This window comes from Endobacterium panacihumi (assembly GCF_050847465.1).
Taxonomy (GTDB): domain Bacteria; phylum Pseudomonadota; class Alphaproteobacteria; order Rhizobiales; family Rhizobiaceae; genus Neorhizobium; species Neorhizobium panacihumi.
Genome location: NZ_JBOZRA010000006.1, coordinates 110003 through 326021, shown reverse-complemented (window position 1 = coordinate 326021; position 216019 = coordinate 110003). Strand labels below are relative to the sequence as shown.

The window sequence follows — 216019 nt, the reverse complement described above, 5'->3', positions numbered from 1 at the left end:
CCGACAGGTCCGGGTTGATCTGCTTCAGACGGATCGCAGCCGAAAGGCCGGCAGGACCGGCGCCGACGATCACAACGTCGAATTCCATCATCTCCCGTTCGGGAAGCTCTGTCGCTTCGGTCATGTCTCGTTCCCTTCCTGCACCCAAGGCATCTTATGTGATCGTTTTCTTTGACAAAAGCGGTCGGCCTTGTCGACCCAGCAAAGCGACGCGAACCATGCGTTTTCCGGCATGCGGCAACACGCCTCTTACGTTTACGTTCACGTAATATAAAACACAAGTCAACGTCCGCAAGTTCCCTTTCCGTCCATCGATGCGCTGCCTATAACTACACAAACCTCTCTTTCGGGAGAGCGATCAAACAAAGGAAAAGCGAAATGGATCTTGGAATTTCCGGCAAGCGCGCCCTCGTACTGGCCTCCTCGCGTGGGCTCGGACTGGGCATTGCAACGGCTTTGGCGCGCGAAGGCGCGAACGTGCTGCTGGTTGGACGTTCGGGTGAAAAGCTGGCGGAAAACTGCAAGGCCATCAACGCCGAAGGAAAAGGCAAGGCCGAATGGGTCTGGGGCGATCTGGCGGATGAAAATTTCGTGGAAGCCATGGTGACCGCCGTCAAGGAAAAGCTCGGCGGCATCGACATCCTCGTCAACAATACCGGCGGCCCGACGCCGGGCGTCGCCACCGACATGACGGTCGACAAGCTTTCCACCTTCTTCGAGACCATGGTGCTGAAGGTGATCGCACTCACCAATGCGCTTCTGCCGCAGATGCAGGAACAGGGATGGGGCCGCATCCTAACCGTCGGTTCCTCCGGCGTGTTCGAGCCGATCCCGAACCTTGCCCTGTCCAACACGCTGCGCTCCGCGCTGGTCGGCTGGAACAAGACGCTGTCGACCGAAGTCGCCAATGCCGGCATCACCGTCAACATGCTGCTGCCGGGCCGCATTCATACCGACCGCATTGATGAACTTGACGGCGCCAATGCCAAACGCCAGGGCAAGAGCGTCGAAGAAATCCGCGCCGCCTCGCTGAAGACGATTCCCGCCGGCCGCCTCGGCAAGGTCGAGGAATTCGCCGCGGCTGGCGCCTTCCTGTGCTCGGAACCGGCAAGCTATATTACCGGCTCGATGCTGCGCGTGGATGGCGGCGCGGCCAAATCCATCTGAGCCCAAAATACGATCAATTATCGCAAATACCTCGAAACGACTTGTGAAATACTGTGGCGCCGAACAAAAAAACATACTCGGCGCCATACAAATCAGGCACGCTTCAAGTTTTACTTTAATTGCACTTCGTCAATTGATGATGGCTAAATACGCATAATCTAATGGCTTTCCGATTATTCGATCGGAGACGATTATGCTCGAAGAACTCTTCGGAGGAGGAAAGTCCTCTCCTCCGCCCAGCAACAACAACACCCAGCCGACGACTCAGCCGTCGTCGCCACCACCTGCGTCAGAACCGACATCGGGCACGACCGAACCGGCCGAAGACGAAACGGCGGAAGACGACATGGTGACCGATCATGATGACGGCACCTATTCGCCGGCCCCGGTAGCGAACGACAACAATGATCGCCCGGAAGACGTGGGCGCGCAGGAACCGGCAAACGAACCGGCTGCATCACACCCGGTCAATTCCGGCGAGGAAACCGAAACGGAAGCGCCCTCTTCCGCGCCTGTCGCGACGGCTCCGCCGGAAGACGACGAGCACGACGAGGATGCCGGAAGCGAAAGCCCGCAATCGCAGGCCCCGGCCGATGCCACGCCTGCGCCATCGGTTTCCCCGAACGGCAACACAACAGTGCCGGTTGCGCCTGGCCAGCATGACGGCAGCGTGGGCGATGTAGCCGCGACACCCGAGACATTGCCCATCAAGGCCGATCCCGTGACGCGCATAACCGATCTGATTGCCGGTTATGAAAAGCTGCTGTCGGAACCTGCTGCTGGCGAAACGGACGAGGCGCGCACACGCGCGATGGAACTGGCGCAGAACCGCGTTCTCACCAACCTGATCGACAGCATGTCGATGGCGGATGCAAGGCTGGAACTTCTGGATGACGGCAATGATGACAACGATCGGGTGTCGCTGATCAACCGGTATTATGCCGAGGCCGGCCGCTGATACGGCAAGATTTTCCGACATGACGACACCGAAGCCGCGTTGTACGATGCGGCTTCATTTTATCAGGGAGGGGACCATGCGCCTTGCCGCAATAGTGCTGGTGATCGTCGGCATACTGACCGCGCTGACCGGCCTTTTGTGGATCGGGCAAGGCACCGGCGTTTTCCCCTACCCCGCCTCCAGTTTCATGATCAACCAATCCCCCTGGATTTTGCGCGGCGTCATCACCACCATCGTCGGCGTGGCAATTATCTGGGCGGCGCGGCGTTTTCTGCGCTGAGCGCAGTCATCGATCCGCCAGCAGGAAAACAAGGCAGTTTATCGTGAGCGAAAACAATACGAGCCCCGCGGAAAACACCACCAGCCTGCCGCCGGAACTGCCTCAGGGGCCGATCTACAAGCGCGCCTACAAGTCGATGTGGATCGCTTACGTTCTGGCACTGCTCGGCGGTGCCGGATGCTTTGGGCTGCATCGTTTTTATCTCGGCTACAATCGGTCGGCACTGGTGATTCTGGTGCTGACGCTCGGCGGTATTCTGCTTCCGATGATCGGCATTCGCAGCGTCACGCTGACATGGTGGGTTGTCAGCATCTGGGTGCTTGTCGATCTCTTTCTCATTCCGGCGATGACCCGGACACGCAATGCGGAAATCGCGGCCGAAATCGACCGCGATCTCAAAGATCAGATCTGAGGCCGCTTTCAGCGTGTCCCGACGATCTGCGGCAGATCGGCGATCAGGCTGTCGCGGACGGTAAAACTGATCGGCGTATCGGTGTGGCGCCTCGTGTCCACCAGCAGGCGCGCAAAGATCACTTCCCGGTTTTCCCGCCGCGCCCAGCCGACGAACCAGCCGATCGGCCGGCTGCCATCCGCCTTGCCGGCGCTGTTGCGCATGCTGCCCGAACCGGTCTTGCCCTGAATGTGCCAGTCACCATTGCCCTTGAAGGCCGGCACGATCTGTCTGGTCTTTTTCACCGCTTCCGACGAGACAGGCAGCTTGCCATCAAGAAAACGTTTGAGAAACGCCACCTGCTCATCCGGCGAAATTTTCAAGGACGACATCAGCCAGGATTCGGTCAGACCATCCGTATTACCCGGTCCGCCGGTGACATCCGCATTGCCATAACCGAAACCACGCACGTAATCGCCAAATGCCTTTTTGCCGAGTTTTCGCGTAATTTCCTGCGAATACCACACGATCGAATCCCGCTCCCAGATGGTCGGATCCGTGTCCTGCTGTTCGCGCTTGGAGCGGTTGAATTTTGTCTGATAAGGCCAGCGCGGGTTTTGTGCATCGGTCAGGATACCGGCATCATAACCCATCATGGCCAAAGGCAGCTTGAAGGTCGACTGCGGATAAAACTGCCGGTCGCAGGTACCCTTACGATAGATCTGCTTACCGCTCTTGGCGTCGATGACAACCGTGCATTCCACCTTCTCGGCGGCGGACGCAGCCGAAAGACCGGCCGCGAAGGCAGCAATTCCGAGGGACACGGCCGCAAGACAGGATCGTCTGAAAATCATCATGAAAAATCTCTCCGGGTTTCCTGACGGCTTTTCTAGGGCCTGTTGCAGGCGCCGATCAAACGATGATATCTGCGGTGAGCCATAAATTAATCTAGGTCATCACTATGGTTCGCCCGCATCTGCCACTCAATGCCCTGCGTGCCTTCGAGGCCGCCGCCCGCCACCTCAGCTTTACCCGCGCCGCGATTGAACTGCACGTCACACAGGCCGCCGTCAGCCATCAGGTCAAATTGCTGGAAGAACGCATCGGCGTCACGCTCTTCCGCCGTCTGCCGCGCGGGCTGATGATCACCGAAGAGGGTTTGGCGATGCTGCCGATTCTGCAGGAATCCTTCGACCGCATGGCCGGCATGCTGGACCGCTTCGAAGGCGGACACCTGCGTGAAGTCCTGACAGTCGGCGCCGTCGGCACATTTGCCATCGGCTGGCTTCTGCCCCGGCTCGACGATTTTACCGAGCGCCATCCGTTCATCGACATCAGGCTCTCTACCAACAACAACCGCGTCGATATCGCCGCCGAGGGGCTGGATTATTCGATCCGTTTCGGCAATGGCGCATGGCATGACATCGATGCCGAACCGCTGTTCGAAACGCCGCTTTCGGCGCTTTGCCTGCCCTCAGTCGCGCGCGAACTGAAAAAACCGGAGGATATTATCCGGCACCGCCTTCTGCGCTCCTACCGCACGGATGAATGGCCGGGCTGGTTCGAACAGGCCGGCATCACCGCGCCACCGATCCGTGGCCCTGTCTTCGACAGTTCGATCCTGATGGTGGATGCCGCGCTGCAGGGTTTTGGCGTGGCACTGGCACCGCCACTGATGTTTTCCCGCCAGATCACCACCGGCGCCATCGAACAGCCGTTCGACATCACCGTATCGCGTGGCAAATACTGGCTGACGCGGCTTAAGTCGCGCAGGGTGACACCCGCCATGCAGGTATTCCGGAGCTGGTTGCTGGAACAGGCGGCGGAAAACGGCAACGGTGGCGACGAACGACCTTTGAAGTCCTGACCACTCTCCTCATCACCACATAAACTTGCCACTCCACTTGCCCCGGATTAGATTTCCACCATGCAGCAGGAATACATTATCGATGGGCGTCGCACTGTTTCACTGTCAGCGTTTTTTGAAGAGTTTGAGAATGTTGCGCTGGACACGACTTGGGGCAGAAATCTCGATGCCTTCAACGATGTCCTGAGAGGCGGATTTGGAACGCCTGACGACGGCTTCACGCTGAGATGGACACATTCGGCAGAGGCGAGAAAATCTCTCGGTTATCCTGAAACAATACGACAGCTTCAGTTCAGGCTGGAAAAATGCCATCCGGACAACCGCGCGCATGTCCGATCCGATCTTGAACGGGCCATAGGCGGCGTGGGGCCGACTGTGTTTGATTGGCTTATTGAGATTTTCGCGATCCACGGGCCGGGCGGACGAGAAGATCAGGACAATGTGCGTCTCGTTCTCGAATAGCGGGGACATAACCGCCCGCACCTTGGCCCGTGAAGCGATCCTGCCGACACAATATAGAAGACTTGCCATCCGCGCGCCTCTGTGGCATCAGGCGCGCTCTCGATTTTCGGGCAGCTTTTGCTTGGCCCCATTCGTTCGGGGAACATCCCCGTTCCATCCATTTCTGACGTTTTAAGGAGCACGGCCATGTCACGGGCGCTCGGGCTTGATTTCGGCACGACCAATACTGTTCTCGCATTGTCTGAGGACGGCAGCACCACCAATTCCATGTCCTTCACCAGCAGCGCCGGCACGACGGATTCCATGCGCACGGCGCTCTCCTTCATGAAGGATGCGCAGCTCGGCGCGCAGGCGCTGAAGGTGGAAGCCGGTCAGGCCGCCATCCGCCAGTTCATCGACAATCCCGGCGATGCGCGCTTCCTGCAGTCGATCAAAACCTTTGCCGCGAGCCCGCTCTTCCAGGGCACGCTGGTCTTTGCCCGCCGCCACTCCTTCGAAGACCTGATGGAAGTATTCTTGAACCGCCTCAAGTTCTACGCGGACGGCGCATGGCCGAGCGACATCTCCCGACTCGTGGCCGGCCGCCCGGTGCATTTTGCCGGCGCCAACCCGGACCCGGCGCTCGCCACCGAACGGTATAATGCGGCACTGACCCGCTTAGGCTTCCCGGAAATCCACTACGTCTATGAACCGGTCGCAGCCGCCTATTACTTCGCACAGACGCTGAAGAGCGACGCCAACGTCCTCGTCGCCGACTTCGGCGGCGGTACGACGGATTATTCGCTGATCCGTTTCGAGCGCATCGCCGGCAAGCTGAAGGCAACGCCGATCGGCCATTCCGGCGTCGGCATCGCCGGTGACCACTTTGACGCGCGCATGGTTGATCAACTGGTGGCGCCGGAAATCGGCAAGGGCACGCATTTCAAGAGCTTTGACAAGCTCTTGGACGTTCCGGCCGGTTATTACGCCAACTTCTCGCGCTGGAACCAGCTGTCGATCTTCAAGACGACCCGCGAATTCACCGATCTGAAATCGCTGGTGCGCTCGGCCACCGACCCGGACAAGCTGGAACTGTTCATCGACCTCGTCGAACATGACGAGGGGTATCCGCTCTATCAGGCGATCTCGGCCACCAAGATGGCGCTCTCTGCGGCCGAAGAGGCGGAATTCCACTTCTCCCCGCTTGGCAAAGCCGGCCACAAGACGGTCAAGCGCGGCGATTTCGAAACCTGGATCGCCGACGATCTGGCAAAGATCGAAGGTGCGCTCGACGACGTGCTGACCAAGACCAACACCTCCGCCGATCAGGTCGACAAGGTGTTCTTGACCGGCGGCACCTCCTTCGTGCCGGCTGTGCGAAAAATCTTTACCGAACGGTTCGATGCCTCGAAGATCGAAAGCGGCGGCGAATTGCTGTCGATCGCCCACGGTCTGGCGCTGATCGGCGAAAGCGGTGATGTGGAGGAATGGTCGGCGTAAAGCATCCCCTCCTGCATTTCTGCAATGCTCATGCTAACGTCGCTTAGCGAACCCGGCGAGACGGTTTATGGATGGGCATAAAGACATAGATCGCACCATGCTTCTCGAAGCATTCGACCGGCTTGGCACGCAAGCAGCCAAACATGGCACGATGATCGATATCGTGGTCTATGGTGGCTCTGCCCTGATGTTTGCCAGCAATTTCCGCTTTGCCACCGGCGATGTCGACATCGCCCCTTTGGGTGAGGACAAGCCGGATTGGTTTGACGCAGCAGTTGCTACAATTGCTTTGCAACTGGGCTTCAAGGAAGGCGAAAACTGGCTGAACGATGCCGTCGCCTTCCATCTCAGCCGGCTCGCCACGAAAGACGCGATCACTGGGAATATGGCACCTTTCCCCGGACCGGAGAAACGGCAGGCCTTCGCGTCTATGTGCCCACCGCCGAATACATGCTGGCCCTGAAGCTGAAGGCCATGCGTGTTCTCGACCCTTCCAAGGGCGAACAGGAGCAAAACGACATCCAGAATCTTCTGACCGTCAACAAAATTGCCGACGTCGACGGCGCCATGGATATTATGGCAAGATATTTCCCCATGTCGGCGGGACATAACGACAAGCGTTTCCTGCTGCAGCGGATGTTCCATTTCGAAAGGGAGGAAGACAATGCGCCCGTCTACCCTTCGCGAGGTCTCTGAACGCGTGGTGGCCGGAGCAGATCCGGTCAAACAGTTCTCGGAATTCCTCGATCATTTTTATGACCGGCCAGATCAAAGACAAATGCAGGCCTGCCTGCTTGAAGAACCGATGATGTTGGACGATGTGCGGCTGAATGCCTTTTATGCCGCCAGCGCCGATTATCTGTCGAAACGCTATCGGCTTGGCAGCATTCCTGCCTGGAGCAATGGACAGGATCGCTGCCTCGACAGTCCGTGGTTTACGCAAGAGGACCAAGCGGTGCGCGGCTATCTGAGCTTTTCATCGCCCGCCGAATTCCGCTGCCGCAACATTTTTACGGAAGCCGTCCCGTTGAGACGCGCCAGAACGTGGCAGGCTGAAGAACGTTTGCAGCAACGCCTCGCTGCGGCTTAAATCCGGACATTCCGGGTATAGCCCGGCCAAGACGGTTTCCACCCGCAGCCATCGTGCTATAGGGTAGCGCCATGAACCCCAGCGCCAGCCATCTCGACCCAGCAGAGCTTGCCGCCCTTCTGCATTTCTATGCGGATGCGGGCGTCGAATGGATGCTGGAAGACGCGCCGGTGGACCGGATTGCCGAGTTTGCCGAGCAGCAGGCGGCGCGGGCAAACCGCGCGCAGCAACAGGCTCCGGCGCAGCAACAGCACCCGCAACAATCCGGCGACGCTTCCGCACCGCAGGCCGCACCGGCGCAGGGCAAAGTTTTGCCCGGCCGCGCGCCGCCGCCGCCACGCCCGTCCAGCACGCCCGTTGCCATTCCCGATGATCAGGCGATTGCCGCCGCCCGTTTTGCCGCCGACAGCGCCCGTTCGCTGGATGAATTGAAGACCGCTATGGAAGCGTTTGGCAGCTGCAATCTCAAGCACGGCGCCCGCTCCACCGTGTTTGCCAGCGGCACCCCCTCCTCCGGCATCATGGTCATCGGTCCCATGCCGAATGCCGACGACGACCGCGACGGCATGCCGTTTTCCGGCCGTCAGGGCCAGATGCTGGACCGTATGCTGGCCGCCATCGGCCTTACGCGCGACACTGTGCTGCTCTCCAATGCCGTTCCATGGCGGCCGCCCGGCAACCGCACGCCCTCGCCCGCCGAAATGGAAATATGCCGCCCCTTCATCGAGCGCCAGATTGCCCTTGCCGAACCTAAGCTGATGCTTTTGCTCGGCAACTTTACCGCTAAATGCCTGATCGGCGGCGATGCCTCGATCTTTTCCATGCGCGGCTCCTGGCGCGATGTCACCATTGGCGGCTCGACCATCCCGGCACTTGCCAGCCTGCACCCGCAGGATCTCATGGCTGCCCCTGCAAACAAGGCACTTGCCTGGCAAGACCTGCTCGTTTTCAAGGCACGACTGGCTGATCTCTAGCCAAAAATACAATCGATTAAAGAAATATGACAAAAGCCATGCGCATCCCGCATGGCTGCACGGCTTTTGCGTGCATTGCGAAAATCACGCTGCACTGCGATATTCAAATCATGTCTTGGGAGGAATTCTGGTTTAAGGAACCAAGGCAATGACCACGAACACCCGCCCGATCCATTCGGGTTTTGAAACGCTTCAGATTGCAGGCCTCTACGCTCGCACGACGGAAGGTCGCCACCACTTCGGCTCGGTCACGAACGAGCAGTTGACGGCAGCCGGTTTTGCCCGTCGCGGCACGCTGACGCGCCCGACTTCCGTTTTTGCGGATTTCCGCGAACGTTGATCGTTAAGGCGGCAATGATCCGCCATTCGGCTCTTATTCGCGATGACGGCGTCAGGTTTATTTGATCTGGCGCATTTCGCGTTTTGAAGAACGCGGCATAGTTTGCAACCGCATACCCTACCGCATCGGCCCAACGATCGGTCTCCACCCTCTGGGCTTGATGTGAGCATTCACGCATCTGCGCGTTGATCGTGCGCCCGACCGGACGCCAGCGCGTTTTCAAGGGAGTGACGACATGAAAATGAGCATCCATCCCCTGCGCTCACTGCGCGAAAGTCTGCGCGACATCGGCACGGCCATCAATGCCTCGCGCCAGTATACGCGCTCGACCCGCAGCAAAAAAGCACCACAGTCCGACGCCGGCATTCATTTCTGAAAGCGGGTGCCGGTCACGCCGGTGGTGTCGCCTTTCGGGCAGCCTTGCGCTCCAGCCCCAGCTGGTGTTCGCGGTAGATGATGAAGATGCCGGCCGACACCGTGATCGCCGTACCGATCAGCATGGTCACCGTCGGGATATCTCCGAACAGGATGAAGGCTATGACGATGCCGAGCAGGATCGACGTGTAGTCGAACGGCGCGACCGTCGAGACATCTGCATTGCGATAGGCCTCGGTCAGCAGAAGCTGGCCCACCCCGCCACAGAAACCCGAACCGATCAGAAATACCGCTGGCCAGAAAGCCAGTGTCGACCAGCCGAAGGGGATGGTGACAAGCGAGAAGATCGCGCCCGATAGCGAAAAATACAAAACGATCGTCGCGGTTTTTTCCGTGGTCACCAATTGCCGGGTCTGGATCATCGCAAAACCGGCAAGGAAAGACGATATCAGCACCGAAGCGGCGCCGATGGCCTGCGTGTTGCCGAAGCCACCATCATCGAACATGGTCAGTTTTGGCCAGGAAATCACCATCACCCCGAAAATGCCGATCGCCACTGCCGACCAGCGATAGACACGCACTTTCTCTTTCAGGAAGATGGCGGCACAGACGACGCCCATCAGTGGGGAGGCATAACCGATGGCGATCGCATCCGGCAAAGGCAGCAGTACGAGGCCGTAGAACCCAAAACCCATTGAGGCGATGCCGAGAAAACCGCGTTTGAAATGACCGAACAGGTTGTTGGTGTGGAAGGCGGCGCGCAGATCGCTGCGGAAAGCCAGATAGGCCATGATCGGCACCAGCGCGAAGGCGGACCGGAAGAACGTCACCTGCCCCGCCTCGACATCGGGACCGGCCGCCTTGATGCATGTCTGCATGCCGAGAAAGGCGACGACGGAAAAGAGTTTCAACGCGATCCCCTTGAGGGGATTGACCGCTTCGGGCGCCATGTCGCACTCGTTGTGAAGGCAGGCCGGAGAACCCGCCTGGCATAAATTGAAATATCAGTTGGTATGCCAATCAATGTGGCCAAAAAGAGTTCACATCTTCTTACGAAGGTATGATCCGGCGGATTAATAGCGAATGGCACAAGATGGGCCAACGGAAGGACTGCGGCCATGCGCCCCAGTCGGGCCGCTTCACGGCGAACCAAGTATTAATGATAAAAATCAAACACCATTGTCGAATCCTCCGCCTTCCCCGGCGGACAGCACTTGTCTTCACCCGCGACCGACCGCACTATGCCGCAAATCGATACACATCAATTGGTGGCGTTACTGTGGGTAACATCAACATATGGCCCATCAAAAAAGATGGTTTGCCATCATTACCATCGTTGATTAGCAATATTTACTAGACACACGCGCCATGTAACATTTTGACGCGATGTTCCAGAACTTTAGCAATCGTTCAGCTTTGGCTGCCATTATCCCGGCAACTCTTGGCTAACATCAAGAAACTCGCCTTTAATATTTGCTATTTCCAGGAAAGATCATGCGCACAGACACGGGTCAGATCGTCAATCTGGCAGATTACCGTCCGACGGACTTTGTTCTTGAACGCGTCGACCTGACTTTTGAACTGGACCCGACCAATACAAAGGTCGATGCCCGCCTGATTTTCCATCGTCGCGAAGGCGTCGATCCGAAGGCGCCGCTGGTTCTCGATGGCGACGAGCTGAAACTGTCCGGCCTGCTGTTCGACCAGCGCGAAGTGCCGGCCAGCCAGTATGATGCCACGCCGGAACTGCTGACGATCCGTGACCTGCCGGCCGAAACGCCGTTCGAGATCACCGTCACCACCTATATCAACCCGGAAGCCAATACGCAGCTGATGGGCCTTTACCGCACCAACGGCATCTATTGCACCCAGTGCGAGGCGGAAGGGTTCCGCCGCATCACCTATTTCCCGGATCGTCCGGATGTTCTGGCGCCCTATACGATCACCATTATCGGTGACAAGGCGGCCAACCCGGTCATGCTCTCCAATGGCAACTTTTTGGGCGGCGCCGGTTACGACGAAGGCCGCGCCTTTGCCGCATGGTTCGATCCGCATCCGAAGCCGAGCTACCTCTTCGCTCTTGTCGCCGGCGATCTCGGCGTCATCGAAGACAAGTTCGTCACCATGTCCGAGCGTGAAGTCACGCTGAAAATCTATGTCGAGCACGGCAAGGAAGACCGCGCCCACTATGCCATGGATGCCTTGAAGCGCTCCATGAAGTGGGACGAGGAACGTTTTGGCCGCGAATACGATCTCGACATTTTCCAGATTGTCGCCGTCTCCGACTTCAACATGGGTGCCATGGAGAACAAGGGCCTCAACGTCTTTAACGACAAGTACGTTCTGGCCGACCCGGCAACCGCGACCGACCAGGATTATGCGAATATCGAGGCGATCATCGCCCACGAATATTTTCATAACTGGACCGGCAACCGCATCACCTGCCGCGACTGGTTCCAGCTTTGCCTGAAGGAAGGCCTCACGGTTTTCCGCGACCACGAGTTTTCCGCAGACATGCGCTCTCGTCCGGTCAAGCGCATTGCCGAAGTGCGCCACCTGAAATCGGAACAGTTCCCGGAAGATGCCGGCCCGCTGGCCCATCCGGTGCGCCCGACCGTCTATCGCGAGATCAACAATTTCTACACGACGACCGTCTACGAAAAGGGATCGGAAGTCACCCGCATGATCGCCACCCTGCTCGGTCAGGATGGCTTCAAGAAGGGCATGGACCTCTATTTCGAACGTCATGACGGCGATGCCGCCACCGTCGAAGACTTTGTCAAATGTTTTGAAGATGCCAATGGCCGCGACCTGTCGCAATTCTCGCGCTGGTATCATCAGGCCGGCACGCCGCTCGTCTCCGTTTCCACCGCCTATGATGCGGATAAGTTCACGCTGACATTGGAGCAGAGCATTCCGGCCACGCCCGGTCAGGCGGACAAGGAGCCGATGCACATTCCGCTGTCGTTCGCGCTGATCCTCGACAACGGTTCGATCGCCGAACCGGCGTCCGTTTCCGGTGGCGAAGTCACTGGCGACGTCCTGCATCTCACCGAACGCAGCCAGACTTTTGTCTTTACCGGCATTTCCTCGCGTCCGGTCCTCTCGCTCAACCGCTCCTTCTCGGCACCGATCAACCTGTCCTTCGATCAGCCGACCGAAGATCTGGTCCACATCGCCCGCCACGACAGCGACCTGTTTTCGCGCTGGCAGGCGCTGACCGATCTCGCTCTGCCGAACCTCGTCCAGGCCACCAGCGACGCCCGCGACGGCAAGCTGGTCACCTGCGATAACACCTTCATCGCAGCGCTTCTCGAAGCCACCGCCGATGCCAGGCTGGAACCGGCTTTCCGCGCCCAGGCCTTGGCCCTGCCGAGCGAATCCGATATCGCCCGCGAACTCGGCTGCAACAACAATCCCGATGCCATCCATGCCGGCCGTCAGGCCGTGCTGGCACTGATCGCAGACGCCGGCCGCGACACCTTCCTGTCGCTGACGGAAGAGATGATCATCGACGGCGCGTTCACGCCGGACGCGGCAAGTGCCGGCAAGCGTGCATTGCGCAATGCCGCACTCGGTTATCTGGCTTTTGCCGAAAACACCCCTGCCCGCGCAGCCGAAGCTTTTGCCAAGGCCGACAACATGACGGACCTTGCCCAGGCACTGACGCTGCTCGCCCACCGTTTCCCGGAATCGGGTGAGGCCAAGGACGCGCTGAAGAACTTCTCCGAGCGGTTTGCCGACAATCCTCTCGTCATCGACAAATGGTTCCTGATCCAGGCAACCATTCCCGGCGAAGGCGCGCTTGCCCGGGTGAAAACGCTGATGGAAGACGAAAAGTTCAACGCCAATAACCCGAACCGCGTGCGGTCGCTGGTCGGCGCTTTCGCCTTCTCCAACGCCACCGGCTTCAACCGCGCCGATGGCGAGGGTTATCGTTTCCTCGCGTCGCAGATCCTTGCGATCGACCCGAAAAACCCGCAGCTGGCCGCCCGCATCCTCACCTCGATGCGCTCCTGGCGCTCGCTGGAATCGGCCCGCGCCGATCACGCCCGCGCAGCCCTTATGGAGATCGAACGCGCACCGCAACTCTCCACCGATGTGCGCGACATCGTCGAGCGCATGCTCAAGGCCTGATCGTTTTCAGGTCAGGACAAGATCGACGCCGGGGTTTTGCCCCGGCGTTTTTTTTGCGGCTGGGGAAGCCGCGGATATCAATCGCTTACGTGTCCCGTTCGGCGCTTTTCCGAAAAGCCTCATCGAACCGCTTTGTTGCCGCCGATCCGGATGCCGCGTTAAGCAATTCAGGCCAGTCGTCCGGCGGATTACCGCTTTCGAGCATGTTTCTGAACACCGCATAGGCATCCGTTTTCGCGCCGTAGGTGCGCAGAGTATTCTCGTCGTTCACCCATGCAAAAATGATGATTTTGGCACTGCTGCTGTAACGGAAGAACAGGCGAAATCGCCCCGCTCCAAATTTTGTACGAAACCAGTAGCGTCGATTTGTACCGAGCGTATTGCCCTGAACATAGGCCGTCGATGCCGGGTCTCGCGGGATCTTGTCGAAGATCAGAGTCACCAGCGCCGCGAGAAGCTTGGTACTGGCACTGTTCCGATAACTGTCCGGCTTCTTTTGGGCGAGCTCTTCCACGGCTGCAGTCAGCTTTTCCAGCTGATCGAGCAGTAGGGGATGAGCAAGAATCGTCCAGCCGTGAATGACGAGCATCGATCAGAGCGCCACATCACCTTCGATAGGATCGTCGAGATCCACATCGGAATCCCCCACTAAGGCATGCATGCGATTGCGCAAATCCTGTGGAATGCCGGAAATTCGTTCGGGATACTTTTCCATGTCCTTCGCCAGAAAAACAAGGAACTGATCGATCAACGGGTCGCCTTCATCCACGTCATCGCGCTCGACCGACACATTGCGGTTTTCATCGATGCAGAAAGCGACACGCCCGCCCAGTTCAAGCCCGAGTGCTTCCCGCACGGGTTTGGGGATCGTTACCTGACCCTTTTCAGTGATCGTGCTGACTTTTCGCAACAGAGCCGGCATTTGGACCTCCATGACTTGCTGAAATGTAAGGAAAATCGCTTACACTTTCAAGGCCAGTCACAAACCGGCCGAGAATCACAACGGAATCAATTCGTTAAAAATTTATTACCGCCCCTCTGGACATGAAGAATCACTAATGATTCACTGGCTTCAATTCGCGAGCGGCATTGCGAATCACCACGAGGGATAAAAACGGTCACTATGGCGAACGTGCAGCGGGCAACCGCGGCCGATGAACGGCTGCGTCTCAAATTTCCTGTTTTCGCAGCTCTCCGCAGCGCCCTTTCCGGCGGTGGCCTTTCCCTGCGTCCCATCCTGTCCAGCCGTATCCCTCGCGCAGAGATGTTTCTGAAGCGGTCCATTCCGCTTCTGATCATGGCCTTCCTGATGGTCATCGCCGCCTCGCGTCTGCTGGCGCTGGTGTCGGAACATGACCGCCTGCAAGGCGCTTCGCGCGAAACCACACGCCTCGTCGCCGCCACCGCCAGCGCCGCCTTTGCCGGCAATGCCCAGAGTTTTTCCGGCAGCGATCGCGCCGCTGCCGAAGCCCGGCTGTTTGCCTTCCTGCCGAAGGATCGCTTCGAGCCGGGCGCCTTCATCATGTTCGTCAATGCGTCCGGAACCATTTTCGGAGGCTCATCCGGTGCCGCGCCTTATATCGGTCGTCGCCTCGATGCGCTTCTGCCCGAAACCGCGGCTGTGCGCCGTTTCGACGATCAGGACGGCATCATCGAAACCGTGTTCGACGACATGCCGCTCTACGCCGCCATTCGCCCGGTCGGCACCGATGGCGGGCTGATTATCTCCGCCCAGTCGCTGGTGGAGGCAAATGCCCTGTGGCGCCAGCAGGTTTCCCTCAACGTCACCCTTTTCGCCGGCATTTCCGCCATTCTGTTGATCGTGCTTTACGCCTATTACATGCAGGTGAAACGCGCCCGCGATGCCGACGAGATCTTTCTCGAATCCAACCTGCGTGTTGAAACGGCCTTGTCACGCGGTCGCTGCGGGTTGTGGGATTTCGATCTGCCGAACCGCCGGCTCTACTGGTCGCGGTCGATGTATGAAATGCTCGGCCTGCCACCGGGCGACAACATGCTCTCCTTCAGTGATGCCGCCCGCATGATGCATCCGGCCGACGGCAACCTGTTCGCACTTGCCCGCGCCGTCGGTCGCGGCAATGCCAAGCAGATAGACCAGGTTTTTCGCATGCGTCACGCCGCCGGCCATTATGTCTGGATGCGAGCGCGTGCGCAGGTGATGGAAACCGGACAGGGCAAGACCCACGTCATTGGCATTGCCATGGATGTCACCGAACAGCATCGTCTCGCCCAGCGATACGCCGAAGCCGACCAGCGTCTTGCCGACGCGATCGAATGCACCTCGGAAGCCTTTGTGCTTTGGGACAAAAACGATCGTCTCGTGATGTGCAACGAGCATTACCAGCAGGCTTACGGCCTGCCCGACAATGTCCTCGTGCCCGGCACCGAGCGCAGCAAGCTGATGCTGGCCGCCGCCCGTCCCGTCGTTGAACGCCGGGTGGCCGATCCCGATGTCAGCGGTTTTTCGCGCACCACGGAAGTGCAGCTTGCCGATGGCCGCTGGCTGCAGATCAACGAGCGCCGCACCCGCGATGGCGGCATGGTGTCGGTCGGCACGGATATCTCGCTGCTGAAACGCAACCAGGAACGCCTGCGCGAAAGCGAACGCCGCCTGATGGCGACGATCGGGGATCTTTCTTCCTCGCAGAAGAAGCTGGAGCGCCAAAAGGCCGAGCTTTCGCTGGCCAACAACAATTATCAGGCCGAAAAGGACCGCGCAGAAGCCGCCAACAAGGCGAAATCCGAATTTCTCGCCAATATGAGCCATGAGCTGCGCACGCCGCTCAATGCCATTCTCGGCTTCTCCGAGGTTCTGGTGAACGGCATGTTCGGCCCGGTCGGCTCGCCAAAGTACAGCGAATACGCCCGCGACATCCACGACAGCGGCAAACATCTTTTGAACGTCATCAACGACATTCTCGACATGTCGAAGATCGAGGCGGGCCATATGATGGTGCAGGCCGAGCGCATGGACCTGACGCCGCTGATCGAGGAAAGCCTGCGTCTCACCGCCATTCTTGCGCAGGAAAAGGGCGTCAGCTTCAACCACCGTCTCGCCGATGGCCTGTCCATGGTGGGTGATCGCCGCGCCATGAAACAGATCCTGCTCAACCTCCTGTCCAATGCGGTGAAATTCACCGACAAGGGTGGCCACGTTGAACTGCGTGCTCATCGCACCGACAAGGGCCTGATGCTGACGATTGCCGATACCGGCATCGGCATCCCGAAGGCGGCGATGAGCAAGATCGGCCAGCCGTTCGAACAGGTGCAGAGCCAGTATGCCAAGAGCAAGGGCGGCTCGGGCCTCGGCCTTGCCATTTCCCGCTCGCTCGTTGCGCTCCATGGCGGCCGCATGCGAATCCGTTCGCTGATGGGCAAGGGCACGGTCGTGTCACTGTTCATCCCGCACCGCAAACTGCCGGCCTTGCCGATGCAGAGACGGGCTGGTTGAAATCATTTCCCCGTCCGCACTTTTCCGGTCAAATCTGTCGTGTGATATCGCTATTGGTAAGCCAGCCAAGCACTGGTTCGCTTGCCTTGCCAGTCTTGGTGACAAAGACATCCTCGCAGCCGGGCGTTGACGTCATCGCTACACGGGCATCTGCAAGTGTTGCGGCCTCGCCGACAAAAGAGAAAAGCCTGACGGTTTCGGCCATGCTGAGCTTGCCTTCAACCGGCTTGTAAAGTAGCAACTGGGCAAGTGTGGCGTCCACCGGGTTCTGCTGCGGCGCAGTCTGGCCGGCTGAATGCAGGATCCGATCCGCGATAAACTTGTTCAAGGTGCTTTCGTGGATGACGTATTTGATCGTGCCGTCGGCGGCAAAGATCAGGATACGGGAGCATCCTTCGCGGATGAGATCACGCAGCTTGGACAGGCGAAGCGTGTCCTCCTCGCCGTTTTCCTTGAGGATATGGCCCTGGATTTTGGCACGCGGTTTCATGGCGTCGCGCACCGGCATTTGGTCGATAACCTGCGCCGGCGTTACACGCTCCATGATTTTGGAAACGGCATCGTTTGCTTCCTTGAAATTTTCGCGGGTGAAATAGAAGGTCAGGACCGTTCCGACCCAGGTCCCAAACAATGGTGTCAGAATATTAAAGGTCTGCTCGCCGGGTTGTCCGTAGAATACAGCGCCGGCAGCCACACCGAGCAGACCCACGAACGAGCACAAAAACACTATCACCGCGAGCCAGTTGATAAAACCTCGCTCAGCTTTGACGTTGGCAGGAACATTGCCATTTCCCGATATTTTCCCTGCCATGTCAGCCCCCGGCTATCATATCCCCAACGTCACCGCATCGATCGTCAGCCACAAAAATCCAGATAACCAAGCAGGCCGCCCATCGTGACCTTGCGGCTACGGCGGCGGAACACACCGTATCCCTCGCGGGAGCCGCCATCATTGGTATTGCCTTCGATCGTGATCAGACGATCCCCATCTATGGATTCGACAAGGCCGGCGTGCCCCTTGCCACCCCCGGTATCCAGCAGGAAAATCATCGCCGGCTTGATCAGCGCCGGGTTTGCGGCATCAGCCGTGACAACCGACTTGGCTGCCGCGCGCATCGTCCACAATGCATGGACACCGGCCGTTTTCGGCACGTCGAAGGCCGTCCCCGAACTTGCCTCAGCTTTCTGGAACACCCACTGCAGAAAGCACACGCACCAGGGATAATCGCCCTTTGTCGGATCCAGACCGGCAGCACGAATATAGTCATCGACGCGCGGGCCGCGGTTCGAACCGATCGGCTGTTCGGTGACGCCAATCTGCGAAGCGGCCATTGCAATCACAAAGCTGCGCGCATCCCCGCGCGCGGGCAGGACCTGGAACGTCGGCACGGTTTCGGCACCGAACAATGCCGCCCATGTCGTTTCGCCAACCTCGCCATCGATCTCCAGCTCGGCTCCGCCGACCCCCGAATGTCTTGCCTGGAACAGACGGACCGCATTCTCGGTCGCCTCGCCGAAATCGCCATCGGGCAAAAGCCCGGCCTTCAACGTCTGGTTCAGGCGGTCCTGAATGCGACGAACGGCCAGCGAGTCGAATTCACCACGCACGACAGGCCGGCCAGGATAACGAAGATCCGTCTCACCGGCAGAAAACGAAATGGCACCGGCATTTGTTACTCCATTAGGCATGTAAACCTCCCCAGTAATATTTGCGACAGAAGATCACATTTATCAATTCTTGAAAAGAGAAATTACAACCTTAAGTAATTAATTTCCCGCCTATGCTCTATAGAGCGCCCGTTTCTTGCAGACAGGATTTGAAAATCTCCCGCCCCGCCTTCGACAGCCGCTTCACCTCACCCTCCAGCGTTTTCAGGTCCGGGCAGTCCCCTGCCCGGCACAGCTGTTCGATCAGCCCCTGCGGCGCCTCGCGCGGGTTGAAATCGCCGTCGATGCATAGCCGCACCGTCTGCGACAGCGCCGTGAACAACGTGAGCGCCTCAAGCGCCGTATCGAGATCACCCGGCGTCATCATTTTATCGCCCAGCGCTTTTAACGCCTCTGCCGTGCTCAGCCCACCCGTGTCCACATCGACACCCCGCGCCGGTGCAATCAATTGCAGATATTGCGCAATGAACTCGATATCCACCAGACCGCCGGCAATCAGCTTGAAGTCCCAGATATCCTTGGGCGGCTTTTCCTGGGCGATCAGCGCCCGCATCTCGGCCACCTCAGCCGTCACCTTAGGCACATCGCGTTTCTGCGAAAGCACCGCGTCGATGATCGCATCCGCTTCTGCGCGCAGACTGTCTTCGCCGCAGATTGTTCGCGCCCGTGTCAGTGCCAGATGTTCCCAGGTCCAGGCCTCTTCCCGCTGATATTTGCCAAACGCGTTGATGCGTGTCGCCACCGGCCCTTTGTTGCCGGAGGGGCGTAGCCGCAGGTCCACCTCGAACACGATGCCTTCAGCCGTCGGCGCGGAAAGTGCCGCGATCAGCCGCTGTGTCAGTCGGGAAAAATAGCGCATGGAATCGAGCGGCTTTGGACCGGAGGATTCCTCGGCGCTGTCGTCATAATCGTAAAGCAGGATGAGATCGACATCGGAGCCGGCGGTCAGCTCAAAGCTTCCAAGCTTGCCCATGCCGAGCACAATCACCCGCCCGCCCGGATAGGTGCCGTGGGCACCTTCCATCTCGCGCAGAACGGCGGCGAGCGCCTGTTCGATCAGAAGATCGGCAAGCTCGGTAAATCCGCGCGCAGCAACATCCGCCGAAATCGCCCCGGTCAACAGCCGCACGCCGATCAGAAAACGCTGTTCAGCGGCAAAAATCCGCAAGCGGTCCAGCACATCCTCATGATGAACCGAACCGCTCAGAAAATTGGTGAGCCGCCCCTTCATATCCGCCTTTGTCGGCATTTCCGTCATCAGGCGTGGATCGAGCAATCCGTCGAACACATGCGGCCGCGCGGCGATGATATCGGCGAGACGTGGCGCGGAAGACAGGATAGTGACGAGCAGCGACAGGATGGCCGGGTTGTTTCCGAGCAGCGAAAACAGCTGGATGCCCGCCGGCAGACCGGAGAGAAAACTGTCGAAACGAAGCAGAACATCGTCCGGCCTCTTGCCGGCAGCAAAAGCGGCGAGAAGATCCGGCATCAGCGCCGTCAGCCGTTCGCGCGCTTCCGCAGACTGCATGGCGCGATAACGACCGGCATACCAGCCACGAATGACACCGGACATGACGGATGGTCTCTCGAAACCGATCTTCTCCAGATACTCCAGCGTTTTTGGATCATCCTGCCCCGCAGCAAACACCAGCGAGATTTTGCCCTCGCCGCCTTCCGGTTCCTTTTCGAACAGACGCGCATAACAACGCTCGACGGTTCGAAGCACCGTATCCATGCGGGCCGAAAACGCGGTCGTGTCGGCGAAGCCCATCATCAGCGCGATGCGCTTCAATTCGGCTTCGGTGGTCGGCAGTTTGTGGCTCTGTTCGTCACGCACCATCTGGATACGGTGTTCCACATCCCGCAGGAACCAGTAGGCCGCCATCAGTTCACGTTCCACCACCGGCGTGATCCAGCGCGCCTGCGCCAGTGCCGCCAGCGTCTCATCAGTGCGGCGCGAGCGCAGATCGGTCATGCGTCCACCGGCAATCAGCTGCTGCGTCTGCACGAAAAACTCGATCTCGCGAATGCCGCCGCGCCCCAGCTTGACGTCATGGCCCTTCACCGCGATGTCACCATAACCCTTGTGTGCATGGATCTGCCGCTTGATGCCGTGAATGTCGGCAATCGCCGCGTAATCGAGATATTTGCGGAACACGAAAGGCTGCAGCTGTTTGAGAAACAGCGTGCCCGCCTCGATATCTCCGGCCACCGGGCGCGCCTTGATATAGGCGGCGCGCTCCCAGTTCTGGCCCCTGCCTTCGTAATAGATCATCGCCGCATCCATGGAGACGGCAAGCGGTGTCGAACCGGGGTCGGGCCGCAGCCGCAGATCGGTGCGAAAAACATAACCCTCACCGGTGCGCTCCTGCATGATGCGCACCAGCCGGCGCATCATCCGCCCATAGGTTTCTGATGCATCGAGCGGATCGGGAATCGTGCCCGTATCGATCTCGTAAAACACGACGATATCGATATCGGAGGAATAGTTGAGTTCGCCGGCGCCATGCTTGCCCATGCCGATCACCGCCAGACCACTGCCGCGGCTCGGGTCGCCGGGATCGGTGAGCTGCAGTTTTCCCGAACCATGCGCATTGAGCAGCAGATGATCGATCGCCGCCGCAACGCAAGCATCGGCCAGCGCCGTCAGCCAGCGCGTCGTATCGAAGGCGGAAAACATGCGTGCCAGATCAGCGATGGCGATCACGAAGGCGGCCTCGCGTTTAGCGCGCCGCAATGCCACCATCACCTCGGCTTCGGAAGGCACACTGCCACCCTCAGCCGGCCGCCAGCAGTTGCGAGCACGTTCGACAACTCGGACCAGCAACTCGTCCAGTGGTTCACCGATGGCGGCGGAAAGGATGGAAGGCGTGATCGTTGCCGTCTCGCGTAGATAAGGCGACAGGCTGAAGACCGAAACGACAAAATCCCTGAGCGGCGTTTCTTCGGAAAGCAGTGCCGCAATGGCAGGCTCGGCACCGGCCATCTCCTTCAGCGCTGTCATCGACGCCTTGGCCTCAGTCTTGTTGAACGGCCGAATGACATCCGCTGTCACGGCATCGAGCCGTTTTTCGTTCGTCATGGTCATTCCTCCTCACCTCGCTTGCCTGCAAGCTCTAACCCGACACGCGAATTTGAGGAAGCACATCAAAATAGATGACTTGCCAACTATTGACGAAACACACTTTCGGCAGATTTAATCAAGGCCCACATCCATGGAGCCGCCCGGCTCCATCAACCGCGCTCGCCTCCCCTCCCGATGAACGGAGACATCTGGATTTTCGGAGCCTCCGCGGTCCCTACCTTCGGGAGAGATTATGAGTTCTTCAGACTATATGCTTCTGGCCACCGCTGTCGGCGGTGTGGCCTTTCTTGTCCTGCTGATCGTTTCGAAAATCAGGTTCCATCCCCTCCTCGCGCTGATTGTCACCTCCATCGCCGTCGGCCTCATCACCGGCATGCCGGGCGACAAACTGATCAAGTCGATCGAAAGCGGTGCCGGCGGCACGCTCGGTGCGGTCGGCCTCGTGGTGGCACTCGGCGCCATGCTCGGCAAGATTCTTGCTGAAGGCGGTGTCACCGAGGGCATTTCCAACCTGATCATCGCCAAAACCTCGACGCGCATGCTGCCCTGGGCGATGGCGGGCGCTGCCTTCGTCATCGGCATCCCGATGTTCTTCGAGGTCGGCCTTGTCGTGCTTCTGCCGCTGATCTTCAGCGTCGCGCGCAAGCTGGAGGCCCAGAAAGCCATCAATGGTTCGGCCTATGTCTATGTCGGCGTGCCGGTCATCGCAGCACTTGCCGCCATGCACGGCATGGTGCCGCCGCATCCCGGTCCGCTGACGGCGATCGCCTCGCTGAACGCCAATATCGGCGCCACCATGCTCTACGGTTTTCTCGCCGCCATTCCCGCCATCATCATCGGCGGTCCGGTTTATGGCGCGATCGTCACGCCACGCCTGAAGGTCAAACCGGATCAAGCGTTGATCGACCAGTTCTCCGTCGACAACAGCGCAACGGACACGACGACACCGGCGCAAACGCCGCCGGGCCTTGGGCTCAGCCTGCTCACCGCGCTGCTTCCGGCCGTCCTGATGCTGTTCCACGCCATTGCCGAACTGGTCTTTGCCAAGGACTCCGCGATCCTGAACATCACCGATTTCCTCGGTGATCCGGCGATCGCCATGCTGATTGGCGTGCTGTTTGCGGCGTCGGTGCTGATCTATGCGCGTGGCGGCGATACCGAAAAGCTGCGCAATTCCATGTCGGCCAGCGTCAAGCCAATCGCCAATGTGCTGCTCATCATCGCAGGCGGCGGTGCCTTCCAGCATGTGCTGACCGACGCCAAGGTCGGCGATGCGATCATGCATATGAGCCAGCAATTCTCGCTGTCGCCGCTGGTGCTCGGCTGGTCCATCGCCATGCTCCTGTCGGTCTCCACCGGCTCGGCCACCGTCGGCATTGTCGGCGCCTCCGGCCTGCTTGCCCCGCTTGCCGGCACCGACATGGCGCTCAATGCATCGCTTCTGGCCCTGTCGATCGGCTGCGGCTCGCTGTTCTTCAATTATGCCAACCATGCCGGCTTCTGGCTGGTGAAGGAAAGTTTTGGCATGTCGATGGGGGAAGCGACCGCGACCATTTCGGTCATCCAGTCGATCGTCTCGGTCGTCGGATTGGTGATGGTTCTCTTGATGAACCTCGCGCCGCCATTGGTGTGACGCTCGGGCGCAAACACCTCTCCCCAACGAGGGGAGAGGCAAAACTCAGGCCTTCACCGCCGGAAACACTATCGTCACCGTCAGCCCCGGAACCGCAGCATCGTCTCTATTGGTCGCTGAAAGCTCCAGCCCGCCGCCATGTAGTTCCATCACCGCTTCCACCAGTGACAGGCCAAGACCCGTGCCCGGCTTGGTGCGGCTCTCGTCCAGACGCACGAAGCGTTTCTTCACCTCGTCGCGCTTGTTCGCCGGAATGCCAGGCCCATTGTCACAGACGGACAACCGCAATCCATCGGCAGCCTTTGCGAGCTTCACCACGATCTTCTTCTCGCCATCGGCTTCCGCGGCATATTTGATGGCGTTGTCGATGAGATTAAAAATCGCCTGACCGATCAGTTCGCGATTGCCGTTGACGGTCAGCCCCGGCTCGATCTCCGTCGTCAGTGTCAGACCCGCTTCGTCGGCCACCGGCTCATATAGCTCGGCACAATCGGCGGAAATGGCGGATAGCTCGACCGGCGTCATCTCGGCGGCAATCGACCCAGCCTCGACCCGTGAAATCATCAGAAGCGCATTGAAGGTGCGGATCAACTGGTCGGACTCGCCGATAATGCCTTCCAGCGCATTGCGGCGCACCGTGTCGTCGCTTTCGTCCAGCGCGTCGGCCGCCTTGTTGCGCAGGCGTGTCAAAGGCGTCTTCAGGTCATGGGCGATATTGTCGGAAACCTGCCGCAGACCCTCGTTCAGCTTTTCGATCCGCTCCAGCATGGCGTTGAGATTGCTGGAAAGCCGGTCGAACTCGTCGCCCGAACGCCCGACAGGCAGGCGCTGCGAAAGATCCCCGGCCATGATCTTCTGGCTTGCCGCCGACATGCGGTCGATACGTTTCAACGCGTTGCGGCCGATGCCGAACCAGATGATCAGCGCGCCGACACCCATGATGGTCAACGCCACCATCAATGCCTGCCGCACGATGTAACGAAAGCGGCTGGGATCGCCGAGGTCGCGCCCCACCATCATGCGCAGCCCGTTATCCAGCTGCTGCACATTGGCGATTGCCATATGCCGGCCCGGCCGTGGTGATTCCGAATAAGGCTCGTAGGTGAACGGCATATCGGTCCAGCCGGTCGTTTCCAGCACGCCCGGCTGCACAGACTGGACATTGCCGGCCAGCATTTCGCCATTCGGCCCGGCAATCACATAGAGGTTCGCACCCGGCTGACGGGCACGCCGCTCCATGATGCGCAAAAGCAGGTTCACGCCACCGCGATTATAGGCGCGTTGAATGTCGGCAATCTCCTCCTGCACCGTCTGCTGCGTCTGCTGCACCAGCAGACGTTCAGACATTGCCGTCACGTAAAAGACGAGGAATGCGGCACAGAGCGCAAAGAGAATAATATAGAGGCCCGACAGCCGCACGGCCGTCGAGCGGAACATCAGCCGAAGCCGGGTGAAAAAGCGGTTCACGCCTCGTCCTTGATCATGTAACCGGCGCCGCGAATGGTCTTCAGCAGCGGCTTGTCAAAGTCCTTCTCGATCTTCGAGCGCAGACGCGACACATGCACATCGATCACGTTCGTCTGCGGGTCAAAGTGATAGTCCCAGACGTTTTCGAGCAGCATAGTGCGGGTGACGACCTGACCGGCATTCTTCATCAGATATTCGAGCAGGCGGAATTCGCGCGGCTGCAGCAGGATTTCCTTGCCCGCGCGCTTCACCTCGTGGCTCAAACGGTCCAGCTCCAGATCGCCGACGCGGTAGACCATGTCCTGCTCCGGCGCGCCCTTGCGACGCCCTAAAACCTCGACACGAGCCAGCAGCTCGGAAAAGGCATACGGTTTTGGCAGGTAGTCGTCACCGCCGGCACGCAGACCCGTCACGCGGTCATCCACCTGGCCCAGCGCTGAGAGGATCAGCACCGGCGTGTTGATACCGCGCTTTCGCAGTTCGGAAATCACCGAAAGCCCGTCACGACGCGGCAACATGCGGTCGATCACCAGCACGTCGTAAGAATTTTCCGTGCCCATGAACAGGCCGCTATCGCCATCGCTGGCATGGTCCGCCACGATGCCGGCCTCGCGAAAGGCCTTGGTCATGTAGGCGGCAGCTTCAAGATCGTCTTCAATCACCAGAATCTTCATATGCGGGACAATAACCTCGCCCGAGGCTTCGGTAAAACCGGATTTCTCTGTCCCCACATCCTGATCGCGATTGATATCCATCGACCTACTCCCTTAAACATGAGAGGCGCCCGAACCATTTCCGTTCGGACGCCCCGTTTCACATCAAGACTGAAGAAAAATCAGCCTTCGTTGATCGGCAGCGCCACGAAGCGGCTCGATCCATTCGCCTCGACCTGGAACAGCGCACGGGTGCGGCCGTCCTTCTTGGCCTGTTCGATCACCTTGTTCAGATCGGCGGCGGACGAAACTTCCTGATTGTTCACAGAGGTGATTGTCTCGCCCTGCTTGACGCCGCGCGAGGCGGCTTCGGAGTCAGGATCGACATCGGTAATGGTGAGGCCTGCGCCGTCTTCCGAAGGCACAACACTCATGCCGAGGCTGGCAAGCGCCTGTTCGGTGGAAGGCTTGGTGTCTTCCTCGGTAGAGTTGTCGGCCTTGACGGCTTCGTCAGCCGCCATGTTGCCCAGCGTCACCGGCACCGACTGCGACTTGCCATTGCGCCAGATCGACAGCTCGACCTTGGTGTTGGGGGCAAAAGCTGCAACCTTCTTGGCCAGATCGCGGGCGTCGTTGATCGGGTCGCCGTTGACGGCGGTGATCACGTCACCCTGCTTGATGCCGGCCTTCAGGCCCGGAGACCCTTCCTGCGGCGCAACCACCAGCGCACCCTTCGGCTCGGACAGGCCGAGGCTTTCGGCGATATCCTTGTTCACCGGCTGGATCTGCACGCCGAGCCAGCCGCGCTCCACCTTGCCGTCCTTCATCAGATCGGCCACCACGTCCTTGGCGGTCGAGGCGGGAATGGCGAAGGCGATACCGACATTGCCGCCGGAGGGCGAGAAGATCGCGGTGTTGATGCCGACCACTTCGCCATTGAGGTTGAAGGTCGGGCCACCCGAGTTGCCGCGGTTGACGGCGGCATCCACCTGGATGAAGTCGTCATACGGACCAGAGCCAATGTCACGGCCACGGGCAGACACGATACCGGCGGTTACAGTGCCACCGAGACCGAACGGGTTGCCGACGGCGACCACCCAGTCACCGACGCGCGTCTTGTTGTCGTCAGCGAAATTGACATAGGTGAACTTGCGGCTCGGGGCATCGACCTTCAAAACGGCCAGATCGGTGCGGCTGTCCTTGCCGATCAGCTTGGCATCCAGCTCGGTACCGTCATTGAGCACAACCGTATAGGCCGAACCGTCGGACACGACGTGGTTGTTGGTGACGACATAACCGTCTTCGGAGATGAAGAAGCCGGAGCCCTGTGCGGTCGGGCGCAAGTGATGCGGACGCGGGCCGCCGCGTTCGGCGCGGTCACGGTCACGCGGGCCACCCTGCGGGCCGCCAGGGCCCTGCTGGCCACCGAATTCACGGAAGAAACGCTTCAGCGGATGATCGTCGGGGAGGTTTTCAAAACCACGGCCACCGAAGGAAAAGCCGCCACCGCCGCGCTCGTCATTGGAGGCGGTTTCGGTATCGGACTGGACGCGGACGGAAACGACGGCGGGGGAAACAGCCGAGACGACATCGGCAAAACTTGGAACCTGCGGCGCGGTGACGGTGACCGGCGCTGCAAAGGAATTAACGACCTGGGCTGGGATACCGGTCGAAAGCATGACCGCCGCGAGACCGGCAACGGTCGTCGTCTTCAATACGGTCTTCAGCGAGGGGCGGCTGAGCGTGCTCTTGAGCATGTGTGGTACCTTCTTCTCTTCTTGGGTGCGCCGGAGGGGACGGCTGCGGTGGATGAAGAGAGATATAGGAGCCACGACCTTAACTGCACGTGTCCGGCACATGAATTGTTCGTAATGTTTTGACGATCGGCATTTCCGTGCCGGAATCAAAAAGGGCGAGCCCGATGGCCCGCCCCCGCTGCGATCATGTCGGGCTGATCAGGCAGCCTTCTTCTCGTCATCGAAATGACCGCACCAGTCACTCGAGGCAACGACCGGCCACAGGCCGCGTGCGTTGGCGTCCGGCTGCGAAACCGGCGGGTTGAAACGACAGAGACCGGCGTTCTCGACAACAGCGCCAGCGTTTGCAGCGTGGTCTTCGTAAAACGAGCAAGCCTTGCAGGATGCGGTGTTCGACATGAGAAAATCTCCTTTGGGGTTATATCAGGCCCAAAACTTGAGACCCGAATTCATAATATTAGAATTATTCTAAACTTATAGACCGTTGTTTGACAAGAGCTTTTCTCATGATTTCCTCGCAGAGGCATTTTTTGAACGACGCCAGCCTGTGCCGTCTCTGACGGAAATAACGGACGCCAAATTTGAATAGAGCCATGCTGCGGAGCATGCCGGAGGCGCGCCTTTTGCGTAAATCTCGTAATAGCTGACAAAAGCACACGTTTTAACGATGTAAGTCACAGAAATATAACGATAAAATAGATGAGATCCGGTACTGTTCGTAACTTCGAATTAATGACTTTTATCAATATTCTCGGAAAATTTTATTTGTCGGAGATTTTCGTGAGCCTCAGGTCCTTTATTGCCGGTGATGCGTCGGATGTTATGGACGCCTTCAACCGCTCCCAGGCTATTATTTCATTCAAGCCGGATGGCACCATTCTGGATGCCAACGACAATTTCTGTGCCGCTGTCGGTTATGCCCGTGAGGAAATCGTCGGCAAGCACCACCGCATCTTCGTCGATCCGCGCGAAGCCCAGTCCCCGGCCTATGCCGCCTTCTGGAAAAAGCTCGGCTCAGGCGAGTTCGACCGTGGCCAGTACAAGCGATTTTCGAAGACCGGCAAGGAAATCTGGATCGAAGCATCCTATAACCCGGTCATCCGCGGCAGCAAGGTCGTCAAGATCGTCAAGATCGCCAGCGATATCACCGCCGAAAAGGTCCATAGTCTTGAAAGCGACGGCAAGCTCGTCGCACTCGAGCGCGCGCAGGCGATGATCGAATTCACGCCCGAGGGCAAGATCCTCAACGCCAACGAAAACTTTCTCGGTGCGCTTGGCTATACGCTCGACGAAATCGTCGGCAAGCATCACAGCATGTTCTGTGAACCGGCCTATGTTTCCACCCAGCAATATGCCGAGTTCTGGCCGAGACTGGCTGCGGGCGAATTCTTCAATGACGAGTTCAAGCGCTTCGACAAGTCGGGAAATGCCATCTTCATCCAGGCCACCTACAACCCGATCCTCGATGATGACGGCAAGGTCTTCAAGGTGGTAAAGTTCGCGACCGATGTCAGCGGCCGCGTGCGCGCGCTGCAGGAAATCGGCGCCGGCCTTCAGCGTCTGGCCGAATGCAATATCCGCTTCACCATCGACACTCCTTTCGTGCCGGAATTCGACCACCTGCGTCATGACTTCAACGAGTCGCTGGCAAAATTCCAGCAGACGCTGGAACAGGTTCTCGCCCAGACGACCATGCTGTCGGCGAAAAGCGGCGAAATGAGCGAAAGCGCCAGCGGCATCGCCCATCGTTCCGAGCAGCAGGCGGCCGCACTCGAGCAGGCATCTGCGGCACTCGAAGAAATCACCGTTACCGTCGGCCAGTCGTCGGAACGTACGGCGGAGGCCCGCAAGCTCGTCATCGACGCCCGTTCAGCCGCCACCAAGTCGGTGGAAGTGGTTACCTCCACGGTCAACGCGATGGACCGCATCGAAGCGGCATCCAGGGAAATCTCCAACATCATCGGCGTCATCGACGAGATCGCCTTCCAGACCAACCTGCTTGCACTTAACGCAGGCGTCGAGGCCGCACGCGCCGGTGAAGCCGGCAAGGGTTTTGCCGTCGTGGCGCAGGAAGTTCGCGAACTCGCCCAGCGTTCGGCTTCGGCCGCCAAGGAAATTTCCGGCCTGATCCTGAATTCCTCGCGCGAAGTGCAGGAAGGCGTGCGTCTTGTCGGCGCAACCGGCGACGCCCTGAAGGACATCGAACGTTACGTTCAGTCGATCGACACCAATATCGAGGCGATTTCCGTTGCCGCGTCGGAACAATCGACCAGCCTTCTTGAGATCAATTCGGCGGTCAACTCGCTCGACAAGATGACCCAGGAAAACGCCGCCATGGTCTCCAACATGAGCGCCATTGCCGGAACACTTGCCAACGGCGCAAGCGAATTGGAACAGCTGGTCAAGCGCTTCAAGCTCAACCGCCGCAAATGGGTGCGCGAGCCCGGCTCCGACGCCGCCGTTCGCGGCACGGATTCGCGCGGTTTCGGCCGCCAGACGCTCTATCTGCCGCACACCGAGGTTCCCGGCGCCGCCGCCTCGATGATGAAGGTGGCATGAGCCTTCCACGAACGATGAACAATAAAAAACGCCGCGAGCTTTAAGCTCGCGGCGTTTTTTATTCTGAAAATCCGATCCGGGAATTTTATCCCTTCGATAACTCGTCGATCCGCGCCTTCTCCTCGTCAGACAGCGGTGTCACCGTCTTTAACGGTGGACGGCTGCGCACGAACAGGATCATCGTCAGTGCTCCGATCACAAGCAGCCCGATTGGCGCTGCCCACAGCGCAATCGTCTTGGCGCTCAGTCGCGGCTTCAAAAGCACGAACTCACCATAACGCGACACAACATAATCCAGCACCTGCTCGTCGCTATCACCATCGGTCAGCCGCTCGCGCACCAGCACGCGCAGGTCCTTGGCCAGTTCCGCATTGCTGTCGTCGATCGACTGGTTCTGGCAGACCATGCAGCGTAGATGCGCCGAAAGGTTTCTGGCCCGTTCCTCCAGAACGGGGTCCTTCAACACCTCATCCGGGTTGACCGCCAGCGCGGGAAGCGCGCTGAACAGAACGAAGATCGCAATCAGAAAACGGCGCATCATTCCGCAGGCTCCATCACGGCGGCTTTCACCGGCTTTGCCGCCTTGGCCTTGCGGCTCGGCGCACCAACACGCAGGCGACGGTCGGACAGCGATACGAAACCGCCCAGCATCATGATCAGGCAGCCGCCCCAGATGCACAGAATGAACGGTTTCCACCAGATGCGGACGACCATGCCGCCGTCGGTCATCGCGTCACCCAGCGAAACGTAAAGCTGGCTGAACCAGAAGGTGACGATGCCAGCCTCGGTCGTCGGCATACGCCGCGCCGTATAGAGCCGCTTCGACGACCATGTATCGGCCACAACCACACCATCCTTGCTGATGGTGAAATGGCCCTGATCGTCGGTATAGTTCGGCCCCACCGCATGGCGCATGCCGTCGAAAACGAGGCTGTAGCCACCGGCCTCGGCCGTCATGCCCTGTTTCATCTCCAGCACCGTCTCGGTCTCGTAGGTGGAGACGATGATGATGCCGAGCACGGTCACGCCAAGCCCGAAATGCGCCAGCGCCGTGCCGAAAGCCGAGCGCGGCAGACCCACCAGACGCCGCCATGCGACGTTGAAGGCAAGCTTGCCGAAATTGGCGCGGTACCAGAGGTCCGCCAGTGCGCCAAGCATCAGGTAACAGGCCATGGCCAGACCCGCCGCCGCCATCACCGGACCACCATTTTCGATGTAGTAGAGCGTGAGACCGGCCACGAAGGCGAGACCGATCACGGCATAAAGCCGCTGCATCGCCCCCAGGAGATCGCCACGTTTCCAGGCCAGCAACGGACCAAACGGCACGGCCAGCAGAAGCGGGATCATCAGCAGGCCAAAACTGAGATTGAAGAACGGCGCACCTACGGAAATTTTTTCACCGGTGATCGTCTCCAAAACCAGCGGATACAGCGTACCGGTCAGCACGGTGGCGCAGGAAACCGTCAGAATCAGGTTGTTGAGAACCAGCGACCCCTCGCGCGAGATCGGCTGGAACAGGCCGCCGCTTTTTAACCGCGGTGCGCGCCAGGCAAACAGCATGAAGGCGCCGCCGATGAAAAGGGTCAGGATGCCGAGAATGAAGATGCCGCGCGACGGATCGGTGGCAAAGGCATGCACAGACGTGAGCACGCCCGAGCGGACCAGGAACGTACCGAGCAAAGACAGCGAAAACGTCATGATCGCCAGCAGCACGGTCCAGATTTTCAGCGCCTCGCGCTTTTCCATCACGAGTGCCGAATGCAGCAGCGCGGTGCCGGCCAGCCATGGCATGAAGGACGCGTTTTCGACCGGGTCCCAGAACCACCAGCCGCCCCAGCCGAGTTCGTAATAGGCCCAGTAGGAGCCCATGGCGATGCCGGCGGTCAGGAAGGTCCAGGCGGCCAGTGTCCACGGCCGCACCCAGCGCGCCCAGGCAGCATCGATACGGCCCTCGATCAATGCTGCGACGGCAAAGGAGAAACAAACGGAAAAGCCGACATAACCGAGATAAAGCAGCGGCGGATGCACCGCGAGACCGACATCCTGCAGGATCGGGTTGAGATCCTGCCCCTCGGCCGGCGCCGGGTTGAGGCGCTGGAACGGGTTGGAGGTCAAGAGGATGAAAAACAGAAAAGCTGTCGAAATCCACGCCTGAACGGCCAGAACATTGGCTTTCAGCGTTTCAGGCAGGTTCTTGCCGAAGAGCACGACCAGAGCGCTGAACAGTGTCACGATCAGCAGCCAGAGCAGCATCGAACCTTCGTGATTGCCCCACACGCCGGTATATTTGTAGAGAAGCGGCATCAGCGAATGGGAGTTCTCCCAGACGTTCTTCACCGAAAAATCGGAGACGACATAGGCCCAGGTCAGCACCCCGAACGCGAAGGCTGTTAGCGTAAACAGCACCAGAGAGCCGACCGGCGCCAGCGCCATCATCGCCGCATCGCGCCGCGCCGCGCCGATCACCGGCACGACGGAAACGATCAATGCGACGGCGAGCGCCAGAACGAGAGCAAAATGACCGATCTCAATGATCATGGCTTTGTCGCTCCCGTCGTCTCGACCTTTGCCGGTTTTTCCTTCGGCGCTGCCATGCCGTTGCCCGAACCGTCTTCCCACACACCATCCTTCTTCAGGCGGTCGGCCACTTCCTTGGGCATGTAGTTCTCGTCATGCTTGGCCAGCACGCTGTCGGCCACGAAAGCATGCGACGTGTCGAACGCACCTTCCGTCACAACGCCCTGCCCTTCCCGAAACAGGTCGGGCAGAATGCCGGTATAGCTCACCGGCACGGTATTCGTGCCGTCCGTCACCACGAAGGAAACGGTCGAACCGTCACCACGTTTGACCGATCCGGCCTCGACAAGCCCGCCCAGACGGATACGCGTACCGGGCGAAATCTGCGCGGTCTTCAAATCGCCCGGCATGAAGAAATAGGCGACCGACTGGCTGAAGGCGAACATCACCAGCAGCACCGCCACCATGATGAAGGAGACGCCACCGGCAATCACCGCCATGCGTTTCTGTTTGCGGGTCATGGTTTTGCTCCTTCGCCGATCGGCTGCTGCGGCTCAAGGCCCATTTCAGCACCCAATGCCACCAGTTGACGGCCCTCACCGGTCGTCGGCGCAAATGTCTTCAGGCCCGTGTCGAGCGCCTGCTGCGCCCTCAGGCGATCGCCGAGCACGGCATAGGACCGCACAAGCTGCAGCCAGCCGGCGATATTGTTCGGCTCCTGGCTCATGCGTGTCGCAAGCGCCTCGACCATGCCCTTGATGGCAGACTGCTGGTCTTCGGCGCCCATGGACTGGATCGCAGCCACCGCCTCGTCATTGTTGGTGAGATCCGGAATCACCGTACCGCCGGTCTTGGCGATATGTTCGTTGACCAGCGCCATCCACGGCGCACCGGCGGGGCTGTCCTTGGCAAGCGCTTCGAAAGCGGCGCGCGCCTCATCGTTCTTGCCCGCCTGTTCCAGCGCCAGCGCCAGATAGAAGCGCACGCGCGCATCATCCGGTTTCAGCCGGATTGCTTCCTCGAAAGCGGATCGTGCATCCTCGATGACGATACCGTCATTGGCCGCCACCAGCGTTTCACCGAGACCCGCCAGCCGTTCCGGGCTTGCCCCCAGGAAACGGATGGCATTGCGGTAAGCCATTTCGGCATCGCCCATCCGCTGGGTGCGAAAATAGATCGGCGCGAGCAGGTCCCAGCCCGCGCCGTCACGCGGGTTCTGGGCCAGATGCCGCTCGGCCTTGGCCACCAGAAGATCAAGGTTGTTGCCGGGATTTTCCAGCCGTGCGGCCAGCGGCTGCGCCGGCAGCCAGGGGCTGCCAAGCGCCAAGTAAAGACAGAGCCCGATCGCCGGCACGACGAGCGTCACACCCATCACCGCCAGCGAGGCACGGCGTTTCGCCGGCGAGACCGCAGCATCGCCATCCTTGTCGGCGGTCGCGATCAGCCGGCGGCCGATCTCGGCGCGGGCATATTCCGCTTCCTCGTCACCGATCAGGCCAAGCCCCTTGTCACGCTCGAGTTCACGCAACTGGTCACGATAGACCGCCGCCTCCCCTTCCGCAGAATCGGCAACCGGCTCGGCGCCGCGCGCCAAAGGCAGGATAAGAAGGGCGGCCACGGCCGCCGTCAGACAGGCAAAAATAATCCAAAGCAACATATGCGCCCATTACCGCAAGCGGCCTGCTAAGAAAACAGCATGGCACGCAGTGTCGCGAATTTGAGACCTCACGTCCCAATTCCACGCCTTTATAGAATGGTTCGAATATACCCGCCTTTGACTTGGGACAAACAAAATTGACGTGCGACAATCACGATTGCCGCCAAACGCGGGTTTTGCACGAGAAATTGAATGGCCCGGAGGATCTGTCCGCCCTGACAACGATGATCAGATCAGCGGCGTCCAGGTGCCATCGGCGTTCCGGCAGGCGGTGCCGCGCGTCTTCACCTCGGCGCGACCGTTCGGCGTGATCGTATGCGTATATTGGCGGCAATTCTGCGCGCCGACCTGGAAAGGCGCATTGGCGACGACCTGCCCCTTGATGCCGCTGCCGGCCCAGGCCACGGGCTGACCACCCGGCGAGCCTTCCAGTGCGCGATATTCGGCTTCCAGCGCCCGCTGCTTGTCGCTGTTGTCGATCTCGACGCCGCTGCGCGAAATCACACCGCCTTGAAGCGCCGAGATATAGGATGCCGAAGACACCCGTGTTCCGCCACCCGTGGTGGTGCAGCTCGCCAGCATGCCGGTCGAAAAAAGCGATAAAACGGCAATTCGGGCAAAATGAAAGCGCATGCGTCTCCAACCGGTTAGGCAATCATCAAACGGTTTCGCACGACGCCGTCCATTTGTTTCGGACAACCTTATGCGACGTCCATCATTTAGCGCTTTATCCCCGCCGGTCGAGGTGCAAAATCAGAAGATTTACCCTTTCCGTCTCACTTTCGCGACAGGCGCGGGGATCGGGCAACACATGGCGCGGGGACCGCGCCTTCGTCAGACTGCATCCTTGACCACGGATGGCAAGACCAGCCGCGCCCGAAGGCCGCCACGTGCGCCACGCGAAAGTTCGATCTGCCCCTGATATTCCGAGGTGATTTCCCGCACGATGGACAGGCCCAGACCGGTTCCCGGTTTGCTTTCGTCCAGCCGGCGGCCGCGTTTCATGGCTTCCTTGATCTCGTCGGGCTCCAGACCCGGTCCATCGTCCTCAACGACGATCTCGATCCAGTTCTTCTTGGCAGGATCGGCGCCCTCCGGCGCTTCGCCGACCACCGCCGTCAAGGTTACGGCCTGTTGTGAGTGGCGTGCTGCATTTTCCAGAAGATTGCCGATCGTCTCCTCGACATCCTGCTGTTCCATGGCAAGCGCCAGCCCGCCCGGTGCCACCGAAAGCGCGAAGGATTTTTCCGGGTTGAGACGCCGCATCACCCGCACAAGCCGCTCCAGAACCGGCTCCACCTCGGTGCGTGCGAGCAGCGATTCCCGCTGCGCGGCAATACGGGCGCGGTTGAGATAGGATTGCACCTGTCCCTGCATGGCCTCCGCCTGGCTGCGCACCAGTTCGGAATGGCCCTTGTCCAGCAGCCGCGATTCGTTCAGCAGCACGGCGATCGGCGTTTTCAACGAATGCGCCAGATTGCCCACCTGCATGCGCGCTCGCTCGACGATGCGGCGGTTGCTTTCGATCAGCGCATTGGTCTCCACCGCAAGCGGCCGGATTTCGCGCGGAAATTCGCCTTCCAGCCGCTCCGCCTGCCCGCGCCTGACCTTTTCCAACGCACGGCGCGCCTGATCGAGCGGTCGCAAACCAAACAGAATGGCGACGCCGTTGACGACCAGGCTGCAGACACCGAAGATCACCAGCGCGATATAAAGGCTGCGGTTGAAGGCGGCCGTGTCTTCCTCGACGACATTCAGGTTGCCGGACACGCGAAACCGCGCCGCCCGCCCCTCGCCGTCGAGCACGACCTCGGTTTCCGCCACGAGCACATTGTTTCCGTAGGCATCGGTCGCCGGATAGAAACGCTCATAACGGTTGTTGAACGGCACTTTCAGGATCGTCGGCACGGCAATATTTGAGGCACCGAGCGAGGACGACGACAGTGGTTGCGACGCAAACGTGCCGAGCGGCTCGATGATCCAGTACCAGCCAGTTTCCGGCTGCGAGAACCTGAGGTCGCCCAGTTGCGGGCTGCCGGTGATATTGTTGTCGTCGCCGATCGCCACCGAATTGATGACGTTATACAGCTGCGCGCGCAAAAGATCGGTAAAGGCGCGCTCCGAAGACTGGCGATACAGCGCGGTGATGACGATCGAGATCACCACGAGTGCCACCGCGGACCACATGGTGGCCAGCAGAAGAACGCGGGCGGTGACGGATCTAATGATCATCGGCTGGTGCTTGCATGCGGTAGCCGAGGCCACGCACGGTTTCGATCAGGTCGACGCCGATCTTCTTGCGAAGACGGCCGACAAAAACCTCGATCGTGTTTGAATCGCGGTCAAAATCCTGGTCGTACATGTGCTCGATCAGCTCGGTGCGCGACACCACTTCACCCATGTGGTGCATCAGGTAGGACAGCAGCCGGAATTCATGCGAGGTCAGCTTCAGCGCCACGCCATTGACGGTCGCTTTCGATGCCTTGGTATCCAGCCGAACCGGCCCGCAGGCGATCTCCGAAGAGGCATGTCCCGCGGCACGGCGGATCAGCGCGCGAACGCGCGCGAGCACTTCCTCGACATGAAACGGCTTGGCCACATAATCGTCGGCACCGGCATCGATGCCCGCCACCTTGTCGCTCCAGCGATCGCGCGCCGTCAGCATGATGACCGGCATGACCTTGCCGTTGCTGCGCCATTTCTCCACGACGCTGATGCCATCGAGTTCCGGCAGACCGATATCGAGAATGACGGCGTCATAAGGTTCGGTATCGCCGAGAAAATGGCCTTCCTCACCATCGAAGGCCTGATCCACCACATAACCGGCTTCCTTCAGCGCATCAGCCAGCTGCCGGTTGAGATTGACGTCGTCCTCGACCACGAGAATGCGCATGTCGGTCCTTCAAAGCATTTTCAAACGGAATATCCGGCATCGAACGACACCGGAGAAGAAGATTACATCGGCACCCTTACGGTAACCTTGCGCGGACGCTCGCCACTGCCCTGCACCAGCACGGTAATGATGCAGGTGCGCCCGTCATTGGACGGCTGGGCGGACAGAAGCTGGCCACCGGTATCACGCACGACCTTCGTCGCGGCATCGCCGCAATCGCTCGCCACCAGCAGCAAATAATCGCGCGCGGTCGCCTGCATCGGCACGAGGCCGAACAGAAAGCAGGTTGCAATCGCACCGATCATCGATTTTTTCATAGCCACCATTTCCACCCGCAAGAGGGACAGAGTGAGTTCCAATCGTTGAGGAACTATGTATCGAACAGCGGCTGAATGGCAAATGAATGGGGGCGACCGCAACCCGCCGCCCCGTTTTTACACCATATCGTGAGCGCTCAGACACCACCGATTTCTGTCTCGGCGGTGATCCGCCCATAGATGGCGATCAGTCCGCCGATCGCTCCTGCCGTCGTCACCGCAAGGTCCGCAAGCTCACCCTGCGTGCCTTCGTCCAGGTTCAGGCCGCTCATCTGCAGAAGCGAGGCGCCAATCGCGATCAGCGCGCCCCACACGGTTTTCGACTGGTGCCATGCCTTCATGCCATCCATGACTTTTCTCCTTCGTCACGTTTCGAAACTGAAGCTTTCAATCGTCGCAACACCCAACGGCACCGCCCGCCCAAGCTGGCGCAGCCTCACCAGAAGGCGCGTCTGCAACACACCGAAATCGGCCATCTGCTCGGCCACGCCATAAAGATAGGCCGGCGCCGTCACGTCGACGCTGCGCACCACCCCATCGCCGTTCAACACCTCCACCCGGTAGCGCTCGTCCGGCTCGTCGAGCGGAATATCCGCCGCCTCCCAGCTATCCGCATCCATGCGCCCGCGCCGTATCCAGGACACGGCAATGCCGCCGTCACTGCGCCGGTCGGCCCGCACATGCACAGGCGAAAGCGGCATCTCGGCGCGCATGCCGCCCGCAAAGGCAAACGGCCCCGCCCTTCCACCGGCAGCGCCACCCGCCTCCACCAGCCAGTTCAACCCGACGCCACGCTCTTCCAAAGCAAGCCCCAGCGGCACAACCGCCGCATCCAGCACGACAACCGCCGCGCCCGCATCCGCGCCCGCCATCATCGCATCCTCGGTGCCGGCCAGACCGCGCAAAAGCTCCGTCAGCCGCCAACGCCCCGCCGCGATCTCTTCCGCTTTCGCAAAGCCGATCACCTCCCAACTTCCGGCAAAACTCTTCACCGCGATCCGGTTGTCGCCATTCAGGACCGCGCGTTGCTCGGAGGAAGAAAAACCGTCGAAAAACAGCTCGCATTCCAGAATATTGGCACGGTCGAACCGCCCGCTGACACCTGTCACAAGCGGCATTGTCAACCGACCCATCCGCGCCGGGCGCTGGATCAGGCTGCGCGTGCGAAAACCTTCATTCGATGGCGAAGACGACACTGCCATGCGCCGCCAGGGCCTGCAAAACGCCGCCACCCGCGCAAAATTCCGGGCTTCACCAGGTTCGAACAGCGGCAGGTCGAGAAAATGCACGACCGGCGCGAACGAGGCCGAAGGCTGCCCGCCGACAACACGCCCGCCCCCCTCCTGCGGCAGAACAGCAGCCGAGGCTGCGGGCACGAACCGGCGCGCCTCGACCCTGCGCACAGTGCCGTCCTCGATCCGCTCGACCACAAACACACCATCCGGCCCTCCCGCCAAACGCACCGCATCCCCGGTTTCCAAAGCCAGTTCCGTCGGTGAAAGGGCAAAGGAAATGCTGCGCCGCGCCAGCCGGTTGTCTCGCAAAAGATCCTCGACCGCGCCTTGCGCCGTCTCCTGCGCCAACACAGCCGGCATGTCACAGCGCAGGATCCGCTGGCTCTGCGCCTTCGCCCGCCGCGAGCGTGCGCTCGCCTGTTCGTAGTCCAGCACCGGGTTGAACGAGGTCAGGATCGCTTCCGCCGCAAAATCGCTGTCATGCCCGCGCGTTTCCGACCAGAGAGGCTGATCTTCAACATCCACCAGCACGCCGATATCCGTCGCCTGAAGGCTCACCCGCCCCCTTGAGCGAAATTTCAGATGCCCGCCATCCTCCACCACATCGATACGAAACGCCTGCAACAACGGCTCGATCAAGGCCCGCGCTGAAGCCAGCTCTCCCTGCACATAACCGGTCAGGTCGCCGCTCACCTCCGACACATCGAAATCGTCGAACCCGTGTTCGGTGAGAATGGCAGCGATCGCATCGGCCAGCGTCGTCGCGCCCAGCCGCCCGTTCAGCCAATGACCCGTGCGCCAGTTGCCGCCATCACTCCAGATGGAAAGATCATCGGGAAAGGCCGGAAACGGCCGCGCATCCCAACTCCAGACAAACACATGGTCGGGATCGACCATGCCTGCCGCCGCCTGCTCCGGTGCCTGCCACCAACCATGATGCGCTTCGAGAAACCGCCGCTGCATGCTGTCGGAGCGCCCGCCGCTGGAAAAATGCGGCATCTTGCTCTCCGACGATTTCGGGTCGACAAACAGGTTCGGCTCATTCGCCCCCTTGTCGATCGCCGCACAGCCAAGCTCGGTAAACCAGATCGGCTTGCCCTTGGGCACCCAGACCGTCGGCTGCCCGCTCTCGCGCCCGCCTACCCGGTCGAAATGCGGATTGCCCCACCAACCGGCCAGATCCTTGTAACGAAACGTCCAGGGTTTTCCCGCCAGCCCATCGGTAATCGGCGACCTTTTTCGCGCAGCCCGATCAGCCTCGCTGGCATAATACCAGTCGAACCCTTCGCCGCCTGATATCGCCGCCCGCAAGGCTGTCACATCGTCCGCCAGCCGTGCCCCATCCGGATTGTTTTGGCCAAGATCGTCATCCCGCCAGTCCGAAAGCGGCATGTAATTGTCGATGCCGACGGCATCGATGACAGCAGACGCCCAAAGCGGATCGAGATGAAAGAACACGTCACCGGAGCCATCCTGCGGGTGATAGCCAAAATATTCGCTCCAGTCGGCGCCATAGGTCAGCTTTGTGCCCGGCCCAACCACTGCCCGCACCTCGCCCGCCAGCCGCACCAGTTGGCGCACGAAAGGAAAGCCGCCCGCCTCGTCACGCACCTGCGTCAGCCCGCGCAGTTCCGAACCGATGATCAATCCGTCGACACCACCGGCATCGACACACAGATGCGCATAATGCAGAACCATCCGCCGATAACCGTCCGCGCGCTCCGCAAAAGTCTCGACCTGCCCGCGCGCAACCGCGCTTTTGTCGGGTGATCCCGCCTGCCCCGGCGCCGGATGACAGGAAATCCGTCCCCGCCACGGATAAGCCGCTTGCTCGGCCCCGCCATGCGGGTCCGGCAAACCATTGCCATGGGGCACATCCATCATCACGAACGGATAGAGGTAAACTTCCAATCCCCGCGCCTTCAGATCCGCGATCGCCTGACGCACATCGGCATCCCCGGGCGTGCCGCCATAAGCAGGCCCGCCGCCTTCACCACCACTGGCATTCTTGCTGATCAGATGCGCCCCGGCACGCCCAAGCCCGGCAACCGACCAGGTCAGGCTTTCATTCCTGCGCTCCCGCACCTCCACCCCCGGCAAAACCCGGCATTCCCCCGCCCGCAGATCCGTCCCGAACCACGAAACCACCAGCGCCACCCGTTCGAGGTTCGGGCACACGGCAACAAGCTCGTCGATCGAAGCCTGCCAGTCCGTCGCCGCCGTCAGCGTGTTGCGGTTGAGAATGCGGGCGGCCCCCTCGCCAGTCGTTTCCTTCACCTGCACGCTGGCATAGCCATGTTCGGTTGCACCGGGAATGATGGTCACGGCCCGGATCTGGCTCTCCAGCACACCCACCGGCCGCACCACTTCGAACTGCATTAGCGGCAGCCGGTTGCCGAACACATCGAGCGGCAGATGCTCGAACACCGCATAGGCCAGCCCACGATAGGCCGGCGCCTTGCCTTCACCCTGTTTTGCCTCGATTAAGGGATCCGGCAACTGATCCTCTGAACCGGGATGCACCCGCATCTCGATGCCGGTCAGATCGAGTTCCTTGCCATCCGCCCAGACCCGTCGCACGCCGGCAATCGGGCCCTCGCAGATCCCCACCGCCAGATTGCCGAAGTAGGAAAACGTCTCCACCGTCGGCCCGCGCGTCGCCTTGGCCCCGCTGCGCTCGCGCGTCACCTCCTCTTCGAACCGTGTCGCCCAGATCAATGTTCCACCGACACGCGCAGTGCCATAAACCCGGTTGATCGCCGTCCCCTCATCCGCACCGGGGATGCGCGCCGTCGCCAGCCTCGCGCCCGAAATGGTCCGGCTGCCATTGATCAGCGCCCGATCGAGCATACTCCCGGCCAAAGCCCCTGCGGCCCGCCCGATGATCGCGCCGACAGGCCCAAACACACCACCAAGCGCGGCCCCCGCCGCCTGAAACAGGATCGTGGCCAAAGGAAAACCTCAAAAAATCCGGAAAAAAGAGACGCAAGCATTGCTGCGGTTCGGCAGCGGTCGCCTCTTCGAGGCTTTACATGGACGCCATGCGGTCAGGCCTTGCAAACAAAGGCCCGAGCCTTACCAGGCGCAAGCTCGATCAAGGCTTCGCAACGCTCAATTCACGCACGTATAAATTGTGATAACCTGTTGCCGTTCAGGAGCAGAAGCAGCACGCGCCGCGCCAGCCGGCGCGCCGGTGAGGACAGGCCGCACCGGCCTCGGCAAAGGCCTTGCTCTCGAACATGGAGGTGATGCTATGACGCTTTGGCCGATTAGCGTTACGCTTACCTTGCGGGTTACCCGGACGAGCTGGCAAGTCTCCGTCCGGATAACGATCCACAAGTAAGTAAGTGGCGGGCGGTGTGCAACCATCGCCCGCCACTCCATCCATATACACCGATACGCCCCAAAACTCAACCATTCCGCTCATCGTCAAACCGGTGCACCGCCGCAATCCGCCGCTTCCAGGAAGGCACCAGAACCGAACGCGCCACCGCCGCCTGCTCATAGGCGTGGATGAAACGGTCACCCCCGCAAAAAATGCCCGCATGCTTGGCCGCACAATCCGGCCGCCAGCGAAACAACAGCACATCGCCCGGCTCCATCCCGGCCGGCGGCACCGCCGGTCCGAACAGCCGCAACCCCGCCGCCAGCAGCCGGTCGTCGCCACTGCGCTCGGCCCAGTCCGCCGCATAGGGTGGCACCACTTCCGGCTCCGCACCATAAAGCGCCCGCCACACGCCGCGGATCAATCCGATGCAATCGCAGCCGACGCCAAGCGTCGCGCCCTGATGACGATAGGGCGTGCCGATCCACTGTTCGGCCAGCCGCACCACCCGCTCGCCGATAACACTCACGGAAAGACCGGGCTGCCGTCATGCAGCCGCTCCCCATCGGCAAAGGAATAGGCAAAATCCGATCCCGGCACATGCGGAAAGCCGCGAAAATTCAACTGATTTCCAAATTTCTGGCGGCAGGTCGCAAACGCCTTGTCGCACCCCGCCGTCACCGAAAAAACCTCGCCGCCGACGATCTCACGCTCACTCGGCAGCCACAGCGTCACATCCGCCGTGCCATCGGCGTTCAGCACATGCCCATCGACTTCCAGTTCGCCGCCTGCCTCCAGCCGCAAAACACCCTGCCCGAAAAAACCACTCGCAAAAGCCTGCAAGCCCGCCACCACCAGCCGCGACCGATCGCGCACCGAAACCACCGTGCCGGTTGCGCGATAGGCGGCAAGGTTCACCCGGCAACGCCCGTCCCCCAGATCGGCATCACAGCGGCGCCCGTAAACCCGCCCCTGCGGTTGGTCCAGCCTATGCGCCAGACTGCGCAATTCGGCGGTAAATTGTTCACCCGCCCGGCTCACCTCACCGATCTCGCGCACGCTCAGGCGCATGAATTGGTCAGGCGCGCGCCAGTTCACCACGAACAATTCCACCCGCGCGCCGTCATAACACCCCGCCGCCAGATCAGCCTCGGCAATCACATCGCTCGCAAAACCACCCGCCACCATGCCGGCACTTGCGGAAAGCCCGGCCTCGGCCTCTTCCTCGCTCGCCGAAAACCCGCTCGACGCCAGAAATTTTGTACCATCCATCACCAAATCACCGTCATGGTCGGTAAAACCCAACACCACGCCATCACGGCGCAAAACCCGCCAGCAATGGCAAAGCGTGGTGACATCGCCCTTCAGATGCGCGGCAAGTCCACCCGGGATCGATCTCATGGCAGGATCTCCGTCAACGGAATGGTCGGAATGCGCCCGGCATCGAACCCGGAAAGACTGACATCGATCCGGTCGATGTCGAAACGCACCGGCACATCGAACTCATAGCCCGCCGTCACGGTACTGCCCGGCGCCGGCGCTGCAGCAAAAGCCACGATACCGGTGGCACTATCCAGCGCCCAGCCCTCCGCTGGAACAACACCATCAACGGCCACAACGGCCGACCCGGCCACCGGCTTGGCGATCACCCGCTCGAACCCGCCACCCGCATCCGCGTAAGTCTTGATCAGCTGAAATGCCGTCCGCACGCCATCACCCGTGCCGATCACCTGATCGTTCACAGACACCGCCGCCAACGGCCCGCAGGATTTGAAATCCACCGGATCGCGAAATCGAAACCCGTAAAGTTGGCCGCCACGCGCCTCAAAAAACGCCAGAACCTCATAAAGATCGGCCACCGATTTGACTCCGGAGCCGGCATCGTAGCTGCGCCGCGAATTGCGCCAGCGGCCATTGCGCTGCTCGCGCCCGTTGGAAAGGTTGACGATCTCGGTCCTGCGCACCGGCCCGCCGCTGACGCCCAGCGCCACCCGCAGCGGAAACCGCACCTCATGAAACCCGCTCATGGCAGATCACTCCCAAAGCCCCGATATTTTGCGCATCACTGTCCGCCCCGCCCCCGTGAGCAGCGGTGCCGGCACGTGCCTGCAACAGGACCGCACCGCATCGACCAACAATCCTGCAAGCTGCTCAGGCCACGCCTGCCTCAAATCCCACGCTGCCCGCGCGCGACACTGCGCGCCAGCATGGCCGAAATCTGCCCCTCGCTCTTGCGAAAGCTGGCCGCATCCGTCGCCGTCACGTTGAACACGATCTGCGCCGCCTGTCCGCCACCACCCGCGGCCACACCCAGCGCCCCGTCCGGCCCGCGCCGCAGCGGCAATATCGCCTCCGCCCCCGCCTCGCCCATCAGGCCCAGATCGCCGCCGCCCATCGGAAAGAAGCTCGGCGCACGCACCACGCCCCCATCGGCAAACGGCGTCACCGAGCCGACAAGATTGCCGATCGCGCCGGAGAGCAGTCCCTCCAGCGGCTTCAAACCTGCCGAAAGCGCGATATCGGTCAACCGGTTGCCCAGCCCCTTCAACACATCGTCGAGCCCGCGCCCACCCACAGTCGCGGATCGCAACGCCGAGGTCAGTGCCGCGCCAAACCGCTGCGAGCGCCCCTCCAGATCCGCCATCACATCGGCAAGCGCCTGCGCACCGGTCAGCGTTTCGGACATGCTGTCGTCGTTTTCCATGGAACAATCTCCAGACTATCAGTCGGACCAAAACTCTGGCACGCATCAGGCCGCAAAAAGACAAAAGGACGGTCATGCTGACACTCACCGGCGAATGCGGAGAGCGATTCACCGCCAAACTCGAAAATCCGACAAGCGGCGCGACCACGCTCACCTTCCAGACGGGCTGGTGTTCCGGCACGGCGAAAATCTTCCTGAATGATGGCGAATATGCCCGGTTGGCCGATATGCTTAAGTCCGGCAAGAACGCGCATTTCTTCAACGAACTCGGCAGTCTCGACGTCAAGTTATCCGCTTCCGGACCGGGCAAGATGCGCGCCGAAATCTCGATAATCCCCGACATAGCCGGAAACGACAGCGTCAGAATATCCTTCGCCGCATCGCGTCCGCAACAGGCATCACTCACCCATCCGGAAACGCCGCCATCAACCCCTCCAGCCGGACCCTCGAAAACCCGACCCCGCGCCCGGCAAACCCGCCGGCCACGCAGAAAAACTCCCGCGGCGTCAGCGCCCAGAAAACCGCAGGCTGAAGCCGCAGCCGGCACAGTCCGGCATGCATCACCATCTCCCAAGGAAACGGCTGCACGCCCGCCTCTCCTGCTGCGGCCCTCAAGGGTTTGCCGCCACCGCCTTCGGCTGTGTGCCGTCCCCGCCGAATGTTGCCTCCAGCAGATCACCGACAATGCGCGCATAACCGGCCAGACCGCCCTCGATGCTTAATCCCGCCACGTCCTCATCGGTGAGGAGATTGCCGCCGCCGCGCAGGCCCGCACCGATCACGGTGATCATGTCACCAGCCTTCAGCCGCCCGGAAGAAAACCGTTCAGCCAGACCGGAAAGGTCGCCAACGGCAAAGGCCGTTTCCAGCTCGGCCAGCGCCCCCAGCGTCAGGCACAAAATCCGACGTTGACCATCCAGCACCGCCTCCACCTCGCCGCGATGCCGGTTGGCGCGCGCACCCGAAAGGCTCTCCATCACAGCGCTCCAAACACGAGGCTGCCGGCCGATTCCAGCGCCAGTTCGAACCGGATCTCGCCATCATGTTCGCCGGCATATTCCAGCGCGGTGATCTGGAACGGTCCACTCACCGTGCCGAAATCCGGGATCACCACCTGCCATGCCAGAATGGCGCCGGCAAAAAACGCCGAACGCACCAGGGCGTCCGAAGCCTGATCCTTGAATATGCCGGCACCGGTGAGCGAGGCCCGCTGCACGCCCGCGCCACCCAGCAGTTCGCGCCAGCGGCCGACGCTTTCCGCATCGGTCACATCCACGGTCTGCGTATTGAATGCCAGCCGCTTCGACCGCAGCCCTGCAACGGTCTGAAAACCGTTGCCGCCTTCCAGCTTCAACAGCAGGTCCTTGCCCTTTTGCGCCACCATTTTCTCTCCCCTTGCCAGAAATCGAGCTTTGCATCGGACGATCACAACCGATCCGTCACCGCCCTGAACCGCATTTCCGCCAGCTGAAACTTTGTCTTGGGCTCCCGCCGCGTCCGCGTGCCCTGATGTTGCAGGTTCACCAGATGAGCCCCCTCCAGCGTCAACGCCGCATCATGCAGAAGCAACCGCACGCGCGCCGCAATCCCCTGCGCTTCACGCCGCCCTTCCGCCACCGACCACACTTCCAGCGTCACCAGATGCACCTGCAGCGTCTCGCCATCCTCGTCGCGGCTGTCGATCTCGCCAAACACCACGCACGGCATTTTCGCCCGCGCCAGCATCCGGTCGCGCACGCCGTCCTCACCCACCAGCGACCGCAATTCGGCATCTCCGACAAGCCGCGCAAACATCGCCTTCATCAGCGCATTGGCCGCCATCACGCACCCTCCTCCTCGCAATGGCAGACGAGGTAACGCCGCGTCTCGTCCGGATCCCTCACCGCCCTGATGACGAACAGCCGCTCCCCTTTGCGAAACCGCTGTCCCCCCAGAATGCCGGCGCGAAACCGCACCCAGATCCGATGCGTCACCAGCGCCGTTTCCACGGCCGCCCCCTTTTCGGACACCACAAACGACACCGGCTCGATCCGCGCCCACATCGATGACAGAACGGACCACGCCGAAACCGCGCCCCCCTGTCCATCCGGCTGGGCCTCGGCCACCTCCAGATCCAGTCGCGCCGTCATCTGTCCGGGATCGAAAAAGGTGACCGGCATGTTTCAGAGCCTCCGCAGCCGGTAAGACGCGATCAGCCGCTCATATCCATCCGGCACACCAGCCGGCTGCTGTTCCAGCGACACCACGCCACGATAGGCGAACATATGCGCCACATGCAGCAGCAGCGCCCGTTTCAGCCCGTCCGGCACATCGACACCAGTCTCACCAAACCCGGCGACAAAGGTGATCTCGATACCGTTCATGACCTGCCCCGGCACCGGCGTTTGCCGCAGCCAAAGCCGCGCGGGACGTCCCTCGCCATCCAGCAGATGATCTTCAAGTGACACTTCAAGCGGCGCGCCGGCATGGTCATAAACCGTCACATTCTCAATGGCTTGCACCGGATATTTGACGATCCGTAATATGCCGTCATGCGGCCACGCATCAAGGCAGAGCCGCCAGGTTTGCGACAACAGGCAAAGCCCGGTTTCACGCTCCAGATGTCCGCGCGCGGTGGTGATGAGGGAGGCAAGCAGCGCATCCTCATGGACATCGTCGAGCCGCAGATGCGCCTTCACCTGCGCAAGCGTGATCGGCTCCGCAGTCGGCGGAGTGGCCAGGATATAGGTCATGGAAAATCCTTGAAGGAGATGGCCGGATTGTGGGGTCGCCCCTCATCCGGCTCGCTTTCGCTCCGCCACCTTCTCCCCGTTCTGACGGGGAGAAGAGATATGCCGCACCCTTTCGGCCCTCTGCGAAGTGACAGGAGGCACGTCCCCTCTCCCCGTTTTACGGGGAGAGGGTTAGGGTGAGGGGCAGCCCAGAGAAAGGATGCTCAAGAGCCATCCCCCAACCTCAGTTGGCCGAAAACTTCACCACCTTGATCGCCTCAAAGTTCTGCACCCCGCCACCAACCCGCTTGGTCGTGTAGAACAGAACGTACGGCTTGGCCGAATACGGATCGCGCAAAATCCGCACACCCGCACGGTCCACCACCAGATAACCGGACCGGAAATCGCCGAACGCGATCGCCGTCGCATTGGCGGCAATGTCCGGCATCTCCTCCGCCTCCGCCACCGGAAACCCGATCAGCGACGCCGTCTGCCCGGCCGATGCCGGCGGCCGCCACAGATAGTTGCCATCCGCATCCTTGAATTTGCGCACCTCGGCTTGGCTGCGCCGGTTCATCATGAAGGTGGCGTTCTGCCGATGTTTGGCCTTCAGCGCATAGATCACGTCGACCAAGGTATCGGAGGGATTGGCCGCCTTGAAACCACCCGCGACACCGGTCGCCACATGGCCGAGACTGCCCCAGGCCCAGTCCTCTTCCGCCACAGTCGGATAGGTGAGAACCCCCCTCGGCTTGTTGACACCGTCGCCGCGTACAAAAGCGTCACCCTCCTGCTCGGCAAACACCACATCCACCTCGCCGGCGATCCAGGCCTCGATATCCACCGCTGCATCGTCGAGAAGCGCCTGTGTTGCCGCCGGCATGGCGTAAAGTTCCATGGTCGGAAACGTCAGTTCGGAAAGCTGCGGCGTATCGGTCTGCGGCCGCGCCGCCGTCTCGGCCACCCAGCCGGTCGCCAGCCCCGCTGCCGCAAACGGCTTTTTCAGCACCGCGCCCGAAACGGTGCGCACCGTCGAAAGCGCACGCATCGGCGAAACGACCGAAACGCGCCGCCCGATCTCGTTATCCGTCTCAGGCGGCACCAGATAACCGCCATCCGCACCAACAAACCCCGAAAACGCCTTGGCCTCCAGTTCGCGCAGACCCTGCTCGTCGCCCCGGCGGATATAGGCATCGAACGCCGCCTTGTGCTCCGCCGCCTCCGGCCCGATTTCGCGCCCTGAGCCCAAGGCCGGCCGCGCCTTCTTGAGCAGCAGCAGATCAAGCGATTTCCTGTTGTCGTCGATGGCGCGGTTGATGCGATCCATCTTGTCCCGCGTCACCACATCGGCGCTCATCTTCTCCTCGATCTCGCCGAGGCGTTTGTCATTGACCTCCTTGAAGGCCTCGAACGCCTCCATGAAATCCTCGAAAGCCGCCGTCACCGTATCCGGCACGGCCTTCACTTCAGGTGCCACACGCATCTGTTCCGTCATATCGGTCATCCCCAAGGTTAGATTTTACGCGTTGATTTGAAGGTTGAGGCAAACATCAGCTTTGCCGCTTGCCGCATCTGGCGGACGAGTTCGGTTTCCCGGTCGCGAAAGAAGCGCGCGTGCTTCACGTCGGAAACCCGCGCCGAGGGCAGCATCGGAAAGGTCACGACCGAAATTTCCCAAAGCTCGGCTTCGAGAATGCGCCGCACGCCAGTCTTGGCATCGGTGCGGGCCTTCACACTGCGAAAACCGATGGACAACCCATCCAGCGCGCCTGATTTCATCAGCGAAAACACCTCCCGCGCCCGCGCCACGCCGGGCGACAGCATGCCCTCGACATAAAGCCCGCGCGCATCCTCGCGAATGGTCTTCCAGGCGCCGATGGGTTCTGCCGGATCATGCTGGTAAAGCATGCGCACCTGCCCCGCCCCACGCTCCACCAGCGACTGGCGAAACGCCCCGCGTTCAATGGTGTCGCGGCCGAGATCGACCTCGCCAAAAACGCTGGCATAACCGGAAAACACACCATCACCAGTCACGCCCGCCAGTTCCAGATTGGCAAATTTGCGCGCATGGGGTCGCGGCCCGCGATAAGCGTGCATGAAAACTCTCCTCGATTTTCAGATTGCTGTTTGTGCCGCAGCAAGTCTTGCCCGACACAGCTGCCACCCGATATGCCACGGCTCAACGACACGACGGGCAGCCGCCCGGGCAAAGGAACAGGACATGGCCTGCAGCACCTGCGCGGAATTTTCATCCTCGCGCCCGATCCACCGGCCGGCCGATCTCACCTCGGCAATCCTGTCATTGCAGGCCGCCATCGCGGATGGCCGGCTCACCGTGCTGCCCGACGACATCACCAACACCGCCGCTGCGCCCTTCTCCACGCTCATCGCCGAAGGCCCGTGGCACGACTTCGTCGAGAACCGCTTCAAATGCACCGCATGCGGCAAAAAATACCGGCTGCGCGCCGAGACATATCACGGCAGCGGTGGCAGTCTGGAAGGCGTGTACGGGATCTGAACTGGCACATAGCTGCCCGACCAAACCGACTGTTCAGCCAGCCGTGTTGAGCCTCGACCACATCCGCGTTATAATTCCACCCGCAAACCCCGCGCGGGAGGAAGACATGCAGACGCTGTTCCTGATCGCACTCGGCTTCGTATCCGGCTCGGCCATCATCGCCGGCTCCATCTACATGGCCGTAAACCCACCCGGCATTTTCAGAAAACCCCTGTTCGCCAAACCGCTTGACCGATCGGATAACGGTGGTGACGCAAATGGCGCGGTCTATGCCGGCGCCATTAGCAATGACGGCGGCTGCAGTTCCGATAGCGGCGGCGGAGGTGGCGGCGACAGCAGCTGCTGACGCCTATCCCGATTTGCGGCCATAACGCGCCGCGATCCGCGACAACGCCCCCAGCACCCACCAGGCGCAAAGGCTCGCCGCCGCAGAACCCGCCAGCATCAGATCGGTCGCCGAAACGGCATCGGCAATCCCCGCGCGCTCCGCCAGCCAGATGCCGGCCGGCCCGCCAAAGATCAGCCCGCAGCTGACGCCGGTCGCAAAACGGCTCAAGGCCTCGCGCCGGCTCTTGGGCAGAAGATAGATCAGCGAGACCGCCGCTCCCGCAATCGCGCCCACCACCTTGGCGGCCCACACGCCGGCATCGTTGCCGATACCGGCTCCGAGATCGGTGCCGAGTTCAGTCATTGTTAACCATTCCCTGCGAGAGTGAGGCTCTGTCACATGTCAGGACGATATCTGCCTGCATGCGAAGATAACGGCGCCGAACCGGCACCGGGGCGAAAAAATCCGCCCGTTCGAAGTTGCAGAAACCATCGTTTCGCCCCTCGAAACCACTTTAACTTTCGACGTTTTCGCAAATCATGAGAATCGCTTGGCGCGATCTTCTGACAGAGTGAGTCCGGGTTTTAAGAGGTTGAGTCAGCAACTTCACAAGCCGGATGAAGACGGCCTTAAATATCCCCGTCCTTTTCCAGTTCCGGTGCCATCTGGCGGCCATGGCGAATGTGCGAGACGGTTATTCCCTTCGGCCCGACACGATAGTCGATGACATAATCGCCGGAAACAAACCTCCGTCGCCCTGGCAGAACTGTATATTCCTCACCTGCCATCGGATATTCCGCCAGAAGCCGAAACGACTGTTGCAATTGCTTGACCACAGCCTCGGCTGCATGCGGATTAAAATGCTCCAGATAGGCGCGTTCCTGCCGGATAAAGCGGGTCGCATTTTTCGAGAGCGTGAGTTTCATTCGGCGGCGTCCTTACGCTCGTCGAGCAACTCGGCGAAAAACTCCTCGGCGTCCATGCATTCGCCATTGGCGATCTGCTCTTCACCTTTCAGGATCTGCAGGACGTCGTTGCCCTCCGCCATCATGTAATACTTCAACGCCCGCACGATCACCCAGCTGCGGCTGCGCTCGCTGGCCTCGGCAATCTTCTCGATATCTTCCAGAATATCGAGCGGCACGCGCAAGGTGATCGGATCGGACAGAACAGGTTTGTCGGCCATGAGACCCTCCATTTGTAATACGCCGTATTACAAACTACGCCTGTCCGCCCCGCCTATCAATATCCCACCGCCTGCCGCTTCTCGTCGTCGGACAAAAACGCCGCCGCCCCCACCCGCGCCCACAGCGCCTCACGTTCGGCGGACAGGCCCGCGATGCGATCCAGATCCGGCTCCAGCCGCAGTTTGTCGCCAAACGCACCGCCCAGCCAGGCGGAAAAACTGCCGGCAATCCGAAAAATCATCGGCAGCACGGTCAGGCGATAAAAAGCCCGGTGCGCTTCCTGGTAATTGGCATAGGTATTGTCGCCGGGAATGCCGAGCAACATCGGCGGTATGCCGAGACCGAGCGCAATATCGCGCGCAGCACCATTTTTCGCCTCCATGAAATCCATGTCTTTCGGCGAAAGCGCCATCGCCTTCCAGTCCAGCCCGCCTTCGAGAATGAGCGGTCGCCCGGCATTCACCGCGCCCGCATAGCCCTCCTCCAACTGTTCCTTCAGCCGGTCATATTGGCCGGGCGAAAGATTGCCGCCATCCTTGGGCTGATAGACCAGCGCGCCGGAAGGCCGCGCCGAATTGTCGAGCAGCGCCTTGTTCCAGCCGGATGCCGCATTGGAAAGATCGAGCGCAGCACCCGCCGCCGCCAGCGGCGAAAGGCCGGAATGATCATCCAACGGATGAAACAGTTTTAGGTGCAGCACCGCCAGCCTGCCGTCCCCCTGACCGCCGCCCTCCACCTCCGCCGGCAGACGCCGCGTCACACCACCGGCGCGATAATCATAAGCGATTGGCCAGCCATCCCGCCCCTCGACAACAGCCACCCGGTCGGGCCGCAGCAGATGCAGTTCGCGCACCCTGCCTCCCACCAGCAGCGGCTCCACATAGGCATTGCCGGAGAGGAGCAGATGCCCATACAGCGCTTCGAAAAAATCCGCCCCGCCCTGCCGCCCGTTCGGCCGCGAAAGCAGCGAAAGCGCCGCATGCGCCTCCACTTCGGCACGGCCCTCATAGGCCAGCCACGGCACGGCGGCAGCAGCTTCCGCGATCATCCGCACGGCCCGATGCGCCACCGGGTTTTTCATAAACCCCGCCCGCGAAAGCGCCGCATAGGAGCGCCCCGACCATGACGCCGCCCCCTCGCCGGAGATTACCGCAAATCCCGCTCCCACACCGGTCATCGCCTTGGCCTCCGGAATTTTGGGCACGACCTTGCCCTCCCCCGCGAAAAACCGCGGCAGGCGAAAAGGAGATTTCATCGAAGGTAATCCTTGTGTTTGGCCGAAACAGCCCGCCGTTTATCTCAACGGCGCCGTCACCGCCGCACCGACATCATAATCCGCCGCAATCCGCATTTCCCTTATCGGCTTCACCACGTCGATCGACTGCTGATAAATCGGATGCGCCTTGTAGGCGCTAAGCGCCGCCTCGTCTTCAAACTCGCCATAAACCACGAGATCGATCTCGGTGCCCCACTGATCGGTCTTCACATTGGTGCCGATTTCCAGAAGCGTCGCATGCGGATTGGCCGTCAGCAGCGAAAGCCCCGCCCGCACGTCGTCGAGGTTTTCGGGCTTGGCCGTAAAAAACACGATATGGCGTATCATCGAAACTCCGCATGCCGTTCATCTCAAACGCTGCCTCGCTATCACGCAAAACCGCGGGCTTCAACGAACCGGACATTGCTTCGTACAGCGTTGACCGCCATCCCGTCAGGCCCATATTGAGCCGCACCAGAAGATACGAGACAGACGTGCAGACAACCGGCAAAAGATACCCGCTCTTCCTCATGGCGCTGGCAATCCTCACCGCCGCCATCGCCCCGGTCACGGCAGGCATCCTGTGGGTCAACGTGATCGTCGGTGCCGACAGCACCAATCTTCTCAATCACCTCGTCACACACGCCGGCTTCGAACACGCAGAGAAGAGCGAGATCGAATTGATCAACGCGGACGGCCCGATGCCGGAAATGTCCCGCCTGTCGATCCCCGTGGCCGAGAATGCCGAAGACCCGATCCCGCCATTGAAAAAGATCTGCGCAGACATCGGCCTGGAGCAGCCGCGCGCCGACCAGATCGCCGTCGAACCCGATACCATCTGCACCGGCCTGTGGAATGGCGAACGCATGCAGGTCAACGCGGCTCTCCAATGCAAGCCCGGCCCATGCCTGCTTTATATCGAGACCAGTGCGTTCGGCTTTTGACAACCAAGGGCGCCACATTACATATGCAGCAAACGCTGCCTCACGCCGCCTCGATGATCGCCATTTCCGCAGTGATCCGCGTCCATGGCACGGTCACCATGCCGTCACTGGTCTTTTCGATCAGCCCTGCCTCCAGCAGGGTAGTCACATCGGCATGCACGCCGCGATAGTCGCGCTGCAGGCCTTGCGTCAGTTGCCGGATGGATGTCGCCCCCGTCGCCTTCAATTCCCGCAGAAGCCGCCAGCGGTTCGGCGTCAGAACCTTCAGCAACAGATCCATGCTTTCGAAGGCAATCTCCGCTGCCGGATGAGGGTCGTTGCCGGCATCGATCGAACCTGCCGCTTCGGCAGCGGCATCGAAGAACGCATCCATGCCGGACACGTGAAGGTGGACTTCATTCATCTGTTCATCTCCTGCCGGATATCCGCCTGGAAATCTCTGATCATCTGCTCGAGACCGGTAAAAACATAAGGCTCTTCACGGTCGCGATAATGCCGGTGATCGCCCTTTCCGGCCTCATTGTCGTAACCGATCACCCTTTCGCCCGGGCGACCGAAAAACAGCGAATATTTCAGCACATGCGGAGGTTCTCCGGTCATCACAGGCAGACGCCAGACCTTCATCTGGATGATCCAGCCGCCATCCAGCAACAATTTGCGATCAAGGATCAGCAACGCATCTGCCATATGTAGAAAGTAGCATATGCTTCAAGCAGCATCAACCGAGCGCCGCCGCAAACGCCTCGCCATAACCCGCAACCAGCTCCGCCCTGTCCGTGCCATTGACGATTTTTCGCGCGCCCACCCAATCCGCCTTGTCGCGACCGAAAAAGAAACCCAGCCGCCAGCCGGTAAACAGCCCCACCCGCATGCCCTCGATCAAGATCCTTGCGGCAATATCGACGCGCATCGCCAGATCCGGCTCCGCCACCAGATCCTCCCCCGTCAGGTCGGACATCGCCTCGTAATTACGCTTGTGCGTCAGTTGCACGAAACCGCGCCCGAACCAGCTTTTGCCCTCCGCGTCCGGCCGCCAGTACGGTGTTTTCACAGAAGGCAGACGACCGGTCGCAAAGGCCCGCTCCAGCCGCGCCACGGCCTCATCATCACTCTTCGCCAGCGTTTCGCGCACCGGCCGCATGGTTTTCGCCGTCTCGTGAAAGGCGGTCGCCAGAACATAGGCCAGGGCGGGGTCGGAGGCTTTCGAATGCAGGCCCCAGTGGTCGAGAATGGCCTCCATGCCCGCCACCTGGGTGCGGGAAAGCCCGCCGGAGAAGGGGTTCTGCCGCACTCGGCCAAAAAATCGCGCTCTGTCCACAGCCATGCCAAAGCCTCGCCCGAATTAAATGACAAGTTTCAATCGGTTTAGAAAAACTAAATCGTTTTAACAACTTAAGGCCCGATTTACTTTTTGTTTGGGATATGGAACCAACGAAGTCACCAGGCGTTGGACGTCGGTTTTGAACGAAGGAGATCATGATGATGCACCAGCAAGCTTCTGCCGCGACCGTGAAGCAGCCGATCCCCCAGCATGTTGCCGAGCGCCTCGAATCCGAGTGGCGTCAGGTCCGCGAAAGCGCACCGTCTCCGGTCACCACCAAGCGCTGATAAAAACTTCCGTCCCGCGCGCTCGTCGCTGCGGGACGTTTTGTGCCGGCGGTCCAAACCGCGTTCCGGCCTCAGATTCCCCGCACACGCGGCTCTCCCTGCCCCTCCAGCACCAGCGCCGTCAGCGCCCAGACCAGTGCATCCAGCCGGTCAGGCGAACGTCCCGACGACAGCCCGTCCGGCCCGAAATCGCACATCTGGTCCTCCAGCTCGACGAACGTGCCGGCATGCAGAACGCGCCCCTGCTCGTAGAGTGCCGCCACCGGTTCGGCCCGCAAAAACTTTCCCCGCGTCGCCCGCACCATCGTCACCGGCAATCCGGCATCGACGCTTTTCAGCATGGCCAGCACCATGTCGCCACCCTGGTTGACTTCCGCCACCACCCGGTCGGCGGCAAACCGCGCATAGGCCTTTGTCACCGCCTGCGCCCAGCCACCGGGTGTCATGCCCTCGACGGAACAATCAGCCAGCACCACCGCCCGGCCATAACCGCCGGCAGACAGCGCATTCTCCTCGATCCCCGCCACAACGATGCCGCAGCACGACCCCTCGCCGGACCCGGAAGGCGGGTCCACCGCCACCACGATGCGTTTCAGCGGCCCATAGGCCCGTGTCACGCAGGCTTCCAGATCCGCCCGTTTCCACAAGGCATCGGCGCGATCCTCGATCAGCTCTCCGGCAATTTCCTGCCGTCCCAGCCGCGTACCGCCATACCGGCTTTCCAGCACCGCCATAAAACCCGGCGCCAGGTTCTTTTCGTTCGCCGCCGTCGACATCCGCACCAGATGTGTCGTCGGATCGGCAATGAGAGCCTTCAACACCGGCACCGGCCGTGGCGTTGTCGTCACCAGCTGGCGCGGATGGGCTCCCAGCCGCAGACCGAACTGCAGCATGTCAAAGGTTTCCTGCGCATGTTTCCACTTGGCCAGTTCATCGCACCAGGCGAAATGAAACTGCGGCCCGCGCAAACTCTCGGGATCTTCCGAGGAGAAGATCTGCGCCACCGCCCCGTTCGGCCAGACCAGCCTGCGCCGCGACACCTCGAAATCCGGTATCTTTGTCCGCGCAATCCGACAGATGCCGGAGGCGCCATCCACCATCACCTCCCGCGCATCCCCCAGCGTTTCCGCCACCAGCGCGATGCGCAGATCCGAGCGCGGCGCGGCAGAGGCCAGCGCATGCACCCATTCGGCGCCGGCCCGCGTCTTGCCGGACCCGCGCCCGCCCATGATCAACCATGTGCGCCAGTCGCCGGACGGCGGTTGTTGCGCTTCACGGCCGTTGAGGAACCACGTGCGCTGAATAGAGTGGACATGCGGCGTCAGCAGCTTTTTATCGGCGATGCTGCTTCCTCCCTCCGATCTCCCCCCTTGAGGGGGAGATGTCACCGAAAGGTGACAGAGGGGGGGTAGCAACGGCGCGGCAGACAATTCCAAAGCGGCATTTACGCCAGCATTATGCCCCTCTGTCCTGCCGGACATCTCCCCCCTTGAGGGAGGCCCGAAGGGCGGGCAGAGACACGTGGCTCTGCCCCGGTCATCCGGCAGGGCAGAAGGGGGTGTTTCTGGCTCCAAGCCGTCCGAGACCGGCGTCATCGCCGCTCCATCGGAATCAAGGCTTTGCGCCAATCCCGCGCCAGCTCCCAGAGCCGCCTGCGCACGTCGCCACACATCCTCGATCCCGCCCATCTGATCCTCATGCAAAACAAAGATGGTGGAGAGTTTTTCCTCAACCCGTGTCGGGCGGTCGCGCTCCATCCCCAGCCGCACCGCCGGGCTCGTCAGGGTCAAGACCGGCAGCGCGACACCGTTGCCGATACCGCTCGTCCGCGCGTTCATTGATAAGCCGATCGACTTCAAGCAGCGCCTCCTGATATCCGCCCGCATCCGCCACACGCTCGGCCTCGGCCTGGCGGTCGCGGGCAAACTGCCGCTGCAGCGTGTCGATCTTTTCCAGCGTGCGCACGATCAGCGACATGGCATCGATCGCCGCCTTGATATCGGCCCGCGCCAGCTTCTGCGCCGCCTCGTCGCCACCGACCAGCATCGCCTCGGCACCGACGCGCAAATCCCGAAACGTCTCGAACTGCCGTTTCAGCTCACATGTCGCGTCATTGAGGATCGGCCGCATGTCGCTCGCCGCATCCGCTTCCGCCTGCCGCGCTTCGGCCGATTTCACCTCAAGGATGACACCGCAGGCCGCATCCATCAGAGACTCATCCTCACCCCAGACGCCAAACAGGCTCAAATCGACAGTCTGAAAATCACCGGACATGCCAAACGCCCTCCGCGCCGGCCAAAAGACCAGCGCCCACAAACCCATCAAAAACCGGATTTCCTTTTGCCGGAGAGGGTCAAACCGCAACTCTCCGACCATGCACAAAAGCTATCAAACGACCGTCACGCCGTCAAGGATTATTTTCCTATCTGGGAAATTTCGTGCCAGCCGCCCGCTTGCACTTGCCCACCAATCCCGCATAGTGCGGCCCTTGCCCGCTTGTCCTTGCCCCTGCTGCAAAAGGTGCCGCCCATGCCAAAGCCGCTGCCGCTGTTTACCGGCCTCTCCGCCTTCCCGCTCACGCCTGCGGATGAAGCGGGCCGTGTCGATACCGATGCCCTGCAGACGCTTCTCGCCCGCATCATCGATGGCAAGGCGAATTCCATCGGCCTCCTCGGCAGCACCGGCGCTTACGCCTATCTCACCCGCGAGGAGCGCCGGCGCGCGGTGTCGGCCGCCGTCGAGGCCGTCTCCGGCACACTGCCGCTCATCGCCGGCATCGGCGCAATCCGCACAGACGCGGTGCAGGCGCTCGCCCGCGATGCGGCCGAGGCCGGCGCCGATGCGCTGCTTCTCGCGCCCGTGTCCTACACGCCGCTGACGGAGGAAGAGGTATACCAGCACTACGCCACGGTCGCCGCCACCACCGACCTGCCGCTCTGCATCTACAACAACCCGTCCACCACGCATTTTTCCTTCAGCGAGGCGCTCATCGCGCGCCTCTCGAAGATCGACACCATCAAGGCGGTGAAAATGCCGATAGCCAGCGACCTCGCCTTCGCTGCCGAAATTGCCAGCCTGCGCGAAAAAACCGACGAGGATTTTGCGATCGGTTACAGCGGCGACTGGCATGCCGGATCGGCTCTCCTTGCCGGTGCCGATGCCTGGTACAGCGTGATCGGCGGCCTGTTGCCGCATCCGGCCGCAGCTCTCACCAAGGCAGCGCTTGAAAAGAACGAGGCCGAAACCGCCCGCATCAACGCCATGTTCGAGCCGCTCTGGGCGCTGTTCCGGGCACATGGCGGGCTGCGCGTCACCTATGCTGCCGCCAACCTTCTCGGCCTGACCAAAGCCCAGCCGCCGCGCCCGGTCCTGCCCTTGCCCGACACGCTCCTGCCGGAGATCGAAAAGGCAATCGCCGCGCTGCCGGAACGGTGAGACAAACCCCTTGAGCGAGAACACGCCCATGTTTGCCAAGATCTACCACAACCCCGCTTGCGGCACGTCGCGCAACACGCTGGCGCTGATCCGCAATGCCGGCATCGAACCCGAGGTCATAGACTATCTGCAGACGCCACCGAGCCGTGCCGAACTGATGGAGATGATCTGGAAAGCCGGCCTCTCGGTGCGTGAAGCGATCCGCGAAAAAGGCACGCCCTATGCCGAACTCGGCCTCGATGACCCGGCGCTTTCGGACGACACGCTCCTCGACGCCATGCTCGAAAACCCCATCCTCATCAACCGCCCCTTTGTGGTGACCGAGCTTGGCACGCGGTTGGCTCGTCCGTCGGAACTGGTGCTGGACATTTTGCCGGACACGCATAAGGGACCGTTTTCCAAGGAGGATGGCGAAGCGGTGATCGGCGCGGATGGGAAAAGGCTGCGATAGGTCAGAGGAAGACCACCGCACAGTGGTCATCCGTATCTCTCAGGCAGCCTCAAGGCCGATGACGAGCCGCCTGCCCATCGCGGCTATGGCAGCCTCAAGCGTGGCAATATCGGTGCCATGCATGGGGTCCAAAATTCTGCGGACCTGCTTTTCATCCTTGCCCAGACGACGGGCAAGCTCGGTACGGGTGATACCCGCTCCCGCAAAAGTTTCCAGCAGAGCGAGCTTGGCAACGATATCGGCTGGCGGCGCAATCATGTTGTCATCTCGCTTGCCGGGGTGCGGCAGCGGCCGGCCCAGCCTCAAATATGTCAGCAGCGCATGTCCGAGTGCATCCGCCGCATTCTCCATTGCCTGTTCAGCATCGTCACCTTCGGTGATGGCTTCCGGCACATCGGCAAAGCTGACCACGATAATGCCCGGCTCTTCGCCCGCTTCAAACGTGGCTGGGTATCTATAGGTCTTCAACAGTCGATCTCCGGAACTGAAACCCGGCGCTCAAAGCCCAAGCGCCTTGCGAATTTTTGCGGCCGTCTTCGGGTCGACCTCGCGGCTCGGAAGTGTCGTAAACCTCTCCCCCACCCAGAGCATCGCGTGCCCGCCTTTGCCGCGCCCCTTCTCGATGCGGAAGGATAAGCCTCTGGCTTTCGCATCGGCCCTTATCTCGGCAATGAAACGGTCACGCTTTTCCATATGCCACGCCACCATTGCCAACGACCCAACATCGGACACATATGTCCGATTGTCAACAATCACGGGGCACAATACGTTAAAACACAATCATTTGCTTCGGCGTCCATCACGTCCCGCAAAACGTCCGCAGCACCCGCTGATCCACCGTCGGCGGCGTCATCAGGTCGGCGAATTCCGGCTGGTCCTCATACGGCTTTTCCAGCGCCTGCGTCAGCCGCTCGAAAAAGCTGAAATCACCATAATTAGCCGCCGCAATGGCTTCCTCGATCCGGTGATTGCGGGCAATGATCGCCGGATTTTTGGCTTGCATCGCAGCCCGCTGCGCCTCTGCGCCATGCCCGTCGCGCTCCAGCCTCAGACGCCATTGCACCAGCCATTCCAACGCCGCCGCCTTGACCGTCACACCAGCCTCCATAGGCGCATCCGAAAATCCGTCAAGAAACGCCACGTCACCTTCCGGCGTCACGGCATCGGCCAACCGTCGAAAGGTCAGCGTAAAATCCGCCTCGCCCTTGTGCATGGCGGAAAGCAGCCCCTGCACCAGTTCGCCATCGCCTTCTTCCTCACCCGACAAACCGATCTTCTGCGAAAACTCGCTCAGCCACGCCGCCTGAAACCGCTCGCCAAACTCCTTCAGCACACCGTTCGCCGCCTCCACCGCTTTTTCCTCGTCGGCATCGACCAGCGGCAACAGGCATTCCGCCAGCCGCGCGATGTTCCACTGGGCGATGCCCGGCTGGTTGCGATAGGCATAACGCCCCTGCGCATCGATCGAGGAAAACACCTTCATCGGATCGTATTCGTCGAGAAAGGCGCAAGGTCCAAAATCGATCGTTTCGCCCGAAATCGTTATGTTGTCGGTGTTCATCACCCCATGAATAAAGCCGACGCCCAGCCAGCGCGCCACAAGCTTGGCCTGCCGCTCAGCAACACTGCGCAACAGCGCAAAATACGGATTTTCCTCCGTTTTCAGGTCAGGATAATGCCGCTCGATCACATAATCGGCCAGCAGTTTTATCCCGTCATTGTCGCCTCTGGCCGCCAGAAACTGGAACGTGCCGATGCGCACATGGCTTGCCGCCACGCGCACGAAAACAGCGCCCTGCTGCGGGGTCTCGCGATAGACCGCCTCGCCGGTCGCCACCGCCGCCAGCGCCCGCGTGGCCGGGATGCCGAGAGCGGCAAACGCTTCGGAAACGATATATTCGCGCAGCACCGGCCCGAGCGCCGCACGCCCATCACCCCGCCTCGAAAACGGCGTCGGCCCGGCGCCTTTCAGCTGGATGTCGCGGCGTTTGCCGTTCACATCGATCACTTCGCCCAACAGGATCGCGCGGCCGTCGCCCAGCTGCGGCACAAAATTGCCGAACTGGTGGCCGGCATAGGCCATGGCGATCGGCTCGGCGCCGGCGGGCAGGACATTGCCGCCAAAAATCGCCGCCAGCCGGTTTTCATCGGCATCGGGCCCAAAACTCTCAGGTTCGAGCTGCAACTCGCGGGCCAAAACCGCGTTGAATTTTATGAGTTTTGGGCCTTCCACCGCTTCGGGGTAGACGGAGGCATAAAACCGGTCCGGCAGGCGGGTATAGCTGTTGTCGAAATGGAACATGAAAACCTCCGGCTCGATCGATCGGCTCCCTCGAATATGGGAAATGCCGGGGCTTTCGCAACCACGCAGACCGAATGACCAAAACCACATTTAGGTTTTGCCCGCGGCCTATCCCGCCTATATGAAGCGATGAAAAGCAGGAGTGCATATGGCCAGCCTCGAAACCATCATCGACGATTTTGCCTTTCTTGACGATTGGGAAGACCGTTACCGCTACGTCATCGAACTCGGCAAGGCTCTGCCGGAGCTTTCCGATGACAAGCGTGACGCCCGTTACAAGGTGAACGGCTGCGCCAGCCAGGTCTGGCTCGTCAGCCATGTGGCAGATGACGCCGCCGATCCGGTGATGACCTTCGAGGGCGACAGCGACGCCCATATCGTGCGCGGCCTCGTCGCCATCGTGCTGGCCGTCTATTCCGGGAAAAAGGCATCCGAAATCGCCACCACCGACGCCATCGAGATCTTTGATCGCATCGGACTGGTCGAAAACCTGTCCTCGCAGCGCGCCAACGGATTGCGCTCGATGGTCAAGCGCATCCGCGAAGAGGCTTTGGCGCTGGCTCCGGCTTGAGGATTTAGTTGGAGGAAAGATTGCCCCTCACCAACAAAATCGATGACTTAGCTAAAGCTAAGATCATGATTTTGTGTCCTCTCCCGCAAGGGGAGAGTTAGGCCCGCAGCGTCCTTATCTCCCCCCATGTGGGGGAGAATGGAATTTCAGCATCTTAGCCAAAGGCTAAGTGCTAGAAATTCCAAGAGAGGGGCTCACTTGCGGCAACCAATCCCCTCACATCCGCGGCCGAAAATCGCCATCCCCCCAATGATGCCGTCGCCTGCCACCAGCCGCCGCCGGCGCGTAATGCCGGGCGAGCGCCAGCAAGGCCGCCCGCAGCATCAGCTTGGCAGAGCGCGCCGGCCACAACCTCTCCCGCTCCACCACTTCCAGACCCTTGCCAAAACAGCAGACATCCACCGCCACGCCGGAAAGCTCTGGCCCAATCGCCTCCACGGCGCGGGCAAAGCGATCGCGCGCAGCCATGGCGCCATCGCTGATCTCGGCACCGCCCGCGCCGCTTCTGCCGCCGCTCGTCTCCAGCCGTGGCTCCCACGAGGCGGTAATGCGCGGCTGCATCTGCCCGCGGGTAAAATCGGCGGCCAGCCGCTCGCCGGCATCGAAAGCAGCAATAGGCAGGAAAGGCTCGCCACCACGATCCTTCAACCGGGCCAGAGGCGCAAGCGGCGATTCCGAGATGTTGCGGCTCACCCTTTGCCGCGCCCCCGCCACCAGCGCCGTCTCCTCCACCATGTCGCGATGCTGGTCGGCAAACTCCGCATCCCCTCCCGCAAGCGCCCGGCGCAGAAACGCCGACGCGGCAGGCGTTGCCGCAATCGCTCGGCCGCTTCGCAGAACCAGCCCCCGCGATACGGAGAGAACCAGTGTCGTGAGATCGAAATCCACCGCCTCACCCTGCCTTTCCAGCCGTACGGCCTGCATGTCCTCGGACACGATCCGGCACTCACCGCGCAAGACCATGCGCAACAGTTTCAAAAGCGCCTTTCGTTCGGCTTTTTCGCCCGTCTTGCCCCTGTAATCAGGCATGAGCCACCTCCTCCACGCGCCCGAAAGCCGCCAGCGCCATGCGCTCCACACAGGCAACAAAGGCGTCGAACAGCGGATCGTCGCGGCGGTCCTCGGTCAGATGGCAGGCATGTCTGACGGTCGTGCGGTCGCGCCCGCAGGCATCGGCGATATCGCCCATCGGCATGCGCAGCGCCACATGGCACACATACATGGCGATCTGGCGCACATGGAAGGCGATCCGCTTCCTGTCGCGCAGTTCGGCCATCTGGCCGTTTGCCAGCACCAGCGCCTCCCACACCAGAAGGCGCACCCCGCGGCAAATATGTTTGAGCGAAACCCCGATCCAGGGCGAACGTGGCGGCGGCACGGGGGTAAGAACCGGGCATGTGCCGGTGATGCGAATGGAAAATGCGGTCTGCATGAACAGCTCCCATCGATAAATAGGAATATATTCACACATCTATAACAGGCAATCGCAAAAAGGCAAAATATGCGCGCTGGTGAGCGCTTGTTGATTTCCCTAGGATATTTCCATTTTCAACAAAAAATAAAGGATTATTTTCCTCACAAACATTTCGAACAATAAAAAACCGGGCTCGGATCATTGGATCCTGCCCGGCATATTCTTGTCTGCAAAGGCGCGAAAAGGCACATCACCGGCCGGACCGCACCCCAGCGATCACGAACCCGCGACAGGCGTATCGCGTCTTATTTGCCGCGCTTGCGGCGCTGTCCGAGGCCCATTTCCTTGGCCAGGCGCGAACGCGCTTCGGCATAGGCTGGTGCGACCATCGGATAGTCTGCCGGCAGGCCCCACTTTTCGCGGTATTCTTCCGGCGTCATGTTGTAATGGGTCATCAAGTGGCGCTTCAGCGACTTGAACTTCTGGCCATCTTCCAGGCAGATCAGGTAATCGTCTTCGATAGACTTCCTGATCGGAACCGGCGGCTTCGGCTTTTCGACGGCAGCCGCGACAGGTGCCGGCGAAGACGTGTTGCTCAGTGCGGAATGCACGTCAGAGATCAGACCGGTGAGATCACCGACCTGAACCACATGGTTGCTGACATAGGCCGATACGATATCCGCGGTCAATTCCACGAGAAGATCCTGGCCCTTGTCGGATAGGGTTTCTGTCATACTAGTCTCCTGTTCCATCCATAGACAGCCGCGACCCGCGAACTGCCTTCGCAGAGACGCGATGGCCGCTTGCTCCTGCATGCCGTGTCCGCAAGGAACTGAGATCCACCCCTAGATCTCCGACAGGCAGTAAAGCCATGCCACCTGAAATTGACAGATGCTCACGTTTCCCCCTTAGATAGAAGATTACCGGCCCATCCAAGGAAGACATCGGCAACAATCCAAATATACTGAGGGCAATCGAGAGTTAAACCAAATTCAGCGCTCTACTGAGGAAGGAATTAGCACTGTTTTCTCAGAAGTCCAATTGCATTTTGAATATTTTGACTACAAAGAAAGTCATCCTCTGTTTTTTTAGGCTTTACTGAATGAATAGGAGACGCGGGTATTTCACCCCGGACAGAATTGCGGCAAAATTCTGTCGGCAGTCCATGCTTAAATCCGCTTAACGCGCTTAATTTCATGCTTAATCGAAAAAATCGGGCCAGCAGCCCAGCTTCCACCCCTATCGATCGCACCTTTGCGGCGCAATCTCCATCTCCCCTTAACCCTGCAAATCCTGCCTGATTCGCCGGCATTGTGCACGGCAAAACCGCCATTCCCCCGCATTGAAAGCCCGTGCGCCAAATTGGCACAGGGATCTTGCTGCAGTGCACAATAATGCTTGTTGTTACTGCACACCCGTTTTTCGTGTCTTGGAACGGGAGGGCGGGCGATGATGATTCCTGCCCTCTCCGATCATTCGAGCACTTTTCGTCGAAGCAGCCCGCACCTATCTAAAGACAAAACAGAAAGGAACCGGCGATGTCCGATGTCAAAACCGCGAAAATCGAGAAAAGCGATGCCGAATGGCGTGAACAACTGACGCCGGAACAATACTACATCCTGCGCCAGGCAGGTACGGAACGCCCCTTCACCGGCCCCTATTGGGACAGCAAGGAAAAGGGTCTTTACCGCTGCGCCGCCTGCGATGAACCGCTGTTCATCTCCGACACCAAGTTCGACAGCGGCTGCGGATGGCCGAGCTATTTCGCGCCGGTGAAGGAAGATGCCGTCATCGAACTGCGTGACACGACACATGGCATGGTGCGCACGGAAATCCGCTGCGCCAATTGCAACGGCCATCTCGGCCACGTCTTCCCGGACGGTCCGCCACCGACAGGCCTGCGCTATTGCATCAACGGCCACGCCATGGTGTTCGAGACGGCCTGACCCGTTGCGCGACAGACAAAAGGCGGCCTTTGCGGGCCGCCTTCCGGGTTTTCAATGATCGCCGGCCGGTTCAGCCGGCGGCGGTGCGCAGGGCTCTGGCAGCCGCCACCATGTTCACCAGCGCCGGGCGCACTTCGTCCCACTTGCGCGTCTTCAATCCACAATCCGGGTTCACCCAGATCTGTCGGTCGCCCAGCCGGCCGCGCGCCAGCGTCAGCAGCGCTGTCATCTCGCCGATCTCCGGCACGCGCGGCGAATGGATGTCATACACGCCCGGACCGATCTCGTTCGGGTAATCGTAATCGCGAAACGCATCCAGCAATTCCATCTTCGAACGTGACGTTTCGATCGAAATCACATCGGCATCCATGGCGGCAATCGCGCCGATGATGTCGTTGAATTCCGAATAGCACATATGGGTATGCACCTGCGTCTCATCCCCGACGCCGCTGGCGCACAGACGAAAACTCTCCACCGCCCAGTCGAGATAGATGCCCCAATCCTTCTGTCTCAGCGGCAGGCCTTCACGCAAAGCCGCCTCATCGATCTGGATCATCGCCGCGCCGGCATTTTCCAGATCAGCCACCTCGTCACGGATGGCCAGCGCAATCTGCCGGCACGTTTCGCTGCGGCTCTGGTCATCGCGTACAAAAGACCAGTTCAGGATGGTCACCGGCCCGGTCAGCATGCCCTTCACCGGCTTGTCCGTCAGTGATTGCGCGTAAGACCACCAGCGCACCGTCATCGGCTGCGGCCGCGATACGTCGCCAAAGATGATCGGCGGACGCACGTAACGCGACCCGTAACTCTGCACCCAGGCATGTTGCGTGAAGGCGAAACCGGAAAGCTTTTCGCCAAAATACTGCACCATGTCATTGCGCTCGAACTCGCCATGCACCAGCACGTCGAGCCCGATCTCCTCCTGCCAGCGGATCGCCGCTTGCGTCTCCTTCTCGATAAAGGTTTCGTATTGCAGGTCGCTCAGCGCCCCCTTGGCATGCGCCGAACGCGCCTTGCGCACCTCCGGCGTCTGCGGGAAGGAGCCGATCGTGGTGGTCGGGAAAAGCGGCAGCGCTTGCGACTGCAATGCACGACGCTGTGCAAACGGACTGTGACGGTGCTTCATTGCGGCATCGATGCCGGCCAGCCGCCTCTGCACGGCCGCGTCCTTCACTTTTGGCGAGACGGCCCGCGCCGCCACCGCCTGCGAAACATCGGCAATTTTCTCCGACACCGCATCCCGGCCGTGACCAAGCGCCGTACCGAGCGTGGCAATCTCGTCCAGCTTCTGCGTCGCGAAGGCAAGCCACGTCTTCAATTCGGCATCCAGCGCCGTCTCCAGCGCAAGATCGATCGGAACATGCAGCAGCGAGCAGGACGGCGCGATCTGCAGATTGTCCCGCTGTTTCGCCACCGGCTCCAGCCGGTCCAGAACGGCGGCAAGATCGGCACGCCAGATATTGCGGCCGTCGATCACACCGAGCGACAGAATTTTATCCGCCCGCACTGCAGAAAGCACGTTCGCAAGCTGTTCCGGCGCCCGCAGCAGATCCACATGCAGGCCCGCCACCGGCAATGTGGCCAGTGTTGCAAGGTTATCAGCAGGAGCACCAAAATAGCTGGCCAGCATGATCTTGATGCCCGGCACGGCGCGTGCAAATTCCGTATAGGCCGTCGTGAAGGCGTGGCGTTCGCCCTCCGTCAGGTCCAGAACGGCAATCGGCTCGTCCACCTGCACCCAGTCGGCGCCTGCCGCCTCCAGCTGCCGCAGCAGCTCGAGATAGACGGGCACCAGGCGCGGCAGCAGATCGAGCGGCTTGAAGGCAGCACCGCGCGCCTTCGCGAGCTTCAGGAACGTCACCGGACCAAGCAGAACCGGCCGTGTACGGATCCCGAGCGCGTTGGCCTCGATAAAATGCTCGACCGGCTTTGCGGAGGTCAGCCCAAAAGCCTGATCCTCCACCACTTCCGGCACCATGTAATGGTAATTGGTATCGAACCATTTGGTCATTTCCAGCGCCGGCACGCCCTGCGAAACACCGCCATGATGCGCATGGCCGCAATCGCCATGCCCCTCGCCTTCAGCACCGCGCGCCATGGCAAAATAGGTATCGAGCGTAACCGGCCCGCCCTTCCAGCCATAAATTTCCGGCACCGCGCCGACCATCACGGCCGTATCGAGCACATGGTCGTAAAGCGAAAAATCATTGGACGGGATGATGTCGATGCCGGCGTTCTTCTGGAGCGCCCAGTTTTCCGCTCGCAGTTTTTGCGCCACGTCGAGCAGCGTTTTCGCGTCGGCCTTGCCCGACCAATAGGCTTCGAGCGCGAATTTCAGTTCGCGATGTTTTCCGATGCGCGGAAAACCGAGATTGGCAGTAAAAACAGTCATTTCCTTGACCCCGAGGTTATGGGCAAGGTTTGCGGCATGGCGCCATCACGACCGGGCACAGGCGTGCCGGTCGCAAATGCGGCACACCGGGAGACCCCGCCCGTGGACGTTATCGATCGAGGCAGGTCTCCTGGCTTGCGGGTCGTCACCGCCATCCCGTCTTCCCGGAGCGCCCTTTCAGGCATTTTCTCCAGTGACATCCATCGGATGGCGGCTCGCCGCTTACAGTTGCGGGGGCAGCTCCGGCATGGATGCCTTGCGGCATCGCACCGGATTCCCTCTTAGCTCCGGGCAGATGCCCGCAGAACCACGATGCGGCAACCATGCCGCAGCGCGATCATCGCGTCAAGCGATATAAAGATATGCTTATATCTTTTATTCTTTATTCGACGCCGAGCGCTTCGGCCGAAATCCAGAACACGGCATCCTGCGATTCCGCCGTCTCCACCCAGAAGAAGTCCAGATGCGGATATTCTTCCTCCAGAATTTCGCGGCCCGAGCCGATCTCGCACAGCATGCCGCCCTCGGGATTGAGGTAATTGGCGGCGTCATCGAGGATCTTTCGCACCAGATCGAGACCATCCTCACCGCCATCATGCGCCATGGCCGGCTCGGCCTGATGTTCCGCCGGGAAACCGGCCATCGAGGCATGGTCGACATAGGGCGGATTGGTGATGATCAGGTCATAGGTTTTTCCCGCCAGCGGCGCAAAAAGATCGCCCTTGTAGAGCGCGACCTGTTCCGAAACCTCATGGTCGGTCACGTTGATTTTCGCCACTTCCAGCGCATCGCCGGACAAATCGACGGCATCGATCTCCGCATTCGGGAAAAACTTTGCCGCCAGCACGGCAAGGCAGCCGGAGCCGGTGCAGATATCGACGGCACTCGTCACCTGAAGGGGATCGGGCAGGAAGGAAGAGCCGTTTTCACCGAGATATTCGGAAAACAGGATTTCGCCGATATGCGACCGCGGCACGATCACCCGCTCGTCGACAAAGAAACGCACGCCCTGGATATAGGCGTGATTGGTGATGTAGGAGGTCGGCTTGCGGCTGGTCACCCGCAATTCGATACGCTCGGCCAGCAACTGGCGTTCGGCCGGCAGAAGGCGCGCATCGAGAAACGGATCCAGCGTATCGATCGGCAGATTCAGGCTGTCGAGCAGAAGAAAGGCAGCATCGTCGCCGGCCGTCGTCGTGCCATGGCCGAACCCAAGCTCGGCGGCATTGAAGCGCGAGATCGCGTAACGCCAGTAATCGCGAAGCGTCACCAGTTCTGTTGTGATATCGGCCATGGTCGCGCGGTCTCTCTTTGGGGAATGGCAATTGTTTTATCGTCTTCGGCCATTGGAGGCTGGACGGAACCGGCATTAGAATGGCAAGGGCGCTAAGGTCAACCATTCAAGCAGGATTGCCGGGTTTATGAGTAAGAAGCATACCGATCCGGTCGGGCCCCATATGGCATCGGGAGGCCGCGCCCAGCCGATCTCCCCCCTTGAGGGGGGCTCGGAGAGCGGGTTGAGACCCGTGGTTCAACCCCGGCAGCCCGGCAGGGCAGAGGGGTGTAATGCTGGCGCGAATGCCGCTTTCAAACCATCTGCCGCACCGTTGCTTACCCCCCTCTGTCACCTTTCGGTGACATCTCCCCCTCAAGGGTGGAGATCGGTAAGAGGCACCGCCGCATGAAACCCACCCGCCAGCGCCCCGGAAGGCCGACTAGGCCGGCATCACGACCGGCATCAAGACCGGCCGCAAAACCATCCACGCCCAGCAAGTCCCGCACCCCCGCCAAAAAGCCGGACGGCCAGCGCGTCACCCTGCCCCGCGCCCTCTCCAAACTCGGCTTCTGCTCCCGCACGCAGGCCGAAGAACTGATCAGCAATGGCCACGTCACGGTCGGCGGTCAAACGATCACCGACACCGAAGCCTGGGTCGATCTCAAGACGGCAAAAATCAGCGTCGATGGCAAACCGGTGACGGCGGAGCAATTCGTCTACCTGATGCTCAACAAGCCGCGCGGCCTCGTCACCACCCGCCACGATCCGCAGGGCCGCCCGACCGTCTACGATTGCCTCAAGGGCCACGACCAGGCCCACCTCTCCCCCGTCGGCCGACTGGACAAGGCAAGCGAAGGACTGCTGCTCTTTTCCAACGACACGCAATTCGCCAATGCGCTTCTCGACCCGAAAACCCACGTGGCGAAAACCTATCACGTGCAGATCGACCGCCTGCCCGACAGAACCATGCTGGAAGCACTCCGCAAGGGTGTCACCCATGACGGCGAATTTTTATCCGCCCGCCGCGTCGAGCTTTTGCGCGAGGGAGACAAAAACGCGTGGCTTGAGATCGAACTCGACGAGGGCAAGAACCGCCAGATCCGCCGCATGCTGGAAAGCCTCGACATCTCGACGCTGAGACTGGTGCGCGTGGCGATCGGTGCGCTTTTGCTGGGTGAGCTGGAAAAGGGCACGACGCGGGCGCTGACCGAGGAGGAACTGTCGGGCTTGAAGCAATTGAGCGGAATGGGAAGGTGATGCCTTCCCAGTGACACACATGGTAACCACGTGGTTTTCGCGTGCCCTCACTCCATCGCCAAGGTCACCGCCTTCTGCGCCTCCAGTTCCGCCAGCCGTTCCTGCAAGGCCGCCCGGATCGCGTAATAGCTGCTGGTGCCGAGAACCAGCCGTTTTGGCGCTTCTGCCGCACCGGCCACGACCATCATCGCATCCACCATTTTTTCCGGATCGCCGGTAATCTCGAAACTGCCATCGGCAACGCCACGGCGTACCGCACCGGCCGGCGTATCTTCGTATTCCGCCATCGGTTCGGCGCTCACCAGACCACGGCCAAAATCGGTCTTGGTCGGACCCGGCTCGACCAGCGTGATGCCGATGCCAAAAGGTGCCACTTCCTGCGCAACGGATTCGACAAACCCTTCGATGCCCCATTTGGTGGCGTGATAAAGCGAGAAATTCGGATAAGCGATCTGCCCGCCCTCCGACGACACCTGCAGAATGCGTCCGCCGCCCTGCGCGCGCAGATGCGGAAGCACAGCGCGGATCAGTTCGATCGAACCGATCAGGTTGGTGTCGATCTGATGGCGGATCTGCTCGCTGCTGGCCTCCTCGCCGGCGCCGAACAGGCCGTAAGCCGCATTGGAAACCACCACATCGATACGGCCGAGTTCGGCAAATGCTTGGATAACCGTCGCCTTCACCGCCGCCACATCCGTCAGGTCCATCGAGGCGATCCACAGCCGGTCGCCATGCTGCTGTTTGAGGTCGTCCAGCACGCCCGGCTTGCGCAGGGTGGCCGCCACGCGGTCACCGCGTGCCAGCAGTTTTTCGGTGAGGATGCGGCCAAAACCGGAAGACGTGCCGGTGATGAACCAGGTTTGTTGTTCTCTGTTGGTCGCGTCAGCCATGATCTTCTCCTTCTTGTACGGCATGATCGCCGCCTTCAGGGGATAGATAGACCCATCTCATTGATGTTATAATCCGTTCAAACCTGCATGAACCGGTGAAATTTACCCATGAATGACCAGCATGCCTGAACGCCCGTCCCTATCCGATCTCGATGCCTTTCTGGCGATCGTGTCGCATCGCAGCTTTCGCAAGGCGGCCGATGAACTCGGCCTGTCGCCCTCCACGCTCAGCCACATGATGCGCGGGCTGGAAACCACGCTCGGCCTGCGGCTCCTCAACCGCACCACCCGCAGCGTCGCACCGACCGAAGCCGGCGAGCGGCTGGCATCGCAATTGCAACCGGCCCTTTCCGGCCTCGACCGGGCACTTGCGGTCATCGACGATTTTCGCGGCCGCCCGAGCGGCGTGTTGCGCATCAACGGCGGCGAACCCGCCATCCGCCATCTGGTGCAGACCGTCGTGCCGGAATTTCTGGAGCGTTTTCCCGAAATCACCCTCGACCTCGTCACCGATGGCCGCTTCACCGATATCGTCGCGGAAGGCTTCGATGCCGGCATCCGGCTCGGTTATGCGGTGCCGCAGGACATGATCGGTGTGCCTTTTGGCGGCCGCGCCCGTTTCATCACCGTCGCCTCTCCGCAATACCTCGAAATGCGCGGCACGCCGCAAGTGCCTGACGACCTGAAGAACCATGCCTGCATCCGCCTGCGCATGCCGAGCGGCAAGCTTTTTCGCTGGGAGTTCGAGCGGCACGGACAGGAAGTGGTGGTGGACGTGCCGGGCGCGCTCACACTCGATCATCTTGAAACCATGGCGCAAGCCGCGACCAAAAAACTCGGCATCGCCTATCTGCCGCAGATGGTCGCCGGCCCTTATCTCGAAAGCGGCGCACTTGTGCCCGTTCTGGAAGACTGGTGTCCGTGGATGGATGGGCTGATGCTCTATTACGCCGGCCACCGCCACGTGCCGCCACCACTCAGGGCCTTTATCGACACGCTGAGGCGAGTGGATCGCAGGGCCACGGCGGATCGATAGTTTTTCTCCGATTTGCTTACAATCGATCAATCTAATGAAAGTATAAAAACAGCGTCATATTCCACTCCGGCCAGCAAGAGGCCGACAGAAGGGTTTTCAAGCATGGCGGTTCTCGTCACCGGCGGTGCGGGTTATATCGGCAGTCACATGGTCTGGGCACTGCTCGACCACGGCGAGGACGTGGTCGTCATCGATCGCCTCTCCACCGGCTTTCGCTGGGCTTTGGCGCCCGAGGCAAAATTCTACGAAGGCGATATCGCCGACCGCGCGCTTCTGGCAAAAATCTTCGATACCCATGCCATCGATGCCATCATCCATTTCGCCGGCTCCGTCGTGGTGCCGGATTCCGTGCGTGATCCGCTCAGCTATTACGAAAACAACACGGTCAAATCACAGGCGCTGATCCGCGCCGCCGTCGAGGCCGGTGTGCCGCATTTCGTGTTCTCCTCCACCGCCGCCGTTTATGGCACGCCGCGTGAGGCCGCGCCCGTCGTGGAAGACGCTCCGCTCAACCCGGAATCCCCTTACGGCTCGTCGAAACTGATGACCGAGATCATGCTGCGCGACACAGCCGCCGCCCATAATTTCACCTATACGGCGCTGCGCTATTTCAACGTCGCCGGCGCCGATCCGCGCGGCCGCACCGGCCAGTCGACGGCAGGGGCCACCCATCTCATCAAGGTCGCCTGCGAAACCGCCCTGGGCCGCCGCTCGAAATTGCAAATTTTTGGCAACGACTACCCCACCCCGGATGGCACCTGCATCCGCGATTACATCCATGTCAGCGATCTCACCGACGCCCACCTGAAAGCCCTGCAACGCCTGCGTTCGGGCGGCACCTCGCTTGTGGCCAATTGCGGTTACGGTCGCGGTTTTTCCGTACTCGACGTGATCGATTGCGTGCGCCGCCTGTCCGGCCGTGATTTTGCCGTGGAAGAGGTTGGTCGCCGCCCCGGCGATGCCGCTTTCGTGGTGGCCGATGCCTCGATCGCAAGGCACGACCTTGGCTGGCAACCGGCGCATGACGATCTCGATTTCATCATCCGCACCGCGCTCGCCTGGGAAGATCATCTGGGCCGCCGCAACGAGCGATAATTACCGCACCTTCAAACCCAACTCTGCCAGCAACAACCCCGCCTGATCCTTCGAGATCGTCGCACCGCGAAACTTTTTCGCATCGATCAGCCGCAGGCCGCCAAGGTCGGCACCGCGCAGGTCCGCACCATCGAACCGGGCATCCACCAGCCCGGCATCGCGCAGACTGCAGCCGGAAAAGACCGCCTTTCGGAAATCGCAACCGGTCAGGTCGGCCATGCCGAAATCCAGCTTCTCCAGCCGCTCGTTGTTGAAGGAAAGCCCGCGCAGACGCGCCGCCGAAAGCAGCGTTTCCCGGAACGACAGCCCAAGCGAACGGACGCGCGAAAAATCGGCACCGGTCAGCTTGCAGCCTTCAAAACGCGTGTCACTGGCTTTCGCCTCGACAAAGGAGGCATTGTTGAAATCACAACCGGACAACGTGACGTCGGTCAAATCGGCACCGGCAAAATCCGCATGCGCGCCACGGCAGCCAGTGAATTTCGCACCCTCCAGCCCGGCGCTGCGAAAATCCACATTGGCCAGTCTGCAGTCTTCAAAAATCCAGAAGGGCATGTCGAGACTGGCAAGATCGGCGCCATCGAGCGTGCAGTTTTTCAGCGATACGGTGAGGCCTTCGCGCGACCAGCCGCGCATGTCATCGGTGGAAACGTCGCGATCGCGGATATCGAATGTGGGTTGTTGTTCGGCCATGACGGTTCCTGATGCGATCGCGTTGCGCGTGTTGAGACGGCGCGGCAAGTGCCCTTCTCCCCGTCAAAACGGGGAGAAGGTGCCGGCAGGCGGATGAGGGGCAAGCTTCAAACTCGGCGCCTGTGGCGGCCCCTCATCCCCTCGCTATCGCTCCGGACCTTCTCCCCGCAAGCGAGGAGAAGGGTAACGCGGCACCGTCGCCACCCATACCAAAATCCCCTATCCGATTCCCTGCCTACTCTCCATGCGTCCCTCGCCCCGCCCACCTCGCCATGCTAGACCGCATCACGCATGAAGGAGACAACCATGGACGACGATACACGCACGGAAGACAAAACGCCGTCAGACACCGACGACGTCACCTTCGACCGCGAATTCATCCCCGCCCATGGTCATGCCATCGAGATCGCACCGGGCGTTCAGCGCATCACCTGCGGCAATGCCTCGCCCTTCACCTTCACCGGCACCAACAGCTATATTATCGGCACCGGCTCCACCGTCGCCATGATCGATCCCGGTCCGCAAGACGAGGCGCATTTCGATGCGCTGATGAAGGCGCTCGGGCCCAGAAAACTCAGCCACATTTTTGTCAGCCACACCCACCGCGACCACTCGCCGCTCGCGGCCCGCGTGAAAGACGCGACCAGCGCGTTGACGGTGGCGGAAGGTCCGCACCGGGCGGCACGGCCGCTGCATGCCGGCGAGATCAATCCGTTCGCCGAAAGCTCCGATACGGATTTCGTGCCCGACATCGCCCTTGCCGAAGGCGCCACCATCGAAGGCGATGGCTGGTCGCTTTCAGCCGTGCACACACCCGGCCACACCGCCAATCATTCCGCCTTTGCACTCGAAGGCACCGGCATCCTGTTTTCCGCCGATCACGTCATGGCCTGGGCCACCACCATCGTCGCCCCGCCAGATGGTTCGATGGGTGATTTCATGGCCTCGGTCGAAAAGCTGCTTGCGCGAAACGACCATATCTTTTTCCCCGGCCATGGCGGCCCGGTCATGGAGCCGCGGTCTTTTTTGCGAGGGCTCCGCACCCATCGTCGCATGCGCGAACGGGCGATCCTGGAGCGCATTCGCGGCGGCGACCGGCTGATATCGGACATGGTCAAGGTGATCTATGCCCGCACCGATATCCGCCTGCATGGCGCGGCCGCCCTTTCGGTTCTGGCGCATCTGGAAGATCTGGTGGAAAAAGGCATGGTATCGACCGATGGCCCGCCATCGCTGCTCGGCGAATACCGGGTGGCGTAACGATGCTTCCATGGCGGCTGCGCCTCAGTATCGGTGAAACGCCGGAATTACCCATAAAATCCACGATAGATTGCAGTGCCAACGCCGGATAGGAAAGAGGCACTGATGCGGTACCTCTTGCTTTATGGGGCGGGAATGGGCATATTTTTCTCGCTACGGGTCACCACACGTCCGCAAGGAGTGCAACAGGGTGGCCCTTTTGCGTTTAAGGCTCCATGAGCGATGGCGCATAGACCTTACACGAAGCCGCATCAGACACCGGCCCAACTCGCGCAACACCTCATTGATTGCGGAATGCCGCTGCCGGGGCGCACGCGCCAATATGCCGAAAAGAAGATCGCCCAGGTTGGGTATGAACGCCTTCGCATCTATTTCCGTAGTCGCCGTCAATTAAGCATGCCCGGAAAGCCCTTTATCCCGGGCACGAAATTCAGGGACATCATCGCCCTGTACGAATTCGATGAAATATTGAGGGCATTTTGCTTCCGACATCTCGGCCGGTTTGAAATCGTGCTTCGCAACCAATTGTCCGAAATTCTGTCACGCCAATATGGCTCACATCCCTGTTTCGACAGTGCCGCTTATCGAACCTCAAAAATGCGGGCGAGTGCAGTGGGGCGCCTGTCGGATATATTCTACAAAAAGACCGATCAGAGAGCGCGACACTATTTCGACGAATACAATCCGCCGATGATACCGCCCATCTGGGTGATGAAAGAATTTTTGACCTTCGGCAACCTCAGCCACGTATTGGATCAGCTGTCCACACCGGTTCACAACGATCTGACCACAGCTTTCGGCATGCCGAACTACGCCGTGCTGGAGAACTGGATTCGCGTCCTGATCGACCTCAGAAATGACTGTGCGCACCACGACCGGCTGTTCAACCGCAGCTTTCAGAAACAACCCCAGCGCTTTACGAGAGCCGCTGTTCCGACGGCGCCGCAGAACAAGCTCAAGGCCCTGCTGGAATGCCTTGAGTTCCTGCTGAAGGCGCAAGGTTACAATGATCCGATTGTTGCGACCGTTGCAAAAATGATTGTCCGATGTCCGGCAGTCATTCCTGCCGAAGTGGGTTATTAGAGCGGTTCCTCAATCTACCGCCAGCCCCAGCAATTCCGAATCCAGCGACCGCAAGAAACCCTGCGCGATATCGGCGCTCAGGCCGAGATCATGGCCGCCGTAGCGCGAGGCGACGCGCATGTCGACCATGGTCGTCTCGGCCTCTTCGCGCAGGCGGATGACCACGTCGAAACGCAGGCCGAGGATCAGCGTGCGCGTCTGCCCCTGCAGGATCACATCGCCGGGCCTGCCGATTTCCTCGACGAGCGCTTTGCCCGGCCGCAACTGGTCCGGACGCGGCAACGGGATCGGAATATTGTCCGGCACGGCGCCGCTTTCGGCCCGTGTTTTCGGCGCCGGTTTTTCAGTAATGTCCGGCTCCACCAGTTCCATGCCATGCTTGAGGTCGAGCGAAATACGCGTCGATTTCGCCACCTTTGCCACCGCTTCATAGATACGGTCGGCAGCGCCTTCGTAACGGCGGCCGGTCAGTTCCGGATAGGCGGTCAGCTGCAATTGCCGGTCGCTCGGTGTCACCAATGTGGCCCGCTGCAGCCATTGCTGATCGGCGTGAGGCTCGCGGATCCAGACCGGCGGATCGGCGACATCGGTCGCGACATCATAAAGCGGCGGCGTGGAAAAATAGAGTGTCGCGGCAAAGACCACCAGCACCACCGGTGGCGCGGCATAGGCCAGCGCCCAGGCGGACGCGACGCCGCCTTCCGCACCCACCTGCCACAAACGCATGAGACCGATCACCGCAAACAGCACCGCCACCAAGGCGATAGCCGAGGAAAACAGCAGGATGGCGACAAAATCCGGCCCTGTCAGCGGCCCGAACCGGTGCGCGACCAGCGCGATCAGGAACAGCACAAGCGCCGCCAGGCCGATACGCCGGGCAGCATGGGCCGACTGGGAAACGGGACGAACGAAACGGACGGTCATGCGGATTTTCCGGTTACAGGCGCTTCGCCCTTATAGGCGATCCCGTCGACCGTGGAAATCGCAAGCCTGCAACAGAGGCGGCGTCCATTAATCTCAGCCGGAAAAACCGCGATGCGGCTGGCTGATGCCGGCCGGCCAGGCCTGTAAGGACTGACTATGACGTTCCGCCCGCAGCATGGGAATGGAGACGACGAGCAAGACGAGGACGGCCACATAAACCAGACCCGGACGGGCTTTCAGACTATTCACCGGACACCAACTCCTGCTGCGATGGTGCCATGAATGGACCGCGAAGCTGACAGCCACCTGAAGGAAAGCACGCGGCGGCAAGTTTTATGACATTCAGGTGACTGTCAGGATCGGGTGCGATTTCGCCGGCAATCGAAACTGCCGGGAGCTTTCCCTTGTCCATGCATAATCTGTCCCATTCCGCCGGCCGCCCGTCATGGCAGCTTGCCCGTCCGCAGATCGGCAGCATCACGCTGGCGGCGATGACGGCGCTTTATCTGATTGCCTTCACCAATCGCACATTCCTTTCGCGGGCATTTTCCTATTTCGACAATCACCTGTCGCTTGCAGCCTTTGTCTTCGGGCTCACCTGCCTGTTTACCGCCTTCACCATCGCGATTTCGGTCAGATATCTGGTCAAACCGCTGCTGATCGTGATGGTGCTTTCCGCCGCATCGGCCTCGTGGTTCATGGACGGTTTCGGCACGATCATCGATGTCGACATGATCCGCAACGCCGCGACAACCACGACATCGGAAGCGGGTCACCTGATCACGCCTGCCTATATCCTGCACATGACCGTGTTCGGTCTCCTGCCCTCGCTGATGATCGCCTTCGTTCAGGTCAAACACCGCAATTTCCTCGCCAAGGTCCGCTGGAACCTCACCGCCATCGTGCCGCTGCTTCTGCTGGCGCTTGCCTGCGGCGTCAGCAGCGCGCGGTCGATCGCGGCCGTCACCCGCCTGCACAAGGACCTGATCATGACGCTCAACCCGTTCGTGCCGATGGGCAGCGCGGTCGGTTTCGCGCTCGCCTCCGAGGCCGACAAGAACATCGTCGCCGCCCCGCTCGGCACCGATGCCACGGTGGCCGGTCCGACCGCGTCGGGCAAACCGCGCGTGCTGATCATCGTCACCGGCGAAACCGCGCGTGCGGAAAATTTTTCGCTGAACGGTTATGCCCGCGACACCAACCCGGAACTGAAGAAACGCGACATCACCTATTTTTCGCAGACATCGAGCTGCGGAACGGCGACGGCCGTTTCCGTGCCCTGCATGTTCTCCAACCTGAAACGCAGCGGTTATTCGCATCGCGCCGGTCTTGCCAACGAAAACCTGCTCGACGTCTTCGGCCATGCCGGCATCAAGACCGAATGGTGGGAAAACAATACCGGAGACAAAAATGTCGCCGACCGCACCACCATGCATTCCTTCTCCAACGCCAATGATCCGCGCTTCTGCACGGCCAATGAATGCCTGGACGATGCGATGATCGACCAGCTCGATACATGGCTTTCGAATGTGAAGGGCGACAGCGTGCTGGTGTTGCACCAACTCGGCAGCCATGGCCCGGCCTATTACCAGCGTTACACGCCGGAATTCGCCCGTTTCACGCCCGAATGCAAGACCGGCGAAATCGGCACCTGCGACCGGCAGGCGGTGGTCAATACCTATGACAACACCATCCTCTATACCGACCACATCCTGGCCTCGGTCATCGACCACCTGAAGGCACGCGAAAACAGCATCGACCCGGCGATGATCTACATGTCCGACCATGGTGAATCGCTCGGTGAAAACGGCCTTTACCTGCACGGCGCGCCTTATATCATCGCCCCTTCGCAGCAGACGCATGTGCCCTTCGTTCTGTGGCAGGGCGCGGAAATGAAGGCCACCGTCGATGCCGGCTGCGTGACCAAACGCGCCGGCGAAGACGCCTCGCATGACAACCTGTTCCACACGGCGCTTGGGCTGATGGCGGTGAAAACTTCGGTCTATACGCCAAAACTCGACGTGCTTTCCGCCTGCCGCGCGCCGGTGAGTGGAGCAAACTCATGACCCTTCCCGATTGCAGCTCCTTCGGGAAGGTCAGCAAACCGGTCACCAAACGGAGCGACGGTCCAATCCCCAGCCGATCCGCTTCTCCGAAACCACCGATCGGCACCCACCCGCCGATCGGCAAGGTGACCGGCAGTCGGCACCTTGCGGCAGCACTCGGCTATTCGCTGGGTGGTGCCGCAAGGCTGCTGGGCGAAACCGCGTTCCGCCACGAACTGCTGGCCGCCATCGGCATTTTCGGCGGTTTCGCCTTTGTCGGTGCCAACCTCTCCGAATACGTGTCGATGGCCGTGCTGTTCCTCGCCCTGATCGCCGCAGAAGCCCTCAACACGGCGATCGAGGAAATCATCGACCGCATCTCGCCGGAATGGTCCAAAACCGGCAAGAATGCCAAGGATCTCGGCTCGTTTGCGGTGTTCTGCCTGCTTGCCGCCAACGGATTGATGGCGGCTTTCGTCATCCTTTCCCGGCTTTTGTGACCATGAACCCCGCCAGCGCTCCATCCCCACTCGAAATTTTGGCCCCATCTCTGCTAGATACGGGTTACAGGATATCGTCGTACCCGAGTGGACGCTGGCATGCGGGCCGGGATGGAGCAGGCAGTTTGAGAGTTCTTCTGATCGAGGACGATGCGACGCTCGGCGAAGCGGTGCGTGACCATGTGGCGGCCAGTGACCATGCCGTCGACTGGATGAAGACGATCGACACAGGTGGTGCGGCGCTGGCCACCACCGCCTACGGTCTCGTGCTTCTCGACCTGCGCCTGCCGGATGGCAGCGGTATCGATCTGCTCAAAAAATTCCGCGGCCAGGGCGGCACGACACCGGTCATCATCCTCACCGCCCATGACCAGATTTCCGACCGTATCGAAGGGCTGAACAGCGGCGCCGACGATTATCTCGTCAAACCCTTCAATCTCGGCGAACTGACCGCCCGCATGCTGGCCGTCAGCCGGCGCTACAGTGGCAGGCCCGTGTCGCTGGTCAAAGTCGGCGATCTGGAAATCGACGCTGCCGACCGCCGTGTGACGGCCGCTGGCGAAACGATCACTCTGTCCGGCCGCGAATGGGCGGTGCTCGATGCGCTCGCCGCCCGCCCGAATGCGGTCGTTTCCAAGGCCCAGATCGAGGAAGCGCTTTACGCCTTCGGCTCGGAAATCGAGAGCAACACAGTGGAAGTCTATGTCAGCCGGCTGCGCAAGAAACTCGGCCGCGACCATATCGCGACGCTGCGCGGCGTCGGTTACCGGCTGGGGCGTGAGCAATGAACCCGTTTGCCCGGGCGACCGGCCCGTCGATGACACGCCGGCTGATTTTTTCCATCACTGCCATGATGGCGCTGCTCTGGCTCCTTGCCGTCGGCCTCGGCCTCGTGGTGATGGAGGAGGAATATGCCGAAATGTTCGACGGCACATTGCAGGACACCGCCGAACGGCTGGTGCCGCTGGTCGTTGACGACCTCGAACACAGAGGCATGCTCGGCGGCCCTGACGACAACCGCCCCAGCACCGCGCCCCAACAATTGCAGACCGGCAATTCCAGCGGTGACCGCGAATACCTGATCTATCAGGTGCGCGATGCATCAGGCCGCGTGCTGATCCGCTCGCATGACGCGCCGGAACAGGCGTTCGAAACGCCGCTCAAGGCCGGTTTCTGGAAAAACGCCACCTACCAGTTCTACACCGCCACCGATGAGAATGCACAGGTCTTCATCCAGGTGGCAGACGCTTTCGAAAATCGCGAGGAAGCCCTGCGCGAAGGCGCAATCGCGCTGTTTTTGCCGCTTGCCTTGCTGATCCCGGTCAGCGGCATCGCCATCTGGCTCGTGGTGCGCCGCGCCGTACAGCCGGTGGGCGATCTGCGCCGCGACATCGAAAGCAAGGATGGTGGCAATATGGAGCCGATCGATCCTTCCAACCTGCCGCGCGAATTGCAGCCGATCGCCACTTCGGTCAACTTCCTGATGACACGCCTGCGCACGGCGCTGGATGCCGAACGCGAATTCACCTCCAACAGCGCCCACGAGCTGCGCACGCCGATCGCAGGCGCCTTGGCGCAGACGCAGATGCTGATCTCAGAACTGCGCGACCCGACCAATCGCCACCGCGCCGGCCAGATCGAAGCCTCACTCATCCGCCTCAGCCATCTCGCCGAAAAACTGCTGCAATTGTCGCGCGCCGAAGCGGGCATAGGCATCACTGACAAGCCCGTCGACCTGACCCGTGTTCTCGACATGGTGCTGACCGATTTCTGGCGCGGCATGAACGAACCGCAACGCCTCATTCTGCATCGCGCCGAGGGGGCAAAGCTCACCGGCCCGTTCAGCGAAGACGCCTTTGCCATCGTGTTGCGCAATCTCATCGAAAACGCGCTGGTGCATGGCAGGCCGGGCACGCCGGTCGAAGTGTTTCTCGACAATGGCGGTCCGGTGCGCATCGTCAACGCTTCACCGGTGATGAGCGAAGGTGAACTCGCCACCATCCGCAAACGCTTTTCGCGAGGGCGCACGGAAGCCGCCGGTTCGGGCTTGGGTCTCTCGATCGTGGAACGGTTGCTGGGGCAGATGGGCGGAAAACTGGTGCTGTTGTCACCGGCGGAAGGGCGTGCGGACGGGTTCGAGGCGCGGGTGGAATTGCCGAAAGCAGGTTGAGGGAATACGCCGCATTCGCATTGTACCGCGCGCTTGACTGTCTCTCATATGAGATACATATTTACAGCGATTGATGCCACCACGGAGCATAAGCCGATGGCCACGAAAATGCTGCATGTCCGCGTCGATGACGATATCCGCGAAGACGCTTCCGAAGTGCTGGATGCACTCGGAATGACCATGTCGGATGCTGTGCGGATCTTTTTGCATCGTGTTGCCGCCACCCAAAGCTTTCCGCTGGAACTAAAAGTCCCGAATGAAGAAACGCGTGCCGCCCTCAAGGAAGCGCGCGATATCCGAAAGGCACGCAAGGCACGTTTTGAAACGCCGGAAGCGCTTTTCGCCGATCTGAACGGCAAGTAGATTTTGCAGCGAGCCGAAGTAAATGGCGAAGGACGGCAAAAAACATAGCGATGCCCGTCGGGTGCCCCGGCCCCGCGCATGCGATTATACGCAACCGTTTCGAAAAGACTGGGAGCGCTACAACAAGGCCGGCAAGACGGATATGAACCGCGCCATCGAACTGATGCTGCTGATCATGCTGAAAAAGCCGCTCGGCCCCAAATGGCGAGACCATGCCCTCTCCGGTAAGGAATGGCACGGTGCCCGCGAAGCCCATATCGGCGGCGATTTTCTGCTCGTCTACACCTGCGACGACGATTATGTCGAATTCGTTCGGCTGGGCTCGCATTCAGAATTGTTTGGGCGCTGACCAGCTCGATCAGTCCCCTCACCGCGCCAGCCATTTGCCCACCACACCACGATCCGCTTCCACGACATCGTGCCCGGCCTCGACCGTCATCATCGTCACCTCGACAGACCGCGCCGCCAAAATCTCCATCAGCTTCAACGCATCCGCCGCGTGGGCATCCGCATTGCCGGCCACGATCAGCACTTCGGCCTTGGCGCTCGAAACCTCCACCGCCGGAATATCGCTCAGCACCGGCACAGGCCGCATCAGCACGGCGCGACGGATGACGCCCGGATGCAGCAGCATCACGGCGGCCAAAAAATTCGCGCCATTGGACTGGCCGACAAAGGTCGTTTTCTCCAGATCCACGCCATAGGCCTGCCGTAACTGACCGACCATTTCGACAAAGGCTTCCGCCTCGGAAGCAATATCCTTCTGGTCAAAAGACCCATCCTCGAACCGGCGGAAGAAACGCGGCACGCCCTCTTCCGTCGCGCGGCCCCGCACCGCCAGCAGCATCGTATCGGGTGCCACCACACGGGCAAACGGCAGGAGGCTGGTTTCATTGCCGCCGCTGCCATGCAGCAGAACCAGCGTCCGGTCGTCCGGTGTTTCCGGCATAAAGATACGGTGCACGAAGGGCAGTTCGCGGTAACGGATGCGCGGCTCTCCGGGCAGGCTGAACTGCGGCAGCATGGCGCGGCTGTCCGCCTCGCGATCCTGCCAGTGCGGCGGAATGAACAGGGTTTTGCCCAGTTCTTCCTCGCTCTCGTCGAGCATGAAACCCGGTTCGTCCGTGGCATATTCGATCAAGGAGCCACCCGGCTCGCGGGCATAAAGCGAATAGAAATATTTGCGGTCATGCGCATTGGTCGGCGCGCCGTCCGTCGCTTCGATACTCTCCGCCACCCTGTGCACGGTGTCGACATCCGGAGCATTGAGCGCGATATGATCGATCGTGCCGGTGCCGGGAGCTGCCGTCCAGAAACCGGTCGCATCACGCACATCGACCACGCCGCCGGTCGCGGATGTCAGCCGCGTCTGGCTGCCTTCGGCCGGGCCTGCCTCCAGCCCGAAATTTGTCGTCAGGAATGCGATCGTGTCCGCCGGTTTTTCGGTGAGGATGGTGCCGCTGCGCAGGGCAACAACGGCATATTCTTCAGGAATCCCCTCACCCGTCCACGGTTTGCCACCGAAGGCGGAAAGATCCTCGACGCCGATCAGTTTGATGATGATGCCGTCCGGGTCTTTTAACCGCAGCACCGGCTCGCCAAACTCCTGCGCCGGGCCCTGCGTGGCAATGCCGAACTGCAGCGCGCGCGTCAGCCAGAAACCGATCGCATCGCAGGAGACGGCGAGCCCGATCTCGTTCGGCGCACCATGGCCGACACGGCCGGGAGATCCGTCTTCCCAAGCGAGAAAAGTGACAAGCGAACCGGGCGAGGCAACCGCTTCACCGTAGAACAGATGAAGCTGTGTGGCATCCTCGAAACCGGCGGTGCGTTTCACCAGCCGCAGCCCCAGAAAACCGACGTAAAAATCGATATTGGCCTGAATGCTGCGGGTAATCGCCGTGATGTGATGCAATCCGCTGGTGCTGCTTTTGCCGCTCGTCATTGTCCGCCGCCTCCTGTGTCTCTATTTGACGGTTGTTATAACCAATCGGAGCGAAGGCGCATGGTCAAACTTGTCGGAATCTCGGGCAGTCTCAGAAACAGATCGTTCAACACTTCGCTCTTGAACGCGGCTGAAAAACATCTGCCGGATGGCGTGACGCTCACCAAAGGCACGATTTCCGGCATCCCGCTTTACGACGGCGACCTTGAGGCGGCGGAAGGTGTTCCGGAAGCCGTGACCACGCTGAAACGACAGATGTCGGAGGCCGACGGCATCATCCTGTTCACGCCGGAATACAACAATTCCATTCCCGGCGTGTTCAAGAACGCCATTGACTGGATTTCCCGCCCGCATCCCGACATCCCGGACGTGTTCAAGGGCCGCCCATTCGCCATCGCCGGCGCGTCACCCGGCAATTACGGCACGCTTCTTTCCCAAAACGCATGGCTTTCGGTGCTGCACACATTGGGTGCGCAGGCATGGTCGGGCAAACGGCTGATGGTGGGCAATGCCGGCAAGGTTTTTGATACGCAAGGAAACATCACCGACGAGGCGATCGCCAGGCGGCTTGCCGATTTCGTTGCGGCATTTGCGGATTTTGTGAGGGCGAAGGGATAAGGTCGTCCAAGCTTGCAACCTTGACTTTTAGCGTGAAACTGGCTAAAAATTCCTTCAGGCAGGCTGACTTGAAGGTCGCTGTCATGCCAACCAGATCGGCGACGATCCGGTCTCGTAAACCACGGTAATGGGCAACTGAATGCGAGGCCTGGCATCTTGTCAGGCCTCAATCATTATGGGGTGTTCGCCGCCCCTCGAACAGGCATTTGCGAGCAAAATAACTCAACTGTTTGCGAGCAATCCTGCGCTCATCAATGACTTTCGGATGGGCCGACAGCACTTCCATCGTGATATCGTTATGGGCCTGCGGCTGGAGACAATAAACAACTGACCATGTGCGCCCATCCGCCATTTCAACAAAGATCAGGTTTTTGATCCCGCCAAAACTCTGAGATGCATGCGTCAGGCTGTTGCTTTCGATCCTTTCCCTGATCTTGTCGCCAAGCTGCTTCGACATGGCGTAACGGTCCGTATCAAAAGCTCTTCTGATGCCGTGATGATCCAGCATATGGTGATCCTGTCCATGCTTGGCACGCTCGGTAAAGACATGGCAGGAAAACACCACCGTCACCTTGAGGTCCGCGCCGGGATTGATGCCCTTTCCGGGAATGTAGGCCGGAAAGGCGTTCAGGTGAGAAAGATCATGGCGATCTGCTCCAACCTTTATCCAAGAGTATACTGTGGGAATTTTCAAGGCCGCCACCACACGTATTGCGCGCATCGATCTGTAAAACGGCTTCTTCGGCAATACCAGTGATGATCTGGAACACGTCCTCAATCATGGCGGCGTGACGAAGACCCAATTCCACTGCCACTACAAAATGCGTTAGAATGCATTCCACCGCGTCGCCCACATCCTTTTCATGGGCGCGACATCATTACGGAGTGCCCCTCATGCGTCCCCACCATCTCGTTCTGTTCGCCGCGTTTGCCGGCCTGCTTGCTTCCTGCCAGACGATGACGCCGGAAGAACGGCGCGCGGCCGATGAGAGCAGATGTGTCGGTTACGGTTTCAAGCCACGCACCGAAGGCATGGCGCGCTGCCTGCTGGATCTCGATCTCGACCGCCGTGCCGACATGCGGCAATGGCAGGACGAGATCAACAACCGCCCGCGCTTCTATGGACCGGTGATCGTGCAGCAGCCGGTCGTGGTGCGGCCGCGCTGATCAGCGAGAAGGTGTCGCCCCGGCCCTGACCCTGATCGCCGCCTGCGCCGCCGCAAGCCGTGCGATCGGCACACGAAACGGCGAGCACGACACATAATCCAGTCCGGCATCCTCGCAAAAGCTGATCGAGGCCGGGTCGCCGCCGTGTTCGCCGCAAATGCCGAGTTTCAGGTCGTTTCGCGTGCGCCGTCCGCGTTCCGCCGCCAGCTGGATCAGCTCGCCCACGCCCTCGAAATCTAGCGACACGAACGGGTCGTGTTCGATGATCCCCTTCTTCTGATAGGTCGGAATGAAGGTGGCGGCGTCGTCTCGGGAAATGCCGAACGTCGTCTGGGTGAGGTCGTTGGTGCCGAACGAAAAAAACTCTGCCGTTTCGGCGATCACATGAGCGCGCAAGGCGGCACGTGGCAGCTCGATCATCGTGCCGGCGAGATAAGTGGTCTCATGGCCCGTCTCCTTCGCCACGGATGCTGCCACGCAATCGATCACGCCCTTCACGTAATCCAGTTCGGCGCGAAGCCCCACCAGCGGCACCATGATTTCCAGCGCCACCGGGGCGCCTGTCTCAGTGGCGGCAGCGGCGGCTGCTTCGAAAATCGCGCGGGCCTGCATTTCGGCGATCTCGGGATAGGAGATCGCCAGACGGCAGCCGCGATGGCCCATCATCGGGTTGAATTCGTGGATGGCATCGATACGACGGGCGAGGAATCCCGGCTCCATGCCCATGGCCTGCGCCACATCGTTTATCTCGGCCTCCGTCTTGGGCAGAAACTCGTGCAATGGCGGATCGAGCAGGCGGATGGTGACGGGCAGGCCCGACATGATCGAGAACAGCTCGAAGAAGTCGGAGCGCTGCATCGGCAGAAGCTTGTCGAGTGCGGCCCTTCGCCCCGCCTCGTCCTCGGCCAAAATCATCTCGCGCATCACATGGATGCGCTCGCCTTCAAAGAACATGTGTTCGGTGCGGCAAAGCCCGATGCCTTCCGCCCCGAAAGCACGGGCGGCACGGGCATCCTGCGGCGTATCGGCATTGGTGCGCACGCTCATGCGGCGACACGTGTCCGCCCATTGCATCAGTCGCCCGAAATCGCCGGAAAGCTCCGGCTGGATCATCGGCACCACGCCGGCCAGAACCTGCCCGGCAGACCCATCGAGCGTGATGATATCGCCGCGCTTAAGCACGACGCCACCAACACCCATCAGCCGCTCGTTGCGGGCATCGACACGGATCGAACCGGCACCCACCACGCAAGGGATACCCATGCCGCGCGCCACGACGGCCGCATGGCTGGTCATGCCGCCACGCGTGGTCAAAATGCCTTCGGCGGCATGCATGCCGTGAATGTCTTCCGGGCTGGTTTCGGTGCGCACCAGAATGACCTTGCGCCCTTCCGCTTCCGCCGCAATCGCCTCTTCGGAGGTAAACACGATCTCGCCGCTGGCCGCCCCAGGCGAAGCCGGCAGGCCGGCGCCGATGACACGGCGCTCGACGCGCGGATCGATGGTCGGGTGCAGAAGCTGATCGAGCGATGGCGGCTCGATGCGACAGATGGCGTCCTCGTGGGTGATCACGCCTTCATCGACCATGTCGACGGCGATCTTCATGGCGGCGCGGGTGGTGCGCTTGCCGTTGCGGGTCTGCAGCATGAAAAGCTTGCCGCGCTCCACCGTGAACTCGATATCCTGCATGTCGCGAAAATGCGCTTCCAGCGTGTTGCAGACGGATTTGAACTCGGCAAATGCCTCCGGCATCAGCTTTTCCATCGACGGTTTTTCGCCGCCGGTGGCGATGCGGCCCTCCTCGGTGATCGATTGCGGCGTGCGGATGCCAGCCACCACATCCTCACCCTGCGCATTCACCAGAAACTCGCCATAGAGCGACTTTTCGCCGGTGGACGGATTGCGGGTGAAGGCCACGCCGGTCGCGGATGTGGAACCGAGATTGCCAAAAACCATGGCCTGCACGCTGACCGCCGTGCCCCATTGCGCCGGGATGTTGTGCAGTGTGCGAAAGGTGACGGCGCGCGGGTTCATCCAGCTGGCAAACACCGCACCGATTGCCTTCCACAGCTGTTCGAACGGGTCTTGCGGAAAGGTCTCCCCGAACTCCTCTTCGATCATCTGCTTGTAGAGCGACACGACATGCTGCCATTCGACGGCGCTCATATCGGTATCGTATTCGTGGCCGTACTGGGCTTTCTGGTCTTCGAGAATTTCCTCGAAAATCTCGTGGTCGACACCCATCACCACATCGGCATACATCTGGATGAAACGGCGATAGGTATCCCAGGCAAAGCGTGCATCACCGGCATCGTGGCCCAGCGCCTGCACGGTCTCGTCATTGAGGCCGAGATTGAGCACCGTATCCATCATGCCCGGCATGGAAGCGCGGGCGCCGGAGCGGACGGATAAAAGCAGCGGGCGGGTATCGCCGCCAAAAATGCGGCCGGTTTCCTCTTCCATGGCGGCAAGGCCATCGAGCACCTGTTTGCGCAGGTCATCCGGCAGGGTTTTGCCGTTGTCGTAATACCAGCCGCAGACATCGGTGATGATGGTCAGCCCCGGCGGCACCGGCAGGCCAAGGCTCGCCATTTCGGCAAGGTTCGCGCCCTTGCCGCCCAGCAAAGCATTGTCGGCGGCTTTCCCTTCCGCCTTGCCTCCGCCGAAGCGGTATACCCATTTCGCCATGCCTGCTCTCCACCCGACGCGGCCCTGTTCTTGTCTTTTGCCAAAGGCTTACAGCATTTTCTCATCTGAGGAAACGCAAGGCACGCCATCGATTGCTGCGCCGCAATGAGAAAATATCCATCACGATGCCAAATACGAGGATGTGATATGCTTCTGGCAAAGGAAAGGCATAGGCAAAAGCAGCAAAATCAAATCGGACGCTTCCCATGCCTGTGACGAGACGACACATCCTGGCGCTTGCGGGCGTGACAACGGCCGCTGCCGCCCTTCCCGGCGCTCTTGCCGCCGAAGGCATGAGTGCAGCCACGCCGGCAGAGGCGACGGCCCTACCCTTCGCGCTGACCACGCCGATCCATTGCGGTGAAGTGGCCTTGCGGGTGCGCAATCTCGACAACATGGTGGCCTATTACCGCGCGGTCCTGGGCCTTGCCGAATTGTCCCGCACATCGGAAGGCGCCACGCTCGGTGCCGGCAAGACACCGCTCCTGCACCTCATCGCTGCCGCCGATGCAAAGATCGAACCGATCACCAGCGCCGGCCTCTACCATGTCGCCTATCTGATGCCGAACCGCGAGGAACTGGCGCGCTGGCTGGTGCATATCGCCATGACACAGGTGCCGGTCAGCGGTTTTGCCGATCACAATGTCAGCGAGGCGGTTTACCTGACCGATCCGGAAGGCAACGGCATTGAGGTTTATCACGACCGCCCGCGGGAAAGCTGGCAATGGACGGACGGCGTGGTGACAATGGGCACGCAACAGCTGGATGTCGACGGCATTCTGGCACTTGTCGATACCACCAGGGACACGTTTACCGGCGCGCCCGACCTGATGCGCATCGGCCATATGCATCTGAAGGTCGGCGATCTTCGCAAGGGTGATGCCTTTTACGGCGCAGCGGCCGGACTGGTTCACACGCGCAAGGGGCGCGAGGACGCGGCCTTCCTGTCATCGGGGGGTTACCACCACCACGTGGCGATGAACATGTGGCACAGCAAGGGTGCCGGCGACCGCGAAAGCGGACGGACGGGGCTTGCGTGGTTTTCTCTCACCGTGGCTGACGAAGACACGCTCAATGCCCAGAGGCAACGTTTCGAGGCGGCCGGATTTGCGCCAAAGGCTTTGGCGAATGGCAGCGGGTTTGAAGTGACCGACCCGTGGGGCACAGGCCTGCGGCTGGTGTCTGTATGACAGACCTGCGGAAACCACCCGGCCAGGCGAGGCATTTTTAGATGCTGAATAGGAAAAATGACCGCCTTGGCCCAAAAAATAGGCTTTGCGGGGCCGCCTGCTCCGGCCCCGCAAAGCCTTCCGACCAAGACAGGAAAACCTGGTCGGGGGGTTTCTACAGACAAGACCGGTTGCATTGAATACGCGCCCCGGTGGTCCGCCCTTGTTGAAATCATTAATAAACCGCTAACGGCTTTTCGTCCTCCCACAAATGGGTGAAAGGTTCAAAATCAAAAAACCATTTTTGGGAACATTCTGAAATATTGGGTAGATTTACCTTTTCGATTTTGCTTGACGCCCTAAGCGGCGTCACCGAAACGTCATAAATAACAAGGCCTCATATGCCCGGCGCCATCAGCGCCCGCAATTGATCAGGGCTTGGCTCACCCAGAAGTTGCTGGCCCTCCTTCGGATCGATCAGCCGCGCCCAGACCTTTGTCCCATCCGGCGAAAACAGGATGCGGATATGGCTGTTACCGCAATCGCGCGGATCACAGGCGCCGAACAGTTCGAAAGCACCCTCCGGCAGCGTGACGACGCGCGACACGCCGGTGACATACCGCGCATTGGTGATGATGCTGCGGACCCATTCCGGCAGGTCGCGGCGACCACGAAAGAGCGCGACGAGCGCTTGTCTGTGTTCGGAAGACGTGGCGACGACGTGGCTGAGGGCGCGGTTGCCGATGGCGGGGGATGCGGGTTGGGTGGCTTGGGGTGCCCCGGATGCCGCGAGGCTCAACGGAGCGGATGAGAGGACAGAGGCAGAAACGAGAAGGAAGATTACAAGAGATCGGATCATGGGCACTTCACCACAGAAAGCCGGAGAAAACCTGCCATTGCGATCACCACAATGACGAAATCGTCAGACAAGGAAGGAAGCCTAAAAATCAGAACGAAGCGCAAGAACCTTGGCCCTCAGAACTGCAGGCAGGACCCCGATGACCGGCCCCTTGTTATCCGACTTTCGGCGATCGAAAAACAGCGCCATCCAGGGCAGGCCGGAAGTTCGGTTGGTAACCACCAGAGTCTCCAGTCGCAGACCACATTCTTTCAGGTGATCGGGATCGTCGATGATGAAACTGTATTCATCAAGCCTGTCCAGTTGTTTGGTGCAATAGAGAATACTGACCCAGGGGATGTTCGTTCCGGTCTTTCCAAGTTCGCGATATCCGGCCTGCCTAACAATACATGGCCTGTAATAGGGACTAGGCGCGAAGGGTTTTTCGACATGCGGAAATGCACACCAGACAAAGTCCCACCTCCTTGGGAGCGGGACGACGCTGGTATCGTAACAATCGCTCGGGCTCAAGGGGAAGCTTCCGCTCAGGTCGACATCGGCTTCAATTCACCAAGGTCGCCAAAACCCTCTTCGACAAGGGCATCGAGCTTTTCAAAATAGGCGGGATCGTAATCGGGGCCGGCACGATTTGCGCGCTGAAAATCGGCAGGCACGGAATCCTCATCCGTCTCCCGCCCCCCGGCTTCCTTCCACGAGGCAAGGTCTTCGCTCTCAATCGCGTATGAGAAATGCGCACTCACCACAATACGGGTCACGTTTCTCTCCAAAGGCCGGCATCAGTGAAATGTCTTTAAGGATCGAAGCTACAAATTTCTGCCGGATAGCTCGCAGTTGCAGCGGTATGTCATGAGGCCTTAGAACCGCAACAATACAATTCTGTCGCCAGAAAAGCTACCATCTTGCGGCCTTCAGAAGCGGCTTCCGCATCGCTCAATTCCGGCAACGCGATCTCATGCGCTGCCATCATATCCCGAAGCTCGGAATAATCGACATCCAGCAAGAACATCGCACGATGGCGTGAAATGCGCCCAGCGGTAAAATTCCAGCAATGTCTTTTCTAACGTCGCCTGCGATGCATTCACATTCAGCCTCCCCTTGGGCGGGCCGCCAACTCCGGGTAATGCCTCGCCTCATAGTCTTCGATCAGGGCAGCAAGTGCATCAAAATGCGCGGCTTCCGACGAAGCCGACGCGGGCTCATTTTCAAAATACGATCGCACGTCCTTCAACGCGGTTTCGTAGTCAGCCTCGCTTTGAATGGATCGCAAAGATCGCGGCATCGACAAACCTCCGTTTGACCGGCTTGATCATACGCCTGCCAGCGTCGCCATTCAAACGACGATTGACCTCCCTCAGCTCGCCTCAGCCAGTTGCTCGGCCGCCTGCAGGTCCACCGAGACCAGCTGGCTGACGCCCTGCTCGGCCATGGTCACGCCGAACAGGCGGTTCATGCGGGCCATGGTGATCGGGTTGTGGGTGATGATGACGAAACGTGTTGCGGTCGAGGCCGCCATTTCGTCCATCAGGTTGCAGTAACGCTCGACATTGTGGTCGTCGAGCGGGGCATCGACCTCGTCCAGCACGCAGATCGGCGCGGGATTGGTGAGGAAGACGGCAAAGATCAGTGCCATCGCCGTCAGCGCCTGTTCGCCGCCGGACAGCAGCGTCATCGTCTGCGGTTTCTTGCCCGGCGGGCGGGCGAGAATTTCGAGACCGGCTTCGAGCGGATCGTCGCTTTCGATCAGCTGCAGTTCCGCCGTTCCGCCGTTGAACAGGTGGGTGAACAGCCGCTGGAACTGGGTGTTTACCACATCGAAGGCGGCGATGAGGCGTTCGCGGCCCTCGCGGTTGAGGCTCTGGATGGCGCCGCGCAGTTTCTTGATGGCATCGATCACGTCATCGCGTTCGCGGGTCAAGGCTTCGAGCTTTTCCGAAAGCTCTTTCTGCTCCTCATCGGCGCGCAGGTTGACGGCGCCAAGACGCTCTCGCTCGATCTTGAGGCGGTCCAGCTCACGCTCCACCTGCGCAATATCCGGCGGCGGTGCATCGTGGCCCAAACCGGTCAGCCGCCATGCCTCGTGCGGTTCGCAGTTCAGCGCCTCGCGGATACGGTTTTCCGTCTCGTTGCGGCGTTCGGCGGCGGAGACGAGGCGCTCCTCGGCGCGGCCACGGCGTTCGCGGGTTTCGGCCAGTTCCGACAGGGCGATCGTGGCAATGCGGTCGGCTTCGCGCTGGCGGGTTTCAGCCTCGACCAGCACGTCGGAGGCGGCCTTGCGGGCTTCTTCCGCCTTCTGCAGTTCGGACAGCAGCGCCCGGCGCTTGTCGTCGAATTCTTCCGGCGCGAGGTCGAGATCGACCATCTCTTCGCGCGCCTCTTCCTCGCGTTCGCGCAAAGAGGCGATATGGTCCTCGGCGCTGGCGGCACGGCCCTGCCATGTGGCGCGCTCCTGACCGATGGCGGCGACACGGCGACGGCGGGCTTCGGTTTCTCGGCTCAGCCCTTCGTAACGGGCACGCGCTTCGGCCAGAAGGCCACGATCGGTGGCGACGGTCGCCTGCTGCTCGCGCAAACGGGCATCGATCGCATCGACCTCCGGCGCGTCTTCAAGTTCGGCGCGAGCCGCTTCGTCCTGCTCTGACACTTCCGCGATCTGCTCGCGCAATTGTTCCAAGGCGGCGGCCGCCACATCGCGGCGGCGCATCAGGTCGCCGGACGCACGTTCTGCGACGGCCAGAGCCTCGCGGGCCTCGGCCAATTGACGCTGGGCGATACGGCTGCGCTCGCGCGCATCGTGCAGGCGCAATTCTTCGGTGGCGATGGCATCGATGGCGGCAGCGGCCAGCGTTTCGGCTTCCGACAGCGCGATTTGCGCCTCGTCGATTTCCGCCTCCAGTTCCGACAGGCGGTTCTTCTGGGCAAGGCGGAGGGCTGCCGCACTTGGCGCTTCCGAACCGGTGACGTGGCCATCCCAGCGGAACACCGCGCCTTCGCGGGTGACGAGCCGCTGGCCGGGTTTCAGAAGCGGCATCAGACTGTTGGCGGTGTCGAGATCGGTCACGCCGATCTGCGACAGGCGGCGGGCAAGCTGCGGCGGCGCAATCACATGCGCTATCATCGCCTCGACGCCTTCAGGCAAAGCCGGATCGGAGGCCGCCTCACCGGCGCCGGACCAATAGGACGGTGCTGACGCATCCAGCGCGCTTTCCAGATCGTCGCCCAGCACGGCACCAACGGCCGTTTCATAACCGCGGTCAACGCGGATCACTTCGGCAACCGGCGGATAGGTGCCGGACGTATCGCCTGCCACCAGCATGCGGCGGATCGTCTTGCTCTCGGTTTCCAGCCCGCCCAGATGCGCGCGGGCGGCCACGACCGGCGCACGCGCCTCCGTCTCCCTGCGGCGGGCAAGGCCAAGCGCCTCCTCGACATCCTCGATCAGAACCGAAATATCCTCGACGGCGATTTCCGCCGCCTCCACCGCCTCGCGGCGCTCTGATGGATCGGCAAGCCCGGAAAGGCGCTCATCGATACCGGCAAGCTCGGTCTGCGCCTCGCCCAGCGACCGTTCCAGACGGCCACGGCGGTCGGCCAGATCGCGGATCACGCGCTCCAGCTGCTGACGACCGGCGGCGGCTTCGGCGCGCTCGGCGGTGATCTGCGCGAAGACACGTTCGCTGTCGGCAAGGCTTGCAGCGGCGCCCTCGAAGGCCTCGCGAAGCTCCTCTGCTTCGGAGCCGCTTTCGGCCAGAAGCTCTGAAAGCTCGGCCTCTTCGGCATCGAGCCGGCCTAAAACCTCGGCATTTTCCGAAACCAGCCGCTCCTCGCGGCGGATATCTTCCCCGAGCTGGGCCAGACGCCGGGTCAGTTCGTCGCGACGGCGCAGCAGACGTCCCGCCTCTTCCTCCAGCTGACCTCGGGCGATCTGCAGACGTTGCAGGGCAGCACCGGCGGCGGCTTCAGCCTCGCGCAGTTCCGGCAGCTTGTGCGACACGATCGCCTGATTTTTGGCGGCCTCCATCTGCGCCTGCGCTTTTTCGGCGACAATGGCGGTGGCCTGGTTGAGCGTGCTGACCGCCTCGCCCTCGGCCTCCTTGGCCTGCACCCAGCGGATATGCAGAAGCATGGCCTCGCGAGCGCGGATGTCTGCCGACAGGCTCTTGAACCGGTTGGCCTGCCGCGCCTGACGTTTCAGGCTTTCGATCTGGCTTTCCAGCTGCGCCACAACATCTTCGAGACGCTCAAGGTTACCCTCGGCGGCGCGCAGGCGCAGTTCGGCCTCGTGGCGGCGCGAATGCAGGCCGGAAATGCCGGCGGCCTCTTCCAGCAATTGCCGGCGTGCCTGCGGTTTGGCCGAGATCAGCTCTCCGATCCGCCCCTGCCCCACCATGGAAGGCGACCGCGCGCCGGTGGAGGCATCGGCAAACAGAAGCTGCACATCCTTGGCACGCGCTTCCTTGCCGTTGATGCGATAGACAGACCCCTGCTCGCGCTCGATACGGCGCGACACCTGAATTTCGTCAGCATCGTTGAAGGCGGCGGGCGCGGTGCGGTCGGAATTGTCGAGATAAAGGCCGACTTCGGCGGTGTTGCGGGCCGGACGGTTGCCGGAACCGGAAAAGATCACGTCGTCCATGCCGGACGCGCGCATGTTTTTGTAGGAGTTTTCCCCCATCACCCAGCGCAGGGCTTCGACAAGGTTCGACTTGCCGCAGCCGTTGGGGCCGACAACACCGGTCAGGCCGGGTTCGATGATGAATTCGGTGGGTTCGACAAAGGATTTGAAACCGACGACGCGGAGGCGATTGAACTTCAATGCAATGCCCCTCGCCCGTGGTTGTCAGCGATGATCGCGGACGTGCGGAAAAACCCGCCCGCGATCATCTCGCGATGGGTCCTAGAGCAGGGCGTCGATGACCGCCGACATTTGCGCAACCGACAGGTCTCCAGCATATTTCTCGCCGTTGATGATGAAGGTCGGCGTCGAGTTGACACCAAAGTCCTTGGCGCCGCGCTGCATCGTTGCGTTCACATCATCGAGAAGCTTCTGGTTGGTCAAGCAGGCGTTGAAGCTTTCCTGTGAAAAACCGGCGATCTTGACGGCCTGCGTCAGCGCATTGCGGACATTGCCGTCACCGGGGGCCGCCCAGGCGCGCTGCTGCTTGAACAGCATCGAGATCATCGGAAAGTACTGGTCGGCGGTGGCAAGCTCGGCCGGCTTGGCCGGGTTGCAGCGTGCCAGCATGAAGGCGGCGGTGGCTGCCGGGTCGAACGGGAACTCGCGGATGATGAAGCGCACCTTGCCGGTGTCGACGTATTTTTCCTTGATCGGATCGAATGTGTTGGCGTGGAAGGCGGCGCAATGCGGGCAGGTCATCGACATATATTCGACGATCGTCACCGGCGCGTCATCCTTGCCAAGCTGCATTTCCGGCAGCGGGCCGGGCTTCAGCACTTCCGCCATATCGACCTTACCGCCTGATTCCGGCTTTTCCTGTGCCTGCGCTGCGGTCATCGAAGCGGCGAGCGTCAGGCCCAGCGCGGTGGAAGCGGATCCGGCGAGAAGCGCGCGGCGGCTGAGGCTTGCGGCAAAAGTCTCGTTGGTCATCGTCTGAATGGTCATGAAGACACCTGTTGCGAGGAAGAAAAACTGTCGAGATTTCCGTAGCCTGCCGCATGGCATCGGACAAGCGCGGCTTTCACTACTCTTTTCAAACAATTGTGACGATGAATGGACAACGCGAGCATGAAGGCCGCAAGAGGACGAAAGAGCGCAGATTGGCGGCGCGCAAAATCACCGCCGCAGCGTCCGCTTCTTCTGCATCACCGCAGTCCCCAGCCGGGTAACCGCATTGCGAAGCGCATCATTGTCGATGCCCTCCATCATCTCGTCCAGTTTTCTCGCCGCCTCGCCTTTCAGCGGCGGCGGTTTGGGGCGGTGACGGGGGGCCTGCACGACCGGTTTCTGCACGATGCGGATCTGGCGGATGGCGGGAAAACCGAAAAATGCGTTGATGCGGCCGATCAGTTCACCCTGCGCGTGGGAAAGGAACAGCGCACGCGCGCCTTCGCAGGCAATCGTCAGCGTGCCAGCCTGATAGCCCGTATCCGTGCCGGGTTCGCGGCGCGGCCAGGCGATCTTTTCCGGCCGCGTGCACTCGGCGAAATCCTCGCCGGCGATTTCATCCCAGGAACCGAGCAGTGCTGTGGAAATGCCGGCGCGTTTGGCCAGAACCGGATCGATGATGCCGTTCGCCACCTCGGCGATCTGGTGCGCGCCGCGGCGGACGAATTCCTTTTTTTCGGTTGGAGCCATCAATCCGTCTCGTCGCCCATCTCTGCCGTGACCCGCCGGGGCGGCAACAGGATTACCTTCTGTGACAGCGGCATCGCCACGATGAGTGCGAACCACAGGAAGATGCTATCATAGATGTCCTGGAAGAACAGGATATTGGTGCTGCCGGCAATGGCATAACCAAACAGCACGAGCAGCGCCATGAACAGCCGTTTGCGGCGCGCCACCGTGGTCGGATTGCGCACAACGCACAGGAGCGGTGAAACCAGCAGCAGCAGGGTGGCGATCAGGCCGGCCAGACCGGCATCAAAGGTGACGGTGATGAAGCCGTTGTGGAAATGCGTGAAGGAATACCCGATGTCGGTGATGAATTCCTGACGGTTCTGCACGCCATAACCCAGCCACGGGTTTTCGACGAACAGGCCACCCGCATATTTCCAAAGCTCGATACGCGCCGTGTAGGATTCATCGGCGCCGCTGTCATTGGCGAAATATCCGAGCATCTCGATCAGGCGGTCGGAATGTTTCAGGCCCATACCGAGAACGACGATGGCAGCGACGACCAGAAGCGCCACACCCTTCCAGTTGTAAAACCGGCGCAGCTTGTGCGGAAACAGCACGAACAGCATGACCACGGCAATGGCGGGAATGGGAAGAACGCCACGCGACTGCGACAGCAGCACACACAGGATGCCGGCAATGAACCCGGCCCAGCCAAGCGCCTGCCGGCGCGGGCGCGGTGACAGCGTGTTGAGCAGCGAGACCGAGGCGAGCATCGAACAGACCATGCTGAACGGCAGGGCATTGCCGATGCCGCCGGAGGCGCGCATATCGAAAAACTCGACCTGCACAAAAGCGAGCGGCAGTGCCAGAATGCCGCACAGCGCTGCCCCCACCAGAAACGCGTCGATCAATGCCGACGTGGAGCCGACGCGCAGACGCGCCAGAACCAGCGGAAAGAAGATGAACGGCAGCAGCGCTACAAAGCGGCTGAGAAGCTTTTCGGCGGTTGCCGGGTCATAATTGACCGCAGCCGCAAGCAGGATCACGGTCGCGTAAAGCCAGGCGGGACCGATGATATAGAGGTCGCTGCGCTGAAAACGGGCGGGAAAGCGCTTGAGCGCCAGCGAGATCAGCGCCCAGACCATGGACATGCCAAGCAGGATGGTGATGATCGAACCCGCAATGCCTGCTGCGCCGCTGACCATGGCCAGACAGACCATGTTGTTTCGTTGCATCGACGGCAGTTTCATTCCGGCTCTTTTCATTGACGCGGCTTACGGTGAAGACATAGGAGAATGATTCTCCAGGGGAAGCCGATATTGCACAGCAGCATGGAAATATCCAACGCTTACAGCCGGGAATTGTTGGCTTGGTACGATCGTCACCATCGCGAGTTGCTCTGGCGTGTCAGTCCTGCGGCCGCGAAAGCCGGCAAGCGGGCCGACCCCTACCATGTCTGGCTTTCGGAAGTGATGCTGCAGCAGACGACGGTGCAGGCGGTCAAACCCTATTTCGCGAAATTCCTGGCCCTCTGGCCGACGGTGGAGGATCTGGCCGCCGCCCCATCCGACGACGTGATGGCAGCATGGGCGGGGCTCGGTTATTACGCCCGCGCCCGAAACTTAAAAAAATGCGCCGAAGCCGTGGCGCGTGATCATGGCGGCGTTTTCCCCGATACCGAAGCCGGATTGAAGTCGCTGCCGGGCATTGGTGATTACACCGCCGCCGCCGTGGCGGCCATCGCCTTCAACCGGCAGGCAGCCGTGATGGACGGCAATGTCGAACGGGTGATTTCCCGGTTGTTCATGATCGATGCGCCGCTGCCCGGCTCGAAACCGCTGATGAAGGAAAAGGTGGCGGAACTGACACCGGCGAACCGTCCCGGCGATTTCGCGCAGGCGATGATGGATTTAGGCGCCACCATCTGCACGCCGAAACGCCCCGCCTGCGCGCTCTGTCCGTTCAACAGCCACTGTCTGGCGCTGGCGAATGACGAACCGGAGCGTTTTCCGGTCAAGGCGCCGAAAAAGACAAAACCGGTGCGTGTCGGTGCCGCCTTCGTGGCGGTGACGCCGGATGGCCAAATCCTGCTACGCCGCCGTATCGAAACCGGGCTTCTGGGCGGCATGACGGAAGTGCCGACCACGGCATGGACGGCACGCATCGATGGCGGCACGACGCCGGATCACGCCCCCTTCCCCGGCGACTGGCAGTCTTGCGGCCAGATCGTCCATGTCTTTACTCATTTCGAACTGCGGCTTTCGGTCTACCGGCTGCAACACGACAGGATCGAAACCGAAGGTGGCGGCTGGTGGGAGCCGGTCGACAATCTGGAGGCACAGGCATTGCCGACCGTCATGAAAAAGGCAATCGTGCAGGCCATACCGCTCGCGTTTTCAAAACTGTAATATTGATATCAGGAAGGTTTCATGGCCGCGCACATCGACCACATCGTCTTCGACATCGGCAAGGTGCTGATCCATTACGACTCGAACATTCCCTACGAGCGGATCATTCCGGACGTGGAGGAACGCCAATGGTTTTTCCTCAACGTCTGCACCCACGAATGGAACCTGGAGCAGGATCGCGGCCGCACCTGGGAGGACGCCGAAAACCTGCTGATCGCCGAATATCCCGATCATGCCGAACAGATTCGCGCCTTCCGCAAACATTGGCACGAAATGGTGCCGCATGCCTATGAGACGGTCGCCATCATGGAAAGCCTGATCGATCAGGGCCGCGACGTGACCATGCTCACCAACTTCGCCTCCGACACATTTCGCCACGCACAGGAACTGTTTCCGTTCCTGAAAAAGCCGCGCGGTGTCACGGTATCGGGCGATATTTTCATGATCAAGCCGGATGTGGCGATTTATGAAAAACACGCCTTTGATTTCGGCCTCAAGCCGGAAGCCACCCTGTTCATCGACGACAGCTATCCGAATGTCGAAGGTGCGCGCGCCGCCGGCTGGCAGGCGGTGCATTTTGTCGATGTCGAGACGCTGAAGAAGGATCTGAATGCGTTGGGGGTGGGTTACTGAGACAGGCGACAGCCTGTTTTCCGTCATCCTGCCCTCGGGTTAAACCAGAGGACCGTGCCGGGATCCCGTCGACACGCGTTTGCGCGGCAAAAGAACCTTTTCAGCCCAAGGACTTGGGCTGATACCATGCGGGCATGATGCTTTTCAGACCGATCTCCGCTGCTGTCCTTCCGCCTTCAACTCGGCGAGAAGCAATTCGGCTCTGATCTCACGACCTTGGCCGCTGGCCATGCCTTCGGCATAGGCTTTTTTCAGTCGCTCGAGCGCTCTTTCCATCAGCTCCGACTGATGCGGCGTGAGCGAGACTGTCAAAGTGCGCATGGGTCGACCTTTCATCTGGCCGCATGATATCACGCCTCACAAGAACCAACAAAAATTGTTAGCGGGTGTGAGACGCGGCAATTCACAGCCCGCGCAATTCTTCCGGCACGACATAGGCATCGCCCTTGAAACGCAAGCGATGTCTGGCGGTCGCCTTCGTCTCAGTCGTATTACATTCGCCTGCCTTTTCCTCGTTCACGCTGGTCACGATTGTTTCGGCAACCATGATGTCCGCTAAGCCAGCCTTTCCCGGCCTGGCGATGGAGAGCGTGCGCTTGGTATTGCGGAATTCGCCGTTGCAGTTCGTGTCCCACTCGCCCCAGTTTTCATCGACGGCAAGGCTGTCGAGCACCGGCCGCAATTTGCCATCCGCGATCGAGAAAAGCCGGAGCACCGTCTGTTCGAACGGATTTGCACGCGAGCCATTCGCCTTGCTGATGCGCACCCCAAAGGCCAGATTTTGGGGTGCAAGCTGATAAAATGCCGTATCGAAGGCGACACTGGTGATGCGAACCGCGTCTGACAGCATGGCCTCCTCCAGCTTCATCCGATAGCGGATGCCGAGGCTTTCGCTGTCGAGAACCAGAATGTCGAGATCGCCTTCCGTCACGCCCTCTTCCGTTTCGGATTCGCCCGCCATCAGGGGCACGGCAACCAGCAAAATTTCCGGCCGCGCCGGCCATTGGCGGCAAACCATGGTGCCGGAGACATAATCCAGACTGTTTTCGGCAGGCGGCATGATCGTATGACCATCGACCTCGAAATTGCCGTCAGCAACACCTTTTGCGGCGGGATACGCCTCCTGCACGATTGCGGCCACCCTTGGACCGCAATCGTTTTGCTGTGCCAGCCCAGTCGCGGGGCCGGCAATCAAGCCAGCCAGAACGGAAAGAGCAAAAACCGTCCGGCGCGCCACCATCACTCTCCCGCGGCAGCGTTGGTGCGGCCGGTGGCGCCCATCACGTCGATCATCGGCACGGCGCCGTTCGGCACCATCGTATAGGGCAGCTGACCATTCCAGCGTTCCGCCTGGGTGAGCGACACAAGGCCGGGATTGTCCTTCAAGGCATCGCCACGCGCCTTGATCGCCTGTGCCTCGGCATCGCCGCGCAGGCGGATGGCCTCCGATTCCGCCTGTGCCTGCAGGCGCACCGCATCGGCCTGTGCTTCGGCTTCGGCACGGCGGGCATCGGCGTTGGCATTGGCGCGAGTGACGGTGATTTCCGCTTGCACCTTTTCGCGCTCGGCATTCTGGCGCAGGCGCTGAACCTCGACCTCCGCCAGCATGCGCTGCTCGATGCTCGCTTCGTAAGCATCGGAAAAATCGATGTTTTCAATCTGCACGCTGTCGACGATGACCGGCCCCTTGACACCGGCCTGAATGGCATCGGCGATTTCCTGGTTGAGGCGGCCGCGCTCCTGAATGGCGGTGACGGCGTTGAAGCGGCCGAACACGGTCTTGGTTTCCTCGAACACGCGACGCTCGACCAGACGGCTCAGAAGACCGGCTTCCGAACCGAACTGTTCGTAGACGGTTGCCACCTGATCGACCGGGATGCGGTAATTGACGGACAGCTTCATCGTCGCCGGCTGCTGGTCGCGGCTATAGGCATCCATGCGATCATAGACCACCGCCTGCGACTGCACGGAAATGCGCACGATGCTGTCGATGACCGGCAGCTTGAAACCGAGGCCCGGTTCGGCCGTGCCGGCAATCGCGCCATAACGCAGCACGACGCCGCGTTCGCCCTGATCGATCGTGTACCACGAGCCGAACACGATGCTGAGCCCGACAATGGCGACGAGGCCGAAAATCAAGGTTGGAACAGTCGAAACGAAACGCATATTTCCCCCACATCCCCAAAGGACGAACGATCAAAACATAAGCCGGAATCGCAAATTTGCGACGGCGCTGCAGCCGGCTATTGCCGAAATCTGCCTGTCGGTCGCAACTATCCGGCCAACGCTCTGAAATCGAGGGTAGAAATCACAAATAAAAGACGCCCGGTCTCAAGGGAGGCCGGGCGTCAAGGATCCTCTTCCGGGACTAGAGGTACATAACCGGAAGAGGAATCTCGCGATCTGGCAGCCGCCGGTTCATCCTGCGGCCTTTGGCTGGTGGATCAGCCTGCCTTTGCCATATCGTTTCTGATGACGGTCCGAAGATCGTCGATGGGTTTCAGCACACCGTCTTCCTCGTAGTGCCAGAAGGTCCAGCCATTGCAGGCATCGAACCCTTGGACCTTGGCGCCGAGGCGGTGGATCGAGCCGGCGGAACCGCCCGACGCCAGCGTGCCATCGGCGCGCACGATCGCGCTGTAACGGCGTTTTGCATCGGTCAGAACCTGGCCGGGACGGATGAGGCCGCTCTCGACCAGCGTGTTGAAGGCGACGCGCGGTTCAGCCTTCTTGCCGGTCATGACGGTGAGTTCGGCGCCACCGAGCGGTTCGACGGCTTCGATACGGGCAGATGCCGCATCGATATAATCCTGTTCGCGCTCGATGCCGACAAAGTTGCGGCCGAGACGTTTTGCGACCGCACCGGTCGTGCCCGAACCGAAGAACGGGTCGAGGATGATGTCGCCCGGCTTGGTGCAGGACATGATGATGCGGGCGAGCAGCGCTTCCGGCTTCTGGGTCGGATGTACCTTCTTGCCGTCATCGCCCTTCAGGCGTTCGCCGCCCGAGCAGATCGGGAACAGCCAGTCGGAGCGCATCTGCACGTCGTCGTTGGAGGCCTTCAACGCGTCGTAATTGAACGTGTAACCCTTGGACTTGGCATCGCGGCTGGCCCAGATCATGGTTTCATGGGCGTTCTGGAACCGGCGGCCCTTGAAGTTTGGCATCGGGTTGGTCTTGCGCCAGACGATGTCGTTCAGCAGCCAGAAATTCAGGTCCTGCATGATCGCGCCGACGCGAAAAATGTTGTGGTAGGAGCCGATCACCCAGATCGTGCCATTCGGCTTCAAAACGCGGCGGCAGGCGAGCAGCCATGCGCGGGTGAAGGCGTCGTACATTTCGAAGGAGGCGAACTGGTCCCATTCGTCATCGACGGCATCGACGACGGAATGATCGGGACGGTGCAGCGTGCCGCCGAGCTGCAGGTTGTACGGCGGGTCGGCAAAGATGGCATCGACCGAATGATCCGGCAGAGCATTGAGGGCTGCGACGCAATCGCCCTTGATGATGGAGTTCAGCCAGTTCTTCGGCTGATGGCGGGTCGATGTGATGTCGGCCAGCGGGAATACGAACGCCATTTTGATACTCGCCTCTACGCTTACTCGGATACGTTTTACTGCCTGTTATGGTTACTGATTTTGGTTACCAAACACTGAACGGGTGGAGGATTTCGGGAAAAGATTTGGGCGTGGTGAAGAGGTGATGATTGCGGTAGACTCGCTGAGAACCAAGATCCCGATGCAGACACGAGATAAACCTATGCCGACGATTGCTCTCGGAAATCACTATGACGAGTTCATTAAGAAGCAGCTGGAAACCGGTCGTTACGACGACGCCAGCGAGGTCATCCGTGCCGGCTTGCGCCTGTTGGAAAATCATGAGGTCGAACGCGAGCGCTGGCTCACGGAAGAAATCCCCGCACGCTATGAAGAGCTGGTGAAAAATCCCTCCATTGGCGTGCCTGCCGAAGACGTGCGAGCACGTTTTGAAGCGAAACGCTGTGGGGATGCCAGACGCGGCAAGGATATAGACGACGCGATCCTGCGCGAACGGGACGAACGCACTTAGGGCTACGGCAACACTCTATCGCTCAAGAATGGCCGCGCTTCTCCTGATATTTGAGATAAGCGATCAGAGCACCGACAATGACGATGCCAACGAGTGGCATCGTCAGGAAAAGAACTTCAAACGTCGACATCGATGTCATCATCGACCCTGATCCTTCTCAGCAAAAACGTGCCTGCAAAATGTAGCATGGCCGCGAGGAAAAAACAAAAAAGCCCACTAATGAAAATGGCAAACGTCAGCTGAAAGTTTATGACCGCTGCAGTCAAAGGCACGATCGCACCTGCCGCCCCGACTGCGGTCGCCAGTTGATTGCACCAGGCGGCGTGATGTTTGTTGAGTTCATTAAAGACCGCCACGTCACGCTTCGATACGATTTTCATATCTGGACCGCCCATTTACCCCGGCCCAAACACAACTATAAGACGCACAACATTGCAACCCCTCACCCCGCATGCACCGCCCGGCTATCCCCCGGGACCTCCGCCCTCTCGTTCATGCCATAGTCCCTCAGCACATGCGCCACGCGCAGGCGGTAATCGGCAAAGATGCCGCCCCTGCCCGCCTTCTGGGCGGCGCGGTGGCTTTCGAGATTGCGCCATTGTTTCACTGCCGCCTCATCCCGCCAGAAGGACAAGGACAGGATCTTTCCACAGTTGGTGAGGCTCTCGAACCGTTCGATGGAGACAAACCCGTCGATCGTTTCCAGTTCCTTGCGCAGTTCCCCGGCGATATCGAGATAGTGGTGGCGTTCGCCCATGAAGGGCAAAACTTCGAAGATGACGGCAATCATGGCTTTCCTCCCAGTCCATGCGGCAGCGACAGGTTTTTCAGAAAGATCCGGTCTTCCTTGAGGATGAACCGTTCGCGTTTGGCAAAATCGTAATTCTGCCGCCCAAGAGGATCAACGCTAAGGTTTGCGCGATAGGCTTCGTAGGAGCTAAGGTTTTCGATATTGTAGACGCCGTAAGCCGTAGTGGCCGAGCCTTCGTGCGGGCCAAAATAGCCGATCAGGTCGGCGCCGTTGCGCGGAATGCACTGGCCCCAGACCTTCGAATATTCGGCAAACTCTTCGCGTTTGAACGGGTCGATCTCGTAGCGGATGAAGCAGGTGATCATCGAAAATGTCCTTCTGTTGGTAGGCCTCCTTTGCCACGCCCGGCGTCGCCGATGCTTCGGTTTTGATCGAAGCATGCGCGGGAAATCCGTGCTAAAAGTCTCGCCATGAAAGAAGGACCGGATATTGCCCGTCTGGGCACGCTGATCGGCGACCCCGCCCGCGCCAACATGCTGACCGCGCTGATGGGCGGGCAGGCCTTGACCGCGAGCGAACTGGCGCAGGCCGCTGGCGTGTCGCTGCCGACCGCAAGTTCGCATCTCTCAAAACTCGAGGATGGCGGGCTGCTGTCTCAACGCAAACAGGGCCGGCATCGCTATTTTACGTTGGCCGATAGCGCGACGGGCGCCATGCTGGAAAGCCTGATGGGGTTTGCCGCCAGCCGTGGCCATCTGCGCCACAAACCCGGCCCAAAAGACCCGGCCTTGCGCAAGGCGCGTATCTGTTACGACCATCTGGCCGGCGATTTTGGGGTGCGCATGCTCGACAGCTTTTTGTGCGAGGGCGTGATCGTCGCCGAAGGAGAGGATCTGGCGCTGACCGAGGCCGGCCACGCTCGCGTATCCGCCCTCGGCATCGACATCGAAAAGCTGCATTCACCCCGCCGCCCGCTTTGCAAATCCTGCCTTGACTGGAGCGAACGGCGCTCGCATCTGGCAGGCTCCCTCGGCAAGGCGCTGCTGGCGCATTTCATCGACAAGGGCTGGGCGCGACGCGTGGCGGACAGCCGGGTGATCAGCTTCACGCCGGAGGGCGAACGCCGCTTTATGGCCGTTTTTCCGGTCGATTGAGCCGTTTCGCATTGTTCGTCCGCCCTGCCTCGTGTAGAGGCGGCTTACCCATCAGTTTTGAGAGAATTTTGGCTCATGAGCGGTTTCGACCTCATCATCTTCGACTGCGACGGCGTTCTGGTCGATTCGGAAATCATCGCGGCGCAGGTGGAATCGCACCTCTTGACCGAAGCCGGTTACCCGATCAGCGCGGAAGAAATGGGCGAGCGTTTTGCCGGCCTGACCTGGCGCGACATTCTTCTGCAGATCGAAAAGGAAGCCGATATTCCGCTGTCGGCCTCGCTGCTCGACAAGTCGGAAAAACTGCTCGACGCCCGCCTCGCCCGTGATGTGAAGGTGATCGAGGGCGTCAAATTCGCGCTGGCGCGTCTGACGACGCAGCGCTGCATCTGCTCCAACTCGTCTTCGGCGCGTCTCGACATGATGCTGACCAAGGTGGGCCTGAAGCCCTATTTCGAAAACCACATCTATTCGGCCAAGGATCTTGGCCCGGACCGTGTGAAGCCGAAGCCGGATATCTTTCTGCATGGCGCGCAACAATTCGGCGTTGCGCCGGAACGCTGCCTCGTGATTGAGGATTCCTCGCACGGCGTGCATGGCGCACGCGCGGCCGGCATGCGGGTGATCGGTTTTACCGGCGCCTCGCACACCTATCCGAGCCATGCCGACCGCCTGACGGATGCAGGTGCCGAAACGGTGATTTCCCGCATGTCCGACCTGCCCGCCATGGTGGCGGCGCTGGCGGAATGGGAAGTGGTGTGAGGGCTGCCTGAGGGGAGTAACCTCCCCTCTTTCGACGTCATCCTTTCCCTCTCCGGGTCATCCTCGGGCTTGACCCGAGGATCCAAAACCAAGCGCTCGGTGGGTGCCGCATGGGTCCTCGGGTCAAGCCCGAGGATGACCCGGAGAGGTTTGTGCCGCGTCCGAAAAGGCCCAGCCGCACTTGTGCGACTGGGATTTCTTTCAGAAAATCAGCCCCCTCAAGCCACCTTGCCAAGCGCTCCATGCGGGTCGAGCACGAATTTCGTCGCCGCACCCTGGTCAAAACTCTCGTAGCCTTCCGCGGCGTCCTCCAGCGAAATCACCTTGGCATTGACGATATCGGCGATCGGCAGGCGGTCATGCAGGATGGCCTGCATGAGCTGGCGGTTATACTTCAGCACCGGCGTCTGGCCGGTGTGGAAAGATTGCGCCTTCGCCCAGCCGAGGCCGAACCGCAAGGACAGACTGCCCTGCTTGGCCGCCGCATCGACCGCGCCGGGATCCTCCGTCACGTAAAGCCCCGGAATGCCGATCGAGCCGGCGGCGCGGGTGATTTCCATCATCTGGTTGAGCACGATAGCCGGCTGTTCGCCGCCCGCATGGCCGCGCGCCTCGAAACCGACGGCATCGATGGCGCTGTCCACCTCATCGGTGCCGACCACCTGCGCAATCATGTCGCCGAGCCTATCCGACTGCGAAAGATCGATCGGTTCGAACCCGACCTTTTTGGCATGCGCCAGACGGTCCTTGTTGAAATCGCCGATCATCACCACGGCAGCACCGAGAATGCGAGCGGACGCGGCAGCCGCGAGCCCCACCGGGCCGGCACCGGCGACATAAACGGTCGAGCCGACACCCACCCCTGCCCTGACCGCGCCGTGAAAACCGGTCGGCAGAATGTCGGAGAGCATGGTGAGGTCGCGGATCTTTGACATCGCACGGTCGCGATCCGGGAATTTCAACAGGTTGAAATCAGCGTAAGGAATGGTGACGTATTTCGCCTGCCCACCGATCCAGCCGCCCATGTCGACATAACCATAGGCACCACCGGCGCGCGACGGGTTCACCGTCAGGCAAACGCCGGTATCCTGGCTCTTGCAGCAGCGGCAACGGCCGCAGGCGACGTTGAACGGCACGGACACGATATCGCCGATCTCCAGCATCTCGACATCGACGCCCTTTTCGATCACCTCGCCGGTGATTTCATGGCCGAGCACGAGGCCGGGCATGGCGGTGGTGCGGCCGCGCACCATGTGCTGGTCGGAGCCGCAGATGTTCGTCGAAATCACCTTCAGGATGACGCCGTGCTCGATGCGCCTTCCATCCGGCGCCTCCAGTTTCGGATCATCGATATCACGGACTTCCACCTTGCCGGGTTTCAGATAAACGACGCCTCGGTTCCTGCTCATACCATTCCTCCCTGGTTGAACTTCTCGCCCCCGAACGCTTTTGGCCGAAGGCATGTTTGCGGGGTCGATCCCTCCTCGGATGGACGCCGCAACCTTCCAATCGTTGTTGCCGGCCCAAGAGACCATGCATGGCGGTTTTGAGCGCCTGCGAAAACGACATGGCCGTCCGATAAAGACGACATATGGACTGGAATGGGCTGAAGGGAAGCCGCGGGCGGAAAAGTCGGCGGCGCGGCTATTCGCCGTCGAGAACTGAAAAGTTGTCGAGTAAGAGTGTACCATAGGCGGGATACGCCATCACCTGAAACCGGATGGTCGTGCCTCTTTGTGAATAGGTACAAAACACCAAACGCCCCTCGCGCAGCGCCTGCCCCATCCATAAGTGTCCGGCACTTCGAAAGGGCATATGTCGGTAAGTGCCGGGTTCTGTCGGGATCACATCACCCTCGAAAGAACCAACCGGATTGCCTTCATAATAGAATTTCAGAGGCAGATCGGATGGTGGCGGGGCTTCATGTTCCATACTGTCCAGATGGGGCGGACCTGTCGCGCTTCAATATGCGCGGACACGCCCCACCACCATCATCAGGCTTCGTTTTCCGCCGGCCAGCGGCGTTCGGAAAGGTGAATGGCCGACGCCATGGCCAGCAGCGAGACCAGCACTTTCGGATCACGGACCAGGGCATCCGCAAGCGCGAACGGCGCCAGCACAAGGCCGATAGGCGGAACCACGAACAGCCCGGTCAGGCACGTCGTCATCAGCAGAAACAACAGGCTCGTCCATGCGGCTTTCAGGCCGCCACGAACGCCCGGCTGGCCGATGCCTTCCCGCATAATGCCGCCCAGTGCGAAGCCGATCGCCCCGGCCCCTGCCGCCACCGCCAATGGCAGCCCGTTGATGGTGAAACGCTGGAAAGCGATTGCCAGAACCACCAGCGCCGCCAGCAACCCGACCTTGACGGAAACACGGACGCGTTTCTGCTGCCAGAATTCGTTCAGCCACATCGCGCTTTATACCTCCAGATCGAGCGTGCCGGTCGCTTTTGCAAAGGCCGGCAAAACCTTCGCCAGAAGCGCATCCTCCGGCATGGCGACCGGCGGGTGAAGCCGGCACAGTGGTCCGCTCTCGAACAGCGGATGCGCCACATCCGGCAATGCCAGCCCTTTCAGCTCGCGAATGCGACATGCAGCAAGAAGCTCGACCGGCAGGAACCAATGGTTATACTCGCGCACGGGATCGTCATCATCGACGCCGCTGCCGAGAACGTGGAAATCGGCGGCGTCCTTCAGCGCCTGCGCAAACACCGCCGGGTCCTCGTGCAGCACATGTTTGGCGAGCCCGGCAAAACCGTCCAGCTGGTCGTCCTCGGGTTCGGCATAAAGCTCGATCTCGTCGCCGCTCCATGCGCGGTAGAGTTTGATCGACAGCCAGGGCACATATTGCGGCAGTATTTCCCAGGCGATGTTGCCGGCTCCGCCCTCCTGTTCGTCCCATCGGTCGAGCAGCGTATCGGCAAGGCGAACGGCATGATCTGGCCAGCCCAGCGCCAGCATCAGCGAGACGGTGTCGAAATCTTCGAGATAGAGCTTGTAACCGGCAGGATCGTCGGACTCCATGATCGCATGCGCACATTCGAGATACCAGAAGGCATGCAGGCCCGCGAGAGCGATCTGTTCTTCCGGATACGGGCGATCGGTCAAGCTTTGCTGCATCGCCTGCATCAGATGCCAGTACCGGATGTCGCGCACCGCCGCCGGAACAAGCTTTTTTTCTGGGAACCATCCGCCAGAAAGGGCTCGAGGACTTCCTCTACCCTGTTTTCAAAAAACATCTCCTTATTGAAGGGGTCGGAAACCCACAAAGCAATATGCTTGCGCTGTTCGCGAAAGTTCTTCTGCAGCACCTTTTTCATGCGGTCAGCATCGGACATTCTGCAGGCTCCATGCGAAAATATCAGGTCGTTGAAATGGCTTGAAAAACAAAAAAGCCCAGCCTCGCTTGCGTGCGGCCGGGCTTTTCTCTCAAAAGAACTTGATACTCAGCCTCGGCGCGCTGGCTTTTTCGGCGCTGCCTTGCCGGTGTCGAAACCGATGCGCACCGTTGTGAAGCGCGAAGCGCCGCCGGCGGCATTGGGAATGGCCACATCCGGCTTCTGGAAGATGAACTGGCCGCTGCCTTCCGGCGGGATATCCGTATTGAAGGCGACCTTCTGCGAATAGATCACGTCGTTGCCATCCACGACCTCGACCAGCACCGGCAGAGACACGCTGCCGGTCTTGCCGGCAGCACCGGCCACGACACGGCCCTGCGCCATCACGTTGATGGTCAGCGTGGATTCGTTGGCCGTGCAGGAGCGCGTCACGTCGGCGAAGGATGCCTGGTAGATCAGCTTGCTGTCATCGCCTTCAGCGGCCTTGCCGGCATAGGCACGGTGGAAACCGGTATCGGTGCGGATCACCACCTGCGGGCAATAGGCCTGCACGACGGGCGTGACATTGGCCTGTGCCTCGGCGCGACCGGCAGCGCCCAGATCGGGCGTGCTGCAGCCGGCAAGAGCGGCCACGGCAGATACGCCGGCACCAACGCGCAAAGCCGTCTTGAAAGATGCCGTGGTCAGGGATGTTTTTCCAAACACGTTACTCAACCCTTTTGCATGTCCGATCTGCCGTCTGGCCGATCCTGGCTTGATTTCTGGCGCAACCGGAACCTCCGGCACCTCTTCAAGCCAAGGTCTATAGCAGCGACGTTTTGAAAAATCGATCCGTTACGAGACGAAAATCATCTGCCATGCCCCGGCCATCACATAGATTGAAGCAGGCACAGCGCCATGCTATCGTGTTGACCTTGTTTATGAGGTGATCGAAATGTCTTCCGCACCCTTGCGCGACGTGCCTGCCGAGGCCCGGAAAGAGAGCGAAAGCCACACCGACCGCCTTCTTCGTATCGCCAAGAGCGCGAAGGATGCGAAGTCCGGTGACGGGGTCAACATCACGCAGATGACCAAAGAAGAACGCAGAAAACTTCTTTTCGGGCATTAAAGCGCCAGATGAATGACGCGCTGAAGCTTCCCCGCATGCAGGCGAAGCCGCTGGAGGTGATTGTATCGCCTCTCTACAGGGCAAATTCCTATTATCGTGGCAAACCACAGCTCCAACAGCATGTCCTCGACATTATCGAAGCCATTGCGAATGGCGAGGTTTTGCCGGAATGGGCATATAGAAGCGGCGTCGATCTCGATGATCCGCCGGACAGGTTGTTGTCGCGCTACGGCATCATGCATCTGCACTTGGGCTCGAAAACCTCAAACGACCTTCTGTTTCTGATGCAGTTCGATGATCATGTCGTCATTCTTGCAATCAGCAACCACAAGCATTTTGCAGAAGACCCGCCAGGCAAGCTGCTGCATCAATTTCACAGCCAGAAGGTCTCCGAGATCAACAAGCTTCGCGAGGCACAGATGCTTGAGGCCGAAGCGGCAGCCGCCCTGAATGCCGCGCGCGCACTGGATGACAAAACAGCAGCGATCAAACGCGGCCTTCTGCCCAAAAAGCGCTGAAACGCGTCGTTGGAAAATTCCCGGCGCGAACCGCTCGGGCGCAATCCGGGCTCGCAATCCGTTTTGGCTTTCTGTATTGAAGGCTCAACTTTTATACGCCTTCTTTCTTCTGGGGAATGAACTTCGTGGAATACATCTCGACACGCGGCGAAGCACCCGCGCTCAGCTTTCGCGACGCACTCATGGCCGGCCTTGCCCGCGATGGCGGCCTTTATGTTCCGCGCGAATGGCCGACCTTCTCCAAAAAAGACATCAAGGGCCTGCGTGGAAAAACCTATCAGGAAGTCGCCTTTGCGGTGATCAGCAAGTTCGTGGGCGACGAGATCGCGGCCGACAAGTTGCAGGCGATGATCAACGAAGCCTATGCCACCTTCCGCCATCCGGCCGTGGTGCCGCTGGTGCAGACCGGGCCCAACGACTTCGTTCTCGAGCTTTTCCACGGCACCACGCTCGCCTTCAAGGATGTGGCGATGCAGTTGCTCGCCCGCCTGATGGACCATGTTCTGGCCGAGCGCGGCGAACGCGCCACCATCGTCGGCGCCACCTCGGGCGACACCGGCGGCGCCGCCATCGACGCCTTTGCCGGCCGCGAACGCACCGACGTCTTCATCCTTTTCCCGCACGGAAAAGTTTCGCCGGTGCAGCAGCGCCAGATGACCTCTTCGGGTGCCGCGAATGTCCACGCGGTTGCCGTGAAGGGCAATTTCGACGACTGCCAGAACCTCGTGAAGGAGATGTTCAACGACGTTGCCTTCCGTGAAAAGGTCGGCCTTTCGGGCGTCAATTCGATCAACTGGGCGCGCATCATGGCGCAGGTGGTGTATTATTTCACCTCCGCGCTTTCGCTTGGCGCGCCGGACAGAAAAGTGTCGTTCACGGTGCCGACCGGCAATTTCGGCGATATCTTTGCCGGTTACGTGGCCAAGAAAATGGGCCTGCCCATCGAACGTCTGGCGATCGCCACCAACGATAACGACATTCTCGCCCGCACGCTGAAAACCGGCCGTTACGAGATGAAGGGCGTGCACGCCACCACCTCGCCGTCGATGGATATCCAGATTTCATCCAACTTCGAACGTCTCCTGTTCGAAGCCTATGGCCGCGATGCCGGCGCCGTGCGCAATGCCATGGCGAGCCTGAAACAGTCGGGTTCGTTCGAGATCCAGCCGGAAGCACTCAAGAGCATCCGCCGCGAGTTCCGCGCCGCCCGCGCCACTGAAAAACAGGTTGCCGCGACCATCAAGGAGACCTTGGCCGAGACCGGTTACCTGATCGATCCGCATACCGCGACGGGCGTTTTTGCGGCGAAAAAGTTCGCAAAACCGGGCGTTCCGATGGTGACGCTGTCGACCGCGCACCCGGCCAAGTTCCCGGCTGCGGTAGAATCCGCTTGCGGAATTTCTCCAGCACTTCCACTATGGCTTGCTGATTTAATGACACGGGAGGAGCGTTTCGATCTCTTGGATGCCGACCTGAAAGCCGTCGAAGGCTTTATCGGCAAACATGCCCGGGCCACCGCCTGAAGAGATCAGAAGACGCCGGAGATACAGAATGAATGTTAATATCACCCGGCTCGCGTCCGGGTTGACCGTCGTCACCGAAAACATGCCGCATCTGGAAAGCGTTGCGCTGGGCGTCTGGATCAAGTCCGGCTCGCGCAACGAGATGGAGGATGAGCATGGCATTGCCCACCTTCTCGAGCATATGGCCTTCAAGGGCACGGCGCGCCGCAGCGCGCGCGACATTGCCGAGGAGATCGAGAATGTCGGCGGCGAGTTGAACGCCGCCACCTCCACCGAAACCACGTCCTATTACGCCCGCGTGCTGAAGGACCATGTGCCGCTCGCCGTCGATATTCTCGCCGACATCCTGACGGAATCGGCTTTCGACGAAGACGAACTGCAGCGCGAAAAGAATGTCATCCTGCAGGAAATCGGCGCAGCCAACGATACGCCTGACGATATCGTTTTCGACCAGTTTTCCGAGGTTGCCTATCGCGGCCAGACGCTCGGCCGCCCCATCCTCGGCACGCCGGAGACGGTGCTCGCCTTCACGCCCGACAATATTCGCGGTTACCTCTCGCGCAATTACACCACCGACCGCATGTTCGTGGTTGCCGCCGGTGCGGTCGATCACGATGTCTTCGTCAAACAGGTGGAACAGCGTTTTGCCTCGCTGCCGCAAACCCCTTCGGCCCCGCCGATTCTGGAAGCCGCCAAATATATCGGCGGCGACGTGCGCCAGACGCGAGACCTGATGGATACGCAGGTGCTACTCGGTTTCGAGGGCAAGGCCTATCATATGCGGGACTTTTATTGCTCGCAGATTCTGGCCAACATTCTCGGCGGCGGCATGTCTTCGCGCCTGTTCCAGGAGGTGCGTGAGCATCGCGGCCTCTGTTACTCTGTCTACGCCTTCCACTGGGGCTTTTCCGATACCGGCATTTTTGGCGTGCATGCGGCCACCGGCGCGCAGGACCTGCCGCAGCTGGTTCCGGTCATTCTGGATGAGCTGCGCAAGTCTTCGGAAGTCATGCATCAGGTGGAAATCGACCGCGCCCGCGCCCAGATCCGCGCCCAGTTGCTGATGGGCCAGGAAAGCCCGGGCGCCCGTGCCGGCCAGATCGCCCGCCAGATGCTGCTTTACGGCCGCCCGATCCCGAGCGCTGAAATGATGGAGCGTCTGGAAGGCATCACCACCCAGCGCCTCACCGATCTTGCCGGACGCCTGTTTTTCGATACAGTTCCAACCATGTCGGCGATCGGCCCGGTGGAAACGCTGGCACCATTCGAAGACATCACCTCGGCGCTTTCCTCGCCGCAGATCAAGACACAACAGGCCACCGGCTGATCCGGCCCGGCCGGCGCATGATCCTTGCTCCGGCCACCGTCTTCCCGCCGATGTCTCCTATCCGACCGGACGGAGCGTGCATAAGATGACGAGATCGGTCTTTCGTTTCCTGTCACGACAGCCGGAAACGCCGGAGCTTTACGGCGACCATCATCTCCTGCGCCTGCCGCGCTTCAACGATTACCGCAAATGGCACGCCGCACGCGATGAAAGCCGCGCCTTTCTGCAGCCGTGGGAGCCGACATGGCGGGCCGACGAACTGACAGAAAGCGCTTTCAAACTGCGGGTACAGCGCAATACACAGGAATTCTCGTCCGGCATTGCAGTGCCGTTTTTCCTGTTCCGGCGCGAGGATATGGCGTTGATTGGGGGCCTGACGATCGGGCTGATCCGCCGGGGCGCGGCGCAAAGCTGCATGATCGGTTACTGGATGGGCGAAAAATATGCCGGCAATGGCCATATGTTCGCCGCACTCAAGCTCGCAGTACCCTACATCCACAACGGACTTCAGTTGCACCGTATCGAGGCAGCCTGTATTCCGGAGAACTGGAAAAGCGTGCGTCTTCTCGAGAAGGCCGGTTTCGAACGGGAAGGTCTGTTGAGAAAATACCTGAAGATAAACGGCGAGTGGCGCGACCACCTGATGTTTTCGCGACTGGCCGAGCCGGCGGAATTTGCCAAAACCGAGTTCGCGATCACAGAGTTCGGGAAGACCGACGCATCATGACCCAGACTGCCTCCATATCCACCATGCAGCGCCTTGCCGCAGCACTGGTCATGATCTTGACCGCGTTCATAGCGACGTCCGTTTTTGCCGCCGAACCCGTCAAACTGTCGCGGGATGATACCGCCCTCGACCTGACGCCGACCACCGACATCTATGCCAACCAGGGCGAGGCCTTTCAGGTTTCCACCGCCGCCGGCACCGATGGCATTCGCCGCCGTATCGAAGTGCGCGCCTCCTCCCCCACCCATCAGGGCGACTGGGCGGTGTTTGCGCTCGCCAACGTCACCGACGAACAGCTGGAGCGCGTCATCGTCGCACCGCATTTTCGTCTGGCGAAATCGCAGCTGTTCTGGCCCGACCTCGGTTCGCAGCGCATCATCTCGATCACGCCATCCGAAGGGTTTGCGCTCGACCGGATCGCCAGCCCCGATGCCGACGTGTTTCGCATCACGCTCAATCCCGGCGCCGTCATCACCTTCGTCGCCGAACTTTCGACGCCGCAACTGCCGCAGATCTATCTCTGGCAGCCGGATGCCTACAAGGATTCCATCAACTCATTCACGCTCTATAAGGGCATCGTGCTCGGCATTGCCGGCCTGCTGGCCGTGTTCCTGACCATCCTCTTCGTGGTCAAAGGCACTTCCATGCTGCCGGCGGCGGCCGCCCTTGCATGGGCGGTATTGGCCTATGTCTGCATCGACTTCGGCTTTCTGGAAAAACTTATATCGGTGACATCGAGCGACCAGCGCATATGGCGCGCCGGCGCGGAAGTGGCGCTCGCCTCCTCGCTGGTCATTTTCCTGTTCACCTATCTGAACCTCAACCGCTGGCACGTGCATCTGGGTTACGCGACATTCGCTTGGATCATCGGCCTCGGCCTGCTCTTCGGCGTCGCCATCTATGACCCGTCGATCGCCTCCGGCATTGCCCGCCTGTCCTTCGCGCTGACCGGCACGGCCGGCATCCTGTTGATCGTCTATCTCGGCCTCAACCGTTTCGACCGCGCCATTCTGCTCGTGCCGACATGGGCCATTCTGCTCGTCTGGCTGTTCGGCGGCTGGCTGACTGTCACCGGACGCCTCGACAACGACATCATCCAGCCGGCGCTGGGCGGTGGCCTCGTGCTCATCGTTCTTCTGATCGGCTTCACCGTCATGCAGCACGCCTTTGCCGGCGGTGCCTATCAGCAGGGCCTGTTTTCCGATCTGGAGCGCCAGTCTCTGGCGCTGACCGGTTCCGGCGATACCGTCTGGGACTGGGATGTGGCGCGTGACCGTGTCATCACCACGCCGGATATCTCCACCCAGCTCGGCCTCTCTTCCGGCTCCATGCACGGACCGGTGCGCAACTGGATCCCGCGCCTGCACCCGGATGACCGCGACCGTTTCAAGGCGACGCTGGATGTTCTTCTGGAACACCGCCGCGGCCGCCTGAACCACGAATTCCGCATTCGCGCCGAAGACGGCCATTTTCATTGGCTGCAAATTCGCGCCCGGCCTGTTCTCGGCTCCAACGGCGAAATTATCCGCTGCGTCGGCACCGTGGTCGATGTGACCGAACAGAAAAACTCGGTGGAGCGTCTGCTGCAGGACGCCATGCACGACAACCTGACCGGCCTGCCGAACCGCCAGGTGTTTCTCGACCGCCTGCAATCGGTTCTCACCATCGCCGCCGCCAGCGATGGCGTGCGCCCGACCGTGCTGTCGATCGACATCGACCGCTACAAGCAGGTGAACGACAGTTTGGGCATCGCCGCGGGCGACAACATCCTCATCGCGCTCACCCGCCGCCTGCGCCGCCTTTTGAAACCGCAGGATACGCTTGCGCGCCTCTCCGGCGACGAATTCGGCCTGATCCTCGTCTCGGAACGCGATCCGGCCAAGGTGGCGGATTTTGCCGATGCCGTGTCGAAGGCGATCATGGTGCCGATCAATTTTGCGCATCGCGAAATCATTCTGACGGCCTCGATCGGGCTTGCGTCATGGGTGGACCAGCAGGAAAACGCGCAAGGGCTGCTCAGCGACGCCGAACTTGCCATGTACCGGGCCAAACGCGCCGGCGGCAACCGTGTGGAACCTTTCCGCCCGGCCTTCCGCTCGACAGGCACCGACCGTCTGCTTCTGGAAACCGATCTGCGCCGTGCCTTGGACCGCAAGGAACTGACCATGGCCTACCAGCCGATCATCCGGCTGGACAATGGCGAGATTGCCGGTTTCGAGTCGCTGATGCGCTGGGAACACCCCAAGCGCGGCACCATTCCGCCGAGCGAATTCATTCCGATCGCCGAAATGTCGGACCTGATCGGGCCGCTCGGCCTGTTCGCGCTCGACCGCTCCGCCAACGACCTGAAGGACTGGGAAACCCAGACCGGCGCGCTGCCGATCTTCATGTCGGTCAACCTGTCGAGCGCGCAGCTGATCAACAACGACCTGTGCAACGACGTCCGCTCCATTCTGGCGCGCACCCATTGTGAACCGAGCCGGTTCAAGCTGGAACTGACCGAATCCGTGATGATGGAGAACCCGGAACAGGCCCGCCTCGTTCTGAACAAGCTCAAGGAAACGGGCTTGAGCCTCGCGCTCGACGATTTCGGCACCGGCCATTCCTCGCTTGCCTATCTCACGCAATTCCCGTTCGACACGATCAAGCTCGACAAGGCGCTGGTGGCCGGGGCCTCCGACAAGCGGGCGCTGCTTCTGCGTTCCGTGATCGCCATGGCGCGCTCGCTGGAAATGGTGGTGGTGGCAGAAGGCGTGGAGACTGACGAAGACGCTGCCGATCTGATCAAGATGGGCTGCCACTTTGGCCAGAGCTATCTGTTCGGCCCGCCGATGGACGCGGCGTCGGTGCAGAGGTTGCTGAAGGAACGGTTTCCGTTGACGAAACGGGCGTGAGTTTTTTTGGGGAGCGGGCCGCCGCCAGAAAGCGGGACCCTATCCATCATCAAAAGCGAACCGGCCACACATTGAATTTTGCGTTCCCTCTTGCATCTTTGCGCCTTGAAGTCTGAACCTCTGACGCGGCCGGGCACCGAAAGGAGCGGATCATGCAAAAACGAGATTTTCTCTTCGGCACGGCCTCCCTGGCTTTCATCATAGGCATAGGAGATCGAGCCATGGCGGCGTCCACCAATCCTGTCGATCTGGCGGCACTGGCGGCATTGCGACCCGGCATGCCGGTGTCGGCAGTCGAGAAGGCCATGGGTTCAACCTGGCGCGCCCCCGCCCCGCATAAGGGAGGCTTGATCGATGATCTGGAAAACACCTACGGCGTCATTGTGCGCATAGATCGCAACGGGCTTATCGGTCGTATCGACTTTAATTCTCGTTTCGAGCAGACCATCGCCGGGGTTCCGATGGGTATCAAACTTGCCGATCTTCCCACAATCGTCCCGGACATGAAGATTGGCGAAGAAAGCAACCTCCGCAAGAACACGCGTTTCGGTAAGATGCAGTTGGCGGAAGGCGAACTGACCGCGCTCATCACCTATGACACTGTTTACGATATCGCGATCTCTAACCCGAAGGCGGAATACGAGGCGCAGACAGCTCCACCCTACCCCGCCGCAAGCGGCGCTCCCGGTGCGCCATTTTCCGATCCGAACCTGAAGCTGGCGGTCATGGCGGCACTTCTGCGTTCCAAGATGCTTGATCTCGGCACCCCGGAGCAACTGGCCAGTCATGTTCTGGCACGACCGGTTGATCTGGAACAGGATGGTTATGAGCTGATACCACAGGCGCTGGATTATCTCGTTCGTTATCCGCTGAGCGACGAGCAGCTTGCGTCCGTCGACTGGGTTCAGTTCGACGGCGGCGAAGAGATCTATCCTTATGCGTGGTACTTCTGGGGCGGAGAAGAAGGCGCATTCGATATCCGCGACACCTCGGACCTTCATCACTGCGTCAATCTCAAGGGCATTGCCGTGACCTCGATGATCGACAATTTCGATCTGCGCACGCTGGCGTCGCTGCCCAAGCTCGAGTGGATACATATCTACGTTCCGACGCAAAACCTCGAAGCACTGCTCGACATGCCATCGCTCAAGACAGTTAAGCGGTTGCGCGTCAACGATGACACTAGGGAGATACTTGAAACACTCGAGCAGCGCGGGATCGAGATCAATTGAACAAAGTGCAAAGCATCGTTTGCCATTGCGGCTTCCCCATCGACGTCGGTCAATCCCCGCCGACAGGGAAACTCTGAGGCGTGTTCAGCGCCGCCGGACGCAAGCTGATGCAGGCCTATTTTCGCAAGCGCGGCGTGACGGTGACATTTTCGGGGGCGTAAGCCCCCTCACCGCTGATGCACCAGTCCGTGAATAAACTCCAGTTTCGCCACCTCGGCCCGCCCGACAAAATAGATCCCGCGTGGCGGCGGCGGCACCTGGGTGAGCAGGCAGATCAGGGCGAGCGCGATCCGTCGGGCCCAGCGTGTCCATGCAGAGCCGCCCGGATCCGGCGTCACCGGCTGCGCGTCCTCGGCCAGCAGATAACACGCCACATCCGCCAGTCTTGCGGGCACACGGATTTCCATGCCGCCCAGCGCAACCGTCATGTCCCAGGATACGGACGCCAGTTGAAACGGCAACGCGACGGCCGGAATGCCGTGGCCTTCGAGAAACGAGACCGTCACCGCGGTTTCGGCAAAACCATAACCGGTTGCGACCGTTACAAGGCAATCATCCGCACGTAGCACCTAAACATCCTCGGCTTGCAAAAAACAGGTCTGACATCTCGCAGCCCATTTTGGGCAAGCATATCGGCGGCATCGATGGTTCCAACCGTCCCGGCACTGCGCTCCGAAACACGCGAAAGATAACGGCCTCACCGGCTCGGGACAATTGTGGGATTTACCGTAAAACACCCGATTGCAAAGCAGCCATCCTCTTTCTATCTCTCCAGCACCACCGGCGCCCACGGGGCATATCCGGCATATCGTTCGGCATTTACAAAAAAGGGTTTTTATGGCTGACGTGAGCAGAAAAGCCGAGGCGCAGAGGCCAGAACGCGTCTTGCTTCTGCATGGTATTGCCCGCACCAACCGGCATATGCGCAGTCTGGAAAGATCACTGGTGCAAGAGGGATATGACGTTCTCAATGTCGCTTATCCGTCCACGCGCGCGCCCATTTCCGTACTTGCCGATTTCGTGGCGGAAAAAGCAGCGGATTTTATCGAAACGGACCGCCCCCTGCACATTGTCGCGCATTCCATGGGTGGCCTCGTCACCCGCGCCTTGCTGCAACGACATCGGCCGAAGACGCTGGGCCGCGTCGTCATGCTCGGCACGCCCAATCACGGCAGCGAGGTTGCGGATTTTCTGGCGCGTCATGCCGCCTATCGCTGGTTTTACGGACCAGCCGGGCAGGAGTTGATCACCGGCAAGCTGTCAGAACCCGCCTTCGCCGATGTTGCCGATTTCGAACTCGGCGTCATCGCGGGCACACGGTCGATCGATCCGATCAGCTCGCTGATCATAAGGCGGCCGAATGACGGCAAGGTGTCTGTTGAAAGCACGCGGCTTGCCGGGATGAAAGAGCATCTGATCCTGCCGGTCACCCACACATTCATGCCGCAGAACCCGAAAGTGCAGGCAGCGGTGATCCGCTTCCTGCAAACCGGGTCGTTTCATCCGAAAGACCGGGCGTTTCCCCTCAATGCTTCTGATGCACCAGCCCGTGAATGAACTCCAGTTTCGCCACCACGGTCGGGCCCAGAATGAACGGATAGAGATCTGGCACGCCCAGTGAGCGGTGCATGGCATTCAGCGCCACGCTGAAGGGGATCCAGGCCGAGACAAGTTGTTCGGCATCATGCGCAAAATAGGGGTTGAAAGACACTTCCGCCGCCATTTCCTCGTGCCCGCGCGGTTCCACCACCATGCCGAAACTACGCGCCGTTTCCAGCGTGTCGACGATATGCAGGTAATGGGCGAAACTTTCGGCAAAATCCTCCCACGGATGGGAGCTGGCATAGGTGCTGATGAAATCCTCCTGCCAGTTCGGCGGCGGGCCTTGTTCGTAGTTCCGTTTCAGCGCCTCTGAATAATCCTGCCGCTCGTCGCCGAAAGCGAGGCGGAACGGGTCGAGCCGGTCGCGGTCGCGCACCAGCTTGTCCCACATGTAATGGCCAACTTCATGACGAAAATGGCCGAGCATGGTGCGGTAGGGTTCGTCCATCTCCACCCTGATCTTTTCGCGGGTGGCGTCGTCGGCTTCGGCGGCGCGGATGGCGATCAGCCCGTCCTCGTGGCCGGTCAGCGGCGCCACCACCGTGCCGTCCGGCTGCACCTCATCGACGAGGAAATCGAAGACAAGCCCGCCCTCGGGGTCTTCCGCGCGGGTGGTGCGCGGCAGGTCCCATTTCAGCAGGGAATAGAACAGATGCCGCTGCGCCTGGCTGATGCGGCGCCACTGCTGCAACCCCTCGTCCGTCGATGCATCCGGCACCAGACGGTTATGGCGACAGGCCTGGCAAAATGTCTCGCCACTGCCGGCCGGCACCGTCCAGTTGCAGATATCGTTATCCGCATTGGCGCAGAAGATGACGCGCTCCAGCGGGTTGGAAGCCAGCTGCCAGCCGCCCTCCTCGGTATCTTCCGTGAGCGCATGCATGGTCAGTTGTTCGGGCACGAAACCGAGACGGTGGCCGCAATTGACGCAATTGCGATTGTCGAAATGGATCGGCTGGCCGCAGTGATCACAGTCGAATAGGCGCATGGAGGTTTCCGGAAGCTGGAGGCGAGAAAAAAGGCGGATACAGAAAACCTGCCCCGACGGATGCCGAAACAGGTTTTCGAAACTCAATACGCGTCAGTCGCGCGAGCTAGCGCGACCTGCACAATCAGGCGCGATCAACAATATCCTTGAGGCCTTCCTTGGCCTTGCCCTTGGCCTGCTGTGCATGGCCCCTGGATTCCTGTGCGGCGCCCTTGGCGCGCAGAGAATTGTTGTCGGTTGCCTTGCCGGCAGCCTGTTTTACCTTGCCGGCTACTTCGTTGCCCTTGCCGGCCATCTTGTCAGCGGTGCTTCCCATTGCAGTTCTCCTTGGTTGCCGATGCTTTTATTCTTTGCATCGTGTCTGCAAATAGAACGAACTGTTTTGGCTTTTGTTCCGCGTTGCAAAAACGTCAGGAGAAAATTTCGGCAAAATATCAGGCATGCCCGGCATCGGTGGATAGCATGGCAGCGCTGATGCCCATGGTGGCGAGAGCGCGCTCGTATTTGCCTTCCAAGCAATGGTCGAAGATCATTTCTTCCGTGGCCGGGCAATTGAGCCAGCCATTGCCGGCGATTTCCGCTTCCAGCTGGCCGGCGCCCCAGCCGGCATAACCAAGCATCATGGTGGCGCGCGAAGGACCTCGATCCTCGCTGATGGCCCGGACGACATCGAGCGTCGCCGTGAGCGAAATATCGTCACTGATCGGAATGCTGCTGTCGCCGGTAAAATCGTCCGAATGCAGCACGAAACCGCGGCCGGTTTCCACCGGCCCACCGGACAGGATCGGAAAGGCGCGCGTCTTTTCCGGCAGAAGGATGGCGTCGTGTTCGTCCAGCATCTTCAGATGCAGAAGCACATCGACGAAGGAAATCTGCTGCGGCCGGTTGATGATGAAACCCATGGCGCCATCGGCGGAATGGGCGCAGATATACACGACCGAACGGGCAAAATTGCCATCCTCCATTCCCGGCATGGCAATCAGGAACTGGCCATCAAGAAAGCCGCGTTCACGTTTGTCTCCAAGGGTCGGGAAGTCCATCGTGCCTCCAGCCTGCTGCCGGCCGGGCTCGCCGTCGGGCAGCGTCAGTTTGCGATCATCAAGAGCAACATGGGTCAGTCTCTCCTGTCAATCAACCGAAAATGATTGTGTTTTTGAGATGTTGACTGGCCCGCACCGCCAAGATGCAATACTTGCCTCATCATGCGCATCACCCTGCCCTATTCTGATACCCGTCATCGTGTCCGGTTTGTCGCCGCAGCCCTTGTGGCTGGCGGTCTTGGTTTCGGCATGCCGCTCTGTCTGCCATCTCCCGCCACCGCCGAAACGACGCCGTGGGCGCAGAACGAGGGCGGGCGCATGCGCATCGTCACCCTGCCACCGGATGCCAGCGGGCGCGTGCGCGGCGGGCTTGAAATCGAGCCGAAACCCGGCTGGATCACCTATTGGCGCGAACCGGGCGAGGCCGGCATCCCGCCGAAACTGTCGGTGGCGGACGGCGGCGCGGCTGCGATCGGTGAACTCTCCTACCCTGTGCCCAAACGCGTCGGTGACGGCAAGCTGCTCGATATCGGCTATGACAAGCCGGTGACGCTGCCCTTCGAACTGACGCTCAACGACCCGAAAGAGCCGAAACCGCTGACACTGTCGAGTTTCATCGGCCTGTGCCGGGATATCTGCATTCCCTTCCAGGCGGATTTCCTGCTGCATCTGAAGCCGGAGGAGATGACGCCGCCGGAGGAATTCATGATCCTGCAGAAGGCCGGCGCCTTCCTGCCTGATCCGCCCTCGATGGATTTCGCCGTCACCCATTATTCGCTGACCAATGCCGACAAGGTGCTGAAACTGGCACTGCGCCTGCCGCAGGGCACGAACACCAAGCCGCAGGTTCTGGTGACGGGACCGGAAGGTTACGTCCTGTTCGATGAGCAATCCGGCACGCGTGAAGGCGACAGTTATCTGGTCGAGATGCCGATCGAAAAACTGCCGGTCAAATACGACATCAAGGGCAAGCACTGGGAAATCCTGGTGATCGCCGGCACGCGCGCCATGGAAACGTCGCTGGCGTTTGATTGACGGCGATACCTGTTTTGGCGCGCCTCTCCCCCTTGCCTTGGTCCATGCGCCCCCTATAGTCGCCCCACCTGACGATTGTCAGGCATGGGGTATTATGAGGAGACGTGCATGACGATTGCGATTGGCGAGAAGCTGCCGCAGGCGACCTTCAAGGAAAAAACGGCGGATGGCCCGGTCGAGGTCAACAGCCAAGATCTGTTTGCCGGCAAGCGCGTCGTGCTGTTTGCCGTGCCGGGCGCATTCACGCCCACCTGCACGCTCAACCACCTGCCCGGTTACCTCGAAAACCGCGAGGCACTCGTCGCCAAGGGCGTCGATGACATCGCCGTCGTTGCCGTCAACGACTGGCATGTGATGGGCGCCTGGGCGCAACAGTCGGGCGGGTTTGGAAAGATCCACTTCCTCGCCGATTTCGACGCCGCCTTCACCAAGGCGATGGGTCTGGACGTCGATCTGTCCGGCGGCGGGCTCGGGGTGCGCTCCAAGCGTTATTCGATGCTGGTGGAAGACGGCGTGGTCAAATCGCTCGACATCGAGGAAAGCCCCGGCCAGGCCACCGTGTCCAGCGCACAGGCGATGCTGGAACGGCTGTAAGGCAGGTCTTTTGAAGACAATTCAAAGGGCGCTCGCAGCGCCCTTTTTTCATATCTCCAGATCGAACACCAAAAGTCCCGCCAGACCGCCCTCGGCCGACGCCACGATCTTTTCGCCGACCACGACATGATCGGCATGGACCAGATAGGCATCGCGTGCCTCGGCATTTTCGAATGTCACCACCAGCGCATCGGCAAACCCGCCGCCGAGCCCTTCCGGCGAAACATTCGGCCCGTATTTGACATCTGTCATGCCGGACAGTTTTTCTTTCAGCGCAACGATCGCGTCGAAGATCGCCTTTTTATCCTCTGCGGAAACCGAGGGTTTGAAGCGGATGAGAACTGTATGCAGGATCATGTGTAACTCTCCCAACGACCATGCGCAGGATAGATAGGTGCAAAACCCGCGTCTGTAAGGGATCGTGCCGAATGATATTGCTGCGAGGGGAGATATACCCAGAGCACTTCAATGCGCGTTTACCGCGTATATTACGGCACCTTTAAGGCGATTGTGGCTAAACCGGGGCATCGGTGATTTCGTAAATTCGAAAGCGATCTGAATGCGTTATGGTTTCAGCGGGCTCATTGCCCTTCTTTTTTGCGCCCCTGCGGCGCATGCAAGCGATCTTTCCGGCGATTATTCCGGCCGCTGCGCCAATGATGACCGCGTGCAATGCGCGATCGAGATTACCGATCGGGCGCAGGTGGCGATCGTGGTTGCCGACCGCATGGATTATGCCAAAAAACGCTGCGTGGTTTCAGGCCGGCTGCAGCCGGCCCCCGAAGGGCTTTACGGCGAAATCCGCAAGGGCATTCACCTCGTATTGCGTCAGACGCCGGATAGCGGCGTCTACATGAAAGGCCTGCCGGTTTCTGCCTGCGGCCTTGATCTCAATGGTTATTACGGCGTGATCGGCGACTGATCGGCCATCCTTCCTCTGCGGCCGCCTTCGGGCTGGAGGCGCCGCCTTTTTCCAGACATTTCGATCATCATCCATAAGGGTATAGGGTTATGGGCAAGATACATCGCGCAAAATTTCTGATGGCAAGCGTGGTCAGCTTCTCGCTGGTCACCGGTCAGGTTTTCGCACAGACACCACCGGTGGCACCGGCAGCAACACCGGCTCCGGCATCAACCGACAGCACGGCTCCGGCACCGGTCACGGCGGCGCAGACGCCGGCTGAAAATCCGGCGCCGGCGGCTGCAAGCGTGGCACCGGCAACACCGGCCGCGGCTGAAGCGGCGCCTCTCGTTGCTCCCGCTACATCCACGGCAGCAGCCGTTGCCGCCCCTGCCGCAGCGCCTGCCGCCAACGATGGCTGGGAGCAGGAATTCGCCCTGTGGCAGGCGGCCTCCAGCGGCAATACGGTCGATGAATATAACGGCTATCTCGCCGCCTATCCGGCCGGCAAATTCGCCGCCATTGCCAAGGCGCGCATCGTCAAGCTGGCGGCCAGCGAAACACCGGCAGTGGAGGAAACATCCGCACCGGTCGAGATGGCCGCGCCGCCGGTGCCCGCCTTCCAGCTCGGCACGCCGGAAAGCGAGGCCGTGCTTCTGGGCCAGAAGGCCACTCGTCGCGAGGTGCAAGGCCGCCTGACATCGCTCGGCTTTTCCACCGGTGGCGCCGATGGCGCATTGGGTGCGAAAAGCCGCAGCGCGATCATGCAATGGCAGGGTTTTGTCGATGCGCCGACCACCGGTTACCTGTCCTATGACCAGCTGGCGCGGTTGCGCACCGATTCCGAACAGCCTTACCAGAGCTGGCTTGCCGCCCAGCCGAAACCCCGTCCCGCCCAGGTGCGCCAGCGCGCACGCCCTGCCCCGGGTGACCAACTGGTCGGTCGCGTGCAGGACAATTCCGGCGCCGATGCCGCCATCGCGCTCGGTGTGCTGGGCCTTGCGGCCGGCGTGATCGGCGGCGCGGCCATCGGCAGCCGCCATCGCCACCACGGTCCGCGCTATTATCGCGGCCACGGACGCCCGTTCCGCCATCACCGCTGATAAAAACGCGCGATCAAAAGCCAGAAGGCCGGCCGGGAAACCCGCCGGCCTTTCTGCATCTCGAAAGAATTGACGATTATCACCTATAGGCGAAATTTCGCACCCACCTGCGACAAAATGCAACCTTGAGCCGATCTCCATGCCTGTCCACTCTGGGCCATCGACAAGACATACAGGAGGGAGGACCTGGCATGGCTCAGAAGATGAAGGCGGCGATTTTCGTCGAAAAAGGGCGCATCGTCCTTGATGAAAAGCCCATTCCCGAAATCGGCCCGCTCGATGCGCTGATCAAGATCACCACCACGACCATCTGCGGCACCGATGTCCACATCCTCAAGGGCGAATATCCCGTTGCCAAAGGCCTGACCATCGGCCACGAGCCGGTCGGCATCATCGAAAAACTCGGCTCCGGCGTGAAGGGCCTCACGGAAGGCCAGCGTGTGATTGCCGGCGCAATCACACCGTCCGGCTGGAGTACGGCATGCCTCTGCGGCTGCGGCGCGCAGGATGGCGCGGGCACGAAACACGGTTTCAAGGCCATGGGCGGCTGGCGCTTCGGCAACACGATCGATGGCGCGCAGGCCGAATATCTGTGCGTGCCCGATGCCATGGCCAATCTCGCGCTGATCGATGAGGGCGTCACCGACGAACAGGTGCTGATGTGCCCGGACATCATGTCGACAGGTCTTTCCGGTGCAGAAACTGGGCAGGTCAGGATCGGCGACTGCGTCGTCGTGTTCGCGCAAGGGCCGATCGGCCTATGTGCCACGGCCGGTGCAAAACTGATGGGCGCGACAAAAATCATCGCCGTCGATACGTTTCCGGCGCGGCTGGACATGGCCAAACGCATGGGGGCCGATGTGGTGGTGGATTACCGGGCGGAAAACCCGGTGGATGCGATCATGCGCATTACCGACGGGCGCGGCGTCGATGTGGCGATCGAGGCGCTCGGCACCCAGACGACGTTCGAGGCGGCCTTGCGGGTCTTGAGGCCCGGCGGCGTTCTCTCCAGCCTCGGCGTCTATTCCTCGGACCTGACCATTCCGCTCGATGCCTTTTCCGCCGGGCTTGGCGACAAATCCATTCGCACGACCCTTTGCCCCGGCGGCAAGGAACGCATGCGCCGCATGCAGGATGTCATTTCTTCCGGCCGCGTCGACCTGTCCGGTCTCGTCACTCACCGCTTCAAGCTCGATCAAATCGAGGAGGCCTATGACCTCTTCGCCAATCAGCGCGATGGCGTGTTGAAGGTGGCGATCACGCCGTAGCGCATCGACCCGGAAACCGGCCCCGGTTTTCGGAAAGCACGATGCCCGGCTTCAGGGTGTTGCAGCGCCTATGCGCGCCAGATGGCGTGGGGTGTCGCAATGGCCGACCGAAGCGGCGAAGGCCGGGTGCCTGCGCGCATCGATGGGGTGCGCGCAGGCAAACATTCCACATGCGCAAAGCCGCTGCATGGTTTTGCGCAAGAGGATCTGAATGCCGGGATACGGGAGGAGGTGGGACGACACGCCGAAACCGTAACGTCCCGCATAACATCGGCCCGGCTGCATTCCCCGGGCCGATGTTTTTTTGTGCGGTTACTTCACCAGAAGCGAGCGGCCGAGCAGCGGCTTGGCGGGACTGGATTTCTTGAACGGCGCCATGCCGAGACGGGCCAGTTCATCGGCGCGTTCGTTTTCCGGGTGGCCGGCATGGCCCTTGACCCAGTGCCATTTCACCTTGTGGCGCTGGTTGGCGACATCGAGCCGCTGCCACAGCTCACCATTCTTTACCGGCTTCTTGTCGGCGGTCTTCCAGCCGTTTTTCTTCCAGCCAAAGATCCATTTCGATATGCCGTCCATGACGTATTTGCTGTCGGTATAGAGATCGACCTCGCATTCGCTTTTCAGCGCATCGAGAGCCGAAATCGCCGCCAGCAGCTCCATGCGATTGTTGGTGGTTTCCGCCTCGCCGCCGTTCAGTTCCTTGGTGGTTTCGCCATAACGAAGAATGGCGCCCCAGCCGCCGGGACCGGGATTACCCGAGCAGGCACCGTCGGTAAAAATCTCGACCTGTTTCATGCCTGCTCTCCTGCAATGCCATAGTCTGCCGCGCTTGCCACCTTCGCATGAAAACGCAGCTTGCGCAGATATTCGATCGGGTCCTTTTTCACCACCAGCGCGCCTTCCGGCGTCGTCAGCCAGTCGTAAAGGCGGGTGAGGAAAAACCGCAGCGCCGAACCGCGCGCAAGGATCGGCAGGACGGCAAGTTCATCTGCGCTCAGCGGTCGCACCGACTGATACCCTTCCAGAAGCGCCTTGCCCTTGGTGACATTGTAAGCGCCGTCCTTTTCAAAGCACCAGGCGTTGAGGCAGATCGAGACGTCATAGGCCAGCATGTCGTTGCAGGCGAAATAGAAATCGATCAGGCCCGAAAGCGTATCGCCGAGGAAAAACACGTTGTCCTGAAACAGATCGGCATGGATGACACCGGAAGGCAGATTTTTCGGCCAGTTGGCGGACAGGAAATCGAGTTCGCCGGCAATCTCGTCCTGCAGACCGGTTTCGACCTCGTCGGCGCGCTCCGCCGACTTCTGCCAGAGCGACACCCAGCCTTCGAGCGACAGCGCATTGGGTCGCTTGATGTCAAAACCCTCGCCGGCAATGTGCATTTTTGCGAGCGCCGCACCGACTTCGCGGCAATGTTTGGCTTCCGGCTTGCGCAGCCACATGCCTTCGAGGAAGGAAATCAGCGCGGCCGGGCGGGCCGACAATTCGCCGAGCAGTTCGCCGTCATTGCGCGGCAGGGGCAGCGGGCAGGTCAGGCCACGATCGGCCAGATGCTGCATCAGCCCCAGAAAGAACGGTAGGTCGGATTTTTCGACGCGCTTTTCATAGAGTGTCAGGATCAGCGGATCCTTTGTCGTGTGCAGCAGGAAATTGGTGTTTTCGACACCTTCGGCAATGCCCTTGTAGGAGGTCAGCTCGCCGACGTCATATTGGGCGAGGAACTGCTTCAGGTCGATTTCGGTGATGTCGGTATAGACGGCCAATGTGTTTTCCTGCCTGCCAGCGGGTGGGTCGCGAAGTGTGCTGACAGGCATACAGGGGCTGCCTGACGAGTGCCAGCCCCGAGCGGGAAAGAGGCACAGGAATTGGGTTAGAGAACCACACGCGGTTTGGCGGGGCGAGATGGAATATGGGTGGGTTAAGGCTGGTATCGGCGCGAAGCTGCCGCTCTCAGTGATCGTTTCAATGTCTGCTGTCTTCGTTTGGCTTGATGTGGTTCGTGTGTGCCAACGGTGACACTTGACGAAAAGCGATTGGGGCACGATTGAGTGGCTCAAATCCGGCTTTAGCGAACGAAGAATGGAAAACATGTCAAACGACACGACACAAGACAGCGATCTGCTGGAACGGTTTCAGGTTTTCCTCGCCGACAGGATGAACAGCTTTTATCTCTCCGTCAGAGACGCTTTCGCAAGGCTTCTGAAGACTGAGTTTCCCACAAACATCAAAGGGCTGCACATCGAGGTTTTTATCGATGATCCCGCCTTTTCTTTCAGGCTGTTTAGCCAGGGACAAGACGATGTGTGGACAGATGATTGTGAGCAGATCAAGGCGTTGAACGACACAATAGGCCGCATCTGGCCTATCGTAACGCAGGACGAACTCGATCAATACATCATATGGGAAGATGATCCGAAGTGGGGGCGTCAAGTGGCCCTGGAGCAACCGCTCGACACGCTGAACATCTCTGGAATTGTCTTTCCGTGGCTCAGGAAAATCGTGTCAGAGGCCAAAGGAGATTGTTCACTCCCCATCACGATAGGGGTTCACGACATGGGCTCGCCGGAAGAGCTCTGATCAAAACACTGAGACCCTGCGATTGATGAATTGTGCAGCAGTCGCAACCTTGGGCTCAAATCGCCTGTCGCGAAAATACCGATGAAGGTGAGAGGTGTTTTTCGGACTTCTGCACCATCTGGAACAGGCGTTTTCTGACAGCAGTCACGACCGCTTCTGGCGCAAAGACGCTATGGTGGGCAGCCTCCCGCAGACATGCGACCTCGATTTTCATACCTCGACCGGACACAATCTTTCCGGGGCCAGTGCGCCGCCGTCATGGGCCAGAACCCGCAGATTGGATGCCCCCAGCATGGCGGTCAATGGACGGCGGATAGCGCTTTCTCGCTCGGAACGGGCCAAGATCGATCTTCCTCAATCATTGCCCGGATACCTAGCCTTAACACCAGATATCCAGCCTTATGCCTGGATATCCGGGCAAACAGAAAACGTCGATGAAGGACCGTCAGGCATCGTTTCGGCCTCACACCGAAAGCGGTCGCTCGCCGTTCACCCAGGCCATGTCTTCCTGCGTCAGCGGCACTTCGCGCAGTTCGCGGTTGACGAGAAAGTTTTCGGTCTCTTCCGTGGTGATCGCCAGCTCCACCTTCGCATCGAACCGGGAGCGAAAAGCCTCGATGATTTCATCGACGATGACTTCCGGCGCCGATGCACCGGCGGAAATGCCAAGCGTGCGGATGGTGCCGATCTCGTCCCAGTTCAGCTCGGAAGCGCGCTGAACCAGCATGGAGCGTTTGGCCCCGGCCCGCAGCGCCACTTCGACCAGCCGCTTGGAATTGGAGGAATTCGGCGCGCCGACGGTGATGAACAGGTCGCAGCCATCGGCCGCCTGTTTGACCGCTTCCTGACGGTTGGTGGTGGCATAACAGATACTGTCTGCCGATGGCGCGGTCAGGTTCGGGAACCGCTCCTGAAGGCGGGCAATCACACCGGCAGTGTCATCCACCGACAGTGTCGTCTGGGTCACGTAACCGAGATTGTCCGGGTCGGCCGGGACATAGACGTCGGCATCCGCGATGGTTTCGACCAGAGAGACCGTGCCTTCCGGCAATTGCCCCATCGTGCCGATCACTTCCGGGTGGCCGGCATGGCCGATCAGGATGACATGGCGGCCAAGACGCTGATGGCGCATGGCCTGCTTGTGAACTTTCGAGACCAGCGGGCAGGTGGCATCGAGATAGAAGAGATTGCGCGACTGCGCATCTTCCGGCACCGATTTCGGCACGCCATGCGCGGAAAACACCACCGGCTGCTGGCGGTGTTCGGCCGGGATCTCGTTCAGTTCCTCGACAAAAATGGCACCCTTGGCTTCCAGACCTTCGACGACATAACGGTTATGAACGATCTCGTGGCGGACATAGACCGGCGCGCCATAGGCTTTCAGCGCCAGAACGACGATCTGGATGGCGCGATCGACACCGGCGCAGAAGCCGCGCGGGCCGCAGAGCCGGATGGTCAGCTCGGGCTTTGCATCGATTGGCCGAGCGTCGGCCTGTTCAGTCACCTGAATGTTCATTCCGTTCCACACGAAGGGGCGAGCCGACAAAGGGCACGCCGCGATAGAGGGCCTCTTGACGCTTCATATAGGCGAGACACGCCAAATGCGCCAAACAAAATTTGCCGGAACTGGCAAAACGCAAGCCATCCCGACTATGCGCGGCGGCGCTTCAGCCACATGGCCGCGACGACACCGGCAAGCGCCAGCGCCAGCCCGTACCATGTCACCGCATATTGCAGGTGATTGTTGGGCAGATCGAACTGGGTGACGCCACCGACCGGAAAACCACCCGGATTTTTCACCGATGCATCGGCATCCACAAAAAAGGGCAGCACGCGGGCCGGATCGAGACCGGCGCTCGTCGTCATCGCGGCGATGTCCTTCCAGTAAAAAATGTTTTTGGGAAGGTCGTTGTCCGGCACCAGCGAGGATGGTTTTGCGCCGAGTTTTGCGCGGGCATAACCGGTGAGCGTTACCTCGCCCGCCATCTGCCCTTCGGCACGTTTTCCGGGTTCCTTCATCTCATAGGGAACGAAACCGCGATTGAGGAACAGCGTGCGACCATCATCGAGCGTCATCGGCGTGTAGACGTAAAAGCCGGTCTGGCCCTGATGGGTGGCGAAAAAATGCCGTTCGTGGGCGTGATCGAAAATGCCGGAGACGCTGACACGGCGGAATTCGATATCCTCGCCCTTTGCCTGCGCCGTCTCGATATCGGAAAGCGGCACGGGCGGCGCATCCCGGCGCTCGGCGATCTTTGCGATCAGCCCCTCCTTCCAGTGCAGGCGCTCCACCTGCCATGTGCCGAGCGAAAGCAGGATGGCGAGACAGACAAGGACGAGGCTGGCGGTGAAGATGGTGCGGCCACGGGACGGGGCGCGCGGCGCGCCCTTCGCCTGCGCGTTGACAACAGAACCACTGACCTGCTCGCTCATTCCGGCCTCCCCTTGACAGAAAAGACCCTATCACGGCCTTATCTCGATGGGCGTGCCGTTTTTGACGAGATCCCAGATCTCGTCCATCTCTGCATTGGACACGGCGATGCAGCCATTGGTCCAATCGAACCACTGGGTGAGCGGCGAAAACCAGCCGAGATGATTGCGCTGGCCATGGATCATGATCATGCCGCCCGGATCCTCGCCAGCGGCGGCCGCCCGCGCCTTGTCCGCCTCGTTGGGATAAGAGACATGGATGGAGCGGTGATACCCGCTGCCGGGATTGCGCCAGTCGAGCACGTAATTCCCCTCCGGCGTGCGCTCGTCGCCTTCCTTTTCCTTGTGACCGACCGGCGATCCGCCGAGCGCGATGGAATAGGTTCTGACCACCTGATCACCATCCATGATCTGCATACGCCGCTCGGATTTTTTGACGAGGACATGGGTGATGGACTGGGCCGCGGCGCTGCCCGCTGTGGACAGGACGAGCAGTGCCGGGACGAGCCAGAGGAAGGGCCGGTGCATGCGTGACATCTCTCCTGATGCGGACGTCGGTGAGGAGATCGATTTCAGAGGAAGATGGCGGGCGGATGGCGGCTTGGAGCGCCAGCGCGAAAGTCGTTCAGTCGTCATCAAGCCCACTGTCGAGTTCCATATCAGGCGTCTGCATCAACATGCGACCGTGACGGATAGAGATGACCTCAATTATCCCGCCTTCGTAGAGATAATCGAGAAGGTAGTCGCCCGCGACAAGCGTTCGTCCGCCAACGATCTGCAATCCGTGATGACGATTGCCGGCTTCAGGAAACTGCTGCAGCAACTGCCTGGCATTCCTGATTGCAAGCGAGAAATTGCGGGCGGCGGCGGGATTGTGCTGCCGCAGATATTCGGCCTCCCGTCGGACGTAGTTTGCTGCGTCCGTGGAAAGCCGGATGGGGATCATGCCACCTTACCAGCTATGATCCGATCCATTTCGGCGATGACATCATCGATGTCTTCGTATTCTCCATCCGCAATCTGCTGTTTGCCGCGCAGGGCACCCAAAACGTCGGCACCTTCGTTCATCAGGTAGGAACGCAATGCCCGGACTATGATGTAGCTGCGCGAGCGGTCGGTCGCCTTGGCAATAGTTTCGATATCGCTCAGGACATCGCCGGGCATCCGCAGCGTGACGGATTCAGATTGGATTGTTTTGGTCATCGAGGCCTCCGCAGACGCAAGACAATGTAAGACAATTTTCACTTACGAACAAGCGAGCCGTTCGTTTCGGACATCACCCCCAGCCGCCTGATCGCTTCGCCCGCGATCGCCATATTGTCCTCCCACGATGGCAGCCCGGCGGCAAAATTCTTCGCCCTCTCGCGTGCAGCACCATAAGCGACCGCATCTCCCATCATCGCCGCGATACGCTCTGCTATCTCCGCCGGATCATCCGCATCCACCAGCATAGCAACCTCCGCCGCCCAGCTCGCGACCGCACCCGAGGGTGTCGAGATCACCGGAATGCCACGGCAAAGCGCCTCCGAAATCGCCATGCCGTATCCTTCGTAGAGCGAGGATGCCGCGTAGAGGTGGGCCTTCTGCCACAGTGCCTCCAGCGCATCGGGAGACAGTTCGCCGGTGAGCGTGATATGGTTGTTCAGGCCGCTGATATCGATGAAGTTCTGCAGGGAGGCGACGTAATCGGGGTAACGTTCCGTGTTGCCAACGATGATGAGAGACCAGTCGGATCGGTCGATCTTCGCCAAGGCCTCGATCAGAAACTCGTAACGTTTGCGCGGAATGACCGCGCCGACAGAGAGCATGCGCCACGGCCCGCCGTCGTAGGCTGGACTTTGCGGTACCGGATCGTTGCCCGGTTTGGCGGTGACGATCTTTTCGTCCGCTATGCCATAGCCGCTCGCGATGTAGGCGTGGCTTTTGTCGGATGTGACGATGATGGCGCCTGCGAGTTCCAGCGCGGATTTTTCGACGGTATCGCGGCCCGTGGCGGCCTCTCCCTCCCCTCGCTCCTCCGTCATCGAATGATGATAGATCAACACCAGCCGAAATTTCCGCTCCCGAAGGATCGGCAGAAGCATGCAGCCATAGATGTGGTCCATCAGCAGAACCGCACCCGGCTCGATTTCATCGAACAGCGCTGCGATCTCGTCCAACACCCCCGCATCGGGCGTCGGAAAGCACACCGGCACGGTGATTTCCCGCACGCCGCTCAGATGGCGGTCGAGCCAGTCGATCAGGTGGCGATTGTAGATCCAGCCGCCGGTTTTTTGTTCGTAATCGGTGCTGTAGAAATGGTGGATCGGCATTCTCGAGGCTGCCCGCGTGACGTTTTCACCGACCATGGCATCGCCCGCCACGCCACGTCCAGCCCCGCCAAACAGAAGCCCATAAACAGAAGAAAGGCGAGTGCCTCCCAACACCCGCCTTCCCTGCTTCCTGTTCGGTCTGCGTCGCCGGCTCAATGCGCCAGCGGCGCGCCCCAATCGCCCCAGATATAGATCGCGAAGAACAGGAACAGCCAGACAACGTCGACAAAATGCCAGTACCAGGCGGCTGCCTCGAAGCCGAAATGTTTTTCCGGCGTGAAGCCGCCTGATATCGCCCGGATCAGGCAGACGATCAGGAAGATCGTGCCGACCAGAACGTGGAAACCATGGAAGCCGGTCGACATGAAGAAGGTGGCGCCATAGATCGAATTCTTGAAGTCGAACGGAGCATGCGCGTATTCGTAAGCCTGCACGCAGGAAAACAGCACGCCGAGCGCCACCGTCAGTGCCAGACCGTTGATCAGGCCCTTGCGGTCACCATGCAGAAGCGCGTGGTGCGCCCATGTCACGCAGGTGCCGGAAAGCAGCAGGATCACCGTGTTATAAATCGGCAGATGCCAGGGATCGAGAACCTCGATGCCCTTGGGCGGCCACTGACCGCCGGTGAATTCCAGACGCGACGCCTGAATGGCTTCATGCGGGTAAAGGCTGGCATCGAAAAACGCCCAGAACCACGCCACGAAGAACATCACTTCCGAAGCGATGAACATGATCATGCCGTACCGCAGGTGCAGCGACACGACGCGGGTATGGTGGCCTTCGCGGCCTTCCTTGATCGTATCCGCCCACCAGCCGATCATCGTATAAACGACGATGGCGAGGCCGATGAAAAACAGCCACGGCGTCGCAAGGTTGAGCCCAAAAATCTTGAATTCGCCGCCATGCAGATAGCGCATGTAACCGACGCCGCCGAAGGTGAGGATGAAGGCGCCGATCGAGGCCAGGAAGGGCCAGGGGCTCGGGTCTATGATGTGGTAATCGTGGTTCTTCTGATGCGCATCGGCCATGTCGTCACTCCCCTGACCTGAACCTTTTCTGCCCGAAGGCAAACCCTCTTACAGTTTCCTGCCGTCCGTCACGTTTTTATCCGGCAAAGCTGCGACGGGCTTGGCCGCCGGCGTGCTCGGATAGAATGTGTAGGACAGCGTAATCGTGCGGATATGTTTTGTTTCTTCGGCGGTCGCGAGATCCGGATCGACGAAGAACACCACAGGCATGTCCAGCGTTTCGCCCGGCTTCAGCGTCGTTTCGGTGAAACAGAAACACTGGACCTTGTTGAAATAGGCGCCCGCCTCCATCGGCGTGACGTTGAAAACGGCCGTGCCCGTCACGTCATGCGGGGAGCGATTGGTCGCCTTGTAGGAAATCTGCACCGTTTCGCCGAGTTTTGGCTCGATCGAGCGATCGACCGGGCGGAAATCCCAGTTGAGGCCGTTCGATGTATTGGCATCGAAGGTGACGCGGATCTTCTGGTCGAGAATGCGGGTGGAATATTGTTCGACGCGCTGGGTGGTGCCGTTGTAACCGGTGACCTGACAGAACAGTCGGTAGAGCGGCACGGATGCGTAAGCCGCGCCGACCATGCCAAAGGCAAAGATGAAGCAGGACACCATGATGGAGCCGTTGCTCATCCGCTTGACGGTTTTTGCCGTGGATGGCTGCACGCCAGCCGAAGCTCCGCCGTCAGATGGCGAACCCGGCTCTTTCCTCCCTGTCTCCTCCGTCAATCCTGCCTCCCGTCAGTTTGCGAAGCCGCCGATCTTGATCAGCGTCACGATGTAGAACAGCACAACCAGCGCCGCCAACACCAGACCGAGCGCCACATTGCGCCCTCGTCTGGATTTTTTCTGCGCCTCGTTGAGCTTGACCGTTTCGATCATCCACTCACTCCAAAGATGCCCCAAACGCCGGCCAGCCAGTGATCGGCCAGCAGTGCGCTGAAAATGGCGAACAGATAGAAGATGGAATAGAAGAACATCTTTTTCGCCGGCACCATCTTTTCATCGCCATCCGGCATGCGCAGCACGAGGATGGAATAGAAGGTAAAGATGGCACTGAGGACGGCGGCAAAGATGCCGTAACCGATGCTGGCGAGACCGGTAAAGGCCGGCGCGACGGCAACCGCAAAGGTCAGCAGCGTGTAGACGAACATCTGGCGTTTGGTGGAACGTTCGCCGACGACATTCGGCATCATCGGAATGCCGACGGAACCGTAATCGCGCATCTTGAACAGGGCGAGAGCCCAGAAATGCGGCGGCGTCCACATGAAGGTGATCATGAACAGGATGGTGCTGTTCACAGACACATCACCCGTCACGCAGGCCCAGCCCAGCATGGGCGGAAAGGCGCCGGCGGCACCGCCGATGACGATGTTTTGCGGCGTCGAGCGCTTCAGCCACATCGTATAAACGACGGCGTAAAAGAAGATGGTGAAGGCCAAGAGGCCGGCGGCGAACCAGTTGACGGCAAGGCCGAGGATCGCAACGGAAAACACCGACAGCGTCAAGCCGAAAGCCAAGGCTTCGCGCGGCTGCACGCGGCCATCCGGGATCGGGCGTTTGGCGGTGCGGGTCATCACCTTGTCGATATCGGCGTCATACCACATGTTCAGCGCGCCGGACGCGCCCGCGCCGACGGCGATACAGAGAATGGCGATGGCACCGAGGATCGGGTTGATATGACCGGGTGCCAGAACCATGCCGACAAAACCGGTGAACACGACCAGCGACATGACGCGCGGCTTCAGGAGTTCGAAAAAATCGCGCGCATTGGCTTCCGACAGGCCTGACGCCTGCTCGCTGCCGAATGTGTCGTGATCCTGAATGACTGTCATGCGGTCGTCCTGTTCTCGTATCGTATGGCGAAGGCGGCGCAATCGCTGCGCTGCCTCCCCCCAGAGTGTGTCAAATGCTTATCTGATGCGCGGCAGCTGTTCCCACTGGTGGACCGGCGGCGGTGAAGACAGCTGCCATTCCAGCGTGGTTGCGCCCTCTCCCCACGGGTTATCCCCCGCGACGCGCTTCCTTGCGAAGGCTTCCCATACGCCGAAGAGGAAGATCAGTACACCCACAAAAGAGATGTAGGAGCCGATCGAGGAGACATAGTTCCAGCCTGCGAACGCATCCGGATAATCGATATAACGGCGCGGCATGCCGGCAAGGCCCAAGAAATGCTGCGGGAAGAACACCAGGTTCACACCGATGAACATGACCCAGAAATGCAGTTTTCCGACGAACTCGTTATACATGTAGCCGGTCATTTTCGGGAACCAGTAATACCAGCCCGCGAAGATGGCGAAAACGGCGCCGAGCGACAGCACGTAATGGAAGTGCGCGACGACGTAATAGGTGTCATGCAGCGAACGGTCGAGGCCGGCATTGGCCAGCTGAACACCCGTCACACCACCCACCGTGAACAGGAAGATGAAGCCGATCGCCCAGACCATTGGCGTCGCAAACGTGATCGAGCCACCCCACATCGTCGCGATCCACGAGAAGATCTTGACCCCTGTCGGAACCGCGATGACCATCGTGGCGAAGACGAAATAACGCTGCGCATCCAGCGACAGGCCGACCGTATACATGTGGTGGGCCCAGACGATGAAGCCGACAGCACCGATCGCCACCATGGCATAGGCCATGCCGAGATAACCGAAAACCGGCTTCTTGGAGAAGGTGGAGATGATGTGGCTGATAATGCCGAAGCCGGGCAGGATCAGAATGTAGACTTCCGGGTGACCAAAAAACCAGAACAGGTGCTGGTAGAGGATCGGGTCACCGCCGCCTTCCGGCGAAAAGAAGCTGGTGCCGAAATTGCGGTCGGTCAGCAGCATGGTGATGCCACCCGCCAGAACCGGCAGCGACAGCAGCAGCAGAAACGCCGTGACCAGAACGGCCCATGCAAACAGCGGCATCTTGTGAATGGTCATGCCCGGTGCGCGCATGTTCAAAATCGTGGTGATGAAGTTGATGGCGCCCAAAATCGACGAGGCACCCGCCACATGCAGCGCAAAGATCGCCAGATCGACCGCCGGTCCCGGCTGGCCGGAGCTGGCGAGCGGCGGATACATGGTCCAGCCGCCACCCGCGCCATAAGCGCCTGCCGGGCCTTCGACGAACATCGAAAGAACCAGCAGAAGGAAGGCCGGCACGATCAGCCAGAAGGAAATGTTGTTCAATCGCGGAAACGCCATGTCCGGCGCACCGATCATGATCGGGATCATCCAGTTGGCGAAACCGCCGATCATCGCCGGCATGACCATGAAGAAGATCATGATCAGCGCGTGCGCGGTGGTGAACACATTGAACATGTGCTTGCCGCCATCGATGGCGGCATCGCCTTCAAAACCGTAAACCATCGCCGCCAGACCGTGGAAGATCTGGATGCCGGGTTCCTGCAGTTCCATGCGCATGGCAACCGACATCAGGCCGCCGACAATGCCCGCCATGATCGCGAAGATCAGGTAGAGCGTGCCGATATCCTTGTGGTTGGTCGACAGGAACCAGCGCGTGAAGAAGGACGGCTTGTGGTGATGATGTGCGTGATCGTCGTGCGAATGCCCGTGGTCATGTGAGTGGTCGTGCGAATGATCGTGGGCGTGATCATGTGAATGATCGTTATGTCCGGCCATATTGTGTCCCTCCCCTTACTTCGAAGCCACGGCAACGGATGCAGGTGCTGCATCGGTCGCGGCCATCAATGCCTTGTAGGCGCCGGGAAGATCTCCCGCGGCGGCAGCCTTCCAGGTGTCGAACTTGTCCTGAGACACGACACGGATGGCGATGGGCATGAAGGCGTGGTCCTTGCCGCAAAGCTCGGAACACTGGCCGTAGTAGAGGCCTTCCTTTTCGGGTTTGAACCATGTTTCGTTCAGGCGGCCGGGTACGGCGTCGATCTTGACGCCGAAGGCGGGCATGGCGAAGGCATGGATAACGTCGGTGGGCGCGGCCGTCACCAGCACGCGCACGGTCTTGTTCACCGGAAGAACCACCTCATTGTCGACAGCCAAGAGGCGCGGATAGATTTTGACGTCTTCCTTGCCGGCCGCCGCACGATCGGGTTCCTTCAGCATGTAGCTATCGAAGGCGAGCGGATTGTCGCCGCCCTCATATTCATAATTCCACTGCCACTGAGTGGCCGTCGCCTTGACCGTGATGTCCGGATTTTCGGGCATGGTCAGCTGCGCGTTCAGAAGATTGAACGAGGGAATGGCGAGAAAAAGCAGGATCAGCACCGGAGCGACGGTCCAGACGATCTCGATCGCGGTATTGTGACTGGTGCGCGAGGCAACCGGATTTTTCGCCGCACGGAATTTTACCGCCACGACGATCAGCAGCACCAGCACGAAAAGGGTGATCGGCACGATAAACGAGAGCGAGTAGTGATTGAACCACTTGATCTGGTGCATGATCGGCGTCACCGGCTCCTGGAGATCCAGTTGCCAGGGTTTTGGTTGGTCGGCGACTGCAGCAGTCGCCGAGAGCAGACAGATCAGCGTACCGACCCCCGCGAAAGCCCGTAAAATCATCATGCACCTCCCTTACATTTTGATCCGGCTCAAATCGCAATGCAGATTTCCCTGCTACACACCCCGGTTCAATCATAATTTGCGTTTTGCCGCAATATGCGCACATTCGCCCTGCTGCGGCATTTTAGCCCGCCTGCACACAATCTTTGCGCGCAGTTTCAAACCCTTGCGGCAACGGCCTATCCCCGGTAGAGCAGGCGTGGTCCGCTTGAAGCCGCAGTCCCACTTTCGCCGCACTCGGCTGGAAAGAGGGCTTAAGGCTTTTCATTCCTGGGGTCGGCGACGACAATGCGCCGTGATTCGATATCTTGAGGTTTTCATGGCGCTTCGCGTTATCCGCCACCGTGTTCTGTCCGTCTGCGTTGCAGCTTTAGCCACCGGCTTTGCCTTTTCGGCATCCGCGCAGCTGGCGCCGCCGACTTCGAACGAAAAGCAGCCGCGGCCGGAAGCCACCACGCCGCAGCAGCCCGGCAATGTGCGCGGCAGCCACGGCGCATGGTCCGTTCTCTGCGACAAGCCGGCCGGTGCCGCCACCGAACAATGCGCGCTGATGCAGAACGTGATTGCCGACGACCGCCCGGAAGTGGGCCTGTCCGTCGTCGTGCTGAAGACCGCCGACCAGAAATCGAAAATCCTGCGTATCCTCGCACCGCTTGGCGTGTTGCTGAAGGATGGCATGGAGCTTTACGTCGACAACAACAATATCGGCCGCGCCTATTTCACCCGTTGCTTCAACGAGGGCTGTTACGTTGAAGTCGAGATCGACGACGAACTGATGCGCATCCTGCGCGCCGGCAAGAGCGCCGTGTTCGCGCTGCGTGAATCGGTCGATCAGGACCGTGTCGGTATTCCGATCGAGCTGACCGGCTTTGGCCCCGGCTACGACGCCCTGCCCTGATGGCAGCCTTCGAGAGCCAGAGCTTTACCCTCGCCTATGACGACGGCGTCGTAAAAGACTCTGTCCGCACCTTCATCATGCGTCGCGCCTTTATCGAGCAGCGCATGACGTGGGTGATGGCAGCCCTGATGGCGGCCTTTTCCGTCTACCTTTTTGGCGCCGGCGGCAACGACGTGTTTGCGGCCGTGCTGCTGCTGCTCGCTGTCGCGCCGTTCATCTGCGTTTTCATCTTCCAGCGCATGCTGATCGCCCGCACACTGAAGCGGCACCGCCGCACGGCTGATGTGACCGTGAATGCGGATGGCATTGCCGTTGTGTCCGACATTGGCGAAGGCGGCATGCTATGGCGTGACGTGACCGAGATCTGGGAACTGCAGAGCGCCTTTCTGATCTTCACCGACACGACCGTGTTCGACACCTTTCCAAAGGCTGGCATGCCGGACGTGGTGCAGGCGCATCTGAAAGCGCGGGCAGAGCAGATGGTGGTTGGGCAAAAGGCTTGAGGCTTGCGTCCGCCCCGTGGCGGACCTACATCGGATTCCTGATATATTTCGGTTGGGCAAGTGATTTGCGTTTGCGCTTGTGTCTGCCCCTCACCCTAACCCTCTCCCCGTCAAAACGGGGAGAGGGAACGAGGCACACGCGTTCGTTTCGCTTGAGGCAAAATGGCGCGGCATACCCCTTCTCCCCGCGGGCGGGGAGAAGGTGCCGGCAGGCGGATGAGGGGCAGCCACAACCACCAGTCCGACAGGCCGCCAAGGAGCATGCATGAACACCGACCTTCTCAACCTGTTCGACGTCGATGAAACCAGACTGCGCGAGATCCTGGCGCAGACGCTTTCCGGCGCCGATGACGGCGAGCTTTATCTCGAACATGCGCAGGCGGAATCGCTGGCCTTCGACAATGGCCGGCTGAAGGGTGGATCTTTCAACACCGACCAGGGTTTTGGCCTGCGCGCCGTCGCCGGTGAAGCGGTCGGTTATGCGCATTCCGGCGACATGTCTGAAGCGGCACTGAAACGCGCCGCCGATGCCGTGCGCGCCGTCACCTCCGGTTATTCCGGCTCCTACGCGGCCGCCCCGCAGCGCACAAACAAAAAGTATTACGGCGACGAAAACCCGATCGGCGAGCCGAGTTTTGAAGCGAAAGCCAAGCTGCTGGCCGAAATCGACGCCTATCTGCGCGACAAGGACCCGAAAGTGCGGCAGGTCTCCGCATCCATCGCCGCTTCCTGGCAGGTAGTCGATATCCTGCGCGCCGATGGCCACCGCGTGCAGGATGTGCGTCCGATGACGCGCATCAACATTTCCGTCGTCGTCGGTGACGGTGACCGTCAGGAGAGCGGTTCCTTCGGCACCGGCGGCCGCGTCGGCTTCGGCGAATTCGTGAGAGAAGGCAACTGGAAGAGCGGCGCCGACGATGCGCTGCGGCAGGCACTCGTCAACCTTGAAGCGATCGATGCGCCGGCCGGCACAATGGACATCGTGCTGGGCAATGGCTGGCCGGGCGTGATGTTGCACGAAGCCGTCGGCCACGGTCTGGAAGGCGATTTCAACCGCAAGAAAACCTCGGCCTTTGCCGGCCTGCTCGGCGAAATGGTGGCCGCTCCCGGCGTCACCGTCGTCGATGACGGCACGATCGACAACCGTCGTGGTTCGATCACCGTCGACGACGAAGGCACGCCGTCCGCCTATAATGTGCTGATCGAGAACGGACGTCTGGTCGGCTACATGCAGGACCGCCAGAATGCCCGCCTGATGGGCATGAAACCGACCGGCAACGGCCGTCGTCAGGGTTATGCGCATGTGCCGATGCCACGCATGACCAATACCTACATGCTGTCCGGCGACAAGACGCCGGAAGAAATCATCTCGTCGGTGAAGAAGGGCATCTATGCGGTGTCCTTCGGCGGCGGACAGGTGGATATCACGTCGGGCAAATTCGTGTTCGGCTGCACCGAGGCTTATATGATCGAGAACGGCAGGCTGGGCGCGCCGGTGAAGGGCGCGATGCTGATCGGCAACGGCCCGGATGCGATGAAGCGGATTTCCATGGTCGGCAACGACATGAAACTCGATACCGGTATCGGCAATTGCGGCAAGGCCGGCCAGTGGGTGCCGGTCGGCGTCGGCCAGCCGCATCTGCGCATGGATCAGGTGACCGTGGGCGGCACCAAGGCCTGAGAGGTTCGGTCATGAGCGAGATCACCGTCCGCCCGTTCGAACCGAAGGACAAGGATGGCGTGGTTTCGGTCATCCTGCCGATCCAGCGCGAAGAGTTTGGCTTTTCCATCACCGCCGAGGACCAACCGGACCTCGCCGTCATTCCCGACTTCTACCAGACGGATAAAGGCGGGTTCTGGGTGGCGGAAAAGGACGGCGTGATCGTCGGCACCATCGGGCTGAAGGACATCGGCAACGATCAGGCGACGCTTCGAAAAATGTTCGTGGCAGCGGAAGCGCGCGGCCGCGAACACGGCACGGCGGCAAGATTGCTGGAGCGCTTGTTTGCCCATGCCGCCGGGGCCGGTTTGAGCGAGATCTTTCTCGGCACGACGGAAAAATTTCTGGCCGCACACCGGTTTTATGAAAAGCACGGTTTTGAGCAGGTGGAGAAGGCGCATCTGCCGGAAACGTTTCTGTTCATGAAGGTGGATACGCGGTTTTACCGGATAGATCTGCGCGGACCATCCGGAAGCCTTAGTAAATCTACGGTATATTGACGATATACATCGATCTCCACGAGATAATCGCGCAGTTTCGCCCAATAAAGCCTCAACAACACTTGTTCCCTCGACACATCGCCTTATCTGTCGGCGTCATTGACATGACGTGACCCGAGGATTTCAGGCATAATGATCGACTGCACATTTTCTCTCAACAACCGCCCGATGAGTGTATTCAAATGCGGCGCGGCCTCCGTGCCTGCTTTTTCAGGATTGGGCGACCGCGCCAACCGGCTGGAATTCGCCTGCATGGCGGGTGTCGGCCCGATACCGCCGGGCACCTATTACATTTTCGACCGCCAGTCCGGCGGCACGCTTGGCTGGGTCCGCGATATTTTCAGCGGCCGTTCCGAGTGGTTCGCGCTTTATGCCGTTGACGGCAAGATCGATGACGAGACACTGTGCGAGGAGATCAAGCGCGGCAATTTCAGACTGCATCCGAAGGGGCCGCTTGGCATAAGCGAAGGCTGCATCACCATCGAAAACCGCAATGATTTCCAGCGAATCCGCAGCATCCTGAAGAATGCGACACCGCAGACCGTGCCGGGCACCGATCTTCAGGCCTATGGCAAGGTCGTTGTGTCATGAGGAAGCCGTTTCTGTTTCTGCTGTTTCTCGTGTGGGTGATCGCGATATCCGCGCTCCTCACGCGTTTCTGGCTTTTGTATCCGGATTATTTTCCTGCCGTTCCCGTTTCCGTTGCGGAATATCTGGCGTCCCTTTACGGGGCGCAGAATGCGGAACAGGTGGCGGACCTTGAACTTCTGATCGGGTTTGGTGTCAGCATCCCGCTTGTGGCCCTGATCACCTGGGCGGGATTGCGCCTTGCAGGGCGACGCGCCTGAGCACTGGCACGGGAAGCAATCCTGATGCTTGAAAACACAGGCGGCGCGCCCCTCAAAACCCGCCGCTTGACACATTCTCGAAAATCCGGGCACCTGCGGCACCTAACCCATGCCGCAGCGATCCACCCGCCATGTCCCTCGAAACCTTTCTCGATACGCTCAACGCATGGCTGCCCGGCCAGAACTGGTCACAGGTGGCCTTCGTCTTTGCCGCCGCCACCATTGCCGGCCTTGCGCGCGGTTTTTCCGGTTTTGGCGGCGCGCTGATTTTTGTGCCGCTGGCCGGTGCCGCCATGACCCCGAAAATCGCCTCGGCGCTGCTGCTTCTGATCGATGGCACGATGACGCTCGGCATGGTGCCGGCCGGATGGAAAAAGGCCAACCGCCGCGAGGTCGGCACGATGCTGATCGGCGCGCTGTTCGGCGTGCCGCTGGGCACCGCGCTTCTGGCGCTCGCGCCGGCGGTGACGTTGCGCTGGATCATTTCCGGCGTGGTCCTGCTGCTGCTTGCCTTCCTGATGTCCGGCTGGCGTTATCATGGCCGCCCGAAGGTGCCGCTGACGATCGGTGTCGGCTGGCTGGCCGGCCTGTTCGGTGGTGCGGCCCAGATGTCCGGCCCGCCGGTTGTCGCCTACTGGCTGGGCGGCGCCATTCCGGCGCAGACGGTGCGCGCCAATCTCGTCGTCTATTTTGCGCTCGCCACGGTGATTTCCGCCACCTCCTATATCGTCAGCGGCATTCTCACGCTTGAGGTCGTGCTGCTGGCAGCCGTCATCGCCCCCGGTTATGGGGCCGGGCTTTATCTCGGCTCGCACCTGTTCGGCATCGCCAGCGAAAAGACGTTTCGGCGGATTTGTTATTCGCTGATCGCCATGGCGGGGTTGATCGGCTTGCCGCTGTTCGATGCGTGGCGGTAGAAGGGGCCGTCAATGCTTGGCAAAGGTCTTTGCATTGCAGCACTTTTGGGTATGTTGCTTACCGCTCCGTGGGCGTTCATGCTGATCGCGATGGGCTTTGATGCGCCGGGCGCGACATGGGGCTGGCTCCATACCATCGTCGCCGGCCTGCCTGTCTCGCTCGGCATCATTTCCATGGCGTCGTTGCGCTGGGCAACGCACGGCGACAGCCTTCCATTAATCTGTGGTTTCACCCTGCTTCTTGCCGACGCCCTGGCTTTGGCTTTGCTCTGGATTTTGTACTAAACGTCCGCGTGGAACGACATTGTATTGCGCAATGCAAAAAATTCTGCAAACAACAAAATAGCATCAATACAGACATAACGACAGAAACTTCGCGACATCTGTATTCACTATAAAATTTCTAATATTTCCAGAGAAGGAAATTTTCATGCAGAATGGTGAAGCGCGCCCGATGTCGACACCGGCCATACTGGGTATTTTTACGGCTGCATTTGGGGCACTGGTCGTTCTTCTCGTGATCGTCGTCACCTTCCTGCCGTTCAACAACCCCGCCATGGGGCTGATCGTCGTGTTCGCCGCCGGTGGCGTGGCCGCCAATGTGTGGTTTTCACGCGAAAAGGCAGCCCCTGCGAGCGGCCGCGCCTGGGCGCTGGCAGCCATGTGCGGCCTCATCGCGACCCTCCTGTCCTCCGGCGCCGCCATTCTGGGCCTTTCGGGCGACGACCGGCTGTGGAACGAGCTGACCGGCGCAGGTCTGACCATGGTGATCGTGCTTGCCGTCATCGCCGTTCTGCAGATCCTCATCGTGCGCCTCAGCTTCTGGCTGTCCTTCCGGCAGGCGGTGAAGAAGGCGGCGTGAGGTGGCGGCCCCTCAACGAAAACCGGCAGAAAGTGGATCATGAGCGCATGGCGCCGCAAGGCCATCGAGGCCGCACCTGAGCTGCGTGACGTCATCGAGCGCACATGGTCTCCCATGGCGGCATGGATCGAGCTGCATCTGCATTTCGACACGGTCGTGAAAGCCGGTGAGCTGGACAAGGCCCGGCGGATCATGGATTACGCCCGCGACTGCATGGCCTCGCCAAACCGCGACATCGGCACCGCCGTTGCTCACGCCTTTATCGAACATCTTGCCGAAGACACGCATGTGCGTGCGCGCCTGCCCGAACTGATCGGCGCGGAGGAGGTTCGGGCATGGTGGGCGCTGATGGGCTATCACGCGGATGAAACGGTGGTTGCTGCGCTTGAAGCGGCCTGCCGCGAGCGCAGATAAGTTCCCTCCCCCAAAACCCCGCCCGCCATTCTTTAACAACGCTTAAGACAACCGCGCTAGTTTCCCTCAAATGATCACATCCGGGGTGGCAAAATCGCGATGACGGGCAGGTTTGACGCAGTCTGGCGCCGAAGCGTCAAGCGCGCGCTGATCTTGAGCGGCCTTGAAGCGGCCGCCCTTGCGGCGCGTGCCAACATCATGCCGTCGGCGCGTGGGCGCGGTGCCATCTTCACGCTGCATCATGTGCGCCCGCCCGAGGGCCATCCGGCAGAACCGAACGCCCATCTCGACATCACCCCCGAATTTCTCGATGGCGCCATCCGCCAGTTGAAGGCCGATGGCTACGACTTCCTGTCGCTTTGCGATGTGGCATCGCGCATGAGAGAGCCGCACCCTGCCGGCGCAAAACCTTTCGCCGCCTTCACACTGGATGACGGTTATCGCGACAATGTCGAATACGCATTGCCGGTGTTCGAGCGCCATGGCGTGCCCTTCACGGTCTTCGTTGCCAAGGGATTTGCGGAGCGCACCCACGGGATGTGGTGGGAAACCCTGGCCGCTCTCCTGAACGTTCTACCGGAAATCCGCTTCGATTTCGGTGCGGGAGAAATCACGCTTCCGCTCGAAACCGGCACCGACAAGCTCGACGCCTTCGACCATTTTTCACGGTTCATCGCGTCCGGTCCCGAAACCACGCAGGTGGCGGTGATCGATGCGCTGGCCGCACGCCACGGCATCGATCCGCTGCACATTACCCGGCAGTTGACGATGGATATCGGGGAATTACAGGCCCTGTCGAAACATCCGCTGGCCTCGCTCGGCGCCCACACGGTCAGCCATCGCTCCATCGCGCAACTGGATGGGGCAGAGGCACGCGAGGAGATGCGCGCCTGTATCGAGTGGATGGAGCAGACTTTTGGGCAGCGGCCGAAAAGTTTTGCCTACCCCTATGGCACTGCGAGCGCGGTTTCGCAGCGCGACAAGGATCTGGCCCGCGAACTCGGTTTCGATCTCGCCGTCACCACGCGGCCGGGCACGATCAGCGATGCGCTCAGCGACCGCATGACCGGCCTGCCACGCATTTCGCTGAACGGTTATTACCAGCAGCCGCGTTATGTTTCGGCACTGGCATCCGGCCTGCCGTTTGCGCTTTCGACCAAACCGCGCACGGCGGGTGACAAGGGCCTTTCACCGGCGGGTGAAGTGGTGGGGTAGTTCCGAAGGGGCAAGCGCGTGGCAGCCCCTCAAAAACTCACGGATACATCCGCACCTTTTGCCAATCACCCTCCGGCGTCTCGCGGCGAAACTCCACGCGGTCGTGCAGCCTGAACGGACGGTCGTGCCAGAATTCGATCGACACCGGCCTGATCCGGAAACCCGACCAGTGCGGCGGGCGCGGAATGTCGCCGATCGCGTAACGGGCGGTATATTCGGCCACCGCCTTTTCCAGCGCGAACCGGCCTTCCAATGGTCGCGACTGTTTTGATGCCCAGGCGCCGATGCGGCTGCCGCGCGGGCGCGTCGCATAATAGTCGTCGGCTTCCCGATCGCTCACGACCTCGACCTCGCCGCGCAGACGCACCTGTCGGCGCAGCGATTTCCAGTGGAAAACCATGGCCGCTTTTTGCTGCCCCAGAAGCTCGCGCCCCTTCTGGCTTTCGAAATTCGTATAGAAGACGAAACCGCGCTCGTCATAGCCCTTCAACAGCACCATACGCACGTTCGGCAGGCCATTTTCGTCCACGGTTGCAACCGCAACGGCATTCGGATCGTTGATCTCCGAGGCCGTGGCGTCCTGCAACCAGGCGCCAAAGAGCGAAAATGGTTCATTTTCCTCGGTGAAGTCACCGGATGTTAACTCAACTTCTGTCATATTGACGAAAATGCTCCCGATATATGAAGTGCATCCGAAACAGTTTCGAAGTGGACGCAAGTTGGCATTGATAGCAAAGACAGACAGCCGCACAAGCCAGACGCGCGCGTTTGCGGCAAGAGGTTTCGCTATCGCAGCCGTGATCGCCACTCTTTCGGGCTGCACCAGTTCGCTCGACCTGTTCGGCGGCGACAAGGTGGATCGCATGTCGACGGGCACGATACAGGCCAAGCGCAACCCGACCACCATGTCCGACGAAGTCACCGTGCAGAACGCCGTGTCCTCCGCAGACCTTTCCAAGGTGTCGATGTCGCCGCTGCCCTGGGCCAACACCACCACCGGCAGCGCCGGCGTGGTATCCTCGATCCGCGAGGCCCGCAATCAGGGCCATGTCTGCCGCGACTTTACCACGACGCGCCATTCCTTTGAAGGCATCGCGCAATTCACCGGCCAGACCTGCCTCACCAATAGTGGCGACTGGATGCTGACCTCCTTCGATCGCCAGTAAGAGCAATCGGTAAAACTACCTTCTCCCGATACAATAACGTCTTCCGGTAACCTTTTATAGCGGTTGCCGTTTACCTTGATTTTCAACCTCTCCTTAGCGGTTCCTCTGGTAGCGTCTTGTCATTACGCAGACGCCTTTCCGGACATGAGGAACCGACGGCGCCCTGCAAGAGTTGTTTGATCTCGGGGGTCCAGAATGATCGCGGACCCGCCGCCCTAGAGTAACCGGTGGTGCACGATGCGCGATCCCTATTCTGTCCTCGGCGTAAAACGCAACGCGGACGCCGACGAAATCAAGGCCGCATGGCGGACGAAGGCGAAATCCGTCCACCCGGACCATAATCTCGACGACCCGAGCGCGACCGGCCGTTTTGCCGAAATCGGCCAGGCTTATGATGTGCTGAAAGACCCGGACAAGCGCCGCCGTTACGACAAGGCCGCCGATATGCACCAGACCATCATGCAGCAGCGTGAAGCTGCCCGCCAGGCGGAAGAACGCGCCAAGGCTGCCCGTGCCAATGCGGAAAAGGTGATGGAGGAACTGGCGCGCGCCAATGCGCAGCGCGCCCAGAACCAGGCCCAAGCCCAAACACAGGCGCAAGCCCAGGCAAAGCCGAAAACGGCCTCGCAAACGCAGGCCCACACCGCTGCCGAGCCCGAGGTTGAAGACGCCGAAGATATGATCGAGCGCATTTTCGGTTCCGGCGACGAGGCCACCGACGCCGCCCGTGACAAGGCGGCGGCGCAGGCAAAAGCCCAGGCGCAGCATCAGGCCCAACAGCAGACACAGGCCCAACAGCAGGAACGGGCAAAGACCAAGGCGGAAGCCGACGCGAAGACCGAGACCGGCTCTGAAAGCTCGGTTGCCGCCGATGACAGCGCCACCAAGGCAGATAGCCCGATAAAACAGCCTTTGCCGATGCAGGCGGTGGAGCTTGTCGCGGCACTGGTGCGCCGCTGGCGCGGCGTGCCCCCGGAAAAGGCGCCGGACATGACGGCGGAAGTGATCGTCACGCTCGATGATCTGATTGCCCAGAACACCGTGCCGATGCATCTGGCTGACGAACGCGATGTGAAACTGCCGCTCGAAGCCGGCATGACCGATGGCCATGTGCTGCGCATGAAGGGTCAGGGCATCAAGATGCCTTCCCCCATCGCGCGCGGCGATCTGGTCGTGACCGTGCGTGTCGCTCGCCATGAACGTTTCCGCCTGGAAGGGTTCGATCTGCACACGGTTCTGGCCATTTCGCTGGAGGATGCCGTGCTTGGTACGGAGACCGAAGTCGAGACGCCGGGTGGAAAAGTGCCGATCACCATTCCCGCATGGTCCGGTTCCGACCGCAGCATCACGCTCGATGGCCTCGGCCTTGCCGATGGCGCCGGCGGACGCGGTGCGCTGGTGGTGGAATTGCGGGTCGTGCTGTGGGAAAAGCCGGACGAAAAGGTCACAGACCTGATGAAACACATGCGCCACGGCCTGTATGTGTGAAGAATTTGCGACGCTTTCTGTTGCTGCGCACCCTTTGTTACGGTCTCTAACAGGAGATGATCTTCCGCAAGCTTGAACCACCGGTCCGCCTATGCCATAGGCAACCTACTATTCAGGCGGGTATCCGCCATTGCAGTTCAGGGGACTATTCATGGTTCAGGCTACCGGCCTCATGGCAGGCAAACGCGGCGTCATCTTCGGCGTTGCCAATAACCGCTCGATCGCATGGGGCATTGCCAAGGCCATTCACGCACAGGGCGGCGAGATCGCTCTCACCTGGCAGGGCGATGCGCTGAAGAAGCGCGTCGAGCCGCTGGCAACCGAAATCGGCGCCTTCATGGCCGGCCACTGTGACGTGACCGACGAGGCTTCGATCGACGAAGTGTTCGCAAACGTCGAAAAGCAGTGGGGCAAGATCGATTTCATCGTTCACGCCATCGGTTTTTCCGACAAGGACGAACTGACTGGCCGTTACGTCGACACCTCTGCCGACAACTTTGCCAAGACGATGCAGATCTCGGTCTATTCCTTCACCTCGATCGCACGCCGCGCCGAAAAGCTGATGACCGATGGCGGCTCGATGCTGACGCTGACCTATTACGGTGCGGAAAAGGTCATGCCGAACTACAACGTCATGGGCGTTGCCAAGGCCGCTCTCGAAGCCAGCGTCAAATATCTCGCCGTCGACCTCGGCCCGAAGAACATCCGCGTCAACGCCATTTCGGCCGGCCCGATCAAGACGCTGGCCGCGTCCGGCATCGGCGATTTCCGCTATATTCTCAAGTGGAACGAATACAACGCGCCGCTGCGCCGCACCGTCACCATCGAGGAAGTCGGTGATGTCGGCCTCTACATGCTCTCCGACCTGTCGCGTTCGGTGACCGGCGAAGTGCACCACGCCGACAGCGGTTACCACACGATCGGCATGAAGGCGGTCGACGCGCCGGATATCTCGGTCATCAAGGACTGACTTCTTTATAAAGGCATGCCGCATTGCTGATTTATGTCATTCGCCACGGCCAGACAGACTGGAACGCCGAGGGCCGGCTTCAGGGCCAGAAGGATATCGATCTCAATGATTACGGTCGCTCACAGGCGACCGCAAACGGCGAGGAGTTGAGCGGCCTGATCGATGATCGGGTCGCCGATTTCGATTTCGTGTCGAGCCCGATGGCGCGCACGCGCGAGACCATGGAACTGGCTCGCAAGGCCATGGGCCTCCCCCCGAAAGACTACCGCATCGATGAGCGCCTGCGCGAACTCTCCTTCGGAGACTGGGAAGGGTTTACGCTGAAGGAAGTGCGCCAGCGCGAGCCGGAACGGCTTGCCGCCCGCAAGGCCGAAAAATGGGGTTTCATTCCCCCCGGCGACGATGCGGAAAGTTATGAAATCCTCTCATGGCGGGTTGGCGCATGGCTGCAATCCGTCACCCAGCCGACCGTGTGCGTGTGCCACGGCGGCGTCATCCGCACGTTGTTCCGCCTTGTCGGTGACATGTCGGAGGATGATGCGGCGAGCATCCCGATCCCACAGGACCGGATTCTTGGGATTAACCGGGATGAGAAGCGGATCGATTGGATCTGAGATGAAGACTGCTTGGCAAAGCACGTGAACGCCGTGTCGCGCGGTCTGAAACAGGCAGTCCAAAAATCCGATCAATCATCATATTGAATTCGAAAAATACATCGAATACTCATTGAAGCAAATGATGATCGTGTCGGTGAAGCCAACATGAAATTATCTACGCTTGAAACCAATACGCAGTTCGCGTATTTAAATCTTGGAGATGCGGAAATCGCTTGCGATCTTCCGCGCTCATTCAGGGGCCCGCGTGTTCAAAACGCGGGCTTCCGCGTTTCATGATATTCGCGTTTCTGGACGAGTTCGGGCACAACGGCCCATACCATTCCCGTAATCATCCGCAGCACAATACCAGCCCGGTTTTCGGATTGGCCGGATACCTCATGCCGGCGCGCGCGATCCGCGGATTTGGGACTTATTTCCTCAAGCAAAAGCAGAACATGCTTAGAGAGGAAATCGCAAAGTCGGGCAAACAAGGATACGAGTGGGAAAAGAAGGGGACCAACTTTTTTACCGCAAATTCCATTCGTAAATACCCCAACATTCGCGCCGGCATGTTTCGCATGCTCAACGAGGTTCGTGCGAGAGACGGGAAAGTCTTTTATTACGGGCGGGAGAAGATAAGAGATCGCGACGATCTCAATGCGAACGGCCTCTACAAGACGATCCTCTCCCACGCGATCAGACAGATCGACAGCTACTGCGAAAGCATCGACGAAAATTTCGTCATCGTGATGGATGAAAATTCGGTTCGAAAGGAATTGCTCGAAACCGCTGCAAAGACCATGTTCGGCAATGAGCCGGCTCGGCGCATGTCCAGCCCGCCTTTTGAGGTCGAAAGCTATCTCAACCAGAACATCCAAGCCGCAGACTGGATCGCCACGATCACTGGCCGGCTTTGGAACTATCGCCTAGATACTGACGGTTTCGAGAATTATGCGCCGTACCAAGACTATTTTTGGCAGCGCATTCATGCGATCGCCACACATAGCACCGTACTGAAGCGCCCACCCCCGCCGAAACCACGCCCGATTTCCGAGCCCAAGCTAGGTGCCCTGGGTCACGCATTGATCGCCGCTCAAGAGGTAAAGGTCACGACGACGGTCGTTGAAACGCTAACCGTCGAGGTGATCAAGGAAAAATAGCCGTCGAGTGGATTAATACCCAGATCCCATCGAGTATCTTGCGACGGTTCACCGTTAAATGGAACCGCCCTAACCGGCGGGCACTTACTGTCCGCTGCTCTTATTGTCCTTGTTCGCCTGATCGCGATGCCACTTGATGGCGTAGAACATGCCCACGCCCAGCACGATAACCTTGAGCGGAAAGAAGACCAAAGGGAACCAGTCGACCCAATTCGTCATTTCGATATGTCCAGACCGTTATTGACACTTGTCTATCGCGGCAAGCTCTACGCCAAAATTGGCGAATGCAATATCGGCCATGTTGACGCAGATCATGACTGCCCATCACAAGTGTTTCAGTAGGGCGCACCGTCCTTGCGGGCAAACATCCATTTGCCGTCCGCCCCCATCAAAGCCTGAATGTCATCGACGGGATAACGAACCTCATCGCCGATGGACCTGTCGCCGATTTCCAGAATGACGCAATCGGCATCGGTGCGGTTTTCGACATGGTGCGCGACACCGCCCGCTGCAAACCCCATGACCATGCCGGGCTCCATGGGCGTCGCTTCACCGTCGAGAACCAGCGTCGGATGCCCTTCCAGAATATAGATGAATTCCTCCTGTTTCGTATGGACATGCTGCAGGGCCGAGACAGCGCCCGGCACCAACCGGGTCAGGTTGACGCCGAAATTGGTAAGGCCGAACAGGTCGCCGAGCGGCCTTTTCTGCCGCCCGGCCATCATGGAGGCGAATGGCTCGGGATAGTTGCTGGGTTTTGTCCGAAGCGGGGCATTTTCTGCAACAACTGGACGTCTCGTCATCTGGCTACTGGCTCCATTTCCGACAGATGATCACTATAACAAACGGCCGACAGCTGCAATTTCCTCTTCGGCGCCGTGGCGGCATTTTGGCCGGGAGTTGACGTGACGAAACGGTGATGCTTGACGCTGGATCGCAAAGCCCAGACGATTATCTGGTCATCAGGGTGCGGCGGTAACCACCCGAGAGGTCGGGCTGGCGCACCGCCAGAGTTTTGTCGAAATCATTCTCCCAGGGGAACCGCCCGGCCCGGTCCGCCCATACCAGTTGGACGACAGGGAACTCAGCCCTTCGATAAAACCAATCGCTCGACCGGAGATACTGAACGCTCGCGACGCGCGTGACAGGAAGAAGATAGACGATCTCGTTGGACAAAATACCTTCAATCGGCTCGCCCGTCACGAAACGATGACCCTCGCGCGCTTTCCTCATCATGGTTCCAAAGACATCATGGGCCAACTGCGGCGGGAAATCGAACACGATCACTTCGGGCTGGCCAACTGTCAGCCAGAACCCGATCGTGTAGCTGAACGCGGGATCGCCATCAGTGTCTGCGCCGACCGACGTGGTCTGCCATCCATGCTGCCTCACCCCTTCGATCAAATTGATCTCATAGGGTTGCAAATCTGCAGGCGGGTCATCGATGACGGTTGTCACAGGAGGCATCGCCTACTTATGTCATCGGGTGGCCTGGGCCGCAATCGAGAAACGATCCTGCCGACAAGATGAGCCATGATAGTGTCGTGGCCGGGCAGGTCGCTTTCAGAATATCTGACGATCAGGTATCCAAGACACGCTTATGGCGCAAAGCTGCCGAAAACATGCAATCCCGCCCGCATGCCTGTATGCGCCAATGGCATCGTTGACCTAAACGCCAACCAACCCCATCTGACCAACATGCCCAAATCCGCAAACACCGATATCGAACTGCTCAGAACATGGACGTTGTCACCAGCGGCCACCTTGGGATCATCGGTTCGGGCAAAAGGCATTTTGCAGGAAATCCAGGCGCGGCTTCCCGCCACCTCGAAAAAGTCGGTTATCCTTGAAGGCAACGAGATCACGCTTGCGATGCCGGCCAGCGGCAAGGCCGCCTTCTCCGCTGCGGTTACCGTCATCTCGAAGGTGATGGAAGAGGCTGAAACGCTGCCCGTCATTCCGCGCGAGATCGAGGATATCCTCACCATCAAGACGAGCGAACGTCATCGATGGCTTGCCGACGGACGGCTGCCCAGTGCCGGCACGCGAACTGTCCGCCTAAACGGCCGGGCTCGCCAGATCACCTTTCATGTCTTCGACCCCAAGGTCGTGGAAGACCTTCTCGACCGGGGGGCCGTCGATGAATGGCGGGAGGACGATATCGAGGCAAAGGCGGAGAAACGGCGTCGGGCCGCCTATCAGGCGAAACTGACGCGGTCGCTGAAAAAGAAGGCTGCGAAGGCCCCGAAAAAGCCGGAGCAGGATCCCGATGACCTGACACCGAAGCCGCGCGGGTGGGAAGAATTCGATCTTGACGGGCTTCTTCGCTAGACGAAACCTTCGGGTTCGACAACCGATCCGGCAGTACGCGTCGCTTCGGTCTGCCGGCAGCCTTCAGCGTGAAGAAACCCCAGGCGGATCGCCGCGCAGATTTCCGGTCATGAGGATGTGCCTCACACGCGCCCATCATAAGCCCGGCGGGATTTTTCCACCTCGGCCAGATTGTCCCTGATCCAGACATTCACTCCTTCCAGCGCCCTGATGATGCCGGCGCCCATGTCGGTCAGTTCGTATTCGACGCGCGGCGGCACCTCCGGAAAATAATGGCGCAATACGAGACCGTCACGTTCGAGATTGCGAAGCGTGAGGGTGAGCATGCGCTGGGTAATCCCGTCGAGGCCGGTCTTCAGCTCGGAAAAACGCAGCCTTCGCCCTTCCGCAAGCGACAGTCGCCAGATGACCTGCACGGTCCATTTGTCGCCCAGACGCGCGCAGATGCCATTGTCCGGATCAGGCCTGAATTGCGGGCCGCCATGCCCTGCCCGCGCGAGATTTTTATGGATGCCATTGTTCAAGCGTATCATCCTTGTGCCCGAGGCTGGAAAATGTGCCGTCTTCCGCCGGTTTGCCGACAGTATATATGGAGAACCCTCGTTCCAACATGAGGGTCATTCCATGCTCCAGAACAAACATCCCATCGTGGTTTTCGGCGCCACCGGCCGGCAGGGCGGATCGGTGGCCAGGGCACTGATAAGCGCACGTCGGCCGGTGCGCGCCATCGTGCTCGATCCAGACCATGCGGCCGCAACGACATTGCGGGATGCCGGTGCCGAACTGGTAAGGGCATCGTTCGACCACACCGACATCATCCGCTCAGCCATGCGGGATGCCCGTGGCGTGTTCAGCGTGCTGCCCGCCAACCTGACCGCCGACGACGAAATGCGCCACGGCATTTCCATCGCCGATATGGCGGCCGCGGAAGGAATACGACATTTCGTCTATTCGTCGGGCGCAAGCGTCGGCGACAAGCTGACAGGAGTGCCGCGCTTCGATGCCAAACCGCAGATCGAGGCCCATATTCGCACACTGCCGCTGACAGCCACGATCGTCAGACCAATGATCTTCATGGAGATGCTGGTGCGCCCGGGATCTGCACTGGAGGAAGGCAGGCTGGTTTCGCTCATTCATCCGAACCGGAAGATGCAACTGACCGCCGTGGACGACATCGGCAAATTCGTTGCCGCCATTTTTGCCGATCCATCCGGTTTCGCCGGCAAGACATTGAAGATCGCCAGCGATACCGTGACCGGCACTGAGATGGCGGCGGCCTTTACCGAAGCCGCCGGGCGGCCGATCGTCTATTCCCGCTTTACCGATGATGTTCTCGCCGCGAACGCGGATCTGGCGCAGATGGCGAAAAGCCTGGAAGACGGGCCACTTTCGCAGCATGCGGATCTGGATGCCCTGCGGCGGCTCAACCCCGACATGCTGCGCCTGCGAGACTGGCTTGCCGGCAGCGGCCGCAAGGCGCTCGAACACGCCCTTGCGACAGGCGTCCACGGAAATACGCCTTGAAGAATAGGACAGGCCATAAAACAGAAAAGCCTCGCAACCGGTTGGGTTCGGGGCCAATGCATGACGTTGGAGAGCCGCGAAGTTACTGCACGATCTCCAGATCGTCGACAACGCGATTGCCGTCGACCACGGTATAGAACACCACGACTTTCACGCCGGCCTGCAGGCCATCGAAGTTGAATTCCTCCGGTACCTTGTAGGTCTTGCCGTCATCGAGCGTCAGGGAAAGCTTGTTCACATCGACAGTCTTGATGGTCGCTTCCACATCGACACTCTGCGCCCAGCCGTTGATGGGAGAGAGGATGCTGGCCGTTGCCAGAAGTGCGGCGATGAGGATGCGCATTGTGTGAGCCCTAAGGGAGCGGTTCGGTGACTTTGACTGGTACACAAATAGCCTCCTGATTGTGGCGGAATTTGCCCGGGATCGTGACATTTTTAGACTTAATGGTGACCGGAAAATTAACTGCGATTCAAGGGTTTCCGGCGAAATCCTGGCAAGCCCCGGCGGATGTCGATCCACAACATATTACCACATGCAATCAGGCTATATTCCTCAATCGTAGATTAACCTTGCGCGAATATGGTCAGGGCACGATCCGGATAGTGTGCAAGGGTAAAAGGCTTGGTGGTTCGAGTTCCGTTTGGTCGCCGACTGGGCAACAAACTGATGAGCAGACGCGCGGCGCTGGCCGCGGCGCTGGCGATCACCGGTGCCGTCATCATCGTCGGCATCGCCGTCGATTATCGCAATACCGTCGCGTTCCGACAGGAATTGCGCAAGACGACCGAACGCGCCTCCACTCTGCTTGGCGTGCGCATGGCATCGCGACTGCAGACCGACCTCGACACCGCCGACGATCTGGTACATGCCTTTTCGCCCGAAAATGCCGAAACGGACAGTGCCTTTCAGTCTTTCGTGAAGCGCACGCTGGAGAAAAATCCGCATTTCGCCACCGTGGCGTTGGCGCCGGATTTCGAACTCGGCCATGTTTTTACACCGGGCGGCCAACCGATTACCGAAAACCCGATCCTGAGAGGCGCCGGTACGGCAGCCCTCGCTGACACCGTCCGCAGCAAACGCGCCATCACCGAACCCGCCGTGGTGACCAGCGACAGAAGCCGCGCCATCGTGCTGCTGCTGCCGATCGCGCAGAGTGAACAGCTGGCCGGAAACTGGGGCGCCCTGATCGTCGTCATCGACAAGCTCTATCTGTTCCAGAGCGTGGGCATTTCTCTTCTGCCGCGCAAGCCCGATGCCGCGCCGATGATCGATCTCAGCTGGCTGAAGATCGCCATCAGCGACACCGCGCATACCGCCGGCTCCAACTTCTTCGGCACGCCGCTGCAGGATCCGGCCTCGCACACCATTCCGGTGGCCGGTGGAAGGTGGCAGCTTCAGGCTCTGCCAAAGGCGGGCTGGAATGCCACACCGGACAACCAGGCGAGTTTCCGTCTGCAGATCGGGCTTGCCGGCCTTGCCATGATCATTCCGGTATTTATCGCCAGCCTGCTGATCGGCGAGCGCAACCGCAATATCGCGGCACTTCGCCTGCGCGAGGAAACGCTGACCGAACTGTCGCAGCGTTTTGCGCTGGCCATGGAAGCCTCCAACATGGGCGTGTGGGAGTTTGCCGACGACGAATTGTTCTGGGACGGTCGCTCCGCCGCCCTGCATGGCGGCCCGGCCACAGAAGGCGACAATCGCCTCGGCGAATGGCTTGCCGCGATCCACCCGGAAGACCGGCCGGCCGCCGAAGCCTATTTCTTCGCCTGCGCCTGCGCCAACACAGCGTCCTCCGTCATATACCGCGTCACCGCCGGCGACGGCAGCCTGCGTTATCTGCGCTCGGCCGGCGCCAGCTATCGCAACCCGGATGGCAGCCAGCGTGTGGCCGGCATCGTCTGGGACGTTTCCGCCGACATGACGCTCAACCAGTCGCTGCGCAACGCCAAGGAAGTGAGCGACATCAAGAATGCCGAGCTGGAACTGGCGCTGGACGAACTTTCCAGCCGTGAACAGGAATTGGAAGAGCTGACCGCCAAGCTGGGCATCGCGCTTGAATCCTACCGTTGCGGCATCTGGGAATCCCTGCCCGACAGCCGCATTGAGCATTGGGATGCGCGGCTTTACCAGTTGCACGGCCTGCCCTATTCCGAAGACAACGTCACCGCCGAACAGTGGATCGAAACCATCCACCCCGAAGACCGTGACGAAGCGCGTCGCGTTTCCGCACATTTTGGGCCCGGCAGCGATGAGCCGCTGGTCGTGCGCGTGCCGCAGCCGGATGGCAGCATCCGTTATGTGCGCTCGGTCGGCAAACTGCATATCGGCCGTGATGGCCACCGCAAGGTGATCGGCCTTGCCTTCGATGTGACCGATGATGCCATTCTGACCGAACAACTTCGCGCCGCCAAGCAGGAGGCCGACGCCAAGAATCTGGAACTGCAGATGGCCAAGAACCGGATCGAGCACAATTCGCTGCACGACCCGCTGACCATGCTCGCCAACCGCCGCAGCCTCGATCTGGCACTGGACGAGCTGTCCCGCGCCAGCGAAAACGAGCGCCAGAAACTGTCGATCCTGCATCTCGATCTCGACCGTTTCAAACAGATCAACGATACGCTGGGCCATGCCGCAGGCGACGCCATGCTGGTGCATACCGCCCGCATTCTGCTGCGCAGCGTTAATCCCGGTGATCTGGTGGCGCGTATCGGCGGCGATGAATTCGTCATTCTGGTGAAAGACGATTGCAGCACCGCGCATACAGCAGCTCTTTCCAACCGCATCATCGCCGAAATCCGCCAGCCGGTGGATTTCGAAGGGTTTTCCTGCCGTTTCGGTGTCTCGATCGGCATCGCGCAGGCGACCGGCCGCAATATCGATGCGCGCCGCATGCTGGTGAATGCCGATATCGCGCTTTACCGCGCCAAGGCTCAAGGGCGGAACCGCTACGAGTTTTTCACCCAGAACCTGCAGGCGGAAATCATCAGCCACAAGCGCACCGCCGACGAGGTTCTGTCCGGCATCGAGAACGACGAGTTCGTTGCCTGGTACCAGCCGCAATTCGATGCCCGCACGATGAAGCTGACCGGCGCGGAAGCGCTGGTGCGCTGGAAACATCCGCAGCACGGCATTCTGGCGCCCGACCGCTTCCTGAAAATCGCCGACGAACTGAACGTGACGGCGACGCTCGACCAGATCGTCTTGCAGACCGTGTTGAAGGATAAGATGCGCTGGGCAGCACTCGGTATCGACGTGCCGAAAGTGTCCGTCAACGTGTCTTCGAAACGTCTGCATGACGATGCGCTGATCGACACGCTGAAGACGCTGCACATCACCCCCGGCCAGATTTCCTTCGAACTGGTGGAATCGATTTTTCTCGACGAAAGCGAGGATGCGGCGGCTTCCAACCTCGAACGCATCAAGGCTTTGGGCATCGATATCGAGATCGACGATTTTGGCACCGGCCATACGTCCATCGTCAGCCTTCTCAAGTTGAAGCCGAAACGCCTGAAGATCGACCGCCAGCTGGTGATGCCGATCCTCAATTCGCCGCAGGAACGCACGCTGGTGCGCTCGATCATCGACATTGCCCGTTCGCTGGGCGTGGAAACGGTGGCGGAAGGCGTGGAAAGCATGGCCCATGCCGCCATGCTGCGCGAACTGGGCTGCGACCTGTTGCAGGGTTATGCCTTTGCCCGCCCGCTCGCCTTCGACGCGTTCAACGAGGCGGCGGCACGCGGCTGGGACCTTGCGGCCAAGCAGGCGAACGGCACGGCGGCATAAAAGCTGCGCGATTGCATACGAAATAGCGAGGGCGCGTCCAGCCGATCTCCCCCCTTGCGGGGGAGATGCCCGGCAGGGCAGAGGGGGGTGTTTATGGCACAAAAGCCGCTTCCGCTCCTCCGTCGCACCGTCGCTTACCCCCCTCTGTCACCTTACGGTGACATCTCCCCCACAAGGGGGGAGATTATTGGGAGCAAGCGGCACCCTCTCACATCCACATAGGATAGCCTGCCCATAAAAGGCTTTCCCCCGGCAGTGGTTTTTAATATGACAAACCCGCTTCAAGGCGGGAACGGATCCCGCTTATCGGCGGGGTCCCATGTCGCATAATTCCTTCGGTCATCTTTTCCGTGTCACCACCTGGGGCGAAAGCCATGGTCCGGCGCTCGGCTGCGTCGTTGACGGCTGCCCTCCCGGCCTGCGTTTCACCCTTGCCGACCTCCAGCAGTGGCTGGACAAGCGCAAGCCCGGCCAGTCGCGTTTCGTGACCCAGCGCCGCGAGGCCGACGAGGTGAAGGTGCTTTCGGGCGTGATGCTGGATGCGGATGGCGTCACGATGATCTCGACCGGGACGCCAATCTCCATGCTGATCGAAAACACCGACCAGCGTTCCAAGGATTACGGCGAAATCGCCCGCCAGTATCGTCCGGGACATGCCGATTATACCTATGACACGAAATACGGCATTCGCGACTATCGCGGCGGCGGCCGTTCGTCTGCCCGCGAAACCGCGGCGCGTGTGGCAGCCGGCGGCATTGCCCGCCTTGTCGTTCCGGGCGTGACCGTGCGCGGCGCGCTGGTGCAGATCGGCAAACACAAGATCAACCGCGAAAACTGGGACTGGGCACAGGTCGACCAGAACCCGTTCTTCTGCCCGGACGAAAAGATGGTGCCGGTGTGGGAAGACTATCTCGACGGTATCCGCAAGGCCGGTTCCTCGATCGGCGCCGTCGTTGAGGTGATCGCTGAAGGTGTGCCCGTCGGTCTTGGCGCTCCGATCTATGCCAAGCTCGATCAGGATATCGCGTCCCTGCTGATGTCGATCAACGCCGTCAAGGGTGTGGAGATCGGCGACGGTTTTGCCTCGGCCGAACTGACCGGCGAGGAAAACGCCGACGAAATGCGCATGGGCAATGACGGCAAGCCGCTTTTCCTCTCCAACCATGCCGGCGGCATTCTGGGCGGCATTTCGACCGGCCAGCCGCTGGTGGCGCGTTTCGCCATCAAGCCGACATCGTCGATCCTCACCGAACGCCAGTCGATCGATGCCGACGGCAAGAATGTCGACGTGCGCACCAAGGGCCGCCACGACCCATGCGTGGGCATCCGCGCCGTACCGATCGGCGAGGCCATGGTCGCCTGCGCCATCGCCGACCATTTCTTACGCGATCGCGGGCAGACGGGGCGGCTGGACTGACCCTCCCCTCGGCTTTGAGGATTGCCGCAGATTTGGACATGATGGATCGTCGCTCTTTGCTGGGTGGCGATTTTTCGTGTATGGATATTCAAGATGATCTTCGTTTGGGACGAAGTGAAACGACGAGCCAATCAGGATAAACACGGCCTCGATTTTGCAGACGTGGTCTGGTTCGGTTGGGAAACTGCAGTGCTGGAGCCAAGCCATAGCGGGCGGGTCAAGGCCATAGGCTATTACCGCGACGGTACGGCGGTGGTGATCTACGCCACGCTCGGAACCGAAGCGATTTCGATCATCAGTTTCCGCGATGCCAGTCCGAAGGAAAGGAATCGCCTGCCATGAAGGACAGACATCCGACGCTCAAGGAATTCCAGCCGGGCCGAGGTTACACCAAGGAAGATTGGGATGCCGTCGACAGTCCCGAACTGACCGACGAGGAGCTGGCCCGCATGCGCCCTGCCCGCGAGGTTCTGCCGCCGGAGTTCTTTCGGTCGCTCGATGAGATGCGCCGGGATCAGGACAAGAAGCGTCAGGTGAAATAACCCCTTGATCCGCAGGATTGCGGAGCATGCTGACATGAGAAATCCTCTGCTCGTTGTCGGGGGGCGATTTTTCGTGTACGAATAATGCGGATCGTTTGGGACGAGCGGAAACGGCAGGTCAACCTTTTAAAACACGGCCTGGATTTTGCCGACCTTGATCTGGAATTCTTTGTCGCGGCTGTCACCAGCCCGGCGAAAGAAGGCCGGTCGAAAGCCGTCGGCCGCCTCCGAGACGGGACCATCGTCGTTATCTTTCTGGCGCTCGGTTCGGAAGCAATCTCGATCATTTCCATGCGACCGGCCAGACGAGACGAAAGGGAAGTGATTGAATGACTGTGAAGCGCAAAACCCTCAAAGAGTTTCAGCCCGGTCGCGGTTACACCAAAGAAGACTGGGACGCCGTGGATTCACCGCCGCTGACCAAGGAAGAGTTGGCGAGCATGCGCCCCTTCCGCGAAGTCTATCCTGAACTCGCCGCCAAGATGGAAAAGGATATCGCTGCGCGTGGACGTCCGCGCGTCGAGGCGCCCAAGGTGGCCGTCACGCTGCGACTTGATCCAGATGTGCTGGAAAAATACAAGGCAGGCGGCAAGGACTGGCGCGCCAAGATGGCGACGGAATTGCGCAAGGCGGCGGGCCTGTAGGGCTCCGACCAACCATTGGGATCGAGGCGGTACGGCTTGCTTCTTCTCCCCGCGTGCGGGGAGAAGTGCCGGAGCGAAAGCGAGGCGATGAGGGGCAGCGGCGAGCTCCGAGGGTGAGATTGCCCCTCATCCGCCTGCCGACACCTTCTCCCCGTCAGGACAGGGAGAAGGGTCTATGTCGCACTCTCGGCAATCTCCTACTCCCCGCGCCAGCCCTCCAGAAACCGCACACTCTCCACACCCGCAAACCGGGCCATACGCACCAGTTCCGCCTCCAATTTTTCCAGCCTTCCTGCGGACGCCCGCACGCCGGGTTCCAGCCACAGGCGTTTGACGTCGAGCGTGCCCGCCTTGCGGTCGGCCTTCATGTCGATACGGCCGATCATGCGGTCGCCTTCCATCAGCGGGAAGACGTAATAACCGTAGATCCGTTTTGGCTCGGGCACAAAAATCTCGATGCGGTAATTGAAGTTGAACAATCGCTCGGCGCGGTCGCGATCCCGTAACAGCGGGTCGAAGGGGCTGAGCACGCGGATACGGTTGGGCGGCTCCGGTATCTCGCCGAGATTTTCGGGAAAACCGGCAAGCGCATAGGACGGGCGCGGACGGCCACCGTTTGCGGGCGCCACCAGAATTTCCACCAGTTCTTCGCGATGGGTTTCGACCCAGAGTTTGGCTTCCAGCGGCGTCACCAATGCCCAGAAGGCAGCGATTTCCCCTGACGTGGCAAACCCAAGACGCGTCAGCGCGCTGCGGCACGCCCAGTCCAGAAACACCTCCTCCGTCACTTCCGGTTCGTGGTGATGCAGCGGCAGGACACGCTCGGTGAGATCGTAGATCTTTTGAAAGTTGCGGCGGCCGGCGATCGAGAGTTTTCCGATATGCCAGTAATATTCGAGCGCCGTCTTGTTTGGATGCCAGTTCCACCAGCCGCCGGATTTGTGGTCCTCGGCCTTCATGTCGCGCGACATGATCGCCCCGTTTTCCTCGATATGGCGAAACGTATCCTCGAAGGCGGAATCGTAGTCTTCGCCATGCCATTTTTTCCATCGTTCTGCCAGATGCGGTTCGCGGCGGCGAAAACGGTGTTTCCAGTACCGGAAAAATTCGGAGGGCAGGATAGAGGCGTCGTGCGTCCAGTGCTCGAAAAGCTCGCCATCCTTTTCCAGAAGAGCCGTCAGGTGATCGCGCTTATAGGTCTGGTTACGCGAAAACAGGATCATGTGATGGGCGCGTTCGACGGTGGCGATACTATCCACCTGCACAAAACCGATCGCATGGATCAGGGACAACAGCCCCGCCTTGTCGAGTGCCCGGTTGGGCGCGGCGGAAAGCCCCTGCCGCTCCAGAAAAATGCGCCGTGCCTGTTCATTCGAGATCAGTATCGCCATGGATTGGAGATTATGGCCTTCTTTCGCGAAGTCAATGTTCTTTTTTTGTTCTTAATTCCCCTCAATCCCGATCGGGTTTATAGAGCCTGACTGAATTGAGGGACCGGCTTGGATATCCATTTCGAAGAGGCGAGCGTCGTTTACGAGGGCCGCACCGCGCTCGAACCGCTGAGCGTACGCCTGAGTGAGCGACGTATTGGCGTGATCGGGCTGAACGGTTCCGGCAAAACGACGTTCGCGAGGCTGATCAACGGGCTGGTGAAACCGTCTTCCGGAAAAGTTTCGGTCAACGGCTTCGATACGGTGAAGGATGCGGAAGCGGTGCGAGCCGAGGCCGGCTTCATCTTTCAGAACCCGCAGAACCAGATCATCCTGCCGATATTGAAGGAAGATATCGCGCTGGGGCTGAAGCGGAAAAAACTGTCTGCCGATGCGGTGCAGGCGGCGGTGGATGGCGTGCTTGCCCGTTTCGGCATTGAACATCTGGCCGACCGTCGTACCCACGAGCTTTCCGGTGGCGAGTTGCAGCTGTCGGCCTTTGCCTCGGTTCTGGTGACACAGCCAAAGATTTTGATCCTCGACGAGCCGACCAACCAGCTGGATCTGAAAAACCGCAATCTGGTGGAACGCACCATGGCGGGCATGGATGAAAACCTGATCGTCATCACCCATGATCTGGCGCTGGTCGAAGGGTTTGACCGGGTATTGCTGTTTTCGCATGGCCGGCTGATCGGCGATGGAACGCCGGCGGATGTGATCGCGCAATACAAAACAATGGCCGGCGCATGAACACGCTTTACCTCGATGGGCAAAGCCTGTTGCACCGTCTGCCGACCAAGGCAAAACTTAGTGGTCTGGCAGTCTTCAGCCTGTTCCTGTTCCTGGCCAACAATCCGGTGGCGCTGGGCGTCGCCGCCTTTGTCGCGGCGCTCGCCTATGCCTCCACCGGTATCGGCTGGAAAAGCGGCCTTGTCCGCCTGCGCCCTGCCTTCATCACCATCTTCGCCGTCACGCTGTTCGCGCTTCTGTTCCAGCCGCCGGTCGAGGCGCTGGTCATCCTGTTTCGCCTGACCGCGCTGATGCTGGCGGCGGCGGCGATCACCGCCACGACGTCGATCGGAGCATTCATCGACACGATCACATGGGCCGCGACGCCTTTCGAGCGGATCGGGCTGGTGCGGGCCGCCGATATCGGGCTTTCCGTCGGCCTCGTCATCCGCTTTGTGCCGGAAGTGACCTTGCGTTACCGCAGCATCCGCGATGCCCACCGCGCGCGTGGCTTGAAAATCAGGCCGGTGACGCTGATCGTGCCCTTGATGATCCACACACTGAAGAATGCCGATGAAATCGCCGCCGCCATTGACGCGCGCGGCATTCGCTAGCAATTTGCCCCCACGTTTTTAGGGAAATCTACCGTCATGAGTACCAGAGACCTCGTTCTTGTCGCCCTGTTTGCCGCGATCATCGTCGCGCTGGGCCTGATCCCGCCCGTCAATCTCGGCTTCATTCCGGTGCCGGTGCATGCGCAATCGCTTGGCGTCATGCTGGCCGGCGTGGTGCTGGGGGCCAAACGCGGCACGCTGACGGTCGCACTTTTCATGCTGCTCGCCGCCATCGGCCTGCCGGTCCTGTCCGGTGGTCGCGGTGGTCTCGGCATGTTCATGGCGCCGCCCTCGGGTTACCTCTACGGATATCTCGCGGCCGCCTTCGTCACCGGATACATCTCCGAGCGCTTTGTGACGGCGCGCCAGACCGGTCTTGTGCAGGGTTCTTTCTTCTTCGTCGCGGCCTTGGCCGGCGGTGTTGTGGCCTGCCATCTTCTCGGCGTTCTTTGGCTGGCTTTTGTGACCGGCCTTGGCCTGCAGGCGGCTTTCCTCGGCACGCTGGCCTTCATTCCGGGCGATGCCCTGAAGGCACTGATCGCCGCATTTGCCGGCCGCGCCGTGATGGTGGGATATCCGCTTCTGCCGCAGCGGGCTTGATTGGGGCGGTACGATGCCACTTGCTTCTTCTCCCCGTCATGACGGGGAGAAGTGCCGGAGCGCCAGCGAGGTGATGAGGGCCGCCATATGCGCTGAATTTGGGGCTTTGCCCCTCATCCGCCTGCCGGCACCTACCGGGGACGGGTCGCTTGCCCCGTCCCGTCCTCCGGACCCCCGCACACGGGGAGAAGGGTAACTGCCGCACCCTCTTGCCCAAACAGGCCCGGGTATTTTCCCAAGCTTGAAAAGCGCCTGCCCCCGCGCCATTTGGCGATTGCCCATCACCGGGCACCAAGGAGAATGAGGCCCGCCATGACCACGCGCCTTTACGAACACGAGATCTTTCTCGAGCACAACACGCCGCCCGGACACCCGGAACGCGCCGACCGGCTGCGCTCGCTGGCGATTGCGCTCGAACATCCGTATTTCGCCGATCTCGACCGCAAACCGGCGCCGCAAGCCAATGAAGATGCGGTGATGCTGGCGCATCCGGAAGAACATCTCTTCTCCGTCATGCGGCAGGTGCCGGAGGAAGACGGCGCGATACACCAGCTGGAATCCGACACCTATCTCAGCCCCAAGAGCCTGCAGGCGGCCCTCACCGGCATTGGCGGCGCGATGGCGGCCGTGGATGACGTGATGACGGGCAAGGTGGACAACGCCTTTGTCGCCGCGCGTCCGCCCGGCCACCATGCGGAAAAATCCAAGGCCATGGGCTTCTGCCTGTTCAACAACGTGGCGATCGCCGCCCGTCATGCGCAAAAAATGTACGGGGCAGAACGGGTCGCGATCGTCGATTGGGACGTGCATCACGGCAACGGCACCCAGGACATCTTTTGGGACGATCCGTCCGTGCTGTTCTGCTCCACCCACCAGATGCCGCTCTATCCGTTTACCGGAGCGAAGGACGAGACGGGCACGAAAAACAACATCGTCAACGCGCCTCTGGCCACCAATGACGGCAGCGAGCATTTTCGCGAGGCCTTCAAAAGCCGCGTTCTGCCGGCGCTCGAAAATTTTCGCCCGGACTTCCTGCTGATTTCGGCCGGTTTCGATGCGCATCACCGTGATCCACTGGCGCAGATCAACCTTGTCGGCAATGATTTCGACTGGGCGACGGGGCGGCTGATGGAGATCGCCGGCAAATATGCCGGCAACCGGGTCGTCAGCCTGCTTGAAGGTGGCTATGATCTGGAAGGGCTGGCCGAATCGGCGGGCCTGCATATCAGCAGATTGATGAAGGGCTAAAATGTCGGACCAGGTCGAGATCAACGATGTGAGCAGCTATTCCTTCGAGAAGGCTGTCGCCGAACTCGAAAGCATCGTGGCCCGTCTGGAACGCGGCGACGTGGCGCTGGACGAATCCATCGCCATCTACGAGCGCGGCGAAGCCCTGAAGAAACATTGCGAAAAGCTGCTGTCCGCCGCCGAAAACCGCATTGAAAAGATCCGCCTCGACCGCGCCGGCAAACCGCAGGGTGTCGAGCCTCTCGACGGCGAATAACGCTTATGTGAGCGCCGGCCTGCCCGCAAAGGGCCGGATCGTTCAAATACAATCCAATATCTTGAACCGCCTTTCACGGGCTTGGCCGTAAGTCTTTGAGAAGAAACGGCGGGTCTGTGTGGGAAGCGGATCTGCCATGGGGTCATGGTGGGGCATTTTGGGGTCATGGGGCATATACGGCCTTTGACGGCAGCCGACATTCCGTCGGTGGCCGGACTTTTTCAGTATGCGTTCAAGCGTAAGGAGACGGCGGCCTCGGCGGCCCTCGTCGATTGCCTGCGCGATGTCTATATCGACCATCCGCTTGCGCATGAAAGCCTGCCGCCGCTGGTCTATGAAGGCCGCACCGGCATTTCCGGTTTTGTCGGGCGCCACCGCCTGCCGATGCAGATCGGCGAGCGCCAGGTGAACGGCGCGCTGATCGGCACGATCATGTCCGACAGCCGCGCCGGCGAAGCCCTGATCGGCCCGAAACTCTTGAAGGCTGCCCTTTCGGGAAGCCAGGATTTTTCCTTTACCGATACGGCCAGCGACATTTCCCTGGCGCTCGGCCAGCGGCTGGGTTGCACCGGCCTGCCGAACCACAGCCTCAGCTGGATTCGTATCATCCGGCCGGCCGAGTGGCTGACGAGCCAGGCATCGCGACGGTTTGGCCCACTTGGCCTGTTGCGCCCCGTGGCGAGACTGACCGACGAAATACTGCGCAGCCGCGTGAAACCCAACCGCCCGCGCTGGCTGGGTTACGCCCGGAAAAAGACCGGCAAGGCCGCAGTCGTTGCCGATATCGATGCCGACACGTTCGCCGTCATGCTGGGTGAGCTTTCCGCCCGCTTTGCGCTGCGTCCGCGCTGGAGCAGGGACGAGCTTTCCACCCTGATTGGACAAGCCCTGCCCAAACGGGATTTTGGCCCGGCCTTCATGGCGTCGGTCACCGATCACAATGGCCGACCGGTCGGCTGTTTCCTTTATCACCTGAACAAGGGATCGGAGGCGCGGGTGCTGCAGATGATGGCGGCAACGGGCAGTGAAGGACAGGTGATCGATGCGCTGATCGGCCATGCCGCAGACAATGGCGCCACCGCCGTTATCGGTCGCACGAAAACCTACCTGATGGAAGCCATGCTCGGCCGGCGCATCGCCTTCACCAACAGCGTTTCCAGCATGATCAATACCCGCGACGCCGAAATCCGCGCGGCGATTGCCACCGGCGATGTGATGCTGAACGGGCTGGTAGGCGAGCAATGGAACCGGATGATCGGCAACCGGTTCGACTGATGTGACGCGGTACGGTTTGTGGAACACTCTGTTCCGCGCGGCGCGACTGTCGCCCGGGCGCGAACCGCACTAGATTTCCTCCATCACCAGATGGAGACCGGCCCCATGTCCTTTTTCCCCGGCACCGATCCCGCCCCAGGCGATGCCTTTGCCTGCGACGCGATCGAGAACCTGATCATTCCGCGCTCCAGCGATATCGGCGGATTTTCTGTACGGCGTGCCCTGCCGACACGGCAGCGCCGCCTCGTCGGGCCTTTCATCTTTTTCGACCGCATGGGACCGGCGGTTCTGCGGGCCGATGAGGCGCTCGACGTCAAGCCGCATCCGCATATCGGACTCTCCACTGTCACCTATCTGTTCGATGGCGAAATCAAGCACCGCGACAGTCTCGGCACCGAACTGGTGATCAAGCCCGGCGACATCAACCTGATGACGGCGGGGCGCGGCATCGTGCATTCCGAGCGCACGCCGGAAAATCTTCGGGGCCATCCGCTTGCCATGTCCGGCCTGCAGACTTGGCTGGCGCTGCCGGATGACAAGGAAGAGATCGACCCCGTATTCGCTCACACCGCGCGGGAAAACATGCCGGTCATCGATTGGGAAGGCGCTTCCGGCCGGGTGGTAATCGGCACGCTGGATGGCCTCAGTTCTCCCGTCTCCACCTTTACCGATACGCTTTACGTCGATCTCGCGCTGGAGCCGGGCAAAAAATTCCCCTTCTCTGCCGCACATGAGGAACGAGCGCTCTATATTCTCTCCGGCGAACTGATCATTTCCGGCGACCGTTTTGCCGCTGATCAGTTGCTTGCCTTCCGCGCCGGCGACGAGATCACGCTCGAAGCGGGCGCGATGGGCTGTCACATCATGCTGTTCGGCGGGGCGGCCATGACCTCGCGCCGCTACGTCTGGTGGAATTTCGTGTCGTCTTCCAAGGAGAGGATCGAACAGGCCAAGGAAGAGTGGCGCACCGGCCGTTTCGACATCGTGCCGGGGGATGAGGAAGAGTTTGTGCCTTTGCCCTGAACGCGAATTCCGATAGAAGCTGTGGCAATCGCCTTGAAAAAGGCGAATGCCAGCGCATCTTTGCTGGATTGCACACCTGATAGCACGCGTAACAAAAGGCCGGATTCCTTGACAGCAAAACCAGAGACACCCTTGCTCGACAAGATCAATCTGCCCGCCGACCTGCGTAACGTCGAGGATCGCGATCTGCCGCAGGTTGCGCGCGAACTGCGCGACGAGATGATCGATGCCGTGTCGAAGACCGGTGGTCATCTGGGTGCGGGTCTCGGCGTCGTGGAACTGACGATTGCCATCCACAAGGTTTTCAACACACCCGACGACCGCCTGATCTTTGACGTCGGCCACCAGTGTTACCCGCACAAGATTCTCACCGGCCGCCGCGACCGCATCCGCACGCTGCGCCAGGAAGACGGGCTTTCCGGCTTTACCCGCCGCGCCGAAAGCGAATACGACCCGTTTGGCGCCGCCCATTCCTCTACGTCGATTTCCGCCGGCCTCGGCATGGCGGTCGGCGCGCAGTTGTCCGGCCAGAAGCGTAATGTCATCTCGATCATCGGCGACGGTTCGATGTCGGCCGGCATGGCTTATGAGGCGCTCAACAATGCCGGCGCGCTCGATGCCCGGCTGATCGTCATCCTCAACGACAACGACATGTCGATCGCCCCGCCGACCGGCGCCATGAGCGCCTATCTGGCGCGCCTCGCTTCCGGCCGCACCTATATGGGCATGCGCGAAGTGGGCAAGAAGCTGACCGGGTACCTCGGCAAGTCCATCGACCGGGCGATTACCCGCGCCGTCGAACATGCGCGCGGTTACGTGACCGGCGGCACCATGTTCGAGGAAATGGGTTTTTACCATATCGGCCCGATCGACGGCCATTCGTTCGAACATCTTCTGCCGGTGTTGCGCAATGTGCGCGACCATGCGCAGGGCCCGGTTCTGATCCATGTCGTCACCCAGAAGGGCAAGGGTTATCCGCCCGCCGAAGCCGCCGCCGACAAATATCATGGCGTCAACAAGTTCGACGTCATCACCGGCGCGCAGGCCAAGGCCAAGCCGAATGCTCCGAGCTATACGAGCGTGTTTGGTGAAGCGCTGGTGCAGGAAGCGGGTTTCGACGAAAAGATCGTCGGCATCACCGCCGCCATGCCGGACGGCACGGGGCTCGGCAAACTGCTGGAAGCTTATCCCACCCGCACATTCGACGTCGGCATTGCCGAACAGCATGCCGTGACCTTCGCGGCCGGTCTCGCCACCGAAGGGTTCAAACCCTTCTGCGCGATCTATTCGACCTTCCTGCAGCGCGGTTACGATCAGGTCGTGCATGACGTGGCGATACAGGGACTTCCCGTTCGCTTCCCCATCGACCGCGCCGGTTTTGTCGGCGCCGATGGTCCGACCCATGCCGGTTCGTTCGACACGACCTTCCTCGCCACCCTGCCGGGCATGGTGGTGATGGCCGCTTCCGACGAGGCGGAACTGAAACACATGGTGCGCACGGCCGCCGCCTATGACGACGGCCCGATTTCCTTCCGTTACCCGCGCGGCGAAGGCGTGGGCGTGGAAATGCCGGCACGCGGCGAAATCCTGCAGATCGGCAAGGGCCGCATCGTCAAGGAAGGGGCGAAGGTCGCCCTCCTCTCTTTTGGCACGCGCCTGAAAGACTGTCTGCTGGCCGCAGAAGACCTCGATGCATCAGGCCTTTCGACGACGGTAGCGGACGCCCGTTTCGCGAAACCGCTGGACCACGACCTGATCCGCCAGCTGGCCCGCCACCACGAGGTGCTGATCACCATCGAGGAAGGCGCTGTCGGCGGTTTCGGCAGCCATGTGCTGCAGTTCCTCTCCAATGAAGGTCTGCTCGACAACGGCCTGAAAATCCGCTCGCTGGTTCTGCCGGATATCTGGATGGAACAGGCCAGCCCGGATGCGATGTATGCCAAGGCAGGTCTGGACCGTGCCGGGATTGTCGGCACGGTGTTCAAGGCGCTGGGCAAGACGGTTGTGGGGGTTGGCGCTGCGGGGTGAGGTGGGCCTCGCTCAAGTCTACCAAATATTGTTTGAGCAAGCCTTCTTAGAAAGCGTTGCGAAGGTTCGCGATTGGATATCAAATTCGATAATCCAACCTATGCGAATCGAGATTATCTGTGAGCGAAACTTCAGACTTCAGAGCAACGCCGCTTTTTCGACTGACTTCCACATATGAAGATGACCTCGATAAACTTTCCGATCCGGCTCTCGAAGGCAGAATCGTAGAGAGGCTTGGGGAGCGCCTTGCTGAGGCTCAGACCCGACGTGACAACAATCTGAAATCACTATTCATCATCGATATGTTTTTAGCGATCGCCGTTTCCGGGAAAAACTTCAAAATCCCAGGAACGGACATCAGCACGCTTGATCTACCTGCAGCCTTAGAAATCCTCGTCGCTATATCAACTTTTGGCTTACTGATTACGGCTGCAGGATTCACCACATGGCTTTGCTATTCTCAGCTTCTCTGGGCGGTGATGCAGAGAACTGCTCGCGCCGCAGACATTGATGGCGGTATATTAGCAGATACGGATCATTTCAATGAAATGAGCGTGCGACTATTCCAAAGTGAAATCGCTATTGCAGGAAAAGAACGCTTTACGCCAAAGCGCGGTTTTCGGGCACTCTTATGGATTTACGAGTTCTGCTATAAAATAGTTTTTGGCATTATTCCAATCATGCACATACTGCTGGTCGGTTATGGGCTTAGGCTAATCTTCGAACGCTCGGGCTATGATCCGTTACATCTGCTTCTTTATCTGACCGTTTTTCTGGGCCACGTACTCGCTTTGATAATCTGGTTTGCTCCGAATATGGAGTTTGGCTTCAAGATGCGACACGGACCTTACACTCGAAAAGGGCAATAGTGGCAATTAAGCTGTTACACCCGCAAACGTCCTCGGCAGCCTCTCATACCCCGCCCCGAGCATTGTCTTGACCGCATCCGTCTGGCTGGCGCGAATGAAGTCGATCAAGCTGGCACCGCCGTATCGGATCGACAGGCATGCCCTGTCGATCACGTGGAAGCGAAACATGCCGTCACCGATTGACCGCCAGCAAAGATATTCGCCGTTCTCGCTTTTTCCAAAGAACTGCAGCCGGTGGAAGAAGGCTGCCACATCGCGGCTCTCCTCGTCATAGGCTTCGAGGCAGTCTTCCTCGCCGATCTCCAGACCGTCCTCGCGATGGCCATCCACAAGCCAACGAACCTGATCGCGCAGAAACCCGCCGCGCTCGATCAGCCCGCGATCCTCGGTCACGGCGAAGGGCATTTCGATGATGAAGAGGTTGTTCGTGGTGCCGTAGCCGAAGGTCGCCGCGAAGCGCTTGTAACATTCGGGCAGTGGCCCGACCTGCCGCTCCGTTTCGGCGATCTCCTCCTCCGTGGCGGCTCGCGTCACGGAGGATTGGTCGAAAAGGCCGGCAAGATCATAAGCGGACATCACTCCCCCGCCACCAGAAAAAGCACATCCATTTCCCGCTCCGGCGTAAAATCCTCGGCCTCCATCACAAACTTCGTCGGCCCCACCTTCTTCACGCCCTTGCCGCAGAAGCTGACAAAGTCCTTCGGGTTGCCCTTGTCGATGGTCAGGCGAAAACGCTTGATCGGGCCGGCCCAGTTTCCGCCGGTGGTGAGGATGTAGGAGAGCCATTGCTCGGTGTAATGCGGGCCGGCGGATCTGGCGGCGGCCGCTTCCAGCTTTGCCGCCGTCTTCATGAAATCACCGTCGATGCAGTAACGTTTGGCGTAATCCTCGTAGGAATAGGCCGGTTTGCCACCTTCAATGAAACTCATCGCCACCGTGCCGCCGACGCTCGGCGTGTAGCGATGCGCCACCTTCACCTTTTCGCCGGCGGGAAACGTGGTTTTCCACCAATAGGCGGAGGAGAACGTCCAGACCGGGGTCACCTCCGCGCCCGCACCAAAATCGTCGTTGCGGATAAGGCCGAGTGCTGCCCATTCGGCCTTTTCCGCCGCCGACAGGTGTTTGAGCGCGGCTGCGGTCTTTTCGCTATAGGGCAGAAAGGGCACGCCTGCCGCCTTCAGCCTCTCGGTCTGATCGATGCCGAGAGCGGTGACGCGCTGCTGCAGTTGTGTGGTGATCTCTTTGCCGTCCTGCACGACGGAAAAGCCGAGAAAATTGTCGCTCTCGTTGTCGCCATAAGCGATGTCGCTTTCCGACCCGCCGACGATATCCGGCATCGGGAAGGCGATCAGGCTTTCGACCTTGTCCTTGCCGAGATTGCGAAAGACGTAATCGACCCGAATTTCCTCGCGCGACAGGAACAGGTCTTCCTCTTCCATGGCGATATCGGAGGTCTGGACGTAAGCCAGGCCACCCGTCTTCAGCTCGGCCGTGGTGTCATTGGCGAGAGCCGCTGACGTCGCTGCGCCGCAGATGGCCAGTACCAGTGCTGTCGATCGTACCGGGCTTTTCAATCGTCTCATCCGTCTCTCTCCGCCTTTGTTGAGGCATCATAGGTGGCGGATGTGACGCGAGGAAGCGGGAAAGGGTGAGACGGAAGAACTACCCTCCCCCAAACAAAAAGGGCGGAACCACCGGCCCCGCCCTTTCATCAAACCTTGAGCCTCTTCGCTCAAAACTCTTCCCAATTGTCCTTCGAAGCCGAAGGTGCAGGTTCAAACGCCCGCGCCAGCTGATTGTGCAGCGCTGCAGCCGGCGAACGGCGCGGTCTTTCCTCAGCCGCCATGCGAATATTCGGCGCCTTCACCGGGCGCGAGACCGGCGCGAATTGCGGGGCCGCAGCCGTTGGCGTCGGCGGGATGATGAAGCCCGAACGGCTGCCGGTGAAATTGCGGTCGCTGCCCAGATTGAACTGCTTCAGAAGTTCGTTCAGCGTGTTGGCTTCGCTGGCCAGCGTGTGGGTGGTCTTGGTCTGCTGGTCCACCATGGCGGCGTTCTGCTGGGTGTTGCGGTCCATCGTGTTGACCGCATTGTTGATTTCCTGCAGGCCCGTCGATTGTTCGCGGGTGGACACCACGATGGCGCGGATGTGTTCGTTGATCTCGCGCACCTCTTCCACGATCGCCTGCAGCGCCTTGCCGGTTTCGCCCACCAGCGCCACGCCGGCATCCACCTGGGTGGTGGAGGTGGTGATCAGCGTCTTGATGTCTTTTGCCGCATTGGCGGAACGCTGCGCCAGTTCGCGCACTTCCTGGGCCACCACCGCAAACCCCTTGCCGGCTTCGCCCGCACGGGCTGCCTCGACACCGGCGTTGAGCGCCAGCAGGTTGGTCTGGAAGGCGATGTCGTCGATCACGTCGATGATCTTTGTGATCTCGTGGCTGGAATGCGAAATGCCTTCCATAGCCGAAACGGCACGGCGCACCACCTCGCCGGATTTTTCAGCGCCCAGGCGGGTGCGTTCGACACGCTGGCCGACATCTTCGGCGCGGGCAGCGGCATCCTTGACGGTGGTGGTGACTTCCTCGACGGCGGCGGCGGTCTGCTCGACGGCGGCGGCCTGCTGTTCGGTGCGTTTTGCCAGATCGTCGGTGGCCGTACGGATCTCGTCGGCATTGGTGTGGATGGCGGATGCATTGTCGCCGACCAGCGTCAACGTCGTCTGCAACGTGCCAAGGGCGGCATTAAAATCGGTGCGCAGGCGGTCGAGACGGCCGACAAAACTTTCGTTGATGCGGTAGGCGACATCGCCCTCAGCCAGCTTGGAGAGGCCGGTGGCCAGACCATCGATGGCGAATTCCACATCGGCGGCGTCATGCGCCTTCTGCTCGTCGTTGACGCGGCGTTCGGTTTCCGCACGGGCACGGGTCAAATCGCTTTCGCGCTCAAGGCGCTGCTTTTCGATGGCCGCATCCTTGAACACGGCAACGGCCTGTGCCATGCGGCCCACTTCATCACCCCGGTCGAGTGCGGGCACGTCGATATCATTATTGCCGCCGGCCAGCGCCGTCATGGTGCGCGTCATGCTGACGATCGGGTTGACGATGGCGTTACACAGCGCCCAGATCAGGCCCAGCGCCAGCACGCCGGCAATCCCGCCGGCGATGACGAGCGTCCACAAAATGGCGGCACTGGCATCATGCTGGGCAGCCGTCAGGCTGGTCGATAGCGTAATGGCCTGCTGCTTGAGCGTGGCAGCAGCGTTGCGGAAAGTGTAGAGCGACTTTTCGCCGTCACCGCTGGCAAGCGCACTGACCTGATCGAGCGACTGGCCACCTTTGCGCGCTGCAAGCTGCGGGTCGATCAGTTGGCGGTTGACGGCCTTTGCGGCAGAAGACAGCGTCTCGATCGAGGAGAGAAGATCGGCACGACCGGTTGCGGCGCCGCGGGCATCATCGAGCGCCTTCGACACCTTTTCACGATTGGCGAGTGCTGCCGTCGCAGAGGCTTCCGCGCCACCCAGCAGATAATCGCGCTGGTAAACCACCTGTTCCAGCATGGCTTCCACGGCAGTATCGACACCAACGACGATCGCCTGCGCAGAAACCTGCTCGTCCGCGGCAGCATTCGATTTCAGCACCTGCCAGTAAACCCCGGCGGTGGCGAAGAAACAGGCGGACATGACCGCCATGAAAGTGACGATGATCTTCTTGCTGATGGACAGATTTTTCAACATGGGGTCGCGCTCGTGAAAAACGGATACTTGATCGAATTGTGGCTTAACGAGACAAAGCACCATGACCTTTAAGAATGTGTTGCCTTTTGCCAGATCGTCGCGGGTAAACATTTGTCATGGACATATTGGCATGTATCACTTGCGCAAAAGCCCGACAAAGGTCATTGACAGGCCATGTCCAAGATCGCCGAACCTCAACGTCTCGACCAGCTTCTGGTCTCGCTCAACCTCGTGGCAAGCCGCGCGCGTGCGCGCGACGCGATCAGCCGTGGCACCGTGACCGTCAACGGCCGTGTCGTCACCAAGCCGAGCCTGACCTTCAAGCCCGATGTGACCGTCACCATCGACGACCCCGCGCAGGATTATGTGTCCCGCGCGGCCTTGAAGCTTGTCGCGGGCCTCGACCATTTCAAGCTCGACCCGACCGGCCATGACTGCCTCGATATCGGCGCCTCCACCGGCGGCTTTACCGAGGTGCTGATCAAGCGCGGCGCCGAGCACGTGACCTCGATCGATGTCGGCCACGGCCAGATGCACCAGCGTCTGATCGATGACGAGCGCGTCACCAATATCGAAGGTCTCAACGCCCGCTATCTCGAACCGGACGATTACGAAGACCGGCCGATCACCTTCATTGTCTCGGACGTGTCGTTCATCTCGCTGAAGCTGGCCCTTGCCCCGGCGCTGGAACAGGCAGAGCCCGGCGCGCTCTGCGTACTGTTGGTCAAGCCACAATTCGAGGCGGGTCGTGATGCGATCAGCAAAGCCGGCCTGTTGAAGGAGCCGGAAACGGCACCCGATGTGGCCGCCGAGCTGGAACGCTGGCTCACCGAAGACATGGAGTGGGAAAGCCTTGGCCTCATCCCCTCGCCCATTGATGGTGGCGACGGCAACAAGGAGTTTCTGCTGGCCGGCAAAAAGCCGGAGGATGCCGAACCTTATCAGCGTCGCGACAAGGATGATAATGACGACAGCGACGATGATTTCGACGACGAAGACATGGACGGGGATGACGAATGAGCACGGTCACCGTCACCATCAACCGTATCGGCGCGCAGGGACACGGCATCGCCAATGGCGAGGATGGCCCGGTTTATGTGCCCTATGCGCTGCCGGGTGAAACGCTGGCGATTGCGCGCAATGGCGACCACGGCACCGTCATGTCCACCGGCGCGCCGTCGCCGGATCGCATCGAGCCGGTCTGTCGCCACTTTGGCCCGGACAGCGATGCCTGCGGCGGCTGTTCGTTGCAGCATCTGGCCGAAACGCCCTATCTGGCCTTCAAGCGCCAGCTGGTTGTCGATGCGCTGAAATCCAAGGGGCTGACGCCCGAGGTTGCCGATACCATTCCGGCCAAGCCGGGCGAGCGTCGCCGCACGGTGTTTTCGGCCCGCAAGACGGAAAAGGAGTTTCTGCTCGGTTTCAACCGCGAGGAAACCCATCACATCGTCTCGATTGTCGAATGTCCCATCGCCGCGCCCGGCATCGTGGCGCGGCTTGAAACGATCCGCACGATAGGCAACGCACTCGCCATCGGTGCCGACACGTTTCGTATCGCGGTTCTCGAAACCCTGTCAGGGCTGGATATCGCCGTCGAGGGTTTGAAGAAGCTGGAGGACAAACAGCGCCGATCCGCCATCGAAACCGTGCTGACGCTGAAGGGTATTGCCCGCGTGTCCGTCAATGGTGAGATCCTCATCGAGCCGCAGAAGCCGATCATCGAATTTTCGGGCGTGCGCGTATCGCCGCCGCCGGGTGCTTTCGTGCAGGCGACAAAAACCGCCGAAGAGGTGATGTCCGAGATCGTCGCAAAGCATGTCGGCAAGTCCAAGAAGGTGCTGGACCTGTTTGCGGGTGCGGGCACGTTCACCTTCCGCATCGCCAAGACGGCCAAGGTTCATGCCGTCGAGGGTGACGACAAGGCGATCAAGGCGCTGGATCACGCCGCCCGCAACACGCAGGGGCTGAAACCCGTCACCGTGGAAAAACGCGACCTGTTCCGCCGGCCGATGATCCCGCTGGAACTGAAACACTACGACGCCGTCGTGTTCGACCCGCCGCGTGCGGGCGCGGAAGCACAGGTGCAGGAACTGGTGCGCGCCAATGTGAAGACCATTGCGGCCGTCAGTTGCAATCCACTGACTTTGGCGCGTGATCTCAAGCTGCTGGTCGATGCCGGTTACCGCATCAAGTCGGTCACGCCGATCGACCAGTTCTTGTGGTCGACGCATGTGGAGACGGTGGCGCTGCTGACGAAGTGAGTGCGGAGACGGTGCGGCTTGCTTCCTTCTCCCCGCAAGCGGGGAGAAGGTCCGGAGCGAAAGCGAAGGGGATGAGGGGCAGCCACAAACTCTGAGTTTGAGACTTTTGCCCCTCATCCGCCTGCCGGCACCTTCTCCCCGTTCTTACGGGGAGAAGGGTTTATGCCGCGCCCTCGTTAATTCACATTCACTCTTCTCGCCAATAGCCGACCTCACCTTTTCATAAAAGCCTCGAACGCAGCCCGCGCTTCGGGGCTTTTCAGTTGCGCGGTAAAATGAACCAGTTCCTCGTCGATGCGAGCAAGCACTTCTTCGCGCGACCCGCGGACCAGTTCACGGGCGATTTTCAGCGCCTGCGGCGGCTTTGATGCCAGTGATGCGGCGAGTGCCAACGTTTCCGCTTCCACCACATCCGGCGCCACCACCTTCCACACCAGACCGGCGGCATGGGCGGCATCGCCCGAAAAACCTTCGCCGGCAACGAGCATGGCAAAGGCGCGCTGGTGCCCCATGATTTTTGGTGCCAGCAGGCTGGAGGCGGCTTCCGGCACAAGAGCGAGATCGACGAAGGGCGTCTTGAACAGGCTGCGGCTGGAGGCGACGGTCATGTCGCAATGCATGTGCAGCGTGGTGCCGATGCCGATCGCCAGGCCATCGACACCCGAGACCATCGGTTTTTCTGAACTGGCCAAAGCCCTGATGAAGATGGCACCGGCCGGCGGTTCTTTTGAACCGGACATGGCGTAGCTCAAAAAGTCGCCCATGTCGTTGCCGGCGGAAAAGCAGCCTTCAGTGCCGAGAAAGGCGACGGCGCGAATGTTCGGGTCGCTATTGGCTTCGGTGAGAGCGGCCGTCATCGTCTGGTACATGGCCGAGGTGATGGCGTTTTTCTTCTCCGGCCGGTTGAAGCGGATGACGAGGACGCCGGGCACCGCGTCGGAGTGTTCGATCAGGATGTGGTCGGTCATGGGCGGTTTCCCGGGTTAGTGATGTGGTTGCTTTCCATGGCGCCGCGATAGGCACAGCGAGTGCGTCTTGCCTCTTCTCCCCGTCAGAACGGGGAGAAGGTCCGGAGCGATAGCGAGGGGATGAGGGGCAGCCGCGAGCTTGATGGTTGAGGCTTGCCCCTCATCCGCCTGCTGGCACCGTCTCCCCGTTCTGACGGGGAGAAGGCACAAGCGGCTACCTCTCTGCCAACAAGCAAACTCGAAAGAACGCCCCTACCCCAGAACCGCCCTTGCCGCTGCCAAGCTCGCCGCCCCGCCAACCACGGCATCCTTCAAGGCCGCCGTTTCGGCCAGCAGATTTTCCGCCACAAACCGGCACAGCGCCACGCGCTTGTCACCCTCGCCGTCTGCCGCTGCGGTCAGCGCACCGGTCGCGAGATAAGCACCCGTCAACGCAAGCCCGAACAGCCGCTGATAGGGGGTCGCCCCCGCCAGCGCCTCGGCCTGACGCCCGGACGTCAGTGCACCCAGCAGCCAGTCGGTCGCCGTTTCGAGATCGGCAATCGCTGCCGAAAGACGTTCAGCCGATGTGCCAAAAGCCGCATCGTTCGACGCTCCCAGCTTTTCCGCCACGGCCTTCAGCTCACCGATGAAGCCGCGCACGGCACCACCATCGGACAACGGCAGCTTGCGCGTCACCAGATCGATCGCCTGAATGCCGTTGGTGCCCTCATAAATCGGCGCGATACGGGCATCGCGCAGATAGCGAGCAGCGCCGGTTTCCTCGATAAAACCCATGCCGCCATGCACCTGAATGCCCATGGAGGCGACATCGACGCCAACATCGGTGGAAAAGGATTTTGCGATCGGCGTCAGCAGTGCTGCGCGTTCGGCCCAAGCCTTCGCCTCCTCGCCCTCCGTCGCATGCGACAGATCGATGGCGTGGGCGCAGGCGTAACAAATGGCGCGCGAGCCCTGCGTCAGCGCCTTCATGATGAGAAGCGTGCGGGCGATGTCGGGATGTTCGATGATCGGCGACATGCCGCTGCCAGACCAGCCCGGCGCCTTGCCCTGCGTGCGCTCCTTGGCAAAGGCGACCGCCTTCTGTGTGGCGGCCTCGGCAATCGCCACGCCCTGAATGCCGACAGCGAGACGCGCATTGTTCATCATCGTGAACATGCAGGCCAGCCCCTTGTTCTCCTCGCCGACCAGATAACCGATGGCGCCTTTTTCATCGCCGAAACGGCCATCACCAAAAATCATCGTGCAGGTGGGCGAGCCGTGAATGCCGAGCTTGTGTTCCAGCGCGTGGCAGAAGAGGTCATTGCGGTTGCCCAGCGAACCATCCGCGTTCACCAGAATTTTTGGCACCAGAAACAGCGAGATGCCGCGCGTGCCGGCCGGCGCATCCGGCAGCCGTGCGAGCACGAGGTGGATGATGTTATCCGCCGCGTCATGCTCGCCCCAGGTGATGAAAATCTTCTGGCCGAAGATGCGGTACGTGCCGTCGCCCGCACGCTCCGCCCGGCTTTTCAACACGCCGAGATCGGAGCCGGCATGCGGCTCGGTGAGGTTCATCGTGCCGGTCCATTCGCCGGACACCATCTTTTCCAGAAATTTCTGCTTGAGGTCGTCGCTGCCATGTTTCGACACGGCCTCGATGGCGCCCATCGTCAGCGTCGGGGCGAGCGCGAACGCCATGGAGGCTGCGTTCCACATTTCCAAGGCGGCGACATTCAGCATATGCGGCAGCGCCTGTCCGCCAAAATCTTCCGGCCCGGTCAACCCGTTCCAGCCGCCCTCGCACCACGCCTTGTAAAGCGCCGGCCAGCCGTTCGGGGTGATCACTTTGCCATCGACAAGACGTGCACCTTCGCGGTCTCCGCTTTCGCCCAGCGGTGCGATTTCCTCGCCGGCAAAACGGCCCGCTTCGGAGAGGATAGCATCAACGAGATCGCCGCTGAGATCGCCCAACCTGCCCTCCTCCAGGGCTGAGCCCAGGCCGGCGACATGGTTGAGCGTGAAGGCGATCTCTTCGACCGGTGCCTTGTACATGCGAAAAATCTCCTCTTCTGGCCACGCCCGCGACACAAGCCGCTGCGCATCCACTCCCGATATGCTTTTTACGTAAACGTCAAAGCGGATGTCAATGCGGAGGGTGGCGGAAAGCGTTTCGTGCCCGTGTTGAGGAACACTGCGCCCCGCGCCTGCCTCGGCAAAGGCGGCCCGGTGTCGCACTGCCCAAGATCAAAGCAAATTTGAGTGGGCTATGCGTTAACCGACAGCCTCCGGAGAGGGCGATTTTGGTGAGGCTTTTCTCCCCGCGACCAATTTTCCGACAGAGAACTTTGCAAGCCGGAACATCAGCTTCTTGGCTTCAGCCGAAACAAAGCAAATGAACACGGTAACGATGATGATCGGCACAAAAAAACCGACACTGAATATGCCATTTTTAGCCAGGTGATAGGCGATGATAACGATGATCGTCTGGTGCAGGACGTAATAGGTCAGGATGGAATTATTGAGATAGGTAATCACCCTGTTAGGGCCGTGAACCATTCTCCCGGCAAATGCCAGCAATGCGATTATGGCGCTCCACTGCAAGATCGAGCGGAGAATACGCAACACCACGACAAGCGCATCCGGCCGTTGCTCGCGCGGCAGAATAGTCACGACGATTGCGATGATGAGAAAAGAAACCACAACGAGACCGAGGCTGATCCACCGTTGCCGGTCGATCTCCTGCCAGAAGCGCGGTTCGTTGCAGAGAAGCACGCCTGCCAGAAACATCGAAAAATACATGATATGCGCGTAGACATCTGTGGTGATGACAAGACTTTCGCCGAAAACCGGATAGAGCCAAATCCTGAGGACCGCGAAAAACAACACCGGCAACACGAACAGGTTTGCGCCCTTAAGCGCAGCCGCAAATCTGGACGATAATTCCGGCCAAGATCGGCTGATTATTGGCCATAAGAACGACCAGATAAATACGTAAATCCAGAGATAGGCCAGAAACCACATATGCTCGAGCCGTAGCCCCGACAGCATATAGTTTTTCCAGAACTCCCAGTACGAGGTCCCCGGATCGACGTCCGGAGCCGTAAAATAGATTTGCGGCGGCACGACCACGAAGATGCCGACCAGAAAGGGTACAAGCAACTGCCGTGTTCGCGACTTGCGAATGTCTTCGATAGTTTTCTTGTTTAAGAGCGTTGCCGTTACCAGGCCTGAGATGAAGAACAACAGACACATCCGCCAAGGGTGTGACCCTATGGCGATCAGATCCATCAGCTTGTTGGCCCAGCCTGCATCGTGCCCCCAAGCCTTGCTGTCGTACAGCAGGCTCGCATGGTAAATTATGACAGTGCCAAAACTAAAAACACGCAACGCATCAATATCGTGCCGTCGCCCGAGTTTATTGTTCGTCATAAGCCCCACACCCCTTCGGGATGAACACAACCATAAGCACATTTACGATCAGTTAAAACAACCCGTAGAGTCCGGGCCATTGACTGCAATTACCGTCACAGCCGAAGGAAATTGGAGTGTAATTTTCAATGAGGGCCAGTAATACGTCTGCTGTTAACTCGGTTTCGATTTTTCGCGATACCGCGAAACAGCTGTTCGAAGCATCGCGGCATCTTCCGCTGAGATTTCATCAGGGCGAAAAGTGACATCATTTACGTCGCGCCCGGAAAAATAGCTGTAAAACATGAGCGCCGACAGATAGCTTCCATAGATGGATGGGTGATTACAGTCATCGTAAAGGGTGAAATTTCCGGGCTGCTCTTGGAGAGCTTCCCAGACCAGGCCTACATTGACCAGATCTACCCCCGTCAGTGCTGCCAAGCGCGCATGCTGTCTTTGAATGTTGAGATGCATAGCGGCGTAACCCGCAGGCGAAAGTCCATCCGCAGTCGACGGCATGCCCTTGTTTGCGATGCATTTGTCCGTGTACCGCCAGGTCACGAACATGGCGGGTCTGGCCCCACTGGCCTGTATTTGCCTGATCAGGTTCGCTGCGACCTCCCAGGCCTGACCGGCCGTCTGCTGGCTATATTGCTCGCTGCTAAGCACCTGCAGCACGACGTTATCCCAATGTCGTGCTATCAAGGCTCGTGTCTGCGGGTTTTCCAGATGCTGGGCCAAACTGATACCAGGTTTGGCCTCCATGCGGATATGAAGTTTCTCCGGAAAACCTGCAGAATCCGCTATGGAACGCACCATGTCGGGCATCGCATGATAGAATGTACGACTGTTGCCGACAAACAGCACCTCGCGCTCAGGCCTGCCGTCGAACACGTCCCTTACAAACCTGACAGCTTGACCGGGCCACCCGTTAAACGGCGGAAGAAAGGCTAGGCAAGCGACAAGAGAGACAGCCAGAACATGCGTTCGATTGACGTGCAACGATCCTAGACCTCTTAAAATCGATCGGACTTGCGTTTTCTAAAGACCGACTCGTAAAGGATAGGTTGCGCAAGCGGCTCGGATTTCATTTCGACGATCACGAGACTGAGAGCAGCTATCCGGCGTCTTGCGACAGACCTCCAAAATTTCCGGCCCTGTCAAACCACCCTATTGCCACGCTTTTTGGAGTGCCGGCCAACCTTTCGGGGGAGATCACCGTCCTATCGGCAAACGCACTTTCAACGTCGAAGCGGATGTCAATGTGGACGGTGGCGGAAAGCGTTTACGACAGAAATTCCGGAGGGAAATGGCGCTCCATCAAACCGCAACAAGTGAGGCGCGACGTCGCGACCATTGGAGGCCGCACATGTAAAGCATGATTGACACCTTGCTCTATGTCCGAATATGTAAAGCATACTTTACAGGAGGCACTGATGAACAAGACCCGCTTTTTCGTGGAATTCGGCGCCAGCATGGCCGCCTACATGGTGGCACTGGTCGCATCCGCCTTGCTGGTCGGCGGTGGCAGCGTGTCCGGCTTCTGGGCGACCGTGGTTTCGCTCATCCCCATGATGCCGGCGCTCGGCGTGGCCGTTGCGGTGATGCGCCAACTCAGGGCATCCGACGAATTGCAGCGCCGCATCCAGCTGGAAGCCCTGTCGCTGGCCTTTGCCGGCACGGCGCTGATCACCTTCAGTTACGGCTTTCTGGAAAATGTCGGTTATCCGAAACTGTCGATGTTTTACGTCTGGCCGCTGATGGCGGTGCTCTGGATCATCGGCGGCCTTCTCAGCGGCCGGCGGTTTCGATGAAAAACCGCGTGAAGGAGTTGCGGCTCGAAAAGGGATGGTCGCAAGGCGAGCTTGCCACCCGGCTCGGCGTCTCGCGCCAGACCGTCAACGCCATCGAGAACGAGCGGTATGACCCCAGCCTGCCGCTCGCCTTCACCATTGCGCGGGTGATGGAAAAGACGATCGAGGAGATTTTCGAGGCGTGATGATGCAGGCATCGGGCATCAGCCACGCCACTTGCCTCCGCCCCGACGAAAATCGTCGGCGGCACGATCGTCTGGGATCAGGCTTTTCTGGTGGCGGGCCGGGTGAATAGATGAAAGACGGTCGTCGCCGGCTTTCATGGTGTGTTTTCAACAGGCTGCAGCGGCGCTGACGGGACGCTGCCTTTCTTCGGCCAAAACACTGCCCCTATAAGCGGCCATGGAAACGCTGGAAACCTACATGTCCGAAGACCTTTATTCCATGCTGGCCATGGGCGTCGTTGCGCTCGTGGTGATCTGGCTGGTGATGTTCGTGGTGCGCAAGCTGATCGGCATTGCCCTTGTGGCCGGGCTTGTGATCGGCGGCTTCATGATCTGGCAGGACCCAAGCCTGTTGCGCAGCGCGCAGGATACCGCCCTCGGTTATTACGAGCAATGGCGGTATGGCGCGCCTTCCGGCGAGCAACCGCAGCGCTGGTAGCGGCTGCGGGCGGGCAGACCGCATGCAACGGATGCATGCTGGTTTTCCGGTGAGATCAGAAGGCCGTCAGCCCCCTCACCAAACCTTCCAGAACGGCTTTTTCTTCGCCCCCGGCACATCGATACCCTTGGCTCGTGTGCCTAAAAACGCCAGATATTTCGGATCGTCATCGGCAAAGATTTCCGCGCCTTCGGCCATGTAGGCGCGCAATAATTCGTCGGCGGCGCGGTCAAGATTGCCGATTTCGAATTGGCACTGGCCGAGCCTGAGATGAATGAAGGGATTGCCGATGGCATCGGGATAATACATTGCCGTCGTCAGGTTTTCGTGGCCAGCGGCAAAATCGCCCTGGAAGAAATTGGCGTCGCCTATCGCCGTCAACAGCCACGTACCGGCGCCCCAGTCGGTCTTCGGTTCAGGCAAAAGGTCGAACGCGTCCCAGTATTTGTCGAGTGCAGCCTCGTAATCCTCGTTTTCCGCAAGCGCATCGCCGGCTTCGCTCAGCGCCACGATCCGCGCGTGAAGTTCGTCGTCGAGTTCTTCGGCCATCGGCTGCCCCCGGCTCTAGTGTTTTCCGGGACGCAACCTATAAGCTTTCAGCGCAACAGCAAGGTTTGTCTCATTCCGCGGCTTCAGCCTCTGCCGTTTCCTGCCCATGCGTCATCTGTTTCGGCACGAACAGGCAGACCGGAATGATGATGAGCGTGATGACGAACATCGAGACAAAAGTGCCATGCAGCGCCGATTGCAGCGACATGCGCACCGCATCGCCGGTGGCCATGGCGGCACCGGTGCCATCGAGAAGGCCACGCAGCTGTTCCGGCGTCACCGCCCCCGCCCCGCTCGTATGCGCCAGGCCATAACCCAGCACGGCGCCGAGAATGGACGCACCAAGCGTGCTGCCGAGATTGCGCGAAAACACGTTGGAGGCCGTGGCGCTGCCGCGCTGCGACCAGCCGACGCTTTCCTGCGTGATCACCAGTGCGCAGATGTTGAGAAGCCCCATGCCGATACCCATCAGCAGCGAACCGGCACCGGCCTGAACCGGCGAACTTTGCGGATGGAGCATCACGAGGAAAAAAGCACCGAGCGGAATGATCAGACTGGCGGCCAACATGATGGGGCGCAGGCCCAGGCGCGGAAACATGCGCGAGGCGAAGGTCGCGCCGCAGGGCCAGCCGACCAGCAGCGCGGTGAGCGCGAAACCGGCGACCAGCGGCGAACGGTCCAGCACCGTCTGCACATACATGGGCAGGAATGTCGTCAGGCCCATGATGGCCATGGCGGCGAAAAAGACGGCAAGGTTGGAAATGGCGATCGGCCTTTGCAGCCACAGATCCGGCGCCACCATCGGTGCTGCCGCGCGTTTTTCCTGAAACAGGAAGGCGACGAGGCTGACGAGGAAAACAGTGATCGCAATGAGCGTATAGGCCGGTGTCGCGCCTTCCATCTCGGTCAGCGCCAGCATCAGCGCCGAGATCGACACGGCAAACAGGACGGCGCCAAGCACATCGACGGAGACGCGATGCGTCTGCTTTTCCTCATGCAGGAAGAAGATGAAACCGGCGGCGGCGATGATGCCGACCGGAACATTGATCCAGAACACCCATGCCCAGGGCAGGTTATGGATGATGACGCTGCCGGCGAGCGGGCCGATGACCGCCGAGAGCGCCCAGACGCTGGCGAGATAACCCTGCACCTTGCCGCGCTGTTTTCCGGGAAACAGGTCGCCGACAATGGTCATCGCCACCGGCTGGACGGCGCCGGCACCGATACCCTGCAACAGGCGAAAAGCGATCATCGACGGCATGGACCAGGCAAGACCGCACAGGATGGAGGAGATCAGGAACACGGCGATGCCGAACAGCAGAACCGGCTTGCGACCATAAATGTCTGACAGTTTTCCGAACACGACCGTGGTGGCGGTCTGGGTGAGCAGGAAGGAGGAAAACACCCAGCTGTAGAGATTGAGCTGGCCGAGCTGGGCTGCGATCTGCGGCATGGCCGTGGAAACGATCGTCGCTTCGATTGAAATCATCGCCATCGAGGCCATGACGGCCGCAACGATGAGCCCGCGATGGGAGCTCTTCTGTGACATTTTCAGGGATCCGGTGCGCAAGCGATGCAGCGCCAAAATGAGGGATATTCGGCGGTCAGCAGGCCGTCAGCGTGAAAACGATCTAGGAACGGGAAAAGACAAACGTCAAGTGCGGTTGGCGGCTCGCCGGTCATATTTGTTGGCATTACATCAATTTGCCGGGGCAACCGTCAATCGGGCCTGAAATGGATGGGATATTTCGCACGCCGGTGCTGCGAATTCATCCAAGCGGAAACAGACCATGCCCGGCGGTCGGCAAGATCGACCGCCGGGTGTGTTTCGTGAGTATCATGCCCGGGCGTTACGGCGTTGCGGGCGTCACGCGTGTCCAGAGATCGTTGAATGCGACGCTGTCGAAAAAGGCTGTGGCCCTGATGATCCTGTCGCCCTCCAGCTGTAAAAACCAGGCATAGGTATTTTCATAGGGCTTGTTGTCCGCTGCCGTTCCCGCCGCAGTGAAATGCACTACGACCGTATCCTTGTCGGCATAGATATCGCTGATCGTCGGAACCAGACCGACGGACATGCGCGCATTGAAGGGCCGGATGACATTGCTGATGAAATCTTCTCGGCTGGAATACAACCGGGATGCAGCAGAATTGCCGGTGATGGTCCATTGCGCATTTTCAGCAAGATCATCGTAGGGACTGCCGGTACCGGCTTTCCAGGCATCGAAACCTGCCTGCACGGTGGCGATGTTGCGGGTTTCCTGCTCGCTGTAAGCTTCCGCAGCGGCCGGCAAGGCCGCCATGAAAAGAGCGAGCGTGGCGATGGCGACACCTGCTATCGCCGAGACGGGCAGTCTGATTGACATCATACGCGACATTTTCATTTCTCCTTGATGGTGGGGGTACGACCGGGTGCGGCCCGACGATTGCCGGGCTTGCCCGAAGCCGGTCAGATTTCCGCGGTCCAAGCGGCGGCCTGTGCTTGCTTGAGCATGTCTTCCACCGCCTGCGGGCAAACGTTGCGGAACCTGCCGGTATCAGCGGGAACGATCTCGATCATCCGTTCGATCATTTCCTGCGGATCTAGATGCCCCATGGGCGAGGCAAGCAGGGCATCGAATGTGGCGCGAAGCTCATCAGGCTTGGTGAAGTTCTTGCCTGCATCCAGCCAGCGGAAGGCGGTATCCGCCATCGTTTCGTTGTAACCGGTGAGATAGGCCCCCGGATTGATCGTCTGAACCTTGATGCCGAAGGGTGCCACTTCCTGCGCGATCGCCTCGGCGATCGATTCCAGTGCGTATTTCGTCGACACATAGGTTCCCCATCCGGCCGGTGTGAACAGTCCGCCCATGGACGAGGTGAAGACGATCTTGGCTCTCTTGCCTTCCGAAACCCAACGCCGGATGAAGCCTTGTGTCAGCTCCAGCGGCTTGAAGACGTTGGTTTCATAATTTCGGCGAACCAGATCGAGCGGGATTTCGCTGACCGGGCCCGTCTCGCCGATGCCGGCATTGTTCCAGAGGACATCGATGTCGAGTGTCTGGATGAATGCCATGTCGTAGGGATCGTTCAGGTCGAGTTTCTCGACACGGATATTGTCGAGGCCAAGTTCGGCGACCTTGTTGCGCAGCGCCGCCACCTGCGGGCTGATCTGGGCTGTCGCAATGATGGTGTGGCCGGCCTTGGCCATGCCGATTGCGGCGCCTTCGCCGAAGCCCGAACCTGCGCCGGTGATGAGAATGGTCTTGGTCATGATGGTTCCTTTCACGGGTGAATGCGGTTGATGATTTGAAAAAGCTCAGCGGACGAAGGCCGCGACTGCGGCTTCGGCGATTTCGAGATCCTGAGAGGGGGCGCCGCCGGAGACGCCCACCGAGCCGATGAGCATGCCGGCTGCATCGAAAAGCGGGAAGCCGCCCGGGAAAGGCATCAGCCCGCCATTACTGGCTTCGAGATTGTGGGCTGCGGCACCGGGCTTGCAGTAATCCCAGACGGATTGGCTGGCGATGCCGAAAAGCGCGGCCGTGCGGGCCTTGCCGATGGCAACGTCGATCGAACCGAGCACGGCGCCATCCATCCGCGCAAAGGCCTTGAGATGAATGCCGGCATCCAGCACCGCAATGTTGACGGCAACGCCGATCTTACCTGCCTTCGCCAAGGCGGCCGTCAATATGCCGTTCGCCTGTTCGGTGTTGATTGAAACGGGGATGGTCATCGCTGTTGTTCCTGCTCAAATGGCCAGTTCGTCGGCCGCAGGGACAATGTGTGCTTTTTTGATTGGCGCGATTAGCCGGATTGTCTTCGCGACACTCATGAGCCAGAATCAGTAATTCTGGCAGGAGTCATGGCGTATTTTAACGCGCTGTGCCGCCTTCAGAATGCCTGCGTGGAAGGTGCAGCGGGCCGTCACGGCACTTGCCGATTAGATGGCGGTGCGCGTTTGAGCATGGATGCCGAACGGCGGCAAGGATGAGCCCGCGGTGGGAGCTCTTCTGAGACCTTGTCAGGGATCCGATGAGCAAGCGATGCAGCGCCAAAATGAGGGATATTCGGCGGTCAGCAGGCCGTCAGCGTGAAAACGATCTAGGAACGGGAAAAGACAAACGTCAAGTGCGCCGGGTGGCTGAACGGTCACATTTGTTGGCTTTGCATCAATTTGGCAGACATGTTTCTGGTCCACCCGGCTTGTCCCACCCGGGTTTTACGCGGCTGGCTTAAGTGAATGAGCGCGCCCGGCGATGGGCACGCTCATCCGGTCGATCATTTCCCGGTCAGCCACTTGCGGGTTTCGAGCGTGAAGGATGCCGCCAGTTTCTGGGCCAGCGCATTCTGATCCTTCGTGGCGACGGCATTGATGGCCATGGCCACGAAGAAACCGATATCGCCGCTGCCCTTCACGCCATGGTCGGAACCAGTTATGCGCGGGTTCTGGGCAATGACCGACCCATCGGCAACGTTTTCCAGCCGCACGGTGCCGGTGATGTAGCTGTCCGTGCCGCCCAGCACGCGGCCCGGCGCCGACGCAAGATCCGCCTGCTGCAGCGTGATGACAAGACGTGCAGCCTTGGGCCCACCCGGCAGGCCCTTCAGCTTGCTGCTGGCATCCACTTCAAGAGCCTTGACGATCATCGCCGCCTGCGCTTCCGGCGTGATGCCGTTCAGCATGGGAAGACCGGTGGAAACGTCCGGCGTCGCCTCGACGCGAACAGAAGTGACATTGGCGCCGTTCAGTGCCTCGACCAGACGTGGATCGCGCGTCTGGCAACCAGCCAGAAGCATCAGGCCGGCGACGACGATCGCGACCTTCAGAAAGATTTTGGAAATGCTCAATTCATGCCCCACTCGAAATGCAATCATCCGCAAGGCCGGTTTTTGACCGGTCGCGGCATGCGAACCAAAATTTCGCGATGCCCTACCCTCATCGCGGTTCGGGCTTAAGCATGGATGGAGAGGCGCTGCAACGAGACGTCTGCCGGCTTGGTTATCAGTCCTTCACCGGCAGGGCTTCAATTGCGGTGCGTCCGGTAACGCTCAGAGCATAAACGCCTTTTTCCACCTTCTCGAACCAGCCGTAGTAATTGTTGCGCAGCGTTGCCCCGGCATTGGGCGCGGTTTCCTTCAGGTCACGTGGCCGCAGCGGGCCGTCGACAAGCGCCGTGGCAATGGCGATCGCCTGCTGGCGATAGGCGGTCATGATCGGCACTTTCGTCGAGCCGCCGAGCGCCGGGTCGCCCACGCGTTTGCGGTGTTCCTTCACCAGCCGCGTGCGGCGTTTCGGGTTTGTGCGCGGCATGGGGGAGACCGAGGAGACCAGCACGCTGACCTCGCCCTGATCCGACACGCCCAACATGCCTATGCCGAGCCGGCGGCAGAGATCGCGGTAACGTTTGTCGCTTTCCCGCCCCCTGCCCTTCGCCGAAACGCGGGCAGCAATCCAGACCTCATCCGACACGCTGGCGCGATCCACCGCCTGCAGGATGAGTTCGAGATTGAAGGTGAGTTTCAGCTCGCAGATGACGACCACTGTCGGATCGCCTTCCGAAAGCCCCACCAGATCGCAGCCGCCGATCTCGCCCTTCACCGTGTAACCGGCGGCTTCGAGAAAGGTTTTGACGGGGAGATAGAGCGCGGTTTCCATGCGGGCCTGATGTCGTCTGCTATTTTGACCCCGCATAACATGATTCTGGCGGGCGGTTGATTTTTGCGAGATGAGTAGGTAGACCGGTCTACCTACTGTCGGGATTGCCATGGACCAGACTGCGCAACATCCGCCGGACACGGCGAAAGAAAAACTGCTGAAGGCCGCCGCCGTGCTGTTTTATGAAAACGGCATCGCCGGTACAGGTATCGATGCGATCATCGCCCGCGCCGGCGTGGCCAAGAAAAGCCTCTACAACAACTTTGGCTCCAAGGCGGATCTTGTTCATCAGTATCTGACCATCCGCCATGCCGAACTGCTGGCCTTTTACGAAAAACGCCTCGCCACCGCTGTCATGCCAAAAGACAAGGTGCTGGCGGTGTTCGATGCCTATCAGGATCATGCCGAATTTTCCTATGAGCGAGGTTTTCGCGGTTGCGGGCTGCTTAATGCCGCTGCCGAACTGACCGTCGGCGATATCGGCCGCGATGCGGTGCGCCGCCACAAGGAAGAGGTCGAGGGCCTGATCGCCACGCACCTGACCGAACGCCTGAACGGCGACACGGAACGGGCGAAAATGCTGGCCCGGCAACTGGCCTTTCTTCTCGAAGGCGCGATCACCCGCGCCGGGCTGGAGGGCAACAGCGACCTCGTTCTTCAAGCCCGCGCGATAACCTCCGACATGCTGGACAGGCTATGACATCCACCAACAAAGAATTCCGCATCGGCGTCGCCGGTGTGCTGTTTGCCTCGCTTGTCTGGGGCACGACCGGCACGGCGGCCGCCTTTGCGCCGCAGGTGAGTGCGGCGGCGATCGGGGCTGCGGCCATGGGCATTGGCGGGCTGTTGCAGGCCGCCATCGCATTGCGCTCGATCGGCCGCGCGATGACGGATCTCAAACGTTACTGGCTGCTGCTGGTGGCGGGCGGCATGGCGGTGGCGATCTATCCGCTGGCCTTTTACGGCTCGATGCGGCTTGCCGGCGTCACCATCGGCACGGTCGTCACCATCGGTTCGGCGCCGCTTCTCTCAGCCCTGATCGAAAAAATTTTCGAAGGCGCAAAACTGTCGAAACGCTGGCTTGCCGGCGCGTTGATCGGGCTGGTCGGCATGGTGCTCCTCTGCGTCGCGGAAGGGTCGCATGCCGAAACCATCGCCACCGGCAATGCCACCATAATCGGCATCGCGCTCGGGCTTCTCGGCGGCCTCACCTATGCGCTCTATTCGTTCACGGCACGCGGGTTGATGTCGCGCGGCATCCGCTCAAGGGCTGCCATGGGCGCCACATTCGGCGTCGGCGGGTTGCTGCTGATGCCGGTGCTGCTGATGACCGGCGGGCCATTTCTCGCCTCGTGGAACAATGCGGCCGTGGGGCTTTACATGGCGCTGGTGCCGATGTTTCTGGGCTATATCGCCTTCGGCATGGGCCTTGCCCGCATTCCGGCCAGCATGGCAACAACGATCACGCTGCTGGAACCCGTCGTGGCAGCGCTGCTGGCGGTCATCATCATCGGCGAAAGGCTGCCGGCGCTCGGCTGGCTGGGCGTGGCGCTGATCATCTTTTGCCTTGTGGTGATCACGGCGCCGGTGAAGTTTTCGCGACAGAGGCTAAGGGCACCGGCCTAGAGGATTTGGCCGCCCTAAAAAAAGCCGCAGAGACAGGCTTTCACAGATCAGCATCGAACCGGACAGGCATCGAAGTCATGAGAAACCGTCGCGATCTACCCCGAATGCTTCTCAAGATTGGCGGTCATATCGGGCTTTTCGTGATCGGCTATCTTCTCGCAACGCTGCTGAGTGCAGCGATATTCATCGTCACCTTGCAGGGAAATCTCCTGAGAGACCTGGCTTTATTCGCCACTCTGGTCGGTGGGTTCGCCCTTCTTCCGGCTCTCGGCGTCATCGCGGTCGTGAAATGGCGGCGGCTGAATGCACTCAAATACATGTCGGCATCCGCCGGGCTTGTAGGCTTCGTGGGCGCCTTTCTCGTGACAGGCAAGTTTTTGGGCCTGTCTGGTAGAGACCAAGGTTTCGCGGTGGCGTTCATTGCCATTTCGACCCTGAGCGGCGTCGTTTCCGGACTTGTTCTCTGGTTTTTCACCTTGCGAAGGACCTCGACTGAGCCGCGGGCGGGTCTTTCAGAAAAACCTGTTGCAACAGGTGTCACAGACAGCGTCTAACAAGCAGTGCGCCTCTCGAAGCCGGACCCTGCCCATGACACTGCTTACCCCTGCCATTCCCGGCCTTGTCTGGGCCTATCGTTTTCACCCCGACAAGACGCCCTGCACGCGATTGCCGACGGAGACTGTTCGCGCCGATCTGGCCGTGGACGATGGCGGGTTTCTGTGGTTGCACCTCAACCTCGCCGACCAGCGCGTGCCCGCTTTTCTCGATGGTTTCAAGGACCTGCCGGCCGAAGTCGTCTCCGCCCTCACCACCCATGATACGCATGCCTCGATCACGCTCGACGAGCAGATGGTGTATGGCACGCTGGTGGATTTTCAGCGCGAATTCGACAGCGAAACCCGCGATATCGGCTGGCTGCATTTTGCCGTTACCGAAAAGCTGATCATCACCACGCGGCTGCAGCCTCTGCGTTCGATCGATCGCGTCAGGGCGGCCGTGGAAAAGAATGCCGGACGTTATCGCCGGCCGATCGACGTTTTTGAAACCATCGTGGCCGAATTCCAGCGCACGCTGATCACGCTGGTGCTGGAACTGACGGAAGAACTGAACCACATCGAGGATATCGTTTACGACAACGCCCCGCGTGACGAACGCCGCAGGCTGGCGCCGGTGCGGCGGACAGTGGTGCGGTTGCACCGGCATTTGCGCACCGTGCTGGCCCTGATGCGGCGCGCGGCGGCAGCGGATGAAGACGACATGCCGCTCGGGTTCGACGATGTCGCGGGCAGGCTGACCAGCCGGCTGGAGGCGGTGGACCACGATGTCTATGCGCTGCAGGACCGCGCGCGGCTGCTGCATGAAGAAATCGATTCCAAACAATCCTCCGAAACCAACCGCCACCTCTATATCCTGTCGCTGATGACCGCCTTCCTGCTGCCGCCTTCGCTCGTCACCGGCTTTTTCGGCATGAACACGTCGGCGCTGCCTTTCGAAGGCGGCTCGTCCGGCACGATGTTCGCGGTCATCTTCATCGCGCTGTCGATTGCGATTGCCTGGTGGGTGCTGAGAAGGGCGCGGATTCTCTGAAACGAAAAAACCCGCCCGGATTAAACCGGACGGGCTGATAAGGCTTCACCTGTCTTTTTAGAAATACGGCGAATAGCACTGCTTGCGCGGGCCGTAATTGGGCTGGAAGGTGTTCGAATAGATATCGTAGGAGCGATAACGCGCCAGGCACCAGTCATGGTGTTGCGGGTTGATATCGCCGGCAGGCGCCGCATAACGACGCGGCGGTGGCGCCACGTAACGTGGTGCAGGTTCATAATATTGCGGAACCGGCTCGACATAACGCGGCTCGTCATAGGTGGGTGCGGCAAGCGCGCCGCCGATGATGGCGCCGGCACCGAAGGCGGCGAGCGGATACCAGTAGCCGTCATGGTAACGGTGACGCGGGCGATAGTCTCGATAGCCGCGATGACCGCCATACCAGCCGTCACGATAACCGCCGCGGTCGCGCCAGTATTGCACCTGCACGACATCGGCACCGTTGGTGGGCGCGGACTTGACGGTCGGGGCCGCGGGCAGGATCGGCATCGCCGCACTGGACACAACCGAACTGGCCAGCATGGCTGCCGCCACACCGCAAATGGAAACAGTCTTCATCAGCATGGTCATGGGGAACTCTCCCTTCACTGATTGATCGAAACTCTTGTTGCCGGCGAATGTGCGCAAGTGCGTCTGAACGGCGGATTAACGAATGCCACATCCGCAAAACCACCGTTTCAACGAGACAACCCGGCAGAGCTTCATGCTCCGCCGGGCCATGTATCGTTCACGGCCTCATGCCGTGACCTATCGATTTTTCAATCAATAGGGAGAGTTGCAGACGGCACGGACACCGGCGCGCGGCACATAGGTGTTATCCGAGGCGCGATAGCTGCGATAACGATCCGCACACCAGCGCACATGGGCCGAAGACGAGCTCACTCGCGGGCTGCCCTGGTTGATGGCACCGCCGATGATGGCGCCGGTGGCGAAGGCTGCCAGCGGGAACCAGTAACCGTTATGGTAACGATAACCGGAGCGGCGCTCACGGTAACCGCGGTGGCCGTTGTAATAACCGTTGCGTTCAAAGCGACGCTCGCGGCGGTCCCACCGGCGCTCGGCCCGGCGATCCCAACGACGCTCCGCGCGGCGTTCCCACGGGCGATACTGCACATCCGTAGCCTGAACCGGCGCTGTCTGCGCAGCCACCGGGGCCGGCATCTGGAAAGCCTGAGCCGGAACAAGGCCGGTCAATGTCACTGTGAAGGCGACGGCAACTGTCGCGAGGCGTTTTCGAACGTTCATCATCGATGTTTCCTCAAAATCATTCTTTTCGAATTATCGGACTGGAAACGTATGATGCCGCCTTTGGGTTCCCGAGGCGGCATCACGAAAGATGAAGGATGGTAAAGGGTGTGTGAGGATGGGGATTTGGTAGTGGTGCTGCCGGTTGGAGCTGCTGCTTCGTGGCTTGTTTGCGCCACGTGCGGACGTCGGCGCAAACGTTATAAACGATCTATTTCGACCCACTGCTAGCATGATGGTCGCCACTTATCTAACGAAGCTAGGGCGGCAAATTAGACTATTTGCGAAAAGCTCTCGGGGAAGGATCAGCCCACCTGTAGCCGCGGCTGTTTCACATAAGGCTGATGGCTCGACGAATCCGACATGTAACCAGCCATCGCGGCTATGAATTTAGAAGGCGTCTCAAGATATGTATCGAGCTTGTTTTCACGCATCAATGAGACGAACAACGCGCACGATTTGGCTTGGCAGTTGATAGATTTGCTCGGATTGAATTCAATGTCGGAAAACCCGTCGTATCGCGTCTCGCCATCCACTCGGTTCTTCAGCCACTGCCGATGCGGGAAGATCGCGTTGAGATAAAGCCAGTCGTAAAACACGGTCGTCGGCTTCAACGGAAACATGAAGCCATCGAATGCAAACCCTTTCAATGCTCCGGAGCTGCGTAGGCGGGGGTCTCTTTTGGCTTCTCTTGGGTCGACTTCAAAAAGGTCGTTGTAAGGGCCGCCTTGCTCGAAGACCTTGCTCCCTTGAAAAGCGTTTTCGAGCGGCATATCCCGTTCACCTAGCGAAACGCGAAGGTGAAACGCGCTTAAATGGCGGCCGGCTATTTCGTCTGACTTGCTGGAAACCTCAAGAAGAGGAAAGTACCCTTCCCTCTTCGCGGCGTCGTGAAGCGATCGAATATTTTTCTTTTTTTGAACTTCCGCGAAGCCGCCCGCCCAAGGTATCTCGAGATCGACACGCTTCACATATCCATCCGCCTCAGTCGTCGGGACAAAGATCGGTCTCTCGGCCATGTCAGATATTCCTTATATAGGGTAACGGTATGATGTGCGGCACCAGCACCTCATACTTCTCCGCTTGAGTGAGCCGCGCTTTTATCGCAGGGTCTCTCCATTCCGTCCTAGTATATAGGATTTCGAAGTCAATGAGAGCATCGGCGTCGGCAATCGCGACAGATTCGACCCCGGCCTTGTTTGCCACGTCATTGGTGAAGAGAACACCTTCCAGCTGCATAACCGAGGGATGGATTTGCAGAAATATGGTGTCGGTGATCCGCCCGTCTTGGCGGGCCATGTATTCCATCGGATGGGCATTGCGAAAGCAGAGATGAACGTAGTTTCCCATTCCTTTTGGTGCGTCCGCGTCCCTGCTCCACTGATTGCCGCCCGGTGCAGGTACCTTGATTTGCTTCTGGTCGAGCTGAGAAAGCGGATAGAGTCCGCCCATTTCCTTGATGAGCGGAATATTCCTCCGGTCAGTGAAGTGATAAAGTAGCGGCACCTTCGCCAGCATATCAATTGCCATAGCTCCCTCCTTGGATGTCCCAAGGCGGAACAATGCACTACCTATAGTAGCAATCAAAGGCCGACTTGCCAGAGTCCGGGCCAATTTCATGAATCTCGACACCGTAATACTCCGCCCATTTTTTGGCATCGGTGCGTGCAATTTCAAGCGTTTCTTCCCGCTAACCATTTTCCTAATGGTAATAGCCCAGCGGATTTTCTCTGCCTGTCATGAAAACATGAACATTGGTTTCGGCAAATGAGACGGCAATCGGCATAACGTACGGCTTTCCACCAAGGCCACCAAGAGCGAACCGGACGCCCTCAGCTCCGAATTCGACAACCGAGACTAGCGTCTGCTTCTCTAGGGTCTTCTAACAGCGGGATGTCCGTAAACCACCCCATCTCAGCTCTTTGTAGTTCTACTCTGGAATGACCACTTCGAGCTGACAACAACCACCGGCGGCATTCGCCAACCAAGATCTGAGCCAGAGCCGCCACATCCACCATTGAGGTCCTGCAACTTGCTCCCTCAAGCCTCGATCGCCACATCCCCCTTAGGCCGCGAGCAGCAGGCCAGAATATACCCTTCCTCGATCTCGTCATCCAAAATGCCGCCATTGTGGTTCATATCCACCTCACCCGACACCAGCAGAACCCGACACGTGCCGCAGAGGCCGGATTCGCAGGCGGCGCCGATGCGCACGCCATTGGCGCGCGCCGTCATCAGCACGGTCTGGCCCGGCTGGCAGGGCACTTCCTTGCCGGACATGGTGAAGGCGACATTGGCCAGAACCTCGCCTTCGGCGGCCGTCGAGGGCAGTTCCTCCACCGAGGGCAGTGCCGGCGCAAAGCTTTCCTGATGGTAGTTCGCCATGTCGAAGCCGAGGCTTTCGAGCAGGCCGCGCACCGCCGTCATGAACGGTTCCGGGCCGCAGCAGAACACCGTGCGCTCCATGAAATCCGAGGCGAACATGGTGATCTTGGCGCGGTCGATAATGCCCTGCAACCCGACCCAGGCATCATGGCGCGGCGAGTTTTCGACGATCAGCCCGAGCGTCAGTTTTGGCATATGCCGCGCGAGGTCTTCGAGTTCGCGGCGAAAGATGATGTCGGCGGGGGTGCGCGAGCAATTGATGAACACGACATCGCTGGATGGCGCGCGGTCGTTCAGGTCTCTGGTCATCGACATCATCGGCGTGATGCCGGAACCGGCCGAGATGAACAGGTATTTTTGACCCGGATGTTTGACGTAGGAAAAATCGCCCAGCGGACCGAGCGCGCGGATTTTCATTCCCGGCTTCAGGTTATCGAACATCCAGCGTGTGCCGATACTGTCCTTCTGCGCCTTCACCGTCACAGCGACGGTGAACGGGCGCGAAGGGCTGGACGACAGCGTGTAGGTGCGCATCGTCGGTTCCTTCACGCCGTTCGGCCCCACCGGCAATTCCAGCGTCACGAACTGGCCCGGCACATAGCGGAACCAGCCCGGCTTTTCCGGCTTGAAGATGAAGGTCATCACGTCGGCCGTTTCCGGCGTGACGGAGATGCATTCCAGAAGCTGCAGCCGTGCATTCCATGGCTGCATCTCGTCGAGGTGCGGATAAGCTGCCGCCATGTTCATCTCACGAATTAAGGGTCAAGCACTGATGGTTTGTGGTGTCAGGCAACGGCCGAAAGTTTTCCCTGATCGCCCTGCAGGCGGTCCACCATGAATTTTGTGTACCACTCGACGAACTGCATGACGCCGCCTTCGTGCAGTTCCGAATACGGGCCCGGTTCATAGGCCGGCGAGCGGATGCCGAACGCGTTTTCCTCGACGATCTGGCGGTCCTGGTCGTTGGTCATGTTCCAGACGTGGGTAAGCTGCTCGATATCGTAATCGACGCCTTCCACTGCATCCTTGTGGACCAGCCATTTTGTCGTGACCATGGTTTCCTCGGCGCTGATCGGCAGCACGCGGAAGGAGATCGTGTGATCGACCAGCATGTGGTTCCATGTCGTCGGGTAATGGAACAGAAGCATGGTGCCGATATGCGAGATCGTCACGTCATCCGACAGCGCACGGCGCACGGCACGCTTGCCGTCCATCGTGTAGCTTTCGGCATCCTCGATCAGCGGCATGCGGGCCACACGGAACTGGCCGTCCGGGTGCATGTCGAACTTGCTCGGCAGGTTGGCGGCTTCGCAACGCGCCCAGTGCTCGGAAATGATCGGATCATCGGCAGCACCCTGTACACCGGTGGCGGACGGTGCTTCCGGGTAGGTGCGGCAGAGTTCCGGGTGGTTGGCGGCGCAGTGGTAGCACTCGCGGTTGTTTTCCCAGACGAGCTTCCAGTTGCCCTTCTCGACAATGGTGTTCTGGTGGGCGACCTTGGCTTCCCACAGGCGATGCGGCGCCATGTAGGGCTCGATCTTTTCACGAACGGGAGAAAAATCGGGGGCTTCGTTGGCAAGGCAGATGAACACGTAACCGGCAACGGTTTCGCAATGCACGTGCTTCATGCCGAATTTGGACTTGTCGAAACTTTCGTCCATCTGGCGGGCAAACACCAGCGAACCGTCGAGATCGTAGGTCCACTGGTGGTAGGGACAGACGAGTTTGGCCGATGCGCCGCGTTCCTGCGTGCAGACGCGGTGTCCGCGATGGCGGCAGGTATTGTGGAAGGCGCGAATAGCCTTGTCCTTGCCGCGCACGATGACGACCGGATAATCGCCGATCTGCAACGTGAAATAATTGCCGGCCTTGGGAATTTCGCAATCATGGCCGACAAACAGCCAGTCGCGGTACCAGATGGTTTCCATATCGAGCTGGAAATAATCCTTGTCGATGTAGAAGGGCTGTTCCAGGCTGTAGCCTGGGCGATGATTTTTCAGCTGTCGCAGAACGTCATTGCGAATATCCATGTTCCACTCCTCAAATCGTGGGTTTGGACCGGGTGCGCCATCCGCACCCCAAGCCGGCTCTTCTCCGTGAGCATGTAACCGTTATAACGCGGCCGGGTTTCATGGGCTGAGCGACATTGCGACATCGCCTGCGGCATTGACGACAAAACGCAAGGCTGATGCAAAAGCGACATATGTGGTTTTGCTGTTAGATATCAGACCGCTAAGACGGCATGCGCGGCGCACAACCGTGCCGATATGGCGCAAACAGGCTATCGGCCACGCAAAATCCCGGAAAGAACCCGTTAACAAACAATTGCTAATCTGCCCGCGACCAACGGAGTGGCACCGTCGTGGAAGCACAACCGAAGCTGAGATATTACGATGCCAATGCCTGGCGCCCCGTTGCGCCCAGGATGAAACCGGCCGCGCATTCGGAATTTTTGCGCACCGGCCGCATCTCTCGCCATCGCGACGACTGGTTGCCAGTCGAGCGCCGTTATCTCACCTATGCGGAGGTGGCGGAACGCACCGGCAAAAAGCTGGAAACCGCCGGCGAAACCACGCATGAGCGGCTGAATGCTTTCCACCACGACATCCAGTTTCCGAAAGTGCTGTTCCACCGCACGTTTCCGGAACGGCCGCATCTGGGCTACTGCCATGTGACGGCGGCCAGCACCTATATGGCGCGACGGTCGGTCAGCTGGTCCTTCTATATCTGCAACTTCTTTTCCGAGATCGGCGAGACCGAGCAGTTTTTCGAGCATATCAACGCGGAGCGGCGGCGCATGTATTTTGCCGTCGCCATCGAGGGCGAACCGGGAGCTGCAAAAATGCGCATCAACCGCGACATTCGTGGCAATGGCGTGCTGTTCCAGACCAGTGATCCGCAACAGGCAATCCGCAGCGTGTTGATGCTGGGTGCACCGGACAATGCGTTCCGGGCCATCCTTCAGAAGATGTAACGCGAAAAATATTGCCCCTCCCCCTGCCGCACGCTACAGCGTGTGCATGACAGCTGAGATCATCGACGGCACTGGGCAGAAGCAGGCGGCAATCGAAGCTGCTGTGACCATCCTGAAGGATGGCCAACCGGTCGCCATTCCCACAGAAACCGTCTACGGCCTTGCCGCCGACGCCACCAATCCGGCGGCGATTACCCGCATCTACGAAACCAAGGGCCGGCCGCGTTTCAATCCGCTGATCTGCCATATGGCGGATCTTGCGATGGCGGAGCGGCATGCGGAATTCGATCCGATCTCCAAAAAGCTGGCGCAAAAATTCTGGCCGGGCCCGCTAACCCTGATCCTCCCCTTGAAGGAAGACGGGCGCACGATCCATCCGCTGGCAACCGCCGGTCTCGATACCGTCGGCATCCGTGTGCCCAAGGGTTTTACGTCCGATCTGATTGCCGCCCTCGACCGGCCGCTGGCAGCGCCGAGCGCCAACACATCGGGCAAGATCAGCCCGACAAGCGCGCGTCATGTGGCGGACGATCTGGGTGAGAAGCTTGCGCTGATCATCGATGGCGGCGCTGCACCTGTCGGTGTCGAATCCACCATTCTGCGCGTCGAGGACGGCACGATAAAGCTTTTGCGGCCGGGCGGGCTTTCGGTCGAGGATATCGAGGCCGCTACCGGCCTTTCCGTCGAACGTCGTGAAGGACCGGCGGCGATCATCGAAGCGCCGGGCATGCTGGCTTCGCATTATGCGCCCGGAGCCGCCGTTCGGCTGGAGGCGAGACATGTCGAGCCCGGTGAAGTGCTGATCCGGTTGGGCGGTGTTTCGGTCGAGGGTATCGATCAGGCGAAGGCCGTGTTCGATTTGAGCCCGAGCGGTGATCTTGCCGAAGCCGCCGCCAATCTGTTCGATTACCTCAAGCAGGCCGATGCGACGGGCGCTGACCGTATTGCCGTGACCGCCATTCCGAGCCACGGGCTTGGTGAAGCGATCAACGACCGGCTGGTGCGCGCCGCCGCACCGCGCGATTAAAGACACAATACAAAAACCTCCGAACAAAAGCCTCTGGGAGAAACGCCGATGGATGTTCCGCAGACCGATGCGCCGGTGATCGACACCGCCCTCCTCGACCGTTTTGCCGCAATCGTCGGCGCAGACAATGCGCTGCGCGATGCAGCCGATCTGGCGCTGCGGCTGAAGGAGGATCGCGGCCTGTATGTCGGCACGTCTCCGATGCTTCTGAAACCGGCCACGGTCGAGGAAGTTTCGGCGATCATGAAGCTCGCCAGCGAAACCGGCACGGCGATCGTGCCGCAGACCGGCAATACCGGCCTCGTCGGCGGACAGACACCACGCGCCGGAAAAGCGGATATCATCCTGTCGCTGGAACGCATGAACCGCATCCGCGACATCGATCCGGTGGCGAACGTGCTGGTCTGCGATGCCGGCGTCATCCTTGCGGATGTGCAGCGCGCCGCGGAAGAGGTGAACCGGCTGTTTCCGCTGTCGCTCGGCTCGGAAGGGTCGTGCCGCATCGGTGGCAACCTGTCCACCAATGCCGGCGGCGTGGCCGTTCTCGCCTATGGCAACATGCGCCAGCTGTGCCTGGGTCTCGAAGTGGTGCTGCCGACCGGCGAGATCTGGAATGGTCTGCGGCGGCTGAAAAAGGACAATACCGGTTACGATTTGCGCGACCTGTTTATCGGCGCGGAAGGCACGCTGGGTGTGATCACCGGCGCGGTTCTAAAGCTGTTTCCACGCCCGGTCGGGCATCAGGTTGCCTTTGCGGGCCTGAACTCCACGGAAGATGCGCTCAAACTGTTCGAGAAGGCATCGAGCCTGTGCGGTGCGGCGCTGACCGGTTTCGAACTGATGCCGCGCATCGGCGTGGAGTTTACGACAAAACATATCGACGGTGTGCGCGATCCGCTCGAAACGCCACACCCGTGGTACGCACTGATCGACATTTCCACGTCGGATTCGGCCGAAACCGCTGACACCATGGTGCATGCACTGCTGGAACAGGGTTTTGAAGCCGGCCTCGTGCAGGATGCGGTGATCGCCTCTTCGGTGGCGCAGGGTCAGGCGCTGTGGCACATGCGCGAAAGCATGTCAGGCGCACAAAAGCCGGAGGGCGGCTCGATCAAGCACGACATTTCCGTGCCGATCTCAAAGATTCCGGCCTTCATGGCGGAGGCGGAACAGGCGGTTCTGGCCGCCGTGCCGGGCGCCCGCGTCTGCGCCTTCGGGCATCTGGGCGACGGCAACATCCATTACAACATCTCCCAGCCGGTGGGCGCCGACAAGGCGGAGTTCCTTGCCCGCTGGCATGAGGTCAACGAGATCGTGCATGGTCTGGTGCTCAAAGCCGGCGGCTCGATTTCGGCCGAACACGGTATCGGCCAGCTGAAGCGCGACGAGCTTGCCGCCATCCGCTCCGATATCGAAATGGACCTGATGCGCCGCATCAAACACGCCTTCGATCCCGCCGGGATCATGAACCCGGACAAGGTGATCAGGAGCTGAGGCTGGCAGCTACTGCTACGACAGGTTCAGGGATGATGTCTTTGGCGTCAATTTGATGCCGAGTGCCTGAAGCACCTTCATGATGGTTGCGAATTCGGGATTGCCCTCACCGCTGAGCGCCCTGTAGAGCGCAGGCCTGCTCATGCCGGTGTCACGGGACAGCTGGCTCATGTTGCGCGCCCGGGCAACGGTGCCGAGGCATTGCGCGATGAAAGCTGGATCTTCCGTCTCGAAAGCCGCCGCGACATATTCCTCGATGGCGTCGTCGCTATCAAGGAATTCAGCGCTGTCGTAGGGCGTGGTTTTCAGGGCCATCATTCTTCCTTCCATTCCCGCGCCAGCCGTTTGGCCGTCCGGATATCCATCCTCTGCGTGCTTTTATCGCCACCACACAGAAGAAGGATGAGAGCTGCTCCGCGCCGTATGTAATAGACACGGTGCCTGGACCATAATCGACCCGCATCTCGCTGACGCCTTCACCCACCGGCCGCACATCACCCGGATTGCCGGCAATGAGGCGATCAACCCGTATGGAAATGCGCGCTTTCGCACGAGCGTCGGCAAGAGCCTTGAGCCAGCTCCGATACTCGTCTGTCTTAACCGCTTGCATCATATAGGATGTAATCCATAGAGGACAACATCCTACTCATTGGTGCGGCGTCGAACCGGCTACAATCATGAAATTTCAGGGAGCGGCCGTGCAGTAACCGCCCGATCACCGATACTGGCTGATGGCGGTCAGAAGGTCGGCGCTGATGCCGGTGACGCCGGCATCGCCCGTCAGGATGCTGAGCGCCGAAGAGGACGAATTGTCGTTTTCAAGATCATACAAGGCCGTGAACTTGTTGATCATCTTCTGAACCTTTTCCGGATCGGTCAGATCCTCGAGGTTCATGTATTTCTTCACGAGCGCGGCCTGCTTGTCGAGATCCATGTTGGAAAACTCTTCCGGCAGCGAAAAACTGGTGCGGAAAAATTCCAGAAGTGCGGTATCGCCAAGGATGTCGTAGGCGCTGGTAATGCTCTTGGCCATGCGCTCGAAATAGAGCGCGAGACGCACGCCGTTGTTGCTTTCGCCCTGTTCCTGTTCCAGCGTCTGGCGGTTGTAGAGGTTTTCGGTCGCGAGAATCTTGCCCTGCGTCTGGACCGCCGCACCATCATCACGCTTGGCGAGATTGCCCTTGGTATCGAAGTTGAACGTGCCGAGAATTTCCGCCCAGACCGGATTCGTCTGCTGGTTGACGAAACTCTTCGGATCGTCGAGATCGGAGGCAAAAACCTGCTTGAGGAAATCCTGGTCCACCGACGCCGGGTCGATGTCATAGGCCGTCAGCAGGACCTTGACGAGACGATCGTCATTGATGAATTCGGATGCGGTTTTGAGGCCGAGCATCTTTTCGGAGTAATACTTCGTCTCGACGGAGGCTTCTTCCTTGGCCTTGCTCTGGGCGGTGATGTTTTCCCGCACCTTCTTGCCGCTGGAATCCTCCGTTTCCTTGGTGCCGATCCGCTTTTCGTTGTCGATGAAGCGGGTCACCTTGACGATATAGTCCGAGGCGACAGACTTGATGGTACCTTCGGTCTGCGCGGACAGCGCGGTGGTGATGCCGCCTTCAGTGGTGAAGTTGAATGCGCGCGCCAGCGTCAGGTAACGCTCGTCGTTCAGCTTGTAGGCATAACTCTTGGAGTTCGTCAGGTCGCTTGTCAGAACCTGCTTGATGGTGGACTTCGATACCGTATCGGGATCGAGCCCGACGGCCTTCAGTGCAAAACTGTAGACATCCGATTTCGCCAGAAATTCATCGACGGACTTCACTTCGGTGATCGCGGTCTTGTAAAGGTTGATCGCCTTTTCGTCGGCCGTGTCCTGATCGTCGTTGTAGTGGCTGAAATAAAGGTTGGCGACAGACGCCGCCTGCGCGCTGGTCTGGGCATTGCCTGCCGCGACCGTACCGTCTGTGTTAAAATTGAACGACTTCGCCAGTTCGAGATATTTCGGATTGTTCTTGCCGTAGATATTGGCATAGCTGCCCGGATCGTTGAGATCGCTGGTGAGGATCTGTTCGATGGTGGCGCGCACGACGGTGACGCCCGTCATCTGGAAGGCCGTGCGGATATAGTTGTAGAGACGTGTATCGACCAGGATGTCGTTGACATTGTCGACCGTCGCCATTTTGCCGTCGAAATAGTCGCGCTCGGCCAATGCGGTGGCCGAAGACAGGCGCTCCTGATTGCTCAGATACAGGCTGTTGATCGTCGCCTTCTGCTCCGCCGTCTGGGCGCCCTCCGCCGGCATGGTGCCGTCGGGGGTAAAATTGAACGTGTCGGCCATGTCGAAATATTTCTGGATCGTGTCGAGCGAAGCCTGGTAACCGTTGATTTCGGTCTGAATCCTGGCCTTGTCCGCCGCCGTGGTTGCCGCGGCAAGACGCGTCTGAGCATCCGCCTTCTTGGCCGTCAGATCGTCACGCTGCGGGCCGAGCGTGGTGTTGATATAGCTGTCCGGGTCGCTGGTATCGCTGGACAGCACGCCCTTGACGGTGGCGCGGGAGTAATATTTTTCGTCCAACCCGTAGGATGTCAGGAGGTAGGATCGCAGCCGCTCGTTGCTGAGCAGCACGTCGGCGCTGCCGACCTGGTCCATCATCGTGTTGAAATAGGTCGTCTCGGTGGTGACGCTGGCGTCCTTTTCCTCCATCGTCGTGCCGTAGAGGTCGGTAAAACCTTCGATCTGTGCCGCCGATTGCGCCTTGGCCTCGGCGGTGGAAAAGTTGAACGCGTTGGCGAAATCGCGGTAACGATCGTCGGCAAGCTTGTTGGCAAAACTTTCGTCGTCGGAAAGGTCGCTGTCGAGGATCTTCTTCATGAAGGCCTTGGCATAGGTCATGTCTTCCAGGCCGTAGGCTTTCATGGCGTAGGCATAGAGCCTGTAATCGTCCATGAATTCGTCGACGGTTTTGACCTTGCCGATATTGGCTTCGTAATAGTCCGCTTCGCGCTTGACGGCGGACTGGTTCGACACGCGCTTGAGGCTGGCCGAGAGGTCGCGATTGACCAGATCGTAGCTCAGATATGTCGATACCATGCGGATGCCCTCTTACCTGCCTTCGCGGTGCCGTTCGTGTGACTTTATACACAGGTCCGCTTAAGGAATTCCTTTCGTAATTCTCTCATCTGGGCCTTGTCTCAGCCTTGCCCTGTGCCGCCTTGTGACGCCTCGTTTCAGGCCCGCACACAAACCGCGACGTTCATAAATCCGAAACCGTAACAGATTCGGTTTTGCTAACCATTTGAACCGGCAGGAATTTCTTAACCGCGATTTTTAAGCGGTTTTGGAAAGGGCCCGCCTATGTTGGAGCCATCAGAGGACAAAAGTCCCGGTGAGACGTCGGCAACGGCTCTCAGGTAAAACAAGGGTGCATTAGATGACACAAACCGTTCTGAAGCCCGTTTGGGCCGGATCAGCTCTGCGGCTCGACCCCGCACGTATTCTCCAGCAGATCAGCTACAGCCTGCGCGGCGCCGACGGCGATGTTTCCATCACGATCGATGAGCGGGGCGCGGTTCTGCGCAAGATTCTGCCACAGAGCGGCCTGCCGATGTCCTTTGCCCTGCCGGCGCGCGCCTTCAAGGGCGTTGCAGCCCGCGCCATTGACCATGGTGACGGTGAAGTGACGGTAACGCTCGAACTGCATCACGAAGACGCCGATCTCTGTGTGCCGCTTCTGGTGGCGCACGACCTGTGCGACATCGCGGCCGACTGGCGCTCGTGGTCGGAAGCCTTCCATATCCCGATGCTGATGGTGGAAGCCGATGGCGTTGCCCGTCCGCTTGAAAACCATCTTGGCGAAGTGCGCCAGAGCGCGCCGACACAACGCCGCCGCCACTCCTACTTCGCAGCCCGTCGCCCGCGTTTCCTCGTGCGCCGCTCGACCGGCAGCCTTGGCGTGGCGATGAAGATCGAAGGCAAGGAAATCATCGCCCGCCGTTAACGGCCGGCCGCTTTCACCAGCCCGTTTCGAATGACAAAGGCCCGGATTGATCGATCCGGGCCTTTCATTTTCCGATGGGCAAAAATGTCAGGTGAACGATGCCACTGATGCCATCAGCGCGATGAAGATGACGCCGCCGACCCGGCCGTTTGACTTGAACAGCCGCAGGCAATGATCGGGATTATCGATCTCGAGAATGAGGATCTGCCAGGCAAACATGACGGCCGCCACGGCAAGGCCGAGATAACCGAGGACACCGACACCGGCCGCACAGAAGGCAAAGATCAGGAACAAAAGCGCCAGCCCGTAAAGACCGATCAGCCAGGCCTTGGTATTTTCGGCAAACAGGCGCGCGGTCGAACGAACGCCCACCAGAGCATCATCCTCCTTGTCCTGATGGGCGTAGATCGTGTCGTAACCGATGGTCCACAGGACAGCGGCGACATAAAGGAAAAACGACGCCCACGAGACTTCGGCAAAAAGCGCCGACCAGCCCATCAGCGCGCCCCAGGAGAATGCGAGGCCGAGGAAGAATTGCGGCCAATCCGTAAAGCGCTTGGCAAAGGGATAGATCGCCACCACCACCAGTGACAGGATCCCCAGGGCAATCGAAAACAGGTTGAACTGCAACAGCACCCAGAGGCCGACGAGAGCCTGCGCGCCGAGAAACAGTTTTGCCTCGGTGCGGCTAACACGGCCCGATGGCAGCGGCCGCGAGCGGGTGCGCGCCACTTCCATATCGATATCGTGATCGATCAGATCGTTATAGGTGCAGCCGGCACCGCGCATGGCAACGGAGCCGACGAAAAACAGGAAAAGATAGATCAACACCCAGCCGAGCGAAAACCGGCCATCGGCAGCATCGTGGTTGGCGGCAAGGCCCACCGACCAGAAACACGGCCACATCAGTAGCTGCCAGCCGATCGGCCGGTCCCAACGGGCAAGCTGGGCATAGGGCCATGCGGCACGCGGCAACACGTGGTAGACCCAGTTGTCGGAAGGGGCATCGGCCACGCGGCCGGTATCATCGGGGGCGTTTGTCATGCCCGGTTTCTGCCCCGCGGGGAGGATTTGGTCAAGCGGAACGGGGCTGGTGAACTGTTTGATGAATTGGATGGCATCGCTGACGTCGACCTATCGCTGCGAACGATACTCTGTTGGCGCTGAACCCAAGAGCCGCTTGAACATCGATGTGAACGAAGCCGGGTTTTCGTAGCCAAGATTCAGGGCGATGCTGGTAACGCTATGTCCGTCGGCTAGCTGCGGAAGCGCCGATATCAGGCATGCCTTCTGCCGCCATTCGACGAAGCTGCATCCGGTCTCGCGCTTGAATAACCGCGTGAATGTGCGCCGGGTCATTCCGAGTTCGTCGCTCCACGTGTCGATCGAATCGTGAGGTGACGGTCTTTCGAGAAACTCCCGGCACTTTACGGCGAGACGCGGATGCCGGGGAAACGGCAGAGAGAGCGGCAGAGGCGCAAGCTCCCGCAACTCATGAAGCAGCAGGTTCACGAGAGCACCATCGCGCCCATCCGGGTTATACTCCAGCGCGATACCGGGCGCGGCCATCAGGAGGCTGCGAAGCAGGTCCGATACGCCAACCACTTCGCAACGTTGAAACCCACCGGGAAAAGCCGCCTCATCGATATAGAGACTGCACATAGCAACGCTGCCGAGCATCCTGACGCTATGCTCCGTTCCTGCAGGAATCCATAGGCCGCGCTGGGGTGGCATGATCCAGGAGCCATCGGACGTGGACACCAGGACGACGCCGGATGAGCCATACAGGAATTGCGCGCGTCGGTGACGGTGGGGTTCCGCCACATACCCGTCAGGGTAATCAATCCCAAGAATGAGGACAGGACGGTCGACGTCCCTGTCGGAGAGGGGAAAAACTTTCTCTTGTGATTGGCCCACTTGCATAATGTTTCAGCCTACCAGCGGTGGCGGGCCATGCGCAATAGGCAGATCGTCAAGCAAAGAACGCCTGATCATATGACACGTCTGTTAGGGACCGCCATGGCTCACACCATACTGCGCGATTACACCGCATCATCTTCGAAAAAATTCTCTCGACGTCTCAAGGACGCGCACTCGGTATTGCATTGGATACTTCTCTGCATCGAGCGCTCGCGACAACGTAGCGCACTGGCCGAACTGGATAACGAACGCATTCGTGATCTGGGCCTCTGCAGTGAGGACGTTGCGCGCGAATGTGCGAAAAGGTTCTGGCAGTAATGAGGCATCGCTGCAGGATGAGGTGAGCCGGGTGTCGTTTGCGATTGTCGCGGGCCGGAGAACACCGCGGCGTCAGAATCAACAGCCCGATTTCAATCCATTGCCTATGATGTCATCTGTGGGCGCATGAGCATCTTGGCGAGACGGATGCCATTTTGTGTATCCATGTAGCCCCGGCCGGAGCGTCCAGTCTGGCAAAATACCGCCCCTCAATCTCGGCGGATCACCCGGCGATCTTTTCGAGCGGCAGCCTTCGCTGCTCGAACGCCCGCAATTCCGCTTCCTTCTCGTAGATGTAATCGCGATTGTCCGGCACGGAGGTGCGTTTCTTGACGATCTGCATCTGGAAAATGAAGAAGCTTTCGTGGGTGAAAGCCATTTCGGAGCCGGCGAGATAAAACTCCCACATGCGCACGAAACGTTCGTCGTAAAGTGCTGCCGCCTTTTCCCTGTTGGCCATGAACCTTTGGCGCCAATGGCGCAGCGTATAGGCATAATGCAGCGGCAGGATTTCGATATCCGAGACCAGCAGCCCGGCCTTTTCGATGGCAGGCATTACCTCGGCGATCGAGGGAATATAACCGCCCGGAAAAATGTATTTTTCAATCCAGGGATTGTTGTAGAGCGCTGGGTAGGGCTGGCCGATCGAGTGCAGAACCATGACGCCATCCTCATGCAGGGTGTCGCTCACCTTGCTGAAGAATTTTCGGTAATTCAGCCGCCCCACATGTTCGAACATGCCGACCGAAACGATGCGGTCATAACTTTTGGTCGGCGGCAGGTGATAATAGTCCTGCAGTTCGAAACGCACGCTGGTGGCCATGCCGCGTTTGGCGGCCCGTTCGCGCGAAATCTTCAGCTGTTCCTTGCTCAGCGTGATGCCGGTGACATCGACGCCGGAGGATTCCGACAGATACATGGCCATGCCGCCCCAGCCGGAGCCGATTTCCAGCGCGCGCTGGCCGGGTTCAGCGAGAAGTTTCGCGACGATATGGCGTTTCTTGGCGATCTGCGCCTCATCCAGCGAAATTCCGGGCGGATTGAAATAGGCGCAGGAATATTGCCAGTCCTCGTCCAGAAACAGCGAAAACAGCTTTTCATCGAGATCGTAATGATGGGCGACGTTGCGCTGGTTATGATTGACCGGCAAGCGATTGCGGAATTGCGAGGCGATGATACGGCCGATGCCGCGCATGAGGATCTCGAAGGTCAGACCTTCCTTGAGGGTATTGTCCTTGATCAGCGCCAGAAATTCGTAGATGTCGCCCTGCTCGACCAGCAGGCGCCCATCCATGTAAAGCTCGCCCAGCTTGAGCTGCGGATCGGCAACCAGTTCGCGCTCGGCCGCTTCATCTGTGAAGCGGATGGCGACGCTTCTCCCCCCTCCTCCACCATAACTCTGCTCACCATTCTGACCGCGAACAGTGAGTGTTCCATGCCTGATGATCTTGCTGAAAAGGGTGTGAAGAGAGGATGCCAAGGACGTAACTCCAACATACTAAGCCTGCCTTACTATATTGGAATTTAGTCCTGTGATTGACGCTTGAAAAGCACGCAAAACGGGTAGGCGACAAAAAACAATCCGCCGGGCTGGAGACCCGGCGGCGCAGGATAAAAACGCCTGTTTTCCGGGATAATCACTTCTCGAACCCGATTTGTTTGGCGTTTATCGAGAGAGATGGAATGCGCCATGCACTTCGCAAAAGTTTCGCGCAAGAATTGCAGACGACATTGCCGGCTGGAATCTCAAGGAGATCACCTATGGCCATTTCTGGAGCTTCGACGCACTACAGCGACACGTCACGCTATAGCGTGACAAGCATTTTTGGCAGCGCTGGCGAGACCGGTTCATCAAGCGCATTCGCGTCAGAAATCCCTGGAACGCAAGCAGGTACGGCCACCGGGGAGCCATCGGGAGATGACACTGATACGGCACTCGAAACACCGAATGCGGATTTTCAGAGGCGTTTAACCGGCCTGACCTGGCGTGCGGGCGCAGAGCTTGCGGTTGCAAAGCCGCTTTGGGAAAGACTCTCCAGTGAGGATTATGCCGAATATCAGGAAACCCAGCGCGGTTTTCTCGAGATGCGGACCCGCGCGCTGGAGCATGATTACACCCATCGTCCCGACGACCCGAACGACCCGCGGATCAAGCCCTATGCGAATATCACGATTGGCGGGAAGGTCGTTGTCACGATCGACAATCAAGGGTGCGTGGGAACAATGAACGATGGCTTGGCCAAACGTCTTGCGAAGCTGTCCGAAGAGACGAATGGCCTCGAAGGACCGGCGCTCGCCAAGTATCTTTCCGAGAAGATTAGCGAAATGCTTGGTGGCGAGGTTGTTGTCGCAGGCACCGCCATCACACAATCGGTTTACGAACGACTGGTGGAAGCCGCTCAGCCGACCATCGATTTCGAAGGCATGAAGAACGATCCGAGATATGCCGAGATTCAAAAACAATATGAAAAACTTGCCCGGAACGATGTCGAACGTTCGAAATATCTCGACAGCCTATAATGCTGATCGAAAAATGCGCCGTTTCTGACATCAGAGACACGTGGCAGGGGACACACGGGATCGAGCCTTACGCCTCAATCCCGCAATCCAGTTCGCCCATCACCGCTTCTTCATCGCTTCCGCCAGCGCCGCGCCAAAAGCGCCCTGGCTCGACGGTTTTTCGGTCTTCATGAACTTCTGGTTCACCGGCTTTCCGCGGTCGCCGCCCGGTCCGCGTGGCGGCGGTGTGTCGCCACCATCCTTGCGCATGGTGAGCGCGATGCGCTTGCGCTTCACATCCACCTCGACGACGCGGACTTTCACGACATCACCGGCCTTCACAACTTCATGCGGATCCTTGACGAACTTGTCCGCGAGTTGCGAGACGTGGACGAGACCGTCCTGATGCACGCCGACATCCACAAAGGCACCGAAGGCGGCGACGTTGGTGACGGTGCCTTCCAGAAGCATGCCGATCTTGAGGTCAGTGATTTCATCGACACCTTCGGCAAAGGTTGCGGTCTTGAAGCTGGGGCGCGGGTCGCGGCCCGGCTTTTCAAGCTCGGAGATGATGTCCTTGACGGTCGGCAGACCGAACTGTTCGTCGATGAACTGGCGCGGATCGACCGCCTTTAACGCGGCGCTGTCGCCCATCAACGAGCGCAGGTCGCGACCGCAGGCGGCAACGATCTTTTTCGCCACGCCATAGGCTTCCGGGTGAACGGACGAGGCGTCGAGCGGCTCCTTTCCGTTCGGAATGCGCAGGAAGCCGGCGGCCTGTTCGAACGTGCGGTTGCCGAGACGCGCGACCTTCAGAAGATCCTTGCGGCTGGCAAAAGCGCCATTGGCATCACGGTGGGACACGATGGCTTCGGCGATGGATTTGCTGAGGCCCGAAACGCGGGCAAGCAGCGGGGCGGATGCCATGTTGAGATCGACGCCGACGGCATTCACCGCGTCTTCGACCACGGCATCGAGCGAGCGGGCAAGCTTGCCCTGATCGACATCGTGCTGGTACTGGCCGACGCCGATGGCCTTCGGTTCAATTTTCACCAGTTCCGCCAGCGGATCCTGCAGGCGGCGGGCGATGGACACCGCGCCGCGCAGCGACACGTCGAGGCCGGGGAATTCGAGGGCTGCTGTTTCCGAGGCCGAATAGACCGACGCGCCGGCCTCCGAGACGATGACCTTGGTGGGTTTGGTGCCCGGAAGATTGGTCAGCAGGTCGGCCACCAGCTTTTCCGTTTCGCGGCTGCCGGTGCCGTTACCGATCGAGATCAGCTCGACATTGTGCTTGCGGATGAGCGCTGCCAGTTCCGTCTGCGCGCCGCGCACATCATTGCGTGGCTGGAACGGGTAGACGGTGGACGTATCGATGAGCTTGCCGGTGGCATCCACAATCGCCACCTTCACACCGGTGCGGATGCCCGGATCGAGACCCATGGTCGCGCGGGCACCGGCGGGGGCTGCCAGCAGCAAATCCTTGAGATTACGGGCGAAAACGTGGATCGCCTCTTCTTCGGCGCGTTCACGCATCTCGCGCATCAGGTCCAGCGACAGCGACATGGAGAGTTTTACACGCCATGTCCAGCCGGCAACCTCCATCAGCCAGCGGTCGGCTGCCCCCTTGTCGCGGATATC

Annotated in this window: 238 protein-coding genes, 2 pseudogenes and 1 riboswitch (1 of these 241 only partly in view); of the genes and pseudogenes, 105 read left to right on the top strand and 135 right to left on the bottom strand. The window is 60.2% G+C overall.

What is annotated here, in order from left to right:
• Positions 1–124: FAD-dependent oxidoreductase (locus tag ACRQ1B_RS23490; protein ID WP_432296561.1), on the bottom strand; the 124-nt coding region annotated here is incomplete at its 3' end.
• Between the two features lie 254 nt (positions 125–378).
• Here ACRQ1B_RS23490 and ACRQ1B_RS23485 point away from each other — a divergent pair.
• The 4 genes from ACRQ1B_RS23485 to ACRQ1B_RS23470 all read left to right on the top strand — a co-directional run bounded on the left by ACRQ1B_RS23485 (position 379) and on the right by ACRQ1B_RS23470 (position 2817).
• Positions 379–1167 carry an SDR family oxidoreductase gene (locus ACRQ1B_RS23485; RefSeq protein ID WP_432296546.1) on the top strand — a complete coding sequence of 263 codons (789 nt, stop codon included), beginning with the start codon at positions 379–381 and terminating at the stop codon, positions 1165–1167.
• 193 nt (positions 1168–1360) lie between these two features.
• A complete protein-coding gene (locus tag ACRQ1B_RS23480) occupies positions 1361–2125 on the top strand; it encodes a prolipoprotein diacylglyceryl transferase (RefSeq protein ID WP_432296545.1) in 765 nt (254 codons plus the stop codon).
• A gap of 76 nt (positions 2126–2201) precedes the next feature.
• Positions 2202–2405 (top strand): hypothetical protein, encoded by a 204-nt coding sequence (locus ACRQ1B_RS23475; RefSeq protein ID WP_432296544.1) that lies wholly within the window; start codon positions 2202–2204, stop codon positions 2403–2405.
• A 43-nt stretch (positions 2406–2448) separates the two neighbouring features.
• Positions 2449–2817: a TM2 domain-containing protein gene (locus ACRQ1B_RS23470; protein ID WP_432296543.1), complete on the top strand. Its 369-nt coding sequence runs from the start codon at positions 2449–2451 to the stop codon at positions 2815–2817.
• A gap of 8 nt (positions 2818–2825) precedes the next feature.
• On the opposite strand, the gene blaOXA is transcribed toward ACRQ1B_RS23470, so the two are convergent.
• A complete protein-coding gene (gene blaOXA / locus ACRQ1B_RS23465) occupies positions 2826–3650 on the bottom strand; it encodes a class D beta-lactamase (protein ID WP_432296560.1) in 825 nt (274 codons plus the stop codon).
• A 107-nt stretch (positions 3651–3757) separates the two neighbouring features.
• Here blaOXA and ACRQ1B_RS23460 point away from each other — a divergent pair, with 107 nt between their 5' ends.
• The 9 genes from ACRQ1B_RS23460 to ACRQ1B_RS23420 all read left to right on the top strand — a co-directional run bounded on the left by ACRQ1B_RS23460 (position 3758) and on the right by ACRQ1B_RS23420 (position 9384).
• A complete protein-coding gene (locus ACRQ1B_RS23460; protein WP_432296542.1) occupies positions 3758–4663 on the top strand; it encodes a LysR substrate-binding domain-containing protein in 906 nt (301 codons plus the stop codon).
• Between the two features lie 60 nt (positions 4664–4723).
• Positions 4724–5125, top strand: a complete 402-nt coding sequence (locus ACRQ1B_RS23455; RefSeq protein ID WP_432296541.1) for a barstar family protein — start codon at positions 4724–4726, stop codon at positions 5123–5125.
• A gap of 186 nt (positions 5126–5311) precedes the next feature.
• Complete coding sequence (locus ACRQ1B_RS23450; RefSeq protein ID WP_432296540.1) at positions 5312–6604, top strand: Hsp70 family protein; 1293 nt, start codon at positions 5312–5314, stop codon at positions 6602–6604.
• Positions 6605–6755: 151 nt separating this feature from the next.
• A complete protein-coding gene (locus ACRQ1B_RS23445; protein ID WP_432296539.1) occupies positions 6756–7067 on the top strand; it encodes a hypothetical protein in 312 nt (103 codons plus the stop codon).
• A complete protein-coding gene (locus ACRQ1B_RS23440; RefSeq protein WP_432296538.1) occupies positions 7055–7300 on the top strand; it encodes a hypothetical protein in 246 nt (81 codons plus the stop codon). Before ACRQ1B_RS23445 ends, ACRQ1B_RS23440 begins: the two co-directional genes overlap by 13 nt.
• Positions 7269–7694, top strand: coding sequence for a hypothetical protein (locus ACRQ1B_RS23435; protein WP_432296537.1), 426 nt, complete (start codon positions 7269–7271; stop codon positions 7692–7694). Before ACRQ1B_RS23440 ends, ACRQ1B_RS23435 begins: the two co-directional genes overlap by 32 nt.
• 71 nt (positions 7695–7765) lie before the next feature.
• Positions 7766–8668: a uracil-DNA glycosylase gene (locus tag ACRQ1B_RS23430; protein WP_432296536.1), complete on the top strand. Its 903-nt coding sequence runs from the start codon at positions 7766–7768 to the stop codon at positions 8666–8668.
• 148 nt (positions 8669–8816) lie between these two features.
• Positions 8817–9008, top strand: a complete 192-nt coding sequence (locus ACRQ1B_RS23425) for a hypothetical protein (RefSeq protein ID WP_432296535.1) — start codon at positions 8817–8819, stop codon at positions 9006–9008.
• A 235-nt stretch (positions 9009–9243) separates the two neighbouring features.
• Positions 9244–9384: a hypothetical protein gene (locus ACRQ1B_RS23420; protein WP_432296534.1), complete on the top strand. Its 141-nt coding sequence runs from the start codon at positions 9244–9246 to the stop codon at positions 9382–9384.
• A 13-nt stretch (positions 9385–9397) separates the two neighbouring features.
• On the opposite strand, the gene ACRQ1B_RS23415 is transcribed toward ACRQ1B_RS23420, so the two are convergent.
• Positions 9398–10333, bottom strand: a complete 936-nt coding sequence (locus ACRQ1B_RS23415; protein WP_432296533.1) for a DMT family transporter — start codon at positions 10331–10333, stop codon at positions 9398–9400.
• 544 nt (positions 10334–10877) lie between these two features.
• On the opposite strand from ACRQ1B_RS23415, the gene pepN reads away from it, so the two are divergent.
• Positions 10878–13520 carry an aminopeptidase N gene (gene pepN / locus ACRQ1B_RS23410; protein WP_432296532.1) on the top strand — a complete coding sequence of 881 codons (2643 nt, stop codon included), beginning with the start codon at positions 10878–10880 and terminating at the stop codon, positions 13518–13520.
• 85 nt (positions 13521–13605) lie between these two features.
• Here the strand turns inward: pepN and ACRQ1B_RS23405 are convergent, their stop codons facing one another.
• Positions 13606–14109 carry a type II toxin-antitoxin system YhaV family toxin gene (locus ACRQ1B_RS23405; protein WP_432296531.1) on the bottom strand — a complete coding sequence of 168 codons (504 nt, stop codon included), beginning with the start codon at positions 14107–14109 and terminating at the stop codon, positions 13606–13608.
• A 3-nt stretch (positions 14110–14112) separates the two neighbouring features.
• Positions 14113–14442 (bottom strand): type II toxin-antitoxin system PrlF family antitoxin, encoded by a 330-nt coding sequence (locus ACRQ1B_RS23400; protein ID WP_432296530.1) that lies wholly within the window; start codon positions 14440–14442, stop codon positions 14113–14115.
• 201 nt (positions 14443–14643) lie between these two features.
• On the opposite strand from ACRQ1B_RS23400, the gene ACRQ1B_RS23395 reads away from it, so the two are divergent.
• The gene (locus ACRQ1B_RS23395) at positions 14644–16992 is read left to right on the top strand and encodes a PAS domain-containing sensor histidine kinase (protein WP_432296529.1); all 2349 of its coding nucleotides are present in this window, start codon (positions 14644–14646) and stop codon (positions 16990–16992) included.
• Positions 16993–17020: 28 nt separating this feature from the next.
• Here the strand turns inward: ACRQ1B_RS23395 and ACRQ1B_RS23390 are convergent, their stop codons facing one another.
• From ACRQ1B_RS23390 to ACRQ1B_RS23380, 3 genes are all read right to left on the bottom strand, one after another.
• Positions 17021–17803 (bottom strand): hypothetical protein, encoded by a 783-nt coding sequence (locus ACRQ1B_RS23390; RefSeq protein WP_432296528.1) that lies wholly within the window; start codon positions 17801–17803, stop codon positions 17021–17023.
• A gap of 44 nt (positions 17804–17847) precedes the next feature.
• Complete coding sequence (locus ACRQ1B_RS23385) at positions 17848–18681, bottom strand: peptidoglycan-binding protein (protein WP_432296527.1); 834 nt, start codon at positions 18679–18681, stop codon at positions 17848–17850.
• Positions 18682–18778: 97 nt separating this feature from the next.
• Positions 18779–21748, bottom strand: a complete 2970-nt coding sequence (locus ACRQ1B_RS23380) for a bifunctional [glutamine synthetase] adenylyltransferase/[glutamine synthetase]-adenylyl-L-tyrosine phosphorylase (RefSeq protein WP_432296526.1) — start codon at positions 21746–21748, stop codon at positions 18779–18781.
• A gap of 229 nt (positions 21749–21977) precedes the next feature.
• On the opposite strand from ACRQ1B_RS23380, the gene ACRQ1B_RS23375 reads away from it, so the two are divergent.
• Complete coding sequence (locus tag ACRQ1B_RS23375) at positions 21978–23378, top strand: GntT/GntP/DsdX family permease (protein ID WP_432296525.1); 1401 nt, start codon at positions 21978–21980, stop codon at positions 23376–23378.
• Between the two features lie 45 nt (positions 23379–23423).
• Here ACRQ1B_RS23375 and ACRQ1B_RS23370 read toward each other — a convergent pair whose 3' ends face one another.
• From ACRQ1B_RS23370 to ACRQ1B_RS23355, 4 genes are all read right to left on the bottom strand, one after another.
• Positions 23424–24815, bottom strand: coding sequence for a sensor histidine kinase (locus ACRQ1B_RS23370; protein WP_432296559.1), 1392 nt, complete (start codon positions 24813–24815; stop codon positions 23424–23426).
• 26 nt (positions 24816–24841) lie between these two features.
• Positions 24842–25600 (bottom strand): response regulator transcription factor, encoded by a 759-nt coding sequence (locus ACRQ1B_RS23365; protein WP_432296524.1) that lies wholly within the window; start codon positions 25598–25600, stop codon positions 24842–24844.
• 80 nt (positions 25601–25680) lie between these two features.
• The gene (locus tag ACRQ1B_RS23360) at positions 25681–27255 is read right to left on the bottom strand and encodes a Do family serine endopeptidase (RefSeq protein WP_432296523.1); all 1575 of its coding nucleotides are present in this window, start codon (positions 27253–27255) and stop codon (positions 25681–25683) included.
• Between the two features lie 198 nt (positions 27256–27453).
• Complete coding sequence (locus ACRQ1B_RS23355; RefSeq protein ID WP_432296522.1) at positions 27454–27654, bottom strand: hypothetical protein; 201 nt, start codon at positions 27652–27654, stop codon at positions 27454–27456.
• 381 nt (positions 27655–28035) lie between these two features.
• On the opposite strand from ACRQ1B_RS23355, the gene ACRQ1B_RS23350 reads away from it, so the two are divergent.
• Entirely contained in the window at positions 28036–29814 is a 1779-nt protein-coding gene (locus tag ACRQ1B_RS23350; RefSeq protein WP_432296521.1) for a methyl-accepting chemotaxis protein, read from the top strand.
• 85 nt (positions 29815–29899) lie between these two features.
• On the opposite strand, the gene ACRQ1B_RS23345 is transcribed toward ACRQ1B_RS23350, so the two are convergent.
• From ACRQ1B_RS23345 to ACRQ1B_RS23235, 23 genes are all read right to left on the bottom strand, one after another.
• Positions 29900–30355 (bottom strand): cytochrome c-type biogenesis protein, encoded by a 456-nt coding sequence (locus ACRQ1B_RS23345; RefSeq protein ID WP_432296520.1) that lies wholly within the window; start codon positions 30353–30355, stop codon positions 29900–29902.
• Positions 30352–32352: a heme lyase CcmF/NrfE family subunit gene (locus tag ACRQ1B_RS23340; RefSeq protein ID WP_432296519.1), complete on the bottom strand. Its 2001-nt coding sequence runs from the start codon at positions 32350–32352 to the stop codon at positions 30352–30354. The genes ACRQ1B_RS23345 and ACRQ1B_RS23340 overlap by 4 nt, the downstream gene beginning before the upstream one ends.
• Positions 32349–32852, bottom strand: coding sequence for a cytochrome c maturation protein CcmE (ccmE, locus tag ACRQ1B_RS23335; RefSeq protein WP_432296518.1), 504 nt, complete (start codon positions 32850–32852; stop codon positions 32349–32351). The genes ACRQ1B_RS23340 and ccmE overlap by 4 nt, the downstream gene beginning before the upstream one ends.
• Positions 32849–33988: a c-type cytochrome biogenesis protein CcmI gene (gene ccmI / locus ACRQ1B_RS23330; RefSeq protein ID WP_432296517.1), complete on the bottom strand. Its 1140-nt coding sequence runs from the start codon at positions 33986–33988 to the stop codon at positions 32849–32851. Before ccmI ends, ccmE begins: the two co-directional genes overlap by 4 nt.
• 228 nt (positions 33989–34216) lie before the next feature.
• On the bottom strand, positions 34217–34621 hold the full coding sequence (locus tag ACRQ1B_RS23325; RefSeq protein WP_432296516.1) for an RT0821/Lpp0805 family surface protein: 405 nt from the start codon (positions 34619–34621) through the stop codon (positions 34217–34219).
• Positions 34622–34822: 201 nt separating this feature from the next.
• Positions 34823–36220: a sensor histidine kinase gene (locus tag ACRQ1B_RS23320; protein ID WP_432296515.1), complete on the bottom strand. Its 1398-nt coding sequence runs from the start codon at positions 36218–36220 to the stop codon at positions 34823–34825.
• The gene (locus ACRQ1B_RS23315; RefSeq protein ID WP_432296514.1) at positions 36210–36881 is read right to left on the bottom strand and encodes a response regulator transcription factor; all 672 of its coding nucleotides are present in this window, start codon (positions 36879–36881) and stop codon (positions 36210–36212) included. The genes ACRQ1B_RS23320 and ACRQ1B_RS23315 overlap by 11 nt, the downstream gene beginning before the upstream one ends.
• A gap of 62 nt (positions 36882–36943) precedes the next feature.
• Entirely contained in the window at positions 36944–37141 is a 198-nt protein-coding gene (locus tag ACRQ1B_RS23310) for a hypothetical protein (RefSeq protein WP_432296558.1), read from the bottom strand.
• Between the two features lie 194 nt (positions 37142–37335).
• Positions 37336–37548 carry a hypothetical protein gene (locus ACRQ1B_RS23305; protein ID WP_432296513.1) on the bottom strand — a complete coding sequence of 71 codons (213 nt, stop codon included), beginning with the start codon at positions 37546–37548 and terminating at the stop codon, positions 37336–37338.
• A gap of 15 nt (positions 37549–37563) precedes the next feature.
• The gene (locus tag ACRQ1B_RS23300; RefSeq protein ID WP_432296512.1) at positions 37564–41385 is read right to left on the bottom strand and encodes a baseplate multidomain protein megatron; all 3822 of its coding nucleotides are present in this window, start codon (positions 41383–41385) and stop codon (positions 37564–37566) included.
• A gap of 458 nt (positions 41386–41843) precedes the next feature.
• Positions 41844–42287 carry an NlpC/P60 family protein gene (locus tag ACRQ1B_RS23295; protein ID WP_432296511.1) on the bottom strand — a complete coding sequence of 148 codons (444 nt, stop codon included), beginning with the start codon at positions 42285–42287 and terminating at the stop codon, positions 41844–41846.
• Complete coding sequence (locus ACRQ1B_RS23290; RefSeq protein WP_432296510.1) at positions 42284–43159, bottom strand: DUF2163 domain-containing protein; 876 nt, start codon at positions 43157–43159, stop codon at positions 42284–42286. The genes ACRQ1B_RS23295 and ACRQ1B_RS23290 overlap by 4 nt, the downstream gene beginning before the upstream one ends.
• Positions 43156–43785 (bottom strand): phage distal tail protein, Rcc01695 family, encoded by a 630-nt coding sequence (locus ACRQ1B_RS23285; RefSeq protein ID WP_432296509.1) that lies wholly within the window; start codon positions 43783–43785, stop codon positions 43156–43158. The genes ACRQ1B_RS23290 and ACRQ1B_RS23285 overlap by 4 nt, the downstream gene beginning before the upstream one ends.
• A gap of 140 nt (positions 43786–43925) precedes the next feature.
• Complete coding sequence (locus ACRQ1B_RS23280; protein ID WP_432296508.1) at positions 43926–44462, bottom strand: phage tail tape measure protein; 537 nt, start codon at positions 44460–44462, stop codon at positions 43926–43928.
• Entirely contained in the window at positions 44429–44716 is a 288-nt protein-coding gene (locus ACRQ1B_RS23275) for a hypothetical protein (RefSeq protein WP_432296507.1), read from the bottom strand. The genes ACRQ1B_RS23280 and ACRQ1B_RS23275 overlap by 34 nt, the downstream gene beginning before the upstream one ends.
• A 148-nt stretch (positions 44717–44864) precedes the next feature.
• Positions 44865–45050 carry a rcc01693 family protein gene (locus ACRQ1B_RS23270; protein ID WP_432296506.1) on the bottom strand — a complete coding sequence of 62 codons (186 nt, stop codon included), beginning with the start codon at positions 45048–45050 and terminating at the stop codon, positions 44865–44867.
• 23 nt (positions 45051–45073) lie between these two features.
• Entirely contained in the window at positions 45074–45439 is a 366-nt protein-coding gene (locus ACRQ1B_RS23265; RefSeq protein ID WP_432296505.1) for a gene transfer agent family protein, read from the bottom strand.
• Entirely contained in the window at positions 45439–45846 is a 408-nt protein-coding gene (locus ACRQ1B_RS23260) for a phage major tail protein, TP901-1 family (RefSeq protein ID WP_432296504.1), read from the bottom strand. Before ACRQ1B_RS23260 ends, ACRQ1B_RS23265 begins: the two co-directional genes overlap by 1 nt.
• A 41-nt stretch (positions 45847–45887) precedes the next feature.
• On the bottom strand, positions 45888–46283 hold the full coding sequence (locus ACRQ1B_RS23255; protein WP_432296503.1) for a DUF3168 domain-containing protein: 396 nt from the start codon (positions 46281–46283) through the stop codon (positions 45888–45890).
• Complete coding sequence (locus ACRQ1B_RS23250; RefSeq protein WP_432296502.1) at positions 46283–46621, bottom strand: phage head closure protein; 339 nt, start codon at positions 46619–46621, stop codon at positions 46283–46285. The genes ACRQ1B_RS23255 and ACRQ1B_RS23250 overlap by 1 nt, the downstream gene beginning before the upstream one ends.
• A gap of 3 nt (positions 46622–46624) precedes the next feature.
• Positions 46625–47194: a head-tail connector protein gene (locus ACRQ1B_RS23245; protein ID WP_432296501.1), complete on the bottom strand. Its 570-nt coding sequence runs from the start codon at positions 47192–47194 to the stop codon at positions 46625–46627.
• A gap of 223 nt (positions 47195–47417) precedes the next feature.
• The gene (locus ACRQ1B_RS23240; RefSeq protein ID WP_432296500.1) at positions 47418–48677 is read right to left on the bottom strand and encodes a phage major capsid protein; all 1260 of its coding nucleotides are present in this window, start codon (positions 48675–48677) and stop codon (positions 47418–47420) included.
• Positions 48678–48685: 8 nt separating this feature from the next.
• Positions 48686–49270 carry an HK97 family phage prohead protease gene (locus ACRQ1B_RS23235; RefSeq protein ID WP_432296499.1) on the bottom strand — a complete coding sequence of 195 codons (585 nt, stop codon included), beginning with the start codon at positions 49268–49270 and terminating at the stop codon, positions 48686–48688.
• Between the two features lie 124 nt (positions 49271–49394).
• On the opposite strand from ACRQ1B_RS23235, the gene ACRQ1B_RS23230 reads away from it, so the two are divergent.
• Together ACRQ1B_RS23230 and ACRQ1B_RS23225 are read left to right on the top strand one after the other, a co-directional pair.
• Positions 49395–49691 (top strand): hypothetical protein, encoded by a 297-nt coding sequence (locus ACRQ1B_RS23230; RefSeq protein ID WP_432296498.1) that lies wholly within the window; start codon positions 49395–49397, stop codon positions 49689–49691.
• 106 nt (positions 49692–49797) lie between these two features.
• Positions 49798–50037 carry a hypothetical protein gene (locus ACRQ1B_RS23225; RefSeq protein WP_432296497.1) on the top strand — a complete coding sequence of 80 codons (240 nt, stop codon included), beginning with the start codon at positions 49798–49800 and terminating at the stop codon, positions 50035–50037.
• 3 nt (positions 50038–50040) lie between these two features.
• Here the strand turns inward: ACRQ1B_RS23225 and ACRQ1B_RS23220 are convergent, their stop codons facing one another.
• The 5 genes from ACRQ1B_RS23220 to ACRQ1B_RS23200 form a co-directional block, all read right to left on the bottom strand.
• The gene (locus ACRQ1B_RS23220) at positions 50041–50382 is read right to left on the bottom strand and encodes a DUF6107 family protein (protein WP_432296496.1); all 342 of its coding nucleotides are present in this window, start codon (positions 50380–50382) and stop codon (positions 50041–50043) included.
• Between the two features lie 266 nt (positions 50383–50648).
• Positions 50649–50945, bottom strand: a complete 297-nt coding sequence (locus ACRQ1B_RS23215; protein ID WP_432296495.1) for a type II toxin-antitoxin system RelE/ParE family toxin — start codon at positions 50943–50945, stop codon at positions 50649–50651.
• A complete protein-coding gene (locus ACRQ1B_RS23210) occupies positions 50942–51205 on the bottom strand; it encodes a CopG family ribbon-helix-helix protein (protein WP_432296494.1) in 264 nt (87 codons plus the stop codon). The genes ACRQ1B_RS23215 and ACRQ1B_RS23210 overlap by 4 nt, the downstream gene beginning before the upstream one ends.
• A 56-nt stretch (positions 51206–51261) precedes the next feature.
• Positions 51262–52461, bottom strand: a complete 1200-nt coding sequence (locus ACRQ1B_RS23205) for a phage portal protein (protein ID WP_432296493.1) — start codon at positions 52459–52461, stop codon at positions 51262–51264.
• Positions 52462–52500: 39 nt separating this feature from the next.
• A complete protein-coding gene (locus ACRQ1B_RS23200) occupies positions 52501–52809 on the bottom strand; it encodes a Dabb family protein (RefSeq protein WP_432296492.1) in 309 nt (102 codons plus the stop codon).
• A 146-nt stretch (positions 52810–52955) separates the two neighbouring features.
• On the opposite strand from ACRQ1B_RS23200, the gene ACRQ1B_RS23195 reads away from it, so the two are divergent.
• On the top strand, positions 52956–53405 hold the full coding sequence (locus ACRQ1B_RS23195; protein WP_432296491.1) for a hypothetical protein: 450 nt from the start codon (positions 52956–52958) through the stop codon (positions 53403–53405).
• Positions 53406–53445: 40 nt separating this feature from the next.
• On the opposite strand, the gene ACRQ1B_RS23190 is transcribed toward ACRQ1B_RS23195, so the two are convergent.
• The 3 genes from ACRQ1B_RS23190 to ACRQ1B_RS23180 are packed head-to-tail and all read right to left on the bottom strand — an operon-like array spanning position 53446 to position 54729.
• Positions 53446–53808, bottom strand: a complete 363-nt coding sequence (locus ACRQ1B_RS23190) for an HVO_A0114 family putative DNA-binding protein (RefSeq protein WP_432296490.1) — start codon at positions 53806–53808, stop codon at positions 53446–53448.
• Positions 53805–54092 carry a toxin-antitoxin system TumE family protein gene (locus ACRQ1B_RS23185; protein WP_432296489.1) on the bottom strand — a complete coding sequence of 96 codons (288 nt, stop codon included), beginning with the start codon at positions 54090–54092 and terminating at the stop codon, positions 53805–53807. The genes ACRQ1B_RS23190 and ACRQ1B_RS23185 overlap by 4 nt, the downstream gene beginning before the upstream one ends.
• A gap of 31 nt (positions 54093–54123) precedes the next feature.
• Positions 54124–54729: a glycoside hydrolase family 19 protein gene (locus ACRQ1B_RS23180; RefSeq protein WP_432296488.1), complete on the bottom strand. Its 606-nt coding sequence runs from the start codon at positions 54727–54729 to the stop codon at positions 54124–54126.
• Positions 54730–54884: 155 nt separating this feature from the next.
• On the opposite strand from ACRQ1B_RS23180, the gene ACRQ1B_RS23175 reads away from it, so the two are divergent.
• Positions 54885–55013 carry a hypothetical protein gene (locus ACRQ1B_RS23175; RefSeq protein WP_432296487.1) on the top strand — a complete coding sequence of 43 codons (129 nt, stop codon included), beginning with the start codon at positions 54885–54887 and terminating at the stop codon, positions 55011–55013.
• Between the two features lie 71 nt (positions 55014–55084).
• Here the strand turns inward: ACRQ1B_RS23175 and ACRQ1B_RS23170 are convergent, their stop codons facing one another.
• Positions 55085–56341, bottom strand: coding sequence for a DNA-packaging protein (locus ACRQ1B_RS23170; protein ID WP_432296557.1), 1257 nt, complete (start codon positions 56339–56341; stop codon positions 55085–55087).
• 400 nt (positions 56342–56741) lie between these two features.
• Entirely contained in the window at positions 56742–57287 is a 546-nt protein-coding gene (locus tag ACRQ1B_RS23165; RefSeq protein WP_432296486.1) for a hypothetical protein, read from the bottom strand.
• A 255-nt stretch (positions 57288–57542) separates the two neighbouring features.
• Here ACRQ1B_RS23165 and ACRQ1B_RS23160 point away from each other — a divergent pair, with 255 nt between their 5' ends.
• On the top strand, positions 57543–58448 hold the full coding sequence (locus tag ACRQ1B_RS23160) for a dihydrodipicolinate synthase family protein (protein WP_432296485.1): 906 nt from the start codon (positions 57543–57545) through the stop codon (positions 58446–58448).
• A gap of 28 nt (positions 58449–58476) precedes the next feature.
• Positions 58477–58899, top strand: coding sequence for an arsenate reductase (glutaredoxin) (gene arsC / locus ACRQ1B_RS23155; RefSeq protein ID WP_432296484.1), 423 nt, complete (start codon positions 58477–58479; stop codon positions 58897–58899).
• Positions 58900–58938: 39 nt separating this feature from the next.
• Here arsC and ACRQ1B_RS23150 read toward each other — a convergent pair whose 3' ends face one another.
• The 3 genes from ACRQ1B_RS23150 to ACRQ1B_RS23140 form a co-directional block, all read right to left on the bottom strand.
• Complete coding sequence (locus tag ACRQ1B_RS23150; protein ID WP_432296483.1) at positions 58939–59367, bottom strand: type II toxin-antitoxin system HicB family antitoxin; 429 nt, start codon at positions 59365–59367, stop codon at positions 58939–58941.
• A 30-nt stretch (positions 59368–59397) separates the two neighbouring features.
• Positions 59398–59592: a hypothetical protein gene (locus ACRQ1B_RS23145; RefSeq protein ID WP_432296482.1), complete on the bottom strand. Its 195-nt coding sequence runs from the start codon at positions 59590–59592 to the stop codon at positions 59398–59400.
• A 106-nt stretch (positions 59593–59698) separates the two neighbouring features.
• A complete protein-coding gene (locus ACRQ1B_RS23140; protein WP_432296481.1) occupies positions 59699–61201 on the bottom strand; it encodes a protein adenylyltransferase SelO in 1503 nt (500 codons plus the stop codon).
• Between the two features lie 148 nt (positions 61202–61349).
• On the opposite strand from ACRQ1B_RS23140, the gene ACRQ1B_RS23135 reads away from it, so the two are divergent.
• A complete protein-coding gene (locus ACRQ1B_RS23135) occupies positions 61350–61772 on the top strand; it encodes a SufE family protein (protein ID WP_432296480.1) in 423 nt (140 codons plus the stop codon).
• A gap of 216 nt (positions 61773–61988) precedes the next feature.
• Here the strand turns inward: ACRQ1B_RS23135 and ACRQ1B_RS23130 are convergent, their stop codons facing one another.
• The 3 genes from ACRQ1B_RS23130 to ACRQ1B_RS23120 form a co-directional block, all read right to left on the bottom strand.
• Positions 61989–62801 carry a DUF6456 domain-containing protein gene (locus ACRQ1B_RS23130; RefSeq protein ID WP_432296478.1) on the bottom strand — a complete coding sequence of 271 codons (813 nt, stop codon included), beginning with the start codon at positions 62799–62801 and terminating at the stop codon, positions 61989–61991.
• Complete coding sequence (locus ACRQ1B_RS23125) at positions 62794–63204, bottom strand: helix-turn-helix domain-containing protein (RefSeq protein WP_432296476.1); 411 nt, start codon at positions 63202–63204, stop codon at positions 62794–62796. Before ACRQ1B_RS23125 ends, ACRQ1B_RS23130 begins: the two co-directional genes overlap by 8 nt.
• Before the next feature lie 287 nt (positions 63205–63491).
• On the bottom strand, positions 63492–63920 hold the full coding sequence (locus ACRQ1B_RS23120; protein ID WP_306835870.1) for a Ros/MucR family transcriptional regulator: 429 nt from the start codon (positions 63918–63920) through the stop codon (positions 63492–63494).
• An 804-nt stretch (positions 63921–64724) separates the two neighbouring features.
• Here ACRQ1B_RS23120 and msrB point away from each other — a divergent pair.
• Positions 64725–65132, top strand: coding sequence for a peptide-methionine (R)-S-oxide reductase MsrB (gene msrB / locus ACRQ1B_RS23115; protein WP_432296474.1), 408 nt, complete (start codon positions 64725–64727; stop codon positions 65130–65132).
• Positions 65133–65202: 70 nt separating this feature from the next.
• Here msrB and metE read toward each other — a convergent pair whose 3' ends face one another.
• Positions 65203–67524, bottom strand: coding sequence for a 5-methyltetrahydropteroyltriglutamate--homocysteine S-methyltransferase (gene metE, locus ACRQ1B_RS23110; RefSeq protein ID WP_432296473.1), 2322 nt, complete (start codon positions 67522–67524; stop codon positions 65203–65205).
• Positions 67525–67627: 103 nt separating this feature from the next.
• A riboswitch (cobalamin riboswitch) is annotated at positions 67628–67851 on the bottom strand.
• A gap of 55 nt (positions 67852–67906) precedes the next feature.
• Positions 67907–68818: a 50S ribosomal protein L3 N(5)-glutamine methyltransferase gene (gene prmB / locus ACRQ1B_RS23105; RefSeq protein WP_432296472.1), complete on the bottom strand. Its 912-nt coding sequence runs from the start codon at positions 68816–68818 to the stop codon at positions 67907–67909.
• A 387-nt stretch (positions 68819–69205) separates the two neighbouring features.
• Here prmB and ACRQ1B_RS23100 point away from each other — a divergent pair, with 387 nt between their 5' ends.
• Complete coding sequence (locus ACRQ1B_RS23100) at positions 69206–70057, top strand: pseudouridine synthase (protein WP_432296471.1); 852 nt, start codon at positions 69206–69208, stop codon at positions 70055–70057.
• 47 nt (positions 70058–70104) lie between these two features.
• Here ACRQ1B_RS23100 and ACRQ1B_RS23095 read toward each other — a convergent pair whose 3' ends face one another.
• On the bottom strand, positions 70105–70947 hold the full coding sequence (locus tag ACRQ1B_RS23095; protein ID WP_432296469.1) for an SDR family oxidoreductase: 843 nt from the start codon (positions 70945–70947) through the stop codon (positions 70105–70107).
• Positions 70948–71068: 121 nt separating this feature from the next.
• Between ACRQ1B_RS23095 and ACRQ1B_RS23090 the strand changes: the two genes are divergently transcribed.
• Complete coding sequence (locus ACRQ1B_RS23090) at positions 71069–71983, top strand: LysR family transcriptional regulator (protein ID WP_432296468.1); 915 nt, start codon at positions 71069–71071, stop codon at positions 71981–71983.
• Positions 71984–72085: 102 nt separating this feature from the next.
• On the top strand, positions 72086–73078 hold the full coding sequence (gene galE / locus ACRQ1B_RS23085) for a UDP-glucose 4-epimerase GalE (protein WP_432296466.1): 993 nt from the start codon (positions 72086–72088) through the stop codon (positions 73076–73078).
• On the opposite strand, the gene ACRQ1B_RS23080 is transcribed toward galE, so the two are convergent.
• Positions 73079–73771 carry a pentapeptide repeat-containing protein gene (locus ACRQ1B_RS23080; RefSeq protein ID WP_432296464.1) on the bottom strand — a complete coding sequence of 231 codons (693 nt, stop codon included), beginning with the start codon at positions 73769–73771 and terminating at the stop codon, positions 73079–73081.
• A 306-nt stretch (positions 73772–74077) separates the two neighbouring features.
• On the opposite strand from ACRQ1B_RS23080, the gene ACRQ1B_RS23075 reads away from it, so the two are divergent.
• A complete protein-coding gene (locus ACRQ1B_RS23075) occupies positions 74078–75031 on the top strand; it encodes an MBL fold metallo-hydrolase (RefSeq protein WP_432296462.1) in 954 nt (317 codons plus the stop codon).
• Positions 75032–75253: 222 nt separating this feature from the next.
• On the top strand, positions 75254–76114 hold the full coding sequence (locus tag ACRQ1B_RS23070; protein WP_432296461.1) for an Abi family protein: 861 nt from the start codon (positions 75254–75256) through the stop codon (positions 76112–76114).
• Between the two features lie 9 nt (positions 76115–76123).
• On the opposite strand, the gene ACRQ1B_RS23065 is transcribed toward ACRQ1B_RS23070, so the two are convergent.
• Both ACRQ1B_RS23065 and ACRQ1B_RS23060 read right to left on the bottom strand, forming a co-directional pair.
• Positions 76124–77038 carry a DUF1499 domain-containing protein gene (locus ACRQ1B_RS23065; RefSeq protein WP_432296459.1) on the bottom strand — a complete coding sequence of 305 codons (915 nt, stop codon included), beginning with the start codon at positions 77036–77038 and terminating at the stop codon, positions 76124–76126.
• Between the two features lie 93 nt (positions 77039–77131).
• On the bottom strand, positions 77132–77287 hold the full coding sequence (locus tag ACRQ1B_RS23060) for a hypothetical protein (RefSeq protein WP_432296457.1): 156 nt from the start codon (positions 77285–77287) through the stop codon (positions 77132–77134).
• A 161-nt stretch (positions 77288–77448) separates the two neighbouring features.
• Between ACRQ1B_RS23060 and ACRQ1B_RS23055 the strand changes: the two genes are divergently transcribed.
• The 6 genes from ACRQ1B_RS23055 to ACRQ1B_RS23030 all read left to right on the top strand — a co-directional run bounded on the left by ACRQ1B_RS23055 (position 77449) and on the right by ACRQ1B_RS23030 (position 82465).
• Entirely contained in the window at positions 77449–79104 is a 1656-nt protein-coding gene (locus ACRQ1B_RS23055; RefSeq protein WP_432296456.1) for a phosphoethanolamine transferase, read from the top strand.
• Complete coding sequence (locus ACRQ1B_RS23050) at positions 79101–79583, top strand: diacylglycerol kinase (protein WP_432296455.1); 483 nt, start codon at positions 79101–79103, stop codon at positions 79581–79583. Before ACRQ1B_RS23055 ends, ACRQ1B_RS23050 begins: the two co-directional genes overlap by 4 nt.
• Before the next feature lie 125 nt (positions 79584–79708).
• Positions 79709–80371, top strand: coding sequence for a response regulator transcription factor (locus tag ACRQ1B_RS23045; protein ID WP_432296453.1), 663 nt, complete (start codon positions 79709–79711; stop codon positions 80369–80371).
• Positions 80368–81753 (top strand): sensor histidine kinase, encoded by a 1386-nt coding sequence (locus tag ACRQ1B_RS23040; RefSeq protein WP_432296451.1) that lies wholly within the window; start codon positions 80368–80370, stop codon positions 81751–81753. Before ACRQ1B_RS23045 ends, ACRQ1B_RS23040 begins: the two co-directional genes overlap by 4 nt.
• Before the next feature lie 96 nt (positions 81754–81849).
• Entirely contained in the window at positions 81850–82116 is a 267-nt protein-coding gene (locus tag ACRQ1B_RS23035; protein ID WP_432296449.1) for a type II toxin-antitoxin system RelB/DinJ family antitoxin, read from the top strand.
• A gap of 22 nt (positions 82117–82138) precedes the next feature.
• On the top strand, positions 82139–82465 hold the full coding sequence (locus ACRQ1B_RS23030; RefSeq protein WP_432296447.1) for a type II toxin-antitoxin system YafQ family toxin: 327 nt from the start codon (positions 82139–82141) through the stop codon (positions 82463–82465).
• Between the two features lie 18 nt (positions 82466–82483).
• On the opposite strand, the gene ACRQ1B_RS23025 is transcribed toward ACRQ1B_RS23030, so the two are convergent.
• The gene (locus tag ACRQ1B_RS23025; RefSeq protein ID WP_432296445.1) at positions 82484–84061 is read right to left on the bottom strand and encodes a VOC family protein; all 1578 of its coding nucleotides are present in this window, start codon (positions 84059–84061) and stop codon (positions 82484–82486) included.
• A gap of 60 nt (positions 84062–84121) precedes the next feature.
• On the opposite strand from ACRQ1B_RS23025, the gene ACRQ1B_RS23020 reads away from it, so the two are divergent.
• Positions 84122–84679 (top strand): NADPH-dependent FMN reductase, encoded by a 558-nt coding sequence (locus ACRQ1B_RS23020; RefSeq protein ID WP_432296444.1) that lies wholly within the window; start codon positions 84122–84124, stop codon positions 84677–84679.
• Positions 84680–84845: 166 nt separating this feature from the next.
• On the opposite strand, the gene ACRQ1B_RS23015 is transcribed toward ACRQ1B_RS23020, so the two are convergent.
• Positions 84846–85427, bottom strand: a complete 582-nt coding sequence (locus ACRQ1B_RS23015) for a hypothetical protein (RefSeq protein WP_432296443.1) — start codon at positions 85425–85427, stop codon at positions 84846–84848.
• Between the two features lie 146 nt (positions 85428–85573).
• On the opposite strand from ACRQ1B_RS23015, the gene ACRQ1B_RS23010 reads away from it, so the two are divergent.
• Positions 85574–85846 (top strand): hypothetical protein, encoded by a 273-nt coding sequence (locus tag ACRQ1B_RS23010; RefSeq protein ID WP_432296441.1) that lies wholly within the window; start codon positions 85574–85576, stop codon positions 85844–85846.
• Here ACRQ1B_RS23010 and ppdK read toward each other — a convergent pair whose 3' ends face one another.
• The gene (ppdK, locus tag ACRQ1B_RS23005) at positions 85847–88534 is read right to left on the bottom strand and encodes a pyruvate, phosphate dikinase (protein WP_432296440.1); all 2688 of its coding nucleotides are present in this window, start codon (positions 88532–88534) and stop codon (positions 85847–85849) included. It abuts the gene before it with no gap.
• Positions 88535–88740: 206 nt separating this feature from the next.
• Here ppdK and ACRQ1B_RS23000 point away from each other — a divergent pair, with 206 nt between their 5' ends.
• Complete coding sequence (locus tag ACRQ1B_RS23000; protein ID WP_432296439.1) at positions 88741–89724, top strand: VOC family protein; 984 nt, start codon at positions 88741–88743, stop codon at positions 89722–89724.
• Positions 89725–90100: 376 nt separating this feature from the next.
• On the opposite strand, the gene ACRQ1B_RS22995 is transcribed toward ACRQ1B_RS23000, so the two are convergent.
• The 8 genes from ACRQ1B_RS22995 to ACRQ1B_RS22960 all read right to left on the bottom strand — a co-directional run bounded on the left by ACRQ1B_RS22995 (position 90101) and on the right by ACRQ1B_RS22960 (position 98107).
• The gene (locus ACRQ1B_RS22995) at positions 90101–90562 is read right to left on the bottom strand and encodes an Ivy family c-type lysozyme inhibitor (RefSeq protein ID WP_432296438.1); all 462 of its coding nucleotides are present in this window, start codon (positions 90560–90562) and stop codon (positions 90101–90103) included.
• A gap of 81 nt (positions 90563–90643) precedes the next feature.
• Positions 90644–91072: a hypothetical protein gene (locus tag ACRQ1B_RS22990; protein ID WP_432296437.1), complete on the bottom strand. Its 429-nt coding sequence runs from the start codon at positions 91070–91072 to the stop codon at positions 90644–90646.
• 14 nt (positions 91073–91086) lie between these two features.
• Positions 91087–91317, bottom strand: coding sequence for a hypothetical protein (locus ACRQ1B_RS22985; RefSeq protein WP_432296436.1), 231 nt, complete (start codon positions 91315–91317; stop codon positions 91087–91089).
• 89 nt (positions 91318–91406) lie between these two features.
• Positions 91407–91562, bottom strand: a complete 156-nt coding sequence (locus tag ACRQ1B_RS22980) for a hypothetical protein (RefSeq protein WP_432296435.1) — start codon at positions 91560–91562, stop codon at positions 91407–91409.
• 351 nt (positions 91563–91913) lie between these two features.
• Positions 91914–95375, bottom strand: coding sequence for a chromosome segregation protein SMC (gene smc / locus ACRQ1B_RS22975; RefSeq protein ID WP_432296434.1), 3462 nt, complete (start codon positions 95373–95375; stop codon positions 91914–91916).
• An 81-nt stretch (positions 95376–95456) separates the two neighbouring features.
• The gene (locus ACRQ1B_RS22970; RefSeq protein ID WP_432296432.1) at positions 95457–96182 is read right to left on the bottom strand and encodes a DsbA family protein; all 726 of its coding nucleotides are present in this window, start codon (positions 96180–96182) and stop codon (positions 95457–95459) included.
• Between the two features lie 171 nt (positions 96183–96353).
• Entirely contained in the window at positions 96354–96875 is a 522-nt protein-coding gene (locus ACRQ1B_RS22965; RefSeq protein ID WP_432296431.1) for a DUF721 domain-containing protein, read from the bottom strand.
• Complete coding sequence (locus ACRQ1B_RS22960) at positions 96875–98107, bottom strand: O-antigen ligase family protein (protein ID WP_432296430.1); 1233 nt, start codon at positions 98105–98107, stop codon at positions 96875–96877. Before ACRQ1B_RS22960 ends, ACRQ1B_RS22965 begins: the two co-directional genes overlap by 1 nt.
• Positions 98108–98188: 81 nt before the next feature.
• Between ACRQ1B_RS22960 and mutY the strand changes: the two genes are divergently transcribed.
• Positions 98189–99265: an A/G-specific adenine glycosylase gene (gene mutY / locus ACRQ1B_RS22955; RefSeq protein ID WP_432296429.1), complete on the top strand. Its 1077-nt coding sequence runs from the start codon at positions 98189–98191 to the stop codon at positions 99263–99265.
• Positions 99266–99286: 21 nt separating this feature from the next.
• Positions 99287–99898 (top strand): HAD family hydrolase, encoded by a 612-nt coding sequence (locus ACRQ1B_RS22950; RefSeq protein ID WP_432296428.1) that lies wholly within the window; start codon positions 99287–99289, stop codon positions 99896–99898.
• A gap of 144 nt (positions 99899–100042) precedes the next feature.
• Here ACRQ1B_RS22950 and ACRQ1B_RS22945 read toward each other — a convergent pair whose 3' ends face one another.
• The 4 genes from ACRQ1B_RS22945 to ACRQ1B_RS22930 form a co-directional block, all read right to left on the bottom strand.
• Complete coding sequence (locus ACRQ1B_RS22945; protein ID WP_432296427.1) at positions 100043–100219, bottom strand: hypothetical protein; 177 nt, start codon at positions 100217–100219, stop codon at positions 100043–100045.
• 82 nt (positions 100220–100301) lie between these two features.
• Positions 100302–101138 carry a PA3715 family protein gene (locus tag ACRQ1B_RS22940; RefSeq protein WP_432296426.1) on the bottom strand — a complete coding sequence of 279 codons (837 nt, stop codon included), beginning with the start codon at positions 101136–101138 and terminating at the stop codon, positions 100302–100304.
• On the bottom strand, positions 101138–102064 hold the full coding sequence (locus tag ACRQ1B_RS22935) for a prohibitin family protein (protein WP_432296425.1): 927 nt from the start codon (positions 102062–102064) through the stop codon (positions 101138–101140). Before ACRQ1B_RS22935 ends, ACRQ1B_RS22940 begins: the two co-directional genes overlap by 1 nt.
• 278 nt (positions 102065–102342) lie before the next feature.
• Positions 102343–103476 (bottom strand): site-specific DNA-methyltransferase, encoded by a 1134-nt coding sequence (locus tag ACRQ1B_RS22930; RefSeq protein ID WP_432296424.1) that lies wholly within the window; start codon positions 103474–103476, stop codon positions 102343–102345.
• Positions 103477–103657: 181 nt separating this feature from the next.
• Between ACRQ1B_RS22930 and ACRQ1B_RS22925 the strand changes: the two genes are divergently transcribed.
• Complete coding sequence (locus ACRQ1B_RS22925; protein ID WP_432296423.1) at positions 103658–103966, top strand: type II toxin-antitoxin system ParD family antitoxin; 309 nt, start codon at positions 103658–103660, stop codon at positions 103964–103966.
• Positions 103967–104082: 116 nt separating this feature from the next.
• Here ACRQ1B_RS22925 and ACRQ1B_RS22920 read toward each other — a convergent pair whose 3' ends face one another.
• The 3 genes from ACRQ1B_RS22920 to ACRQ1B_RS22910 all read right to left on the bottom strand — a co-directional run bounded on the left by ACRQ1B_RS22920 (position 104083) and on the right by ACRQ1B_RS22910 (position 105082).
• Positions 104083–104346, bottom strand: a complete 264-nt coding sequence (locus ACRQ1B_RS22920; RefSeq protein ID WP_432296422.1) for a hypothetical protein — start codon at positions 104344–104346, stop codon at positions 104083–104085.
• Between the two features lie 62 nt (positions 104347–104408).
• A complete protein-coding gene (locus ACRQ1B_RS22915; RefSeq protein WP_432296421.1) occupies positions 104409–104756 on the bottom strand; it encodes an antibiotic biosynthesis monooxygenase family protein in 348 nt (115 codons plus the stop codon).
• Positions 104753–105082, bottom strand: a complete 330-nt coding sequence (locus tag ACRQ1B_RS22910; protein ID WP_432296420.1) for an NIPSNAP family protein — start codon at positions 105080–105082, stop codon at positions 104753–104755. The genes ACRQ1B_RS22915 and ACRQ1B_RS22910 overlap by 4 nt, the downstream gene beginning before the upstream one ends.
• A gap of 105 nt (positions 105083–105187) precedes the next feature.
• Here ACRQ1B_RS22910 and ACRQ1B_RS22905 point away from each other — a divergent pair, with 105 nt between their 5' ends.
• Both ACRQ1B_RS22905 and ACRQ1B_RS22900 read left to right on the top strand, forming a co-directional pair.
• Positions 105188–105871, top strand: coding sequence for an ArsR/SmtB family transcription factor (locus tag ACRQ1B_RS22905; protein WP_432296418.1), 684 nt, complete (start codon positions 105188–105190; stop codon positions 105869–105871).
• Positions 105872–105946: 75 nt separating this feature from the next.
• Positions 105947–106633, top strand: a complete 687-nt coding sequence (locus tag ACRQ1B_RS22900) for an HAD family hydrolase (RefSeq protein WP_432296416.1) — start codon at positions 105947–105949, stop codon at positions 106631–106633.
• A gap of 218 nt (positions 106634–106851) precedes the next feature.
• Here ACRQ1B_RS22900 and fdhA read toward each other — a convergent pair whose 3' ends face one another.
• The 6 genes from fdhA to ACRQ1B_RS22870 all read right to left on the bottom strand — a co-directional run bounded on the left by fdhA (position 106852) and on the right by ACRQ1B_RS22870 (position 110678).
• Positions 106852–108042: a formaldehyde dehydrogenase, glutathione-independent gene (gene fdhA / locus ACRQ1B_RS22895; protein ID WP_432296415.1), complete on the bottom strand. Its 1191-nt coding sequence runs from the start codon at positions 108040–108042 to the stop codon at positions 106852–106854.
• Between the two features lie 235 nt (positions 108043–108277).
• Positions 108278–108565, bottom strand: coding sequence for a hypothetical protein (locus ACRQ1B_RS22890; protein WP_432296414.1), 288 nt, complete (start codon positions 108563–108565; stop codon positions 108278–108280).
• A 62-nt stretch (positions 108566–108627) separates the two neighbouring features.
• The gene (locus ACRQ1B_RS22885; protein WP_432296413.1) at positions 108628–109047 is read right to left on the bottom strand and encodes a hypothetical protein; all 420 of its coding nucleotides are present in this window, start codon (positions 109045–109047) and stop codon (positions 108628–108630) included.
• Between the two features lie 6 nt (positions 109048–109053).
• Entirely contained in the window at positions 109054–109743 is a 690-nt protein-coding gene (locus ACRQ1B_RS22880; RefSeq protein ID WP_432296411.1) for a hypothetical protein, read from the bottom strand.
• Between the two features lie 20 nt (positions 109744–109763).
• On the bottom strand, positions 109764–109973 hold the full coding sequence (locus ACRQ1B_RS22875) for a hypothetical protein (RefSeq protein WP_432296410.1): 210 nt from the start codon (positions 109971–109973) through the stop codon (positions 109764–109766).
• Between the two features lie 108 nt (positions 109974–110081).
• The gene (locus tag ACRQ1B_RS22870; protein WP_432296408.1) at positions 110082–110678 is read right to left on the bottom strand and encodes a PilZ domain-containing protein; all 597 of its coding nucleotides are present in this window, start codon (positions 110676–110678) and stop codon (positions 110082–110084) included.
• Positions 110679–110907: 229 nt separating this feature from the next.
• Between ACRQ1B_RS22870 and ACRQ1B_RS22865 the strand changes: the two genes are divergently transcribed.
• From ACRQ1B_RS22865 to ACRQ1B_RS22835, 7 genes are all read left to right on the top strand, one after another.
• On the top strand, positions 110908–111081 hold the full coding sequence (locus ACRQ1B_RS22865) for a hypothetical protein (protein WP_432296407.1): 174 nt from the start codon (positions 110908–110910) through the stop codon (positions 111079–111081).
• 8 nt (positions 111082–111089) lie between these two features.
• Positions 111090–111599 (top strand): hypothetical protein, encoded by a 510-nt coding sequence (locus ACRQ1B_RS22860; RefSeq protein WP_432296406.1) that lies wholly within the window; start codon positions 111090–111092, stop codon positions 111597–111599.
• A gap of 116 nt (positions 111600–111715) precedes the next feature.
• Entirely contained in the window at positions 111716–113122 is a 1407-nt protein-coding gene (gene thrC, locus ACRQ1B_RS22855; RefSeq protein WP_432296405.1) for a threonine synthase, read from the top strand.
• A 28-nt stretch (positions 113123–113150) separates the two neighbouring features.
• Complete coding sequence (locus tag ACRQ1B_RS22850) at positions 113151–114449, top strand: M16 family metallopeptidase (RefSeq protein WP_432296404.1); 1299 nt, start codon at positions 113151–113153, stop codon at positions 114447–114449.
• A gap of 85 nt (positions 114450–114534) precedes the next feature.
• Complete coding sequence (locus ACRQ1B_RS22845; protein WP_432296403.1) at positions 114535–115176, top strand: GNAT family N-acetyltransferase; 642 nt, start codon at positions 114535–114537, stop codon at positions 115174–115176.
• A 50-nt stretch (positions 115177–115226) separates the two neighbouring features.
• Positions 115227–118070, top strand: a complete 2844-nt coding sequence (locus ACRQ1B_RS22840; RefSeq protein ID WP_432296556.1) for an EAL domain-containing protein — start codon at positions 115227–115229, stop codon at positions 118068–118070.
• Positions 118071–118291: 221 nt separating this feature from the next.
• Positions 118292–119302 carry a DUF7256 domain-containing protein gene (locus ACRQ1B_RS22835; protein WP_432296402.1) on the top strand — a complete coding sequence of 337 codons (1011 nt, stop codon included), beginning with the start codon at positions 118292–118294 and terminating at the stop codon, positions 119300–119302.
• A gap of 167 nt (positions 119303–119469) precedes the next feature.
• On the opposite strand, the gene ACRQ1B_RS22830 is transcribed toward ACRQ1B_RS22835, so the two are convergent.
• Positions 119470–119871, bottom strand: coding sequence for a hypothetical protein (locus tag ACRQ1B_RS22830; protein ID WP_432296401.1), 402 nt, complete (start codon positions 119869–119871; stop codon positions 119470–119472).
• A 268-nt stretch (positions 119872–120139) separates the two neighbouring features.
• Between ACRQ1B_RS22830 and ACRQ1B_RS22825 the strand changes: the two genes are divergently transcribed.
• Positions 120140–120859 carry an alpha/beta fold hydrolase gene (locus ACRQ1B_RS22825; RefSeq protein WP_432296400.1) on the top strand — a complete coding sequence of 240 codons (720 nt, stop codon included), beginning with the start codon at positions 120140–120142 and terminating at the stop codon, positions 120857–120859.
• On the opposite strand, the gene ACRQ1B_RS22820 is transcribed toward ACRQ1B_RS22825, so the two are convergent.
• From ACRQ1B_RS22820 to ACRQ1B_RS22810, 3 genes are all read right to left on the bottom strand, one after another.
• Positions 120828–121892, bottom strand: coding sequence for a zinc-binding metallopeptidase family protein (locus ACRQ1B_RS22820; RefSeq protein ID WP_432296399.1), 1065 nt, complete (start codon positions 121890–121892; stop codon positions 120828–120830). The two genes, ACRQ1B_RS22825 and ACRQ1B_RS22820, sit on opposite strands and share 32 nt — an antisense overlap.
• A 124-nt stretch (positions 121893–122016) precedes the next feature.
• Positions 122017–122208, bottom strand: coding sequence for a CsbD family protein (locus tag ACRQ1B_RS22815; RefSeq protein WP_432296398.1), 192 nt, complete (start codon positions 122206–122208; stop codon positions 122017–122019).
• Positions 122209–122326: 118 nt separating this feature from the next.
• Positions 122327–122932, bottom strand: coding sequence for a YqgE/AlgH family protein (locus ACRQ1B_RS22810; protein ID WP_432296397.1), 606 nt, complete (start codon positions 122930–122932; stop codon positions 122327–122329).
• A 162-nt stretch (positions 122933–123094) separates the two neighbouring features.
• Here ACRQ1B_RS22810 and ACRQ1B_RS22805 point away from each other — a divergent pair, with 162 nt between their 5' ends.
• The gene (locus ACRQ1B_RS22805) at positions 123095–123967 is read left to right on the top strand and encodes a protein-disulfide reductase DsbD domain-containing protein (protein WP_432296396.1); all 873 of its coding nucleotides are present in this window, start codon (positions 123095–123097) and stop codon (positions 123965–123967) included.
• Between the two features lie 108 nt (positions 123968–124075).
• A complete protein-coding gene (locus ACRQ1B_RS22800) occupies positions 124076–124561 on the top strand; it encodes a peroxiredoxin (protein WP_432296395.1) in 486 nt (161 codons plus the stop codon).
• A gap of 48 nt (positions 124562–124609) precedes the next feature.
• Here ACRQ1B_RS22800 and ACRQ1B_RS22795 read toward each other — a convergent pair whose 3' ends face one another.
• A complete protein-coding gene (locus ACRQ1B_RS22795; protein WP_432296394.1) occupies positions 124610–124918 on the bottom strand; it encodes a Dabb family protein in 309 nt (102 codons plus the stop codon).
• 202 nt (positions 124919–125120) lie between these two features.
• On the opposite strand from ACRQ1B_RS22795, the gene ACRQ1B_RS22790 reads away from it, so the two are divergent.
• The 3 genes from ACRQ1B_RS22790 (at position 125121) to ACRQ1B_RS22780 (ending at position 127833) form a co-directional block, all read left to right on the top strand.
• Positions 125121–125483, top strand: a complete 363-nt coding sequence (locus tag ACRQ1B_RS22790; RefSeq protein WP_432296393.1) for a hypothetical protein — start codon at positions 125121–125123, stop codon at positions 125481–125483.
• 89 nt (positions 125484–125572) lie between these two features.
• Positions 125573–126565, top strand: a complete 993-nt coding sequence (locus tag ACRQ1B_RS22785) for a peptidoglycan-binding domain-containing protein (RefSeq protein ID WP_432296392.1) — start codon at positions 125573–125575, stop codon at positions 126563–126565.
• A gap of 191 nt (positions 126566–126756) precedes the next feature.
• Positions 126757–127833: an NAD(P)-dependent alcohol dehydrogenase gene (locus ACRQ1B_RS22780; RefSeq protein WP_432296391.1), complete on the top strand. Its 1077-nt coding sequence runs from the start codon at positions 126757–126759 to the stop codon at positions 127831–127833.
• Positions 127834–128145: 312 nt separating this feature from the next.
• Here the strand turns inward: ACRQ1B_RS22780 and rnhA are convergent, their stop codons facing one another.
• Both rnhA and ACRQ1B_RS22770 read right to left on the bottom strand, forming a co-directional pair.
• On the bottom strand, positions 128146–128628 hold the full coding sequence (rnhA, locus tag ACRQ1B_RS22775) for a ribonuclease HI (protein WP_432296390.1): 483 nt from the start codon (positions 128626–128628) through the stop codon (positions 128146–128148).
• A complete protein-coding gene (locus ACRQ1B_RS22770) occupies positions 128625–129599 on the bottom strand; it encodes a homoserine kinase (protein WP_432296389.1) in 975 nt (324 codons plus the stop codon). The genes rnhA and ACRQ1B_RS22770 overlap by 4 nt, the downstream gene beginning before the upstream one ends.
• Positions 129600–129855: 256 nt before the next feature.
• Between ACRQ1B_RS22770 and ACRQ1B_RS22765 the strand changes: the two genes are divergently transcribed.
• Positions 129856–130413, top strand: a complete 558-nt coding sequence (locus ACRQ1B_RS22765) for a hypothetical protein (RefSeq protein ID WP_432296388.1) — start codon at positions 129856–129858, stop codon at positions 130411–130413.
• 210 nt (positions 130414–130623) lie between these two features.
• Here the strand turns inward: ACRQ1B_RS22765 and ACRQ1B_RS22760 are convergent, their stop codons facing one another.
• From ACRQ1B_RS22760 to coxB, 13 genes are all read right to left on the bottom strand, one after another.
• Positions 130624–130755, bottom strand: coding sequence for a hypothetical protein (locus ACRQ1B_RS22760; RefSeq protein ID WP_432296387.1), 132 nt, complete (start codon positions 130753–130755; stop codon positions 130624–130626).
• Between the two features lie 121 nt (positions 130756–130876).
• Positions 130877–131929 (bottom strand): 4-hydroxy-3-methylbut-2-enyl diphosphate reductase, encoded by a 1053-nt coding sequence (gene ispH / locus ACRQ1B_RS22755; protein WP_432296386.1) that lies wholly within the window; start codon positions 131927–131929, stop codon positions 130877–130879.
• Between the two features lie 134 nt (positions 131930–132063).
• Positions 132064–132846 carry an SURF1 family protein gene (locus ACRQ1B_RS22750; protein WP_432296385.1) on the bottom strand — a complete coding sequence of 261 codons (783 nt, stop codon included), beginning with the start codon at positions 132844–132846 and terminating at the stop codon, positions 132064–132066.
• 30 nt (positions 132847–132876) lie between these two features.
• Complete coding sequence (locus tag ACRQ1B_RS22745) at positions 132877–133371, bottom strand: L,D-transpeptidase family protein (RefSeq protein WP_432296384.1); 495 nt, start codon at positions 133369–133371, stop codon at positions 132877–132879.
• 97 nt (positions 133372–133468) lie between these two features.
• A complete protein-coding gene (locus tag ACRQ1B_RS22740) occupies positions 133469–133789 on the bottom strand; it encodes a type II toxin-antitoxin system RelE/ParE family toxin (protein ID WP_432296382.1) in 321 nt (106 codons plus the stop codon).
• Complete coding sequence (locus ACRQ1B_RS22735; RefSeq protein ID WP_432296381.1) at positions 133786–134046, bottom strand: CopG family ribbon-helix-helix protein; 261 nt, start codon at positions 134044–134046, stop codon at positions 133786–133788. Before ACRQ1B_RS22735 ends, ACRQ1B_RS22740 begins: the two co-directional genes overlap by 4 nt.
• Before the next feature lie 38 nt (positions 134047–134084).
• The gene (locus tag ACRQ1B_RS22730) at positions 134085–135266 is read right to left on the bottom strand and encodes a glycosyltransferase family 4 protein (RefSeq protein ID WP_432296379.1); all 1182 of its coding nucleotides are present in this window, start codon (positions 135264–135266) and stop codon (positions 134085–134087) included.
• A gap of 41 nt (positions 135267–135307) precedes the next feature.
• Entirely contained in the window at positions 135308–136183 is an 876-nt protein-coding gene (locus ACRQ1B_RS22725; RefSeq protein WP_432296378.1) for a cytochrome c oxidase subunit 3, read from the bottom strand.
• Between the two features lie 48 nt (positions 136184–136231).
• The gene (locus ACRQ1B_RS22720; protein ID WP_432296555.1) at positions 136232–136807 is read right to left on the bottom strand and encodes a cytochrome c oxidase assembly protein; all 576 of its coding nucleotides are present in this window, start codon (positions 136805–136807) and stop codon (positions 136232–136234) included.
• A 108-nt stretch (positions 136808–136915) separates the two neighbouring features.
• On the bottom strand, positions 136916–137053 hold the full coding sequence (locus tag ACRQ1B_RS22715) for a cytochrome c oxidase system small membrane protein (RefSeq protein WP_132273684.1): 138 nt from the start codon (positions 137051–137053) through the stop codon (positions 136916–136918).
• On the bottom strand, positions 137053–138009 hold the full coding sequence (cyoE, locus tag ACRQ1B_RS22710) for a heme o synthase (RefSeq protein WP_432296377.1): 957 nt from the start codon (positions 138007–138009) through the stop codon (positions 137053–137055). Before cyoE ends, ACRQ1B_RS22715 begins: the two co-directional genes overlap by 1 nt.
• 78 nt (positions 138010–138087) lie before the next feature.
• The gene (ctaD, locus tag ACRQ1B_RS22705) at positions 138088–139806 is read right to left on the bottom strand and encodes a cytochrome c oxidase subunit I (protein WP_432296376.1); all 1719 of its coding nucleotides are present in this window, start codon (positions 139804–139806) and stop codon (positions 138088–138090) included.
• Positions 139807–139821: 15 nt separating this feature from the next.
• Positions 139822–140703 carry a cytochrome c oxidase subunit II gene (gene coxB / locus ACRQ1B_RS22700; RefSeq protein ID WP_432296554.1) on the bottom strand — a complete coding sequence of 294 codons (882 nt, stop codon included), beginning with the start codon at positions 140701–140703 and terminating at the stop codon, positions 139822–139824.
• A gap of 319 nt (positions 140704–141022) precedes the next feature.
• Here coxB and ACRQ1B_RS22695 point away from each other — a divergent pair, with 319 nt between their 5' ends.
• From ACRQ1B_RS22695 to ACRQ1B_RS22645, 11 genes are all read left to right on the top strand, one after another.
• Positions 141023–141601 (top strand): invasion associated locus B family protein, encoded by a 579-nt coding sequence (locus ACRQ1B_RS22695; RefSeq protein ID WP_432296375.1) that lies wholly within the window; start codon positions 141023–141025, stop codon positions 141599–141601.
• Entirely contained in the window at positions 141601–142104 is a 504-nt protein-coding gene (locus ACRQ1B_RS22690) for a YcxB family protein (RefSeq protein WP_432296374.1), read from the top strand. Before ACRQ1B_RS22695 ends, ACRQ1B_RS22690 begins: the two co-directional genes overlap by 1 nt.
• A 265-nt stretch (positions 142105–142369) precedes the next feature.
• Entirely contained in the window at positions 142370–143785 is a 1416-nt protein-coding gene (tldD, locus tag ACRQ1B_RS22685; protein ID WP_432296373.1) for a metalloprotease TldD, read from the top strand.
• Positions 143786–143796: 11 nt separating this feature from the next.
• Entirely contained in the window at positions 143797–144324 is a 528-nt protein-coding gene (locus ACRQ1B_RS22680) for a GNAT family N-acetyltransferase (protein ID WP_432296372.1), read from the top strand.
• A 132-nt stretch (positions 144325–144456) separates the two neighbouring features.
• A complete protein-coding gene (locus ACRQ1B_RS22675) occupies positions 144457–144915 on the top strand; it encodes a DUF2778 domain-containing protein (RefSeq protein ID WP_432296371.1) in 459 nt (152 codons plus the stop codon).
• Complete coding sequence (locus ACRQ1B_RS22670) at positions 144912–145172, top strand: hypothetical protein (RefSeq protein WP_432296370.1); 261 nt, start codon at positions 144912–144914, stop codon at positions 145170–145172. The genes ACRQ1B_RS22675 and ACRQ1B_RS22670 overlap by 4 nt, the downstream gene beginning before the upstream one ends.
• A 131-nt stretch (positions 145173–145303) precedes the next feature.
• On the top strand, positions 145304–146089 hold the full coding sequence (locus ACRQ1B_RS22665; protein ID WP_432296369.1) for a sulfite exporter TauE/SafE family protein: 786 nt from the start codon (positions 145304–145306) through the stop codon (positions 146087–146089).
• A 12-nt stretch (positions 146090–146101) separates the two neighbouring features.
• A complete protein-coding gene (locus ACRQ1B_RS22660) occupies positions 146102–146374 on the top strand; it encodes a hypothetical protein (RefSeq protein ID WP_432296368.1) in 273 nt (90 codons plus the stop codon).
• A 145-nt stretch (positions 146375–146519) separates the two neighbouring features.
• Positions 146520–146951, top strand: a complete 432-nt coding sequence (locus ACRQ1B_RS22655) for an ABZJ_00895 family protein (RefSeq protein ID WP_432296367.1) — start codon at positions 146520–146522, stop codon at positions 146949–146951.
• A gap of 39 nt (positions 146952–146990) precedes the next feature.
• Positions 146991–147365 (top strand): DUF7674 family protein, encoded by a 375-nt coding sequence (locus tag ACRQ1B_RS22650; protein ID WP_432296366.1) that lies wholly within the window; start codon positions 146991–146993, stop codon positions 147363–147365.
• Positions 147366–147464: 99 nt separating this feature from the next.
• The gene (locus ACRQ1B_RS22645; RefSeq protein ID WP_432296365.1) at positions 147465–148580 is read left to right on the top strand and encodes a polysaccharide deacetylase family protein; all 1116 of its coding nucleotides are present in this window, start codon (positions 147465–147467) and stop codon (positions 148578–148580) included.
• 37 nt (positions 148581–148617) lie between these two features.
• Here ACRQ1B_RS22645 and pdxH read toward each other — a convergent pair whose 3' ends face one another.
• Positions 148618–149238 carry a pyridoxamine 5'-phosphate oxidase gene (pdxH, locus tag ACRQ1B_RS22640; RefSeq protein WP_432296364.1) on the bottom strand — a complete coding sequence of 207 codons (621 nt, stop codon included), beginning with the start codon at positions 149236–149238 and terminating at the stop codon, positions 148618–148620.
• Positions 149239–149299: 61 nt separating this feature from the next.
• On the opposite strand from pdxH, the gene ACRQ1B_RS22635 reads away from it, so the two are divergent.
• The 5 genes from ACRQ1B_RS22635 (at position 149300) to ACRQ1B_RS22615 (ending at position 153960) form a co-directional block, all read left to right on the top strand.
• Positions 149300–149746: an RT0821/Lpp0805 family surface protein gene (locus ACRQ1B_RS22635; RefSeq protein WP_432296363.1), complete on the top strand. Its 447-nt coding sequence runs from the start codon at positions 149300–149302 to the stop codon at positions 149744–149746.
• 237 nt (positions 149747–149983) lie between these two features.
• Positions 149984–151234, top strand: a complete 1251-nt coding sequence (locus ACRQ1B_RS22630) for a DnaJ C-terminal domain-containing protein (protein WP_432296362.1) — start codon at positions 149984–149986, stop codon at positions 151232–151234.
• 151 nt (positions 151235–151385) lie between these two features.
• Entirely contained in the window at positions 151386–152204 is an 819-nt protein-coding gene (gene fabI, locus ACRQ1B_RS22625) for an enoyl-ACP reductase FabI (protein ID WP_432296361.1), read from the top strand.
• A 23-nt stretch (positions 152205–152227) separates the two neighbouring features.
• Positions 152228–152818, top strand: coding sequence for a histidine phosphatase family protein (locus ACRQ1B_RS22620; protein ID WP_432296360.1), 591 nt, complete (start codon positions 152228–152230; stop codon positions 152816–152818).
• A 215-nt stretch (positions 152819–153033) separates the two neighbouring features.
• Positions 153034–153960 (top strand): DUF3800 domain-containing protein, encoded by a 927-nt coding sequence (locus ACRQ1B_RS22615; protein WP_432296359.1) that lies wholly within the window; start codon positions 153034–153036, stop codon positions 153958–153960.
• A gap of 84 nt (positions 153961–154044) precedes the next feature.
• Here the strand turns inward: ACRQ1B_RS22615 and ACRQ1B_RS22610 are convergent, their stop codons facing one another.
• From ACRQ1B_RS22610 to ACRQ1B_RS22600, 3 genes are all read right to left on the bottom strand, one after another.
• Entirely contained in the window at positions 154045–154179 is a 135-nt protein-coding gene (locus tag ACRQ1B_RS22610) for a hypothetical protein (protein ID WP_432296358.1), read from the bottom strand.
• A 116-nt stretch (positions 154180–154295) separates the two neighbouring features.
• Positions 154296–154763, bottom strand: coding sequence for a cupin domain-containing protein (locus ACRQ1B_RS22605; RefSeq protein ID WP_432296357.1), 468 nt, complete (start codon positions 154761–154763; stop codon positions 154296–154298).
• A 148-nt stretch (positions 154764–154911) separates the two neighbouring features.
• Positions 154912–155418 carry a DUF4262 domain-containing protein gene (locus ACRQ1B_RS22600; protein WP_432296356.1) on the bottom strand — a complete coding sequence of 169 codons (507 nt, stop codon included), beginning with the start codon at positions 155416–155418 and terminating at the stop codon, positions 154912–154914.
• 240 nt (positions 155419–155658) lie between these two features.
• Between ACRQ1B_RS22600 and ACRQ1B_RS22595 the strand changes: the two genes are divergently transcribed.
• Positions 155659–156291 carry a hypothetical protein gene (locus ACRQ1B_RS22595; protein ID WP_432296355.1) on the top strand — a complete coding sequence of 211 codons (633 nt, stop codon included), beginning with the start codon at positions 155659–155661 and terminating at the stop codon, positions 156289–156291.
• Between the two features lie 122 nt (positions 156292–156413).
• Here the strand turns inward: ACRQ1B_RS22595 and ACRQ1B_RS22590 are convergent, their stop codons facing one another.
• Positions 156414–156824, bottom strand: coding sequence for a winged helix-turn-helix transcriptional regulator (locus ACRQ1B_RS22590; RefSeq protein WP_432296354.1), 411 nt, complete (start codon positions 156822–156824; stop codon positions 156414–156416).
• Positions 156825–156915: 91 nt separating this feature from the next.
• On the opposite strand from ACRQ1B_RS22590, the gene ACRQ1B_RS22585 reads away from it, so the two are divergent.
• Positions 156916–157815 carry an NmrA/HSCARG family protein gene (locus ACRQ1B_RS22585; RefSeq protein ID WP_432296353.1) on the top strand — a complete coding sequence of 300 codons (900 nt, stop codon included), beginning with the start codon at positions 156916–156918 and terminating at the stop codon, positions 157813–157815.
• A gap of 82 nt (positions 157816–157897) precedes the next feature.
• On the opposite strand, the gene ACRQ1B_RS22580 is transcribed toward ACRQ1B_RS22585, so the two are convergent.
• On the bottom strand, positions 157898–158158 hold the full coding sequence (locus ACRQ1B_RS22580) for a DUF1344 domain-containing protein (protein ID WP_432296352.1): 261 nt from the start codon (positions 158156–158158) through the stop codon (positions 157898–157900).
• 324 nt (positions 158159–158482) lie between these two features.
• On the opposite strand from ACRQ1B_RS22580, the gene ACRQ1B_RS22575 reads away from it, so the two are divergent.
• The 6 genes and pseudogenes from ACRQ1B_RS22575 to ACRQ1B_RS22550 all read left to right on the top strand — a co-directional run bounded on the left by ACRQ1B_RS22575 (position 158483) and on the right by ACRQ1B_RS22550 (position 164205).
• On the top strand, positions 158483–161602 hold the full coding sequence (locus ACRQ1B_RS22575) for a bifunctional diguanylate cyclase/phosphodiesterase (RefSeq protein ID WP_432296351.1): 3120 nt from the start codon (positions 158483–158485) through the stop codon (positions 161600–161602).
• 319 nt (positions 161603–161921) lie between these two features.
• Positions 161922–163019, top strand: a complete 1098-nt coding sequence (gene aroC / locus ACRQ1B_RS22570) for a chorismate synthase (RefSeq protein ID WP_432296350.1) — start codon at positions 161922–161924, stop codon at positions 163017–163019.
• A gap of 93 nt (positions 163020–163112) precedes the next feature.
• Positions 163113–163361: a BrnT family toxin gene (locus ACRQ1B_RS22565; protein ID WP_432296349.1), complete on the top strand. Its 249-nt coding sequence runs from the start codon at positions 163113–163115 to the stop codon at positions 163359–163361.
• Positions 163358–163543 (top strand): annotated as a pseudogene (locus ACRQ1B_RS22560) (BrnA antitoxin family protein); the annotation flags it as partial. The gene ACRQ1B_RS22565 and the pseudogene ACRQ1B_RS22560, both read left to right, overlap by 4 nt.
• A 102-nt stretch (positions 163544–163645) precedes the next feature.
• Complete coding sequence (locus tag ACRQ1B_RS22555) at positions 163646–163894, top strand: BrnT family toxin (protein ID WP_432296348.1); 249 nt, start codon at positions 163646–163648, stop codon at positions 163892–163894.
• Positions 163891–164205, top strand: a complete 315-nt coding sequence (locus ACRQ1B_RS22550; protein WP_432296347.1) for a BrnA antitoxin family protein — start codon at positions 163891–163893, stop codon at positions 164203–164205. Before ACRQ1B_RS22555 ends, ACRQ1B_RS22550 begins: the two co-directional genes overlap by 4 nt.
• Positions 164206–164402: 197 nt before the next feature.
• Here the strand turns inward: ACRQ1B_RS22550 and ACRQ1B_RS22545 are convergent, their stop codons facing one another.
• Complete coding sequence (locus ACRQ1B_RS22545; RefSeq protein WP_432296346.1) at positions 164403–165596, bottom strand: winged helix-turn-helix domain-containing protein; 1194 nt, start codon at positions 165594–165596, stop codon at positions 164403–164405.
• Positions 165597–165704: 108 nt separating this feature from the next.
• Between ACRQ1B_RS22545 and ACRQ1B_RS22540 the strand changes: the two genes are divergently transcribed.
• The 9 genes from ACRQ1B_RS22540 (at position 165705) to ACRQ1B_RS22500 (ending at position 174277) form a co-directional block, all read left to right on the top strand.
• On the top strand, positions 165705–166385 hold the full coding sequence (locus tag ACRQ1B_RS22540; RefSeq protein WP_432296345.1) for an energy-coupling factor ABC transporter ATP-binding protein: 681 nt from the start codon (positions 165705–165707) through the stop codon (positions 166383–166385).
• Positions 166382–166978, top strand: coding sequence for a CbiQ family ECF transporter T component (locus ACRQ1B_RS22535; protein WP_432296344.1), 597 nt, complete (start codon positions 166382–166384; stop codon positions 166976–166978). The genes ACRQ1B_RS22540 and ACRQ1B_RS22535 overlap by 4 nt, the downstream gene beginning before the upstream one ends.
• Positions 166979–167014: 36 nt before the next feature.
• The gene (locus ACRQ1B_RS22530) at positions 167015–167578 is read left to right on the top strand and encodes a biotin transporter BioY (RefSeq protein WP_432296343.1); all 564 of its coding nucleotides are present in this window, start codon (positions 167015–167017) and stop codon (positions 167576–167578) included.
• 312 nt (positions 167579–167890) lie between these two features.
• The gene (locus ACRQ1B_RS22525) at positions 167891–168826 is read left to right on the top strand and encodes a histone deacetylase family protein (protein ID WP_432296342.1); all 936 of its coding nucleotides are present in this window, start codon (positions 167891–167893) and stop codon (positions 168824–168826) included.
• Between the two features lies 1 nt (position 168827).
• A complete protein-coding gene (locus tag ACRQ1B_RS22520) occupies positions 168828–169082 on the top strand; it encodes an exodeoxyribonuclease VII small subunit (RefSeq protein ID WP_432296341.1) in 255 nt (84 codons plus the stop codon).
• A 165-nt stretch (positions 169083–169247) separates the two neighbouring features.
• Complete coding sequence (locus ACRQ1B_RS22515) at positions 169248–170357, top strand: hypothetical protein (RefSeq protein WP_432296339.1); 1110 nt, start codon at positions 169248–169250, stop codon at positions 170355–170357.
• 105 nt (positions 170358–170462) lie between these two features.
• Positions 170463–171380 carry a pirin family protein gene (locus ACRQ1B_RS22510; protein ID WP_432296338.1) on the top strand — a complete coding sequence of 306 codons (918 nt, stop codon included), beginning with the start codon at positions 170463–170465 and terminating at the stop codon, positions 171378–171380.
• A 108-nt stretch (positions 171381–171488) separates the two neighbouring features.
• Positions 171489–173408 (top strand): 1-deoxy-D-xylulose-5-phosphate synthase, encoded by a 1920-nt coding sequence (gene dxs, locus ACRQ1B_RS22505; RefSeq protein WP_432296337.1) that lies wholly within the window; start codon positions 171489–171491, stop codon positions 173406–173408.
• Positions 173409–173527: 119 nt separating this feature from the next.
• Complete coding sequence (locus ACRQ1B_RS22500; protein ID WP_432296336.1) at positions 173528–174277, top strand: hypothetical protein; 750 nt, start codon at positions 173528–173530, stop codon at positions 174275–174277.
• Between the two features lie 6 nt (positions 174278–174283).
• On the opposite strand, the gene ACRQ1B_RS22495 is transcribed toward ACRQ1B_RS22500, so the two are convergent.
• The 3 genes from ACRQ1B_RS22495 to ACRQ1B_RS22485 all read right to left on the bottom strand — a co-directional run bounded on the left by ACRQ1B_RS22495 (position 174284) and on the right by ACRQ1B_RS22485 (position 178013).
• Entirely contained in the window at positions 174284–174853 is a 570-nt protein-coding gene (locus ACRQ1B_RS22495; RefSeq protein ID WP_432296335.1) for an SMI1/KNR4 family protein, read from the bottom strand.
• Positions 174853–175860, bottom strand: coding sequence for a DUF4424 domain-containing protein (locus ACRQ1B_RS22490; protein ID WP_432296334.1), 1008 nt, complete (start codon positions 175858–175860; stop codon positions 174853–174855). Before ACRQ1B_RS22490 ends, ACRQ1B_RS22495 begins: the two co-directional genes overlap by 1 nt.
• Before the next feature lie 149 nt (positions 175861–176009).
• Positions 176010–178013, bottom strand: coding sequence for a methyl-accepting chemotaxis protein (locus ACRQ1B_RS22485; RefSeq protein ID WP_432296333.1), 2004 nt, complete (start codon positions 178011–178013; stop codon positions 176010–176012).
• A 174-nt stretch (positions 178014–178187) separates the two neighbouring features.
• Here ACRQ1B_RS22485 and ACRQ1B_RS22480 point away from each other — a divergent pair, with 174 nt between their 5' ends.
• Positions 178188–179033 carry a TlyA family RNA methyltransferase gene (locus ACRQ1B_RS22480; RefSeq protein ID WP_432296332.1) on the top strand — a complete coding sequence of 282 codons (846 nt, stop codon included), beginning with the start codon at positions 178188–178190 and terminating at the stop codon, positions 179031–179033.
• Positions 179030–180274, top strand: a complete 1245-nt coding sequence (locus ACRQ1B_RS22475) for a class I SAM-dependent RNA methyltransferase (protein WP_432296331.1) — start codon at positions 179030–179032, stop codon at positions 180272–180274. Before ACRQ1B_RS22480 ends, ACRQ1B_RS22475 begins: the two co-directional genes overlap by 4 nt.
• Before the next feature lie 212 nt (positions 180275–180486).
• Here ACRQ1B_RS22475 and ACRQ1B_RS22470 read toward each other — a convergent pair whose 3' ends face one another.
• The 4 genes from ACRQ1B_RS22470 to ACRQ1B_RS22455 form a co-directional block, all read right to left on the bottom strand.
• On the bottom strand, positions 180487–181242 hold the full coding sequence (locus ACRQ1B_RS22470; protein WP_432296329.1) for a crotonase/enoyl-CoA hydratase family protein: 756 nt from the start codon (positions 181240–181242) through the stop codon (positions 180487–180489).
• A gap of 252 nt (positions 181243–181494) precedes the next feature.
• Complete coding sequence (locus tag ACRQ1B_RS22465) at positions 181495–183276, bottom strand: acyl-CoA dehydrogenase (RefSeq protein ID WP_432296328.1); 1782 nt, start codon at positions 183274–183276, stop codon at positions 181495–181497.
• Positions 183277–183495: 219 nt separating this feature from the next.
• Positions 183496–184653, bottom strand: a complete 1158-nt coding sequence (locus ACRQ1B_RS22460; RefSeq protein WP_432296327.1) for an acyltransferase family protein — start codon at positions 184651–184653, stop codon at positions 183496–183498.
• Positions 184654–184806: 153 nt separating this feature from the next.
• Positions 184807–185526 (bottom strand): hypothetical protein, encoded by a 720-nt coding sequence (locus tag ACRQ1B_RS22455; protein ID WP_432296325.1) that lies wholly within the window; start codon positions 185524–185526, stop codon positions 184807–184809.
• Positions 185527–186068: 542 nt separating this feature from the next.
• Here ACRQ1B_RS22455 and ACRQ1B_RS22450 point away from each other — a divergent pair.
• The 3 genes from ACRQ1B_RS22450 (at position 186069) to ACRQ1B_RS22440 (ending at position 187109) form a co-directional block, all read left to right on the top strand.
• The gene (locus tag ACRQ1B_RS22450; RefSeq protein ID WP_432296324.1) at positions 186069–186446 is read left to right on the top strand and encodes a hypothetical protein; all 378 of its coding nucleotides are present in this window, start codon (positions 186069–186071) and stop codon (positions 186444–186446) included.
• A complete protein-coding gene (locus ACRQ1B_RS22445; RefSeq protein ID WP_432296323.1) occupies positions 186443–186631 on the top strand; it encodes a helix-turn-helix transcriptional regulator in 189 nt (62 codons plus the stop codon). The genes ACRQ1B_RS22450 and ACRQ1B_RS22445 overlap by 4 nt, the downstream gene beginning before the upstream one ends.
• A gap of 238 nt (positions 186632–186869) precedes the next feature.
• A complete protein-coding gene (locus tag ACRQ1B_RS22440; RefSeq protein ID WP_432296322.1) occupies positions 186870–187109 on the top strand; it encodes a hypothetical protein in 240 nt (79 codons plus the stop codon).
• Positions 187110–187184: 75 nt separating this feature from the next.
• Here the strand turns inward: ACRQ1B_RS22440 and ACRQ1B_RS22435 are convergent, their stop codons facing one another.
• The 7 genes from ACRQ1B_RS22435 to ACRQ1B_RS22405 all read right to left on the bottom strand — a co-directional run bounded on the left by ACRQ1B_RS22435 (position 187185) and on the right by ACRQ1B_RS22405 (position 193293).
• Complete coding sequence (locus ACRQ1B_RS22435) at positions 187185–187658, bottom strand: tetratricopeptide repeat protein (RefSeq protein WP_432296321.1); 474 nt, start codon at positions 187656–187658, stop codon at positions 187185–187187.
• Between the two features lie 70 nt (positions 187659–187728).
• Complete coding sequence (locus ACRQ1B_RS22430) at positions 187729–189207, bottom strand: MDR family MFS transporter (RefSeq protein WP_432296320.1); 1479 nt, start codon at positions 189205–189207, stop codon at positions 187729–187731.
• A gap of 301 nt (positions 189208–189508) precedes the next feature.
• The gene (locus ACRQ1B_RS22425) at positions 189509–190033 is read right to left on the bottom strand and encodes a nuclear transport factor 2 family protein (RefSeq protein ID WP_432296319.1); all 525 of its coding nucleotides are present in this window, start codon (positions 190031–190033) and stop codon (positions 189509–189511) included.
• A 71-nt stretch (positions 190034–190104) separates the two neighbouring features.
• Positions 190105–190908, bottom strand: coding sequence for an SDR family oxidoreductase (locus tag ACRQ1B_RS22420; protein WP_432296318.1), 804 nt, complete (start codon positions 190906–190908; stop codon positions 190105–190107).
• 45 nt (positions 190909–190953) lie between these two features.
• Positions 190954–191370: a GlcG/HbpS family heme-binding protein gene (locus ACRQ1B_RS22415; protein ID WP_432296317.1), complete on the bottom strand. Its 417-nt coding sequence runs from the start codon at positions 191368–191370 to the stop codon at positions 190954–190956.
• Positions 191371–191915: 545 nt separating this feature from the next.
• Entirely contained in the window at positions 191916–192485 is a 570-nt protein-coding gene (locus tag ACRQ1B_RS22410; protein WP_432296316.1) for a hypothetical protein, read from the bottom strand.
• A gap of 154 nt (positions 192486–192639) precedes the next feature.
• Positions 192640–193293 carry a DUF2161 domain-containing phosphodiesterase gene (locus ACRQ1B_RS22405; RefSeq protein WP_432296315.1) on the bottom strand — a complete coding sequence of 218 codons (654 nt, stop codon included), beginning with the start codon at positions 193291–193293 and terminating at the stop codon, positions 192640–192642.
• 109 nt (positions 193294–193402) lie between these two features.
• On the opposite strand from ACRQ1B_RS22405, the gene ACRQ1B_RS22400 reads away from it, so the two are divergent.
• Genes ACRQ1B_RS22400 through ACRQ1B_RS22385 form a run of 4 tightly spaced genes read left to right on the top strand, consistent with a single transcriptional unit; the run spans position 193403 to position 196506 of the window.
• Complete coding sequence (locus ACRQ1B_RS22400; RefSeq protein WP_432296314.1) at positions 193403–193993, top strand: TetR/AcrR family transcriptional regulator; 591 nt, start codon at positions 193403–193405, stop codon at positions 193991–193993.
• Positions 193990–194919 (top strand): DMT family transporter, encoded by a 930-nt coding sequence (locus ACRQ1B_RS22395; RefSeq protein WP_432296312.1) that lies wholly within the window; start codon positions 193990–193992, stop codon positions 194917–194919. The genes ACRQ1B_RS22400 and ACRQ1B_RS22395 overlap by 4 nt, the downstream gene beginning before the upstream one ends.
• Before the next feature lie 5 nt (positions 194920–194924).
• Entirely contained in the window at positions 194925–195473 is a 549-nt protein-coding gene (locus tag ACRQ1B_RS22390) for a hypothetical protein (RefSeq protein WP_432296311.1), read from the top strand.
• Positions 195474–195507: 34 nt separating this feature from the next.
• The gene (locus ACRQ1B_RS22385) at positions 195508–196506 is read left to right on the top strand and encodes a transporter (RefSeq protein ID WP_432296310.1); all 999 of its coding nucleotides are present in this window, start codon (positions 195508–195510) and stop codon (positions 196504–196506) included.
• Positions 196507–196563: 57 nt separating this feature from the next.
• Here the strand turns inward: ACRQ1B_RS22385 and ACRQ1B_RS22380 are convergent, their stop codons facing one another.
• From ACRQ1B_RS22380 to ACRQ1B_RS22355, 6 genes are all read right to left on the bottom strand, one after another.
• Positions 196564–197094, bottom strand: coding sequence for a BA14K family protein (locus ACRQ1B_RS22380; RefSeq protein ID WP_432296309.1), 531 nt, complete (start codon positions 197092–197094; stop codon positions 196564–196566).
• Between the two features lie 192 nt (positions 197095–197286).
• Entirely contained in the window at positions 197287–197772 is a 486-nt protein-coding gene (locus ACRQ1B_RS22375) for a BA14K family protein (RefSeq protein WP_432296308.1), read from the bottom strand.
• A 302-nt stretch (positions 197773–198074) separates the two neighbouring features.
• Entirely contained in the window at positions 198075–198788 is a 714-nt protein-coding gene (locus ACRQ1B_RS22370; protein ID WP_432296306.1) for a DarT1-associated NADAR antitoxin family protein, read from the bottom strand.
• A gap of 1 nt (position 198789) precedes the next feature.
• Positions 198790–199299, bottom strand: coding sequence for a DarT ssDNA thymidine ADP-ribosyltransferase family protein (locus ACRQ1B_RS22365; RefSeq protein WP_432296304.1), 510 nt, complete (start codon positions 199297–199299; stop codon positions 198790–198792).
• 510 nt (positions 199300–199809) lie between these two features.
• On the bottom strand, positions 199810–200901 hold the full coding sequence (locus ACRQ1B_RS22360) for an FAD-binding oxidoreductase (protein WP_432296303.1): 1092 nt from the start codon (positions 200899–200901) through the stop codon (positions 199810–199812).
• A 38-nt stretch (positions 200902–200939) separates the two neighbouring features.
• Positions 200940–202184, bottom strand: coding sequence for an aromatic ring-hydroxylating oxygenase subunit alpha (locus ACRQ1B_RS22355; protein WP_432296302.1), 1245 nt, complete (start codon positions 202182–202184; stop codon positions 200940–200942).
• A gap of 395 nt (positions 202185–202579) precedes the next feature.
• On the opposite strand from ACRQ1B_RS22355, the gene ACRQ1B_RS22350 reads away from it, so the two are divergent.
• Genes ACRQ1B_RS22350 through ACRQ1B_RS22340 form a run of 3 tightly spaced genes read left to right on the top strand, consistent with a single transcriptional unit; the run spans position 202580 to position 205649 of the window.
• The gene (locus tag ACRQ1B_RS22350; RefSeq protein ID WP_432296553.1) at positions 202580–203128 is read left to right on the top strand and encodes a DUF6656 family protein; all 549 of its coding nucleotides are present in this window, start codon (positions 202580–202582) and stop codon (positions 203126–203128) included.
• Between the two features lie 46 nt (positions 203129–203174).
• On the top strand, positions 203175–204155 hold the full coding sequence (locus ACRQ1B_RS22345) for an L-threonylcarbamoyladenylate synthase (protein ID WP_432296301.1): 981 nt from the start codon (positions 203175–203177) through the stop codon (positions 204153–204155).
• Between the two features lie 48 nt (positions 204156–204203).
• Positions 204204–205649, top strand: coding sequence for an FAD-binding oxidoreductase (locus tag ACRQ1B_RS22340; RefSeq protein ID WP_432296300.1), 1446 nt, complete (start codon positions 204204–204206; stop codon positions 205647–205649).
• Positions 205650–205664: 15 nt separating this feature from the next.
• On the opposite strand, the gene ACRQ1B_RS22335 is transcribed toward ACRQ1B_RS22340, so the two are convergent.
• From ACRQ1B_RS22335 to ACRQ1B_RS22325, 3 genes and pseudogenes are all read right to left on the bottom strand, one after another.
• Entirely contained in the window at positions 205665–205964 is a 300-nt protein-coding gene (locus tag ACRQ1B_RS22335; RefSeq protein WP_432296552.1) for an addiction module antidote protein, read from the bottom strand.
• Positions 205964–206262, bottom strand: a pseudogene (locus ACRQ1B_RS22330) (type II toxin-antitoxin system RelE/ParE family toxin). Before ACRQ1B_RS22330 ends, ACRQ1B_RS22335 begins: the two are co-directional and overlap by 1 nt.
• Positions 206263–206364: 102 nt before the next feature.
• Positions 206365–208734, bottom strand: coding sequence for a DUF1217 domain-containing protein (locus tag ACRQ1B_RS22325; RefSeq protein WP_432296299.1), 2370 nt, complete (start codon positions 208732–208734; stop codon positions 206365–206367).
• Between the two features lie 340 nt (positions 208735–209074).
• Between ACRQ1B_RS22325 and ACRQ1B_RS22320 the strand changes: the two genes are divergently transcribed.
• Positions 209075–209641 (top strand): DUF6101 family protein, encoded by a 567-nt coding sequence (locus ACRQ1B_RS22320; protein ID WP_306836177.1) that lies wholly within the window; start codon positions 209075–209077, stop codon positions 209639–209641.
• An 87-nt stretch (positions 209642–209728) separates the two neighbouring features.
• On the opposite strand, the gene ubiA is transcribed toward ACRQ1B_RS22320, so the two are convergent.
• The 3 genes from ubiA to ACRQ1B_RS22305 all read right to left on the bottom strand — a co-directional run bounded on the left by ubiA (position 209729) and on the right by ACRQ1B_RS22305 (position 213359).
• Entirely contained in the window at positions 209729–210685 is a 957-nt protein-coding gene (ubiA, locus tag ACRQ1B_RS22315; protein ID WP_432296298.1) for a 4-hydroxybenzoate octaprenyltransferase, read from the bottom strand.
• 90 nt (positions 210686–210775) lie between these two features.
• Positions 210776–211564 (bottom strand): AraC family transcriptional regulator, encoded by a 789-nt coding sequence (locus ACRQ1B_RS22310; protein ID WP_432296297.1) that lies wholly within the window; start codon positions 211562–211564, stop codon positions 210776–210778.
• A 538-nt stretch (positions 211565–212102) separates the two neighbouring features.
• The gene (locus ACRQ1B_RS22305; RefSeq protein WP_432296296.1) at positions 212103–213359 is read right to left on the bottom strand and encodes a cyclopropane fatty acid synthase; all 1257 of its coding nucleotides are present in this window, start codon (positions 213357–213359) and stop codon (positions 212103–212105) included.
• A 56-nt stretch (positions 213360–213415) separates the two neighbouring features.
• On the opposite strand from ACRQ1B_RS22305, the gene ACRQ1B_RS22300 reads away from it, so the two are divergent.
• The gene (locus ACRQ1B_RS22300; protein WP_432296295.1) at positions 213416–214399 is read left to right on the top strand and encodes a hypothetical protein; all 984 of its coding nucleotides are present in this window, start codon (positions 213416–213418) and stop codon (positions 214397–214399) included.
• A 99-nt stretch (positions 214400–214498) separates the two neighbouring features.
• On the opposite strand, the gene ACRQ1B_RS22295 is transcribed toward ACRQ1B_RS22300, so the two are convergent.
• Positions 214499–216019, bottom strand: the 3' portion of a protein-coding gene (locus ACRQ1B_RS22295; RefSeq protein WP_432296294.1) for a Tex family protein. 780 nt of this gene lie beyond the right edge of the window; only the last 1521 of its 2301 coding nucleotides appear in the window; its start codon lies off the right edge, out of view; its stop codon occupies positions 214499–214501.

Bases quoted from the DNA above. Each gene is read 5' to 3' on its own strand.
- ACRQ1B_RS23485 (WP_432296546.1), top strand. From the start codon at position 379: ATGGATCTTGGAATTTCCGGCAAGCGCGCCCTCGTACTGGCCTCCTCG.
- ACRQ1B_RS23480 (WP_432296545.1), top strand. From the start codon at position 1,361: ATGCTCGAAGAACTCTTCGGAGGAGGAAAGTCCTCTCCTCCGCCCAGC.
- ACRQ1B_RS23475 (WP_432296544.1), top strand. From the start codon at position 2,202: ATGCGCCTTGCCGCAATAGTGCTGGTGATCGTCGGCATACTGACCGCG.
- blaOXA (WP_432296560.1), bottom strand. From the start codon at position 3,650: ATGATTTTCAGACGATCCTGTCTTGCGGCCGTGTCCCTCGGAATTGCT.
- ACRQ1B_RS23460 (WP_432296542.1), top strand. From the start codon at position 3,758: ATGGTTCGCCCGCATCTGCCACTCAATGCCCTGCGTGCCTTCGAGGCC.
- ACRQ1B_RS23455 (WP_432296541.1), top strand. From the start codon at position 4,724: ATGCAGCAGGAATACATTATCGATGGGCGTCGCACTGTTTCACTGTCA.
- ACRQ1B_RS23450 (WP_432296540.1), top strand. From the start codon at position 5,312: ATGTCACGGGCGCTCGGGCTTGATTTCGGCACGACCAATACTGTTCTC.
- ACRQ1B_RS23445 (WP_432296539.1), top strand. From the start codon at position 6,756: ATGATCGATATCGTGGTCTATGGTGGCTCTGCCCTGATGTTTGCCAGC.
- ACRQ1B_RS23440 (WP_432296538.1), top strand. From the start codon at position 7,055: ATGCTGGCCCTGAAGCTGAAGGCCATGCGTGTTCTCGACCCTTCCAAG.
- ACRQ1B_RS23435 (WP_432296537.1), top strand. From the start codon at position 7,269: ATGCGCCCGTCTACCCTTCGCGAGGTCTCTGAACGCGTGGTGGCCGGA.
- ACRQ1B_RS23430 (WP_432296536.1), top strand. From the start codon at position 7,766: ATGAACCCCAGCGCCAGCCATCTCGACCCAGCAGAGCTTGCCGCCCTT.
- ACRQ1B_RS23425 (WP_432296535.1), top strand. From the start codon at position 8,817: ATGACCACGAACACCCGCCCGATCCATTCGGGTTTTGAAACGCTTCAG.
- ACRQ1B_RS23420 (WP_432296534.1), top strand. From the start codon at position 9,244: ATGAAAATGAGCATCCATCCCCTGCGCTCACTGCGCGAAAGTCTGCGC.
- ACRQ1B_RS23415 (WP_432296533.1), bottom strand. From the start codon at position 10,333: ATGGCGCCCGAAGCGGTCAATCCCCTCAAGGGGATCGCGTTGAAACTC.
- pepN (WP_432296532.1), top strand. From the start codon at position 10,878: ATGCGCACAGACACGGGTCAGATCGTCAATCTGGCAGATTACCGTCCG.
- ACRQ1B_RS23405 (WP_432296531.1), bottom strand. From the start codon at position 14,109: ATGCTCGTCATTCACGGCTGGACGATTCTTGCTCATCCCCTACTGCTC.
- ACRQ1B_RS23400 (WP_432296530.1), bottom strand. From the start codon at position 14,442: ATGCCGGCTCTGTTGCGAAAAGTCAGCACGATCACTGAAAAGGGTCAG.
- ACRQ1B_RS23395 (WP_432296529.1), top strand. From the start codon at position 14,644: ATGGCGAACGTGCAGCGGGCAACCGCGGCCGATGAACGGCTGCGTCTC.
- ACRQ1B_RS23390 (WP_432296528.1), bottom strand. From the start codon at position 17,803: ATGGCAGGGAAAATATCGGGAAATGGCAATGTTCCTGCCAACGTCAAA.
- ACRQ1B_RS23385 (WP_432296527.1), bottom strand. From the start codon at position 18,681: ATGCCTAATGGAGTAACAAATGCCGGTGCCATTTCGTTTTCTGCCGGT.
- ACRQ1B_RS23380 (WP_432296526.1), bottom strand. From the start codon at position 21,748: ATGACCATGACGAACGAAAAACGGCTCGATGCCGTGACAGCGGATGTC.
- ACRQ1B_RS23375 (WP_432296525.1), top strand. From the start codon at position 21,978: ATGAGTTCTTCAGACTATATGCTTCTGGCCACCGCTGTCGGCGGTGTG.
- ACRQ1B_RS23370 (WP_432296559.1), bottom strand. From the start codon at position 24,815: ATGTTCCGCTCGACGGCCGTGCGGCTGTCGGGCCTCTATATTATTCTC.
- ACRQ1B_RS23365 (WP_432296524.1), bottom strand. From the start codon at position 25,600: ATGGATATCAATCGCGATCAGGATGTGGGGACAGAGAAATCCGGTTTT.
- ACRQ1B_RS23360 (WP_432296523.1), bottom strand. From the start codon at position 27,255: ATGCTCAAGAGCACGCTCAGCCGCCCCTCGCTGAAGACCGTATTGAAG.
- ACRQ1B_RS23355 (WP_432296522.1), bottom strand. From the start codon at position 27,654: ATGTCGAACACCGCATCCTGCAAGGCTTGCTCGTTTTACGAAGACCAC.
- ACRQ1B_RS23345 (WP_432296520.1), bottom strand. From the start codon at position 30,355: ATGATGCGCCGTTTTCTGATTGCGATCTTCGTTCTGTTCAGCGCGCTT.
- ACRQ1B_RS23340 (WP_432296519.1), bottom strand. From the start codon at position 32,352: ATGATCATTGAGATCGGTCATTTTGCTCTCGTTCTGGCGCTCGCCGTC.
- ccmE (WP_432296518.1), bottom strand. From the start codon at position 32,852: ATGACCCGCAAACAGAAACGCATGGCGGTGATTGCCGGTGGCGTCTCC.
- ccmI (WP_432296517.1), bottom strand. From the start codon at position 33,988: ATGTTGCTTTGGATTATTTTTGCCTGTCTGACGGCGGCCGTGGCCGCC.
- ACRQ1B_RS23325 (WP_432296516.1), bottom strand. From the start codon at position 34,621: ATGCGCTTTCATTTTGCCCGAATTGCCGTTTTATCGCTTTTTTCGACC.
- ACRQ1B_RS23320 (WP_432296515.1), bottom strand. From the start codon at position 36,220: ATGATCATTAGATCCGTCACCGCCCGCGTTCTTCTGCTGGCCACCATG.
- ACRQ1B_RS23315 (WP_432296514.1), bottom strand. From the start codon at position 36,881: ATGCGCATTCTCGTGGTCGAGGACGACGTCAATCTCAACCGGCAGCTG.
- ACRQ1B_RS23310 (WP_432296558.1), bottom strand. From the start codon at position 37,141: ATGCAGGCGACCGCGCGCGATTATTTGCTGCTGGTGGCGAGCGATTGC.
- ACRQ1B_RS23305 (WP_432296513.1), bottom strand. From the start codon at position 37,548: ATGGATGGCATGAAGGCATGGCACCAGTCGAAAACCGTGTGGGGCGCG.
- ACRQ1B_RS23290 (WP_432296510.1), bottom strand. From the start codon at position 43,159: ATGAGATCGATCCCGGGTGGACTTGCCGCGCATCTGAAGGGCGATGTC.
- ACRQ1B_RS23285 (WP_432296509.1), bottom strand. From the start codon at position 43,785: ATGAGCGGGTTTCATGAGGTGCGGTTTCCGCTGCGGGTGGCGCTGGGC.
- ACRQ1B_RS23280 (WP_432296508.1), bottom strand. From the start codon at position 44,462: ATGGAAAACGACGACAGCATGTCCGAAACGCTGACCGGTGCGCAGGCG.
- ACRQ1B_RS23275 (WP_432296507.1), bottom strand. From the start codon at position 44,716: ATGCGCGTTCTTGCCGGACTTAAGCATATCGGCCAACCGGGCATATTC.
- ACRQ1B_RS23265 (WP_432296505.1), bottom strand. From the start codon at position 45,439: ATGGAGAGCCTTTCGGGTGCGCGCGCCAACCGGCATCGCGGCGAGGTG.
- ACRQ1B_RS23260 (WP_432296504.1), bottom strand. From the start codon at position 45,846: ATGGTGGCGCAAAAGGGCAAGGACCTGCTGTTGAAGCTGGAAGGCGGC.
- ACRQ1B_RS23255 (WP_432296503.1), bottom strand. From the start codon at position 46,283: ATGGCGGCCAATGCGCTGATGAAGGCGATGTTTGCGCGGCTTGTCGGA.
- ACRQ1B_RS23250 (WP_432296502.1), bottom strand. From the start codon at position 46,621: ATGCCGGTCACCTTTTTCGATCCCGGACAGATGACGGCGCGACTGGAT.
- ACRQ1B_RS23245 (WP_432296501.1), bottom strand. From the start codon at position 47,194: ATGACCTATATCCTGGCCACTCCGCCGACTGCGGAGCCGATCACGCTT.
- ACRQ1B_RS23240 (WP_432296500.1), bottom strand. From the start codon at position 48,677: ATGACCGATATGACGGAACAGATGCGTGTGGCACCTGAAGTGAAGGCC.
- ACRQ1B_RS23235 (WP_432296499.1), bottom strand. From the start codon at position 49,270: ATGCACGCTTATCGCGGGCCGCGACCCCATGCGCGCAAATTTGCCAAT.
- ACRQ1B_RS23230 (WP_432296498.1), top strand. From the start codon at position 49,395: ATGGCCTGCAGCACCTGCGCGGAATTTTCATCCTCGCGCCCGATCCAC.
- ACRQ1B_RS23225 (WP_432296497.1), top strand. From the start codon at position 49,798: ATGCAGACGCTGTTCCTGATCGCACTCGGCTTCGTATCCGGCTCGGCC.
- ACRQ1B_RS23220 (WP_432296496.1), bottom strand. From the start codon at position 50,382: ATGACTGAACTCGGCACCGATCTCGGAGCCGGTATCGGCAACGATGCC.
- ACRQ1B_RS23215 (WP_432296495.1), bottom strand. From the start codon at position 50,945: ATGAAACTCACGCTCTCGAAAAATGCGACCCGCTTTATCCGGCAGGAA.
- ACRQ1B_RS23210 (WP_432296494.1), bottom strand. From the start codon at position 51,205: ATGGCCGACAAACCTGTTCTGTCCGATCCGATCACCTTGCGCGTGCCG.
- ACRQ1B_RS23205 (WP_432296493.1), bottom strand. From the start codon at position 52,461: ATGAAATCTCCTTTTCGCCTGCCGCGGTTTTTCGCGGGGGAGGGCAAG.
- ACRQ1B_RS23200 (WP_432296492.1), bottom strand. From the start codon at position 52,809: ATGATACGCCATATCGTGTTTTTTACGGCCAAGCCCGAAAACCTCGAC.
- ACRQ1B_RS23190 (WP_432296490.1), bottom strand. From the start codon at position 53,808: ATGAATGAAGTCCACCTTCACGTGTCCGGCATGGATGCGTTCTTCGAT.
- ACRQ1B_RS23185 (WP_432296489.1), bottom strand. From the start codon at position 54,092: ATGGCAGATGCGTTGCTGATCCTTGATCGCAAATTGTTGCTGGATGGC.
- ACRQ1B_RS23180 (WP_432296488.1), bottom strand. From the start codon at position 54,729: ATGGCTGTGGACAGAGCGCGATTTTTTGGCCGAGTGCGGCAGAACCCC.
- ACRQ1B_RS23175 (WP_432296487.1), top strand. From the start codon at position 54,885: ATGATGCACCAGCAAGCTTCTGCCGCGACCGTGAAGCAGCCGATCCCC.
- ACRQ1B_RS23165 (WP_432296486.1), bottom strand. From the start codon at position 57,287: ATGTCCGGTGATTTTCAGACTGTCGATTTGAGCCTGTTTGGCGTCTGG.
- ACRQ1B_RS23160 (WP_432296485.1), top strand. From the start codon at position 57,543: ATGCCAAAGCCGCTGCCGCTGTTTACCGGCCTCTCCGCCTTCCCGCTC.
- arsC (WP_432296484.1), top strand. From the start codon at position 58,477: ATGTTTGCCAAGATCTACCACAACCCCGCTTGCGGCACGTCGCGCAAC.
- ACRQ1B_RS23145 (WP_432296482.1), bottom strand. From the start codon at position 59,592: ATGGAAAAGCGTGACCGTTTCATTGCCGAGATAAGGGCCGATGCGAAA.
- ACRQ1B_RS23140 (WP_432296481.1), bottom strand. From the start codon at position 61,201: ATGTTCCATTTCGACAACAGCTATACCCGCCTGCCGGACCGGTTTTAT.
- ACRQ1B_RS23135 (WP_432296480.1), top strand. From the start codon at position 61,350: ATGGCCAGCCTCGAAACCATCATCGACGATTTTGCCTTTCTTGACGAT.
- ACRQ1B_RS23130 (WP_432296478.1), bottom strand. From the start codon at position 62,801: ATGCCTGATTACAGGGGCAAGACGGGCGAAAAAGCCGAACGAAAGGCG.
- ACRQ1B_RS23125 (WP_432296476.1), bottom strand. From the start codon at position 63,204: ATGCAGACCGCATTTTCCATTCGCATCACCGGCACATGCCCGGTTCTT.
- ACRQ1B_RS23120 (WP_306835870.1), bottom strand. From the start codon at position 63,920: ATGACAGAAACCCTATCCGACAAGGGCCAGGATCTTCTCGTGGAATTG.
- msrB (WP_432296474.1), top strand. From the start codon at position 64,725: ATGTCCGATGTCAAAACCGCGAAAATCGAGAAAAGCGATGCCGAATGG.
- metE (WP_432296473.1), bottom strand. From the start codon at position 67,524: ATGACTGTTTTTACTGCCAATCTCGGTTTTCCGCGCATCGGAAAACAT.
- prmB (WP_432296472.1), bottom strand. From the start codon at position 68,818: ATGGCCGATATCACAACAGAACTGGTGACGCTTCGCGATTACTGGCGT.
- ACRQ1B_RS23100 (WP_432296471.1), top strand. From the start codon at position 69,206: ATGAAACCCACCCGCCAGCGCCCCGGAAGGCCGACTAGGCCGGCATCA.
- ACRQ1B_RS23095 (WP_432296469.1), bottom strand. From the start codon at position 70,947: ATGGCTGACGCGACCAACAGAGAACAACAAACCTGGTTCATCACCGGC.
- ACRQ1B_RS23090 (WP_432296468.1), top strand. From the start codon at position 71,069: ATGCCTGAACGCCCGTCCCTATCCGATCTCGATGCCTTTCTGGCGATC.
- galE (WP_432296466.1), top strand. From the start codon at position 72,086: ATGGCGGTTCTCGTCACCGGCGGTGCGGGTTATATCGGCAGTCACATG.
- ACRQ1B_RS23080 (WP_432296464.1), bottom strand. From the start codon at position 73,771: ATGGCCGAACAACAACCCACATTCGATATCCGCGATCGCGACGTTTCC.
- ACRQ1B_RS23075 (WP_432296462.1), top strand. From the start codon at position 74,078: ATGGACGACGATACACGCACGGAAGACAAAACGCCGTCAGACACCGAC.
- ACRQ1B_RS23070 (WP_432296461.1), top strand. From the start codon at position 75,254: ATGGCGCATAGACCTTACACGAAGCCGCATCAGACACCGGCCCAACTC.
- ACRQ1B_RS23065 (WP_432296459.1), bottom strand. From the start codon at position 77,038: ATGACCGTCCGTTTCGTTCGTCCCGTTTCCCAGTCGGCCCATGCTGCC.
- ACRQ1B_RS23055 (WP_432296456.1), top strand. From the start codon at position 77,449: ATGCATAATCTGTCCCATTCCGCCGGCCGCCCGTCATGGCAGCTTGCC.
- ACRQ1B_RS23050 (WP_432296455.1), top strand. From the start codon at position 79,101: ATGACCCTTCCCGATTGCAGCTCCTTCGGGAAGGTCAGCAAACCGGTC.
- ACRQ1B_RS23040 (WP_432296451.1), top strand. From the start codon at position 80,368: ATGAACCCGTTTGCCCGGGCGACCGGCCCGTCGATGACACGCCGGCTG.
- ACRQ1B_RS23035 (WP_432296449.1), top strand. From the start codon at position 81,850: ATGGCCACGAAAATGCTGCATGTCCGCGTCGATGACGATATCCGCGAA.
- ACRQ1B_RS23030 (WP_432296447.1), top strand. From the start codon at position 82,139: ATGGCGAAGGACGGCAAAAAACATAGCGATGCCCGTCGGGTGCCCCGG.
- ACRQ1B_RS23025 (WP_432296445.1), bottom strand. From the start codon at position 84,061: ATGACGAGCGGCAAAAGCAGCACCAGCGGATTGCATCACATCACGGCG.
- ACRQ1B_RS23020 (WP_432296444.1), top strand. From the start codon at position 84,122: ATGGTCAAACTTGTCGGAATCTCGGGCAGTCTCAGAAACAGATCGTTC.
- ACRQ1B_RS23010 (WP_432296441.1), top strand. From the start codon at position 85,574: ATGCGTCCCCACCATCTCGTTCTGTTCGCCGCGTTTGCCGGCCTGCTT.
- ppdK (WP_432296440.1), bottom strand. From the start codon at position 88,534: ATGGCGAAATGGGTATACCGCTTCGGCGGAGGCAAGGCGGAAGGGAAA.
- ACRQ1B_RS23000 (WP_432296439.1), top strand. From the start codon at position 88,741: ATGCCTGTGACGAGACGACACATCCTGGCGCTTGCGGGCGTGACAACG.
- ACRQ1B_RS22995 (WP_432296438.1), bottom strand. From the start codon at position 90,562: ATGATCCGATCTCTTGTAATCTTCCTTCTCGTTTCTGCCTCTGTCCTC.
- ACRQ1B_RS22970 (WP_432296432.1), bottom strand. From the start codon at position 96,182: ATGACCATTCAGACGATGACCAACGAGACTTTTGCCGCAAGCCTCAGC.
- ACRQ1B_RS22965 (WP_432296431.1), bottom strand. From the start codon at position 96,875: ATGGCTCCAACCGAAAAAAAGGAATTCGTCCGCCGCGGCGCGCACCAG.
- ACRQ1B_RS22960 (WP_432296430.1), bottom strand. From the start codon at position 98,107: ATGAAACTGCCGTCGATGCAACGAAACAACATGGTCTGTCTGGCCATG.
- mutY (WP_432296429.1), top strand. From the start codon at position 98,189: ATGGAAATATCCAACGCTTACAGCCGGGAATTGTTGGCTTGGTACGAT.
- ACRQ1B_RS22950 (WP_432296428.1), top strand. From the start codon at position 99,287: ATGGCCGCGCACATCGACCACATCGTCTTCGACATCGGCAAGGTGCTG.
- ACRQ1B_RS22945 (WP_432296427.1), bottom strand. From the start codon at position 100,219: ATGCGCACTTTGACAGTCTCGCTCACGCCGCATCAGTCGGAGCTGATG.
- ACRQ1B_RS22940 (WP_432296426.1), bottom strand. From the start codon at position 101,138: ATGGTGGCGCGCCGGACGGTTTTTGCTCTTTCCGTTCTGGCTGGCTTG.
- ACRQ1B_RS22935 (WP_432296425.1), bottom strand. From the start codon at position 102,064: ATGCGTTTCGTTTCGACTGTTCCAACCTTGATTTTCGGCCTCGTCGCC.
- ACRQ1B_RS22930 (WP_432296424.1), bottom strand. From the start codon at position 103,476: ATGGCGTTCGTATTCCCGCTGGCCGACATCACATCGACCCGCCATCAG.
- ACRQ1B_RS22925 (WP_432296423.1), top strand. From the start codon at position 103,658: ATGCCGACGATTGCTCTCGGAAATCACTATGACGAGTTCATTAAGAAG.
- ACRQ1B_RS22920 (WP_432296422.1), bottom strand. From the start codon at position 104,346: ATGAAAATCGTATCGAAGCGTGACGTGGCGGTCTTTAATGAACTCAAC.
- ACRQ1B_RS22915 (WP_432296421.1), bottom strand. From the start codon at position 104,756: ATGATTGCCGTCATCTTCGAAGTTTTGCCCTTCATGGGCGAACGCCAC.
- ACRQ1B_RS22910 (WP_432296420.1), bottom strand. From the start codon at position 105,082: ATGATCACCTGCTTCATCCGCTACGAGATCGACCCGTTCAAACGCGAA.
- ACRQ1B_RS22905 (WP_432296418.1), top strand. From the start codon at position 105,188: ATGAAAGAAGGACCGGATATTGCCCGTCTGGGCACGCTGATCGGCGAC.
- ACRQ1B_RS22900 (WP_432296416.1), top strand. From the start codon at position 105,947: ATGAGCGGTTTCGACCTCATCATCTTCGACTGCGACGGCGTTCTGGTC.
- fdhA (WP_432296415.1), bottom strand. From the start codon at position 108,042: ATGAGCAGGAACCGAGGCGTCGTTTATCTGAAACCCGGCAAGGTGGAA.
- ACRQ1B_RS22890 (WP_432296414.1), bottom strand. From the start codon at position 108,565: ATGGAACATGAAGCCCCGCCACCATCCGATCTGCCTCTGAAATTCTAT.
- ACRQ1B_RS22885 (WP_432296413.1), bottom strand. From the start codon at position 109,047: ATGTGGCTGAACGAATTCTGGCAGCAGAAACGCGTCCGTGTTTCCGTC.
- ACRQ1B_RS22875 (WP_432296410.1), bottom strand. From the start codon at position 109,973: ATGTCCGATGCTGACCGCATGAAAAAGGTGCTGCAGAAGAACTTTCGC.
- ACRQ1B_RS22865 (WP_432296407.1), top strand. From the start codon at position 110,908: ATGTCTTCCGCACCCTTGCGCGACGTGCCTGCCGAGGCCCGGAAAGAG.
- ACRQ1B_RS22860 (WP_432296406.1), top strand. From the start codon at position 111,090: ATGAATGACGCGCTGAAGCTTCCCCGCATGCAGGCGAAGCCGCTGGAG.
- thrC (WP_432296405.1), top strand. From the start codon at position 111,716: ATGAACTTCGTGGAATACATCTCGACACGCGGCGAAGCACCCGCGCTC.
- ACRQ1B_RS22850 (WP_432296404.1), top strand. From the start codon at position 113,151: ATGAATGTTAATATCACCCGGCTCGCGTCCGGGTTGACCGTCGTCACC.
- ACRQ1B_RS22845 (WP_432296403.1), top strand. From the start codon at position 114,535: ATGACGAGATCGGTCTTTCGTTTCCTGTCACGACAGCCGGAAACGCCG.
- ACRQ1B_RS22840 (WP_432296556.1), top strand. From the start codon at position 115,227: ATGATCTTGACCGCGTTCATAGCGACGTCCGTTTTTGCCGCCGAACCC.
- ACRQ1B_RS22835 (WP_432296402.1), top strand. From the start codon at position 118,292: ATGGCGGCGTCCACCAATCCTGTCGATCTGGCGGCACTGGCGGCATTG.
- ACRQ1B_RS22825 (WP_432296400.1), top strand. From the start codon at position 120,140: ATGGCTGACGTGAGCAGAAAAGCCGAGGCGCAGAGGCCAGAACGCGTC.
- ACRQ1B_RS22820 (WP_432296399.1), bottom strand. From the start codon at position 121,892: ATGCGCCTATTCGACTGTGATCACTGCGGCCAGCCGATCCATTTCGAC.
- ACRQ1B_RS22815 (WP_432296398.1), bottom strand. From the start codon at position 122,208: ATGGGAAGCACCGCTGACAAGATGGCCGGCAAGGGCAACGAAGTAGCC.
- ACRQ1B_RS22810 (WP_432296397.1), bottom strand. From the start codon at position 122,932: ATGGACTTCCCGACCCTTGGAGACAAACGTGAACGCGGCTTTCTTGAT.
- ACRQ1B_RS22805 (WP_432296396.1), top strand. From the start codon at position 123,095: ATGCGCATCACCCTGCCCTATTCTGATACCCGTCATCGTGTCCGGTTT.
- ACRQ1B_RS22800 (WP_432296395.1), top strand. From the start codon at position 124,076: ATGACGATTGCGATTGGCGAGAAGCTGCCGCAGGCGACCTTCAAGGAA.
- ACRQ1B_RS22795 (WP_432296394.1), bottom strand. From the start codon at position 124,918: ATGATCCTGCATACAGTTCTCATCCGCTTCAAACCCTCGGTTTCCGCA.
- ACRQ1B_RS22790 (WP_432296393.1), top strand. From the start codon at position 125,121: ATGCGTTATGGTTTCAGCGGGCTCATTGCCCTTCTTTTTTGCGCCCCT.
- ACRQ1B_RS22785 (WP_432296392.1), top strand. From the start codon at position 125,573: ATGGGCAAGATACATCGCGCAAAATTTCTGATGGCAAGCGTGGTCAGC.
- ACRQ1B_RS22780 (WP_432296391.1), top strand. From the start codon at position 126,757: ATGGCTCAGAAGATGAAGGCGGCGATTTTCGTCGAAAAAGGGCGCATC.
- rnhA (WP_432296390.1), bottom strand. From the start codon at position 128,628: ATGAAACAGGTCGAGATTTTTACCGACGGTGCCTGCTCGGGTAATCCC.
- ispH (WP_432296386.1), bottom strand. From the start codon at position 131,929: ATGAACATTCAGGTGACTGAACAGGCCGACGCTCGGCCAATCGATGCA.
- ACRQ1B_RS22750 (WP_432296385.1), bottom strand. From the start codon at position 132,846: ATGAGCGAGCAGGTCAGTGGTTCTGTTGTCAACGCGCAGGCGAAGGGC.
- ACRQ1B_RS22745 (WP_432296384.1), bottom strand. From the start codon at position 133,371: ATGCACCGGCCCTTCCTCTGGCTCGTCCCGGCACTGCTCGTCCTGTCC.
- ACRQ1B_RS22740 (WP_432296382.1), bottom strand. From the start codon at position 133,789: ATGATCCCCATCCGGCTTTCCACGGACGCAGCAAACTACGTCCGACGG.
- ACRQ1B_RS22735 (WP_432296381.1), bottom strand. From the start codon at position 134,046: ATGACCAAAACAATCCAATCTGAATCCGTCACGCTGCGGATGCCCGGC.
- ACRQ1B_RS22725 (WP_432296378.1), bottom strand. From the start codon at position 136,183: ATGGCCGATGCGCATCAGAAGAACCACGATTACCACATCATAGACCCG.
- ACRQ1B_RS22720 (WP_432296555.1), bottom strand. From the start codon at position 136,807: ATGAGCAACGGCTCCATCATGGTGTCCTGCTTCATCTTTGCCTTTGGC.
- cyoE (WP_432296377.1), bottom strand. From the start codon at position 138,009: ATGACAGTCATTCAGGATCACGACACATTCGGCAGCGAGCAGGCGTCA.
- ctaD (WP_432296376.1), bottom strand. From the start codon at position 139,806: ATGGCCGGACATAACGATCATTCACATGATCACGCCCACGATCATTCG.
- coxB (WP_432296554.1), bottom strand. From the start codon at position 140,703: ATGATTTTACGGGCTTTCGCGGGGGTCGGTACGCTGATCTGTCTGCTC.
- ACRQ1B_RS22695 (WP_432296375.1), top strand. From the start codon at position 141,023: ATGGCGCTTCGCGTTATCCGCCACCGTGTTCTGTCCGTCTGCGTTGCA.
- ACRQ1B_RS22690 (WP_432296374.1), top strand. From the start codon at position 141,601: ATGGCAGCCTTCGAGAGCCAGAGCTTTACCCTCGCCTATGACGACGGC.
- tldD (WP_432296373.1), top strand. From the start codon at position 142,370: ATGAACACCGACCTTCTCAACCTGTTCGACGTCGATGAAACCAGACTG.
- ACRQ1B_RS22680 (WP_432296372.1), top strand. From the start codon at position 143,797: ATGAGCGAGATCACCGTCCGCCCGTTCGAACCGAAGGACAAGGATGGC.
- ACRQ1B_RS22675 (WP_432296371.1), top strand. From the start codon at position 144,457: ATGATCGACTGCACATTTTCTCTCAACAACCGCCCGATGAGTGTATTC.
- ACRQ1B_RS22670 (WP_432296370.1), top strand. From the start codon at position 144,912: ATGAGGAAGCCGTTTCTGTTTCTGCTGTTTCTCGTGTGGGTGATCGCG.
- ACRQ1B_RS22665 (WP_432296369.1), top strand. From the start codon at position 145,304: ATGTCCCTCGAAACCTTTCTCGATACGCTCAACGCATGGCTGCCCGGC.
- ACRQ1B_RS22660 (WP_432296368.1), top strand. From the start codon at position 146,102: ATGCTTGGCAAAGGTCTTTGCATTGCAGCACTTTTGGGTATGTTGCTT.
- ACRQ1B_RS22655 (WP_432296367.1), top strand. From the start codon at position 146,520: ATGCAGAATGGTGAAGCGCGCCCGATGTCGACACCGGCCATACTGGGT.
- ACRQ1B_RS22650 (WP_432296366.1), top strand. From the start codon at position 146,991: ATGAGCGCATGGCGCCGCAAGGCCATCGAGGCCGCACCTGAGCTGCGT.
- ACRQ1B_RS22645 (WP_432296365.1), top strand. From the start codon at position 147,465: ATGACGGGCAGGTTTGACGCAGTCTGGCGCCGAAGCGTCAAGCGCGCG.
- pdxH (WP_432296364.1), bottom strand. From the start codon at position 149,238: ATGACAGAAGTTGAGTTAACATCCGGTGACTTCACCGAGGAAAATGAA.
- ACRQ1B_RS22630 (WP_432296362.1), top strand. From the start codon at position 149,984: ATGCGCGATCCCTATTCTGTCCTCGGCGTAAAACGCAACGCGGACGCC.
- fabI (WP_432296361.1), top strand. From the start codon at position 151,386: ATGGTTCAGGCTACCGGCCTCATGGCAGGCAAACGCGGCGTCATCTTC.
- ACRQ1B_RS22610 (WP_432296358.1), bottom strand. From the start codon at position 154,179: ATGACGAATTGGGTCGACTGGTTCCCTTTGGTCTTCTTTCCGCTCAAG.
- ACRQ1B_RS22605 (WP_432296357.1), bottom strand. From the start codon at position 154,763: ATGACGAGACGTCCAGTTGTTGCAGAAAATGCCCCGCTTCGGACAAAA.
- ACRQ1B_RS22595 (WP_432296355.1), top strand. From the start codon at position 155,659: ATGCCCAAATCCGCAAACACCGATATCGAACTGCTCAGAACATGGACG.
- ACRQ1B_RS22590 (WP_432296354.1), bottom strand. From the start codon at position 156,824: ATGATACGCTTGAACAATGGCATCCATAAAAATCTCGCGCGGGCAGGG.
- ACRQ1B_RS22585 (WP_432296353.1), top strand. From the start codon at position 156,916: ATGCTCCAGAACAAACATCCCATCGTGGTTTTCGGCGCCACCGGCCGG.
- ACRQ1B_RS22580 (WP_432296352.1), bottom strand. From the start codon at position 158,158: ATGCGCATCCTCATCGCCGCACTTCTGGCAACGGCCAGCATCCTCTCT.
- ACRQ1B_RS22575 (WP_432296351.1), top strand. From the start codon at position 158,483: ATGAGCAGACGCGCGGCGCTGGCCGCGGCGCTGGCGATCACCGGTGCC.
- aroC (WP_432296350.1), top strand. From the start codon at position 161,922: ATGTCGCATAATTCCTTCGGTCATCTTTTCCGTGTCACCACCTGGGGC.
- ACRQ1B_RS22565 (WP_432296349.1), top strand. From the start codon at position 163,113: ATGATCTTCGTTTGGGACGAAGTGAAACGACGAGCCAATCAGGATAAA.
- ACRQ1B_RS22555 (WP_432296348.1), top strand. From the start codon at position 163,646: ATGCGGATCGTTTGGGACGAGCGGAAACGGCAGGTCAACCTTTTAAAA.
- ACRQ1B_RS22550 (WP_432296347.1), top strand. From the start codon at position 163,891: ATGACTGTGAAGCGCAAAACCCTCAAAGAGTTTCAGCCCGGTCGCGGT.
- ACRQ1B_RS22545 (WP_432296346.1), bottom strand. From the start codon at position 165,596: ATGGCGATACTGATCTCGAATGAACAGGCACGGCGCATTTTTCTGGAG.
- ACRQ1B_RS22535 (WP_432296344.1), top strand. From the start codon at position 166,382: ATGAACACGCTTTACCTCGATGGGCAAAGCCTGTTGCACCGTCTGCCG.
- ACRQ1B_RS22530 (WP_432296343.1), top strand. From the start codon at position 167,015: ATGAGTACCAGAGACCTCGTTCTTGTCGCCCTGTTTGCCGCGATCATC.
- ACRQ1B_RS22525 (WP_432296342.1), top strand. From the start codon at position 167,891: ATGACCACGCGCCTTTACGAACACGAGATCTTTCTCGAGCACAACACG.
- ACRQ1B_RS22520 (WP_432296341.1), top strand. From the start codon at position 168,828: ATGTCGGACCAGGTCGAGATCAACGATGTGAGCAGCTATTCCTTCGAG.
- ACRQ1B_RS22515 (WP_432296339.1), top strand. From the start codon at position 169,248: ATGGGGCATATACGGCCTTTGACGGCAGCCGACATTCCGTCGGTGGCC.
- ACRQ1B_RS22510 (WP_432296338.1), top strand. From the start codon at position 170,463: ATGTCCTTTTTCCCCGGCACCGATCCCGCCCCAGGCGATGCCTTTGCC.
- ACRQ1B_RS22495 (WP_432296335.1), bottom strand. From the start codon at position 174,853: ATGTCCGCTTATGATCTTGCCGGCCTTTTCGACCAATCCTCCGTGACG.
- ACRQ1B_RS22490 (WP_432296334.1), bottom strand. From the start codon at position 175,860: ATGAGACGATTGAAAAGCCCGGTACGATCGACAGCACTGGTACTGGCC.
- ACRQ1B_RS22485 (WP_432296333.1), bottom strand. From the start codon at position 178,013: ATGTTGAAAAATCTGTCCATCAGCAAGAAGATCATCGTCACTTTCATG.
- ACRQ1B_RS22480 (WP_432296332.1), top strand. From the start codon at position 178,188: ATGTCCAAGATCGCCGAACCTCAACGTCTCGACCAGCTTCTGGTCTCG.
- ACRQ1B_RS22475 (WP_432296331.1), top strand. From the start codon at position 179,030: ATGAGCACGGTCACCGTCACCATCAACCGTATCGGCGCGCAGGGACAC.
- ACRQ1B_RS22470 (WP_432296329.1), bottom strand. From the start codon at position 181,242: ATGACCGACCACATCCTGATCGAACACTCCGACGCGGTGCCCGGCGTC.
- ACRQ1B_RS22465 (WP_432296328.1), bottom strand. From the start codon at position 183,276: ATGTACAAGGCACCGGTCGAAGAGATCGCCTTCACGCTCAACCATGTC.
- ACRQ1B_RS22460 (WP_432296327.1), bottom strand. From the start codon at position 184,653: ATGACGAACAATAAACTCGGGCGACGGCACGATATTGATGCGTTGCGT.
- ACRQ1B_RS22450 (WP_432296324.1), top strand. From the start codon at position 186,069: ATGAACAAGACCCGCTTTTTCGTGGAATTCGGCGCCAGCATGGCCGCC.
- ACRQ1B_RS22445 (WP_432296323.1), top strand. From the start codon at position 186,443: ATGAAAAACCGCGTGAAGGAGTTGCGGCTCGAAAAGGGATGGTCGCAA.
- ACRQ1B_RS22440 (WP_432296322.1), top strand. From the start codon at position 186,870: ATGTCCGAAGACCTTTATTCCATGCTGGCCATGGGCGTCGTTGCGCTC.
- ACRQ1B_RS22435 (WP_432296321.1), bottom strand. From the start codon at position 187,658: ATGGCCGAAGAACTCGACGACGAACTTCACGCGCGGATCGTGGCGCTG.
- ACRQ1B_RS22430 (WP_432296320.1), bottom strand. From the start codon at position 189,207: ATGTCACAGAAGAGCTCCCATCGCGGGCTCATCGTTGCGGCCGTCATG.
- ACRQ1B_RS22425 (WP_432296319.1), bottom strand. From the start codon at position 190,033: ATGTCGCGTATGATGTCAATCAGACTGCCCGTCTCGGCGATAGCAGGT.
- ACRQ1B_RS22420 (WP_432296318.1), bottom strand. From the start codon at position 190,908: ATGACCAAGACCATTCTCATCACCGGCGCAGGTTCGGGCTTCGGCGAA.
- ACRQ1B_RS22415 (WP_432296317.1), bottom strand. From the start codon at position 191,370: ATGACCATCCCCGTTTCAATCAACACCGAACAGGCGAACGGCATATTG.
- ACRQ1B_RS22405 (WP_432296315.1), bottom strand. From the start codon at position 193,293: ATGGAAACCGCGCTCTATCTCCCCGTCAAAACCTTTCTCGAAGCCGCC.
- ACRQ1B_RS22400 (WP_432296314.1), top strand. From the start codon at position 193,403: ATGGACCAGACTGCGCAACATCCGCCGGACACGGCGAAAGAAAAACTG.
- ACRQ1B_RS22395 (WP_432296312.1), top strand. From the start codon at position 193,990: ATGACATCCACCAACAAAGAATTCCGCATCGGCGTCGCCGGTGTGCTG.
- ACRQ1B_RS22385 (WP_432296310.1), top strand. From the start codon at position 195,508: ATGACACTGCTTACCCCTGCCATTCCCGGCCTTGTCTGGGCCTATCGT.
- ACRQ1B_RS22380 (WP_432296309.1), bottom strand. From the start codon at position 197,094: ATGACCATGCTGATGAAGACTGTTTCCATTTGCGGTGTGGCGGCAGCC.
- ACRQ1B_RS22375 (WP_432296308.1), bottom strand. From the start codon at position 197,772: ATGATGAACGTTCGAAAACGCCTCGCGACAGTTGCCGTCGCCTTCACA.
- ACRQ1B_RS22370 (WP_432296306.1), bottom strand. From the start codon at position 198,788: ATGGCCGAGAGACCGATCTTTGTCCCGACGACTGAGGCGGATGGATAT.
- ACRQ1B_RS22365 (WP_432296304.1), bottom strand. From the start codon at position 199,299: ATGGCAATTGATATGCTGGCGAAGGTGCCGCTACTTTATCACTTCACT.
- ACRQ1B_RS22360 (WP_432296303.1), bottom strand. From the start codon at position 200,901: ATGAACATGGCGGCAGCTTATCCGCACCTCGACGAGATGCAGCCATGG.
- ACRQ1B_RS22355 (WP_432296302.1), bottom strand. From the start codon at position 202,184: ATGGATATTCGCAATGACGTTCTGCGACAGCTGAAAAATCATCGCCCA.
- ACRQ1B_RS22350 (WP_432296553.1), top strand. From the start codon at position 202,580: ATGAAACCGGCCGCGCATTCGGAATTTTTGCGCACCGGCCGCATCTCT.
- ACRQ1B_RS22345 (WP_432296301.1), top strand. From the start codon at position 203,175: ATGACAGCTGAGATCATCGACGGCACTGGGCAGAAGCAGGCGGCAATC.
- ACRQ1B_RS22340 (WP_432296300.1), top strand. From the start codon at position 204,204: ATGGATGTTCCGCAGACCGATGCGCCGGTGATCGACACCGCCCTCCTC.
- ACRQ1B_RS22335 (WP_432296552.1), bottom strand. From the start codon at position 205,964: ATGGCCCTGAAAACCACGCCCTACGACAGCGCTGAATTCCTTGATAGC.
- ACRQ1B_RS22325 (WP_432296299.1), bottom strand. From the start codon at position 208,734: ATGGTATCGACATATCTGAGCTACGATCTGGTCAATCGCGACCTCTCG.
- ACRQ1B_RS22320 (WP_306836177.1), top strand. From the start codon at position 209,075: ATGACACAAACCGTTCTGAAGCCCGTTTGGGCCGGATCAGCTCTGCGG.
- ubiA (WP_432296298.1), bottom strand. From the start codon at position 210,685: ATGACAAACGCCCCCGATGATACCGGCCGCGTGGCCGATGCCCCTTCC.
- ACRQ1B_RS22310 (WP_432296297.1), bottom strand. From the start codon at position 211,564: ATGCAAGTGGGCCAATCACAAGAGAAAGTTTTTCCCCTCTCCGACAGG.